Below are 223,448 nucleotides of genomic sequence, written 5' to 3' on the forward strand. Positions count from 1 at the left end.
TTGCCCATAGCCACACCATCGCAGCGGAACCACCACCCGTATCCGGCGAAGATGCTGCCCGCGATCGTCCGCCACGCCATCGACACCTTTACCGCGCCCGGCGACCTCGTGCTCGACCCCATGTGCGGCGTCGGCACCACCCTGGTCGAAGCCGTCCACAAGGGCCGCGACGCCCTCGGCATCGAGTACGAAACCCGGTGGGCCGAACTCACCGAAGCCAACCTCGCCCTCGCCGCCGACGACGGAACCGGGCGTAGTGAGGTGCACGTGGGCGACGCCCGTCAGGTGCTTCCCGACCTCGCCGGGCGCTACGCCGGGCGGGTCGGGTTGCTGGTGACCTCCCCGCCGTATGGGTCCAGCGTCCGCGCCCCGGGACAGCCGCGATCGCGCGAACCTCGCCCACCGCAGCCTGCCCACCTTATTGCGCGGGTTCACCGACATCCTGCGCCGCGCAGTACCGCTGCTGCGACCCGGCGGCGTCGTCGCCATCACCACCCGCCCCTTCCGCATCGACGGCGAACTCATCGACTTCCCGTCCCTCACGTTGGACGCGGCGATCAACGCCGGACTCGACCCCGTCCAACGCTGCGTCGGACTCCTCGCGGGACTGCGCGACGGCAAGCTCGTCTCGCGCTCGTCGTTCTTCCAACTCGACTACGTGCGCAAGCTCCGCGACCGCGGCGTGCCCGCCTGGGTCATCGCGCACGAGGATGTTCTCGTCCTGAGAGTCGGCCAGACCGGCACGAGCTCTGCCGCGGAACGGCCGACAGTCACGTAGACAGGACCATAGCTGTTCTGGCGACGCGGACGTGGCCGCCGACAAGCGTAGCGAGTATTCAGGCCGTGGTTGTGCAGCGAGACGACCGGGATGCCGCCGTGCGCGCAGTGCCGGCTGCACCTCGTTCGCGGTCACGGCGATGTCGCCGTTGATCACGGCGCGCTCCACCGGGGTTGGACGTTCAGCGCCGTGGTCACGCCTACCGCCGGGGATAGGGCGGGCGGGCCAAGCCCCACAACCCGGCCGGGGCGTCGCCGAGCTTCCCCAGCCTCGCACGGGTGCTTCGTCCAAGACCTCGGTCTGGATCTCCATCGTGATGCCGAACCGGGCCCCTCGGAGAATGGCCACGGCATGCGGGGACATGCGGGGGAATGCGGGTCGCGACGACGGATGTCGGTGCCGATCGCTAATGGATTCCTTTCCATCCATCGTCGGTGCGACGCGCCATCAGCGTAGTGCGGCCGTTTACGGTGAATGGCTCGGACGTTCCGCTCAAACCCTCGATGTGGAAGGAAAAGAAGACCCAGGCGACGTTGTCGATGACGTCGATCCGAACGTCGGAGACGGCCATGACGTGCACGTCACTGATGTCCGCGACAACACGATCGGAGTACTGGTCGATCGAAGCCTTACCCAGCACCGGCCGGTCCAGTTCGGCGGGGCAGTACACGGTTTCGTAGCTCGGGTCCCAGATCGATTGGAGGATGGCGGCGTCCCGGTTTACCCAGTCGGCCCGAAACATCTCGACAAGTGCGGCAACGTCGTCGGTGTCGTTCGCCATGAGACGCATGCTAGAACGTCAAGTATGGTCGAGGTCATCCGGATGCTGTCCATCCGCTGTGGATTCCTGGCCCGGCCGGACCAGTTCGGACATGTGACGGGGTCGGTCGCGGACGTGGCGCGGGGGCCGGGATCGGACGTTCCCGGCCCCCGCTTACCGGCAGCTACCAGTGAGCTCAGTGCCGTAGGCCGGCTTCCTTGAGTAGTGGCATCACCTTGTCACCGAAGTACTTCAGCTCCTCGTTGTAGTCGATGAGGCCGAAGATCATGCCTTCCATGCCCGCTTCGTTGAGCTTGCCGAGCTCCTCGGTGACCTGCTCGGGTGTGCCGATGATGGGGTAGCCGCCCCAGCCCGCGATGAAGCGTTCCTGCATCTGCCGCGCCGCGTGATCGAACGACTGGCTCGCGCCCGAGCCCGCGACCTTGATGATGTTGCCCGCCGCGTCCCAGTCGGCCTCGTCGAGGACCTGCTGGAAGGCTGCTTTCGCTTCGGCCTCGGTATCGCGGCAGACGATCAGGCCGTAGGTCATCACCTTGATGGCCCGGTTGTACTCCTCACGAGCCTTGCTCGTGATCATGTCGGTGTACGCCTTGATGTTCTCCAGCGTGTCCAGCGAGGCGAAGTTGATGTCGACGTTGCGCGCGGAGAACTCGATGCCGGCGGGCGAATTGCCTGCGTTGAGCAGCGCGGGCCGCGGAGCCTGGTGCGGCTTGGGGTAGGCCTCCAGGTCGAAACCCGTGAAGTAGTGCGTGCTCAGATCGAACGAGCCGGGTTCGGTCCACAGCTTGTTCACGAAGTCGATCCACTCCTGCCCGTACGCGTAGCGCTCGTCGTGCTCGCGCTGCTCCCGGCCGAACATCTCCATTTCCGGCGCGATCCAGCCCATCACCAGGTTGAGGGCGAACCGGCCGCCGGAGATGTGGTCGATCGTGGTGGCCGCCTTGGCAGCCAGGACCGGGTGAATGGTCGGCAGATGCGAGGTGGAACCGATCGCGATGCGCTCGGTCGCCTCTGCGAGCCCCGCTGCCCAGGCGTACGTCTCGTAATTGTTGCCGTTGAAGTTCGTCGAACCGCCGGTGCCCTTCCACTTCGCGATCGGCACGAGCACGTCGAAGCCGAGGTTGTCGGCGCGCTGGGCGATCTCCTTCGTGTGCTCCCAGGTGACCTTGTAGGTGCTCGGGGCATGCGACATGATCAGCCCGTAGGAGCAGTTGGTACCGAACAGGCCCAGCTTCATCTTCTGGTCGCCGAACAACGGGTTGGTCTTCGTGCGGTCGACCAGCGGCCGGGTCTCCTCCTCAGGGCGCGGGCCGGTGGGGGCCAGGCCGAGGCGGGTGTTGGCGCGTTCGGTAGGGATTGCGGTCATCGCTGTCCTCCTCGATGAGTTGCCGTGCGGTGGTCAGCCGAGCTGGAAGGGATCCCGGGTGCCACCGGTGAGCTCGACGAAGACGGATTTGTTCTCGGTGTACTCGTGCAGGGCATCGATGCCGTTCTCGCGGCCGAGCCCGCTGGCGCCGAAGCCGCCGAACGGCATGTTCGGCGCGATCACGCGATACGCGTTGACCCAGACCGTGCCCGCCCGGACCTTGGCGGCGACGCGGTGTGCGCGGTGTACGTCCTTGGTCCAGACGGCACCGGCCAGGCCGTACGGGGTGTCGTTGGCGAGCTTGAGCGCTTCCTCCTCGTCCCGGAACGTGTATGCGGCCAGTACCGGGCCGAAGACCTCCTCGCGGACGATCGTGTTGTGCTGGTTTACGTTCGTGACGACGGTGGGCTTGACGAACAGCCCGCCCCGCTCGGCGTCCGGCTCGCCGCCACACGCGAACGTCGCCCCTTCCGCCGCCGCGCCCTCCAGGTAGCCGAGCACCTTCTCGTACTGTGGCTGGTTGGCCACGGGGCCCATCTCGGTGTCGGGCTCTGTGGGGTCGCCGAGCTTGATGGTGCTCGCGCGTGCGACGACCTTCTCGACGAGTGCGTCGTGCACGTCGGCGTGCACGATCAGCCGGGACCCGGCCATGCAGGTCTGGCCGGTCGCCGCGAACACGCCCGCGACCAGGCCGTTGGCGGCCGCGTCGAGGTCGGCGTCGGGGAACACGATCTGGGGACTCTTGCCGCCGAGCTCCAGCGTCACGCGGTTGAGGTTCGCGACGGCGGCCTGCGCGACCTTGGCGCCGGTGGCCGACGAACCGGTGAAGGCGATCTTGTCGACGCCGCGATGGGAGGACAGCGCCTCGCCCGTGGCGCGATCCCAGCCGGTGACGACGTTGAGGACGCCCGCAGGCAGGCCCGCCTCGTGCAGCACCTCGGCGAACGCGACCGTCGAGGCTGGGGAGTGCTCCGACGGCTTGGCGACCATCGTGCAACCGGCGGCCAGCGCGGGCGCCAGCTTGAACGTGAGCAGGAGCAGCGGAGAGTTCCACGGTGTGATCGCGCCGACCACACCCACCGGCTCCCGGGTGGTGTACCCGAAGTAGTTGGCGTTGACTGGGGGGATCGTGCGGCCCTCGAGCTTGTCGGCCAGCCCGCCGAAGTAGTAGTACCACTGCGGCAGGCTCTTGAGCTGGCCGAGCATCTCGCGCAGGAGCTTGCCGGAGTCGTTGACCTCCAGGCGCGCGAGACGTTCGGCGTTGGCCGCGATCGCCGCACCGCAGGCGCGGAGGATCGCGGCACGCTCGAACCCGGTCATCGCGCCCCACTCGCCGTCGAGCGCGGTGCGGGCGGAGGCGACCGCGGCGTCAACGTCGTCGGGGCCTCCGTCGGCAAGGCGTGCCCAGGTCCGGCCGGTGTACGGGTTCAGCGAGTCGAAGGTCCGTCCGGAGCGGGCGTCGACCGATTCGCCGTGGATGAACAGCTTGAATTCTTCGGGTGCGACCGGTGAGGCGGGCGTCATCGACCTCTCCTTCAGGGATGCGGATACGGCGTTGCACGATCACCGCCGATGCGGGCAGACGCTAGGACGGCGGATCGGCCGGGGATATCCGCGCACCGCAGACGCCGGTCCGTTCCGTGCGAATTTCCGGCGGCGGGTGAAATTCGCACTCAGCGGATATCGTGATGCGCTGTCGCGCTAGTGCGGTCGCGCGCAGGCGGCTAGCCTCGACCACGCTGCGTCGGCGAACGATCGAGCCTGGCCCGCCGAAACACGGCACGAGGAGGTGTCGACGAGATGGCCACGGTACCGAGCGATGTGGCGATGGCACCGCCGCCCCAGCACTGCCTGTCCAGATTCCCGGTTCTCGACACGCGACAGCTGGACGAGGCGCGGGAGGCGGTCACCCGCGTGTACCTCGATCACACGCTCACCGCGCCCGGCGACCGCCTGGAAATGACCCTGAACGCGGTGTCCGACAAGCGGTTCACCCTCGGTTATCTGACCTACCGGTCGCGCGCGAAGCTCGTGATGCCGCCGACCGAGGACAACTACCACGTGAACCTCACGGTCACCGGGCAGACCGCCGCCAGCCGCACGGACGGGCAACGCGAGACGACGTCGGCGCGGGCTTCCGGAGTGATCCTGCTCCCCGACCAGGAGAACACGGTCCGCTGGTCGCAGGACGCCCAACAACTGATACTCAAGATTCCCCGGCACAGCCTGGAGGGTCATCTGGCCGGGCTGCTCGGCCACCCGGTCCACGAGGTCGTCGACTTCGACTTCGGCATCGACCTGGCCGGACCCGCGGGCAGCACACTGCTCGCCTCGGTCGAGTTCCTCGCCCGCGAGCTCGACCGGCCGGGTGGACTGGCCGAGATGCCGCTCGCGCGCGAACAGTACGAGGCGTTCATCGTGACCCAGCTGCTGCACGCAGGCAGGCACGAGTACACCGACGAGCTGACCGCCGCACCGGACCCGGTCCGGTGCAGCCGCCTGCGGCCGGTCATCGAGTACATTGAAGAGCACGCCGACGAACCCTTGACGCCGCAGGAACTCGCCAAGGTCGGCTGTATGAGCGTGCGCACCCTGCATACCTCGTTCCAGCAGAACCTCGGTGAGTCGCCGATGAGCCATCTGCGCCGAATCCGGCTCGATCGGGTGCGGGCGGAGCTGGAGCGGAGCGATCCGCAGCGCACGCGCGTCACCGATGTGACCTCGCGGTGGGGTTTCTACCACCAGAGCCGGTTCGCCCAGCAGTACCGGGAGCGCTTCGGCGAGCTGCCCAGCGAAACCCTGCGTGGCAGCGCGTCCTAGCCTCTCAACGGTCCTCGCCGCGCCGGAGGAGCGGCGTGATCCGGTAGTCCACCAGCTCCCTCATGGCCAGCGCGCTCTCGGTGCGCTCGACTCCGGGCACGGCGAGGATCCGCCCCGCGATCCGATACAGATCGTCCGCGTCGACCGCCACGACATGGACGTGCAGATCGTCCCGGCCGCTGATGCCCTGTACCTGCAGCACTTCCGGGGTCTCGGCGAGCGCCGCGGCGACCTTGTCGAGCCGGTTCTGGGTGACCGTCGTCCGCACGAAGGCCGTCAACGGATAGCCCAGCGCTTTCGGTGAGATCCGGCGTTCGAAGGACTCCAGGAGTCCGTGTTCGTCGAGGCGGGTCAGCCGGCTCTGCACGGTGTTGCGTGAAAGACCGGTCATCTCGGCGAGGACGACCGCCGTCGCTCGCGGCCGCTCGACCAGGGTCGCGAGCAGGCGGATATCGGTCGCGTCGAACTGGTCTGGGCTGGGCACGGATCGGACTCCCGACGGCCGCCGCCAACGGGGCGACGGCTACTCATATCGCCTCGTCACCGGCCAACTGATGGCCGAGCCGGCCTTGTTTGGTTCGCAGGTAGCGGACGTTGTGTGGATTCGCCGCGGTCGGCAGGCCGATCCGGCCGATGATCTCCAGACCGTGCCCGCCGAGTCCACGGTATTTGGCCGGGTTGTTCGTGATCAGACGCAGCCTGCGGACACCCAGGTCGGCAAGGATCTGCGCACCCACGCCATAGGTACGTGAATCGACGGGCAGCCCCTGCCTGAGGTTGGCGTCGACCGTGTCGAATCCCTGTTCCTGCAGCGCATAAGCCCGGATCTTGTGGGCCAGCCCGATGCCGCGTCCCTCATGGCCGCGCAGGTAGACGACGACACCGCACCCCTCCCTGGCGATCTCCGCCATCGCCTGCTCCAGCTGCGAGCCGCAGTCGCACCGCAACGAGCCGACGATATCGCCGGTGAGGCACTCGCTGTGCACGCGCACGAGCACACCGGATTCGGCCCGGTCCGCCGCGGTGACGTCGCCCCGGACGAGCGCGAGGTGCTCGGTGCCATCCAGCGTCGAGCGGTACGCGACGGCGCGGAACTCGCCGAACACGGTCGGTAGGGCGGCGGTGGCCATGTGCTCGATGAGCCGCTCGGTGGAGCGGCGGTAACGCACCAGGTCGGCGATGGTGAGGACCGGGAGTCCGTGTTCGGCGGCGAAGGCGTGCAACCGCTCGCCGCGCGCCATCGAGCCGTCCGGCGCGACGATCTCACCGATCACGCCGACCGGCGGCTGACCGGCGAGCGTCAGTAGGTCCACCGCCGCCTCGGTGTGCCCGGCCCGGACGAGCACGCCGCCGTCGCGGGCGCGCAGCGGGAAGACGTGCCCCGGGCGGCGCAGGTCCTCGGGCCTGGTCCCGGGGTCGGCCAGCGAACGCAACGTGCACGCGCGGTCCGCGGCGGACACCCCGGTACCGGCGTCGCGATGATCGACCGTGACGGTGAACGCGGTGGCCTGCGAATCGGTGTTGTCCGCGACCATCTGGGACAACCGCAGCGTGTCGGCCCGGTCTCCTGGCATCGGCGCGCACACGATCCCGGTGGTGTGCCGGACGATGAACGCGACCTGCTCGGCGGTGACCGTCCCGGCGCCGACGATCAGATCGCCCTCGTTCTCCCGGTCGGCGTCGTCCAGCACGACGACCATCCGACCCCCGGCAAGCGCGGCGATCGCTTGCTGCACGGTGCCGGTGGACGGGAGCGGGGAGATGGCACCGGGATCGGAGGAGTACGTCATCGCGGCTCCTTTTCGCTGGTCCGTGCTGCGGACGCTATTGCCACCTTGGCCCGCCGGGCTATCCGGAGAACGCGCGTCTCTATCCACCGGGCGAGGATCACGGGGGTGGCGGGATGGCGTGTGGCGGATACCGATCCGCGGTCCGCGGATAGTCGACCGGCGTTCCGGCCTCGTAGCCTGCGGCCCATGGACGACGGGACGTACGCTGACGTACTCGAATCGGCCGCGGTGTCGCCCGGCCGGATGCGGGACGTCCTCGGGCATTTCGCGTCCGGGGTTGTGGTGATCACGGCGATCGACGCGGCGGGGCCCGCCGGATTCACGTGCCAGTCCTTCGCGTCGCTGTCACTCGATCCGCCGCTGGTCAGCTTCTCACCGGCGCGAACGTCGACGACCTGGCCGAAGATCCGGAAGAGCGGACGGTTCTGCGTGAACGTCCTGGCGGAGGGACACGAAGAGGTCAGCAACCGGTTCGCCCGCTCCGGCATCGACAAGTTCGCGGGTGTGGGGTGGCAGCGCAGCAGGTCGGGACTCCCGGTGCTCGACGACGTGTGTGCTTGGATCGAATGCACCCTGCACGACGAGTTCGACGGCGGCGACCACACCATCGCGGTGGGCCGCGTGCAGGGGCTGGCCACGGGGAGCGAGCGTCCACCCCTGCTGTTCCATCGCGGCGGTTACGGCGTCGCCGGAACCGGGAGCTCATCATGATGCGCGTGGTTGGTGTGGTCGGCGGGCCGGAACCGGGAGGGCGTACCCGCACCACCGTGGCCTCGGTGCTGCGGGGCGTTCGCGACGCCGACACCGAGCTGGTGGAGCTGAGCCAGACCGGCCTGGACACCGCCACGGACGCGATCGACGCGGCCGACGCGGTCGTCTTCGGCAGCCCGGTCTACCGCGCGACCTACAGCCAGCTGCTGAAGGATCTGCTCGAGTCCACCGGCCGAGGCCAGTGGGGTGAGACAAGCGCGCCGCTGCTGGGCAAAGCGGCCGCCACGGTGCTGACCGGGGCCAGTCCGCACCACTTCCTGGCGACGAACGACCTGCGCAATGTGCTGGCCGGTTTCTTCGCCGCGCAGGTGCTGTCGCCGGGTCTGTATCTCCACCACGGGGATTTCGACGACCGCGTCACGCTTGCCGGGCCGAGCGCCGAACTCGCCCGCCAGCACGGCGAGGCACTCGGCGAGCTCGCCGCCGCCGTCCGGTTGTCCACGGCGTTGCGCACAATGGCGCCCCAGGTCTGAGAACCTGCCTGGTCATCTTCGTGGAGTGTCGCGCCGGTGAGAACCCCGTTGCGCACTCACGAGGGCAACCGGGCCGCGCGGTAGAGGTTGCTCGGCAGCGCATGCCCGACGGCGTGTTCCACGACGGCGACCGCGTCGAGGACCCGGTCCAGATCGAGGCCGGTGCCCACGCCGGACTCCTCGAGCAGGTAGACGAGCTCCTCGGTGGCGATGTTGCCGCTCGCGCCCGGCGCGAACGGGCAACCACCCAGCCCGCCGACCGACACGTCGAGCTGGGTGACGCCGGCCTGGACGGCGGCCAGCGCGCACGCCAGGCCCGCGCCCCGGGTGTTGTGCAGGTGCACACCGAGCTCCACGCCAGGGCACGCGGTGCGTACCGCGTCGACCAGTTCGACGAGTCGTCCCGGGACCGTGGTGCCGATCGTGTCGGCCAGGCACAGCCGGTCGGCGCCGAGCCGTACGGCGCGCCGGGCCACGTCGACGGTCCGCGCCACGGGGGTCCGCCCGTCGAACGGGCAATCCCAGGCGCACGCCAGGATCGCCTCGCAATCCCCGCCCGCGTCGTGCGCGAGGCGTGCGATCTCCGCGGTCGCGTCGACCGCGCGCCGGGTGGGACGTCGCGCGTTCGCCTGGCTGTGCCCTTCGGAGACCGAGATGACGTACTCCAGCCGCGGCAGTCCGGCTGCGACCGCGCGCCGTGCCCCGCCGGACCCGGCGACCAGTGCGGAGAAGCGGAGCCCCGGCCACCGGCCGAGTTCGGCGGCGAGTGCTTCGGCGTCGGCGAGGGCGGGCACCGCGGTCGGCGACACGAACGACGTGGCCTCGATACGGCGCACCCCGGTCGCGGCGATCGCGTCGAGGATCTCGAGCTTGGCCGTCAGCGGCAGCGGGGCTTCCAGTTGCAGTCCGTCCCGCAGGCCGACCTCGCGGAGGTCGACAGCGGCGGGCAGGGCGAGGGACATCGCGCTCCTCAGCTCCTCACGTGTGGCCGTCAGATGACGCCGGCGGCGGACAGGTCGGCCAGGGTTTCCTCGGACACGCCGAGCAACCCGGTCAGCACCTCGCCGTTGTGTGTGCCGGGGCGGGGCGGTCCCGCCCAGCGCACGGTGCCCGGGGTGCGGTCGAGTTTCGGCATCAGACCGGGCCCCAGCACGTCGGCGCCGATCGCCTCGTCGTAGTGCGGCAGCAGCATCTCGCGCGCCTGGAACTGCGGGTCGGCCACCACGTCGGCGACCGTGTTGACCGGACCGACCACGACCCCGGCGTCCTCCAGCAGCGCGGTCACCGTGCCTGCGTCGTGCCGGGCCGCCCATTCGCCGACGATCGCGTCGATCTCGTCCTGGTTGCGGCCGCGCGCGTGGTGCGTGGCGAACCGAGGATCGGTGCTGAGTCCGGGGCGGCCCATCGCGGTGCACAACCGGGCGAACACGGTGTCCTGGTTCGCGGCGATGATCAGCCAGCGACCGTCCGCACACCGGTACAGGTTCGACGGCGCCAGCCCGTCCAGGCGGGTGCCACCGGGGCCGCGAACGTGGCCGGTGGCGGAGTAGTCCGGAATCGTCGACTCCAGCAGCGCGAGGCACGCGTCGGCCAGAGCCACGTCCACGACCTGCCCGCAGGCGCCCGGCGTGCCGGTACGGTCGCGGGCGTACAGGGCGGTCAGCACCCCCTGGGCCGCGAACATCCCGGCGATCGAATCGCCGAGCGACAGCGCCGCCCGTGGCGGCGGCTCACCGGGAAATCCGTTCAGGTGCCGCATGCCCGCCACCGCTTCAGCCACCGAGGCGTACCCCGGCCTGCCGCTGTGCGGACCGGTTTGGCCGTAACCCGACACCCGCGCGAGCACCAAGCCGGGATTTCGTTCGCTGAGCACGTCGTAGCCGAGTCCCCACTTCTCGAGGGTGCCCGGGCGAAAGCTCTCGACCACCACGTCGGTGGTGGCGACCAGGTCGAGGAACAGCTCGCGGCCGCGGTCGACGCGCAGATCCAGCGTGACGCAGCGCTTGTTGCGGGCATGCACCGTCCAGAAGAAGCGGTGCCCGTCGCGTTCGGCCTGGCCCCAGTCGCGCAACGGATCGGGACGGTCGGGATCCTCGATCTTGATCACATCGGCGCCGTGATCGGCCAGCAGCCGACCGCAGAACGGGCCTGCGATCAGCGTGCCCAGTTCCAGCACGCGGACTCCGTGGAGTGCGGGGCGGAGGTACTCGTCGTCGGACACCCTGCCGACGCTAAGCAGCGACCGCAGCCCCCGGCTATCCGGTCACGGCCACGGGATATCCGCGCAGTGCCGGGCATTCGCGGGCCCGCGCACGTCACCGGGCATGCCGCGGTGGCACGACCGCCGCCCGCTGTGCAGAATGCGCAGCCGCCCTCGAGTCCGGCCTGGCCGGGATGAGCAGATTGCACGGCCCGGTATGCCCAGGTTGTGCGTCACGCGCTTGCGGGTTGCAATCCCGGTGCGTCGTCCGTCTGGAGGAGGTGGAGCCCGATGTTGAGTCCTGCGACGTAGGCGCGGCGATCAACGATGCAAACCCGGCGAAGCTGCAGGCGCTCTACGAATCGCTGCATCTGGGGATGACATACAACCATAAGGAACAGGCGGTTGATTTGGTGATTCGGCCTAGCCGTAGGGATTGTGCTGGTGTCCGAGGGGGGACTTGAACCCCCACGCCCGTTAAGGGCACTAGCACCTCAAGCTAGCGCGTCTGCCATTCCGCCACTCGGACTTGCGTGGTGAATAGAGTAGCCGATGCCCGAGGCCCCGCGTACCGGGGGTCCACCCACCTGGCCTCAGGAGTCTCACCTGCACCAATGATAGGAATGACGGGTGACCGAGTCGAACCTGATCGATACAGCCGCCGATGATGCCGTCACGCTGACCAGCGAGCTGATCCGCATCGACACGACCAATACGGGTGACCCCGCGACCCTGGTGGGGGAGCGCGCGGCGGCGGAGTACGTCGCGGAACGGCTCACCGACGCCGGGTACGAGATCACCTACGTCGAGTCCGGCGGCAAGAACCGGCACAATGTCATCGCCCGGTTGCCCGGCGCCGATCCGAGCCGGGGCGCGCTGCTGGTGCACGGTCACCTCGACGTGGTGCCCGCCGACGCCTCCGAGTGGTCGGTGCACCCGTTCTCCGGGGCGATCCAGGACGGCTACGTGTGGGGCCGGGGCGCGGTCGACATGAAGGACATGGTCGGCATGAGCCTCGCGCTGGCGCGGCACTACAAGCGGCATGGCATCGTCCCGCCACGCGACATCATCTTCGCGTTCGTCGCCGACGAGGAGGCAGGCGGCAAGTACGGCGCCCAGTGGCTGGTGGACAACCGTCCCGAGCTCTTCGAGGGTGCGACCGAGGCGATCAGCGAGGTCGGCGGGTTCTCGGTCACGCTCAAGAACGACGTGCGCACCTACCTCATCGAGACTGCGGAGAAGGGCATCCGCTGGATGACGCTGCGGGTGCGCGGCACCGCAGGTCACGGCTCGATGATCCACCGCGACAACGCCGTCACGAAGCTGTCCGAGGCCGTCGCCCGGCTCGGCAACCACCGCTTCCCGCTCGTGCTCACGGACTCGGTGCGCGAGTTCCTCGCCGGGGTCACGGAGATCACCGGCTGGGACTTCCCCGAGGACGACCTCGATGGTGCGGTGGCCAAGCTCGGCAACATCTCCCGAATGATCGGGGCGACGCTGCGCGACACGGCCAACCCCACCATGCTGAGCGCCGGCTACAAGGCCAACGTCATCCCCTCGAGCGCCGAGGCCTCCGTCGACTGCCGCATCCTGCCCGGCCGGATCGAGGCGTTCGACCGCGAACTCGAGGAGATCCTCGGCCCGGACATCGAGAAGGAGTGGATGGAGCTCCCGCCCGTCGAGACGACCTTCGACGGTGCCCTGGTCGATGCGATGACCGCCTCGGTGCTCGCCGAGGATCCAGGGGCCCGCACCCTGCCCTACATGCTCTCCGGCGGCACCGACGCGAAGGCGTTCCAGAGGCTCGGCATCCGCAACTTCGGTTTCGCACCCCTGCGGCTGCCGGCCGAGCTGGACTTCTCCGCCCTCTTCCACGGCGTGGACGAGCGGGTCCCGGTCGACGCACTGCGCTTCGGCACCCGGGTGCTCGACCGTTTCCTCCGCTCCTGCTAGTCGCGGCGCTAGGGTCACTTCAGGACGGTTTCTGACCTGAATGTGAGCGAGTCTGGAGCCATGGCCAACACGAGCGCGCGGATGCTGCGGCTGCTGTCCCTGCTGCAGACGCATCGGTACTGGCCGGGCAGCGACCTGGCCGACCGGTTGCAGGTCAGCGAGCGAACACTGCGGCGCGATATCGACCGGCTGCGCGACCTGGGCTATCCGGTCGAGGCGAGCCGCGGCGTGGCGGGCGGCTACCAGCTCCAGTCGGGCGCCGCCATGCCGCCGCTGCTCGTGGACGGCGAAGAGGCGGTCGCGATCGCCATCGGCCTGCGCACGGCTGTCGGCGGAGCCGTGGACGGCATCGAGGAGACATCGGTGCGCGCGCTGACCAAGGTCGTCCAGGTCATGCCGCCACGGCTGCGCCGCAGGCTTGACGCGCTCCGGACCTACACGGTGCCCGCCCCGATGGGCGAAGGGCCACGGGCCGACCCACTCGCGCTGACGGTGCTCGCCCAGGCGTGCCGGGACGACGAGCGACTGCGGTTCGAGTACACGGCACGCGAAGGTGAGCGGACGAGGCGGCTGGTCGAGCCTCACCGCCTCGTGTCGCTCGGGCGCCGCTGGTATCTCGTGGCCTGGGACGCGGAACGGCACGGCTGGCGGACCTTCCGGGTCGACCGGCTCAGCGATCCCGTGGCGACCGGAGCGCGCTTCCGCCAGCGCGAGCTGCCCGGCGGTGACGCTGTCGCGTTCGTCCGGCACCAGATCGCGGCGGCCCCGACGCGGTACCGGGTCGAGCTGCTCGTGCGGGCACCGGCCGCCGACGTCGAGCGGGTCGTCTCACACTGGGGGGACGTGGACGCCGTGGAGGAGGGTTCCTGCCGTCTGACGATGAACGTCGACACCTTCGACTGGCCGGCGTTCGTCCTGGCCGCGGTCGACGCCGACTTCGACGTCATCGGGCCGTCCGAGCTGCGCGCCTACCTGCGCGCCCGGGGCGAACGATTCCTCCGTGCCGCGGAGGCGGAGGTCAGGTGATGAGGCCAGGCAGCCCGGCACTGGCGAGCGACCGGCGCCGACGCAGCCATACCCGGCGGGTCCCGTCGGCGTACAGCCGCACGTTCGACAGCTCCCAGCCGGAGAACTCGGCCTGGATCGAGAGCTGGATCGCGGCGGAGAGGCGGGTCACGCCGGGCGGCAGCTGCAGCCGGCGGTACTCCCAGTCCTCGTCGATCACCACTTCGGTATTTGTCATGGCGCGATCACCTGGATCCCTTCTCCGGCTGCCGAACCGACGACGACCCGCGAGGACTGTTCATCGACGGTAACCGAGTTCGGCTGGCGAACGGTGGGGAAGCGGTACTTCTCCCGGGGCTCGCCGCCGCGGATATCGAAACCGACCACCTCGTTGCGCTCGGTGAGCGTGACCCAGGCCAGCCCGCGCTCGCGGTCGTAGGCGATCCCGTAGGCGCCGCCGGGCACCGGGTAGCGCTGGCGCAGCAGCAACGGCTCGGTCGAGAAGGCGAGCAGCGCGCTCGCGCGGGTGTCGACCACCAGCACCCGACCGAAGGAGTCCGCGACGGCGTTTGTCGCGCCCTGCCCGGCGCGCAGCCCTTCCTCGATCGTGCCGCCCGTGACGTCGACCTCGAACAATGCGGTCCGCAGCCGGTCGAGCACGACGGCCTTGCCGCCCGCGACGAGCACGTCGTCGGCGCTGTAGAGCTGCCCGCTGATGGTGTCCGCCGGCCGGTCGCCGTCGAGCACGGTGACGCCCTTGCCGCCGCGCACCGCGACCAGCGTGCGCCCGTCCGTGGTGGTCGCACCCGCGGGCCCGCCCTCGACGGTGACGACAGCGGCCTCTCCGTCCGGCACGGAGATCCGGGCCAGCCGTCCGGCTTCGGGCATGCTCGCCAGGAGTTGCCCGCCCGACATCCTGAGCTGCGCCACGCGGCCGGGTACCTCGACCTGCCTCGGCGCTGCGCCGAGGTCGTCCAGGTCGTACAGCAGCACGGACGGCGGTTCGGCTAGGGCGACGGCGAGCGTGCGGCTGGCGGCGTCCACCGCCAGCGCGGTGATGTCGGTGTCCTGGGCCAGCACGGTTCCGGCCGGGTCGGCCGAGGCGGCCGGGGAGGTGGGCGCGGTCGCGGCCACCGGATCGGCGACCACCTGCAACGGGTCACTGTCACCGGCACTGTCGTTGGCGGAGCACCCGTTGAGCAGCAGCGCGCACACCAGCGCGGTCACGGCCAGCGGGGCGGCGGCGAGCCGGCGCACGGTCAGGTCCTCCTGGAGCTTGAAATCGAACAGTTGTCCTTCAGGATCCCGCAGGATCGCCGCGGAGTCACGTGGGCGTCACCACAACGCCATCTCGGGTCACCGTGGCCACCGCTCCGGATAGCCGAACTCGATCGCGCTCACGTCGTCGAGCGCCGCCCGGATGGCCCGCGGCAGTGTGAGCTCCTCGGCCGCGAGCGAGCCGGCGAGCTGGCCGGTGTCGCGGGCACCGACCACCGGCGCGACGACTCCGGGCCGGTCGCGCACCCAGGCCAGCGCGACGGCCAGCGGTGACGTGCCGAGGCCGTCGGCGGCTGTGGCGACCGCCTCCACGATGCGGCCCGCCCGTTCGGTGCGATGCTGCTCGACGTAGCCGGCGTAGGTGCTGGACGCGCCCCGCGAGTCCGCGGGAGTGCCGGAGCGGTACTTGCCCGTGAGCACGCCCCGCCCGAGCGGTGCCCACGGCAGCAGGCCGATCCCGTGGTGGGCGGCGGCGGGCGCCACCTCCCGTTCCACACTACGCTCCAGCAGCGAGTACTCGACCTGGGTGGAGACGATCCGCTGCCGGCGCAGGCCCTGTGCGGCGGTGGCAAGCTGCCAGCCCGTGTAATTCGCCACCCCGGCGTAGCGCACCCTGCCGCTGTCGACGGCGAACTCCAGCGTGGCGAGCGTTTCCTCCAAGGGCACCGAGCCGTCCCACGCGTGCAGCTGCCACAGGTCGACGTGGTCGACACCGAGCCTGCGCAGTGAGGCGTCGAGCGCGGACAGCAGCGCACCGCGGGAGGCACCACCGCCGAACGGGCCGTCGGTGCGCCGCGCGACCGCCTTCGTGGCCAGCACGATGTCGTCACGAGGCACCAGGTCGCCCAGGAGGGAGCCGAGTATCCGCTCGGCCTCACCCTCGGCGTAGATGTCGGCGGTGTCCACCAGCGTCCCGCCCGCGTCGACGAACGACACGAGCTGGTTCGCCGCCTCTTCGGCGTCGGTCTCGGTGCCCCACGACATGGTTCCCAGGGCCATCCTGGACACCCTCAGGCCGGAGGCCCCGAGCTGCCGGTTCTCCATGAGCGATCACCCTAACCTCCGTCGGGGATCACTCTTGACCAAGGCGAGTGAGGTGACGATCAACCGCCCGATAGTGTCGGCGTCCGTGCGATTGGGATTGAACCTCGGATACTGGGGCGCGGGCAACGACGCGTCCAACCTGGCACTCGCCAAGCATGCGGACACTCTCGGCTACTCGGTCGTGTGGGTGGCGGAGGCCTATGGCTCGGACGCGCCGACGGTGCTCGCGTGGATCGCGGCGCAGACCTCGGCCATCGACATCGGCAGCGCGGTGCTGCAGATTCCCGCGCGGACGCCCGCGACCACCGCGATGACCGCCGCGACACTGGACACGCTCTCCGGCGGCCGGTTCCGCCTCGGACTCGGGGTGTCCGGCCCGCAGGTGTCCGAAGGCTGGCACGGTGTCCGGTTCGGCTCCCCGCTGGGACGCACCCGCGAGTACGTCGACATCGTTCGCGCCGCACTGCGCCGCGAACGGGTCCGCTACTCCGGCGAGCACTTCCAGCTGCCGCTGCCGGACGGACCGGGCAAGGCGCTGGCGCTGACCGTGCACCCCGTCCGGGACCGGATCCCGACCTACCTTGCCGCGATCGGACCGCGCAACCTCGAACTGACCGGGGAGATCGCCGACGGCTGGCTGCCCGTCTTCTTCTCGCCCGCGCACGCCGCCGGGCACCTGCAGCACCTGCGTGCCGGTGCGGAGAAGGCCGGCCGCGGCCTCGACGGCATCGACATCGCGCCGACCGTGCCGCTGGTCACCGGCGAGGACTGGCGGACCTGCGCGGACGCGGTTCGCGCCTACGCCGCGCTCTACCTCGGTGGCATGGGCAGCAGGGAACAGAACTTCTACAACCGGCTCGCCTGCCGGATGGGCTTCGAGGCCGAGGCCGCCGAGGTCCAGGAGAAGTTCCTCGCCAAGGACCGCGCGGGAGCGATGGCCGCGGTGCCACTTGAGTTCATCGACGCGACCGCCCTGCTCGGGCCCAAGGAGCGGATCGCCGAGCGGATGACCGCGTTCGCCGAGGCCGGCGTGACCACGCTGACGGTGGCGCCGTACCTGCCCGATCCGGACAGCTCCGCCGCCGCGCTGCGCGCGGCCGTGGAGGCCGCCGAGCTCGCCGGGGTCGCCTGACATGAGCTGGTTCGAAGCACTGGTGCTGGGCCTGGTCCAGGGACTGACCGAGTTCCTGCCGATCTCCTCCAGCGCGCACCTGCGCATCGTCGCCGCGTTCGCAGGCTGGGGCGATCCCGGTGCGGCCTTCACCGCGGTCACCCAGATCGGCACCGAGCTGGCCGTGCTGCTGTACTTCAGCCGCAAGATCGGCCGGATCATCTCGCACTGGTTCCTGTCGCTGTCCAAACCGCAGTACCGCGGCGACCCGGACGCCAGGATGGGCTGGCTGATCATCGTCGGCTCAGTGCCGATCGTCGTGCTCGGCCTGCTGTTCCAGGAGGACATCGAGCACGCGTTCCGTGACCTGCGGCTGATCGCCACGACACTGATCGTGTTCGGCCTCCTGCTGCTGGTGGCCGACCGCGTCGGCCGTAAGGAGCGAGACCTCGATCACCTCACCGTGCCGCACGGGCTCGGCTACGGGTTCGCGCAGGCGATGGCGCTCATTCCCGGTGTCTCCCGCTCGGGTGGCACCATCACCGGTGGGCTTCTCCTCGGCTACAAGCGTGCCGACGCCGCCGAGTACTCGTTCCTGCTGGCCGTTCCCGCGGTGCTCGGTTCCGGCTTCTACAAGCTGACCGACATCGGCGACAGCGACGCTCCGGCGTGGGGCCCGACGATCCTGGCGACGATCGTCGCCTTCGGTGTCGGCTACCTGGTGATCGCGTGGCTGATGTCCTACATCCGCAGGCGCTCGTTCCTGCCGTTCGTGATCTACCGCTTCGCGCTGGGGACCCTCCTGCTGGTGCTGGTGTTCACGGGAACCCTTGATCCCGAGGCGGGCCCGGCCGTCGCGCCGTCGAGCCCTTAGGGTTGCGGGGTGGGCAGAAGCCAGATGTCGGTGACGCGCTCGCGTCCGCGCTTGTCGAGGTAAGCACAGTGGGAACAGTCATCATGCTGCGGCACGGCCGCTCGACGGCGAACGGCTCCGGCGTGCTGGCCGGCCGGTCGCCGAAGATCGGGCTGGACGACGACGGTCGCGCCCAGGCGCGGACACTGGTCGACCGGCTGGCCGGAATCCCGCTCGCGGCACTCGTCGCTTCGCCGATGCTGCGCTGCCGGCAGACGCTGGCTCCGCTCGCCAGGGCGCGGGAGCTGTCCCGGTCCATCGAGTCGCGGTTGTCCGAAGTGGATTACGGCGACTGGACCGGACGCGAGCTGAAGACGCTGGCAAAGGAACCGCTGTGGCGAATCGTGCAGTCGCATCCGTCCGCGGCGGTCTTCCCCGGCGGGGAGGGGCTGGCGAACGTCCAGTCCCGCGCGGTCGCGGCCGTGCGCGAGCACGACGCCAGGATCAGCGCAGAGCACGGCGACCACGCGGTCTGGCTGCTGTGCAGTCACGGCGATGTGATCAAGTCGATCCTCGCCGACGCGCTGGGGCAGCATCTGGACAGCTTCCAGCGCATCGTGGTCGATCCCGGGTCGATGTCGGTGGTCCGCTACACCGACACTCGCCCGTTCGTGCTGCGCATCAACGACCTCGGTGGTGACCTCGGCGGGATCGTGCCGCCGCCACCCAAGCCGGTAAAGGGGAAGCGGCGTACGAAGAAGATGTCCTCGGAGGCCGAAGTCGGGGGCTCGACGGGACGAAAGGGCTGATGATGACGGTCGCGGACAATCCACTCCTGGCAGCGAGCGAGCTGCCGTACGGCCTTCCCCCGTTCGACCGGATCGCCGACGAGCACTACCTGCCCGCCTTCGAGGCCGGTATCGCCGAGCAGGCGGCGGAGGCTGAGAAGATCGCGAACAACACCGAGCCGGCGACCTTCGACAACACCGTGGTCGCGCTGGAGCGCTCAGGCAGGTTGCTGAACCGGGTCGCCTCCGTCTTCTTCAACCTCGCCGCGTCGCACACGAACGACACGATCCGCCAGGTCCAGGCCGAGATCGCACCGCGGCTGGCCGCGCATCACGACGCGATCCACCTCGACCCCCGGCTCTCCGCCCGGATCGAAGGGCTCTACCGGCGGCGCGAGACGCTGGAGCTGGACGCGGAGTCGGCATGGCTGCTGCGCCGGTACCACCTCGACTTCCAGCGCGCCGGTGCCGGTCTGCCCGAGGAGGACCAGGCGCGGCTGCGTGAGCTCAACGAGGAACTGTCGACGCTGAGCACCCGGTTCCAGGACAACCTGCTCGCCGACACGAACGACCTGGCCGTCGTGGTGGCGGACCGGGCGGAGCTCGCGGGACTGTCCGAGGACTCGATCGCCGCGGCAGCCGAGGCGGCCGCCACGCACGGGGAGGAGGGCAGGTACCTGCTCAAGCTCAACCTGCCGACCGCGCAGCCCGCGCTCGCCTCGCTGGAGAACCGGGAGCTGCGGGAACGGGTGTTCCGGGCCTCGGTATCGCGGGGAAACCGGGGCAACGAGCACGACAACTCCGCGGTGCTTGCCAGGATCGCGATGCTGCGGGCGGAGCGCGCCGCGCTGCTCGGCTATCCGCATCACGCCGCGTACGCCATCGAGGACCAGACCGCGGGCAGCGCCGAAGTAGCCCTCGGGCTCCTCAATCGCCTCGCGCCGGTGGCCGTGGTGAACGCGCAGGCGGAGGCGATCGACCTGCAGGAGGAGATCAAGGCCGGTGGCGAGGACTTCCCCCTGCGGCCGTGGGACTGGGCCTACTACGCCGAGCGGGTGCGGCGGCGCCGGTTCGACATCGACGACGCCGAGCTGCGGCCCTACTTCGAGCTGGAGCGCGTGCTGGTCGACGGCGTGTTCTACGCGGCGACGCGGCTGTACGGGCTGAGCTTCACCGAGCGGCACGACCTGCCGACCTACCATCCCGACGTGCGCGTTTTCGAGGTCACCGACGCCGACGGCAGCGCTCTCGGCCTGTTCCTCGGTGACTACTACACGCGCGACTCCAAACGCGGTGGCGCGTGGATGAACAACTACGTGGAACAGTCGCGGTTGTTCGGCGAGCACCCGGTGGTGGTGAACAACCTCAACATCGCCAGGCCGCCGGAGGGCGAGCCCGCGCTGCTCACGTTCGACGAGGTCATCACCGCTTTCCACGAGTTCGGGCACGCGCTGCACGGGTTGCTCTCCGACGTGCGCTACCCGATGTTCTCCGGTGCCAGCGTGCCGCGCGACTTCGTGGAGTTCCCTTCGCAGGTCAACGAGATGTGGGCGCTGTGGCCGGAGGTGCTCGCCAACTACGCCAGGCACCACCGCACCGGTGAGCCCCTGCCGCAGCGGCTGGTGGACCGGCTGGAGGAGTCGCGGCAGCACGGCGAGGGTTTCTCGACCACCGAGTACCTGGCCGCCGCGCTGCTCGACCAGACATGGCACGGCATCGGCGCGGACATGCGAGTCGACGACGTCGAGCGGTTCGAGACGGAGGCACTGGAGAAGGCGGGGGTCTCGCTGGAGACCGTGCCGCCGCGGTACCGCAGCACCTACTTCGCGCACGTGTTCAGCGGCGGTTACTCGGCCGGGTACTACTCCTATGTCTGGAGCGAGGTGCTGGACGCGGACTCGGTCGAGTGGTTCCGCGAGAACGGCGGGCTGACCAGGACGAACGGTAACCACTTCCGCCAGGAACTGCTGGCGAGGGGCGGCAGCGTGGACCCGATGGAGGCCTTCCGTGCCTTCCGCGGCCGCGACCCGAGGATCGAGCCCCTGCTCGAACGCCGCGGCCTCACCGGTGCCTGACGCTCGTGAGTGCGCACGCGAGTTAGAACTCGTCGCCACTCACGAGCAGAGCCGGTGGGCGCGAAGGAGCCGGCCTGTCCTTCGCCATCGCCGACGCCGAAACCGACACAGCCGTCGGCGCGATCGGGCTGTGGCTGCGGAACCTGCCTGCCGGCCGGGCGTCGGCGGGCTACTCGGTTTCCGCCAGACGCCGGGGCCGTGGCATCGCGAGCAGTGCACCGAGGGCGCTGACCACGTTCGCGTGGACCATCCCCGCCCTGCACCGGGTCGAGCTGTACATCGAGCGGTGGAACGACAGTTCGATCCGCGTCGCGGATGCGTCCGGATATCGGCGTGAGGGCCTGCTCCGCAGCTACCAGGAGATCGGCGGCACGCGGCGCGACATGCTGCTCTACGCGACCACGCGAGCCTGACGGCAGCACCCTTGCCCGGGCCGGGATCGTCCGATCATGGCCGGCGGTCCGCAAGGACGCAGAACTCGTTCCCCTCCGGGTCGGCAAGCACGACCCAGCTCTCATCGCCCTGGCCGACGTCGGCGTGCCGAGCACCCAGGTCGAGCAGGCGACGGACCTCTTCGTCCTGCTCCCTGTCGGTGGGGTTGACGTCGAGATGGAGCCTGTTCTTGACGGTCTTGCCCTCGGGCACGTGCGCGAACGTCAACGTCGGTGGCACCGGGCCGGGGTGGTTCCCGCCTTCCGGCACCATCGGGGAGCCGATCGTGACGATTCCGTCGTCTTCGTCCTGCACCTCGTAGTCGAGGACCGAGCACCAGAACCGGGCGAGACCGTGGGGATCCGCGCAGTCGATCGCAAGCTCGGTGAACTTACTGGTCATGTCAGGACCTCCGCTGGTGGCACGGTGGAGATGTTCGCACCTCAGCGCGCCGACGAACTACTCGACCCTGATACTGGTCAGCTCGAACACATGTTCTAGTAGCGTGCTACGCTGAATCCGTGTTCGGAACCCCACCACTCGAAGCCGTGCCTTCCCTGGGAGACGGGGGAGTTGCTGCGCGCTCTGCGGGAGACCGAGGTGGCGCGGCGGCAGGCGTATGCACGTGAGTTGCGGCTGCTCGCCGAGATCGAGTCGCGCGGGGTAGCCACGACGCGGGGTTACGGTTCGGCGAGCGCGCTGCTGTGCGACATGTTCAGCACAGGTCTTGGGCAAGCACGGCGGATGATCGGGCACGCACGGGCCCTGAACCCGTCGTTGACGCCGTCGGGCGCGGCGGTGGAACCCGCGCTACCGGCGGTGGCGGAGGCGCTCGAGGAAGGAGCGATCGGCCCGGAGCACGTGGAGGCGATCCGCACGGCCATGGGGGAGTTACCTGCCGGCACCGCGGAAGAGGATCGGGTACTGGCGGAGAAGATCCTGAGCGAGGCCGCCGCGGCGAGCGAGCCGCGGATCCTGGCCAGACTGGGACGCGAGATCCGGGACCGGCTCGATCCGGACGGCAACATGCCCAAGGACAGCGATCTTGAACGGCCGCTACGCCGGTTGGAGATGCGCGAACGCCGTGACGGCGGAGTGTCGGGCTCATTCGAGCTGGACGCCGAGGCAGGCGCCCTGCTGTCCGGTCTATTGTCACCGTTGACGGCGCCCCGCGGTACGGACGGGCCGGATCCACGTGGGCGCGAAGCGCGCTACGGCGATGCGTTCGTGGAAGTGCTGACGTTGGCTGCCCGGTGTCCGGAGACGCCGGGCGAGGCCGGCGAGCCGGTGACGCTGCTAGTGTCGGCGCGGCTGGACGAGTTGCGTGCGGGGCTCGGGCACGGCCTGGTCGACGGATACCTCAACCTGCCTGCGGCGCAGATCCGGCGGATGACCTGCGACTGCCGGGCGGTTCCGATGGTGTTCGGAGCGAGGGGCGAGACTCTGGATATCGGGCGGGCCAGCCGCACGGTGCCGCGCCCCATCCGGCGGGCACTGATCAGCTGCGATGCCGGGTGCACGTTCCCCGGCTGTGACCGCAGACCGAAATGGTGTCAGGCCCACCACGTGATCCACTGGGTGGACGGCGGGCCGACCGCCCTCGGGAATCTCGCGCTGATCTGCGAGCGCCACCACCGGATGTTGCATCACACCGAATGGTCGGTGCGGATGATCGACGGCCGGCCTTGGTACACACCACCGGCCTACGTCGATCCCCAGCGGCTACCTCGCCGCAACACCGTGCACGCGGCCCGACGCGAGTCGAGACGTCCACGGGGCCAGCATGGGCGGACATCACTCGAGGTCATGCGAACTATCCTGGACGATTAATATCTAGAATAGCTAGGATCGTCCTCATGCTGCCACCTCAGGTCGTGGAGTGGCGGCGCACGCGCTGGGGCCCTGTAGGCGTGACGTGGAAGAGAGTGGACGAGGTGAGCAGAATCGCTGTTGCGGGAGCCACCGGGACGCTCGGCTCCCGAATCCGAGACCGGCTGTCCTCGGGCGGGCACACGGTCGTGCCGATCTCCCGGTCAGCCGGCGTCGACCTGCACACCGGGGAGGGCCTGGCCGAAGCCCTCTCCGGGGTCGACGTGGTTGTCGACGCCTCGAACGCCTTCCCGACCGATCCGTCCGCCGACCTTGTCGGCACGTTGGCCGGGGCGACCCGTCGCCTGCTGGAAGTGGCCGAGGAAATGGGTGTCGAGCGCGGCGTCGTGGTGTCGATCTCCAACGTGGAGAGCCCGGCGTTCGATCACGTTCCCTATTACGTGGCCAAGCGCGAGCAGGAGAAGATCGTCGCGGCCAGCGGGTTGCGGACCAGCATGGTCAAGACCACGCAGTGGCATGAGTTCGCCACCAACCCCGCGGCCGTGACCCTGGGCAGCGAGGAGGTCCTCGTCCAGGACTGGCTGATCCAGCCGGTCGCCGCGGACGCGGTGGCCGAGGTCGTGGCCGACCACGCGCTCGACCGGTCCACACCGGCAAGGGTGGAGCTGGCCGGGCCGGAGCAGATCAGGCTTCCGACGCTCACGCGGCGCCTGCTCTCGGTTCGGCAGGACGACCGCCCGGTCAGGATCGTCCCGCCCGGCCTGCCCGCGCTGTCGGACGGGGTGCTCCTGGCGCCGGAATCGGCGGAGATCGTGGGGCCGACCGTGGCGGAGTGGCTGGAAGTTTATGCTGGTCACCGCTCGTGAGTGCGGAGACGAGTTCTAACTCGTGTCAACGCTCACGAGCGGTGACCAGGCGATGGGCGAGGAAGCTCAGACGAGGCCGAGCTTCTGCACGGCCTCCCGCTCCTCGACGAGCTCGCGCACGGAGGCGTCGACCCGCTCCCGGGAGAAGTCGTTGAGCTCGAGCCCCTGCACGATCTCGTACCTGCCCGCCCTGGTCGTGACCGGGAACGAGGAGATCAGGCCCTCGGGCACGCCGTAGGAGCCGTCCGAAGGCACGGCCATCGACGTCCAGTCACCGTCGGCCGTGCCGTTGACCCACGTGTGCACGTGGTCGATGGCCGCGCTCGCGGCGGACGCGGCCGACGACGCGCCACGGGCCTCGATGATCGCCGCACCACGCTTGGCGACGGTCGGGATGAACTCGTCGGCGATCCAGGCCTGGTCGTTCACCGCGTCGGCGGCGATCTCGCCCTTGACCTCGGCGTGGAAGAGGTCCGGGTACTGGGTGGCCGAGTGGTTGCCCCAGATGGTCATCTTCTTGATGTCTGCCACTGGCGCGCCCAGCTTCTTCGCCAGCTGCGCGATCGCCCGGTTGTGGTCGAGCCGGGTCATCGCGGTGAACCGCTCGGCGGGCACGTCCGGCGCGTGCGACTGCGCGATGAGCGCGTTGGTGTTCGCCGGGTTGCCCACCACGAGCACCTTCACGTCGTCGGCCGCGCCCGCGTTGATCGCCTCGCCCTGCGGCTTGAAGATGCCACCGTTGGCCTCGAGCAGGTCGCCACGCTCCATGCCCTTGGTGCGCGGGCGGGCACCGACCAGCAGTGCGACGTTGGCTCCCTCGAACGCCTGCTTCGGGTCGTCGAAGATGTCGGTACCGGTCAGCAGCGGGAACGCGCCGTCCTCGAGTTCCATCGCGGTGCCCTCAGCCGCCTTCACCGCCTGCGGGATCTCCAGCAGGCGCAGCCGCACCGGCGTGTCCTGGCCGAGCAGCTGACCGGAGGCGATGCGGAACAGCAGCGCGTATCCGATCTGGCCGGCCGCGCCGGTGACGGTGACGTTGACAGGGGCTCGGGTCATTGCGTTCTCCTGCTGACGGGTTCAGTGCTCGTTTCGCTTGTATCGGGGATGTTATCGGCCGTGGGCTGCTCCGAACGGGTGCGTCCGGTCACGCCCCGCTGAACCGATTGAGCGTCGAGGTCGAACGCCCGGCCCAGCGCGACGACCGTCTCGTCGATCTTGGTGAGGCTGTTGAGCACCGACCGGGCGCGGGTGTCGTCGGCTGCACGGCCGGGAGCCGGTCCGGCATCGACGGCCAGCGCCCGCCTGCCCGCCCAGGCGGGTGAGCGGGCCACCTCCAGCAGGAGATCCACGTTCGTGGTGATCCGGTCCGCGAGGACCGTGAGGCGGTCGTCCAGCGCAAGCAGGGCCGGTTCCGCCCGGGCCGCAACATGCCGGGCTCGGAAGGCAATCGTCTCCAGCGTGGTCAGCACATACCAGCCGTAGTCGCGGCGCGCGCTGCTGACGTTGATCGGGTGGGTGAGCGGTTCCACGGTGGCGCGCACGGTCCCCACCGCGCGGTCGAGTTCGCGGGAGAGCTCGATCACGTCGACGTTCTCCTCACCGGCGAGCAGCGCCCGGGTCCGGGTGACGAACTCGCGCAGCTTCTCCAGCGCGGACGCCGTGTCGTCGAGCAGCGCCGTCCTGGTGCGAACCGGCGTGATCGCCACGGCCGCGAGCACGCCGGCCACCGCGCCGACGGCCGTCTCGGCGAGCCGGATGCCCAGTACCTCGTAGCTGAACGTGCCGAGGATGCTGTAGAGCAGCCCGAGCATCGTGGTGATGAAGAACGCCATCGCGACCTGCGACACGCGTGCGAAGAACACCATCCCGAACACGCACACGAGGATCAGCGCGACGGTGGCCGGGGTGTTCCCGGCGACGAGCAACGCGGTGGCCACGCCTCCGAAGATCCCGACCACGGTGCCGACCAGCCGCCGGGCGCCCTTCACCAGCGTCGCGCCCGCGGTCGAGGTGCCGATGAACACCACGAACACGGTGAGCACGGCCCAGTACCAGCGCTGGTGGGAGACCAGCTCGCCACCGAGCACGGCGAGACCGCCGCCGACGACGGCCTGCAGCGCGCTGCGGGTCTGGTTGTCGAAGACGAAAAGCCGTGCCTTCGGCGCCGGAGCGCCCTCCGGGGCCGAAGGCACGGCCGCCTCGGCGGAGTAGCCGCGCTCGGCGACCCGCTGCGCGTTCACGTCGGCCAGCGCGAGCTCCGCGATCGCCCGCCGTAGCTCGTCCCCGGGTGCCACCGCGCCGTTCAGCCTGCTGCCCTCGACGAGCAGCCTGCTGAACTCCTCCGTGTCGCTGATCACCGGCAGCTCACGGGGATCGCGCTCGATGAGCGAGCGGAACCGTCGCAGCCGCGCGAGCAGATCGGCCGGCACGTCCTGGCCGGGCGCCGCTGCTATGACCCGCCGCGTGGCGACCGACAGCCACTGCACCGCCAGCTCGACCTCGATCACCCGCCTGCGCAGCAACGCGGCGGCACGTGCGTCGAGCACGTCGTCGGCGCTGTCCTCGATCAGGAGCACGCATTCGTGCAGCCGGGAGTTCGCCCGGCGCAACCGCCTGCCCGCACGCGCCGTGCCACCCGAGGACAGGAAGCCGGCGCAGGCCCGGACCACGGCCCCGAGCCGGGCGCGGAAGGCCCGCCGGATGCTCAGCAGCTCACGCTCGGGGCGCCGGGGCAGTACCAGGAACCGTACGACGGCGTTGGCGGCGAGCCCGATCGCGAGGGCACCGAGCAGCTCGGGAACCTGGCGCAGCTGCGTCTGCAGGAACATCGCGAAGAAGAAGAGGAAGAACGCCATCGAGCCGAGCGCGACGCCGCGCGGCCCGAAGCGCTGGGCGTACACGGCGACGAAAATCAGCAGTACGAAGACGACACCGTCCAGCGGGGGCAGGGCCTGGCCCGCACTGGCAGTGGTGAGCGCCGTGCCACCGGCCAGGAAGCCGAGCAGCAGTGTCGTCGCCTGCTGCGCCGGTGCCGGATCGTTCACCGTGAACGCCGCCAGCATCGCCGCGATCGCGCCGACCAGCACGATCGTCAGGGGCAGGCCGATCGGCGCGAGTATCCCGGCCGCGACCACGATGCCGAGCACCGCCGACAGCGCCACCCGACTGCGGACGAGACCGGGATCGGAGGCACGCAGACGGTCGGCGGCGACCTCCCAGGGCCTGCCGGTCATCCGAGCAGCTCCCACTGCGCCAGCCGTACGCGCCGCCGGGTGCTCCCGGTGATCCGCAGCCGGTGCAGGCGGCATTCCCGGGGGTGGGCCACCCGGAAGGCCCGGGTCTGCCTGCGCCAGCGGAACGGCTCCTCCCTGCGCTCGTCCAGCACGTGCCAGGTCGTGCCGTCCGGCGAGCCTTCGAGGAGCCAGGAACTCGGGTCACCCGGCTTGCTCGCCGACGTCAGCGTGTAGATCCGCACGGCGCCCTGCCCGGTGTGCTCCAGCACGGGGTGCGGCGAGCGGAACGTGACCTCTGTCGTGCTGGTGTCGTCGAGCAGCGCGGCGACACCGGTGCGCTCCGACCGGCAGCGGGCCGTCCCGGCGAGGTCGCGCAACGGCCGGCGCACGGCCGCGGTGGCGCCGCAGGTGCCCCAGGTGGACGGCTCGGGGCTCATGTCGAAGTCGAGGACCGCACCCCGCGCGATGGTGTCGTGCGATATCCACGGCGTTCCGTGCGGCCGTCCGTCGACCCGCAGGCCACGTACGTAGACGTTGTCGGCGCTGTTGCCGGGCGCGTTGACGACCAGGTCTGCGCCGTTCTCCAGGTGCACCACCGCGCTGGTGAACAACGGCGAGCCGATGGCGTACCGCCCGCTGCCCGGACTCAGCGGGTACAGGCCGAGCGCGCCGAAGAAGTACCACGCCGACATCTCCCCGTTGTCCTCGTCACCGAGGTAGCCCTGTCCGATCTCGCTGCCGAGGTAGCAGCGGCGCAGCACCTCGCGCACGATCCGCTGCGTCTTGGCAGGCGCTCCGGCGTGCAGGTACATGAACGGGATGTGGTGCGCGGGCTGGTTGGAGTGCCCGTACTGGCCGAGCCGCACGTCCCTGGCCTCGGTCATCTCGTGGATGACCCGCCGGTAGGAACCGGTGCGCCGCCCGGTTTCCCGGGTCGCGAAGAAGGTGTCCAGCGCGGCCTCCAGCCTGGCGCGGCCACCGTGCAGAGTGGCGAGCCCCGTCCCGTCGTGGGGCACGGAGAACGCCGTGTTCCAGCCGTTGGTCTCGGTGTAGTCGTGCCCCCACTCCCGTGGGTCGTAGTCACCGGGGTGGCAGCGCCAGCCTCCCGCGGCGGTACGGCCCTGGAAGAAGCCGATCCGCGGGTCGAAATGGTGGACGTAGCGCCGGGAGCGGTCGTGGAAGTAGGCGGCGTTGTCGTGCTCGGACAGTGCCTGCGACCAGCGGGCGATGCCGTGGTCGTCGAGGCAGCCGGCCAGCGCCCAGGACAGTCCCTCGGGGACGGACGTCGGCGTGTAGCCGAGGAAGATCGACTCCGCGAGACCCTTGCGGCCGACGCGCCGGGAGGGCGGCGCGACCGTGGCGTTCTTCACGGCCGCGTCGTAGCCGGCCCGGACGTCGAAGCCGCGCACCCCCTTGAGGTAGGCGTCGGCGAAGGCGACGTCCGAACTCGTGCCCGTCATCATGTCGGCGTAGCCGGGGGAGGACCAGCGGGGAATCCAGCCGCCCTCGCGATAGTGCCGCACGAAGCCGTCGATGAGGGTGCCGCAGCGCGCCGGCGCCAGCAGGGCATAGGCGGGCCAGGCGGTGCGGTAGGTGTCCCAGAACCCGTTGTTGACGTAGATCTCGCCCGCGGTCACCTTCGCGCCGGTGCGCCGCCGCGTACTCGGCCACCGGCGGCGGAGCACCGGGCTCGCGTGCCGGGGGCCGCGGGGCGTCTGTTCGTGCCCGGAGTTCGGGTACAGGAACAGCCGGTACAGCCCGGAGTACAGGGTCGTGAGCTGGTCGTCGGTCGCCCCCTCGACCTCCACCCGCCCGAGCAGGTCCAGCCAGGCCCGCCGCGCCCGGTCGCGGACCTGTTCGAACGTGACCGGGCCCGGTACCTCCAGTTCGAGGTTGTGCCGCGCCTGCGCGAGGCTGATCAGCGACGTGGCGATCCGCATGGTCACCTGGGCTCCGCCGAAGCGCAGGTACCCGGTGACGGCCCGGTAGAGCGAGCCGCGCAACCTGCGGCCGCCGGTCGGCGGCTCGTCGAACGTCGCGTACACGTACATGCGGCGGGCGCCTGCGGAGTTCCGGGAACGCACCCACGTGTGCCCGGTGACCTCACCCCGCGCGGGGTCGATCCGCAGGCCGCCGCGGTTGCGTGCGTTGTCGAACAGCAGCCACCCGCCGTCCGAGGCGGGGAAGACGAACCGGAAGATCGCCGCGTGATCGGCCGGGGCGATGTCGGCACCGATGCCGCAGGCGAACCGGACGCCGTAGTGATAGGGCCGGTCGGTCTCGTCGTCGTGCGAGAAGGCCAGTGCCCGGCGCCGGTGGTTGGTCACCACCTCACCGGTGCCCGGCTGCACCTGGAAGGTGTGCCGGTCGCCCATCCACGGGCTCGGCTGGTGACTCAGCGCGAAGGCCTGCAGTGCCGGACGGTTCCGCGCGTCGTTGTGCCGGTGGTACGAGTACGGCCAGCCGAGCGAGCGGGCATCGGTCACCGGCGTCCAGAAGTTGAACCCGTTCGGCATCGCCGTGGCCGGGAAGCAGGCGCCGCGTGAGTATCGCGGGGAGGAGTGGCTGCCACGGGTGGTGCGGACGTGCTCCACCGGTTCCCGGTGACCGGACGGCGGCCGCCGCGCGATGCGCACGTCGTCGAGCCATCCGGTCAGCTCGCGCCCACCGCGTGGCGGGTCCGTGGCCAGCGTGATCGTCCGGACGATACGTCCCGCGGCGACCGTGCCGATGTCGTCGCGGACGAGGTTCCACTGGTCGAGGTAGAGCTCCTCGGCGGCACCTCGGGCGCGGGCGGACGCGGCGGGGACGAGCTCGCCGAGGGTGCTGCCGTCGTCGAACTCGAGGTCGACGGTCGCGTAGGTGCTGCGATAGGTCGGCTCGGCGCCGTCGGCCTCTGGCAGGATCACGTACGAGAGCTCGGTGTCCTCGGTGACCGGCACGTGCACGTGGAACAGCACTGTGCGGGCAGGCCCGGCCGCGCTGGCTGCGTAGTGCAACGCCTTCGTCCCGGTGAATCCCGCCCGTGGCTTGGCCGCCGGAGGGCGGAGCGGTCCGGAACCGACGTGGACCCGCAGGCGCTCGCCCGTGCCCGGCTGCGGGTCGCCGTCTTCGAACGAGGAGAAGAACCCGGTCGACGCCACGGGCCCACCGTAGTCGCCGTCCATGGCTCGCGCCGGTTTGCCGGAACCGGGCGCGGCCTCAGTCGTCGAAGGCGATTCCCCGGCCGGCCGGGACATCCCACAGCGTGAGGGCGGCGGGCAGATGGTGCACGCCGGAGGGCAGTGCGGTCGCCGCGCGGGCGGCGGCGGCAGCGAGCACCGCGGTGGCGCGCGACTGGGACCGCCCACGGGCCGATCTTGCGTGGCCGTCGCCGCCGCGGGCCAGGACCAGCCACCGGTCGGTGCCCGGTAGCGGCAGCCCTTTCGGTGCCCTCGACGCGCCCGGCACGCGGGCGAGCAGGGCGAGTGCCCAGGTCGCCGCCCAGGAGTCGAGGCCGAAGTAGGTGCGCACGGGCACGCCGAGGTCGCGCGTGAGGCTGTGCTGGTCGGAGAAGTCGGCCCGGTAGAGCCTGCGGCGCCCGAGAGCGGGCAGGTCGAAGGACCGTGGTCGGGTGAAGTTGCGGACCGCGGCGCCACCGTGGGTGTCGGGGAAGCGGCGGCCGAACAACTGGAAGGTCCAGGTGGTGGCGGCGACGCCGTGGTGTTCGCCGGCACCGAGTACCACGGCGATGTCGACCGGTCCGGGGGCGGCCGCGTGTACCGCAGTGGCGAGCAACGTGCTCAGGCCCGGCGCCAGTCCGACGCTGAGCAGTACGGGCGCGGCCGGGCTGAGTCGTTCCACCGCGGCGACGTAGGACGTGCTCGCCGTGATGTCCACGAACGGCACGCCGTGCTCGGTGGTGGCGGCCACCAGGCGCGGGTCCTCCGCGCCCGCGGCGTTGACGACGACGTCCACACCGTCGAGGGCCGCCCGGTAAGCCGCATCCGGCCCCGCCCGCAGGTCGAGGACCCGGTCGGCCCTGGCCGGGTCCCGTCCCGCGGCCAGCGCCGTGGCGCCGTGCTCACGCAACTCGGCCACCAACAGCGCTCCGGTGGCGCCGTAGCCGCCGAGGATCAGCACCCTCATATTTTTGTACTCATGCTACTAACATATTTTTGTAGTGGCACTATAGTCAAGGAATGACCACACCCCGCCTGCGGACCGACGGCCGGGCGGCCCGGAACTTCCTCACCAGGGGCCGCATTCTCACCGCGGCGACCGACCTGTTCGTCGCCTCCGGCTATGCCGCCACCAGCATCACGAGCATCGCCCGCCGCGCCAGGGTCGGCGTGCAGACCGTCTACTACGCGTTCGGCACCAAACGTGCCATCCTCACCAGCGCGCTGGACCGGGCGATCGCCGGTGACGACGAGCCCATCCCCACCCTGGACCGGCCGTGGGCCCGCGAGGCGCTCGCCACCCCGGACCCGGGGCGGCAGGTCCACCTGCAGGTCGACGGCGCGGGCGAGATCTATCTGCGCGCTGCGCCGCTGCTGGAGGTGGTGCGCAGCGCGGCGGCCGCGGACAAGGAGCTTGCCGCAGTGTGGGCGACGAACATCAGCCAGCGGCACACGGTGCAGCGGGTCTTCGCCCAGGCGCTGGCGGACAAGTCCGCGCTGCGGCCCGGGCTCGGCGTCGACGAGGCAGCCGACGTCGCTCTCACGCTGCTCAGCCCCGAGAACTACCAGCTGCTCGTGACGAACCGGGGATGGGAACACGCACGCTGGCGCGCCTGGGCAGTTGACGCGCTGCTGCGCCAGCTCACCACCGCGCCTCAGTCGTAGTAGTACCTGGTCTGCTGGGCGTTCTGCGCCGGCCGCAGCGCCCGGCCGGCCATTCCGCTGATGAGCGACCCGATGGCGATACCCATCACCAGGTACACCGCCGCGTTGACGAGTTGCACGGTCAGGCTCTCGGCGACCGTGAACGGCCACACCACGAAGACCACGGTCACGAGCGCGACGATCCAGCCGAAGAAGACCATCGGCCGTGGCGCCAGTACGAGCAGCAGGTGCGCCAGGGCGGTGGCCAGGAGCGAGCCGACGACGCCGAACCCGGCGAGCCACGCGGCCCCGATGTAGTCGATCGCGCCACTGGTGTTCGTCGGCGCGATCACGGGGATCTCGAACACCCCGCGCACCACCAGGACGCTCACCACGCCCACGAGGGCGGCCACCAGCGCCGTCGCCAGACCACCGACCCACACCGTCCGTGCGTCGACATCGAGCTTCTCGTGATCGTTGAACGAGGAATGGCTCATGACGGCCCCCGCGGTCGGCGGTGTCCTGCGCTTTCGTCTTCCGGTCTCGACTGTAAGGCCGGATCACGCCAGGCGCGACGCGAACACCACCGTCAGTACCGGCTCAACGACTCCAGCGTGACCCCCGGCCACAGCAGAGCATCCACTTCGGACAGCCGAGCTTCTCCGTGTCCGGCAGCACCGGCCGCACCGCTAGCCATACTTGCCCTGCACCGCGCCGTCCGCGATGGCCGTCACCACCTTGAACGCCTTCATCGCCTCGGTCATGTCCGGTGCGTCGAAACCGATCCGGCGGACGGCCACCTGCTCGACGGTGGGCACGACGGCCGCGGCCTGGGCGAGGTGCGCCGCGTCGAACTCGACCTCGATCCGGTGCGCGCCGACCGCGGGCTCGCCGTGGCCGGCCAGCTTCATCCCTGCGGTCGCGGCGTGGGTGAGCCGCTCGGCCGTCACCGCGGGCGGGTCGCAGATCGCGGCGTAGCGGCTGACGCATTCCTTCACCGTGGCCAGCGCCGCGTCCGGGGCGTACTCCCGCGCGTCCTCGCACGTCGTGTCGTCGCCGCTGACGAGGAGCACGGGAACGCCGTACTCGGCGGCCAGCGCCGCGTTGAGCCTGCCCTCGCTCGCCGGTACGCCGTCCAGCCACACACCGGTGATCTGGTTCGGCAGGTAGGTGTGCGACAGCACGCCGTCGCAGCCCGCGCCCGCGTGGTAGCCGAGGAACACGACGCCGTCGAGGCCGGAGTCCACGCCGTGCATCATCGACAGCGGCTTGTGCCTGCCCGTCAGCATTCTCGCGCGCGGATCCAGGTCCTCCAGCAGCAGGTTGCGTTGCGCCGAGTGGGCCTCGTTGACGAGGATGTCGTCGGCCCCACCCGCGTGCAGCCCGGCGACCGTGGCGTTGACGTCGCCGGTGAACAACCGCCGGAAGCGCTGCCACGGCTCCGTTCCGGGCACCACGTCGTCGGTCCAGGTGACGCCGGTCGCGCCCTCCATGTCCGCCGAGATCATGATCCGCATGGGTGCCACGCTAGTGGCTCACGTCACGGCGCGGCACGGCATTTCGTGAATCATTGACGCGAACATACGGCAAACTGTCAATCTCCCGCTTCCGGTCGGGACCGGCGGCCCATGGAGAAGGTGCTGCTCGGCCCGCAGCACCACGACCCGAAGTCGTTGCCGGCCGCGATACCCACGGGTACGAGCGCCGCGCGCGAACGCGGTGTGTAGTCTCAAATGCCACCATGGCCACCACGACTGACCCCGTGCCGACGGCCGGATCCGAAGCGGACCGGCCTTCGGTGACGCAGGCTGACGCCCGTATGGGCGAGCCTGCCCGGTTTCCGTACCGCACGATCGCGATGGGAACCGTCGGCAGCACGTTGCTCATGCTCGCCGCACTGGGGGCGGGCGGAATCCTCGTCCACGATCCGGTGCTCGGTCAAGGTCCGCTGTCGTGGATCCGCTACGGGCACGGCAGGGCGATAGCGACCGGGTTGCTCTACGTCGGCTTCGCCCTCGTCGTGTGGGCGTGGGTACGGCTCGGCCGTTACGTGCTCGCGAACCGGGTCGGGAACCTGCCGATCCTCGTCGCCGCCGGCTGCTGGATGGCGCCGCTGCTGATCTCGCCTCCGCTTTTCACCCGGGACGTCTTCTCCTATCTCGGACAGGGCGCCCAGCTGCTCCACGGCCTGGATCCGTACTCCTTCGGTCCCGCCGAGCTGGACACGCTGCCTGCCGTGGTCGAGAACGTGCACCCGCTGTGGCAGACCACCCCGGCCCCGTACGGCCCGCTGTTCCTGCTGATCGCCAAGGGCATCGTGTCGATCACCGGCAACAACATGATCGCCGGTGTCATCCTGACGCGGATCCTGCTGCTGACCGGCCTCGCCGGAATGCTGTGGGCGCTGCCACGCCTGGTCAGGCACCTCGGCGGCCGACTGCCGGTGACGATGTGGCTGGCGATCGCGAGCCCGATGACGGTGATCCACCTGGTCGGTGGACCGCACAACGACCTGCTGGCACTGGGCTTCCTGACCGTCGGCGTGCTAGCCGCACTGGAACGCAGGCATGCGCTGGCGATCGCGCTGGTCACGGTCGGCATGCTGATAAAGCCGACCCTGGCGGTGGCCCTGCCCTTCCTGGTGTGGGTGTGGGCCAACCACCTGCCCGGCGAGGAGAGCCTCGGACGCCGGTTCGTCAAGGCCGTCACGCCGTCGGTGGCCATCTTCGGTGTCGTCTTCACAGCCGGGACGTGGATCTCGCTCGGGTCGTTCAACCTGGGCTGGTTCACCGGTCTCTCGGCGCCCCAGCTGATCACCAACTGGCTCAACTTCCCGACCGGGATCGGCCAGGCCGTCTACACGCTCGTCAACCTCGTGGTGGACGTGACCGAGTCACCGTTCGTCACGGTGGCCAGGCTCATCGCCTGGGTCGCCCTCGCCGTGATCGCGATCCGGCAGTGGTGGCTGGCCCGGCACGGCGGCAACGAGGCCATCTTGCGGATGGCGGTCACGCTGCTCGCGGTCGCGATCTTCGCGCCACCGACGCTGCCGTGGTACCTCACCTGGGGCTTCGTGATCGCCTCGGCGTTCCCGTGGCGCCGCACGCATCTCGCCGTGGTGGTCGCGGTATCGATCTTCCTCGTGCTCGTCTATTACCCGACCGGCGAGCAGAGCCTCTACGACTGGTGGTTCATCGCCGCCGTGATCGCAGGGAGCCTGTACGGTGCGGCGTCGCTGCTGCGGCCGGACCCGCTGGGCCTGATCGCGGCGTGGCGCCGGCCCCCGCACGAGGACGAGCAGCCGCCGGTGGAGGCGGCTAGCTCGCCGTCCAGCCCCGCCACGCGCTGACCTCGGTGCTGACGACCGGCCCCTCGGGCGGGCGCTCGGCATACTGCGGGTACTTCTCCCGCAGCAGCCGGACGGGTTCCTGCCGGGCCGTCTCCTCCTCGGTGATCGACGCGGTGCCGTCCGCGCGCACCCACCAAAGCCGAGCCCAGTCGTCGTCGTAGTGATCGACCAGGAACGACACGGCCGGGTTGGCCGCGATGTTGCGCAGCCTGCGCAGGTTCGTGCTCGTCTTCGGCTTGAAGTCGACGGCGAAGACGACGGTGTCGCCTTCAACGGCGAAGGTCACCGGCACCAGGTGTGGAGCACCGTCGGCGCCGGCCGTGGCGAGCCGGGCGACCGGCGCGGCACCGAAGCGCCGCCGGGCCTCGCGCGCGTCCAACCGCATCCCGCCAGCCTAGGCGGGCACGAGCAGGGTCGCGGCATCGGCGTCGAGCTCCGCCGGTACGCCCAGCGGGATCGTCAGCGACGCCGCCTGGTGCCCGAAGCCGAGCTGCCAGACCATCGGCACGCCGAGCGGGCCGAGCCGTTCCAGCAGCAGGTCCCGGACCGACTCCGGCCGGCCGCAGCCCGGCCACGAGCCCAGCGCGATCCCGGCGACACCGTCGAACCAGCCGGAGCGCGACAGCTGGGTCAGCATGCGGTCGAGGCGGTACAGGTCCTCGCCGATGTCCTCCAGCACGGCGATCGCGCCCCGCGCCTGCCGCTGCTCGCGTGTGCCGATCCCGGCGGCGAGCAGGCTGAGGTTGCCGCCCACGGTCCGCCCGGTCGCCCGGCCCGGCACCAGGGTGCTCGCGCCCGGACAGCGCAGCTCGCGCGGCCCCGGCCGGTCGAGCAGCGTCGTGCGCAGGTGCTCGGCCGCAGCGGCGTCGAAATAGGAGGTGGCCGGCATCGGGCAGAACAGCGTCGGCAGGCCCAGATGCACACCCACGGCGTCGTGCAGGGCGGTCGTGTCGCTCGATCCGGCGAACAGCTTCGGTCCCGCCGACCGCAGCTCGACCCAGTCGAGCAGGTCGAGCATCCGCTGGCAGCCGTAGCCGCCGCGGGCGGCGAGCACGGCGGCAACCCGGGGATCCAGCCAGGCATCCCGGAAGTCTCCTGCGCGTTCGGCGTCCGTTCCGGCCAGGTAGCCGAGCCGTGGATGCCGGGCGTGCACCGTGCCGTACCGCTCGACCCGCAGCCCCCACGATTCGAGCGCGGACACCGCGATGGCGAGCCGGTCGGCGGGCACCGGCCCGGCGGGCGCGACGAGCGCCACCGTGTCTCCGGCCCGCAGTCGCCACGGCCTGCCCGGCTCGCTCACCGCCGCAGCTCCGGCCGGGGGACGGCGGGTGGTTCGATCTGCGGCATTGCGCCACCCTAGTGAACGTGCACGGCGGCGGCCTTGCCCCGGACGCGCCCGATCATGGACGTTGCCTTAGGGTCGGAGGTGCCATGGCTCGCGTCATTCACGTCTTCCGTCAACCCGACCGCTTCGTCGCCGGAACCGTCGGGGAACCCGGCGACCGCACGTTCTACCTGCAGGCGTCCGAGGACACGCGCACGATCAGCGTGACCATCGAGAAGCAGCAGGTCGCGGTGCTCGCCGAGCGGCTGGGCTCCTTGCTCGAGGAAATAGCCAGCCGGTTCGGCGCCGAGGTCCCGGAGGAGGTTCCCGACGACCTGGTCGACTCTGAACCGCTCGACGTGCCGGTGGAGGAGGAGTTCCGCGTCGGCACGATGGGTCTCGGCTGGGACGCCGAGAGCAGTGCCGTCGTCATCGAACTGCTCGCGATCACCGAGGGCGAGGTCGACGAGACGGTCGTGCTCGACGACACCGAGGAGGGGCCGGACGCGGTGCGGGTGTTCCTCACCCCGGCCGCCGCCCGCGCTTTCGCCGCGCGCGCCGACCGTGTCGTGAACGCGGGACGCAAGCCGTGCCCGCTGTGCGGGGAGCCGCTGGATCCGGCAGGCCACATCTGCCCGCGGCAGAACGGTTACCGGCGCGACCAGGACATCTTCGAAAGCAACGAAGGCACCGAAGGCTGAGTGCGCGGTGCCTGACGTACCTGTCGACCCGGCCGGTCCGGTTGCGAGAGAGCTCGTCGAGCGGGGCAGGCTCGATGTCGAGGGGCGGCTCGTCGATGCGTCCAACGTCACCTTGTTCTGCACGATCGAGCTCGACGGGACCACGGCGAACGCGGTCTACAAGCCGGTGTCCGGTGAACGGGCGCTGTGGGACTTTCCGGACGGCACGCTCGCCGGCCGGGAGGTCGCGACCTATTTGATCGCCGAGGCCGCCGAACTGGGGAGCGTGCCGCCGACGGTGCTGCGCGAGGGACCGTTCGGCGCGGGCATGGTCCAGCTGTGGGTGGAGACCGTCGAGGACGATCTGGTGGACGTGTGCGCACCGGACGACGTGCCCGAGGGCTGGCGGGTCGTGCTGCACGCGCACGACCGGCTGGGTGAGCCCGCGGTGCTGGCCCACGCCGACCGTCCCGGCGTGCGGGACCTGGCGGTGCTCGACGTGATCGTGAACAACACCGACCGCAAGGGCGGTCACGTGCTCAACGGAGCCGACGGCCGGGTGTACGGCGTCGACCATGGCATCTGCCTGCACGCCGAGCCGAAGCTGCGGACCGTGCTTTGGGGATGGATCGACGAGCCGCTGCCCGGTGACGCGGTGGACAAGCTGCGCAAACTGCGGTGGGCGGTCGAGCACGACCTGGGGGAGACGCTCGCCGAGTACCTCACGCGGCTGGAGGTGCGTGCCGTCGCCGACCGGATCGACCGGCTGCTGTCCGCGGGCACCTTTCCCGCCCCGAGCGATGCGTGGCGAGCGATCCCCTGGCCGCTGTTCTGAGAGCCTGTTCGATGCCAGGGTGGCGCGGCGTTGTGCCTGGTCACCTTTCGTGAGTGCGTACGCGAGTTAGAACACTGTTACGCACTCACGACTGGTGGCCTGCGGAAATGGTGCCCTCCGTCAGCTTACCTCGTACAGCGCACGGAGATCTATTATCTTGTGGATGAGGGACAACGGCGGCGGCCCGCGCGACCTGACCCGCGCCATGCGGCTGCTGTGGCGGGCCGGCACGCTGCCGAGACGCGGCCCCAAGCCGACGTTCACCGTCGAGCGGATCGTGCGCGCGGCGGTCGAGATCGCCGACCGCGACGGGCTGGCCGCGCTGTCCATGCGTGTGGTCGCCGACCGGGTCGGCGCCGGAACGATGTCGCTCTACACCTACGTCCCGGGCAAGGCCGAGCTCATCGCGCTGATGCTGGATTCCGTGGACGCCGAGGGCACGCTGCCGCACACCGTCTCCGGCTTGTGGCGGGAGAAGACCGAGTCGTGGGCCAGGGAGGACTGGGCGCTCTACCACCGGCACGAGTGGATGCTCGACGTCTCCACCCGCTACCCGCTCGGCCCCAACACGATCCGCCGCTACGACTCGGCGCTGCGCTCGCTGGCCGGCACGGGGCTGCCCGAGGGCGAGATCGTGGCGGCCACCGAGGTCGTGGACAGCTACGTCCGGGGGATGGCCCGCCGGTCGGTGGAGGGCCTGCGGCTGGAGCGGCGCACCGGCACCAGTGAGCAGCAGTGGTGGGCCGGCAACGAGCCGCTGCTCGAGGAGTACGTCGACGCCGAGGAGTTCCCGGCCGTCCGGCGCGTGTGGGCGGCGGGCGCCTTCGCTTCGGAGGCCGACAGCTTCGAGTTCGGTCTGCAACGCATGCTCGACGGCATCCAGGTCCGTATCGAGGAGCACGGCGAGCACGGCGAGCACTGACCGGCGTGGCGAACGGCCCAGCGAGCCGTCCGCCGATACCGTCTGCACCCGTGCGCTCCCATTCCTACGACGACGTGCTGGCAGGGCCGCGCAGGCGGAAGGTCCCCGAGGTGCCGGCCGAGCCCGGCCTGGTGGTGGAGGACCCGGCGAGCGGCTTCTGCGGCGCCCTGGTGAAGGTCGAGTACGGCAACGCGGTACTCGAGGACCGGCACGGCAGGCGGCGGGTGTTCCCGCTGACGGCCGCGGGCTTCCTGCTCGAAGGCAAGCCCGTCACGCTCGTCCCCGCTGCGGCGGCGCAGGCACCGGCTCGCACCGCCTCCACGTCCGGCTCGGTGAAGGTCGCCGGCCACCGGGCCCGGGTCGCCCGGGACTCGCGTATCTGGGTCGAGGGCAAGCACGATGCGGAGCTCGTGGAGCGCGTGTGGGGACACGACCTCCGGGTCGAGGGCGTCGTGGTGGAACCGCTCGACGGGGTCGATGTCCTCGCCGAGCGGATCGAGGAGTTCGGCACCGGCCCGGACCGCAGGCTCGGCGTGCTCGTCGACCACTTGGTGCCCGGTAGCAAGGAGTCACGCCTCGTCGAGACGATCCGCGACGACGACGTGCTGGTCACCGGCCATCCCTACGTGGACATCTGGCAGGCGGTGAAGCCGGCGTCGGTCGGCATCGGCGCGTGGCCGTCCGTGCCGAGGGGCGTGGAATGGAAGGAAGGCATCTGCGCGGCACTGGGCTGGGGTGAACCGTACGAGGGCTGGCAACGCGTGCTCGCCGGGGTGCGCAGCTTCCGCGACCTGGAGACCCCGCTGATCGGCGCGGTCGAACGGTTGATCGACTTCGTTACCGACGGCGCGGCGGCGTGAAGGTTACGCGTCGATCACGTCCAGCAGCGTGCTGGGTGGATTCGGTCACTATCTGAGAGCATGGCGGCATGACAGCGGCACTGATCTGGCTCATCATCGGAATCGGGCTGATGGTTGCGGAGGTGCTCTCCGGCGACTTCGTGCTGCTCATGCTGGGCGCGGGTGCGCTGTTCGGCGCCGGTTCGGCCGCGCTGTCCGGCAACCCGTTCATCGACGTGGGCGTGTTCGCGGTGTCGTCGGTCGGCCTGCTCGTGCTCGCGAGACCGGCGCTCAAGCGCAAGTTCCTCTCCGGACCGGGCGTGAAGACCAACACCGAGGCGCTGGTGGGCGCACAAGCGGTAGTTCTGTCTACTGTGGATCCGCACGGCGGCCAGGTCAAGCTGGCCGGTGACGTGTGGTCGGCCCGCAGTTTCGCCGACGGTCAGGTGATCCAGCCGGGCACCTCCGTGACCGTTGTGGAGATCTCCGGGGCGACTGCCGTCGTGTCAGCGGAGCCGTAATGGCCGGCGCGTCCAACCGCCGAGCCGGTTCGAAAAACATGAAGGGGAGCCAGTCTTGTCGACAGCAGCGCTAATTGTTGTCGGTGTCATCGCGCTTTTCGTGATCGTCACGGTCGCGAAGGCAATCATGGTGGTACCGCAAGCACAATCGGCGGTGATCGAGCGCCTCGGCCGGTTCAAGTCGGTCGCTTCGCCCGGCCTGAACTTCCTGGTGCCGTTCCTGGACAAGGTGCGGGCCAGGATCGATCTCCGCGAGCAGGTCGTCTCGTTCCCGCCGCAGCCGGTGATCACCCAGGACAACCTGACGGTTTCCATCGACACCGTGGTGTACTTCCAGGTCACCGACTCGCGGGCCGCGGTCTACGAGATCTCCAACTACATCGTGGGTGTCGAGCAGCTGACCACGACGACGCTGCGCAACCTGGTCGGTGGGATGAGTCTCGAGGAGACGCTGACCTCGCGCGACCAGATCAACGGCCAGCTCCGTGGCGTGCTCGACGAGGCGACCGGCCGCTGGGGTATCCGGGTCGCCCGCGTCGAGCTGAAGGCGATCGACCCGCCACCCTCCATTCAGGACTCGATGGAGAAGCAGATGCGCGCCGACCGTGAGAAGCGCGCGATGATCCTCACCGCCGAAGGTCAGCGGGAATCCGCGATCAAGACGGCGGAAGGGCAGAAGCAGAGCCAGATTCTCGCCGCCGAGGGCTCGAAGCAGGCCGCCATCCTCGCCGCCGAGGCGGAGCGGCAGTCGCGCATCCTGCGGGCGCAGGGTGAGCGTGCCGCCCGCTACCTGCAGGCGCAGGGCCAGGCGAAGGCGATCGAGAAGGTGTTCGCCGCCATCAAGGCCAGCCGGCCCACGCCGGAGGTGCTCGCTTACCAGTACCTGCAGACGCTGCCGCAGATGGCGCAGGGCGACGCGAACAAGGTGTGGCTGGTGCCCAGCGACTACGGCAAGGCGCTCGAAGGCTTCGCGCGCTCGCTCGGCGCGCCGGGCGAGGACGGCGTGTTCCGGTACGAGCAGCCGAAGGACGATCACACCGAGATGCCCTCGCTCGACGAGGAAGAGGTCGCGAGCTGGTTCGACACCTCGACCGACCCGCACGTCGCCGAGGCGGTCCGCGAGGCCGAGAAGGTCGCGCGGCAGGAGGTTCCGGGCCCGCTGGCCGCGGGGCAGCGCCCCACGCCCACGGCGCTTTCGGGGCTCGCGGGTCTGGCCAGGGAGGCCGAGCAGCCGGAGGAGCAGCAGCAGCTTCCGCCTTCCGGCCCGCCGAACCCGCAGCAGGGACAGCAACCGGGGCCGTACGGCGGCCCGCCGCAGGGGCCGCCCTACGGCGGGCCGCCCCGGCAGGGCTGAGGCAGACTCGAAACGAGCGGGCCCGGGACGAGGAATCGTCCCGGGCCCGCTTGTTTCGCGGGACTTGGTAGGTAGGAGATTTCCTACCTATAGTGTTCGACGTGGACATCACCAAGTTGCAGTTCGTCTCCGTCCCGGTCGCCGACCACGCGCGAGCGCGGGACTTCTACGTGGAAACCCTCGGCTTCGAGCCGGTGGTCGACCGGCGCGGGCCCCACGGTCAGTTCGTCCTGGTCGCACCACAGGGCGCCGAGAGCGGCCTGGTGCTGATCGACTTCGAAGTGGACGGCCGGGGCTTCGGTGGACCGGTTCACCTGCAGTTTCACACCGCCGACGTCGAGGCAGATCTCGCCGCATTGCGCGCGGCCGGGGTCGAGGTCGCCGAGCCGCAGGACATGCCGTGGGGAAGCACGATCTCCTTCGCCGATCCGGACGGCAACCCGATCTCGCTGCTGCAACCCACGGCGCCGGGCAACAGGCCGAACTAGTGCCCCACAGCGACGAGGTGTTCACCGCGCTGGCGAGCCCGACCCGGCGTGCCGTGCTGGCGCTGCTGCTGGACGGACCCAAGCGCGTGCAGGAGCTGGCGGAGCACTTCGACATGCGCCGGCCCAGTCTGTCCGAGCATCTGAAGGTGCTGCGGGAGGCCGGACTCGTCAGCGAGCGCCGGAGCGGCCGGTTCCGGTTCTACTCGCTGGAGCCCGAGCCGCTGCGAGAGGTCGCCGACTGGCTGACGCCCTACGAGCGGTTCTGGCGCGAGAAGCTCACCGGCCTGCGGGACCTGCTCGACGAGGAGGACGGTCTGTGAGCGAGGAGCGGACCGCGGTACACCTCGACCAGTTTCTCGCTCACCCGCCACGGAAGGTGTGGCGGGTGCTGACCGAACCGGAACTGCTGGCCCGCTGGCTGATGCCGAACGACATCGAGCCCGTGGTCGGGCACCGGTTTCACCTGCATGCCGATCCGAAGCCCGCCGCGGGATTCGCGGGCGGCCCGGTGCCGTGCGAGGTGCTGGCGGTCGAGCAGGAGAGGCTGCTCAGGATCAGCTGGGGCGAGAACTGGATCGTCACCTGGCGGCTGGAGCCGGAGGGACGGGGTACCCGGCTGTTTCTCAGCCACGAGGGCTTCGATCCGGATGATCACGCCGAACAGCTTGCCCGCCGGATCATGGGCGGTGGCTGGCGGACGGGAGTCCGGCGCCGGCTGGCGGACGTCCTCAGCGCTCTACCAGGCTGACCGGCCCCAGTGCCGGCCGTTTCGGGGCGAGCGCGTCGCCGGAGGACTCGCCGCGCAGCCGGCGTCCGACCCACGGCGCCGCGTGCTCGCGAGCCCAGCGCAGCGTCTCCGCCCGGCGCTGCCGTGCGCTGAGCGCGGCCCGTGGGCCGAGGTCGGCGGGCGAGATGGTATGCGGCACACCGAGTGTGTCGAGCACCGCCGCCGCGATGAGCGTGTGCCCGTAGGCGTTGAGGTGGATCCGGTCGGCCGACCACAGCCGCCGGTCGCGCAGCTCGCGCATGGCCCACATGTCCACGAGTAGCGTCCCGTGTTTGGCGGCGATCACGCGGACGTGCTCGTTGTAGATCGCGGTCCTCCCGCGCAGCCGCCGGAAGAACGGGTCCTCGACGCCGTCGACGCCGGTGAACAGGAGCACCGTGGCCCCTGCCGAGACCAACCGGGCCACTGTCGCGTCGTAGCGCTCGGCGAGTGCGTCGACGTCGGCCCTCGGGCGCATCAGGTCGTTGCCGCCCGCGTAGAGGGTGACCAGATCGGGCCGCATGGCGAGGGCGGGTTCGAGCTGCTCGGCGAGCACGTCGCCGAGCAGCCTGCCCCGGATCGCCAGGTTGGCGTAGGCGAGGCCGGGTTCCTGGCGGGCCAGCTGCTCCGCGGTGCGATCGGCCCAGCCGCGCACCGCGTTGGGCGAGCCGGGGTCGTCGTCGCCGACCCCCTCGGTGAAGGAATCCCCCAGCGCCACGAAGCGGTTGACCATAGGACGCACTGTATCCGCGGCCGCGATGTGGCCTGTCACACGCGCTGCTGGTCGCGATGCCTGGCGACGTGCACGCGGGTGGCACATCGCGTCGAGCAGAACCGGCGCCTGCCGTTACGCGAGACGTCGACGTAGACGACGCGGCAACCCTTCCGCGCGCACGAGCCCAGCCTGCCGGGGTCCTCGCACAGTACGTGGGCGAGGCCGCCGGCGGTGTAGGCCTGGACACGGCGGACCGCGTCATCGTGCTCACCCGCGTAGTGCAGGTGGGCGGGCTTCCCGTCGTGCCGGGAGATGTAGGGCCGGCATGTGGAGTCGGCCAGCAGCGTGTTGACCAGGTCGACCCGCTCCCCGACGGGGGAGTCGGCGAAGACCGGCCGCAGACGCTCGGCCCAGCTCGCGATCTCACCGGCCTGCGCCGCGCTCAGCCGGGTCAGCGACATGCCCTCGCCGCGTAACAGCGTGAGCATCTCGGCGGCCCGGGCCGGGCCCGCGTTCACCAGCGCGACGGCGACCCGCGCGGCAGCGCCACCGTAAGGGTTGAAGTGCACTGACCTATTACACCACGCTTGCCGCATGACCGAACCAGGATGCCCCCGCTGCGGATGCCCACTGCGTGAACTCCTCCCGCGTGAGGTCTCCGTGCACAAGGTGTCGCAGGGCACGCTCACGTACCGGCGATGCGCGTGCGGTTGCTGGCTGCTCCAGGTGAACGGGCAGGTCCTGGGTGCTACCCGAGCGGTGCCACGCCGGTCATAGCTCGGTGTGGCGGTTGGCGAGAGTGTTGGCGAGGTCGGCGAGCTTGACGTTGAGTTCCTGTGACGACCGGCGGAGTATGTCGAACGCCTCATCGGCGTCGACCCCGCGGCGCTGCATTAGGATGCCTTTGGCCTGTCCGATCACGTCGCGGCTGCGCAGCGCCTCCCGCAGCTGCACGTTCTCCACCTCGGCCGCGCCGATGGCCTGTGCCGCGTTCAGCGCGATGGCGGCGTGGGAGGCGAGCAGGAGGGCGACGTCCCGGTCGGCGTCGTCGAGCCCGTGCGGGCGCAGCGAGTAGATGTTCAGCGCGCCGGCCCTGGGCAGGTCGGTCACCGGTAGCAGTGCCGTGGAGAGCACCGCGTGCACCCCACGCCGCGCCGCGGCAGGCCCGAATCTGGGCCATTCGGTTCCCTCGGCCAGGGCATCACTGCGCGCCGTGCCGTCGCTCGCCGGGCGCGCGGCGTTCACACACGGACCCTCGTCGGCCTCGTACTGCAACTCGTCGAGCTCGGCCGCGACCGGATCGGTCCGGACCGGAGTGGTGTAGCGGCCCGCGGAGTCCCGCAGGGTGACGCTCGCCAGATCCGCACCAGGCACGATCTCCTTGGCGGCAACGACCACGCGTTGCAGCACGTCCGTGACGGTGCGCGCCTCGAGCAGCTGAGCGGCCAGCTTGGTGAACTGCTGGGCCAGCGGGCCGACCGGGGAGCCGGCATCCGCGACGAACCGGCTCTTCTCCCGGTCCCATTCCTGGTCGGACACCATCGACGTACCTCGTTTCCGATCGGGTTCGGCCCTCCGCGTGCCGCATGCCCGGCAGAGTTCCCCGGCCGCGGTGACGTCATGCCTCCGGGCGGTCAGCGGGCTCGCGGTGCTCGGCCAGCAGTTGCGCGAGCGTGTGCACCGGCGAGGTGTCGAGCTTGTGCCGGTGGGCGTCGTAGCGGTCGCGAGTGGTCCGGATGTCGGCGTGGCCGAGCAGGTCCTGCACCTTCTGCACGGGCACGTTGTGCGCGAGCAGCAGCGTTCCCGTGGTCCGCCGCGCAGTATGCGGGGAGATGCTGTCGGCCGCGGCCAGCCCGGCCTGCCGCGCGAAGCGCCGTAGCGCCTGCCAGACGTCGCGCTGCCGCAGCGCCTTGCCGCCTGCCTTGGCGGTGTCGTGCGGATGCGGTGTCGTCGCGAGCAGCGGGCCGGTCAGCCGCTCCGGCGGCACGCCCACCCGCTCGCCCCGGACGGCCAGATAGCTCGCGAGTGGCCGCAGCGCCGGTGCGACCACCGGCACGAAGTCGCGCTGGCCGCCCTTGCCGGTGTAGCGGAGGATCGTGTGCCCGGAGTCGGTGCCGAGGTCGGCCACCGTCGCCGTGGTGATTCCCGACACCCGCAGCCCGGTGTAGAACAGCAACGCCACGAGGGCCGCATCACGCCAGGACGCCTCCGTGCCGTTGCGCCTGGCTCTGGCTTCGACGTGGTCGAGCAGTGCCGCCGCGGAGTGCTCGTCCAGGGCAGGCAGCGGAGAGGCCTTGGCCCGCTTCGGTCGGGTGACCGCGCCGATCGGGTTGGCATCGGCCACGTCGTTCGACTGCAGGTAGCGGTACCAGCTCGAGACGCCGGCGAGCGTGCGCGCGAGCGTCGAGGGCGCGGCCGGACGGGGCAGGCCGTCGCGTCCGGTGACGGTCAGCGTCGATTTCCAGGCATCGACGTCGGCTCGCCGCGCGCGCAGCGGGTCGAGTCCGTTGCGGGCACACCAGGACAGCCATGCCGCGAGGTCGGCGTAGTAGGCCCGGCGCGTGTGCTCGCTCTTGTCCGAGGCCAGCCACAGCATCGTCACGTGACGAATCGCGTATCGATCCGTGGGGTCGGCGGGAGGCAGCGCAGGCAGCAGCTCGACCGCTTCGGCGAGCTCGTGGTGCGTCGCATCTCGCCTGATCAGGGCACCGGATGGGGGCATGTCGATCATCGATCGCGATTGTGCCCTGTCCTCGTCGCAAAAAGTGGGAAAAGATGTCGGTGCCGTGTCGATTCGCCGGGGGCTTGTTCGACGCGTTCGCAGAAGCCGGAAGAGGGACCGGCCGACACCGAGCAGAAGGAGATCCCACGATGCGTTTCATGATGATCGTCAAGGCAAACGCGGACTCGGAGGCGGGCGTGCTGCCGTCCGAGCAGGAGCTCGCCGAGATGGGCAGGTACAACGAGGAGCTGGTCAAGGCTGGGGTGCTGCTCGACGGCAACGGCCTGCAGGCCAGCTCGAACGGTGCCAGGGTCCAGTTCACCGACAAGGGCAAGACGACCGTCGTGGACGGGCCTTTCACCGAGACCAAGGAGCTCGTCGCGGGTTACTGGATCATCGACGTGAAGTCGAAGGACGAAGCGATCGAGTGGGCCAAGCGGGTGCCGTTCGGACCGGGCGGCGAGATCGAGATCCGCAAGGTTGCCGAGGCCGAGGACTTCGGGGACAACTTCACCCCCGAGCTCCGGGAGGCGGAGGACCGCCTCCGCGAGAAGATCGCCGGGCAGCAGAGCTGAGCTGGTACCGCTTGCCGTGACCACCGCGCGACTGCTGTGATTGGCGGTTGTGACGGCAACGGACGCTCAGCGGGCCATCGAGGCGGTCTGGCGGATCGAGGCAGCGCGCCTCATCGCCGGCCTCGCGAGGATGACGCACGATGTGGGCAGCGCCGAGGAACTCGCGCAGGACGCGCTCGTGGCGGCGCTGGAACAGTGGCCGGAGTCAGGCGTCCCGGACAACCCGGGCGCCTGGCTCATGGCCGTGGCCAAGCGCCGCGCCATCGATCAGTTCCGCAGGCAGGAACGCCTCGATCGAAAGGTCGCGGAACTCGGCCACGACCTGGAGAGCCGGCAGGAGGCGGTCGAGCCCGACCTCGACGATGACATCGGCGACGACCTGCTGAGGCTGGTCTTCACCGCCTGCCACCCGGTGCTCTCCACGGAGGCACGTGTGGCGCTCACGCTACGCCTGCTCGGCGGGCTGGCCACCGACGAGATCGCACGGGCGTTCCTGGTACCCGAGGCGACCGTCGCCCAGCGCATCGTGCGCGCCAAGAAGACCCTGGCGAAGAAGCAGGTCCCCTTCGAGGTACCGCACGGAGACGAGCTGGACGCGCGGCTTTCGTCCGTACTCGAGGTCGTCTACCTGATCTTCAACGAAGGTTACGCGGCGACAGCAGGTGATGACTGGATGCGGCCGGAGCTGTGTGCGGACGCCCTGCGGCTCAGCCGGATGCTCGCCGAACTCGCCGTCAAGGAACCGGAGGTGCACGGCCTCGTCGCGTTGCTGGAGATCCAGGCCTCCCGCACCCGGGCCAGGGTCGGCCCGGACGGTGAGCCGGTGCTGCTGCTCGATCAGGACCGGTCACGCTGGGACCAGCTGCTCATCCGCCGTGGCCTGGCCGCGCTCCAGCGCGCCGAAGAGCTGGGCGGCGCGCCGGGCCCCTACGCGCTGCAGGCCGCGATCGCCGCCTGCCACGCTCGCGCCCGGACTCCGGAGGAGACGGACTGGGTCCGTATCGCGGCGCTCTACAGCATGCTCGCGCAGCGCATGCCCTCACCCGTCGTGGAGCTCAACCGCGCGGTGGCGCTGGGCATGGCCTTCGGGCCGGAAACCGGCCTGGAACTCGTCGACGAACTAACCGGCGTACCGGCGCTCAAGGACTACCACCTGCTGCCCAGCGTGCGGGGTGACCTGCTCGGCAAGCTCGGCCGGTACGAGGAGGCCCGGATGGAGTTCGAGCGGGCGGCCGCACTCACCCGCAACGAACGCGAGCGGCGACTCCTCCTCGAACGCGCGCAGGCGGCCGGAAAGAAGTGAGCGGGCGTGGCGGCTGAGCGGCATCAGCCCGGCGCGTAGCGCGCGGTGAGCTCGGCGCCGATCCGGGCAAGCTCGGCGCGCACCGGCTCGGAGTCGATCACCTCCACCTGATCGCCCCAGCCGGCGAGGTACTGCGCGATCGACAGTGGTGTCGGCGCGGCGACCCGCACCCGGGTACGACCGTCGTCCAGGGTTTCCCCGACCTCGCAGTGGCGGCCGAACTGGCCCCGCAGCACCCAGACGAACCGGTCGTGGACGAGCACGGTCGCCGATTCGAGCGAGCGCTTCCGCTCGACATCGCCGACGACACGCTGCCAGGCCCGCGACAGCTCGAAGTCGTCCGGCCGGTCGGCCACGATCTCGGTGACCGTCGCTTCGAGGGTCCGGTCGATCCGGAAGGTCCGCTGGCCCTTGTCGGTCCCGGCCACCAGGTACCAGATGTCGTCCTTGTCGATGAGCCCCCACGGGTCGATCAGCCGCCTGGACTCCTCCCGCGTACGGCCCGCGTAGGTCAGCCACACCTTCCGCCTGCGCACCACGGCGTTCTGCAGCACGTCGACCAGCTCGGGTCGCCCGCGATCCGACTCGCCCCACCCGGCCGGGTCGACCAGCACGGCGCTCGCGGCTGCCTCGGCGTCGGCACGGAAAGTCGGGGGGGAGCGCCCGTACCAGCTTGCGCAGCGCCGACTTCACCTCCGGCGCCACCGCCGCCGCGGGGCCTGCGAGCAGGAACAACGCCTGCGCCTCGGGCGCGGTGAGGCCGGTGAGGTCGGTACGGGCGCCGCCGACAAGTGACCAGCCGCCGCCCCGGCCCTGCTGCGGGTACACCGGCACACCGGCGGCGGAGAGCGCCTCCAGGTCGCGGCGCGCGGTGGCCACCGACACCTCGAGTTCCCCGGCCAGCTCGGCGGCGGTCACCCGGCCACGGGTCTGCATCAGCAACAGGGTGGCGACGAGCCGGTCAGCGCGCATGAGTTCAGTCTCGCAAACAAAGTGCTCATTCGGTGAGCACTTTGCCGCGCAGGATGGGTTCCACCGACTTCGAGAGGACGACTCAGATGCTCAGAGGGCTCGCCACCGTCTCGTTCTACGCCGATGACCCTGCCGCCGCCGGGCGGTGGTACGCCGAGGTGCTGGGCTTCGAGGCGTACTACACGTACCCGCACGAGGGGCCGCCCGCCTACATCGAGTTCCGCATCGGCGACTACGAGCACGAGCTCGGGTTCATCGACGCCCGCTACGCACCGCGCCGCGACCCGGCCCAGCCGTCCGGCTGCATCGCGTACTGGCACGTCGACGACCTCCAGGCGGCGCTCGACCGCCTGCTGGCGCTTGGCGCCGAGCAACACCAGCCGATCACCCGGCACGGGGACGGGTCGGGCTTCTCAACCGCATCTGTGGTCGATCCGTTCGGCAACATCGTCGGCATCATGACCAACCCGCACTACCTGTCGGTGCTGGATGGCCGGCCGTAGCGGAACGGGAGTGCACATGGAGACAGTCGACGGTGCTGACGTCCTCGGTTTCACCGGCCCCGCGCAGTGGGAGTCATGGCTGGCCGAGCACCACGACCGGACTGCGGGCGTCTGGGTGAAGATCGCCAAGAAGGGTTCGGGCCGGACCTCGGTCACGCTCGCCGAGGCACTCGATGTCGCCCTGTGCTACGGCTGGATCGACAGCCGGCGCAAGACCTACGACGAACATCACTACCTGCAAAGGTACTCGCCTCGCCGGCCGGGCAGTTCCTGGTCGCAGGTCAACGTCGGCAAGGTCGAGGCGCTGACCGCCGCGGGCCGGATGCGGGAACCCGGCCTCGCGGCGATCAGCGCAGCGAAGGCGGACGGCCGCTGGGAGGCCGCATACCAGTCGCAGCGCGACGCCACCGTTCCGCCCGACCTCGCGGACGCGCTGGCCCGCGACGAGCGGGCGCGGAAGCGCTTCGAGCTCCTCGGCAGGACCGATCGGTACGCCCTGTTGCTCCGGCTCATGAAGGCGAAGACGCCCGGCGGCAGAGCCACCCGGCTCGAACAGATCGTCGCGTCCCTGGCGCAGGTCAGCGCAGATGCGCGAGCACGTTGACTACCGTGCCACCGGGGTCCTCCACGAAGAAGCGGCGGACGCCCCACGCCTCGTCGGTGAGGGGGTAGACGATACGCAGTCCCCGGCGCACCGCCTCGGCGTGCACCGCATCGACCGTCGCCGGTTCGCCCACGTCGATCCCGAATCGAGGAGGAGGGTCCTCCATCCCGTGTGGAGGAACGATGACCTGCGCCGTGGGGTTGGTCGGTGACTGCATGCACAGCACCGGATTTTCCATCGCGACCTCGAGCCCGAACACCTCGGCGTAGAAGTCCCGGGACGCGGCGAGATCGTCTCCGTCAGCGTAGGGGTGAATTCTCCTGATCAGCACCACTCCACCATCGCAGCCACAGGCACCGGCCGGCTTGGACGAATCGGAACTGCGCGCTCAGCTGACGGCAGCGCCGAACCACTTGGGCAGCTGGTTGAGCAGATCGTGCTGGTCTTCACCGACCCACGCCACGTGGCCGTCCGGCCGCAGCAGCGCCGCGGGCACGTGGAGTTCCTCGCTGACATCGACGACGTGGTCGACCCGGTCTGCCCAGCCCGCCACCGAGAGCCGGCCGGTCTGGTCGAGCAGCAGCCCGCGGCCGCCGTGCATCAGCTCGTAGAGGCGCCCCCGCTTCAGTCCCACGTCCCGCAGCCGCCTGCCGAGCAGTTCATGCCCCTCGCCGAGGTCGTAGCGCACCCCGATCGCGATGATCTTCTCGATCAGGTACCGGTTCACCTCCTCGAAGTCCATCAGCTCCGACACCAGCCTGCGCACGGCCTGGGGACCCGGCTCGGTGGACAGCAGCTCGCCCTGCGCGCGGGTGTTGTCCAGCACGTCGGCGGCCACCGGGTGCCGTTCGGTGTGGTAGCTGTCCAGCAGCCCCGCAGGTGCCCAGCCGCCGACCTCGGCGGCCAGTTTCCAGCCGAGGTTGAACGCATCCTGGATGCCGAGATTCAGGCCCTGTCCGCCCAGCGGCGGGTGGACGTGCGCCGCGTCGCCGGCCAGCAGCACCCCGCCGACCCGGTAGCGCCCGGCCAGCCGGGTGGCGTCACCGAAGCGGGACAGCCAGCGTGGGGAGTGCACGCCGAAGTCGGTGCCGGCGTACACGCGCAGCTGTTGCCTGAACTCGTCGAGGGTCGGCGGGACCGAGCGGTCCTCGGTCACCCCTTCGGCCGGCACGACGACGCGGTACACCCCTTCCCCGAGGGGCCCGAGGCCGAACCGCTTCTCGGTCTTGCGGACTTCGCCGACCACGGCGGCCACCCGCTCCGGCGGCGCGTCCAGCTCCATCTCGCCCAGCAGCACCTCGACCGTGGTGGGCTCGCCGGGAAAGCCGACGCCGAGCAGCTTGCGCACCGTGCTGCGGCCGCCGTCGCAGCCGACGAGGTAGCGCGAGCGCAGCCGCGTGCCGGCCAGCTCGACGGTCACCCCGTCCTCGTCCTGGCTCAGCCCGACCAGTTCGCAGCCGCGCCGGATCTCGGTGCCGAGCTCGGCGGCGCGCTCGTTCAGCAGGCGGTCGGTGGTGGTCTGCGGGATGCCGAGCGTGTAAGGATGCGCGGTGTCCAGCCGTCCGGGCGAGGGCTTGTCGATGCCGGCGAAGCCGCCGACCGGATACTTCCGGCCCTGCGCGAGGAACCGCTCCAGCAGACCGCGCTGGTCCATCACCTCGATGCTGCGCGCGTGCAGGCCGAGCGCGCGGACATGCCTGGTCGGCTCCGTCTCCTTCTCCAGCACGACCACGTGCACGCCGTGCAGCCGCAACTCGCCGGCCAGCATCAAGCCGGTCGGTCCGCCGCCGGCAACGATCACGTCGATCATGAACCCCCCATTCAAGAAGTTGCAATTCAGCCAGCCGACAAAAAGCACACCTACCGCGCAAATCCCCTGATTTCCGCAGCTCTCTGGCTTCGGCCGGAGATTCTGCGGCATAACCCGGGTCTTGCCGCAAGCCCCCGGGTGCGCTATAAATTGAAAGTGGCAAGGAGTCGTGAACTCCTTGCCTTTGCTTTCGTGGGGGTGTCTCGACAGTTGAGCTCGTCCCGGGTGCCTCGAAGCCGATCACGTATCGCCAGGACGCCGTGTCACCCGGGCTGCCGATTCCGGGGGAGGGGCCGTGACCGACACACCGACCGTTGACTCGTCCAACACCGATCAATTCCGCTCCTGGGACGGCGGCAGCGGAGAATTCTGGACCTCGCGCGCCGAACGTTTCGACCAGGGCATGGCCGGCTACCACGGTGAGCTGTTGACAGCAGCCGGCATCCAGCAGGATTCGCTGGTCCTGGACATCGGATGCGGCAGCGGCCAGGTCACTCGCGATGCGGCCCGCATCGCCCACGAAGGTTCAGCGCTGGGCGTCGACCTGTCGTCAACGCTGCTGGACCTCGCGCGCGCACTGGCCGAGAAGGACCAGTTGACCAACGCGACGTTCGTCCAAGCAGATGCGCAAGTCCACGACTTCGGTGAGTCGCTCTTCGACGTCGCCGTCAGCCGGCACGGCACGATGTTCTTCGGCGATCGGCAGGCGGCGTTCGCCAACATCGCGCGCACGATCCGGCCAGGCGGCCGATTCGTGCAGCTGACTTGGCAAGCGCTCGACCGCAACGAGGGCATCAGCACGTTCCGTACGATCGCGTCCGGCGGTCGAGAACCGCCACCGCCATCCCCCGAGGCTCCAACACCATTCTCGCTGAGCGACCCCGACCGAGTGCGTCAACTGCTGCGCGCAGCAGGATTCGTCGACGTCGAGGTGACAGGCCTGACCGTCCCCATGTACTACGGCCGTGATATCGACGATGCATTCGACTTCATCGCCAGCCACTTTGCCCCGGCCTTCGGGAAACTCGACGACGAATCCCGGGCCAAGGCCCTCGATACCCTTAAAGTCGACATCGCCGACCACCTCACCGACCGAGGTGTGCTGTACGGCGCAGCACACTGGCTGTTCTGCGCCCGGCGAACAGGCCGAAGTTGACCAGGATGTCGGTGGCGTCGCCTGCGCAACGTCGGCGGCAGCGCGGGTCAATGTCGACGCGCGGTGACCAGCCAGGCACCGGAGTCGAGCCACACTCCCTCCCCGGTGTCATGGGCGTCGAGCATGGCCAGCAGCCGGTCGAGAGCACGGGCGGTCGCCGCCGCGTCCAGGTCGGCGAGCAGGTCCTTGACCATCCGTAGCTCGAACAGGGCGTCGCGGGCGCTGACCGCGTCCGGGCCGTAGTAGATCGGCTCGCGTACCTCGGTGATGTCGACCGCGGTGAAGCCGGCAGCGGTCAGCACGCCGGCCGCGACGGTCGTATCAGCCAGCGAGAAGGTGTCCTCACCGAGCCCAGCCGGCACCTTCCCACCGACCAGCGCCTGTCGGATCGCGCTGGACCACTCCTGGCGGTCGTCGGCCTGCCACACCAGCTGCACCAGCCGCGCCCCCGGCCGCAACGCCGACCCAATGTTGGCGAACGCCGCGACCGGGTCGGTGAAGAACATCGTGCCGAACCGGCTGATCCCCAGGGTGAAATGCTCCGGCGCGAAGCGGTGGAACTGGGCATCGGCTCGCTCGAAGCTGACGTTGTGGATTCCCTCCTCTTCGCTCAGCCGGCGGGCGCGGTCCACCATCGGTCCGGACAGATCAACGCCGAGGGCGCTCCCCGGGTGCGCGGATCTACCCGCCTCCCGCGTGGTCTGTCCGGTGCCGCAGCCGATGTCGAGCACGCGATCGCCGGTTCCGACGTCGGCGGCCGCTCGCAGCCGCGCGTTGTAGCGGCTCAGCTCGGCGTCGTAGTCGAACAAGTCAGCCGCCACCCGGACTCGCTGGGCCGTCGCGGAGTACCCCGCGCACCGTGTCGAGCGGAACGCCGGGCGGGAACTCCGGCAGCCACCAGGTCGCACCCGCTGCGGCGTACGGCAGGGGGTCGGCGTCGAAGGGCAGGCTGATGGCGATGTCGTACGCGCCGGTCTCGCCCATTCTGAGGTCGGTGATGGTGGCGACGACCTCGGCGAGTTGGTCCGGGTGCTCGAGATTGGCCGGGAAGAAGCCGTCGAGCCGGGCGGCTCGGCGGATCGGCTTGACATTGCCGGGGAATCCGGCGGCCCATACCGGCACGCCGGGCTTCTGGACCGGTCGGGGCAGGAATTCGATGTCGTCGACGGTGTAGTGCTCTTCGCGGTGGTGCACCGGCTCGCCGGACCAGGCGGCGGCCAGGATCACCAGGGACTCGTCGAGCATCTGGCCGCGCCGCCGGTCGTCGAGCTGCTCGCCGGTCTTGGAGAGCTCGCCGCCGAACCGATCACTGCCGATGCCGACGCCGAGGGTGAGTCGACCGTCGCTGAGCCGATCCAGTGTCGCGGTCTCCCGAGCGACCTTGGTCGGCCGACGGCGGGGAAGTGGCGACACCATCGGGCCGAGCCGCAGCCGTTCGGTCGTGGTAGCGATGGCTGTCAACGCGATCCACGGGTCGGCGAGTTGCCGGACCGGCGCCCGCCAGTACAACTGATCCCACACGAAGCAGCCGTCCCAACCGGCCGCCTCCGCGTCGGCGGCCAGTCGCGCGACCACTCTCGGGTCGGCGAGATCGTCGAAGAGCGGCAGCCAGAGTGCTGACCGTAGCCGGCTCACGGGCGGTCTCGTGCCGTCGTCACGGTCATACCGGTTCTCCTTCGTACTCGTCATTCACCTGTTGGCAGGCTAAGCCGGAGCATCTATCGGAAAAAGCGATAGTTTTCGATCAATGCAATCGCCACAAACAATGGCTTTCCGGGTTCCACTGCGGTCCCGACGGAGAGCGTCAGGGCTCAGCTATCGGATGAGTGCCTGCACCGCAGGGCGAAACTCGAGCTCGTACGGGACGGACCTGAGCTCCTCCGGCGTGACCGTGACACCACGGGCCGCGGCGAGCTCCGCCAGCCATCTCCACGGGTGAGGCTCTCCGGGCTCCTCCTCTCCCTCGTCCGGCAGCAAAGCTCCGAGGAACAGGGCACGGAGCTCGCCTGCCGTGAAGCCCGGCGAGGAACCGCCACGCACACCCACCGTGACGCCGCGCTCGCTGTGGAGCACCACGCGCTTGCCGAATTCAAGGTCGAGGTACTCGCTCAGCGCGAAACCGACCTGACCGGTCGACCGGTTCCACGGAACGGCGACATCGCAGACGGCTCCGAAGGCGACGACAGCTCCGTCACTCGTGGACGCGTCCGGGCCGGGAGGTAGCCGACCTGAGCCTGTCCACGACTCGGGGACGGCGGACCAACCCCCCGTCGCGGCATCCATAGCGGGACTCCCGGTGACTAGCTGGGCGTGCAGTACAGGTTCTGACGCAAGAGTAGGTCAGGCGCGGCGCCGGGTCCCTTCGCTCCGAGCCGGCTGCCAAAGATCGCCGGTCCGGCGGGCACCGTTATAAGGGGCATTATCACGGATGGTTTGGCGTGAAAGGTTCCGCAGTTCAGCGTGTCGCTATACGTGTTTCGCTAACGCGTGCGCGAAACTGGAGCTGTGACAGAACAGCTGGTGAACGAGGCGGAACCGCAGGCGGACGAGCCGGACGTGCTCTGCGCTCTCGACGGATGCGACAACCCGCTGCCGCCTCCGGCAGTGGACGAGCACGGCCGGCGCAAGGGTGGGCGGCCGTCGTCGTACTGCTGCAAGGGGCACGCGGACGCGGCGTCCCGGCAGCGTCGCGCCGCACAGGCCGCGGCCGTGGTGGACCCGCTGGTGGAGTTGCGCCAGGCCGCGGAGGCATTCGGACCGGCGGCCGCCCCGTTGCTGGAGGCGCTGCGGGAGATGACCGACCGCCTGCACGCCGCCGACGAGGGGGCCATCGCGCAGGTCCGGCAGGCGGAGGAGCGGTCGAACACGGCGCGCGCCGAGGCTGAGGACGCGCAGCGGCGCGCCGAGCAGGCCGAACGCGCGCGCGACCGGGCGCTGGCGCAAGCCAGGGCCGACCGGACCGCTCGCACCGAGGCGGAGAAGGCCGCCCAGCGCGCCGCCGCCGAGGCGGAGCAGGTGCAGCGCGACGCCTGGGCGACGGTGGCGCAACACGAGCGGGCCAGGGGAGCGGCCGAGGCGGCGGCCTCGTCCACCGCGCAGGCCCGGGACGAGCTGGCCGGGCAACTGCGGTCCACCCAGCAGCATGCCGAGCAGCTGCAGTCCGCGCGCGCCGCGCTCGCCGACCAGCTCGAAGCCACTCGTGAGGAGCTGCGCCTGCTCACGGCCGACCACACACTGGCCACCGAACGGCTCGACGCCGCGACCGCCCGGCTCGACGCGACCGAGACCTCGCTGGAGCACGCGCGCCGCGAGGCCGAGCAGGCTCGCGAGGAGGCGTCGGCGCTCCGGACCGAGCGGGACCAGGCACGGGAACAGCTGGCTGGCGAGCGAACAGGCCGCAGGCTCGCCGAGGCGCGAGCGGAGAACACCGACGCCGCGCTGGCGGAGAGCCGTTCCCGGCTGGCCGCCCTGCGCACCGAGCTCGACCAGGCACACACGCGGGTGGACCGGTTGCTCGCGATGCGTCCCGACACGGGCCAGGAGCAGGAGACCGCGGGCGGCGAGTGACCCACCGCGCGGGCATGGGTGAGCGCCCGAGTTTGCTTCCTGTACCCAGGTACAGCTGAAACCGACCGCGGACGGCACTGTCGTCCTCGATATCGAGGTACCGGCGAACGCCGGGCCCGTGCGCGGGCCCGCCCCCGAGCGGAGCGGTACCGGAAGCCCGGAGCAGGTCCTCGACATGTTCGCCGAGGTGGCCGGAGGCGAGGAAGATGGCCACGATGACCGAGCCCGGCCTGCGGACCAGTGAGGTCGCTGAGGAGGCGGGCGTGAACGCCCAGACGCTGCGCTACTACCAGCGCGCGGCCTGCGGCCCGCACTGCCCACTACCGCTGGCCCAAAGTGCGAAGTAGCTGACAAGTGGGTCGTGGCGAGTTCCGGAGACCGTCGTCGAACGGTGGCGCGGGGATCGAGGGAGCTTGCGACTCACCCGCCGGTCAGCGGGCGTGCACGTCCACCACGACGCAGGAGACGTTGTCCGGTGCGCCGGCCGCATGGACGCGCTCGGTCATCTCGTCCACGGCCTCGCGTGGCGTGTCGGCGTCGCCGAGCACCTGCCGCAGCGACCGCTCCGGCAGCACGGCGTGCAACCCGTCCGAGCACAGCAGGTAGCGGTCCCCGTCGTGGGCCTCCCGTAGATGCAGGTCGGGTTCGGTCGTGTCGTCCCGGTGGAGCGCGCGGATCAACCTGGCGCGCTGCGGGTGGGAGAGCGCCTCGCCCGCGGTCAGCTTGCCCTCGTCCACAAGGGACTGCACGAACGTGTGGTCGTAGGTGAGCCCGGTCAGCTCGCCCCCGCGCAGCACGTAGGCACGCGAGTCGCCGACGTGTGCCAGCGCGAAGGCCGAGCCCGACCACAGCATCGCCGTGAGGGTGGTCCCCGCCTCCGCGTGCGCCGGGTCCGCTCCGGTGAAGTCGCGCACCGCGGCGCGCGCATCCCGCACCGCCGCGCTCAGCACCTGCAGCAGCCGGCCGGCGGAGACGTCGGCGTCGAGTGGCCCGAGCGCCTCGATCGCGACGGAACCGGTAGCGCCATCCGTGCCCGGCCCTCCGAATCCGTCGGCGAGCGCGAACAGGCGCGTCCCGGCGTGGACGGCGTCCTCGTTGGCCTGCCGCACCAGCCCCCGATCGGTACGGGCCGCGGAACGCAGGTCGACCTTGGTCACCTCTGTCATGTGCGTGTCCTCTCTGGACAGTCGGTCGACGAGGAACGTGGCCAGCTCGGCGCGGGCCGCGGTGTCGGCTTCGACCTGCCGCCAGTACGACATGACCTCGGCGGCCGCCGCGGCCGGGGGCAGATCGCAGACGACCCGGATCCTGGCCAGCGGCATGCCGAGCGCGCGCAACCACGCGACCCGACGCGCCCGCTCCAGCTGGGCCCGCTCGTAGGAGCGGTATCCCGAGCGCGGGTCGACCCGCGCCGGGCGCAGGAGCCCCAGCTCGTCGTAGAGCCGCAGAGCCTTCGGCGTCAGGCCGGAGGCCTGCGCGAACTCGCCGATGCTCAGCCTGGCCATGTGTGTCCCTCCTCGTCACGGGCACCTTGCCCGGTGACCCGACAGTGCGCCCTGCCCAAGGGACAAGGTCAACAGCGGCCGAAACGGCTGGCCAGCCCTCGTGAGTGCGCACGCGAGTTAGAACTCGCGTGCGCACTCACGAGGGGTGAGCTGCACGGATCCTGGCGGCGATGCGGTCGACGTCGCCGCGCTCGCCCGCGGGCAGGGGTGCCCCCACCGACTCGCGCAGCCGCTCGGCCTCGGCGAGCAGGCCGGCCGCCTCCCGATGCGCCCCGGCGAGCGCCTCGGCACCGGCCAGACCCTCTAGTGCCAGCGCGACGGCCCGGGGATCGCCGCTCGTGCGGGCGATTGCCAGAGCCTCGCGGTGCAGCCGGGCGGCTGCCACCGCGTCGCCGCGCTGCTCGGCGACGAAGCCGAGCTCAGCCAGGATCAGCGCGTTGCCGGGCTCGGACTCCACCAGCCGGTTCCAGTCGCGCAGCACGGCCAGCTCGGCCTCCGCCGCCGCGAAGTCGCCCTCCCTGCGCGCGCCCAGCGCGATCCCCGTTCTCGCGTACATCTCACCCGGCGTGAAGCCGTGCTCGATGGCCAGCCGCAGTGCGCGCTCGTGCAACCGCCGCGCTCCCTGGATATCGCCGGTGAGCATCGCGACCCGGCCCAGCCAGGAAAGCTGGTAGGAGACCTCCGGCCACAGGCCGAGCTCCTCGGCCATCCGCAGGGCCTCCCGGTGCTCGCGCTCGGCGACCGCGTACTCACCACCGATCTGCGCCAGCGCGCCGAGCGCGAAAGACGCCTGGAGCTGCCCCCACCGGTCACCCAGCTCCCGGAACAGCTCGGCGCTCTCGGCCGCGGCGCGCCGTGCCTCGGCCAATCGGGCACCGGCCATCGCCTGCCCGGCGTTGTCACTCAACGCCGCGGCGACGCCCCACCGGTCGCCCAGCGAGCGGAACCCGGCCAGCGCATGTGTGGTCGCCCGCTCGGCCGCACGCAGGTCGCCGATGGTGCCCAGGACGTAGCCCAGGAACCACAGCGCTCGCGCGCGGACAGCCGGGTCGGTGATGCGCTCCGCCGCGCCGAGCGCACCGGCGTCGGCGCGGGCTCCTGCCAGTACGTCCAGCCCCGCCAGCCAGGCGGCGGCACCGGACCGCGCGGACGGGGAGCCGGTATCCGACGCCGGCACCGCCAGCGCCGACCGCAGCGAGCGCCGTGCCTCGGCGAGCCGCCCGCGCAGGAACCAGTACCACGCCATGGCCCGGGCCAGCCGCAACGCCGACCCGGCCGGACCGTGCCCGGCAAGCGTGTCGAGTGCTGCCCGCAGGTTCGCGGCCTCGACATCGAGCACCTCGAGCCAGTGCCGCTGTTCGGGACCGCGCAGCCGCGCGTCCGCGCGTTCGGCCAGGCCGGCGTAGTGGTCGCCGTGCCGCAGCCGCACCTCCTCCGCCTCACCGGCCTCACGCAGCCGGTCGAGGCAGTAGGCGGCCACCGACTCCAGCAGCCGGTACCTCGGCCCCGCACCGCCGTGGTCCTCGCACACCACCAGCGACCGGTCCACCAGCCTGGCCAGCAGGTCGAGGACGTCGTCCGCGGCCACCCGCCCGCCCGCGCAAACCGCCTCGGCCGCCGCCAGCCCGCACCCGTCCGCGTGCACCGCCAGCCGCCGCAACACCACCCGCTCGGCCTCGCCCAGCAGCTCCCAGCTCCAGTCGATCATCGCGCGCAGCGTCCGCTGGCGAGCCGGTGCGTCCCGCCGCCCGGTGGCCAGCAACCGGAAGCGGTCGTCGAGGCGGGCCAGCAGTTCGTGCGGCCCGAGCGCCCGCAGCCGGGTCGCCGCGAGCTCCAGCGCCAGCGGCAGCCCGTCCAGCCGCCGGCAGATCGCGGCGATCGCGTGCACGTTGTCCTCGGTGAGCGCGAACCCGGGAACGGCACTTGCGGCGCGCGCCACGAACAGCCGCACGGCGCTGAACTGCCGCACCGAGTCGAGTACCTCTCCGGCGGGGCGCCCGGGCTCCAGGTGTCCCCGCGCGGGGATGCCGAGTGGCGGCACCGCCCACAGCGCCTCGCCGTCGACGGCGAGCGGCTGCCTGCTCGTGGCCAGGATCCGCAGGCGCGGCGCCGCCCGCAGCAGCCGTGCCGCCAGCGTGGCGACCGGCTCGACGAGCGACTCGCAGTTGTCCAGCACGAGCACCATCTCCTTGCCCTGCAGCGCGTCCGCGAGCCGGTCGGGCAGCGCAGCCGGCGTGCCGGGGGAGGGGGCCTCGCGTACGCCGAGTGCGGAGACCACGGCCTCGGCGAGCCGGTGGGCGGGATCGCCACCGGCCGCGGACCCCGCACCGGTGTGTCGTTCCAGCCCGGCGAGCTCGACCAGGAACACGCCGTCGCGGACGGTGCCCGCGAGCCCGGACGCCGTCTCCAGCGCGAGGCGGGTCTTACCGACCCCGCCCGGCCCGGTCAGCGTCACCAACCGCGCCGTACCGAGCAGCGCTCGCACCTCGCGCACCGCGTCCGCCCTGCCCACCAGTTCGGTCAGTGACGCGGGCAGGTTCGTCCTCAGCTGGGCGGACCCGTCGTCGCCCGGTCCGCCCAGCGCAGGATCGTGCCGCAGGATCGCCTGATGAAGCGCGGCCAGCTCGGGGCCGGGTTCGAGGCCGAGCTCATCGGCCAGCCGCCGTCGGTACTCGGCGTAGCTCGCCAGCGCCTCGCTCTGTCTGCCCGCGCGGTAGAGCGCGCGCAGGTGCAGGGCACGCAACCGCTCCCGGTACGGATTGGCGGGGAGGAGGTCACCGAGCTCACCGGCCAGCACGCCGTGCTCGCCGAGCGCCAGCCGAGCCTCCGCCCGTTCCTCGATCGCGGTCAGCCGCTCCTCCTCCAGGCGCTGAACGGCGGGAGCGGCGAAAGGCTCGTTGGCGAAGTCCGCGAGCGCCGGGCCGCGCCACAGCGCCAGCGCGTCCGTCAGCAGAGCCGCCCGCGCCCGCGCGTCATCGCAGGCGCGGGCCTGTGCCACGAGCGCCCGGAATCGGCGTACGTCCAGCGCCTCGTCCTCGACCCGCAGCAGGTAACCCGGCGACCGGTACACCACGAGCGCCCTGGCGCCGGGCTGCACGGCCTCCAGCGCCCTGCGCAGCTGCGAGACCTTCGTCTGCAGCGTGTTCAGCGGGTTGCCGGGCAGCCGCTCACCCCACAGGTCGTCGGCGAGCCGGTCGGCCGGCACCGGGCGCCCCTCCCGGAGCAGCAGGTTCGCCAGCAGCGCCCGGACCTTCGCCTCCGGTACCCGGACCTCGCGGCCGTCCGCCGTCCACACCGCGAGCGGCCCCAGCACCCCGAATCGCACGCGATCGACAGTAGCCGCACACACCGACGAAACCGTGCGCGAACCCGCAGGGCATCGTGCGTGCCCACCGGCACGGTGAACACATGACCGAATCGAACCCACCGGCGGTGACCGTGCTCGGCCTCGGCGACATGGGCACCGCACTCGCCGAGGCACTACTGGCCGCCGGCCATCCCACGACCGTCTGGAACCGCACCACGGCCAGGGCCGACCGACTGGTGACCAAAGGCGCTGCCCGCGCGGGCAGCGTGGCCGAGGGGATCGCCGCGAGCCGACTGGTGGTGACCTGCCTGCTGGACCACCGGTCCGTGCACGACGTTCTCGGCCACCACGCCGACTCGCTGCGCGGCCGGGTCCTCGTCAACCTCACCAGTACCAGCCCGGACGACGCCACCGAACTGGCCACGTGGGCCGCCTGCCACGGCGTCGACTACCTGGACGGCGGGATCATGGCCGTCCCGCCGATGATCGGCACGCCCGACGCGTTCGTGCTCTACAGCGGATCCCGCGCCGCGTTCGACACCTACCACGACACGCTGGCCGCCTTCGGTGCCTGCCATTACCTGGGAGCCGATCCCGGAATGGCCGCGCTGCAGGACTTCGCCCTCCTCAGCGGCATGTACGGCATGTTCGCGGGCATGCTCCACGCCTTCGCCCTCGCCGGCACGGAGGGTATCGAGGCGGCCACCTTCGCTCCGCTGCTGAAGCGCTGGCTGAGCACGATGATCGGTTTCGCCGACACCGCCGCCGAGCAGATCGACAACGGCGACTACGGCCGCGGCGTGGTATCCAACCTCGCGATGCAGGCCACCGGCTACGACGAGTTCCTCACCCTGGCCGAGGCGCGGGGCATCAGCCCCGAGCTCCTCGCCCCGCTCGGTCCGCTCATGCGGCAGCGGGTCGCCGACGGGCACGGCGCCGAGGACCTCACCGGCGTCATTGAACTCCTGAAGACCAAGAGTAACGGCAGCGACACAGCCAGGACAGGGAGCGACGCATGAAGACTGAACCAGGACCGGTGACCGTGATCGGCCTCGGCCCGATGGGGCAGGCCATGGCCCGCACGTTCCTCGCCCACGGCCACCCGACGACCGTCTGGAACCGCACCGCGGCCAGGGCCGACGACATGGTGGCCAGGGGAGCGGTGCTTGCCGCGACCCCGGCCGACGCGCTCGCGGCGAGCGAGGTGGTCCTCCTCAGCCTCACCGACTACCAGGCCATGTACGACATCCTGGATACCGCCGAACAGGCACTGGACGGCCGGGTGATCGTCAACCTCAGCTCCGACACCCCGCAGCGGAGCAGGGAAGCGGCCGCATGGCTGGCCGAGCGTGGCGCGCGGCTCGTCGTCGGAGGGATCATGGTGCCCGCCGAGCTGGTCGGTGCCGAGTCGGCCTACGTCTTTTACAGCGGTCCGCGCGAGGTGTTCGAGGCGCACGAGCCGACGCTTCGGCTCATCGGCAGGCCCGACTACCTCGGTACGGACCCGGCCCTGGCGCAGCTGTTCTACCAGGCCCAGCTCGACATCTTCCTGACGTCGCTCTCGGCGTACCTGCACGCCACCGCGCTGGTCGGTGCGGCGGGCGTGCCGCCGAAGGCGTTCCTGCCGTACGCGATCGAGAACTTCGACTCGATCTCGTCGTTCCTCGGCGAGGCCCCACGGGAGATCGACGAAGGCAGGTACCCGGGCGAACTGTCGACGGCGATCATGATGGGCGCGACCGCGGACCACATCGTCGGTGCGAGCGAGCAGGCGGGGATCGACGTCGCTCTGCCGCACGCCGTGCGGGAGCACTACCGGCGCGCGATCGCCGCCGGGCACGGCAAGGACAACTGGACGAGCCTGTACGAGGTGATCAAGAAGCGGGCCGGGGACTGAACGCGCGCAGTGTGGCCTCCACGAGGGCGTCCGCGTACGCGGACGTGAGCGGCCCGGTGCGCAGCAGCCAGCGCCGGAACAGCGGGGCGTACAGGAAGTCGAGCACGAGGTCGAGATCCGCCTCGGCGTCCAGCTGACCGGCACGCTGGGCACTGCGCAGCCGGGCCTTCTTGGCCTCGTCCATGGGAGCGGCCATCTTCTCCCGGTACAGCTCGGCGAGGCCGGGGTCGTTGACGATCTCCATGTTCAGCGCCCGGATCGGTGCCTCGAAAGCCGGATCGGCGAACTCGGCGGCCGTCGCCCTGAGCACCTGCTTGAGGTCGGCTTCGAGATCACCGGTGTCGGGCAGGGTGATGCCCTCACCCTCGCTGGTCTCGCCGAGCGCCAGGATCGAGTCGAAGACCACCGCGCCCTTCGACGGCCACCACCGGTAGATCGTCTGCTTACCGACGCCGGCGCGGGCGGCGATCGACTCGATGCTCACCTTCGCGTAGCCGACCTCGGTGATGAGCTCCCGGGTGGCGGCCAGGATCGCCCGCCGCGACTGCTCGTTGCGCCGGGCGGTGTTCGGGCGCTTGGCGTCTGTCATGCGCCGATCATAGACGAGGCGAGACGGTCCGTCTTGACAGAGTCCGGGGGAGAGGGCATTCTCGGACGCAGGCGAGACGAACCGTCTCGCCTCGAATGGCTCGGAGGTCCTCATGACGCGAACCCACACCACTCGGTCCCGCGTATGGCTCGTCACCGGAGCGTCCCGTGGGCTCGGGCGCGCGTTCACCGAAGCCGCGCTCGGGGCGGGGGATCGCGTCATCGGCACGGCCCGCGATGTCACGCCACTGGACGAGCTGGCCGACCAGCACGTCGAGCGGCTCGTCACCTTCCCCCTCGACGTCTCCGACCGATCCGCCGTCATGGCCACGGTGGACAAGGCCGTCGCGACGTTCGGCAGGCTCGACGTCGTGGTCAACAACGCGGGTGGGTTCCTCTTCGGAATGCTGGAGGAGGCGACCGAGGAGCAGGCCAGAGCACACCTGGACACCAACTTCTTCGGGGCGCTGTGGGTGGCCCAGGCCGTCGTCCCGCACCTGCGGGCACAGGGCTCCGGGCACATCCTGCAGGTCTCCTCGATGGGCTCCGGTGGCGGTTTCGCCTCCGTCGGGCTGTACGCGGCAGGCAAGTCCGCACTCGACTCGATGAGCGAGGCGCTGGCGATGGAGGTCGAGCCGTTCGGGATCAAGGTGACGATCCTGCAGCCCGGCAGCTACGCCACCGAACTGTTCACCAGGGGCACCACCGCGACGACGGCGAACGACGCCTACGCGGACCTGCGCGCGCAACTGGCCGAGATGTGGGCAGAGTCCCGCGATCCCCGCCCGGAGGAGGCCGCGCCGGTGGTGCTGGACGTCGCCAGAATGCCGGACCCGCCGAAACGGCTCGTGCTCGGCAGCGCCTCGTACGACATGGTGCAGGACATGCTGGCGGCTCGCGCCACCGAACTGCGCCGGTGGGAGCAGCTCAGCCGCCGGGCGGGCGCGGCCTGAACGGGTGCGGGCGTGCCCGCACCCGTTCAGGCCGGCACGGCAGGATCAGCCGCTGCTCACCGCACACTGTCCCCGGTCGACGCGACGGGGCGGGCCCGCCGAGGGCCTGGGATCGAAGTCGAAGATGTCGGTGGGAATGTAGAGCGTGGCGCATGCGTTGGGCACGTCCACCACGCCGGAGAACCGGCCTTCGATCGGCGCCGCCCCGAGAATCAGATAGGCCTGCTCGGGGGTGTATCCGAACTTGGTGAGGTAGTCGATCGCGTGCAGGCACGCACGGCGGTAGGCGAGCGTGGCATCGAGGTAGCGCTGCTCACCGGACTCGGTCACCGACAACCCCGCGAACGTCAGGTACTCGGTGTAGCGCGGCTCCACGCGACCCGGGATGAAGGCGGGCGTCTGCAACCCGTACATCTCCATGCCGCCCTTGATGACGTCGACGTGCAGGTCGATGAACCCGCCCATCTCGATCGCGCCACAGAAGGTGATCTCGCCGTCGCCCTGGCTGAAGTGCAGGTCACCGAGCGACAGCTTGGCCCCTGGCACGAACACCGGGTAGAAGACCCGCGAACCTCGGGACAGGTTCTTGATGTCCTGGTTACCACCGTTCTCCCGAGGTGGGGCGGTGCGCGCGGCCTCCGCGGCGACGCGCTCGTAGTCCTCACCCGACAGGGAACCGAGCAGCGCGTTGTCCGGCTCCGGCGGCAGGGCCAGGGGCGGTACCCGGAAGGGATCCGTCGCGATCAGGTCGCCTTCCCGCTGGTTCCAGTGCGACAGCAGCTCGGACGACGGTGCCGTGCCCATGAGGCCCGGATGCGCGATGCCGGTGAACGACACGCCGGGCAGGTGCCGCGAGGTTGCCGTCTGCCCGTGGAAGTCCCACACCGCCTTGTAGGCGTCGGGGAAGTGGTCGGTGAGGAAACCGCCCCCGTTGCTCCGGGCGAAGACGCCGGTGTAGCCCCATCCCTGGCCGGCGACAGGTCCCTGTTCCTGCGGCACCGGACCGAGTTCGAGAATGTCGACCACCAGCAGATCACCGGGTTCGGCGCCCTCTACCGCGATCGGGCCGGAGAGCTGGTGCACCATGGACAGGTCCGCGTCACGGACGTCGTCGGCCGAGTCGTCGTTGTGGATGGTCCCGTCGAACCACTCCCGGCATTCGACGCGGAACTCCTCACCGGGACGCACGGTAACCGCTGCGGGCACGTCGGGATGCCAGCGGTTGTGTCCGAGTACGTCCTGCTCGGCGAACCGGCGGGACTGATCGACGCTGAACTTGACCTCGGGCACCCTCTGCTCCTTTCTCCGCGCTGTCAGGGACGGGGCAGCCGGGCATGCCTCGGGTCACGACTTACCCGTGTTCCGCTCGGTGGTGGTGCGGTCACCACGTCGGGGCGTTCCGCGGTGCGCTCGGCGTCCTCGCGTGCCCGGGTCAGTGTCGTGCTGCCACGCCGGAGGGCGGGGGCGGTGAACCGGCGCGCGGCGCAGTCGCCGCATACCGGGCACGGCTCGGTGTTCGCCGCCTCGCCCATCGGGCGCCGTATCTCGAACTGGCCGCACCACGCGCAGTGGTAGGCATAGGTCGCCATCGCCGCATCATCCCTGTGCTGAGTGTTCGACTCCGCCTGGCTTCCCGAGCCTCACAGCGACTAAACAGAGCACGCGAGACGCGCGGCGTGGCAAAAAGTGCTCATTCGGTGAGCACTTCGCCCAGCAGGATGCTCCTTGTCAGCGACGTACGAGAAGCTGCTGTCCATGGGCGCGAAGGAGGACGAGGCGCCCTCCGACCGCGAGGCGGGGTTCGTGACGGCGTCGGTGGTGGATCCGTTCGGCAACATCCTTGGCGTCATGTACAACCCGCACTACCTGGCGATCGTGGGCGGCGACGAGGCTCCAGGAGCCCTCCTGGAAAAAAAATCCGTGAGCGTGTCGATCCAGGACGCTCCCCGTTCGACCCAGGGGTGAGAGGGTCCGAGCGGGACCCGGACGAACCAGGGAGACAGAACCATGAAGTACATGCTGATCATGCGCGCCACCGACGAGACCGCCGCGGCGTTCCAGGGCGCCGACTTCAACGAGATCATCGAGTCGATGGGCCGCTTCAACGACGAGATGATCCGTGCAGGTGTGCTTGTCGCCGCGGAAGGGCTCGACGACGCCGCCGAGGGTGTCGTGGTCGACTACTCCTCCGAGTCACCCGTGGTCACCGACGGCCCGTACGGCGAGACGAAGGAGCTTTTCAACGGCTTCTGGTTGCTGAACGTCTCCTCGAAGGAGGAGGCCGTCGAGTGGGCGAAGCGGGCACCGCTGGCCGGACCCGGCAGCAAGTGCGAGATCCGCAGGGTCCCGTCGATCGACGAGTTCCCGCAGGACAACGAGTGGATCCAGAAAGAGCGGGCGTGGCGCGAAGCCACCGGGCAGCTCTAAGCGGTTGACCGGAGATGACCGATCCCACGGGCCGCGAGGCCGTCGCCGCCGTCTGGCGGATCGAGTCCGCACGGATCGTCGGTGGGCTCGCCCGGTACACCGGCGACTTCGCGCTGGCCGAGGACCTCGCCCAGGAAGCGCTGGCCGAGGCACTCGTGACCTGGCCACGTGACGGCGTACCCCGCAATCCGGCAGGGTGGCTGCTCACCACCGGCCGGCGCCGTGCGATCGACGCGTTCCGCAGGCGCTCCGCCCTTGACGAGAGGTACACCGTCCTCGCCCGCGACCTGGGTGAGGGCGGTGTCCTCTCGGGGAGCGCGCCTGCCGATCCCGCCCGGGACGCCGACGACGTGCTGTGGGATCCGGAACAGATCGATGACGACGTGCTCGCGTTGATGTTCATCTCCTGTCACCCCGTGCTGTCCAGGGAGGCGAGGGTGGCGCTGACCCTGCGGGTCGTCGGCGGCCTGACGAGCGACGAGATCGCCAGGGTGTTCCTCGTGCCGACCGCCACCGTGCAGGCCCGGATCACCCGGGCGAAGAAGACCCTCGGGGCAGCCCGGGTGCCGTTCGAGGTGCCACCGGTCGAGGAGTGGAGCGAACGGCTCGGCTCGGTGCTCAGCGTGATCTACCTGATCTTCACCGAAGGATCCTCGGCCAGCTCCGGTGGTGATCTGATCCGGCTCGACCTCGCAGCCGAGGCACAGCGCCTCGCGCGGGTGCTGACCCGGCTCGTGCCGGGGGAGTCCGAGGCTTACGGCCTGCTGGCGCTGCTCGAACTGACCGCGGCGCGTTTTCCGGCCCGCACCGGGCCGGATGGCGAGCCGGTGCTGCTGGAGGATCAGGACCGCGGCCGTTGGGACCGCGCCGCGATCCGGCGGGGGCGAGCAGCCCTTGCCCGCGCGGAGCAGGTCGGCCGCGGTCTGGGTGCCTACGGCTTGCAGGCGGCGATCGCCGAGTGCCACGCCGTCGCTCCGTCCGTCGACTCGACCGACTGGGAGCGCATCGTGCTCATCTACGAGGCGCTCGGCAGGCTCGCGCCGTCACCGGTGGTCGACCTCAACCGGGCGGTCGCGGTCTCGATGGCCAGGGGACCGGCCGCGGCGTTGCCGATCGTGGACGAGCTGGTGGCCGCCGGGACGCTGTCGAACTCGTATCTGCTGCCGAGCGTCCGCGGGGAGTTGCTCACCCGCCTGGGACGCAAGGACGAGGCACGCGCCGAACTGGAGCACGCCGTACGGCTGTGTGGTAACGAGCGCGAGCGAGCGGTGCTGGAGCGCAAGCGGGACCAGCTTACTTAACATAATGTAGCTTATCGGCGTTAGCCGGGAGGGACGACGGGGGTCACTTGGTGTAGATCATGGGAGCAACGCCGGGGTTTGCCGAAGGGACTTCTTCGAACCCGAACTTCTCGCAGAACTCCTTCGAGAGGAACCCGTTTCGATGCAGGTCCAGGACCGGGAGCTTTCCCCGGCCTCGGATGTATTTGACGGACTCCTTCAGCAAGTACCTTCCGATACCGTATTCATGGGTATCGGGCCTGACGAAGAGTTTTCCGATTGCCAGTAGCTCAGTGGCGGGCCTTTTGGTGTACTCGGCCAGATGATCTTCGGCGGGCCGGTATATCTGTACGTGCCCGACCACGTTCTTCGTCGGCGCCACCCTCACCGGCGCCATATCGAATACCCAGGACCGTTCTGCATCGTGCTCTTCAAGCCATTCGTGGAGATCTTTCTCTGAAAGAAGGCTCGAGGGATAGCTCATGGCCTTCAGAACAGCACATAGGCGATCAAGATCTGCCGCTCTTCTCTCGCGGATCATGTTGTGAGACCTGTTCCTATCGTCACCGTGACGTTTCGGGGTGGACGGACGGGATGCCGAATCAGCGGAATCAGCGGAGCTGTTCGAGGTCCCGCGCGCTGCGGGCAACCTCGGTGGCCATCCGGCGCAGTTCGTCGGCGTCCGCACCGTCCTCGGCGGCGGTGACCACATCCTCGGCGGCGCAGCGCAGCTGGAACAGCCGATCCTGCAGCGTGGCCAGTTCGGCATCCGACAGCACGACGGCGTCTTCGGGCAGGCCGCTGCGCTGGACGGCGATGCGCCGCTCGTACGCCCGCTGCCGGCACGACTGCCCGCAGTACCGCCGCCGGCGCCCCACGGACACACCCTGTTCGAGGCGCCGCCCGCACCATCCGCAGTGCCGGGGCCCGGACCTGCGCTCCCCCAGAAATTCGTCACGTGACGCATTTGTCTGCTCCGCCACTTCGCTCACGCGGCCGACTCTAACCGGCAACCGCGAGCACATGCCGTGGCCACGCCGGAAGGGCAGACTGGGCCTGTGCCGACGCCACCGCATCCCTACCTCACCGGGCCGCTCCCCCGCGCCTTCGCCCATCGTGGCTGGCACCTGGCCGACCTGGAGGGCATGGAGAACTCGCTGCCCGCGTTCCAGCGCGCCGTCGCGGAGGGGTTCCGCTACGTCGAGACCGACGTGCACGCGACGTCGGACGGCGTGGTCGTCGTGCACCATGACGGCCTGCTCGACCGCACGACCGACGGTACCGGTCCGATCGCCAGGCAGCGCTGGGACACCGTCCGCAGGGCCAAGGTTCGTGGCAAGACGCCGGTCTGCCGCCTGGAGGACGTTCTGGAGGAGTTGCCCGAGGCGTTCTTCAACATCGATGTGAAGGCCGACAGCGCGGTGGAACCGTTCGTGCGGACCATCGAACGTCTCGGTGCCGTCGACCGGGTCGCGGCCGCCGCGTTCTCCGACGCCCGGCTGGCACGCCTGCGGAAACTCGCCGGGCCGAGGCTGATGACCTCGCTCGGCCCCCGCTCGGCCGCGATCCTGTGGGCGAACGGCTGGCTGCCGTTTCTCCGCCTCGGCTTCCTCAGCCGGGGCGCGATGGCCCAGGTGCCGGTACGGCAGGGGCCGATGACCATTGTGGACAAGGGCTTTCTGCGCTCCGCCCGGAACGCGGGCGTCGAGGTGCACACCTGGACCATCAACGACCCCGACCAGATGCGCAGCCTGCTCGACCTGGGCGTGGACGGCATCGTTACCGACCGTCCCGACTTGCTGCGGGACCTGCTCATCGAACGCGGCTGCTGGCCCTCCGCGCGCTGACATACGGGCGGGAAGTAATCTCCGCTGAGCGCGACGATCACTTGACAGGGAGCCCGGCATGAGCACTGTCCCCGAAGGCCCGGCTCCGGCCGCCGACGTCCGGGACCGGCGGCGGGAACAGCGCGGCTGGTACTTCTACGACTGGGCCAACTCGACCTTCTTCACGTCGGTCATCACGGTCTTCGGCGCGCTCTACATGGGCTCCGTCGCCGCGGACGACGCCCGAACCGACATCGCGCGCAACGGGCCGACCCCCTGCGTCGACGCCCAGGGTGCCGAGAGCACGCTGCAGAACTGCGACATCTCCCTGTTCGGACTGGCCTTCCCCGCCGGCTCGCTGTGGGGCTACCTGCTCTCCGCCGCCACCGTGATCCAGGTGCTGGTGCTGCCCATCACGGGCGCCATCGCCGACCGCAGCCAGTACAAGAAGCGGATCCTCGGCTTCTTCGCGTTCCTCGGGGCCACGGCGTCGGCACTGCTGTTCTTCGTCGCCGACGGGAACTGGCAGCTCGGCATCCCGCTCTACGTGCTCGGCAACATCGGCTACGGCGCATCGATCGTCGTGTACTACTCGTTCCTGCCCGACATCGCGACCCCCGACGAGCGCGACGCGGTGTCGGCGCGCGGCTGGGCGTTCGGCTACCTCGGTGGCGGGCTCGCTCTGGCCGTGCAACTGGCGTTCTACCTCAGCCATGACGCGTTCGGCATCAGCGAGGCCACCGCCGTGCGGATCTGTTTCCTCAGTTCCGGCCTGTGGTGGGCGCTCTTCACGATCGTCCCGTTGCGCCGGCTGCGGGAGCGCCAGCAGCCGCACGGCCGTGAACAGGGCGTCTCGGTGGTCCGGGCCGGGTTCACGGAGCTGCGCGAGACCGTCCGCGCGGCCCGTGCCTTCCCGCTCACCCTGGCGTTCCTCGGCTCCTACCTGGTCTACACCGATGGCATCTCCACCGTGGTTACCGTCTCAGCCCAGTACGGCAAGGACGAGCTCAAGTTCGCCAACGAGGTGCTGATCGCCACGATCCTGGTGATCCAGTTCGTGGCCTACGTCGGCGGGGTCCTGCACGGCATAGCGGCGAAGCGGTTCGGGGCCAAGAGGACCATCCTCGGCAGCCTGCTGGTGTGGGTGCTGGTGATCAGCGCCGCCTACTTCATCCAGGCGGGCCAGCAGTTCCAGTTCTATGCCGTGGCCGCGGGCATCGGCCTCGTGCTCGGTGGCACGAACGCGCTCTCCCGCTCGCTGTACAGCCAGATGATCCCCGCGGGCAAGGAGGCCCAGTACTATTCGCTGTACGAGATCGGTGAGCGCGGCACCTCCTGGCTCGGCCCGCTGCTCTTCGCCGCCGTCGGCCACGCGACCGGCTCGTTCCGGTTCGCGATCGTCGCGCTGGCGATCTTCTTCATCGCCGGCTTCGTCCTCGTCGCCCTGGTGCCGGTGCGGCGGGCCATCGCCGAGGCCGGGAACCGCCAGCCCGCGGTGCTGTAGCCGAGACGCCGGATAGGGTGCTCCGATGTGACTGTGCTGGATGACGAGGACCCGGATCCCACCGATGCGTTGTCCTCGGTTCCCGTGGCGGGCGCGCGCCGGAGCGTCCCGGTGGTCGGCAGGCTGAAGTTCTGCTATGGCCCGATGGACTGCGGAAAGTCGACGCTCGCTCTGCAGATCGACCACAACCATGCCCGGCAGGGACGGCGGGGCTTGCTGCTCGTGCGCCACGACCGCTCGGGTTCGGCCCGGATCAGCAGCCGGATCGGGATAACGCGGGATGCGATCGAGGTCGACGGCGATACGGACCTGCGGCTGCTCGTACGGCAGCTGTGGGCGCGCGGGCGGCACGTGGACTACCTGATCGTCGACGAGGCCCAGTTCCTCTCCCCCGGCCAGGTGGAGCAGCTCGCCGAGCTCGCGGACGACGCACAGCTGGACGTGTACTGCTTCGGCATCGCCACGGACTTCCGCAGTGAGCTCTTCCCCGGTGCGCGGCGCCTGTTCGAGCTCGCCGACGAGCTCCAGCCGGTGCAGGTCGAGGTGCTCTGCTGGTGCGGGTCGCCGGGACGGTTCAACGCACGGGTGCGTGACGGCGAGGTGCTGCGCACCGGGGACACGGTCTTCGTCGCGGACACCGGTCACCAGCCGGGCGAACCAGCCTCTGGGGTGAATTTCGCACCGACACACGAGTCGACCGACGCCACTACGGTGCGTTACCAGGTACTTTGTCGGCGCCACTTCCGCCTCGGCGATGTGGGACCCTCGGTGGTCCGGCAAGGCCAGTTGAGACTGACCTGAGTGGCGACGCACCATAGCCCAAGTGGGGGATTTCCCCAAGATAAGGGGCCTTTACGCGTCACATGGGGACACCAGACGTCTCCCATTAGAGGAAGCTGTTCCGACGGGTGATACAGCTCATCGTGAGCAAGGGCCGATGGCCGGGGAATTCTCCCGGGGCTACTGTCGTTGCATAGGGTGAGCATCGCCCTGGCTCCTGAGCGGGAGCCGACTGAAAGGACCCATCATGGCCGACCGTGTCCTTCGTGGAAGCCGGTTGGGAGCGGTCAGTTACGAAACCGACCGCAATCACGACCTCGCACCTCGTCGCACCGTACGCTACTCGTGCCCGAAGAACCACGAGTTCGAGGTGCCGTTCTCGGATGACGCCGAGATTCCGTCCGTGTGGGAGTGCCGTCTGCACGGATCCGAGTCCGAGATCGTCGAGGGCGGTCAACCCGCGGCGAAGGAGGCGAAGCCTCCTCGCACGCACTGGGACATGCTGCTCGAGCGCCGGTCCATCCCCGAGCTCGAGGAGTTGCTGAACGAGCGGCTCGCCGAGCTGAAGGGCAGGCGAACGCGCAGCGCGTAACACCCGCTCCCGCCAGTGCGGAGCCCCCGTGTCCTCCCGCCACGGGGGCTCCGCACTGTTTTCTGTCCGCTCTCCGGCCTATTTCGCCGGCAGGAAACGCCGGAGCAGGCCGTGCAGCTGCTCCGCCCGGCGCCGCAGGCCCCACGCCGCGACGCGTAGCGCGGCCTCGCGCACGATCGAGCCGCTCATCTTCGACTCCCCGATCTCGCGGTCGGTGAAGGTGATCGGCACCTCCACCACGGTGAAGCCCTCGCGCACCGTGCGCCAGGTGAGGTCGATCTGGAAGCAGTACCCGTGCGAGGCGATCTCGTCGAGTGCCAGCTTCTCCAGTACCTCGTGCCGGTAGGCGCGGAAGCCTGCCGTGATGTCGTTGACCCGAACGCCGATCGCGAGCCGGGAGTAGATGTTGGCGGCCCTGGACAGCAGCTCGCGGCGCTTCGGCCAGTTCACCACGCTGCCGCCGGGTACGTAGCGGGAACCGATCACCAGGTCGGAGTCCACCAGCGCGGCCAGCACGCGGGGCAGGTCCTCCGGTGCGTGCGAGCCGTCGGCGTCCATCTCGACGAGGGTCCGGTAGCCGCGGTCGAGGCCCCAGCGGAAGCCTGCGACGTAGGCGGCGCCGAGACCGGCCTTCTCGCTGCGGTGCAGTACGCGGATCCGGTCGTCGGACTCCGCCAGCTCATCGGCCAGCGCGCCGGTGCCGTCCGGGCTGTCGTCGTCCACGACCAGCACGTGCACCTGCGGCAGCGCCGCGTGCAGCCGCCGTACAAGTGGCGTGAGGTTCTCCCGCTCGTTGTAGGTCGGGATGATCACCAGCACCGGGTCGGTCTCGTCCCTGTGCTGCGTGCCCTCCGCCATACTGCTCCCCTTCTATTCCGTGTCACCGGCGCGCCGCGTGCGCGACCGGAGCGCGATTCCGGTGGCCACCGCGGCAAGAGCGGCCCCGACCAGCACGTACTCGGTCCAGGCACCGAGCCGATCCGATAGCGTAGTCTGCTGTCGCAGTGGCACGTCGGCCACCAGCGACGCGGCCGTGAACAGCTCCGTGTCCTCGACGAGGCTGCCGTCCGGCCGCACGATCGCGCTGACGCCGCTCGTCGCCGCCACGACCACGGCACGCCCGTGCTCGACCGCCCGTAGCCGCGACATCGCGAGCTGCTGGTAGCTCATCTCCCCCGGCCCGTACCAGGCGTTGTTGGTGGGCACCACGAGTAGCTCGGCACCACCGTTCGTGGCACCGCGCGAGACGTAGTCGTAGGCGGCCTCGTAGCAGATGGCCACGCCGACGCGCGTGCCCGCGATGTCGAACACACCCGGCTCGGTGCCCCAGCGCATGTCGCCGGTGTTGTCGACGAACGGTGTGAACAAGCGCGCGATCGAGCGCATCGGCACGTACTCGGCGAAGGGCACCAGCTCCTGCTTGGCATAGCGCTTCCCCTGGCCCGCACCGGGCTGCCAGGCGGCGACGGCGTTCTCCGCGTCGCCGTCCGGGTACTCGTAGCGGACACCGAGCAGTGCGGGCACGCCGAACCGGTCGACCATGGCGTCGAGGGCCGCGTCATCGCCGGTGGCCGAGGTGGCCGTCTCCGGCCACACGACGAGGTCGGGCCTGGGTGCCTCGCCCGCCTCGACCCGTTCGGCGAGCCGCTCGCTTTCGGCCAGGTGGTTGGCGCGGATCGTGTCGCGGGCTCCGAGCAGGCCGAGGCCGAGGTCGGGAGCATTGCCCTGCACCACCGCCACCGTCCGGGTGCCGGTCTGCGGCCCGGTGCCGACCGTCGGCCACGTCACGAGCCCCGCCGTAACGGGCAGCACCGCGGCGAGCGCGGGAACGATCCAGTACCGGGCGGGCTGCCGGACCCGCATGATCAGCCAGGCAAGCCCGAACCCCGTGACCACGACGGCGAAGCCGACGAGAGGGGCACCGCCGAGCGAGGCGAGCGAGAGAAGAGGGCCCTCCGGCTGGCTGAACGCCGCGCGTCCCCACGGGAAGCCGTTCGCGGGCCAGTGGGAACGGGCGAACTCCTGCAGTCCGAACAGCAGCGCCATCCACACCGGTGCCACCGGCAGTCGGCTGACCAGCGGCATGAGGGCGCAGGCGGCCGCGATGTAGGCGGCAAGCACGGTGGAGAGGCCGAGCCAGGGGCTCGCGCCGAAGTCGGCGCCGAGGAAGTCCTGGATCCACATCAGATGCAGGAGGTTGAAGGTGAGCCCGAAGGCGAAGCCGTATCCGGCGCTGCCCCATATCCTCCTGCCGTGCAGGGCGACGCCGAGCCCGGCGAACGCCAACGGCGCGAGCCACCAGAGCTCGCGGGGCGAAAAGCTGAGGTAGAACACGGCACCGGAGGCGACGGCGAGGGTCAGCCTGCCCAGCACGGGAAGGGACCGGCGCCAGCGAGACTCGGTCGCGGAACGCTCGGTGGTACGCGCCTCTGAGGCCGTGGCGATCACCCGTCCAGCCTAGGCGGTGGACGTGAGGTGGTCGTAGATCACCTCTCCGGCGCGTACGGTCCGCAGGCAGCGCGGTAGCGGTGCGCCGGGTTCGACCGGCGGAAGCCCGGGCACCCGGGAGCGCGGATCGGTCGACCAGCGCTGCACCCGCGAGTCCGGGGTGCCGACGACGAGCCCGGCGGCGTCCCAGATCGCGTAGTGCGCGGGCGCGCCGGGAACGAGGCTGCCGGTGATGCCGTCGTTCACGCCGGCGGCGCGGTGGCTGCCACGGGTGTGCGCGGTGAACGCCGCACGCGCGGAGAGGCCGGCGCCCGGAGTGTGATGGTGGACCGCCGCCCGCACGCTCGCCCACGGTTCGAGCGGGGTGACCGGTGCGTCGGAGCCGAAGGCCAGCACCATGCCCTCCGCGGCGAGCGTCGCGAAAGGGTTGAGCGCGGCGGCGCGCTCGGGGCCGAGCCGCGTGGCGTACATCGCCTCCGGGCCGCCCCAGGCGGCATCGAACAGAGGCTGGACGGATCCGGTCACGCCCCAGCCGGCGAGCTCGCGGGCCTGCTCGGCGTCGATCATCTCGACGTGCTCCAGCCGGTGCCTCCCGGCCGCGAGCGCTCTGCGGCCCACGGCCTGTTCCGCACGGCGGAACCCCTCGACCGCCTCGGCGACCGCCGCGTCGCCGATCACGTGGAAGCCGGCCTGCAGCCCCGCCTCGGTGCAGGCGACGACGTGCTCGGCGATGGCCGCGGCGTCGAGGTAGCGGCTGCCGCTGGTGTCCGGGCGGTCCGTGTAGGGCTTGCGCAGTGCGGCGGTGTGTGAGCCGAGCGCGCCGTCCACGAAGAGATCCCCCGCAAGCCCGGCGACACCGAGCCGCCGGGCTGTGTCGACAGCGCCGTGCTCCCCCCAGTACGGCACGACGTCGGGCAGACCGGGTTCCGCGGCCAGCGTGAGCAGGTCGAGCAGGTCCCGCTCGCCGGAGATGTCCGGTCCGGCGCACTCGTGCACACAGACGATCCCGGCCGCGGCCGCGGCACGCAGGAACGCCCGCTGGGTCCGGCGGCGCTGCTCGCCGGTGACGGTGCCGAGCACGGCCGCCCGGACCCGGTGGTGCGCCTGCCGGGTGAGCGGTCCCTCCGCCGACCACCCGTCGGCATCGCGGGCGAGCGGGGCGAGTTCCACCAGCGCACTCGACACGAGCGCGGAGTGCACGTCGACCCGGCTCAGATAGGCGGGAACGCCGCCGGCCGCCTCGTCGAGCTCGGCGCGGCTGGGCAGGCGCGGCCCAGACCACGCCGACTCGTCCCAGCCGTGCGCGAGCAGGACCTCCCCCGGTGCCGTGGCCGCCGCGGCGGCGCGTACCGCGGCCAGCAGCTCCCCGGCGTCGCGTACGGCGGTGAGGTCCAGCCCGGACAGGTGCAGGCCGGTGGCCGTGGCGTGCACGTGGGCGTCGACGAAGCCCGGGGCGACGAACGCGCCGTCGAGCGGAACGACCTCCGCGTCCGGGTGCAGCGCCCGGCCGGGACCGTCCTGCCCCACCCAGACCACGGTGTCGCCGGTCACCGCCATCGCCGTCGCGTCGGGTGAGCTCGGGGTGTGGATCCGGCCGCCGACGAGCAGCGTCGTGTTGTCCTTCACGACCCCGAGTCTGCCTGTCCCCCTGTGTTCGCCGCCGACCTGGTCGACCCTCCTGTGACCTCGGCACATAACACCGCCGTAACGACAATATTTGCGATGTTTGAGTCGTGTGACAGGATATTTTCACGCGTTCCCGACTACTAGGAGCAGAAGTGACTGCGATCCAGACACCTGCCTCGAACGACGCCGACATCCACGAGCAGCCGTACACCTACCGGCGCACCGAGCTGCTCGAACCCGACTGGCGGCGGTTCCCGGGCTGGCGGGACGTCACCCCGGCGGAGTGGCGAGACGCCCAGTGGCAACGAGTTCACTGCGTGCGCAACCTGAGGCAGCTGCGCGCGCTGATGGGCGATCTGCTGGAGGACCGGTTCTACGAGGACCTCGCCGCCGATCAGCGCGACATGGCCACGATGTCGATGCTGCTGCCACCACAGATGCTCAACACGATGGCGCCGCACGCCGGCTCCGACCCGCAGAAGGTCACCGACGCCTTCTACGCCGACCCGATCCGCCGGTACATGCTGCCGGTGCACAGTGACCGCGACCCGGACTGGCCGAGCCACCCGCATTCCGAGCGCGACTCGCTGCACGAGGCGGAGATGTGGGTGGTCGAGGGGCTGACCCACCGCTACCCCACCAAGGTACTGGCGGAGCTGCTCTCCACCTGCCCGCAGTACTGCGGCCACTGCACCCGGATGGACCTCGTCGGCAACTCGACCGAGCAGGTCGACAAGCACAAGCTGTCGCTCAAGCCGGTGGACCGCCAGGACGCGATGATCGACTACCTCAAGCGCACTCCTGGTGTCCGCGATGTCGTCGTCTCCGGCGGTGACGTCGCGAACGTGCCGTGGCACCAGCTCGAGGCGTTTCTCATGCGGCTGCTGGACATCGAGACGGTCCGCGACATCCGGCTCGCGACGAAGGCGCTGGCCGGGCTGCCGCAGCACTGGCTCCAGCCGAAGATCGTCGAGGGGCTGGCCAGGGTCGCCGGAACCGCGCAGCGCCGAGGGGTGAACCTCGCGATCCACACCCACGTCAACCACGCCCAGTCGGTGACCCCGCTCGTCGCCGAGGCCGCGCGCACCGCCATCGACGTGGGCGTGCGGGACGTGCGCAACCAGGGGGTGCTGATGCGGGGCGTGAACGCCACCCAGCACCAGCTGCTCGACCTGTGCTTCGCGCTGCAGGGCGAGGCGAACATCCTGCCCTACTACTTCTACATGTGCGACATGATCCCGAACGCCGAGCACTGGCGGGTCTCCGTGCACGAGGCGCAGGAGCTGCAGCACGCCATCATGGGCTACCTGCCGGGGTACGCCACGCCGCGGATCGTGTGCGACGTGCCCTACGTCGGCAAGCGGTGGGTGCACCAGCTGGCCGAGTACGACCGGGAGCGGGGGATCTCGTACTGGACGAAGAACTACCGCACCGGCATCGAGCTGGACGACCCGGAGGCGCTGCACCGCCGCTACCCCTACTACGACCCGATCTCGACACTGCCCCCGGCCGGCCGGGCATGGTGGGCAGGCCAACCCTCGTGAGTGCGCACACGAGTTAGAACAGTGTTACGCACTCACGACCCTAGAAGTGGTGCAGCAGCTCCGGGAACCGCCGCAGGTGCAGCACGCCGTCGTCGCCCGGGTCGAGCTCGTCGTGTTCGAGGACCCACGTGTTGTCGTTCGGGATGAACACGGCGTTCAGGCCGGCCTGCCGCGCGGGCAGGATGTCGGACTTCGGCGAGTTGCCGATCATCCAGGTCCGCTCCGGTGGCAGCCCGTGCTCGCCTGCCAGCTGCCAGTAGCTGTCGACGGTCTTCTCGGGGACGATGTGGACACTGCGGAAGTGGTGCGCCAGCTGAGAAACATCCAGCTTGCGCTGCTGCTCCTCCCGGTCTCCCTTGGTGAGCAGCAAGAGTTCGTGCCGCTCGCCGAGCGTGCCGAGCGTCTCGGCGACGCCGGGCACCAGCTCCACCCGGCCCTCGACGAGGGCCACCGCCAGCTCGTCGATCCGGCGGTGCTCGGCGCCGGTCGCGGGTCGCTCGCGCAGCCGGGAGAGGCATTCCCGGAGACTGCGCAGGAAGACCTTGCTGCCGTATCCGTGCGCGGCGGAGTTGGCCCGTTCGATGTCGTCGAGGATGGTGCGGATCTCCGCGCGGTCGAGCGTGGGGTGCGCCAGCCAGTCGAGGAAGTCGTCGATCACCCGCTCGAAGAGGACGTTGTTCTCCCACAGGGTGTCGTCGGCGTCGAAGATGAGCACCTGGTTGTCGCGCCGCATCGGCTCCCTTTCACTCGACGTTCGGCGGCCGGAGTGTATCCACGGGACCGTGACCGGCGGCCACCCGTTTTCGCCTAGACTCGACCCGATGCTCAGACTTCGCTGGTGGCTCGGCGCGATCGCGCTCCTGGGCGTCGTCGTCCTCGTGGGGGTCTTCGTCTTCGTCGGGGACGACGCCCCCGGACCGATCGAGCGCCCTGGCCCACCCGGCGACGGGCCGCTGACGGTCGTCTCCCTCGGCGACAGCACGCTCTCCGGCGAGGGAGCGGGCGACTACACCGCCGAGACGAACGGCCTCGAGGGCAACTGGTGCCATCGTTCCCCGCACGCGGCGGTGCACCAGATCCAGCTGCCCGGGGTGACCGAGTCGGTCAACTTCGCGTGCTCCGGTGCCCCGTCCGGTCAGGTCGGTCTCGGTGACGTGAAGCAGTGGACGGAACCGTCGCAGGCGCGCCGGCTCGGCGAGCTGACCAGGACCAACCGGGTGGCCGCGGTCGTCGTTGCCGTCGGCGCGAACGACGACCCGCACTTCTCCCGCCTGATCTCGGAGTGCTTCACGTCGTGGTTCATGTCCGAGAACGCGCCGTGCAGCGACCGGATCAAGAATGACTGGCAGGCCCGGATCGACGCGATGGTGCCCAAGGTGACCAACGCACTGCGGGACATCCGGAAGGTGCTGGGTGAGCGGGGATACGACCGCGAGGACTACGAGCTGGTGCTGCAGTCCTACGCCGCGCCGATCGGGCCGAACATCCCGGAGAGCCTGCGCAACCTCAACGGCTGCCCGTTTCGTATGCAGGATCTGCGCTGGGTGAACGAAAAGGGTGTCACGTCGTTGGCCGCGGGCCTGCGCACGGCCGCCAGTGCGGCCGGTGCCCGCTTCCTCGATCTGTCCCGCGCCGGCACGGGGCACGAGGCCTGCAGCGGGGGCGCCGATCCGACGTCGGAGTGGTTCACGCGGTTCACCGTCGAGTGGGACTACTTGCGCCTCGTCGACCGCGCCAGCCACGCACTCCAGGAGTCCTTCCATCCGAACGCTTCCGGGCACGCACAACTCGCCCGCTGCCTCAGCGAGTTCCTGGCCGGCAACGACGGGTCGGCTGCGTGCCTGGAGGGCGACGACGGCAACCTGCACGCGGCACGGTCGATCGCCGCCGAATGAGCTCGGTGCTCGCCGGTCAGAGGTCGAGTGCGGCGCGCAGGGCGCTGTCGATCTGCTCCTGCACGTCGGCGTCGATCTCGGCGACCCGCTCGTCCAGCCACGGCCGGTACAGCCGGGTGAGGTTCAGCGTCGAGACCCAGTAGCGGCCGTCGACGGCGACCCCGAGGATGTCGCCAGGGTCGGAGTCCAGGAGTTCGGCGCCGAGCAGCCACGGCCGCTCCGACTCGTTGACGCCGTCGGAGGACAGCAGTACCGAACGGGCCCGGTCGGGATGCGTGGGCGGGTGGTAGGTCCAGACCTCACCCCTGCGCACGCAACTCCTCCAGTGCGGCGGCGACCTCCTGCTCGTCGGCACGGGCGGCCGCCTCGGCGGACGGGCCACCCGGCGCGCGGTAGCCGGTCCGCACGGCCTCCCGGCGGGCGGCCTTGGACAACCACGACGACACCGACACGCCGTGGGCCTTGGCGGCTCGCTCCGCGAACTCGAGTGCGCCCGCGTCCAGCGACAGGGTGACCTTACGAGTTGCCATACCTTTTATCGTACCTTTTGCCGGGTATCTGTCACAGCGTCGGCGACCGGCCCTCGAACGGCGTCGACAGGACCACGGTCGTGCGGGTCGAGACCTTGGCGACCTCCCTGATCCGGCGCAGCAGGTCCTCCAACCCGAGCGGCGAGCCCACCCGGACGAGCAGGATGTAGGACTCGTCCCCGGCGACGGAGTAGCAGGACTCGATCTCGCTGATGTGTTCCAGCCGCTGCGGATAGTCGTCCGGGGCGGCTGGGTCGTTCGGCGTGAGCGAGATCAGCGCCGTCAGCGGCAGGCCGATCTGCTCTCCGTCCAGGCGAGCCGTGTAGCCCCGGATGACGCCGCGCTGCTCCAGCCTGCGGACCCGCTGGTGCACGGCGGAGACCGAAAGCCCCACTCGCTCCGCGAGGTCGGTGAAGCTGCGCCTGCCGTCCGCGGCCAGTTCGCGCACGATCGCCTGATCCAGCGGTTCGAGCACGCCGTTGCTCATGATTCCAGCACGGCGAGCTCGTGCGGCCGGTTGTTGAGCGGTTCCACACCGTCCATGGTTACCACGACGATGTCCTCGATCCGCGCACCCCAGCGGCCGGGCTGGTAGATCCCCGGCTCGACGCTGAACGCCATGCCCGGTTCGAGCGGCAGGTCGTTGCCGCCCACGACGTAGGGTTCCTCGTGCACATCGAGGCCGATGCCGTGGCCGGTGCGGTGGATGAAGTAGTCGCCGAAGCCGGCGTCGGCGATGATCTCGCGGGCCGCGGCGTCGATGTGCGCGGCGCTCACCCCGGGGCGGACGGCGGCCACCGCGGCACCTTGCGCCCGCAGCAGCACGTCGTAGGTCCCGGCCACGTCGGGGTCCCGCGGCTCCCCGACGGCGTAGGTGCGCGTGCAGTCCGAGTTGTAGCCCTCGGCGATGGGGCCGCCGATGTCCACCACGACGACGTCACCCCGCTCGATGACGCGGTCGGAGAGGTCGTGGTGCGGGCTGGCGCCGTTCGCGGCGGAACCCACGATCACGAATGCTGCCTCCGTGTGCCCCTCTTCGACGATCGCGGCCGCGATGTCGGCGCCGACCTCCGCCTCGGTGCGGCCGGGCCGGAGCCAGTCGCCCATCCGCGCGTGCACCCGGTCGATGGCCTCTCCGGCCTTGCGCAGCGCGGCGATCTCGGCGGCGTCCTTGCGCATCCGCAGCTCGCGCAGCACCGGTCCGGCCAGGACCTGCTCCGCTTCGCCGAGCGCCGCGCGCAGCGCCAGCACGTGCAGCGCGACCATCGTGTCGCTGACCGCCACCCGGCCGGGCGTGCCGAGCCGGTCGGCGACCAGCCGGTAGGGGTCGTCACCATCGACCCAGGTGATCAGGTCGAGCCCGAGCTCGTCGGTGGGCACGTCCGCGTAGCCGGGCGCCTCGAGCCTGGGCACGACCAGGGCGGGCGCCGTATCCCCGGCGGGCACGACGAGCGTGCTGAGCCGCTCGAAGGAGCCGCCCGCCTGGCCGATGAGGTACCGCAGGTCCGCCCCTGGCGCCACGAGCAGTGCGTCGGTACCGGCGTTGGCCGCCGCTCTGCGGACCCGGTCGAGGCGGGCACGCAGGGTGGCGGCATCAGGGACATGCGAGGAGCGACGCGACATGCCCCGAGCCTAGAGGGTGTCGGCGAGTGAGGTGATCCGGCCGGAACTCGGCGCGTCTCGCCGCGGAACCGGGCACGGAACGCGGATATCCGGACACGGCGCGCGGACGCGTGTGCATGGCGCGCGGACACGCCGGGTCACGCCAGCGGCGGGAGCGGGCAGTGGAGTACGGCGCAGACGGTACGCAGCAGCTCGCTTTCGGCCACCGTCATCACCTGGTCGTGGCCGATCACCTGCACCATGCCCTCCACGACACGCTCCTTCGCGGGGCCGTCGAGCCCGTCGAGTGCGGGCCAGCAGGCGTCGAGTGCGGCCGGTCCCTGCGCCGGTGGCTGGAACGGGATGCCCGAGCGGGGCAGCACGTGGTCGAGACCCGCCTGGTAGGCCGCCGCCGCGCTCGCGGCGTCGTGATGCCCGGCCCTGGCGAGGACGGCGAAGAGGGTGGCGACGGCGGGCCCGCTGCGGGCGAGCGTGGTCCGCCGCTCGCCCCACGGCGCCGCGTGGTGCATCGACTCGTGCAGCTCCCGGTGCAGCAGCGTCGAAAGGCAGTACTCGAAGACGCTGAGCCGCCCGTCGGCCCGGATCAGGGCCGTGATGGTGCCCAGCAGGCCGGTCAGCTCGTCGTGCGGGCGCTGCCGCAGCGTGGAGGACGCGAGCTCCGCCAGCGGCAGCCGCAGCGCGGGGTCGAGCCCGTCGAGCTCGCCGGCCTCCCTGGCGACGGCGTCGGCGAGGGCGTTCCCGTGCCGCTCGGCGAGGAGCCGGCGCTGCCGGCTTCGTACCTCGGGATGGCCCGACAGCAGCAGGCCGAACACCAGCGGCACCACCGTGTCACCTCGCCGGGCGCGGGCGCGGATCGGCTCGGGAATGCTACGCAGGAGCCCTTCGGCGAGCTGGTAGGAGCTCGCCGAAGGGTCGCCGACCTGTGCGGCCACGGCGCCGGGCCGCGCCCGCAGCCGCTCGGGCGGGGGCTGGGCCGCCGGGGGCGCGAGCCCCAGTGCGGCGTCCTCCTGCCGGCCGGACGGCGGTTCGGCCGCCCACTGCCGGGAGAGCCGGTCCAGCTCGGCCGGATCGAACGTCGGGTCGAGCACCTGGATGCGCTTGGCCAGCGGCGGGTGGGTGGCGAACATGGACGAGAAGTTCATCCCCTCGCCGAAAAGCATGTGGCTGACGTCCTCGGCCTTGCCGCTGCGCAGCTTCGAGCCCTCCCGCAGCCCGCCGATCTTCATCAACGCGCCCGCGATGCCCTCGGTCTGCCGGGTGAACTGCACCGCGGAGGCGTCGGCGAGGTACTCGCGCTGGCGGGACACGGCGGCCTTGATGAGCCGTCCCGCGAACACGCCGATGTAGCCGGCGATCAGCGCCGCGAGCGCGACGAGCAGCAACGGGCCGGCGTTGTTCCGGCGGCTGCCACCGCGACCGCCGCCCGCCAGCATGATCCGGCCGACCACGGCCAGGCCGAGGATGCCGAACAGCACACCCATCAGCCGGATGTTCAGCCGCATGTCGCCGTTGATGACATGGCTGAACTCGTGCGCGATGACGCCCTGCAACTCGTCCCGGTTGAGCCGTTCGAGCGTGCCGCGGGTCACGGCCACCGCCGCGTCGCCGGGTGTCCAGCCCGCCGCGAAGGCATTGATACCGGGTTCGTTCGGCAGCAGGTAGAGCTCTGGCACCGGCATGCCGGAGGCGATCGCCACCTCCTCGACCACGTTGCGCAGCCTTCGCAGCTCGGGGTCGGTGGTGTCCTCGGGGACGTAGACGCCACCGACGCTGCGCGCGACCTTGCCTCCGCCGCCCCGGCGCAGCAGCAGCATCCGGATCCACGAGGCGAGCCCGATGAGCACGATCGCGATCCCGCTGACAATCGCGAGCACGGTGAGTGCGGACTCGACGGGCCGGTTGCCGAGACCGAAGCCGATCCACACCGCGGCGTCGACGACGGCGACGATGCCGATCACCGCGAGCGCGAAGAGCCACACGAGCCGGCTCGACATCCGCCGCACCTCGTGCTGGCGCTCGAAGAAGTTCATGGAGCTGGGTCCCTGGGTCCGCGCTAGCCGAAGGAGACCGGCGGGACCTCACGCTTCTCGGGCGTGTCGACCTCGAGCAGCGCGGCGGAGTCGAATCCGAACATGCCGGCGAGCAGGTTCGTCGGGAAGGTCTCGCGTTTGTTGTTGTACGCCATGACCGAGTCGTTGAAGTGCTGGCGCGCGAAGGCGACCCGGTTCTCGGTCGAGGTCAGCTCCTCGGAGAGCTGCATCATGTTCTGGTTCGCCTTGAGATCCGGGTAGGACTCGGAGAGCGCGAAGAGCCTGCCCAGCGTCTCGGAGAGCATGTTCTCGGCCCCGGAGAGCTTCTGCATGGCCTCCGGGTCGCCCGGGTTGTCCCGGGCCTGCTCCTGCGCGCTGACGGCACCGGTGCGGGCGGCGACCACGGACTCGAGCGTCTCCCGCTCGTGCTTGAGGTAGCCCTTGGCGGTCTCCACCAGGTTCGGGATCAGGTCGTGCCGCCTGGTGAGCTGGACGTCGATCTGCGCGAACGCGTTCTTGTACGCGTTGCGGCGGCGGACCAGTCCGTTGTAGCCGATGATCGCCACGATGGCGACCACGAGCACCACCACGACGACCACGATGATCGTGATGATCGTTCCCACTTTCACCTCTCCCGTTGCGGACGAGGTCAGCATAGGTGACACGGGCACGCCGCGTGCGGTTTCGTGGCACCCTGTGCGGGTGACTGCTCCCCTCGCCCTGCTCGACGCCGCGAGCCTGTACTTCCGCTCGTTCTACGCGCTGCCGGAGTCGATGACCGCACCCGACGGCACCCCGGTCAACGCGGTGCGCGGCTTCGCCGACACGGTGGCCCGGATCCTCACCGACCGCAGGCCCGCGCGACTGGTCGCCTGCCTGGATGCGGACTGGCGGCCGCAGTTCCGGGTGGATCTGTTGCCGAGCTACAAGGCGCACCGGGTGGCCGAGATCGCCGACGCGGCCCCCGACGTCGAGGAGGTGCCCGACACGCTGAGCCCGCAGGTGCCGATCATCCTGGAACTGCTGGAGGCGGTCGGCCTGGCGACGGGCGAGGCCGCGGGATTCGAGGCCGACGACGTGATCGGCACCCTGGTCGCGAGGGAGACCGCGGACCCGGTCGAGGTGATCACCGGCGACCGGGACCTGTTCCAGCTGGTCCGCACCGAACCGGCCCCGGTTTCGGTGATCTACGTCGGCAAGGGGTGGGCCAAGGCGGAAGTGCTGGGGCCGGCCGAGATCGCGGCGAGGTACGGGGTGCCGGTCGACGGCGCCGGCCCGGCCTATGCCGACATGGCCGCACTGCGCGGCGATCCGTCCGACGGGCTGCCCGGCGTCGCGGGCATCGGCGACAAGACCGCCGCCAAGCTGATCACCCAGTTCGGCTCGCTGGACGCGCTGTTGAAGGCGGCGCGGGCGGAGAGCCCGGACGTGCCGGTGAAGACCAGGGCGCGGCTGGCGGAAGCCGCCGAGTACCTCGCGGTGGCGCCCACGGTCGTGCGGGTGGCCCCCGACGCCCCGGTCGTGCTCTCCCGCGACGACCGGGTGCCCGGCGCACCCGCCGATCCGGACCGGGTCGCCGAGCTGGAGCGGCGCTGGAACCTCGGCGGGTCGGTCAAGCGGCTGCTCGCCGCCCTGGAACCGGCACCGCGGTGAAAACCACCCTCACCGCCCCGGAGGACGGTTGCGCCGGTTCGCGGCGGTCCAGCCGTGGTCCTCGTTGAGCCAGCTGCCGAAACGTGCGGCCCGGTGGTCACGGCGCGTTTCCCGCACGTCCGCGGCGATGGCGCCGGAGCGGCGGAACCGGTGTCCCCGCCTGCGGGCGCGGAGATCGAAGGCCAGTGCGGGCAGCAGAACGAACACCACAATCCCGGCCAGAACCCAGAGCACGGGGTTCATCGCCGACCACCCCCGGAGCCCGGACAGCTACTTCGGCTCGGGTGCGCCCACCTCGTAGTGTCCGTCGTCGCTGTTGACCGTGATGGTGACAGTGTGCCAGTCGCCGGAGATCGTGACATCGCAGTCGAACGTGTTTCCCGCCCTGACCTCCTGGTGGGCGGGGCAGCTCACGCTCTGGACGTCCTCGACCTCATAGCTGCCGGTGAGCAGGTCGCGGACGTCGTCCTGCATCTTGTCGGCGTCGAAGACCTTGGTCACCGGGACGGTGGTCGTCGTGCTCGCCGACTCTCCCGCCAGGTCGGTCGTGGTCACCGTGGCCGGGGAGCTCGCCGTGGTGCTGGTGGACGTCTCCGTGCCCTCCGTGCCCGGATCGCCGCCGTTGCAGGCCCCGATCAGCAGCAGACCAGCACACGACACCACCCACAGCACTGCGCGTACCCGCAAGACCGGACACCCCGAGAAGTTGATCGTTTCACAAGTCAGAAGAAGGTACCGCACCACGGCGCGGTGCGTGCACCGAACAGCCTATCGGCGGCGGCCACGGCCGCCGGAGCGGTGGTGCTGACCCGGCCGACCTCGGCCAGCGCCGAGGGCCGCCACGCTCCGAGGTAGATCATGGCCAGCGCGTCCACCCCGAGTCGCAGCTGCGCCGGCTCATCGGTGCGGGTGACCTCGTCCGGGCTCACCAGGTATCGGCCGGAGTTCCGTTCCAGGACCGGGTCGAGCACCTCGACCACGAGCGCGTCACCGGCCCGTTCGCGGGTGGCCAGCGCGGCAGGCACGTCGACCAGCCGCAGCCAGGTCTCGTCTCCGGCACCGGTCACCCGGCAGGCGCGCGGATCGGTGAACAGCAGCTCCACCGGCTCGTCCACGGGGCGTGCCATGCCCTCGATCTCCTGGACGAGGTCGACACCGAGCAGGAAGCGCCACAGGCCCGCGAACGCGTCCGCGTTGCCTGCGTGGAAATCGATCACGCGCAGCATGCCCGGCGTCGCGCTCGTCCTCGCGACGCGGTAGAGCACGAATCCGTCGGCACCTCGCGGACCGTGGTGCACGGCGGTGACGAGCGGTTCGTCGCCCTGGCGCAGGCTGGGCTCGGCGTCGTACCACCAGAACCGGGGCCGCGTCATCATGCCCGCGCGCCGGTTCAGGCTCGCGTAGATCGCGGGCAGCCGCTCGAGCGCGGTATCGAGATCGAGCAGCTCCACCTCCCCGCCCGCCGGGACCTCCGGCCGCAGCCGCGCGAGGCGCCGGTCGACGGCGTAGCGGCGGGCGATGGTGGCCACGCCGTAGCCGAACCGTCCGTAGATGGCGCCCTCGCTGGCGTGCAGGTTCGCCGCGACCACCCCACGCTCGGCGAAGTCCGCGAACTGGGCGCGCATCAGATCGGTGAGCACGCCGCGGCGCGTGCGGTCGGCACGTACGCCGACCCTGGTCACCGCCGCGAGCGGCACCGCCGCGCCGCCGGGCACGGTCAGTTCGGCGTCGATCGACTGTGCGGTACCGATGAGCCGGTCGTCGAACACGCCGAACGTGCGCCCAGGCTGGTATCCACGGCTCGCGCGGGCCCAGTCCTCGTCGCCTCCCGGCGGCACGTGCAGGGCCGCGCGAAACAGCGTGTGGGCTTCGCGAAGTTCGGCATCGTCACGCAGCACCCGGATCGTGTGGTCACTCATGGTGCCGATACTCGCGTGGCCATCGCCCGCACGCCACCGGGTTACTGCTTCGGCTGCGGCTGGCTGACCTCGTAGTGCCCGTCCGAGTTCTTGACCGTGATGGTGACCGCCTGCTGCTCCCCGCCGACGGTGACGTCGCACTGGAACGTGTTGCCCTCGGTGACCTCCTGGTCGGTGGGGCAGGTGACGCTCTCCACGTTCTCCACGCCGTAGCTGTTGGTCAGCAGTCCCTGGACGTCACTCTGCATCTGCTCGTTGTCGAAGACCTTGGTCACCAGCAGCCCTGGCCACAGGAACAGCACCACCGCGGCGATCACGATGACCACAACGGCCGAGCCGAGGCCGATCCAGAGGCCCTTGCCGGACTTCTGCTGGGGTTGCTGTCCCGGCGGCGGGCCGGGCAGGCCGCCCTGCTGCCCGTAGTCGTACTGCCCTTGCGGGGGCTGCCCCGGCGGCGGGTAGCCGGGGTGCTGACCGTAGCCAGGCTGCGGTTGCCCGTACGGTCCCTGCTGCCCGTACTGCGGCTGGTCGTAGCCGGGAGGCTGGCCGTAGGGCTGCTGCTGACCGTAGCCGGGCTGCTGCCCGTATCCCGGTTGCTGACCATAGCCCGGCTGCTGCCCGTATCCCGGTTGCTGGCCGTACTGAGGCTGTTGCCCGTACCCACCCTGGTTCGGGAAGCCACCGGACGGGGGACCCGAAGGCGGCTGCTGCCCCCACTGTTGGGGATCGTTGCCTCCGTACGGCGTGCTCATCGTCTCGCCTCCGCCACTCCACGTTCGCGTTCACTGCACAGCGTCGTGCGCGATCCAACCACAGCGACCCGTGCAATACACATAAAGGTCGGGTGCCGATCAGGTCTCGCCGACCGCGACCACACCCCTGCGCAGCGCCCGCACGGCCTTCGCCGCGGTGCCGCCCACCGGATTGTCCTTGCCGAGTACGTCCCTGATCTGGTCGAGCAGGTCGATCACCTGCCTGGACCAGCGCACGAAGTCGCCCGCCGAAAGCTCCTGGCCGTTCGCCTCAGCGGTGGTGAGCACCTTCTCCAGCGACTCGCCGCGCGCCCAGCGATACACCGGCCAGGCGAACCCGGCGTCGGGCTCCCTCGTGCGCTCCAGCCGGTGCCGCCGCTCGTCGTCGGCGAGGTCGGTCCAGAGCCGTACGGTCTCCTGCCACGCTCCGGGTACGCCACCCGAGGGCAGCCGTGGCTCCGCCGCCGAGTCCCTGCGTGTCTCGTACACCAGCGTCGACACCACGGCGGCGAGCTCGGGCGGGGTGAGCCCGTGCCAGACGTTGTGCCGGATGCACTCCGCGGCCAACAGGTCCGACTCGCTGTAGAGCCTGGCCAGCCTCTGTCCGTGCTCGGTGATCCGGTCAGCGGCCTCGGCGCCGGTGCCGAGGTAACCGCGCTCGGCGAGCAGGGCGTGGATGCGGTCGAACGAGCGCGCGAGCGAGTGCGTCGTGGCGGCGACCTTGCGTTCGAGCTGCGCGGTCTCGGCGGAAAGCCGCTGGTGGCGTTCGACCCACCGCAGGTTGGCCTCCCGTTCGGCGAGCCCGTGAGCCGGATGCGCGCGCTGTGCCCGGCGCAGCGCGGCGAGCTCACCGTCCTCGTTCGCTCCGGAACGTCGCCGCTCCCGCTTGGGCCTGGCGATTCCGGTGTTCCGCAACGACGAGGCGATGTCCCTGCGGGTCTTCGGGGAACGCAGCTCCACGTGCTTGGGCAGCTTGACGCGGCCGAGGCGCTCGACCGGGGACGGGAAGTCGGACACCGACAGCGGTCCGGACCAGCGGTCCTCGGTGACCACGACCGGCCGGGGTTCGCGCACCGGGTCGAGGCCGGGATCGACCACCACTGCCAGGCCCGCGCGGCGCCCGGCAGGCACGGAGATCACGTCGCCCTTGCGCAGCTCCTCCAGCGACTCGGCGGTCTCCGCCCGCCGCGCGGCCGAGTTCTGCTTGGCGAGCACCTTCTCCCGCTCCGAGATCTTCTTGCGCAGCTCGACGTAGGAGAGCATCTCGTCGAAGTCGCCGGTCACCGCCTCGGCGTAGCCCTCAAGCGCCTCCTTGTTGCGCTCGATGCGGCGAGCCAGGCCGACCACGGAGCGGTCGGCCTGGAACTGCGCGAACGACTGCTCGAGCAGCTCCCGGGCCTCCTGGGCGCCGACTTGCGCGACGAGGTTGACGGCCATGTTGTAGCCGGGCCGGAACGACGAGCGCAGCGGGTAGGTACGGGTCGAGGCCAGCCCGGCGACCTGCTTGGGATCCACCCCCGGCTGCCAGACCACGACGGCGTGCCCCTCGACGTCGATGCCTCGTCGCCCGGCACGGCCGGTGAGCTGCGTGTACTCCCCCGGCGTGAGGTCGACGTGGGCCTCGCCGTTGTACTTCACCAGCCGTTCCAGCACGACGGTGCGGGCGGGCATGTTGATGCCGAGCGCGAGGGTCTCGGTGGCGAAGACGACCTTGACCAGGCCGCGGACGAACAGCTCCTCGACGGTCTCCTTGAACGCGGGCAGGAGGCCGGCGTGGTGGGCCGCGATGCCCTGCTCCAGTCCTTCCCGCCACTCCCAGTAGCCGAGCACGCCGAGGTCGCTCTCGGGCAGGTCCGCGGTGTGCTCGTGGACGATCCGGCGGACCTCGGCGATCTCCTCGGGACCGTTGAGCCGCAGCCCGGAGCGCACGCACTGGCCGACGGCGGCGTCGCAGCCCGCGCGGGAGAAGATGAACACGATCGCGGGCAGCAGCCCGGCGGAGTCCAGCCGCTCGACGACGTCGACGCGCGAGGGCGGACGGAACCGCGGCTTACGGGGCGGCTCGCCGCGCCGTCCGCGCGGGCCGCGCAGCCCCGCCGGGGCGTGCATGCGGCCCACCTCCTCGACCCGGCGCAGCAACGTCGGGTTGATCTTGGCCTCGTGCTCGTGCTCCCCGGCGAACAGGTCGAGCAACCGGTTGTTGACGAACATGTGCTGCCAGAGCGGGACGGGCCGGTGCTCGTCGACGACCACGGTCGTGTCACCGCGCACGGCGATCAGCCACTCGCCGAACTCCTCGGCGTTGCTGACCGTCGCGGACAGTCCGACCACGCGGACGTACTCGGGCAGGTGCAGGATCACCTCTTCCCACACCGCGCCGCGGAAGCGGTCGGCGAGGTAGTGGATCTCGTCCATCACCACGTAGGCGAGGTCGTTGATCGTCGAGGAGCCCGCGTAGAGCATGTTGCGCAGGACCTCGGTGGTCATGACGACGATCTGCGCGTTGCCGTTGATCGACGTGTCACCGGTGAGCAGCCCGACCGCGTCCGCGCCGTAGCGGGCGGTCAGGTCGTGGAACTTCTGGTTCGACAGGGCCTTGATCGGGGTGGTGTAGAAACACTTGCGGCCCTCGGCGAGCGCCAGGTGCACCGCGAACTCGCCGACGACGGTCTTGCCCGCGCCGGTCGGGGCGCACACCAGCACACCGTGCCCGTCCTCCAGTGCCTCGCAGCCGCGCAGCTGGAAGTCGTCGAACTCGAAGGACACCTCCCCCTCGAAACGGGACAGCTGCGGGTACCTACCGCGCCGCTGTGCGGCCGCGTAGGCCTCTGCCGGTGGTCGAGAGAGCGATGAGGCCACGACATCAGGGTTCCATACGCCGCCCACGGTCCGCATGCGGCGGGTACGCACTCACGAGCTCTATCCTGGGGCGATGACACCGCAGGAGGTCAGGTCCGCATGCCTGGCGCTCGCGGGCGCCCGCGAGGAGTTCCCGTTCGACGAGGCGAACAGCGTCTTCAAGGTGGCAGGGAAGATGTTCGCGCTGAGCCCGCTCGGCGCCGAGCCGCTGCGGGTGAGCCTGAAATGCGACCCGGAGCTGGCGGTGCAGCTGCGCGGAGCCTATCCGGCGATCACCGCAGGCTATCACCTGAACAAGCGGCACTGGAACACGGTCGTGCTCGACGGCTCGGTACCGGACGAGCTGGTGCGCGACATGATCGAGGACTCCTACGATCTCGTGGTCGCCGGGCTGCCCAAGGCGCAGCGGGAGCGGTTCTCGCTGTTCAGGCCTCGTGAGTGAGGAGCCGAGTTCTAACTCGGGTGAACACTCACGAGCGGTGACGGTCAGCCGAGGATTGTGAGGGCCTCGGGCACGCAGCGCACCGACAGCGGCAGCCGCCCGATCGGCTCGCCGTCGGCGTAGGAGGGCCAGTCACTGCCGGACAGGGTCAGCTCCCGCGCCCGCAGCGTGCGCACGGCCGGGTGGTCGCGGTGCAGGCCGGCACGCAGGCTGGGCAGCATGCGGACGAGTTCGCGCCGCGTGGCACGGCCCACCACCGTCACGTCGAGCAGGCCGTCGTCGGGCCGCGCGTCCGGGCAGATCGGCACCCCTCCCCCGTAGTAGGCGGTGTTGCCGACGGCCACCAGGGTCGCGTCGAGCTCGACGTGCTCGGACTCGGTGCGCAGCACCAGCGGGCGGGCCCGGAACGCGGCGAGCTCGGCGAGGATCGCGAGGTCGTAGCGCCGAGGCCCGGTGGGATGGCGCATCCGGTTGGCGCGCTCGCTGACGGCGGCGTCGAAACCGGCGCACAGCACGGTGCCGAACCACGTGCCGCCCACCTTGCCGAGGTCGATCCGGCGCCGCAGACCCGAGCGCAGGGCGGCCACCACGGTGTCGGCCGCCGCCAGCGGATCGGGCGGCATCCCGAGCGCCCTGGCGAGGTCGTTGCCCGTCCCGGACGGGACCACTCCGAGCGCGACGCCGGTGCCCGCGCAGAACTGGACGGCCTGATGCGCGGCGCCGTCACCGCCGAGAACCACGAGGGCGTCCAGCCCGGCCGAGCGCGAGCGGGACATCAACGCGTGTGACTGCTCCACCGAGTCGGCGGCGAGCAGGTCAAGCCGGTCGACCTGCTCGCGCAGCCGGGCCGCGACGGTGCCCGCGATCCTGGCCGCGGCACCGCCGCCCGAGCCGGGATGGACGGCGAGTGCCGCGTGCAGTCCCATCCTGGCCGTGCTACGTGACGTCGTCGGTACTCGTCGAACTGCTCGACGCGCTGGGCCTGGCGGGTGGCGGCTCGTCGTCGACCGAGGTCGGCGTGTACTCGAAGGGAGCGGCCTCGTCGTCGGAGAGCTGGTCCCAGCCCTCGTCGGCCCGTTGCCGGTCCAGCTTGCGGTCGTGCAGGCGCGTCAGCTGGATCGCGAACTCGAAGAGCAGCGTCAGCGCACCGGCCAGGGCGATCATCGAGAACGGGTCCGCGGGCGTGACGAACGCGGCGAAGACGAACAGCGCGAAGATGATGCCGCGCCGCCACTTCTTCAGCTGCTGGTACCGGACGACACCCACCCGGTTCAGCATCACGATGAGCAGCGGCAGCTCGAAGCTCACCCCGAAGATCAGCAGCAGGGACAGCACGAACGAGACGTACTTGTCTCCCGTCAGGGCGGTGACAAACGAGTCGCCGCCGAAGTTCATCAGGATCTCGAGCGCGTGCGGGACCATGAGGTAGGCCAGCACGGCGCCGAGGGCGAACAGCACACTCGCGAAGCTGACGAAGGTCATCGCGTACTTGCGTTCCTTCGAGTACAGCCCCGGCGCGATGAACGCCCAGATCTGGTAGAGCCACAGCGGGGCGAAGAGCACCGCTCCGGCGGCCAGGCCGACCTTCAGCTGGATCATGAAGGCCTCGAACGGCACGGTCTGCAGAAGCTGGCAGCCATCACCGGACGTGAGCCGCCGCTCCTCCGGAACGGCGCAGTACGGACCTGTGATGAGCTCGCCGAGGGACGGGATCGGGCCGACCCGGTTGCCGAACCAGATGAACCCGATGATCCCGCCGGCGATGAGCGCCAGCAGGGCGTAGCCCAGGCGACGGCGGAACTCGTAGATGTGCTCGATGAGCGTCATCGTGCCGTCGGGGTTGTACCGGCGGCGCCGCTGACGACGCTTACTCCCGCGCCGTTCGCGCTGGTCAGAGGAGTCCGCCACGGAGAGTGTCCGTTCTAGTCAAGGCCACTCACCACGGGCGCCGGTCGGCCGCCCGTGGTGACTTCGAGGTGGGTCAGCCCGCGTTCTTCTGCGCCTGGTCGGCCGGGGCGGTCGCCTGCTGCTGCTTCTTCAGCTCATCGAGCTGCCGCTGCAATTCCGCGACCTGCTGGTCCTTGTCCGGCTCGGACGACTGCGGCAGCTGCCGCGTCTCGGCTTCCTCGCTCTGCTGGTCCGACTCCCCGGAACCGCGCATGTCCTTCGTTTCGGCCTTGAAGATCTTCATGGACTTGCCGATCGACCTGGCGGCATCGGGAAGCCGCTTGGCACCGAAAAGCAGGACCACGACAAGAACCAGGATGATCAAGTGCCACGGCTGCAGTGCGCCCATCGGTGGCCTCCTTACTCGTTCACGTCGATCGTACTGTGTAGCTCGCCGTCCGCGCGGGCGTGGTCGCGTCGCCGCGCCACCGCGACCCGGACCGCCGCCGACCGTGCGCGCAGCAGGCCGACCCGGTCGCGGCTCTCCGCCGTAACCATGCTCACCGTGCGGTTGTACCGGCGCAAGAGGCGCACCGTATGCAACAACACGGCACCGAGCACGAATATCCCAAGCGCGGCGAGCGCGACGCTCAGCACGTAGTACACGCGGACAGCCTACTGGCCCGAGGTAACCGGCAGGTGACGCGCTCGCGCCAGCGCGGCGGCGGCCCGCTGTCGGACGGCCTCCGCGAGCTCGGCGGGCCGCTCGACGCGCGCCCTGCCACCGAGGCCGAGCACCAGCCGCACCATCCACGACTGGTCGCCGTAGCGCATCAGCACACGCAGCCGCCCGCCGTCCAGCTCGGCGAGCTCCTCGCACGGGTAGTACTCGGCGACCCAGCGCGCGTCGGGATCGAGCACGATCTCGGCCTCCGGATGGTCGGGCTCCGGGGAGAACACGCCGCCGCTGAGGTCGGTGGGCTCGGCGTGGGCAGGCGGCGCGGACGGCTCGTCGAGCACGACGATGTCGTCGAAGCGGTCGAGCCGGAACAGCCGCACGTCCCCCGCCAGCCGGCACCACGCCTCCAGGTAGCCGATCGCCTGGACAATGAGCAGCCGCATGGGATCCACGGTGCGGTCGGTGATCCGGTCCCGCGAGGCGCTGTAGTAGCGGATCCGCAGTGCGCGCCCCACCTGTAGTGCCGCGCGCACCGTCTCGCGGGTGCGCGCGGTGGTCGCGGCCTCCCGCACGCCCATCCCCACGACGACGCCTGAGGGCTGCGCAGCGCCTGCCGCGGCCTCGATCTTCGCGATGGCGCGATGCACCGCATCGGTGTCGAGCACGCCGGGAGTCTCGGCGAGCGCCCGCAGCGCGATGAGCAGCGCGGTCGCCTCCCCACCGGTGAGCCGCAGCGGACGCCGCATTCCCGCGTCGTAGGTCACCGACACGGTGTCGCCGTCGAACGAGAGGTCGATCAGGTCGCCGGGCCCGTACCCGGGCAGCCCGCACATCCAGAGCAGTTCCAGGTCCTTGCGGAGCTGCCGGGCGCTGACGTCGAAGTCCCGGGCTGCCTCCTCGATCCGGATGCCCGGCCGGGCGAGCAAGTAGGGAACCAGGGCCAGCAGGCGGGGCATGCGTTCGGTCGACCCGCTCACCCGTCCTCCCCGTGCACCACGCGCTCCAGCCGGTCCCGCACCGACTTCGCGAGCACGTCCGGCTCCAGCACCAGCACGTCCTCGCCGTGGCCGGCGATCCAGTCGGCCGCGCTCTCCGGGAAGTACAGGTCCAGCTCCATCACGTCGCCAGGGTCGTCACCTACGGTCATCCTGCCGACCGGCTGCGCACGGCGGCGGACGCCGGCCGCCCTGCCGTCGGCGATCCACAGGCGTGCCCTGGCGACCGGCGACGAGTCGCGCTCCGACGTGCCGGCGACGAAGTCGAGCAGGTTGACATCCCGCGGCCGCCGCACGGCACCCGGTTTGCCGACCCGGCGCACCTCGCCCGTGATCCTGGACAGCCGGAAGCACCGGGGCGCGTCCCGATCGCGGTCGTGACCGACGACGTACCAGCGGGCCCGCCAGGACACGACTCCCCACGGTTCGAGCGTGCGCGCGCGCCGCTCGGGCGAGTCGGAGCGCCGGTAGTCGAACCGGACCACCTGGCCGTCCTGCACGGCCGCGAGCAACGGCGCGAAGGCGGGTTCGGTGTGCACGCGCGGTTCCACGATGGTCGGCGCGTTCTCGTCGACCTCGACTCCGGCCGCGCGCAGCTTCACCAGCGCGCCCTGCGCCTGGCCGGTCAGGTCCGGGGAGTCCCAGAGCCGCACCGCCAGCGCGACGGCGGCGGCCTCGTCGGGGGCGAGGTCGATCTCGCCGAGCTCGTAGTCCCGCCGGGCGATGCGGTAGCCCTCGACCGGGTCGAACACCGAGTTGCGCCCGGTCTCCAGCGGAATTCCCAGCTCGCGCAGCTCGGTCTTGTCCCGTTCGAACATCCGGGAGAACGCCTCGTCACTGGTCGCGTCGGCGTATCCGGGCACGATTCCGCGAATCCGCTCGGCAGTGAGGTACTGCCGCGTGGAGAGCAGGGCGAGCACCAGGTTGACCAGGCGCTCAGCGCGGGCGGTGGACACCTTGACAAGCCTAGCTCGCGTCGCCTCCGCCCAACGGGACATCCGCCGATCGCGCGTCGTGGGCGGGTCCGCGGGCGGCCCGGGCCACGACGGCTCGCCGCTGCTCGGACAGCGCACCTCCACCCAGCCCCTCCGCGAACAGCAGCATCGACCGGAGCAGGGCCTCGTCCCGGATGTCCTCCCCCGCCTCTCGCATCGGGCCGTCGACGAACAGCATCGCCATGCCGTGTGTCATGGACCACGCGGTGAACTCGGCCAGCGGCCTGCGCTCGTCGGGCAGGTACCCGCACGCGACGAGCTCGTCGAGCGCGTCGACCAGCTTGCCGAACGGACCATCGGCGCGCTGGGCATCCCGTGGCGGGAGCACCGTGCCCGCGCGGGAGAAGGCCGTGTGGAACAGGCCCGGCTGCGCGAGCGCGAAGTTGAGGTAGCCGCGCCCGAGCGCGGCGAGGTTGCCGAGTGCGCGCTCGACCCGGTCCTCGATGCCCGTCCGCAGCCGCAGCTCCTCGTCCATCGCCGCGGTCAACCGGGCCATCGCCTCATCCTTCGCGGCAGCCAGCAGCTCCTCGTGCCCGGCGAAGTGCCGGTAGGCCGCGGTGGGCGTCACGCCGACCACCCTGGCGGCGGCCCTGATCGTCACGGCGCGCGGGCCTCCGGACTGCGCCAGCTCCGCCGCGGCCTCGATCAGCGCGTTGCGGAGGTCGCCGTGGTGGTAGCCGCTTCGAACAGCCGCTGAGGGACTCACAGCTCAATGTTGACAGGCGTGCACATTTGGTGCAAGTTAACAGTCGCCAAGTTTCCACCTGTCAACATCTCCTCCTCTCTCCCCGGAGCACCCCATGTTCGCTCGTATCGGTCGCTTCGCCGCCGACCACGCACGCGCGGTTCTCGCCGTCACGCTGCTCCTCCTGGTGGGCGCAGCCGCACTGGGCTTCACCGCCTTCGGCAAGCTGCAGTCGGAGGGCTTCACCGACCCCGGCGCCGAGTCCAGCGAGGCCGCCGCACTCATCGACTCGGAGTTCGGCGGCCAGGCCGACCTGCTCTTCCTCGTCACCGCCAACGGCGGCGGCAGTGCCACCGACGAGGCCACCGACGACATCGACGACCCGGCCGTGCAGGCCGCCGGGACACGACTCACCGAACGGCTCAGCGCCGACCCCGCACTGACCGACATCACCTCCTACTGGCCGGCCGGAGCACCGCCACTGCGCTCCGCCGACGGTCGGCACGGCCTCATCACCGCGCAACTCGCCGGCGGGCAGGACGCGCAGGATTCGGGCGACACCGTCGACGCACTCGCCGAGCGCTACCGCGGCACCGACGGTCCGATCACCGTCGAGCTCGGTGGCGGGGAGGCCGTCGGGCAGGACATCGGCGGGCAGGTCGCCTCCGACCTCGTCGTGGCCGAGGCGATCGCCGTACCGCTGATCCTGCTGCTGCTCGTCGTCGTGTTCGGCAGCCTCGTCGCCGCGGTCCTGCCGCTCGTCGTCGGCGGCATCGCGATCCTCGGGACCTTCGCCCAGCTCTCGGTGCTCGGCTCGCTCACCGACGTCTCGGTGTTCGCCATCAACCTGACCACCGGCCTCGGGCTCGGCCTGGCGATCGACTACGCGCTGTTGATGGTCAGCCGGTTCCGCGAGGAACTCGCAGCAGGCTTGCCGACCAGGGACGCCGTCGTGCGCACCGTGAGCACCGCGGGCCGCACGATCACGTTCAGCGCCGCCACGGTCGCCGTCGCTCTCTCCGTGCTGCTGCTGTTCCCGCAGTACTTCCTGCGCTCGTTCGCCTACGCCGGCATCGGCGTCATCGTCATCGCGATGCTCGGCGCGATCCTCGTGCTGCCCGCGCTGCTCGCGGTCCTCGGGCCACGCGTCAACGCCGCCCGGCTGCCCTGGCTGCGCCGCGAGCCGAGCGTCGTCTCCGGGTTCTGGCGGCGCGTCGCGGCGACGGCGGGCCGCCGGCCGATGCTCGTCGCCGCACCGGCGCTCGTCCTGCTCGTCCTCGCCGCGTCACCACTGCTGCGGGTCGAGTTCGGCACCCCGGACGACCGCGTGCTGCCGGCTTCGGCGTCGAGCCGGATCGTCGGCGACACACTGCGCGAGCAGTTCCCCGGCGACGACAGCAGGGCCATCCAGGTCGTGCTGACCACACCCGCCGACGGCGGCGCCGCCACGGCCTACGCCGACCGGCTCGCCGCCGTGCCAGGTGTCACACGGGTCGCCGAGCCCGTACCGGGACGGCTGTTCTCCGTCGTCACCGCCGGGGAGTCACGTTCCGAGTCCGCCCAGCAGGTGGTGGAGCAGGTGCGCGCGGTCGCCGCCCCGCCCGGCTCAGCGGCGCTCGTCGGCGGCGCCGCCGCCGTGCTGCTCGACAGCAAGGGCGCCATCGCCGACCGGCTCCCCCTCGCCCTCGGACTCATCGCGCTCACGACGTTCGTGCTGCTGTTCCTGTTCACCGGCAGCGTGCTGCAACCCCTGCGCGCGCTCGTGTTCAACGTGCTCGGCCTTTCCGCCGCGATGGGCGTGATGGTGCTGATCTTCCAGGAAGGCGCGCTGTCCTCGGTCCTCGGCTTCACGCCCCTGCCACTCGACACGAGCATGCTGGTGCTGCTGTTCTGCATCGCGTTCGGACTGGCGATGGACTACGAGGTCTTCGTGCTGAGCCGGATCAAGGAGGCACACGACCTCGGCCTCGACCCACGGCAGGCGGTCGTCGACGGCCTGTCCCGGACGGGCCGCATCGTGTCCATGGCTGCGGTACTGCTGGCCGTCAGCTTCTTCGCCTTCGGCACCAGCGGAGTCAGCTTCATCCAGATGTTCGGACTGGGCACCGGCCTCGCGATCCTGATCGACGCCACGATCATCCGCGGCCTGCTCGTGCCCGCAGGCATGCGGGTGCTGGGCTCCCGCGCCTGGTGGTCGCCCGGACCGCTGCGCAGGCTGCACGACCGGGTGGGTGTCCACGAAGCACCGGCACCGGAGCCACGCGAGACCGTGGGAGTCTGACCTTGCCTCACCGCCTGTCCTTGATTTCAGGCGGGCGCGGCGTTGTGCCTGGTCACCTCTCGTGAGTGCGCACGCGAGTTAGAACGCGGCTCCTCACTCACGACCGTTGACCTGCGGAAACAGTGCGCCTGGTCCGTTCCAGCAGGTTCGAAGGCAGCCTCTCACCGTCGCACCTCGGCCAGCGGCACCGGAGTGCCGCGCCGGCGGGACAGCTCACACGCCTCGGCGACGTAGAGCGCCTCAAGGGCCTCGCGGGGAGTGCACGGGCTCTCCGCGAGGCCCGCCGCCACCTCGGCGAACCGGGCGAGCTCCGCCACATACGCCTCCCGGAAACGTTCGAGATAGGTGCCGTAGGGCTCGGCCCGGCGCCAGGAGAGCCGCCGCTCCGCCGACGGCAACGGCGCCCGGTCGTCCAGCCCGACGATCCGGGCGCCGGCCGAGCCGCACACCTCCAGCCGCACGTCGTGACCCGCGCCGTTGTAGCGGGTGGCGGTCACGGTGGCGAGCATGTCATCGTCGAACCGCAGCACGGCCGCGCACGTGTCGACGTCGCCGGAGTCAGCGAAGAACGCGGCCCCGCGGTTGGCGCCAAGGGCGTGCACCTCGCTCACCTCCCTGCCGGTGAGCCAGCGCAGGATGTCGAAGTCGTGGATGCCGCAGTCCCGGAACAGGCCACCGGAGGTCGGGATGTACGCCGCGGGCGGCGGAAACGCGTCGGCGGTCACCGCGCGCAGGGTGTGGACCCAGCCCAGCGAGCCGTCCCGCAACGCCGCCCTCGCGGCCTGGTACCCGGCATCGAAGCGGCGCTGGAAGCCCACCTGCACCGGCACGGCACTCGCGTCGGCGTGCGCGATGACCTCCAGGGTCCCGGCGACGTCCGGGGCGACCGGCTTCTCGCAGAACACCGCGACCCGCGCGTCCAGCGCCCGGTGAACGAGCTCCGCGTGCGCGCTGGTCGCCGCCGCGATCACCACACCGGCCACCCCTGAGGCGAACAGCCCGTCCACGCTGTCGGTGGCCTCGATCCCGGCCTGCCCAGCGAGCCGCCGCGCCCTGGCCGGTTCCGCGTCGGCGACCACCACCGAGTCCACCCCGGCGAGACCGCCGAGGGTCGCGGCGTGAAAAGTGCCGATTCGCCCGGCGCCGATCAGTCCCATCCGCATGGCGGCTCCCGTCTTTGGACCGGTCCAATCCGTATTCACACCCTGAACGTGCTGTGAGATGGTGTCAATAGCAGCTGTGTGCTGAGATGGACCGGTCCAGCGAGAGGAGCACGGTGCCCGCAGCACGCGGCGGCAGGCCGCCGACCATCCGCAGCGTGGCCGAGCACGCCGGTGTGTCCAAGTCCCTCGTCTCTCTCGTGCTGCGCGGCTCACCGCGGGTCAGCGAGGCCAGGCGCCGCGCCGTGCTCGACGCCGTCCGCGAACTCGGCTACCGCCCGAACGCCACCGCGCGCCACCTCACCGAACGGCGCAGCCACACCGTCGGCGTGCTGCTCAACGACCTGCGCAACCCCTGGTTCGTCGAGTGCCTGGAAGGGCTCAACTCGGTCTTCCACGCTCACGACCTGCGGATGTTCCTCGGCGACGGCAGGCTCGACCGCCGCACCGACGAGGCGCTGACCCAGGGCTTCCTCGAACTGCCCGTCGACGGCATGGTCCTCGTGGGCACCATGCCCGAGTCCGCCGTCATCGCCGAGGCCGCGGCCACGCTGCCCACCGTGGTCGCCAGCAGCAGGGACTTCGACCTGCCGGGCGTGCCGGTCTTCGCCAACGACGACCGGCACGGCGCCGCCCTCGCCGTCCGCCACCTCGCCGACCTCGGCCACCGGCACATCGCCCACCTCGCGGGCTCCTTCGGCGCCGTCGCCCGCCTGCGCCGCGAAAGCTACGAGCAGACGATGCGCGCACACGGCCTCGGCGAGCACATCCGCGTGGAGCGGTGCGACCTCACCGAGGAAGGCGGCTACCGCGCCGCCGTGCGCCTGCTCACCGGCCCCCGCAGGCCGACCGCGCTCTTCGCGGTCAACGACATGGCCTGCGTCGGCGCGCTCTCCGCCGCCGAAGAACTCGGCATCGCCGTGCCCGGCGAACTCTCGCTCGTCGGCTACGACAACACCTACCTCGCCCGCATCCGGCACCTGTCACTGACGACCGTGGACAACGCGAGCCACGAGGTCGGCCGGAACGCCGCCAAAGCACTGCTCGACCGGATCGCCGGACGCGCGGACGGCGCCGGTGAGCACCTGCTGCCACCGGAGCTGCGAATCCGCTCCTCCACGGCCCCGCCGACCCGGCTCACAACGAGCTGATCAGCCGTTCCACCCGCTCGTCGACCGACCGGAACGGGTCCTTGCACAGCACGGTCCGCTGCGCCTGGTCGTTCAGCTTCAGATGCACCCAGTCCACCGTGAAGTCGCGCCCGGCCTGCTGTGCCGCCGCGATGAAGTCGCCGCGCAGCTTCGCCCGCGTCGTCTGCGGCGGGGTGTCCTTCGCGAGCTCGATCTCGCCGTCGTCGGTGACCCGCCGCACGAGCCCCTTGCGCTGCAGCAGGTCGAACACGCCCCGGCCCCGCCGGATGTCGTGGTAGGCCAGGTCCAGCTGCGCCACCCTGGGGTCGGAAAGGTCGAGATCGTTCTTGCTGCGGTACCGCTCGACCAGCCGGTGCTTGATCGCCCAGTCGATCTCCGTGTCGATCTTCGAGAAGTCCTGCTTCTCGACGGCCTCGAGCGCGCGGCCCCACAGCTCGACCACGCGCTGCGCGGTCGGCCCCGAGTCGTTCGCCGCCACGTGCTCGACCGCCTTCGCGTGGTACTCCCGCTGGATCTCCAGCGCGGAAGCCTCGCGGCCGCCGGCCAGCCTGACCTGCCGCCGCCCGGTGAGGTCGTGACTGATCTCCCGGATGGCCCGGATCGGGTTGTCCAGCGTGAAGTCGCGGAACTGCACGCCCTGCTCGATCATCTCCAGCACCAGGTTCGCGGCGCCGACCTTGAGCAGCGTCGTCGGCTCCGCCATGTTCGAGTCGCCCACGATCACGTGCAGCCGCCGGTACCGCTCGGCATCGGCGTGCGGCTCGTCCCGCGTGTTGATGATCGGCCGCGACCGCGTCGTGGCGCTCGACACACCCTCCCAGATGTGCTCAGCGCGCTGCGACAGGCAGTACACGGCGCCCCGCGGGGTCTGCAGCACCTTGCCCGCCCCGCAGACCAGCTGGCGCGTGACCAGGAAAGGCAGCAGCACATCGGCGATCCTCGAGAACTCACCGGCACGCGTCACCAGGTAGTTCTCGTGACAGCCGTACGAGTTGCCCGCCGAGTCGGTGTTGTTCTTGAACAGGAAGATGTCGCCCCCGATACCCTCGTCCGCGAGCCGCCGTTCCGCGTCGACGAGCAGGTCCTCCAGGATCCGCTCCCCCGCCTTGTCATGCGTGACCAGCTGAGTCAGGTCGTCGCACTCGGCGGTCGCGTACTCCGGATGCGAGCCAACGTCGAGGTAGAGCCGGGAGCCGTTGGACAGGAACACGTTCGAGGACCGTCCCCACGACACCACTCGCCGAAAGAGGTACCGCGCCACTTCGTCGGGAGACAACCTGCGCTGCCCGTGAAAGGTGCAGGTGACTCCGAACTCGGTTTCGATCCCAAAGATCCGCCGCTGCATCCTTCAAGGGTAGGCGCTTTTGGCCGCAGTACGGCGGACCGACCGCCCGTCGAGACGGTCTCGGTACGTTGGACACCAGCACTGCCGGGTCACCGGCGGCTCCGCAAGAGGCTAACAGCATGAAGTCAGGACACCCGTGATTCGCCACGTCAAGGTACGTCTGCGCCAGGTCGGCTCCACCGACCGCGCGCTCGTGGCCCGCAGCGCCGCGCTCCCCAGGACCCCGGCCGACCGGTTGCTCATGGCGCTGACCAGATCCGCGAACAAGGGCCGCCTCTGGTGGGCCGTCGCCGCGGTGCTGGCCGGCCGGAAAGGTCCTGCCCGGCGCGGCGCGCTACGCGGCGTCGCCGCCATCGCCGGCGCCAGTGCGGGCGCGAACCTGCTCGGCAAACCCCTGTTTCCCCGCCGGCGGCCGGCCGCGGAGGAGGTCCCCGAGCATCGCAGGCTCGTCCGCCCTCCCACGTCGTCGTCGTTCCCGTCCGGGCACGCGGCGTCCGCCGCCGCGTTCGTCACCGCCGTCACCATGGAGTCGCCGCGCGCGGGCCGGGCACTGCTGCCGCTCGCCGCCGCCGTGGCCTACTCGCGCGTGCACACCGGCGTGCACTGGCCCAGCGACGTCGGCGCGGGAGCGCTCATCGGCGTCGCCGCGGCGCTGGGCACCCGGCACTGGTGGCCACTGCGCTCCGGCATGCCCGGAAACACCATGCATCGCGCCGAGGCGCCGGTGATGCACGACGGCGAGGACATGCTCGCCGTGGTCAATCCCGGATCCGGCCACGCGGACTTCGACCCCACGGAGGAAGTGCGCTTCGCCTGGCCGAAGGCGGCGCTCATCTACCCCGAGCTCAGCACCGACATCCGTGCGCAGCTCACCGCCGAGATCCGCCGCCGCGAGCGGGTACGCGCACTCGCCGTCGCGGGCGGCGACGGCACGGTGGCCGCGGTCGCGTCCGTCGCCGCGGACCACCGGCTCCCGCTCGCGCTCATCCCGGCCGGAACGCTCAACCACTTCGCCCGCGACGTCGGGGGCCGGTCGATGCCCGACGCCGACGCCGCGACCGAGGCGGGCGCGGCCGTCGGCATCGACCTCGGCGAGGTCGAGATCGACGGCACGGGCGAGACGACGCGGCTGTGGTTCGTCAACACGGCCAGTCTCGGCGGCTACCCGGAGATGGTCCGGCTGCGCGAGAGGATCCAGCAGCGGCATCCCAAATGGCCCTCGGCGGCGATCGCGATGATCCGCACGCTCCGCCGGGCTCAGCCGCTCCCCGTCCGGCTCAACGGCAAACAAGCCCTCGTCTGGATGCTGTTCGTGGGCAACGGCACGTACGCACCGAAGGGCTTCGCGCCCTCCCATCGCCCCGCGCTCGACACCGGTCTGCTCGACGTGCGCTACCTCCGGGCCGACGTCGCCTACTCACGCGCCCGTTTCGTGCTGGCCGCGGTCACGAACACCCTCGCCGCGAGCCACGTCTACCGCCAGTACGACCTGCCCGCCCTCGACGTCGAACTGCTCGACGGCAACCGCCGCGTGGCCACCGACGGGGAGGTCGGCCCACTCGGCCGCACGTTCCGCTTCCGCGCCAGGACCAGGGCGCTCACGATCTACCGGCTCTGAACCTCCGCCGTACCCGTGATGAACCGCGCGCCGGACTCACTCGGCGGGCTTGTCCTCCGGCGGCTGCTCGCCGTCACCCTCGGGCTCCGCGGCGGGCGCGCTCGGCAGCAACGCGTCCAGTGCCGCGCCGGTGATGCGGCGGAACTTGCGGCCCGGCCGCTGCCGGTCGAGCACCGCCACCTCCAGCTTGCCCAGCTGTTCACCCTCGCCGTTGCCACCGCCCGACGAGCCGGCCGCCGGTGAGCGCAGCGCCGCCGCGGCCACGCCCAGCGCCGCACCGAGCTCCATCCCGTCCTCGAACTCGTCCTTGAGCTTGTCGCTGATCGTTTCGGTCTGGCCGCCCATAACGACGAACCGCGACTCGTCGACGATCGAGCCGTCGTAGGTGAGCCGGTACAGCTGGTCCTCCGCCGCCTCGGCACCGACCTCCGCCACGCAGATCTCCACCTCGAACGGTTTGAGCTGCTCGGTGAAGATCGTGCTCAGCGTCTGCGCGTAAACGTTGGCCAGCGCCAGCGCCCGCACATCCCGCCGGTCGTACTGGTAACCCTGCAGGTCCACATGCCGGATGCCGCCGCGGCGCAGGCTTTCGAACTCGCTGTAGCGGCCCACCGCGGCGAACCCGATCCGGTCGTAGATCTCGGACACCTTGTGCAGCGTCGGGTTGGCGTTCTCCGCCACGAAGAGCAGTCCGCCCCGGTACTTCAGCACGACGACGCTCCGTCCTCGCGCGATGCCCTTGCGGGCGAGCTCGGAACGCTCGCGCATCAACTGCTCAGGTGAGGCGTACAGCGGCATCGTCACTGCGTTGGCTCCGCTCTGCTGGTCGGGATGGTGTGCTCTGTCGGATGGTCGGGGCGGCGCCGCTAGCCGAGCCTGCCGGGCCGCTCCGCGCGGCGCTCGACGACGGTCCGTGCCAGCTCGGAGGTCTCCTCCTCCGGCACCTTGAGCGCGCCGTGCTCCGCGGTGATCGTCACGACCGTCGGATAGATGTGGCGGACCAGGTCCGGCCCGCCGGTTGCCGTGTCGTCGTCCGCGGCGTCGTAGAGCGCCTCGATCGCCGCCCGCACCGCGGTCTCCGAGTCGGCCTCGGGGTCGTAGAGCTTCTTCAGCGCCGACTTCGCGAACACCGAACCGGAGCCGATCGCGTGGTAACCGGCGTTCTCCTCGTACCGGCCGCCGGTGACGTCGAAGGACACGATCCGCCCGGCCCGCTTCGGGTCGCTGGCCTGGATGTCGTAACCGACGAACAGCGGCAGCACCGCCAGGCCCGCCATCGCCACGTCCAGGTTCGCCTTGACCATGGTCGCCAGCTTGTTCGTCTTGCCGTCCAGCGACAGCGAGACGCCCTCGATCTTCTCGTAGTGCGCGAGCTCGACCGCGTAGAGCCGCACCAGCTCGATGGCGATGCCGGCCGTACCGGCGATGCCCACCGAGGAGTACTCGTCGGTGACGAAGATCTTCTCCAGGTCACGCGACGCGATCAGGTTGCCGGTGGTCGCCCGCCGATCACCCGCGATCAGCACGCCGCCGCTGAACGTCGACGCGACGATCGTCGTCCCGTGCGGCGCCTCGAAGCCGCTACCCGCGGTCACCGCTCCCTGCGGACGGTCACTGGGCAGCAGCTCCGGGGCCTGGGCCCGCAGGAACTCGGTGAAGGACGAGGACGTCGACGACAGGTATGCCGAGGGCAGCGCAAAGCCCGAGTTGCGCGGAGAGTTTTCCATGCGTGCTCGTGGTTCCCATCAACGAAGTGAGCCGGACTGAAATGCGGTCAGCTAGCCTATTGGATCGGGTCGAGCGCCAGTGCCCGCGACACGATCACGTCGCCGCGATCATAGGATCTTGCCGGCCCCGTCACTGGCCGCCCTTCTGCACGTACGCACGCACGAAGTCCTCGGCGTTCTCCTCGAGCACGTCATCGATCTCGTCGAGGATCGTGTCGACGTCCTCGCCCATCTTCTCGCGACGTTCCTGACCGGCGGCATCGCCGGCTTCGATCTCCTCGTCGGAGTCGCCGCCGCCGTGCTTCTCGATCTTCTCCTGAGCCATCTCGCCTCCCGGTGTGGCCGTTGCTTCCAGGGTACCTAGAGCCGCCGACATTCGGTGTGTCCATCGCCACGCGGTGCAGGTCCCGCTAGTCCGATCCGGTCAGCGCCTCCACCAGTTCCTCGGCCGTCGCGCAGTCGTCCAGCAGCTTCCCCACGTGCGCCTTCGTGCCGCGCAGGGGCTCCAGGGTGGGAATGCGCACCAGCGACTCCTTGCCGACATCGAAGATCACCGAGTCCCACGACGCGGCCGCGATGGAGCTGGCGTACTTCTCGAGCGTCCTGCCCCGGAAGTACGCGCGGGTGTCCGACGGCGGGGTGGTGACCGCCTCCCGCACCTCATCCTCACTGACCAGGCGTTTCATCGAGCCACGCGTCACCAGCCGGTTGTAGAGTCCCTTGTCCAGCCGCACGTCGGAGTACTGCAGATCGACCAGGTGCAGGCGCGGCGCCGCCCAGCCGAGCTGGTCCCGCTGGCGGTAGGCCTCCAGCAACCGCAGCTTGGCAGGCCAGTCGAGCCGGTCGGCGCACTCGGCCGGATCACGGACCAGCGCGTCGAGCACCTCGCCCCAGACCCGCAGCACCTCCTTCGACTGCTGGTCCGCGCCCGTGCGCTCGACGTGCGCCGAAGCCATCTCGTGATACGCGAACTGCAGGTCGAGACCGGTGTACTTGCGGCCGTTGGCGAGCTCCACCTTGGTCCTGAGCGTGGGATCGTGGCTGATCTCGTGCACCGCGCGCACCGGCTCGTGGAGCTTGAGGTCGTCGAACCGGATGCCGGCCTCGATCATGTCCAGCACCAGCGCGGTCGTGCCGACCTTCAGGAAGGTCGAGTACTCGGCGAGGTTCGCGTCGCCGACGATCACGTGCAGCCTGCGGTACTTGTCCGCATCGGCGTGCGGCTCGTCCCGGGTGTTGATGATGCCGCGCTTGAGCGTCGTCTCCAGGCCGACCTCGACCTCGATGTAGTCGGAACGCTGGGACAGCTGGAAGCCCGGCTCCTCGCCCTGGGCGCCGATGCCGACCCGGCCGGAGCCGGTGACCACCTGCCGCGACACGAAGAACGGCGTCAGGCCGGAGATCACGGCGGTGAACGGCGTGGACCGCGCCATCAGGTAGTTCTCGTGGGTGCCGTAGCTGGCCCCCTTGCCGTCCACGTTGTTCTTGTAGAGCTGCAGCGGGGGCTGGCCTGGCACGGTGGCCGCCTTGATGGCGGCCTCCTCCATGACTCGCTCGCCCGCCTTGTCCCAGATCACCGCGTCCCGCGGGTTGGTGACCTCCGGCGCGGAGTACTCCGGATGCGCGTGGTCGACGTAGAGGCGCGCCCCGTTGGTCAGGATGACGTTCGCCGCGCCGAGGTCCTCGACATCGGGGTCCTGGCCCTGGTGCCCGGGCCCGGCCAGGTCGAAACCACGAGCGTCCCGCAACGGCGACTCGACCTCGTAATCCCAGCGCGCGCGCCGGGCCCGCGGGATGTCCGCGGCCGCCGCGTACGCCAGCACGACCTGGGTGGAGGTCAGCACCGGGTTCGCCGTCGCGTCGCCAGGCACCGCGATGCCGTACTCCACCTCGGTTCCCATGATCCGCCGCATGGCACCAGCCTACGGGTCATGGTGGGAGTATCGCCTTGTGGGCGGTGACGAGCTTGTTGCGAAGTACGACCCGCGCGGAGCCGTCGTGGGCAGCGTGAGCAGGGCAGAAGTCCGGGCCGAAGGGCACTGGCATGCCGCGGCCGTGGTCCTGGTGCGCTCGCCCGACGGCGAGCAGGTCTACGTACACCTGCGCTCGCCGGACAAGGACGTGTTCCCGTCCGCGTACGACTGCTGGGCGGGCGGCGTGGTGGCCGCGGGCGAGACCCCGGCGGAATGCGCCGGCCGGGAGCTCGCGGAGGAGCTGGGCATCCACGGCGTGTCACCGGTCCCGCTGTTCACGCTCGTGTACGACCGGCCGCCGATCCGCTGCCACAACTTCGCGTTCGAGGTGCGCTGGGGCGGCCCCATCATCCACCAGCCCGAGGAGATCGTCGGCGGTGACTGGATGCCGCTGCCTGAGCTGCGCGCGTGGGCCGACGACCCCACCAGCCCGCTGGTCCCGGACGGCCGCCTCGGCATCCAGGAGTGGTTCCGCCGCTACGGCTGAACGGAGAGCCTGGCCGCCGCGACCGGGGCGAGCCGCCGCACCGCCTCGGCGGCACGCTCCCGCTCCCCGGCATTCACCTGTACACCGGAGAGCACGCGGCCCTGCGCGAGCAGCACGGTGCAGGTCGTGTCCGCGCACCACGCCGCATGGGCATCCACCGGGGGCTCGACGGCCACCGGGATCGGCTCGCCTGCGCAGCGCACGCGCCCGTCGAGCACATCGGCCGCGGAATGGTCCGGGTAGCCGGTCACGCGCTGCTCGAGCGTCGACCCGGTCGCGTACTCCCAGCGACTGTCACGGCGCTGCTGGGAGACCAGGCCGAGCGGGATCGCGGCCAGGCAGCCGTCCGCGGACGCCACGGCAGGTGCGGGCCGCACGCCCTCGGCGGCGACGTCCTCGTCGGTGAGTACCGCGGCGCTCACCGACGCACCGAGCCGGGTGGGGTCCGCCGGCGCGTCCGGCGTCTCCGGCGGATCCGCAGTGGTTTCGGTGCTCTCGGTGCTCCCAGCGGCGGCCGTGTTCGAGGCGCTCGGCGGGCCGGCCGGAGCGCCGTCGTCGTAGTAGGTGTTGAGGTCGTTCGGCCGATCGGCGCAGCCGGCCAGCGCGGCCGCCGCCAGCGCCGTCACGGCGATCGCTACCCGCCCTTGACGCACGGTGTCTCTCCGTCTTCCCGTCGTCCCACAGTTGCCCCGAACGGGGCCCGACAGTAGTGCAGGCCGTCACCGCCAAGTCAGCGAGGATCGATGTGCCCAGTAATCGGCCGGACTCTCGGCGAGACCGCTCAGCGTCCCGAGCTCCTCGGCGGTCAGGCTGAGCTCGGCCCCGTTCAGGTTGGCGGCCAGCTGGGCCCTGCTCGCCGGACCGGTGAGCACGACGTCCGCCCACGGCTGCGCGAACGCCGCGGCCAGTGCCACGGCGTCGGCCGGTACGGCCCACAGGCCGGCCAGTTCGGCGATCGGCCGGGGCGGGTCCACGGCGAGCCTGCCGTTGGCCAGCGTCTCCTTGAGCTGCACCAGCGTGCCCGCCGCATGGGCTTCGGCCAGGGCTGGCGCCGCGGAGGGTTCCAGCAGGTTCCACGTCGCCTGCACCGCCGTGAACACCGGCTGCCCGGCACTGCTCAGTTCGAGTGCCCGGCGGATGGTGTCCGCCTGGGCGGGCCCGGAGGTGGAGAAGCCGACCCGGACACCGTTCCCGGCCAGTTCGGCGAGCCCGGCGAGCAGCGGCTCGTCGGAGAACAGCGGGCTGTCGGCCGTCAGCGAGTGGACCTGGTATAGCGAGATCACCTCGCCCAGCAGCTCCTGACTCTCCCGCCATTGCTGCCGGAACCGGGACAGCGAGTGTTCCTTGACCTCGTGCACCGCCGCGTCGAGCCGCCAGTCACCGACGTAGGCGTAACCCCACTTGCTGGACACCGTGACGTCCGTGGTGCCACGGGCGTCGAGCCACTGCGCGAGGAACTCCTCCGCGCGGCCGTAGGACCGGGCCACGTCCACCCGGCGCACCCCTGCCGCGTACGCCTCGTCCAGCACGTCGTGCGTGGCCGCGCGCATGGCCGCGACGTCCCGCTCGGCAGGCAGCTCCCCGACCCGGCCGAGGTTGAGGTACGCGGGGCGGCCCAGCGCCGCGAGACCGACAGCCGTCCGTGCGGTGTTGTTCATGGCGCCACGGTAATCGGATAGGGGGCGGATGGATGCCTCATATGCCGTGCCGTATAGGTCGTTATACATCTGGTTGCCGGTGGCGCAACAGCTCCAGGAACTGATCGGCCGACAGCACCTCACGATGGAGCTTCTCCAGCCGCGCAGCGGGCGCCCGCACGTATCCCTTGCCGAACACCGGGGCTATCTGGCGGAGGCTCGCGCCCGCCTCCCGGGCGGCCAGCAGGGTCCAGTCGGACGCGTTCGCGCACGCCGTCGACGCCGCCCGGAGCTCGCCGAGCAGGCGGATCAGCTCGGCCGCGTCGATCTCCTCGGCACGCACGGCGGCGGCCGTGTTCTCCAGCCAGGCCAGCACGTCGGCCGCCGTGACGGGAGCGGAAATCGGGGAGGACGAGGAGGACGGGGAGGACACGGAGGGCGCGGAGGACTCTGTCATGGCGACAGAGTATAGGACGTTATACACCTCGTGTCACAATGCGGACCACCGGCACTGCGTTCTCGCAACGCCGGTGGCCCGCACCGGATGGCAGCGGCCGCTACAGGTACTGCCCCGTGTTGGTCGCGGTGTCGATCACCCGGCCGGAATCCTGGTTCTTGCCGGTCACGAGCGTGCGGATGTATACGATCCGCTCGCCCTTCTTGCCGGAGATCCGGGCCCAGTCGTCCGGGTTGGTGGTGTTGGGCAGGTCCTCGTTCTCCGCGAACTCGTCGACGATCGCGTCCAGCAGGTGCTGCACGCGCAGGCCGGGCTGGTTAGTCTCCAGCACCGACTTGATCGCCGACTTCTTCGCCCGGTCCACGATGTTCTGGATCATCGCGCCCGAGTTGAAGTCACGGAAGTACAGGACCTCCTTGTCCCCGTTGGCGTAGGTGACCTCCAGGAACCGGTTCTCGTCGGTCTCCTCGTACATCCGCTCGACGGTGTGCTGGATCATCGCCTCCAGCGTCGCCTGCGTGTCCCCGCCGAACTCGGCGAGGTCGTCCGAGTGGATCGGCAGGCCGGGCGTGAGGTACTTGGAGAAGATGTCCTTCGCGCCCTCGGCGTCCGGCCGTTCGATCTTGATCTTCACGTCGAGCCGGCCCGGCCGCAGGATGGCCGGGTCGATCATGTCCTCGCGGTTGGAAGCGCCGATCACGATGACGTTCTCGAGCCCTTCGACACCGTCGATCTCCGAGAGCAGCTGCGGGACGATGGTGGTCTCCACGTCGGAGGACACCCCGCTGCCACGGGTCCGGAAGATCGACTCCATCTCGTCGAAGAAGACGATCACGGGCGTGCCGTCCGAGGCCTTCTCCCTGGCCCGCTGGAAGATCAGGCGGATGTGCCGCTCGGTCTCCCCGACGAACTTGTTGAGCAGCTCGGGACCCTTGATGTTGAGGAAGAAGGACTTCACGTCCGAGGCCGAGTCGTGCCCGTTGCGGCCCTGGGCGACCTTCTTCGCCAGCGAGTTGGCGACCGCCTTGGCGATGAGCGTCTTCCCGCAGCCCGGAGGCCCGTAGAGCAGGACGCCCTTCGGCGGCCTGAGCTCGTACTCCAGGTACAGGTCGGAGTGCAGGAACGGCAGCTCCACGGCATCGCGGATCTGCTCGATCTGCCGGTAGAGACCTCCGATGTCCTCGTAGCGGACGTCCGGGACCTCCTCCAGCACCAGATCCTCGACCTCGGCCTTCGGGACCCGCTCGTAGGCGTAACCGGCCTTCGAGTCGACCAGCAGCGAATCACCGGGCTTGAGGGTCTGCTCGCCGAGCGGATCGGCCAGCCACACGACGCGCTCCTCGTCCGCGTGTCCCACGACGAGGGCACGCGGGCTGCCGCCCTCGTTCTCCGGCAGCAGTACCTCGCGCAGCGCGCACACCTCGCCGGTGCGCTCGAAGTCGCCTCCCTCCACCACCGTGAGCGCCTCGTTGAGCCGCAACGACTGACCGCGTCGCAACGAGTCGATCTCGACCGCCGGGGACACCGACACCCGCATCTTCCGGCCCGCGGTGTAGACGTCCACCGTGCTGTCCTCGTACGCGGCCACGAAAACGCCGTAGCCACTCGGAGGTTGCGCGAGACGATCGACCTCTTCCCGCAGTGCCAGCAGCTGTCCCCGCGCCTCCCGCAGCGTCTCGACCAGCTTGTTATTACGCTCGGTAAGCTGACTTACACGCTCGGTCGCCTCGGCAAGTCGTTGCTCGAGCACTCGGTTCTGGCGGGGCGAGTCGGTCAGTTTCCGGCGCAGCAGAGCGACTTCTTCCTCGAGAAACCGGATCTGCCGTGCCTGCTCGCTCGTCGGGGTCCCCGCCGTTCCTGCTCCACTCGTATCTGAAGAGTCGGCCTCCTCGTGCCGACCTCCGGGAAGGTCGTGTTGCATTTCGGCACCTCCTCGGAATGCTTTCTTTCCACGGTACCGGCGATCACCGACATGAAAAGCCCTTCCGCATCACAGGATCGGCGCGTCGCACGCCGGAAGGCGGCCGAACTCCGGCACAAGAGCCGACTCGGTGGCATGTCTCCGGCCCTGATCGTCACTGTCCGTCTGTACCCGCGACAGTCAGGCCGAAACGCCGAACCGGACAAAGCAGGCCGACGCGCCACACCGCGGCCAGGTGAAAGGCGGCGCCGCTAGCATCGGCTTCCGATCCACCGCGTGGAGCACGATTTCCGCAGGATGCGACCACAAAGGGGCACTCATGACGTATCCGCCGCAACCGCAGGGCCCATCGGGTCCGGCGTGGCAACCGGGCCCGCACGGTCCGCAGGACGCGGGAAACCAGCCGGGCCCGCACGGCGGCACATCCGCCCCGGGCGGAGTACAGCCCCGATACGGTGGGCAAACCGGGCCGGACCCAACACAACAATTTGGCCAACCAGGCCCTTACGGGCCGCAGAACCCGCCACCGTACGGGCCACCGCAGCCAGGCTTCCCCGGCGGACCGGGTGGCGAGCCCCCGCGCAGGAGGAAGACCGGGCTCATCGTCACGCTGGCGATCGCCGCGGTGCTCGTCGTCGCGGGCGCGGTGGCGCTCGTCCTGCTGCTCACCCGCGAGGACGACCAGGCGCGGCCGGAGTCCGCCGGCGCCGCCCCCGTTTCGAGCGAGGCACCGTCCGCGACGGCCGCGCCGCAGGCACCCACCGGGCCCGAGCACTCCGAGCCGGCCGAGCCCCCTGTGTCCCAGCCCCCTGTGTCGTCCCAGCCCGGAGTACCGGACGACCAGGGACAGCCGGCTCCCGGCGGGCGGGCCACCAACCAGGAACTCGCCGACGCCGTGATCGTGGCCTTCAACGGTCAGGACGGCCGGGCACTGCGCGACATGGTCTGCCCCAGCGTCAAGGACGCCAAGGAGCCGTCCATCCCCGGCGACCTCACCGCCGAGCTCCTCGACGTGACCGAGGGGGCGGGCACCGGGAAGATCTCGTTCCGGCTCACCTCCGGCGGTCAGGCGCAGGACGGCAGCTTCGCGACGAAGCAGGAGGGCGGGACGTGGTGCCTGTCCGGCCCGGCCTGAGCGCTAGCCGCGGCTGGGCCTGCGGCGCGGCCGCGGCGGCGTGACGCCCTCGGCCAGCCTGCGGGTGGTGAGCAGGAACGCCGTGTGCGCGACCATGCGGTGCTCAGGGCGAACCGCCAGTCCCACGACGTGCCAGGGCCGCAGCACGGTCTCCCACGACTCCGGCTCGGTCCAGCACTGCTGTTCCCGCAGGGCCTCGGTGATCCGGGACAGCTGCGTCACGGTGGCGACGTAGACCACGAGGACGCCGCCAGGAACGAGGCTGGCCGAGACCGTGGGCAGCACCTCCCACGGCGAGAGCATGTCGAGCACGGCGCGGTCCACCTCACCGTGGTGCTCGGCCACGTCGCCGACCTGGAGCGTCCAGTTCGGCGGCGACCCGCCGAAGAACTTCTCGACGTTGCGGACGGCGTGCTCGGCATGGTCCTCACGCACCTCGTACGAGGTGACACTGCCCTCGGGGCCGACGGCCTGCAGCAGGGAGCAGGTCAGCGCGCCCGAACCCGCGCCCGCCTCCAGTACCCGCGCACCGGGCCGCATGTCACCCCACATCAGAATCTGCGCGGCGTCCTTGGGGTAGATCACCTGCGCGCCGCGCGGCATCGAGAGCACGTAGTCGGCGAGCAGCGGGCGCAGGGCCAGGTACGAGGTCCCGCCCGTCGACGTGAGGACCGAGCCCTCCGGCCTGCCGATCACGTCGTCGTGGTCCAGTGCCCCCCGGTGGGTGTGGTACTGCCCGCCCTCGGTGAGGACGATCGTGTAGTGCCGGCCCTTCGGGTCGGTCAACTGCACCCGGTCACCGGCGCGGAACGGCCCCCCTGCTGCCACTGAACCTCCATTTCGCGGACACACGGATCGGCGGCTGATCGTCGCAGACCGCCGCGGCCCGCGTTCAGCCGGTACGGCGTGCCCGCCCGGACGTCGCCGCGCGCAGGTCCTCCCGGTGCAGCACACCGGCCGGCCTGCCCTCGTCGTCGACGACCAGGAACTGCCATGCCGCCGTCTCCCCCACCCGCTCCGCGATGTCCGCACCCGGCTCGGAGGCCAGCAGCACGGTCTCGGCGCGGATCGGTTCGGCGGCGCCCTCCGCGGGCGCCTGCGGCGACGACATCGCCAGCCGTTCCGCGGCGGCTTCGTCGAGCAGCCCCGCCGCCACCCCGTCCGCGCGAACGAGCACCACTCCCCTGCCCGCCGAGGCCGCCAGGGCGTCGGACACCGGGCTCTCCGCGGGCAGTTGCAGCACCGGGCGCATGAGGTCGGTGATCGCCAGCCCCTCGGGCCAGCTGCGCCTGCTCTCCGCCGCGAGCTCGCTGGTCGCACCCATCGCCACGAACCAGGCGGTCACCACGCAGACGCCGAGCCGCAACCAGCGGTCGTCGCTGCCCACGGCCAGTCCCCACAGCGCCCACACCAGAAGCCCGACGGCGACGGCGCCGCCGCCGAACACCGCGGCCCTGGTCCCCCGCGCACGAGTGCCGGTGAGAGCCCACACGCCCGCCCGCAGCAGCCTGCCGCCGTCAAGCGGAAGCCCGGGCAGCAGGTTGAACAGCCCGACCGCGAGGTTGGCCACGGCGCACTGGGCGACGAGCAGCCACACCGCTCCGCCGGGCGGGACGGCGAGCAGCAGCAGGCCGCAGAACAGCGCGAGCAGCACTGACACCGCCGGGCCGGCCACCGCCACCAGGCCCTCCTGCCCCGGCTTGCGCGGCGTGCGCGCGACCTCGGACAGCCCGCCGAGCAGGAACAGCCGCAACCTGCGAACCGGGATGCCGAGCCGGAGCGCCACGACACAGTGGCCCAGTTCGTGCGCGAGGACGGACAGCCCGAGGAGCACGGCGAAGGCGGCGGCGAGCAGCCAGGACGTCGCGGTGCTCGCGCCGGGCAGCAGCCGTCCGACCAGCGGCGCGTACAGCACCACGACGATCAGGGAGCCGACCCACCACGACGGCGCGAGCAGCACCGGCACCCCGTCGACGCGGAAGAGCAGCAGGCCACCGTCCAGTACGGAGGCCCGCCCGGACTCACCCCGCCCGCGCTCACTCGTCGCGTCCATCAGCAGAGCGTAAATCGTGCGGTGTTGGACGGGGGTGACCTGTGGGCGTGTCCGCGCATCGCCCGGCCCCACGACGTTACCGGGAGTTGTCGTACCGGAGCGTTACGCTGCCGGGCATGGCAGAGGGCACGACCAGTACAGCCACGGCGACCGTCCCGAACCCGGCGCCGGAGGGCGCCGAACGCGTCCGCAGGCCGGCCCTGTCGCCGTCCCGGGCGAGCGACTTCAAGCAGTGCCCGCTGCTCTACCGCTTCCGTGCGGTGGACCGGCTACCGGAGGTGCCCACCAAGGCCCAGGTGCGCGGGACGCTCGTGCACTCCGTGCTGGAGCGGCTGTTCTCGCTGCCCCGGGACGAGCGGGTACCCGCCCGCGCCAGGGAACTGCTGCGACCGATGTGGACGGAGCTGTCCCAGGAACGTCCTGAGTGGACGGAACTCTTCGCCGACGACGATTCCCGTGGGGAGAGCGAATGGCTCGACTCCGCGACACAGCTCGTCGATGCCTACTTCGGACTCGAGGATCCCAGCAGGCTCGACCCGGAGGCGTGCGAACTGCACGTGGAGACCGAACTCGGCTCCGGCGTGCTCCTGCGTGGCTACATCGACCGGCTCGACGTGGCGCCGACCGGCGAGATCCGGGTGGTGGACTACAAGACCGGTACCGCGCCACGGCAGATCGGCGAGGCCAAGGCGATGTTCCAGATGAAGTTCTACGCCGTGGTGCTGTGGCGGCTGCGCGGTGAGGTACCGCGGCAGCTCAAGCTGATGTACCTCACCGACGGCCAGGAACTCGCCTACACGCCCGACGAGCCCGAGCTCGTTCGCTTCGAGCGAACCCTCGAGGCCATCTGGCAGGCGATCCTGCGGGCCGGCAGGACCGGTGACTTCCGGCCCAGTCCCAGCAAACTCTGCGGCTGGTGCAGCCACCAGTCGCGGTGTCCCGAGTTCGGCGGCACGCCACCGGAGTACCCGGGTTGGCCCGAGCCAGACCCCGGCGAAGAATCAGTCCTCGACCGCGCGGACTGACACGTCCGGTGAAGGCCCACGATCGCGTCGCGCGCTTTCGAGGGCACCGACCGAGAAGGAGACCCCGTGGCCGACGCGTTCTATCTCCCCCGAGGGGAAGGGCGGTTCCTGCCCACCGAGCACACGTCCGGTCCGTGGGCGCCCGACGCCCAGCACTTCGGGCCGCCCTCGGCACTGCTGGTGCGCGCGCTGGAGGAGATCCCGGCCGAACGCGAGTCATTGCTCGGCCGGGTCACCATCGAGATCCTCGGTCCCGCGCCGCTCACCGAGCTCTCGGTGCGGGCCACCGTGGACCGGCCCGGCCGGTCCGTCGAGCTGCTCTCGGCGGAGCTCGCCGCGGGCGCGCGCACCGTGGCGCGTGCCTCGGCGTGGCGGCTCGCCGGCTCCGACACCACCGAGATCGCCGCCGGCGCCGCCGAGCCGCTCCCCTCGCCCGGCGGGTGCCCTGAGGCGGAGTGGCCCGACGACTGGCTGGGCGGCTACCTGCATGCGATGGAGTGGCGGGTGGCAGGCGGCTCCATCGTGCGGCCCGGTTCCGCCGCGGTCTGGGCCCGGCAGCGGGTGTCTCTCGTCGACGGCGAGAAGCCGAGCCCGCTGCAACGGCTGTTCACGGTGGCCGACTCGGGCAACGGCGTCTCCAACCGGCTCGATCCGCTCACCTGGTGGTTCATCAACTCGGAGCTGACCGTGCACGTGCATCGCGAGCCGGAGGGCGAGTGGATCGGGCTCGACGCCACCACGATCGTCGGCCCGCAGGGCGTCGGCACGGCCACCAGCAGACTGCATGACACGGCCGGGCAGACAGCCACCGGAACGCAGGCGCTACTGGTCCGGCGGCGCTGATGGGACACCCGGCCGTGGTCAACACACTCGCTGTGCTCCCGGCGCGCTCGCCCGAGATCTACTAGCCTGCTTGCCAAACCACGAGACCTGGGAGCTGGCGCAGAGTGCAGATCACCTCGGTGGTCAACCAGAAAGGCGGGGTCGGCAAGACCTCGCTCAGTGTCGGCGCCGCCGCCGCGCTCGCCGAGTGCGGCCGCAGGGTGCTGCTCATCGACCTCGACCCGCAGGGCCACGCGACCACCGAGCTGCTCGGGCTACCCGAGGCGGCCCCGGACGCGCCCAGCCTCGCCAGAGCCCTCACCAAGACGTGGAAGGGGCCGGTCGAGGACCTGATCGTGTCGCATCGCCGCAGCAACGTCGGGGCGGGCGGGGCGTTCGACGTCATCCCCACCTCACCGGGGATGTTCGACCTGGTGCGCAGGCTCGACCAGTTCCGGGTGCCCGGCTGGCAACTGGCGAGGGTGATCCAGTTCGCCAACTACGACCACATCATCATCGACTGCCCGCCCGCGCTCGACGTGCTCACCAACAACGCGCTCATGGCCACCCACGGCATCCTCGTGCCGGTGCAGCCGGACCGCACGAGTATCCGGGCACTGCGGTTGATGCGCGAGCAGATCAGCTACCTCGAGAAGGCCGTGAACCGGTCGCCGATCGCCTACTACGGGCTCGTGCCCGGCCTCTACCGCAGGCCCATTTCCGGCTACGCCGCCGCGGCGCTGCAGGAGCTGCACGGCTTCGGCATCCCCGTGCTGCCGCACCTGCCGCTCGGCGTCGTGATGAACGAGGCAGCCGCTCGCGGGATGCCGGTGACCACGTTCGCGCCGGAGACCGTGCAGGCCGTCGCGTTCCGGCAGATCGCGCAGACCCTCGACTCGGTGGTCGGGCAGCACCACGCGCCACCGCCGCCCGACGAGGAGTTCGTCTTCGAGGACTTCATCGCCGATGTCTCCGAGGCCCGCGACGCCAACGACAACGGTGCCCGGCGCAAGCTCTACGACCTGCTGCCGAAACGTCCCCGCCCCCGCTAGCCCGGCGCGTCCGCGCGTCACCCCACATGTGTCCCGCAGGTCACCGGTCGTGAGTGCGTAACAGTGTTCTAACTCGCGTACGCACTCACGAGAGGTGACCAGGCACAACGCCGCGCCTGCTCGCTAGCCGAGCAGTACGGCGATCAGGGACAGCGTGCCCATCGACACCAGGGTGGACAGCAGCACGCAGTCACGGATGAACCGGACGTCGATGTGGTAGCGGCTGGCCGCGATGAACACGTTCTGCGCGGTGGGCAGCGCCGAGCACAGCACCGCGGCCAGCAGCGCGGGCCGGGGCAGGTCCAGCAGCAGGCCGACACCAAGGGCCGTCGCGGGCTGCAGGATCGTCTTCAACACCACCACGATCAGCCGTTCGGAAAGCCGCCGCTCACCGGTGTCACCAGGCAGCGTGACCCCGGTCGTTCCCGCGCGCAGCGACATGCCCAGCACCAGCAGCGCCACCGCCACCCCGGCATCGCCGAGGGTGTGGATCGGCTGGAGGACAACCTCCGGCAGCCGCAGGCCCGTCGTGCCCACGAGGACGCCGAGCAGCGAAGCCGCGATGATCGGATTGCGCACCGGGAGCAGCAGCAGCGTGCGCCACCGGCCCCCGTCCGCGTGGGGTCGCCCGGCCTCCAGCAGCGCCAGCATCGAGGGCATCATGAACAGCGTCTGGAGCAGCAGCACCGCGACGATGAACGACACGTCGCCGAGCACGGTGAGCACGACGGGGACGCCGAGGTTGGCCGCGTTGATGTAGCACGAGGCCATGCCGGACACGGTCCGCTCGGCGATGCCCCGGCGGAACACCGTCCAGGACAGCGCCGCGCCGATCAGGCCGGTCGTCGCCGTCGCGGCCGCGAACGCCAGCAGGCCCGGGTTCAGCAACGCCGTGAACGGCGTGTCGACGAGCGTGCTGAACAGCACCGCCGGCATCGCGACGTTGAACGCGAACCTCGTCAGCACCGTGTCGGCCCGCTCGCCCAGCACGGTGAAGCGGCTGAGCAGGTAACCGAGCCCGGTCAGCGACCAGATCGGGGCGAAGGCGACGAGCGCCCCCGTCACAGCCGGCAGGCGCGAATGTCCGAGGCCAGGACCGCCCTGGCCCCGGCGGCGGCGAGCTCGTCCATGATGGAGTTGACCAGCTTGCGCGGCACCATCGCCCGCACGGCCACCCAGTCCTTGTGCGCCAGCGGCGCGACGGTCGGCGACTCGAGCCCCGGTGTGATCGGAATGACCGTTTCCAGCAGCTCCCGCGGGCAGTCGTAGTCCAGCATCATGTACTGCTGGGCGAACACGACCCCCTGGAGCCGCGCCGCCAGCTGCGCTCTCGGCTTCGACTCCTCGGAGCCGGCGCGGTGCACCAGCACCGCCTCGGACACGCAGATCGGGTCCCCGAAGGCCACCAGGTTGTGCTGGCGCAGTGTGCGCCCCGAGCCGACCACGTCGGCGATCGCGTCGGCGACGCCGAGCTGCACCGAGATCTCCACGGCGCCGTCGAGCCGGATGACCTCGGCCTCGACACCCTGCCTGGTGAGATCGTCGTGGACCAGCCGCGGGTACGACGTCGCGAGTCGCTTGCCGTGCAGGTCGGCGACCTTCCAGTCGCGGCCGTCCGGTGCGGCGTAGCGGAACGTCGAGCCGCCGAAGCCGAGCGACAGCGTCTCCGCGACCGGCGCACCCGAGTCGAGCGCCAGGTCGCGGCCGGTGATGCCGAGATCCAGATCGCCGGAGCCGACGTAGATCGGGATGTCCTTCGGGCGCAGGAAGAAGAACTCGACCTCGTTGACCGGGTCGAGCACGGTCAGGTCCCGCTGCTCATGCCGCTGCCGGTACCCCGCCTCGCCGAGCATCTCCGACGCAGGCCCGGCCAGCGCTCCCTTGTTCGGCACCGCGACACGCAGCATCCCCGACTCCTCCCTCGAACCATTTCCCGCGACGTTCACAGGTACCGGTAGACGTCCTCCACGGACACACCCCGGCCCAGCATCAGCACCTGCACCCGGTAGAGCAGCTGCGAGATCTCCTCGGCGAGCCGCTCGTCGGACTCGTGCTCGGCGGCGATCCACACCTCGCCCGCCTCTTCCAGCACCTTCTTGCCCTGCGCGTGCACACCAGCGTCCAGTGCGGCCACGGTCCCCGAGCCCGGTGGCCGGCTGCGGGCGCGCTCGGCAAGCTCGGCGTACAGCTCCTCGAAGGTCTTCACGGCGCTGAATCCTTCCATCCGCCGGCGACGAGCCCGCTGGCGGGCCGCCACGCTGCGCCGCACGTCACGCTCGTGAGTGGCCACGCGCGTTCTAACTCGTGTGGCCACTCACGAGGGTGACCAGCTAGAGCAGCCGCGCGAGGGACAGGGCGTCGACGCCCACCAGCGACGAGCGGAACGTACGCCGCGTTCCGGGCTCGACCCGCACGTCGTTGGGCACGACGAGCACGGAGCAGCCCGCCGCCACCGCCGACTCGGTGCCGGGCGGCGAGTCCTCCACCGCCACGCAACGCTCCGGATCGGCGCCCAGCAGCCGCGCCGCCCGCAGGTAGGGCTCCGGATGCGGCTTGTTCAGCCCGTCCACCTCGTCGCCGCACACGGTGACGTCGAAGAACTCCCGGCCGATCGTGTCCAGGGCCAGCTCCGTCAGCGACCTTTCGGTGGAGGTGACCAGTGCCGATGCGATCCCCGCCGACCTGACCGCGGCGAGCGCCTCCCTGGCTCCGGGCCGCCACGGCAGCTCGTCCGCGAACAGGGTGGCGGTGTGCGCACGGATCCACTCCCCCACCTCGGTGACCGACTCCGCGCTGACCGGCCGTCCCGTCGCGCCGAGCAGGTACCGTGCGGTGCTGGCCATATTGGAGCCGACGAGCGTGGCGCGCTGCTGTTCCGACAGCTCGCCGCCGAGCCAGTTCGCCGCCTCGTACAGGGCCACGTCCCACAGCTTCTCGGTATCGACGAGCGTGCCGTCCATATCCCAGAGCACCGCGGCCGGGCCGTCCACATCGGACGGTCGAGTCACATCCCTCTCCTACGTGTTGAAGTACTTGGCTTCCGGGTGGTGGGCCACAATGGCGTCGGTGGACTGCTCGGGGTGCAGCTGGAACTCCTCCGAGAGCTTGACCCCGATCCGCTCGGGCCGGAGCAGGTCGACGATCTTGGCACGGTCGTCGAGGTCCGGGCACGCGCCGTAGCCGAGCGAGAAGCGCGCGCCGCGGTAGCCGAGCTTGAAGAACTCCTCGACGTCGGCCGGGTCCTCGTCGGCGACGGGCCTGCCGCCGGCGAAGCGCAGCTCCTCGCGGATCCGCCGGTGCCAGTACTCGGCCAGCGCCTCGGTGAGCTGCACGCCGAGACCGTGCACCTCGAGGTAGTCGCGGTAGGCGTCGGCCGCGAACAGGTCGTTGGCGTAGTCGGCGATCGGCTGTCCCATGGTGACGAGCGTGAGCGGGAGCACGTCCACCTCGCCGGCCCGCGCCGCGAGGTCCCGGGGCCGGTAGAAGTCGGCGAGGCAAAGCCGCCGGTCACGCTTCTGCCGGGGGAACGTGAACCGGGTGACCTCGCCCGCGTCCGGCCGGGGTTCGGCGAGCACCACGACGTCGTCGCCCTCGGCCACGCACGGGAAGTAGCCGTAGACCACGGCGGCGTGGGCGAGCACGCCGCCGGTGGCCAGCCGGTCGAGCCAGTACCGCAACCGCGGCCTGCCCTCGGTCTCCACCAGCTCCTCGTAGGAGGGGCCGCCGCCACCGCGCGCGCCGCGCAGGCCCCACTGCCCCATGAACGTCGCGCGCTCGTCGAGCAGCGCGGAGTACTCGGCCAGCGGCACGCCCTTGATCACCCGGGTGCCCCAGAACGGCGGCGCCGGCAGCGGTACGCCGGTGGCCACGTCCGAACGCGCGGGCGGCTCCGGTTCCTCCTGCTCCGCCTTCCGTGCCCTGCGGGCCTCCGCGATCCGCAGCGACCGCTCGCGGCGCGCCTTCCGCTCGGCCCTGCGGGCCTGCTCCTCCGGGTCCACGGCCGGCGCCGCGCCACGCTTGACGGCCATGATGGTGTCCATCAACCGCAGCCCCTCGAAGGCGTCCCGGGCGTAGCGCACCTCGCCGTGGTAGACCTCGCTCAGATCGTTCTCCACATAGGAGCGGGTCAGTGCCGCACCGCCCAGCAGCACCGGCCACTCCTCGGCGACGCCCCGGGAGTTCATCTCCTCGAGGTTCTCCTTCATGATCACCGTGGACTTCACCAGCAGGCCGGACATCCCGATCGCGTCCGCACGATTCTCCCGCGCCGCGTCCAGGATGGTGGTGACCGGCTGCTTGATGCCGAGGTTGACCACGTCGTAGCCGTTGTTGGACAGGATGATGTCCACCAGGTTCTTGCCGATGTCGTGCACGTCGCCCTTCACCGTGGCCAGCACGATCCGGCCCTTGCCCCCGGAGTCGTCCTTCTCCATGTACGGCTCCAGGTACGCGACGGCCGCCTTCATCACCTCGGCCGACTGCAGCACGAACGGCAGCTGCATCTGCCCCGCACCGAACAGCTCCCCCACCGTCTTCATGCCCGCGAGCAACGTGTCGTTGATGATCGCCAGCGGCGGCTTCTCCCGCCGGGCGGCGTCCAGGTCGGCCTCCAGGCCGTTGCGCTCGCCGTCGACGATCCGCCGCTCCAGCCGCTCGAACAGCGGCATCTTCGCCAGCTCCTGGACCCGCGATGCCCGGCCGGAGGCCGCCGACTTGCCCTCGAACAGCTCCATCAGCCGCTGCAGCGGGTCGTACCCCTCGCGCCGCCGGTCGTAGACGAGGTCGAGCGCCACGTCCCGCTGCTCGCCGGGGATGCGCGCCATCGGGAGGATCTTCGAGGCGTGCACGATCGCCGTGTCCAGGCCCGCCTGGACGCACTCGTGCAGGAAGACCGAGTTCAGCACCTGCCGCGCCGCCGCGTTCAGGCCGAACGAGACGTTGGAGACCCCGAGTGTGGTCTGCACCCCGGGGTGGCGGCGCTTGAGCTCCCGGATGGCCTCGATCGTCTCGATGGCGTCGCGGCGGACCTCCTCCTGCCCGGTCGAGACGGGAAAGGTCAGGCAGTCGACGACGATGTCCTCGACCCGCATGCCCCAGTTCGTGGTGAGGTCCTCGATCAACCGGGTCGCGACCCGCACCTTCCACTCCGCGGTGCGGGCCTGGCCCTCCTCGTCGATGCACAGCGCCACGACCGCGGCACCGTGCTCGCGGACCAGCTCCATCACCTTGTGGTAGCGCGAGTCCGGTCCGTCACCGTCCTCGTAGTTGACGGAGTTGACCACACAGCGGCCGCCGAGGCGCTCCAGCCCGGCACGCAGCACCGCCGGCTCGGTGGAGTCGAGCATGATCGGCAACGTCGACGCCGTCGCCAGCCTGCCGGCCAGCTCGGCCATGTCGGCGGCACCGTCGCGGCCGACGTAGTCCACGCAGAGATCGAGCAGGTGCGCACCGTCACGGGTCTGTGCCCTGGCGATCTGCACGCAGTCCTCGAAGCGGCCCTCGACCATCGCCTCACGGAACGCCTTCGAGCCGTTGGCGTTGGTGCGCTCACCGATCATCAGCACGGAAGCGTCCTGCCGGAACGGCACCGCCTGGTACAGCGAGGACACGCCCGGCTCCGGCCGCGGGGCGCGGGCGGCGGCCGGGACCTCGCGTACCGCCTCCGCGAGCTGCCGGATGTGCTCGTTCGTCGTTCCGCAACAGCCGCCGACGAGGCCCACCCCGAACTCGGCGACGAACGCCGACAGCGCCTCGGCCAGTGCCTCCGGGCCGAGCGGGTACACCGCGCCGTCCGGCCCGAGCTCGGGCAGCCCGGCGTTCGGCATGACCGAGAGCGGCACCCTGGCGTGCTTGGAAAGCGTGCGCAGGTGCTCGCTCATCTCCGCGGGACCGGTCGCGCAGTTGAGCCCGATCAGGTCGATGCCCAGCGGCTCCAGGGCCGTCAGCGCCGCCCCGACCTCGGTGCCGAGCAGCATCGTCCCGGTCGTCTCGACCGTGATCGAGGCGATGATCGGGACCCGGCGGCCCTCGGCGGTCATCGCCCGGTGCGCGGCGATGATCGACGCCTTGGTCTGCAGGATGTCCTGCGTGGTCTCCACGATCACCGCGTCGACCCCGCCGGCCAGCAGCCCTCGCACCTCCTCGGCGTAGGCGTCGCGCAGCGTGGCGAACGAGGCGTGGCCCAGGGTCGGCAGCTTCGTCCCCGGCCCCACCGAACCGAGCACGAACCGCGGCCGCCCCGGCGCCGAGAACTCGTCGGCGGTCTCCCGCGCCAGCCGGGCACCCGCCTCGGACAGTTCGAAGATGCGCTCGGCGATGCCGTACTCGCCGAGGTTGGCGTAGTTCGCGCCGAACGTGTTCGTCTCCACCGCGTCGGCCCCCGCCAGGAGATAGCCGCGGTGGATCTCGCGCACCACGTCGGGGCGGGTGACGTTCAGGATCTCGTTGCACCCCTCGAGGCCCGCGAAGTCGTCCAGTGACAGATCGTGGCCCTGCAGGGCGGTACCCATCGCTCCGTCGGCGACCACGACACGGCTCGTGAGCGCGTCGAGCAGCGGCGAGGAGGGATGCTCCGGCATGCCATACAGCCTACGGGTCTCCACGCGCTGTGGTCGGCCCGTACGCTGGCGGGGTGAGCAAGTCCCTCGACGAAGCACCAGACGACCAGCCGCGGCAGCCGGACCCGGAGGAAGCACCGCGATCCGGTGAGGATGACCACGGGGACGAGCTGAAGCCCGTGATGATCGTGGCCTTCGAGGGCTGGAACGACGCGGGTGACGCGGCGAGTACGGCGCTCGAGCACCTCCAGCTCAACTGGGACGCCCAACCGCTCGCCGAGCTCGACCCCGACGACTACTACGACTTCCAGGTCAGCAGGCCCACGGTCCGCATGGTGGACGGGGTCACCCGGCGGGTGGAGTGGCCGACGACCAGGCTGGCGATCTGCCATCCCGAGAAGTCGGACCGCGACATCGTGCTGGTCCAGGGGCCGGAGCCGAACATGCGCTGGCGGGCCTTCTGCTCGGAACTGCTGGAGCACATCGAGCAGCTGGAGGTCTCCACGGTCGTGACGCTGGGTGCCCTGCTGGCCGACACCGCGCACACCCGGCCGGTGCCGGTCACCGGTACCGCCTACGACGCCGAGGCCGCCTCCCGGTTCGGCCTCGAACGCAGCCGGTACCAGGGGCCCACCGGCATCGTCGGGGTGCTGCAGGACGCGTGCGTGCAGGCCGGGATCCCCGCCGTGTCGGTGTGGGCGGCCGTCCCGCACTACGTCTCGCACCCGCCCTCCCCCAAGGCCACGCTCGCGCTGCTGCACAAGCTGGAGGACGTGCTCGACGTCGAGATCCCCCTGGGTGCGCTGCCGGAGCAGTCCGAGGAGTGGCAGCGGACGGTCAGCGAGATGGCCGACGACGACGAGGAGATCAGCGAGTACGTGCGTTCCCTCGAGGAGCGAGGCGACGCCGAGATCACCCTGGACGAGGCGAGCGGCGACAAGATCGCCGCGGAGTTCGAGCGCTACCTGCGCAGGCGCAGGCCGGACGGGCCGGGCTCGGCCGGTCGCTGACCGGGTTGGCCGGCTCCCGTCTGACCCGGGGCACGCTGTACGTCGGCGCCCTGCTCGGGCCGTTCGGCGGCGGTGTGGTGGCCGCGATCCTGCCGGAGCTCGGGACGAGCTTCGCCGTCTCACCTTCGGCCGCGGCGGCGTCACTGACGACGTACCTGGTGCCCTTCGCCGTGCTGATGCTGGTGTCCGGCACGCTCGGCGAACGCTGGGGACTCGGCCGGACCATCCGCCTTGCCTACGTGGTGTACGCCGCGGCCGCGGTGGTGGCGGCCGTCGCGCCGTGGTTCTGGCTGTTCCAGGTGAGCCGCGGGGTGCAGGGTCGGCGAACGCGTTCACCCTGCCGCTGCTCATGGCCAAGCTCGCCGCGGGCACGCCGCCGGACCGGCTGGGCCGCGCGCTCGGGTTGCTCGGCGCGATGCAGGCCGTCGGCCAGACGTCGGCGCCGCTGGCCGGCGGGCTCGCCGCCGAGGTGTCGTGGCGGTGGGCGTTCGCCGCCATCGCCGTCGTCGCGTTGCTGCTGGCGGTGTGCCGGCTGCCGCCGGACGGCCCGCACCACCATGCCGGACCGGCGCGGCTGCGCGACGCGTGGCGCCGCTCGGTGCTGCTGCCCGGGCTCCTGGCGCTGGTGGGCTGGGCCTGTCTTTCGGGGCTGTCTTTCCTGGTGGCGTTCCGGCTGGAGGACACCTTCGGGCTGAGCTCGGGCCTGCGCGGGCTGGTGCTGACCGGGTACGGCCTGGTCGGCTTCCTGACCGCCCGTCATGTCGGCGGGCTGTCGGATCGCTTCGGAACGCGGTCCGCCGCGGTGCTCGGCCTGGCCGCCGGTGGCGTGCTCGTGGCGGCGATCGGGATCTTCGACTCCCTGCCTGTGGTGGCGGCGGCCTGGGCACTCGGCGGCGTTTGCGGGCAGTTGATCATCGTGGCGGTCAACACCACCGTGCTCTCGGCGGGCGAGCGCGGGCGCAGCGGCGCGATCTCGGTGGTGCAGGCGCTGCGATTCCTGGGCATGGCCGCCGCGCCCGCCGCGTTCACCGCGCCGTACCACGCCGACACCGCGCTCGGCTTCCTGCTGCCCGCCACCCTGCTGGTGCTCGTCGTGCCGCTCGCGCTCACGCTGCGCCCGGGGCGGCGCTGAGCCGGTCGCGGGCGGGTTCAGAGGATCCGGCGGAGCGGGACCGCGCCCCGGGCGCGCTTACGCCACTCGCGCGGGTAGCCGAGGGAGACCTCCTCGAACCGGACGCCCTCGTGGTAGGTCGTGCGCGGGATGTGCAGGTGGCCGTACACGGCGACCTCGGCGCGGAAGCGGAGATGCCAGTCCGCGGTCTCCTCGGTGCCGCACCACATCGCGAACTCCGGGTAGTGCAGTGGCCGGGTCGGGTGCCGGTGCAGCGGCCAGTGCGACATGAGCACCGTGCCGTGCCCCGGCGGGATCGCCGCGAGCCGTTCCTGGCTGAGCTTCAGCCGCTGCGCGCACCAGTCGGCCCGGCTCGGATGTGGCTCGGGATGCAGGTAGAACTCGTCGGTGCACACCACACCCGCGTCGCGGGCCTGCCCGAGCGCCTCGTCCAGCGACCGGCCCTCGGCCGCCGGGGTGCGCCAGCTGTAGTCGTAGAGCACGAACAGCGGCGCGATCGTCAGCGGCCGCGCGGCGTGCTCCCACACCGGGAACTCGTCCTCCGGTGTGTCGACGCCGATGGCCCGGCAGCGCCGCACCAGCTCGTCGTAGCGCTCCTGTCCGCGTGCCTGCACCGGGTCGTTCGGGGTCGTCCACAGCTCGTGGTTCCCGGGCACCCAGACCACCTTCGCGAACCGCGCGCGCAGTACGGCCAGCGTCTCGATCACCGCGTCCACCCGCTCGCCGACGTCGCCCGCGACGAGCAGCCAGTCCTCGGGTGAGTCCGGTCGGACCGAGTCCACGAGTGGCGCGTTGCCCCGGTGGGTCACGTGAAGGTCGCTCGTCGCGAACAGGTTCGGCACGCCGTCCACGGTATCGGCCCGCCACGCGGGGCCGCTGTCATCGGCCGGGGGCCGCCGGGACGGGCCGGGCCTGGAGCACGAGCACACCGGCCGCCACGTGCAGCCCGGCCTGCACGTTGAGCAGGACGGGCAGGCCCAGCGCGCCGACCAGCGTGCCCGCCAGCAGCATTCCCACCGCCGTGAACACCGCCATCCCCGCGAACGCCGTGCTCAGTACCCGGCCGCTGAGCTGTGGTTCGCTCACCGTCTGCAGCATCGACTGCAACCCGGCACCGGCCACGACCGACGGCACACCGACTGCCGCGAACAGAGCGGCGTAGACGCCGAGCGCCGTCGTCACCTGTGCGCTGTTCCAGATCAGCGCCGAACCGATGCCCAGCGCGAGGATGCCCCAGCCGAGCAGCGCGGGCGGTCCGGCGCACCGGGCGATGGTGGCCAGCGCGGCACCGGCCACCAGGCCGCCGATCGCCTGGATGCCACGGAGCAGGCCCACCTCCGGCTCGCCGCCGCCCAGCGAGTCGGTCACGAAGAGCACGAACAGCACCAGGAACATGCCCTGCGCGATCGACGTGAGGGCCAGCACCGGGCCAGCCGCCCGCAGCCGCCGGTTCCGACCGAACTCCGCGATCCCGTCGGCCCACGCGCGGAACAGGGCCTGCCGCCCGGCACGCACGTCCGCCCGAACGGCGAAAGGCCGCGCCAGCAGGGCGGCCGCCAGGGCCAGTGCCAGCAGGTATGCGGCCAGCACGCCGGGCAGGCCGGCGAATCCGAGCAGCACACCGCCGAGCGCCGCGCCCGCGAGCCGCGCGAGGTTGCCGTTGAGACCGAGCAGCCCGTTGGCAGCGGTTACGTTGCCGACACCGACGAGCTGGGGAACCAGGGCGTTGCGGGCGGGTTCGAATACCGAGGCCAGCGCCGCCTGCGCCGCCATCACCGCGTACACCACGACGAGCAGATCCGTCGCGTGCACGAGCAGCAGCGGCAGGGCGGCGAGAGCCTGGCCGCCGCACACGAGAAACAGGACCAGCCTGCGGTCGCAGCGGTCGGCGAGCAGCCCGGCCACCGGGCTCAGCGCGACGGCGGGCAGCAGGCCGAGCACCATCGTGGCAGCGGTGGACGCCGCCGAGCCGGTGCGCAGGTAGACGTAGAGCGGCAGCGCGACCTGCAGGATCCACTCGGCGGTCTCCGAGAAGAGTGCCGCGAGCCACAGCCGGCGAAAGCCCGCCTCCCCCAGCACGGATCTCACGCGCTCGGCCTGCCGTCGGCGTCGAGGCGCGGCACCGCGCGCCAGCTCGCGTGCACAGCCCGCGCGTCGTCGGGTGCCTCGGTGCGGATGGTGCTCACGTAGGGCCGGACGAGCGCCTCGATGGCGGCGTTGAGCTCGGCGAGTTCCCGCGCGGTGATCCGCAGCGAGGACGTGTGCAGGGCCGCGGCGTCGCGCCAGGCCGGTTCGATGTCCTCGACGCTGTCCAGGAAGCGCTGGGTCAGCAAATGGTCCTCGCCGAGCTGCGCCGCTGTCGCGGCCAGCTGGGCGCCCCGGGTGGCGGGGTCGGTGTCGAAATCGCCGTAGTCCAGGCCGACCGCCGTCGCCCGCCACGGGCGTTCCCTGCCGTCGGTCGCCTCGACCCGTTCCACCAGTCCCCACTGCGCGAGCTGGCGGAGGTGCCAGCTGCAGTTCGACGCTGTCGAGTCCACCGCCGTGGCGCACTCGCTCGCCGTCCGCGAACCGGCCGACATCAGGTAGCCCAGCAGCGCCGTCCGCAGCGGATGCGCCAGCGCGCGCATCAGCTCGGTGTCGCGGATGCGCCTGCGGGGTGGCAGCTGGGACACGGTGCCTCCAAACTCTGAAAGGATTCTTTCGAAAGCAAAGTTTCAGAGTTGCCGCTACAATGTCAAACTCGAGCCGAAAATGGTTGGCAGCCACGAGCGCGGCCGCATTAGACTGGTTGGGCCATGAAGAGCTGGCACCGTGCCCGCACCCGCGCCCGAGGCGACCGCCCGGCGGGTGCTCCCAGCGACACCCGGGCCGGTGATGCTCCATGTCCTCCTCCCTCTCCCTGCGCGCCCGCGACCTCGCGTTCGCCTACGGCGACCGCGTCGTCTTCTCCGGCATCGACCTCACGGCCGGGGCCGGGCAGCGCCTCGGACTCGTCGGTGAGAACGGCACGGGCAAGTCGACGCTGCTGCGCCTGCTCGCCCGACTGGAGACGCCGCAGGCCGGCACCGTCGAGGGCGGTGGCGACATCGGCTTCCTCCGGCAGGAGCTGCCCTTCCCCGGCACGGCGCTCTTGCGGGAAGTGCTCGACGACGCGCTCGCCGCGTTCCGGGCCGCCGGTGCGCGCCTCGACGCGCTCGCCGAAACCCTCGCCGAGCGTCCGGACGACCCCGCCGCACTCGACGAGTACGGCCGCGTTCTGGACTGGGCGCAGGCGCACGACCTGTGGGACGCCGACCGCCGCGCGAAGCTCGTCTGCGCGGGACTCGGGCTCGGCGGTATCGAGCCGGAGCGGCCGCTGGGCACCCTGTCGGGAGGTCAGCGTTCCCGGCTGGCGCTGGCGGCACTGCTCATCCGCAGGCCGGAGACGCTGCTGCTCGACGAGCCGACCAACCACCTCGACGACGCGGCGATGGACTTCCTGCAGCAGCACCTCGCCGCGCTGCCCGGGGTGGTCGTGCTGGCCTCGCACGACCGGGTGTTCCTGGACGCGGTGTGCACCGACATCGTCGATCTCGACCCGGCGCTGGGCGGTCCCCACCGCTACGGCGGCCGCTACACCGACTACCTCGCCGAGAAGCGCGCCGAGCGGGCGCGCTGGGAGCAGCGGTTCGCCGGGGAGCAGGACGAGCTGCGGCAGCTGCGGCACGCCGTCGCCGTCACCTCGCGCGACGTCAGCCACGACCGTGCGCCGCGGGACAACGCCAAGATGCAGTACGACTTCAAGACCGGCCGCGTACAGCGGCAGATCTCCCGCCGCGTACGCAATGCCCGGCAGCGGCTGGCCGAGCTGGAACGCACCCAGGTGCGCAGGCCGCCCGTCCCGCTGCGCTTCGCCGGCACGCTGACCGGGCGGGCCGCGGAGGAGCGGCTCGCGCTCTCGGCCCGCGATCTCGACGTGCCCGGTCGGCTACGGCTCGACCGGCTCGACGTCGGCACGTCGGCCCGGCTGTTGGTCACCGGCGGCAACGGCGCTGGGAAGTCGACGCTGCTCGCGGTGCTGGCGGGCCGGCTCGACCCGGTGGCCGGGGTGGTGCACCGCGCGCCCGGCATCCGGGTCGGTCTGCTGGAGCAGGACGTCACGTTCGCCGATCCGGAGCGGACCCCGCGCGAGCTCTACGCAGCGGCGACCGGCGCGGGCGCCACGCCGCTGGCCTCGCTCGGCCTTCTCCCGCCCCGCGAGCTGGACCGGCCGGTCGGCAGGCTTTCCGCCGGTCAGCGCCGCAGGCTCGCGCTCGCGGTGCTGGTGGCCGAGCCACCGCAGGTGCTGCTGCTCGACGAGCCGACCAACCACATCTCGCTCACGCTGGCCGAGGAGCTGTTCGACGCGCTCGACGAGGCGCCTGGCGCCGTGGTCGTCGCCTCGCACGACCGCTGGCTGCGCCGGAGCTGGTCCGGCGCCCGGGTCGACCTGCCACAAGCCTCGTGAGTGCTGACCCGAGTTCTAACTCGCGTGCGCACTCACGAGGCTTGCAGGGTGATGCCCAGCAGGGAGTCGACGGCCTCGCGGACGAGCGTGGGCGCGGCGGTGTCCGTGCCGCGCCCGCGCAGCGCCTCCCCGGCCCAGGCGTCCACGGCCGCGAGCGCCTTCGGGGTGTTCAGATCGTCGGCGAGGTGGTCCCGCAGCCGGGAGACCGTGCCCTCCGCGTCCGGCCCGGCGGACAGGAAAGCCGCCTCGCGCCAGCGCGCCAGCCGGGCCTGCGCGGCGCCGAGGAGCTCGCCGGTCCAGGCGCGGTCGCTGCGGTAGTGACCGGCGAACAGGGCCAGCCGGATCGCGTCCGCCTCCACCCCGTCGGCCCGCAGCCGCGAGACGAACACCAGGTTGCCCTTCGACTTCGACATCTTGGCGCCGTCGAGGCCGATCATCCCGGCGTGCACGTAGTGCCGGGCGAACGGGTGCTCCCCGGCCAGTGCCTCGGCGTGCGCGGCGCTGAACTCGTGGTGCGGGAACGCCAGGTCGGAGCCGCCGCCCTGGACGTCGAAGCCGAGCCCGAGGCGGTTGACGGCGATCGCGCTGCACTCGATGTGCCAGCCGGGGCGGCCGGGACCGAGCTCCGACTCCCAGGACGGTTCGCCCGGCCGCGCCGCCCGCCACAGCAGGGCGTCGAGCGGGTCGCGCTTGCCCGGCCGGTCGGGGTCGCCGCCACGCTCGGGGAACAGCGCGGCCATCGTCTCGGCGTCGTAGTTGGACTCGTAGCCGAACCTGCCGGTCGCGGCGCGATCGAAGTAGATGTCCGGGTGGTCCGGGTCGTCCACCCGGTAGGCCGCGCCGTTGGCCAGCAGCTTGGCGATCACCTCGACGATCTCCGGGATGCTCTCCACCGCCCCGATGAACTCGCGCGGCGGCAGCACCCGCAGCGCCTCCATGTCCTCGCGGAAGAGCGCGGTCTCCCGCATGCCGAGCACCACCCAGTCGTCCTGGTCGCGCTCGGCGCGCTCCAGCAGCGGCTCGTCGATGTCGGTGACGTTCTGCACGTAGTGGACCTCGTGCCCGGCATCGAGCCACTGCCGGTAGACCAGGTCGAAGGCCAGGTACGTCGCCGCGTGCCCGAGGTGGGTCGCGTCGTAAGGGGTGATGCCGCAGACGTACATCCTGGCCAGCCGGCCCGGGGCCGTCGGCCGCAGCCGGCCGGTCGCCGTGTCGTGCAGCCGCAGCGGGCGCGAGGTTCCGGGGATTCGGGGCACGGCGACCGAGGACCAAGTCTGCATACCCCCAGCCTAAGCGCGAACCTAGCCCGACTTCCCGCGTGGTGGGAACGAGGCCGACCACAGTGCGGCCAGCCCCTCGGTCAGTTCCTCCGCGGTGGGCGCGCCGTCGGCGTCGAGCAGCCACTGCACCGAGAGCCCGTCGCAGATCGCGATCACGAAGCTGGCCACGGCCAGGCAGCGCGCGTCGTCCGGCGGGGTGCCGTCACCCAGCGACTCGGCGACCAGCCCGGCCACGCGCGCCCGGCACCGCCGGTACTGCTCCGCGAACTGCTCGCGCAGCGCCGGCGTGCGCTCCGCCTGGGCGAGCGCCTCGATGTAGGAGAGCAGCAGTGCCCGCTTGCCCGCGAGGCTGTTCAGCATCGCGGCCCAGGTCACGACACCGCGCTCCACCGGTGATGCCGTCGGGTCGGCCATCGCCAGGTCCGCGAGCTGGTCGGTCCACTCCTCGAAGACCTCGCCGATGGCCTCGTTGAGCAGACCGGCCTTCGACCCGAAGTGGTAACCGATCGAGGCCAGGTTCGTACCCGAGGCGGCTACCAGGTCGCGCGTCGTGATGTGCGCGTAGCCCTTGTCCTCCAGCAGTCGCCGCGCCGCGGCGAGGAGGTCTTCCCGATGGCCCACCAGCACAGCGTAACCCTGGACAGCGGATCTATACGCGCGTATAAAACGGACGTGTAGCCGCCGCGCCAAGGAGCCGTGATGACGACCAGGGCCCGCACCGCCACCACACCCGGCCTGCGTACCGAGCACCTCACCTCGACGACACCTCCGCCGGGGCCACGGCTGCCGCTGGCGGTGCAGACCCTGCTCTTCGGCTCGTTCCGGCACCGGTGGCTCCCGGTGTTGCGCCGCAGGCACGGCGATGTCATCCGCCTGCGGATCTACCCGGAGCGCTCCGTGGTGGAGATCGCCGACGTCGAGCACATCCGCGCGATCTTCAGCGGCTCGCCCTCGATCTTCCACGCCGGTGAGGGCAACATGATCCTCAAGCCCGCGATGGGCGAGCACTCGGTACTGCTCACCGACGAGGACGTGCACCTGCGGGCACGCAAGCTGCTGATGCCCGCGTTCAACGGCGCCGCGCTGCGCGGCTACCGCGACATGATCACCCGGCTCGCCGACGAGGAGGCGGGGCGCTGGCCCACCGGCACGCCGTTCCCCTCGCACGCGCGTATGCAGGCACTCACCCTGGAGGTGATCCTGCGGGTGGTGTTCGGCGTGTCCGCGGGCGCCCGGCTCGACGAGCTGCGCCGCCTGCTGTCCCGGATCGTCGATGTCGGCCCCATCGACCTGATCGGCTGGTACAACCCGAAACTGCAGCGCTTCGGCCCCTGGCGGCGCTACGCCGTGGCGCAGCGCCGCGTCGACGAGCTGCTCTACGCCGAGATCGCCGAACGGCGCCGCGCCGACGACCTCGCCGACCGAAACGACGTGCTGTCCCGGCTGCTCACGGTCTCCGGTGAAGAGGACCGGCTCTCCGACGCCGAACTCCGCGACCAGCTCATCACCCTGCTCCTCGCCGGGCACGAGACCACGGCGACCGCACTCGCCTGGGCGCTGCACGAGCTCGCCCGTGATCCGGCCCAGCTCGCCGCCGCAACGCGGGCCGCCGACGCCGGTGACGACAGGCATCTGGAAGCGGTCGCGAAGGAGTCGATGCGTCTTCATCCGGTGATCTCCGAGGTCGCCCGCAAGCTGACCAGGGACATCGAGATCGGCGGCTACCGCATTCCGGCCGGGCACACCGTCATGCCGTCGATCGCGCTGGTGCACGGCGACGCGGGCCACCATCCCGATCCGCGGGAGTTCCGGCCGGAACGTTTCCTCGGCGACGGCCCGCCCACCGGCACGTGGCTGCCGTTCGGGGGCGGGGTGCGTCGCTGCCTCGGCGCTGGGTTCTCCCTGCTGGAGGCCACCATCGTGCTGCGTGCCGTGCTGTCGCGGTACCACCTCGCGCCCGACCGGGAACGTCCCGAAGGCGCGAGGCCACGCAACATCACGATGGTGCCCGCGCGCGGGGCCCGCATCGCCGTCACACAGCGCGGTCAAACTGTGACCGGATAGTGACGTGACCTGAATTACATCCAGCCGCCACTGGGTCATCGTGGAGAGATGCCCCGGCAGTTCTACGGAAGAGGGTGGCGGTCATGACCACGGCGACGAATGGCGCAACCGGCCGGTACCTCGTGCTGCTGCAGGAGGACTCCGCGGCGGCGGGGGCACGCACGATGGAGCGCGTCGCGGGCGTGCGCGCCACCAGCACCGCCGAACTGGCGGGTGCGGGCGCGTTCGGGCTCCTCGGCCGCTCCAACGGAATCCTGCTGCACGAGCTGGGCGTCGCGGTGGTCACCGCGGAGCCGGACCAGGCCGACGCGCTCACCAGGGCCTGCGCCGACCCCGGCCCGCTGGCCTACGTCGAACGGGAGCGCACCGTGTACGCCTACGCGGCGCCGGCCGTCGAGCCGTCGGAGACGGCGGGCCCGACGACGTTCACCTGGGGACTCCGGGCCGTGGGCGCGCCGGAGAGCACGGCGACCGGCGCCGGCATCCGCGTGGCCGTCCTGGACACCGGTTTCCAGCTCGACCATCCCGACTTCGCCGATCGCGACGTGGCCACCAGCTCGTTCGTCGACGGTGAGGAAGCAGCCGACGGGCACGGGCACGGCACGCACTGCATCGGCACCGCATGCGGTCCCCGCACCCCGGAGGCCGGTCCCGGCTACGGCGTCGCCCACGAGTCGGAGATCTTCGCAGGCAAGGTGCTCAGCGACGCCGGCTCCGGGACCGACGGCGGGATCCTCTCCGGTATCGCGTGGGCAATCGGCAACGGCTGCGCGGTGGTCTCGATGTCTTTGGGTGCCGCGACCCGCGTCGGCGACCCGCACTCGCGGATCTTCGAGGAGGTGGCGCGCCGCGCCATGCGGCACAACACACTCATCATCGCGGCGGCGGGCAACGAGAGCATGCGGTCGCGGGACCACATCGCACCGATTGGCCACCCCGCCAACTGCCCGTCGATCATGGCGGTCGGCGCGCTGGACGAGCGGCAGGCCATCGCCGACTTCTCCTGCGGGTCCGCCGATCCCGACGGCTCCGTCGACATCGCCGCCCCCGGTGTCGACGTCTACTCGAGCTGGACGCTGCCCGACCGCTACAACACCATCAGCGGAACGAGCATGGCCACGCCGCACGTCGCCGGGGTCGCCGCGCTGCTCGCCGGGCGGCACCAGGCCCGCGCGTGGGAGCTGTGGGCCCGGCTCGGCCAGTCCGCGCGGCGATTGCCTTTGCCGTCGACCGATGTGGGTACAGGATTGGTGCAAGCGCCGTAGAGCACCGGGAGGCCGCCGTGGAGCGCAAGGTGATGGTGCTGGTCACCGAGCCGAGCCTGCCCGCACTCGAGGACATCGTGTCCGATCTGAAACACGCGGGCATGACCATCGACCGGGTGCAGGCCGTCCTCGGCACCGTCACCGGATCGATCGACGCCGACGCGATCCCGGCGCTACGGGAGGTGCACGGCGTGCTCGACGTCGAGCCCGATCGCGAGGTCGGCGCATCGTGACCTCGGCCGGCCCGGACCGCGCCCGCCGCAGCCAGACGTGCCCGGCTCACGCCCGCCGCGTGCGCAGGTAGTCGCCCACCACCGCGGCCCCGAGCCCGTCGGCGTCGGGCGTGAGCACCCGGCCGCCCGCACGGCGGGCGAAGAGGTCGACGAACGCGGCCAGCCGCGGGTCGTCGCCGAGCCGGAACACGGTCGTCGCCGCGCCGAGCTTGGCGAGCCGGTCCACCTCAGACAACGTCTTGAGCAGCGTGCGCGGGCTGGGTGGATAGTCGAACTCTGCCATGCCGTCCGGTTCCAGATGCGCGGTCGGTTCCCCGTCGGTCACGACGAGCACCACCGGCTGCGCGCCCGGATGCCTGCGCAGATGCCGGCCGGCCAGCAGCAGCGCGTGATGGGCGTTGGTGCCCTGTTCCCAAGCACCCTCGAGACCGACCAGCTCCGCCGGCTCCACCGGCGCCGCGTACCGGCCGAAGGTGATGAGCTGCAGCGCGTCGTTGCGGAAGCGGGTGGCGATGAGCTGGTGCAGGGCCAGTGCGGTGCGTTTCATCGGCAGCCACCTGCCCTCCTGCACCATCGACCACGACGTGTCCACACACAGCGCCACCGCCGCCCGCGACCGGTGCTCGGTCTCGGTGACCTCCACGTCGGAGACGTCCAGCCGGACGGCACCGGCGGCACCCGCGGCACCGCCGCCACGAGAGGCGGTCCGCAGCACGGCGTTGCGGACGGTGCGCGACACCGCCCACGGCTCGGTGTCGCCGAACCGCCACGGCCGCGTCGCCCCGCTCGGTTCCCCGGCCGCTCCCGCGGCGGCCGTGTCCCGCTCGCCGGTGCGCCCGCGCAGCGAGCGCACCACGTCGGCCAGCGCCGTCTCGCCGAGTCGGCGCAGCGCCTTCGGCGACAGCCGCAGGGTGCCGTCGGGCGCGCGCTCGAAAACGCCCTGCGCGCGCAGTTCCCGTTCCAGCTCGGCCAGCCTGCGTGCGTCCACCCCGGCGTCCTCGCCGAGCTGCCGCTGCAGCACCTCCAGGTCGATGTCCTCGAGGCGGGCGCCCGGGTAGCTCTGCGAGAGCTGCTCGGCCAGCGCGTCCAGCTCGGCGAGATCGGTCATCGCCGTGGCGCCCTCGCCGAGCCCGAGCGGATCGTCACCGCGGAGCCGGGCCGAGGACGTCCAGTCCTCCCCCGGCCGCAGTGCGCGCAACTGGGAGTCCAGTGTGGACAGTTCCTGCGCGAGCCGGGGGTCGCCGAACGCCTGCTGCGACAGCTCGGCGAGTTCGGCGCGCTGCTCGGCGCTCATCGAGTTGAGCATGCGCTGCGCGGCGGCCGAGCGCGCCGCGAGCACGTCGATCAGCTCGTCGACGTTGCGCGGGTTCTCCGGGAAGAACTCGCCATGCCTGCGCATGAACTCCGCGAACCGCTCACCGACGTCCGAGAACCCCTCCGCGTGTGCGGCGAGCAGCGCGTTGAGATCGGCCAGCATCTGGTTGACGCGCTCGACGTCCTCCGGGCCGGTGGAGCGCAGCGCGTCCTTCATGCCCTCGAACCGGGAGTCGAGCAGCTCCCGGCCGAGCAGCTCCCGGATGCGCTCGTAGTTCTGCCTGCCCTGCTCGGAGGTCCACTCGTAGTCCGCCAGCTCGCGCACGGCCGCGGCGGTTCCCGGTGGCAGCGCGTCCAGCTGAGCCTCGCGGAACCGGGCGTCGTCGGAGGGATCGGGGAAGAGCGCGGTCCGCTCCGCGTCCAGCGCCTCGTCGAGCAGGCGCCGCACGTCGTTCAGGGTGCCGTCGAAGTTGTGCCGCCGCTGGATCTGGGAGCGGCGCTGCCAGACCCGCCGGGTCAGCTCGTCGAGGCCCGTGGTGCGGGGCGTGCCGCGGCGCAGCAGCTCCTCCAGCGCGGAACGGGGGGACGACCCGGACATCACGTCCCGGCCAATCTCGTCCATCGCGTCGCGCAGGTCGACCGGCGGGGCGAGCGGATCGGGCCCGTCGTGCCACGGACCGTACGAGTACCCGTCCGGGATGGAGGTCATGGCCCGTACACGGTGGTGTTGTCGTCGGCGTCCTTGGCGAGCTGGCGCGAGAGGTAGAGCGACTCCAGCGCGAGCTCGACGGCGGCGGCGATCCGGCCGGGCGGGTCGTCCGCGGACACCCCGGCGCGCTGGGCGACCTCGTGCAGTACGGGCAGCTCCGGCAGTGCGGACAGCACGGCCTTGCCGGGCACCCGCTCGCCGGTCGCGACCAGGTTGCCGTCGGCGACGGCGTTTGACAGCGGTTTCAGGTCCAGGCCCGCGAAGCGCTCCCGCGCGGTCTCGGCGACCGCCCGGCGCAGCAGGTGCACGAGGTGCTCGGTCTCGCGGCCCTCTTCGCCCGGTTCGAACTCGACCTTGCCGCGCAGCACGGCGGGCACGGCGTCGAGGTCAACGGGACGGGCGACCGGCGGGTGCTCGCCGGTCAGCGCGGAGCGCCGAAGTGCCGCGGCTGCGACGGTCTCCGCCGCGGCCACGGCGAACCGGGCCGAGATGCCGGAACGCTGGTCGACGACGTTGGACTCACGGAGGTTGCGCACGAACCGGGCCAACACCTCCAGCAGGGGCTCGCCCACCTCGGCCACCAGATCGGCCTCCTGCCGCACGACGTCGACCTCGGCCGCCACGTCGAGCGGGTAGTGGGTGCGGATCTCGGCACCGAAGCGGTCCTTGAGCGGGGTGATGATCCGACCGCGATTGGTGTAGTCCTCCGGGTTCGCCGTCGCGACCAGCAGGACGTCCAGCGGCAGCCGCAGGGTGTAGCCGCGGACCTGGATGTCGCGCTCCTCCATGACGTTGAGCAGCGCCACCTGGATGCGCTCGGCGAGGTCGGGCAGCTCGTTGATGGCCACGACACCGCGGTGCGCGCGCGGCACGAGCCCGAAGTGGATCGTCTCGGGATCGCCGAGGCTGCGGCCCTCGGCGACCTTGACCGGGTCCACGTCACCGATGAGGTCGCCGACCGACGTGTCGGGGGTGGCGAGCTTCTCGGCATAGCGCGCGCTCCGGTGCAGCCAGGCGACCGGCAGCTCGTCGCCCAGCTCGGCGGCCCGGCGCAGCGACACCGGCGTGATCGGTGCGAGCGGATGCTCGGCCAGCTCGGCCCCCTCGATCACCGGGGTCCACTCGTCGAGCAGGCCGGCCAGCGTGCGCAGCAGCCGGGTCTTGCCCTGGCCCCGCTCGCCGAGCAGCACGACGTCGTGCCCGGCCAGCAGAGCCCGCTCGAACTGGGGCAGCACGGTGCGGGAGAACCCGACGATGCCGGGCCAGGCGTCCTCCCCGGCTCGCAGCGCGGCGAGCAGGTTGTCGTGGATCTCCGTCTTGATTCCCCGGGGCGCGTACCCGGCGGCCCGCAGCTGCCCCGCGGTGCCGGGCAGGTTCGGTGGCGGCGACGGTGCGGTCGGTGGCGCGGACGATGTCACGCCTTCGACGCTACTTGCATCTCGCGCACTCCGTCGACGTGGACCTGCTCCAGGTACGCTGGATCGCCGTGTGCTGTCCCAGTGCGACCCTTGCCATCTGGTCCTCGGCGTGGCTGCATGGTGCCGCCGCGTCCGACGACACGCTCGACGCCCTGATGCCGTGGGGTGAGGAGCACGCCGTGGTGGCCGCCGATCCGGGTACGGCGGAGACGTTCGACGTGCCGGTCAGCGGCGCCGTGCCCGCGGCACCGGCGCGCCTGCTGCCGTCCCTGCGCCGGCTTGGCGCGGCCGACATGCGCCTCGTGCTGCCCGTCCCGGGCGACGTCCGCGGGCTCGGTGGCGGGGGGCCGTTCACCGAGGCCGCCCTGCGCGCCGGTGAGGCGATGGTGCTGCCTGCGCTCGGCTACGGCGTGGTGCCGCAGCCGATCGCCGAGGGGCTGCTCCGCTGGACGGTGTTCCCGCTGGCGAGCACCGTGGCATCGGAGTACACCGGGCTGGGCGAGGCCGAACACGGGCTGACCGACGCGATCCGCGACAGCGCGGGCGCGCTGCAGTCGCTCGACGTCGCCAGGGAGCGGCCCGGGGTCCGCGCCGAGCTGTCCGCGAAGCTGCGCTCGACCCCGAAGCTGGACTGGCCGCCCGGCACGCCGGGCCGCGCGCTGCGGGTGCTGCAGCGGGCCGAGGAGGTCGGCGCGATCCTCGCGCTCGCGCACGCCGACGAGCCCGGCGGGGCGCTCTCGGCCTCGGCGGTGACGCGCAGGGCCGACGCGCTGCGCCCACTGTCCGACGCCGTGCGCACCGCGCGCTGCGCCGCCGTCAACGAGGCCGTGCGGGTGTTCGCCGACCAGGCCACGCCCTCGTGAGTGCGTAACAGTGTTCTAACTCGCGTAGGCACTCACGAGGGGCGGCGGACGGGCTCGCAGCAGCCCGGCGCGCACGGTGCCCCGTCGGCCGTCTCCCCTGCGGCCGGGAAGTGCGACAGCTTGCGCACCGGCGCACCGCAGATGTGCTCCCGGATCAGTTCCACGACGAGTTCGGCGAAACGCGGGTCGGCGTTCGGCGTGGCGGCGCGGGCGAAACCCATGCCGAGCTCCCCGGCCCGCTCCGCGGCCTCGTTGTCGAGGTCCCAAATCACCTCGAGGTGATCGGAGACGAACCCGACCGGGCACACCACCACGGCGCGCACGCCGTCGGCGTGCAGGGCGTCGATGTGGTCGACGATGTCCGGCTCCAGCCAGGGCACCTGAGGTGGGCCGGAGCGCGACTGCCACACCACGTCGTAGGCTCCGATCCCCGCCTCGGCGGCCACCAGCCGGGCCGCCTCGGCGATCTGCCGCGAGTAGCGGTGCCCGCCCTCGCCCGGCGGCCCGGCCGCGGCGTCGGCGCTGACCGGCACCGAGTGCGCCACGAACACCGTCCGGCTACCTGCTCCCTCGCCCAGTTCGGCGTGCGCCGCACGCACCGCGTCCGCGAACGCGCCCACGAACAGCGGATGGTCGAAGAACTGGCGAAGCTTGACCAGCACCGGCGCGTCGGCGCCGACGGCGGCCCGCGCCCTCGCGATGTCCTCGTCGTACTGCCGGCACGCCGAGTAGCCACCGTAGGCGCTCGTCGGGAAGACCAGCGCCCGCCGCACCCCGTCGGCGGCCATCCGCGCGACCGTGTCCTCCACCATCGGCCGCCAGTTCCGGTTCCCGAAGTACACCGGCAGCTCGATGCCCTGCGCCGAAAGCTCCTTCTCCACCGCGGCGATCGCCTCGCGGTTGAGCCGGTTGATGGGCGACACCCCGCCGAAGTGCTGGTAGTGCTCGGCGACCTCGTCGAGCCGTTCCCGTGGCACTCCCCTGCCCCGCGTCACGTTCTCCAGAAACGGCATGACCTCGTCCGGCCCCTCCGGGCCGCCGAAGGACAACCACAGCAGCGCGTCGTAGTTCACGCCACCATCTTTCCGCTATGACGCGCCCCACGCAGGGCCGGGTGCCGCCTTCCGGTGCCGTACCGCTCGCCGCGCCGGCGGGCGTCAGCCCATCGCGTGCACGCCGCCGTCGACCCAGATCATCGACCCGGTGGTGGCCGGCAGCCAGTCGGAAAGCACCGCGCAGATCGTCTTCGCGACCGGTGTCGGATCCTCGGTGTCCCAGCCGAGCGGAGCGCGGTCGCCCCACGAGTTCTCCAGCTCCTCGAAACCCGGGATCGACTTCGCGGCCATCGTCTTCACCGGCCCGGCCGTGACCAGGTTCACCCGGATCCCGCGCGGGCCGAGATCCCGCGCGAGGTAGCGGTTGACCGACTCCAGCGCCGCCTTCGCGACGCCCATCCAGTTGTAGGCGGGCCAGGCGAAACGCGCGTCGAAGTCCATGCCGACGATCGACGAGCCGCGGTCCAGCAGCGGCAGCGTCGCCACCGCCAGCGACTTCAGCGAGTACGCCGACACCTCCACCGCCTTCGCGACGTCCTCGGCGGGCGCGTCGAGGAACGGCGCGCCGAGGCAGCTCTGGGGGGCGAAGCCGATCGAGTGCAGCACGCCGTCCAGCCCGTCGGCGTGCTCCCGAACCCGGTCGGCGAGCGTGTCGAGGTGCTCGGCGTTCTGCACGTCGAGCTCGATCACGGGCGCGGGCTCGGGCAGCCGCTTGGCGATGCGTTCGACCAGCGAGAGACGGCCGAAGCCGGTCAGGATCACCTGCGCGCCCTGCTCCTGCGCGGCCCTGGCCGCATGGAACGCGATCGACGCGTCGGTGATCACGCCGGTGATGAGCAGGCGCTTGCCTTCGAGCAGTCCGGACACCAGTCCTCCAGTGGGAGAGAGATACGGCAACGTCGGGGTCGTGAGTGGAGGGTCAGTGGCCCATGCCGAGGCCGCCGTCGACGGGCAGTACCGCACCGTTGATGTAGGCGGCGTCGTCGGAGGCGAGGAACCGCACCGCCGCGGCGATCTCGTCGGCCTGGCCGTAGCGGGCCGCCGGGATCTGCGCAAGGGCGGCCGCCCGCTGGTCCTCGGTGAGCGCGTCGGTCATGTCGGTGACGACGAACCCTGGTGCCACCACGTTCGCGGTGATGTTGCGGGAGCCGAGCTCCCGCGTGAGCGAGCGCGCCATGCCGACCAGGCCCGCCTTGCTCGCGGCGTAGTTGACCTGCCCGGCGCCACCCGAGAGGCCGACGACCGAGGAGATGAACACGAACCGGCCCCACTTGGCGCGCAGCATCCCGCGCGAGGCGCGCTTGGCGACGCGGTAGGCGCCGGTCAGGTTGGCGTCGACGACGCGGGCGAACTGGTCCTCGTTCATCCGCATCAATAGCGTGTCGTCGGTGATCCCGGCGTTCGACACCAGCACCTCGACCGGCCCCTGGTGCTCCTCGACCTGCTTGAACGCGGCGTCGATCTGCTCGGTGTCGGTGACATCGGCCTGCACGCCGAACAGCCCCTCGGGGGCTCCGGAGCCACGGTGCGTCACCGCGACCTCGTGCCCGGCCGCGGCGAGTCCGCGGGCGATCGCCAGCCCGATGCCGCGATTGCCGCCGGTGACCAGTACGGACCGTCCCACGTGATACTCCTCAACCGATGAACCAGTGCGTCGCTGCTGACGCGGGTGAGGCTATCGGCTCGCGTGACGCCAGTCGCGGGCACGGCGCCGCTACGCTCGGGTAACCCGGCATGGCGTTCGACACAGCGGCCCGGAGAGCCGGAGGAAAGGGTGTGGCGTGCGAGTACTGCTCGTCGAGGACGACGACGGGGTCGCGGGCGCGCTCGCGGAGAGCCTGCACGACCGCGGTCATGCCGTCGACCGGGCCGCCCGCGGCGCCGACGCGCTCACCCGTCACCGGGAGGCCGACCTGGTGCTGCTGGATCTCGGGCTGCCCGACACCGACGGCCTCGAGGTGCTGCGCAAGATCCGCCAGGTCTCCGGTGTGCCGGTCGTCGTGCTGACCGCGCGGGGCGACGAGCGTTCCGTCGTCCGCGGCCTGCGCCTCGGCGCCGACGACTACCTCACCAAGCCCGTCGGTCTCGCCGAGCTGCTGGCCCGGATGGACGCCGTGCTGCGCCGCACCGCGGGCCCGGCCGTCGCGGCCGGGGAGGTGGTCCGGGTCGCCGACGTCGAGATCGACCTCGCCGCCCGGCGCGTCGTCGCGGGCGGCGAGGAGGTGCCGCTGACGACCAAGGAGTTCGACGTGCTCGCCGTGCTCGCCGCCCGGGCCGGCACCGCGGTGAGCAGGCAGCAGGTGCTCGACGAGGTGTGGGGGGACGCCTACCTGGCCGTCTCGCGGTCGCTGGACGTGCACGTGACCCAGCTGCGCGCGAAGCTCGGCAGGCCGGGCCTGCTGGCGACGATCCGGGGCTTCGGCTACCGGCTGGGCGAGTGAGCAATGCGCGCCCGGCTGCTGCTCGTGCTGGTCGTGTTCGCGCTCGCGGCCGTCGCCGGGTTCGCCACGCCGCTGCTGCGCAGCACGGCCGAGCAGCGCACGCAGCAGCTGGCCATCGGCCGCGACGCCGACATCGACCGGTTCGTGGTCCTCGCCCAGCAGGCCGTCGACTCGGGCGACACCACTGCCCTCGCCGCGGACGCGCGGCGCTACGCCGAGCTCTACGGCGAGGGCGTCGTGGTGGTCGACGCCCGCCGCGAACCGCTGACCCAGGCGGGCCTGTCGCTGACCGACCCCGGAGTGCGCGCGGTCGTGGAGGGTGCGCTGCGCAACCAGCCCGGTCCCCAGCCGCCCACGCTCAGCCCCTGGTCGGCGGAGCCCGTGCTGCTCGCCCGGCCGGTCGGGACCGGCACGCGGGTCGCCGGAGCCGTCGTGCTGCGGGCATCGGTGACACCGGCGGCCGCCGACGTGGCCCGCCGCTGGACGGCCGTCGGGCTGGGCGCGCTGCTGGCCGCCACGGCGTTCGTGCTGCTGGCGATGCTGCTCGCCCGGTGGGTGGTGCGGCCACTGCACGCGCTCGAGGACGGGGTCCGTGCCGTCACCGCGGGGCGGCGCGCGCAGGTCCCGGCCGGGGCCGGGCCCCGAGAGCTGCGGTCGCTGGCGGCGTCGTTCAACCGGATGTCCGACGCGGTCGTCGAGTCCGCCGATCAGCAGCGCAGGCTCGTCGCCGACGCCTCGCACCAGCTGCGCAACCCGCTCGCCGCACTGCGACTGCGGGTGGACTCGCTCGGGACGTCGGTCAGCGGCGAGGGCCGCCGGGCCTACGAGGCGACCGTCGCCGAGGTGGAACGGCTGGAGTCGCTGGCCGACGGGCTGCTGGCGCTCGCCCTCGCCGAGAGCACCGCGACGCGGCTGGCCGCGGGTGCCCCGGCGGGGGAACCTTGCGACGTCGCGGCGGTCGCCGCCGACCGGGCCGACGCCTGGCGGGCCGCGGCCGACCGGGCCGGCGTCCGGCTCACGCTGCGCGGCGACGGCCGCGTGCTCGCGGACTGCCCCGAGCCGGAGCTCGCCCAGGTGCTCGACGTCGTACTGGACAACGCCATCCACTACGCCGGCCGCGGTGCCCGCGTAGAGCTGGCCTGGACGTTCGAGCCCGCGGACGGCCTCGCCCGGCTCGTCGTCAGCGACGACGGGCCGGGGCTGAGCGCCGAAGGACTGGCCAAGGCGACCGACCGGTTCTGGCGGGCGGGCGGCGACGGTGCCCCGCGCGGCACCGGGCTTGGCCTCGCGATCGCGCACCGGCAGGTCACCGGCCGGGGTGGCCGGCTGGAACTGCGGCCGGTGCGGCCACACGGGCTGGCCGTGCGGATCACCCTCCCGGTGGGTGCGGGATGACCGTCGCCCGCCGGACCGCGCTGCTCGGCGGTCTCGCCGCCGCGCTGGCCGGCTGTTCCGGCCCCGGCTACCGGGGGCCGCAGCGCTCACTGACCATCGCCGCCGGCGAGCGCGGCGGCTTCTACCTGGCCTTCGCCGAGTTGCTGGCCGCCGAGCTCGACCGCGCGGAGCCGCGGCTGCACTGCGCCGCCGTCTCCACGGAGGCGAGCGTGGACAACATCGGGCTGGTCCGTGACGGCGAGGCCGATCTGGCGCTCACGCTGGCCGACGCCGTCGAGGCCGCGGTCACCGGCGCGGCACCGTTCCCGGGCCGGGTGCCGCTGCGGGCGATCGGCCGCGTGTACGAGAACTACCTCCAGTTCGTCGCGCGGGCCGACGGTCCGGTGCGGACGGTCGGCGACCTCGCCGGACGGCGGGTCTCCCTCGGTGCGGCCGGCTCAGGGGCCGCGCTGACCGGGGACCGGCTGCTCGCCGCGGCCGGGCTGTCCGCCCGGACCGGCCACCTGCCGCTGGCCGAGGCCGTCGCGGCACTGCGGGAGCGGCGGATCGACGCGCTGCTGTGGTCCGGCGGGGTGCCGACGCCGGCGCTGGCGGAGCTGAACCGCCGGGCCGGGCTCGTGCTGCTGCCGCTGGACGGCGTCCTGCCCGCGCTGCGCGCCGCGCACGGACCCGTCTACCAGGAGGTCCGGGTACCCGCCGACGCCTACGCGGGCGTCCCGGCCGTGCCGACCATCGGCGTGGCGAACCTGCTGGTGTCCGCCCCCAGCCTGCCGGACGACGTGGCGGCGGCCGTCACCCGCGTGCTCGGCACGAGAGCGGCGAACCTGGTGCCCGAGCAGGCCGTCGGCGCGCAGTACCTCGACGTGCGCACGCTGATCGGAACGCGGTCGGTGCCGCTGCATCCCGGCGCCGCCGCGGCGTACCGTGCACTGCACGGTTGATCACCGAGCCGGAGAGGAGCGGGCCGTGGGGCAGCGGGAACCCGTCGTGCGGATGCCGTTGAAGGTGCGCTACCACGAGTGCGACCCGCAGGGGATCGTCTTCAACGCGAACTACCTCGCCTACGTGGACATGGCCTCCTTCGAGTTCTGCGCGGCGCTGTTCGGCTCGCACGCCCGGCTGCTGGAGCGCGGGATCGACATGGTCGTGGCCGAGACGAACCTGCGCTACCGCGCGCCGAGCCGCTTCGAGGACGAGCTCGTGGTCGGTCTTAGCGTCGAGCACGTCGGCACCACCTCGCTGGTGCTCGGCATCCGCATCGACCGTGGGGACGAGCTCGTCCTCGAAGGCAGCAACCGCTACGTGTGGATCGACACCACCGGGCACCGGCCGACGCCGCCGCCGGACGACGTGCGCTGGATCCTCCACGACGCCCGGCGCGGCGGCTGGTGACCGCCGCCCGGGCAGGCGCTCACGAGCCCTCCCGCACACCGGGACGGCCGTCCTCGACGACGTAGGTCGCGCGGGTGCGGACGGGCGCGCCGGGCCTGGTGACGTACGGAACGACCCGGAAGTCGCTGCGCCACCGCCGGCGGTTGACGTTCACCCGCACGTAGCCGCGCTGGGCGTTGAAGAACCGCATATGCGGGTTGGCCGCGAGGAACTCCTGCCCGGTCGGTGTCATGTCGGCACCGTCGCCGCCACTGGTGATGGAGGTGCCGACGAACTCGCTGCCCACGGTGGGCGAGGCCGGATCGGTGAAGTCCCGCTTGAGGTCCCAGGCATAGTTCTGGTGCCGGTCACCGGTGATCACCACGAGGTTGCGCACCCCGCGGGCCTGCGCCTCGGCCAGCACCCGGTCGCGCTCGGCCGCGTAGCCGTCCCACGGGTCGAGCCACACCTCCGTCGCCGGACCCGCGTCACGGTCGGTCTGGCCCATCGGCGCCTGGTTGCCGAGCACCTGCCACCTGGCCCGGGACGTGCTGAACCCGTCGAGCACCCAGTCGCGCTGCCGCCCACCGAGGATCGTGCGGTCGGGGTCGAGCCGTTCGGTGCAGGTCGCCGAAGCACCGTCGCCGCACGGCTGGTCGTCGCGGTACTGCCGGGTGTCCAGCATGGTGAAGTCGGCGAGCCTGCCGTAGGACAGCCTCCGATGCAGGTGCACGTCCGGCCCGGAGGGCAGCTGCGCGTGCCGGAAGGGCATGTTCTCGTACATCGCCTGGAACGCGATCGCCCTGCGCCGCCGGAACTCGCCGGGGTCGTCACCGTCCTGCGAGATGTCGCCTGCCCAGTTGTTGTCCACCTCGTGGTCGTCGATGGTCATGATCCACGGGAAGCGCGCGTGTGCCCGTCGCAGCGGGGCCTCGGACTTGTAGAGCGCGTACTGCAGCCGGTAGCGGGCGAGGTCGAGCGTCTCGCCGTGGAAGCGCTCGTCCACCTCCACCCCGCGCCGGTTGTCGGCCACGCCGTACTCGTAGAGGTAGTCGCCGAGGTGCACCACCAGGTCGAGGTCCTCTTCCGCGAGATGCTCGTAGGCGGTGTAGTAGCCGTCCTGCCATGCCTGGCACGAGGCGAAGGCGAAGTTCAGCTCGCGGGGGTTCGCCCAGCGGGCCGGAGTCGTCCTGGTCCGGCCCGTCGTCGAGACCTCACCGCCCGCGCGGAAGCGGTAGAAGTACTCGCGGCCGGGTGCGAGGCCGCGAACCTCCGGGTGCACCGAATGCCCGAGCTCCGGCGTCGCGACGGCGCTGCCCCGGCGCACGACGCCGCGGAATCGCTCGTCGACCGCGACCTCGTACTCCACCCGGACGGGCCGTGCCGGCATGCCGCCCGTGCCGTCCTCGGCGAACGGCTCGGGAGCCAGCCGGGTCCACAGCACCACGCTGTCGGGTGCCGGATCGCCGGAAGCCACCCCGAGCGTGAACGGGTCCCTTCCCCGGACCGGCGCGGCGAGCGAACCCGCCGCGTTCCACGCGCCGGTGCCGAGCAGCACGGCCGCGGCACCGGCCGATCCGTAACCGAGAAACCGACGGCGGGACAATCTCGACGAACGCGCGGCCACAGGTCCTCCAATGGTGTGACGGTGGGAACAGGAGAATCGTCGGTTTCCGACGTGACCGGCGAGCCGCACGTGAACGAACGACGGATTAACGGAGAAGATCAGCACTGTGTTCCGGATCGTGTTCTACCGCCCCGAGATCCCGCCCAACACCGGCAACGCGATCCGGCTGGCCGCCAACACCGGGTGCGAGCTGCACCTGATCGAGCCGCTGGGCTTCTCGCTGGAGTCGAAGTACGTGCGCCGCGCGGGGCTGGACTACCACGACCTGGCCCACCTGCGCGTGCATCCGGACCTCGGCACGGCCTGGCGCGAGCTCGCGCCGGAGCACGTGTACGCGTTCAGCACCACGGCGACCCGCTGCTACACCGACGTGTCCTACGCCGAGGGGGACGTGTTGCTGTTCGGCCCCGAGTCGGTGGGGCTGCCCGAGGAGGTGCTGCGGGACCCGATCGTCACCGACCGGCTGCGGCTGCCGATGCTGCCCACCTCACGCTCGATCAACCTCACCAACACCGCGTCGATCGCGGTCTACGAGGCGTGGCGGCAGCACGGCTTCCGCGGCACGCGCTGAACGGGGTCAGGGCAGGCGCTGCCCGATGAACAGCGAAGCCCCCGCGGCCGAGATGAGCATGATCGTCCCCAGTGCCACCCACGGCTTGCTGGCGTCCACGTCCTTGGTCTCGTAGCCGATCTGCTCGCCGAGGCTCGCGTACACCTGCTTCAGCTGCTCGGCGGTCGCCGCCTTGTAGAAGTCGCCGCCGGAAAGGCGCGCGATCTCCTGCATCGACGCGTCGTCGACCTCGACCGGCACCTCCTTGCCCTCGATGTCGACGGTGCCGTGGGAGGTGCCGAAGGAGATCGTCGTGACCGGAATGTCCCTCTGCTTGGCCATGCCGGCCGCGGTGAACGCGCCGCGCGGCGCGTACTCGTCCTGCGGGACGGTCTGCTTGCCGTCGGTCATCAGCACGATCCGCGCGGGCGGCGGCCCCTCCGCGCCGCCGACCACGGCGGAGAAGCTCTCGATCGACTGCAGCGCGGCGAAGATGCCCTCACCGGTCGCCGTGGACTGGGCCAGCTTCAGGTTGTCGATCGCCGTCACGACCCCCTCGCGCTCGGTGGTCGGTGCCACGAGCACGGTGGCGGTGCCGGCGAAGGAGATCAGGCCGAGGTTGACGCCGGGGGTCAGCCCCTTCGCGAACTGACGCGCGGCGTCCTGCGCCGCCCTGAGCCGGCTGGGCTCCACATCGGTGGCCTCCATCGACAGCGACACGTCGATCACCAGCATGACCGTCGCGCGGTTGCGCGGCACCTTCTGCTCGGCGGTCGGGCCGGCGAGGGCGAAGGTGAGCAGCAGCAGCGACACGATCAGCAGCGCGGCGGGCAGGTGCCGTGTCCAGCCCTGGCTGCGCGGCGCGACCCGTTCCAGCAGCTCCAGGTTGGAGAACCGCATGGTGCGTCTGCGGCGGGCCCGCATGGCGACCACGTAGCCGACCGCCACCGCGGCGACCACGAGCAGCAGCAGGAACCACCAGGGCGAGCTGAACCCGGTCAGGCTCATGACGCGGCTCCCGACCAGCCGCGCTTGCGGGCGACGACGAACCGCACGGTGTCGGCGATCCAGTCAGAGTCGGTACGCAGCACCAGGTGCCCCGCACCGGCCTGGCGCAGCGCGCGGGCGACGTCCGCGCGATGTGCCTGCGCCGCCGCGGCGAACTCCTTGCGCAGCAGTGCGGAGGCCTTCACCTCGCGCTGGCGGCCCGTCTCCGGGTCCGCCAGCACCACGGTGCCGACCTCGGGCAGGTCCACGTCGCGCGGGTCGACCACCTCGATGCCGACGAGCTCGTGCCGCGCCGACAGCGCGCGCAGCGGCCGCTCCCAGGCGGTCCCGCCGAGGAAGTCGGAGACGACGACCGCGAGGCCGCGGCGCCGCGGCGGCCTGCGGAGCTGCTCGATCGCGGCGGCAAGGTCGCCGCGGGTGCCCTCCTCCGCGCGGGGCATCTCGGCCACCTTGCGCACCAGGTTGCGGGAATGGGCGAGCCCGCCCCTGGCCGGCAGCCGCTCGGTCCGCGCGCCGTTGGAGATCAGTGCGCCGAGCCGGTTGCCGCCACCGCTGGTGAGGTACGCGATCGCCGCGACGGCGCACACCACGAGGTCCCGCTTCTCGCAGAACGCCGTGCCGAAGTCCAGGCTCGCCGACAGGTCGGCGACCACCCACGTCTCCAGCTCGCGGTCGGCCACGGACTCCCGGATGTGCGGCACCGTCGTGCGAGCGGTGACCGCCCAGTCCATCCGGCGCACGTCGTCGCCCGGCTGGTACGGCCGCGCCTCACCGGGTTCCGACCCCGGCCCCGGCACCAGGCCGAGATGGTTGCCCTGCAGCAGGCCGTCGAGCCGGCGGCGCACGTCGAGCTCCAGCGTGCGCAGCCCGGCCTCGAGCCGCTCCCCGCGGAGCACCGGCGGTGCCCAGTCCGGCCGGCCGCCGTTCTCGTCCCTCATGACACCCTCATGACGCCCTCATGACACCTTTGCCTGTTCGTTACCGGCCCGGCGCACCCGCGGTGACGGGCTGACCCGAGCCACCCTGCGGACGCGCGGAGACCTGGGGCAGCGGCACCGTCTGCAGCACCCGGGTGATGATGTGGTCGAGCGGCACCCCGTCGGCGAGCGCGTCGTAGGACAGCACGAGCCGGTGCCGCAGCACGTCCGGCACCACGTCGACCACGTCCTGAGGCAGCACGTAGTCGCGTCCGCGCACGAGGGCGAGCGCGCGCGCCGCGGCGATGACACCCAGGCTCGCGCGCGGCGAGGCACCGTAGGAGACCCAGCCCGCCACGTCGGTGAGGCCGTGCTCGTTGGGTGTGCGGGTGGCGAGCACCAGCCGCACCACGTAGTCGACCAGCGCGTGGTGCACGAAGACCTGGGCGGCCACGTTCTGCAGGCGGACCAGCTCCGCCGGGCTGAGCACCTCGTGCGGTTCGGGCGGGGTCACGCCCATGCGGTAGACGATCTCCCGCTCCTCCTCCGCCGTCGGGTACTCCACGATGATCTTGAAGAGGAAGCGGTCGCGCTGCGCCTCGGGCAACGGGTAGACGCCCTCGTTCTCGATCGGGTTCTGGGTCGCCAGCACGAGGAACGGGTCGGGCATCGGGAAGGTCTGCCCGCCGATCGAGACGTGTCGCTCGGCCATGATCTCCAGCATCGCCGACTGCACCTTGGCGGGCGCGCGGTTGATCTCGTCGGCGAGCACGAAGTTCGCCACGACCGGCCCGAGCTCGACGTCGAACCTCTCGCTGCCCTGCCGGTAGATCCGCGTGCCCACAATGTCGGCGGGCACGAGGTCGGGCGTGAACTGCACGCGGGAGAAGGAACCACCGACCACCCGGGCGAAGGTCTCCACCGCGAGGGTCTTCGCCACACCGGGCACGCCCTCCAGCAGCAGATGCCCCTTGGCCAGCAGCCCGACCAGCATGCGCTCCACGAGCCGGTCCTGCCCGACGATGATGCGCTTGACCTCGAATACGGTGCGCTCCAGCAGCTGTGCGTCCCGGGCCGGGGTGCCGGGTTGCGCGCTGCCCGGGTGCGCCGAGTTCGCGCCGTCGGAGTAGCCGGGCTCGGTCACGCCTAACCTCCTCGCTGGGTTTGTGTCCACCTACGCCGGGTGACCGTACCCGCTGGGCCGGACCCGGTTGATCGCGACCGTAGGGATCTCCAGCAAACCCGCTACCCGGTATGACCCCTGTGAAGACCCTCCGGCGCGGCCCGCCCGCGGGCCGCGACGCAGCGTCATCGCCCTTCGAGGTCGCCGGGCGTGTCCACGTCGTCGGCCTCGCCCGGCTCGGCCGGGACGTCCACGATGGACAGACCGCCGAGGGTCGCGTGCAGCGGGGCGCCCACCGGGTCGGCCGGCAGCGCCGCGCGCAGGGGCCCGTCCCGCCAGACACCGATCAACCACTGCCTGTGGCCACCGGGGTCCACGAGGACCGCCCCTTCGGCCGTGCCGATCGCGGCGCGCAGCCTCTCCACTGTGGACGGTGTGACCCCGGCGAGGTCGGCGGCGAGCACCGCGACCAGATCCGCCCTGACCGTGCCGAGCCCGGCGGCAAGCGCCGCGACCGGGCCGGAGCCGGGTGGGTCCTCCCGTGTCCAGCGCACGCCGGGCAGTCCCGGCCGCGGCGGGCCGACGACCACGACCGGGTCCGCGTCCCGCAGCGCCGCCACCGCCCGGTGCAGCAAAGACATGCCGCCGACCTCGAGCATCGGCTTGTCCAGCCCGGAGAGCCTGCGGGCGGCGCCGCCCGCCAGCACCACACCGGCCAGGCCGCCCGCTATGTCCATCGGGCGTGCCGGCGGCAGCGGGTCATCAGCTCATCCGATCAGGCGAGTCGCGTACGGCATGATGCCGCCGTAGCGTACCGGCGCGACCCGCACGCTCCCACCCGAGTACGGCGCCTCGATCATCTGCCCGTCGCCCAGGTAGAGCGCGACGTGGTGGATGCGGCCGGGGCCCCAGAACAGCATGTCCCCCCTACGCATCTGCGACAGCGGCACTTTGCGGCCCGAGTTGTACTGGTAGCCGCTGTAGTGCGGCAGCGACTTCACCCCGGCGAAGGCGTAGATCATCAGACCGGAGCAGTCGAAACCGATCTTGTTGTAGTCGCCGTAGGAGTCCGCCACTCCCCCGTCACGGATGCCACGCGTCGGCCCGCTGGCGTTGCCGCCACCCCAGGCGTAGGTGACGCCGAGCTGCGACATGGCCCGCGAGATCACCGATTCGACACTCGCCCCCGCGGGTGCGGAGACCGGTCGGCTCTCCTGGGCGGCGCCGCCGTTGCCGGACGACGACATCGCGGCCTGCTGTGCGCGCTGGCGCTCCTCCCGCTCTTTCTGCGCGAGCCAGTCCTCGTAGCGCTGCCGCTGCCCCTCCAGGCCGTCGACCCTCGACTGCGCCGCGTACAGCTGCCGCTCGACACTGCGCTTGTCCGCCTCGAGCTCGTTGGCCCGCTGCGCCTGCCCCTCCCTGGCCTGCACGGCGGCGGCCTGCGCCGCGTCCGCCGCGGCCTTGGCGTTCTCCGCCTCGGTCCGCCGCTGCTCGGCCACCTCGAGAGCCTTGCGGGCGGCCGCGTCCTTGTTCGACTTCTCGACCCGCGCCTGCTGCATGCCCTCGAGCGCGTCGAGCTGGCTGCCGCTCACCGCGTCCAGCAGCTGGGCCCTGGCCAGCAGGTCCTTCGGGCTTTCCGAGCCGAGGTACGCGCCGACGGAGCCGATCGTGCTGCCCTGCTGGTAGCTGCTGGACACGAACTGGTCGAGCTGCGCCCTGGCGGACTCGATCGCCGCGGCCGCCCCGTCGGCCTCCGCCCTGGCGGCGTTGGCCTCCCGCTCGGCCTGGTCGGCGGCGTCCTGGGCGGCGTGCATGTCGACGAGCGCCCTGTTGGCCTCTTCCATCTTCAGCGCGACGTCGTTCTGCAGGTCCGCGAGCCGGGCCTCGGCCTCGGCCAGCCGGTTGGTCAGCTCACCGACCTCGTCGGCCGTCGAGTCGGCCGCCCCGCGGCTCGCCTCCAGTTCGGAGTCGCTCGGGTTGGGTGGTGGCGGCGGCACCGCGGCACCCGTTCCGGTCGCGCCGAGCAGCGCCACGAGTGCGAGCGCGCCGACCGCCGCACCTTTCCGGAGCCCAGCCCCCACCGTTGGTCCTTTCGGCACAGCCGCCACCTCCCCAAATGGTCTCGGCATGACTGTGCCATTCGAGTCACATACTCACCAGCTGTCACACTGGAAACTCCGGCAACGTGGACAACATTTCCCCAATATGGGGGATATCCCGTGTCACCGAATCGAGATGTGCGGAAGATCGGAGTGCGGTGAACCGGTGGCCTCCCCGCCGCGTCCGAGGGCCGGAGCACCGTGACCAGCAGGGACCAGGGAGAGACAGCCATGCCGACGGCTACCCGCGTCTGCGCGTCGCTCGCCGTGCTCGGCCTCGTGGTGGCCGTCGCGGGCACTTTTCTGCCGTGGTTCCACTCGGGCGAAATGGAACGCGGTAGTTACGAGGCGGCCGCGCTGCTGGCCCATTTCGACCTGGTCCGCAACGCGTTCGCCGGTGCGGCGCTGCGAGGATGGGTCGCCATGCCGCTGCTCGCCGCCGGATGCGTCGCGCTGTACGCGCTCCGCCTGCCACGTACCGCCGCGGCCGCGACCACCGTCCTGTCGATATTGGTGGGAACCGTCGCGGTACTGACTCTCGTCCAAGGCGGCGGCGAAGGAGCCACCGGCGCCGTCGGGGTGTCCGCCACCGGCCCCCTCACCACCACCACAGGCATGATCCTCGCGCTGCTCGGCGCACTCGGCGTGCTGGGCACACTGAGCCGCGCAGGCGCGACGACCGGAAGAGCAGGTGTGCGACCGTGACCAATCCAGGCCCGGGCGGCCAGTGGCCGCCCCAGCAGGGCGCTCCGCAGCAGGGCGGCTACTACCCGCCTCCCGGCCCGCAGTACGGGGCGCCGCAGCAGTACCCCGCCGGGCCGCCGCAGCAGCCGTACCCGCAGCCGGGCTACTACCAGCAGCAGCCGCCTCCGGGCCTCGGGGTCGCGCCGCCGCAACCCCCGCAGCCGCCGAAGAAGAGCCGGCGCGGCCTGGTCGTCGCGCTGGTCGCCGCACTCGTACTGGCCCTGGGCGGGGGCGCCACGTGGTTCGCACTCTCGCAGGGCGACTCGGTCGCCGCCGGTGCCGAGACACCCGGCGAGGCGGCGATGAACCTCGCCACCTCGCTCGGCAACGGTGACATCGTCGGGCTGCTGACCACGCTCGCCCCGGCCGAGGCGGCCGTGCTCACCGATCCGGTGGCCGAGACCACCGACGAGCTGAAGCGGCTCGGCATCCTCGACCAGGACGCCGACCCGCAGGCACTGACCGGAATCGAGATCAGCACCGAGAACCTCACGTTCGACGACGCGCAGGCCGAGCAGGTCAACGACCATCTGACGATCACGAAGCTGACCGGCGGCAAGCTCACCGTCAACACCGACTTCAGCAAGGTGCCGGTCGCCGAGGACTTCCTCGATGCCGCCCTCTCCGAGGGCGAGCAGCGCGAGCTGGAGCAGGCACCGCAGACCGAGACGATCGACATCGGCGAGAAGGTTCGCGAGACCGGCGAGCCGGTCCGGATCGCCACGGTCAAGGTCGGCGACGAGTGGTATCCGAGCCTGCTCTACACGATCGCCGACTACGCCCTGCAGGACGCGGGAGAGCCGTGGCCGCAGCAGGCGATCCCGGCCAACGGCGCGGGCTCGCCCGGCGAGGCCGTGCAGCAGACCGTGCAGGCCGCCCTCGACGGCGACATCAACCGGGTTATCGAGCTGCTGCCGCCGGACGAGATGGGCGTGCTGCACGACGCCGGCCCGGTCATCGTGGCGGCGGCAGGGGGCGCTGCCGGGCCCACCGGCGTGGAGATCACCAAGCTGGAGACCGAGACCAGCGACGTCACCGGCGGGACCAGGGCCACGCTCACGGCGCTGGAGCTGCAGAAGGACGGTGGCGCCAGCACCTTCGCGCTGACCAGGGACGGCGACTGCTACCGGATGACGGTCGACGGCCGCTCCGACGAGCTCTGCGCGGACCAGCTCGGGGCGATGATCCAGAGCGAGTCGGACACCACCCTGCCTCCGGAGGCCCAGCAGGCGCTGCAGAGCCTCGGTACCGGCGTGATGGAGCAGGGGCTCGGCGTGGTCACCACCGAGGTCGACGGCAAGCACTACGTCAGCCCGCTGCGCACGTTCAACGAGCTGGGCATGACAGTGCTGCGCAGCCTGGAGCGCGAGGACATCGAGGGGCTGCTCCGCGCGGCCAGGTAGTTGCCAGGAAAGCCGCGGCGGCGCGCGGGCCCGGTACCACACGCTGGTGCCGGGCCCGTCTCGTGCCTCCCCTTGAACTCAAAAAAGGACACGCGTACTGTTAAGGTAGCAGGGCGGCGTCGACCGGCCCACCTCTGCGGGCACGACAGGGGTGCGCAAGACTCGGCCTTGCCACGCCCGGACTACCGCCGCACGACAACCGAACCGACCCGGAGTGAGACGTGACTGCACCCGCCAGCAAGGACAGCTTCGGCGCTCGCGACACGCTGAACGTCGGGGACGCCTCCTACGAGGTGTTCCGGCTGAACAAGGTCGAAGGCGCCGAGCGCCTCCCCTACAGCCTGAAGATCCTGCTCGAGAACCTGCTGCGCACCGAGGACGGCGTGAACATCACGGCCGACCACATCCGTGCGCTCGGCGAGTGGGATCCGGAGGCGGACCCCTTCACGGAGATCCAGTTCACGCCCGCCCGGGTGATCATGCAGGACTTCACCGGCGTGCCGTGCGTCGTCGACCTCGCCACCATGCGCGAGGCGGTCACCGAACTCGGCGGCGACCCGGACAAGGTCAACCCGCTCGCGCCCGCGGAGCTGGTGATCGACCACTCGGTGATCATCGACGTCTTCGGCCGCGCCGACGCCTTCGACCGCAACGTCGAGTTCGAGTACGAGCGCAACCGCGAGCGCTACCAGTTCCTGCGCTGGGGGCAGAACGCCTTCGAGGAGTTCAAGGTCGTCCCGCCGGGCACCGGCATCGTGCACCAGGTCAACATCGAGCACCTCGCGCGCACGGTGATGGCCCGCAACGGGCAGGCCTACCCCGACTCCTGCGTCGGCACGGACTCGCACACCACGATGGTCAACGGGCTCGGCGTCCTCGGCTGGGGTGTCGGCGGCATCGAGGCCGAGGCCGCGATGCTCGGCCAGCCGGTGTCGATGCTCATCCCGCGGGTCGTCGGCTTCAAGCTGACCGGTGAGATCCCGACCGGGGTGACCGCCACCGACGTCGTGCTCACCATCACCGAGATGCTGCGCAGGCACGGTGTGGTCTCGAAGTTCGTCGAGTTCTACGGCGACGGCGTGGCGCAGGTCCCGCTGGCCAACCGCGCCACCATCGGCAACATGAGCCCCGAGTTCGGCTCCACGGCGGCGATCTTTCCCATCGACGAGGAGACGATCCGCTACCTCAAGCTGACCGGCCGGTCCCCCGAGCAGGTCGCGCTGGTGGAGACCTACGCCAAGGAGCAGGGCCTCTGGCACGACCCGGCTCACGAGCCGGTGTACTCGGAGTACATCGAGCTGGACCTGTCCACCGTGGTCCCCTCGATCGCCGGGCCGAAGCGCCCGCAGGACCGGATCGAGCTGACCGACGCGAAGTCGTCCTTCCGCAAGGCCGTGCACGACTACGTGGAGGAGCAGTACCCGACCCCGCACACCAAGATCGACGAGCAGGTCGAGGAGTCCTTCCCGGCCAGCGACCCGGCGTCGCTCTCCTTCGCCGACGAGGACGCGGTGGAGGTGCACTCGGCGGCCAACGGCGCGTCCGGCCGGCCGAGCAAGCCGGTGAAGGTGAGCACCACCGACCGCGGCGACTTCGTGCTCGACCACGGTGCCGTGGTGATCGCCTCGATCACGTCCTGCACCAACACGTCCAACCCCTCGGTGATGCTCGGCGCCGCGCTGCTCGCCCGCAACGCGGTGGAGAGGGGCCTCTCCGTCAAGCCGTGGGTGAAGACGTCGATGGCGCCGGGGTCGCAGGTCGTCACCGACTACTACGACAAGGCCGGGCTCTGGCCGTACCTGGAGAAGCTGGGCTACCACCTGGTCGGCTACGGCTGCACCACGTGCATCGGCAACTCCGGCCCGCTGTCGGAGGAGATCTCGGCGGTGGTGCAGGAGAACGACCTCACCGTGGTGTCGGTGCTGTCGGGCAACCGGAACTTCGAGGGCCGGATCAACCCGGACGTGAAGATGAACTACCTGGCCTCGCCGCCGCTGGTCATCGCCTACGCGCTCGCCGGGACGATGGACTTCGACTTCGCCGAGCAGCCGCTGGGCACCGACGCCGACGGCAACGACGTCTACCTCGCCGACATCTGGCCCTCGGCGCAGGAGATCCAGCAGACCATCGACTCCTCGATCACGCAGGAGATGTTCACCAAGGACTACGCGGACGTCTTCGACGGCGGCGAGCGGTGGAAGTCACTGCCGACCCCGGAGGGCAAGACCTTCGAGTGGGACCCGGAGTCCACCTACGTGCGCAAGCCCCCGTACTTCGAGGGCATGCGGGCGCAGCCGGAGCCGGTCACCGACATCGCCGGTGCCCGGGTGCTGGCCAAGCTCGGCGACTCGGTCACCACCGACCACATCTCCCCCGCCGGTGCCATCAAGGCCGACTCGCCGGCAGGCCGGTACCTGCAGGAGCACGGCATCGAGCGCAAGGACTTCAACTCCTACGGCTCGCGCCGCGGCAACCACGAGGTGATGATCCGGGGCACGTTCGCCAACATCCGGCTGCGCAACCAGCTTCTCGACGATGTGCAGGGCGGCTACACGCGTGACTTCACGCAGGAGGGCGGCCCGCAGGCGTTCATCTACGACGCCGCGCAGAACTACGCGGCCGCCGGCATCCCGCTGGTGGTGCTCGGCGGCAAGGAGTACGGCTCCGGCTCCTCGCGGGACTGGGCCGCGAAGGGCACGAGCCTGCTCGGGGTGCGCGCGGTGATCGCCGAGTCGTTCGAGCGCATCCACCGCTCCAACCTCATCGGCATGGGCGTGATCCCGCTGCAGTTCCCCGAGGGCGAGTCGGCCGCTTCGCTTGGCCTGGACGGCACGGAGACCTTCGACATCGCCGGGATCACCGAGCTCGACAGGGGGACGACGCCGCGGACCGTCCGGGTGACGGCCACCAGGCACGACGGCACCGAGATCGGCTTCGACGCCACCGTCCGCATCGACACCCCCGGTGAGGCCGACTACTACCGCAACGGCGGCATCCTGCAGTACGTGCTGCGCAAGATGACCGCCTGACCCCTGCGAACGGCAACTGCCATGAAAGACTCGTTACTGGCGAAAAGTGCCAGTAACGGGTCGTTCATGGCCATCGGGGGATGCGGGTGACGGTCGTGGTGCTGGTCGCCGGCTGCGTGGTCCTGGTCGGGGCGCTCGTGCAGGGTTCGGTGGGCTTCGGCATGAACCTCATCGCGGCCCCGCTGCTGGCGCTGATCGAACCCGCGTTCGTGCCCGTGCCGCTGATCATCGTCGCCAGCGGCCACGCGCTGCTCGCCATCGCCCGCGAGCGGCACGACACCGACTGGCGTGGCGTGGGCTGGATCATGCTTGGCCGCGTACCGGGCACGATGCTCGGCATCCTCGCCGTCGCCACGCTCGCCCAGCGGCCGTTCGCCGCCGTCGTCGGCGCGTCGGTCCTCATCTGCGTGCTGCTGTCGGTCACGTCGTGGCGCCCGGTGCCCGCCGCTGGACCGCTCGTGGTCGCCGGGGTGGCCAGCGGCACGTTCGGTACCGCCGCGTCGATCGGCGGACCGCCGCTCGCACTGCTCTACCAGCACTCTGCCGGGCCGCGAATCCGCGCCACGATGGCCGCCTGCTTCGTGCTCGGCTCCGCGGTCTCCCTCGCCGGGCTGGGCCTGGCCGGCCAGATTCACCCGCTCCAGCTCACGCTCGCCGCATGGCTCCTGCCGTTCCTGGTCGCCGGGTTCCTGCTGTCCGGGCCCGCCCGCGGCCTGCTCGACGGTGGCCGTACCCGGGGCGCGGTGCTCCTCGTGGCCGCCGGGAGCGCCGCCGCGCTGGTCGTGCGCAGCGCCATCGGTTGAGGCCCGGCGCTTTGCCTGTCCCGGACTGTCACGGGTTGTCGCCGGGCTCCGGTGTTCCGTGCCGCCACACGCAGTCGGAGTAGCCCGCGAGACGTAGCTCGCCGGCCGCAGGGTCGTAGTTCACGGCCAGCCGGTACTTGCCGTCCTCGGCCCGGGCGTTCAGCAGGTCGCCGTCGCCGCTCGTGCGATATCCCTCGCCGCTCCAGTACGCGCCGACCGCCTCGAGGAACCGCCGGGCAGGCTCCGCCGCCACGTCGGCCGCGGTGTACTCCACGCCGATCGTCACCTGGCCGGTGAAGTCGGAGCCACTGAGACCCTTCACGCAGCTGCTCTGGTTCTCCGTCACCGTCCGGTAGCCGAGCCTTGGCGCGGTCGGCACCGCCCTCCGCGTCTCGTCGAGGAGGCCGTCGATCCGCGCCGCCGCCTCGTCCGCGGTAGGAGTCCGCTGCTCCGCCTGATCGCAGCCGCTCAGTGCCGCGGCCGCGATCAGGCAGGCGGCGAGGATCACCCGGCCTGATGCTCGCACGGCTCCTCCGTCACTTTCCCGTCTGCCCGTCCAGAGTCGGCGCCAGGTAGCCGGGCAGCGCCCGTTTCAGCTCGGTGATCCAGCGGTCACGCTCGCCGTGGACACTACCGCGGTCGTGTGCAGGCGGGCGCCCTTGCTCACGAGGGCCCGGCGGCGAACGGCCGCTCGTTCGGCTCGTACACCTGACCGGGCGGCGGCACCGTGAGGTTGACGAGGTAGTCGCCCACCGCCTTGTCCACGCCGTCGGAGTCGCCGAGGATGCAATGCCCGAACGCGTCCACCGAGAGCAGGCGCGCATGACCGAGTTGGTCGGCCATGCGCTCGGCGAACCGGTACTGCGTCGCCGGGTCGTAGTAGTTGCCGATCACCAGCACCGGCTGTTCCGTCTCGCCGTTCCACGGACCGCGGTACGCGTCGGTCCCGCCCGGCCAGACGGGGCAGCCCGCGGGGTCCGCGAACGCCTGGTACCGGCCGAACACCGGTGACTTCCGCTCCCACTCACCGGCGAGAACGGGCAGCCGGTCCTGCGTGTGCCGGAACGACTTGTCCGAGCAGTTCACGGCGAAGTAGGAGTCGTGCCCGGTGTAGGCGCTGTCCGGGCGCACGTCGTGCCGGACGTTGCTCGGCGGGTTCAGCAGCGTGCCGATGTCGCGGCCGGTGAGCGCCGTCAGCTTCGTGTTCGCCGACGGAACCGCGACGCCGTAGACCTTCTGCAGATCTTCGGCGAGACCGGTGAACGCGCCGGGCGAGTACAGCGCGCCGCCCACGCCGTTGACCAGCGTGCTCAGGTCCACCTTCGTGCCGTCGGGCAGCTTCACGGGCTTCTCGCGGACTCGCCGGAGGAGTTCGTCGAACTTCTGGCGCGGGCTCCCCTCACCGAACGCGCACCTCGGCGCCGCCCGCTTGCACGCGTCCAGGAAGGCGTCCAGCGCGTACTCGAAACCCCGGGCGCGCTCCCGGTCGTACCGCAGGCCGTCGCCGGTCCGCAGCTCCGGGTCGACGTTGCCGTCCAGTACGAGTGCCCGCGTGTTCTCCGGGTACATGTTCGCATAGGTGGCGCCGAGGAGCGTGCCGTAGGAGAAGCCGACGTAGTTGAGCTTCGCGTCACCGACGGCAGCGCGCAGCAGGTCGAGATCACGGGCGACGTCCTTCGTGGACATGTGCCGCAGCAACGAGCCCGCGTTGCGCTCGCAGAAGCCCCCGTAGTCCCGGAAGGTCGCGAGCGTGTCGGAGATCTCCCGCAGCGTCTGTGGCACGTGGACGGCGCGGGAGAAGACTTCCGACGAATCCTCCCCGGTGGTGAAGCAGCGCAGCGGCGCGCTCTCGCCAACCCCGCGCGGGTCGAAACCGACCACGTCGAAGCGGTCGAGCACACGTGGTTCGAGGAAGCTCTCGGCCGCGATCGGCATCGTCCGGCCGGGCCCACCGGGACCGCCGGGGTTCAGGAACAGCGAGCCGATCCTCCGGCCGGGTTCGTCGGCGGCGCGGCGGAGCAGCGCGAGGTCGATCGTGCCGAGTGCGGCGTTGTCGTGGTCGATCGGGACCCGGTACGTGCCACAGCTGTACTGCCCGGCGGTCTCGGCGGGAAGCATGGCCTGCGTGTCCTCTGTGCACGGTCCCCACTCCACGGCGGCGACCGCGGCGACGTCCGCGGCGCCGGTGTCGGCGGTGGCGGCGGGTACACCGGCCGGTACGGCACCCGCGACCAGAATCCCGACCAGTGCGAGCCTCCGCTTCACCGTGAGCACCCGGTTCCCTCCCATAAGCCGCCGAGCCGTTGCCGTACGCACTGCGAAGAATGGCACATCACCAGGGCACCGGGGCGTCATCCGATCGGCTGGTTCAGACCTCACCGGCCCCGCGGGCGCAGGACGAAAATCGGCAGTTCCCGCCCGGCGGCCGCCCGCTCCATCTCGTAACCGGGCCAGAACCGGAGCAGCTCCCGCCAGAGCCGAGCGTGCTCGGCGCCCTCCACCTCGCGCGCCCGCACCGGGATCTCGCGTCCGCGCACGAAGACCGTCACGTCGGGCCGCGCGCGGAGGTTGTACGTCCAGGCCGGGTCGTTGCGCCGTCCCCAGTTCGACCCGGTCAGCACGTACCCGTCGCCGAACGGGTAGTAGAGCAGGTTCGTCTCCCGGACCAGGCCGGTCCTGCGTCCGACGGTACGCAGCCGCAGGGACGGCAGCCCGGCGATCGCGACGAGGCTCGTGCGGCCCCGCGTCAGCTCGTGCAGCCTGCGGTCCACCCTGACGACGGCGGGCGCGAGCCGCATCAGCCACGGCCGGGTGCCGAGCGCCCGCGCGAGCGCAGGCAGCGGGTTCCGTGTCCCGCCAGGTCGCGCCGCGCTCACCGCCGGGCGCGAGCCAGCGAGACACCGAAGCGCCCGCCGGAGTCGGTCCACCAGCGTTCGAGCCCGAAGCCGGCCTCGGCGAGTTCCGCCCGCACGCCCTCCGGCCGGAACTTCGCGGAGATCTCCGTGCGCACGTGCTCGCCCGCCGCGAACGTGACCTCCAGATCGGCGCCGGGGATCCGCACCCGCATGTCCGTGCGGGCCCGCAGGCGCATCTCGATCCACTCGGCCCCGGCGTCCCAGTGCGACACGTGCTCGAAGGCCGCAGGGTCGAAGTCCGCGCCGAGCCGTGCGTTGAGCACCCGCAGCACGTTGCGGTTGAACTCCGCGGTTACGCCCGCGGCGTCGTCGTAGGCACGAACGAGCGTATTGGGGTCCTTCACCAGATCGGTGCCGAGCAGCAGCCATTCGCCGTCGGTGAGTACGTCACGGACCGAGCGCAGGAACCTGGCCCGCTCGGCGGGCAGGAAGTTTCCGATCGTGCCGCCGAGGAAGGCGACCAGCCGCGGTTGCTGGCCCGGCAGCAGTCCGAGGTGCTCGGTGAAGTCGCCGACGACTCCGTGCACCGCGAGCGCCGGGTAGTCGGCGGCGATCGCGTTGCTCGCCTCCGACAGCGCCGACTCGGACACGTCCAGCGGCACGAACGTCTTCAGCGTGCCGTGCTCACCAAGGGCGTCGAGCAGCACCCTGGTCTTCTCGCTCGACCCCGAACCGAGTTCGACCAGCGTGTGCGCACCGGTGACGGTGGCGATCTCGGCCGCCTCGCGGCGCAGGATCTGCCGTTCCGAGCGGGTCGGGTAGTACTCCGGCAACTCGGTGATCTCGTCGAACAGCTCGCTGCCCCTGGCGTCGTAGAACCACTTGGACGGCAACCACTTCTGGTCCGCCGAAAGACCTTCGCGCACATCGGCGCGCAGCGCCGCGGTGATGTCCTCGGCACTGCGGTGCACGTCCAGATCCACTTCGGTCACGCCTGTCTCCGATCTGCGTCAGGGGGAACATCGATGGAAATCAAGTCCACTGTGTCCGATCGTCCGACCACCAGGTGACGGTCCGGCACCGGGTGCCACCCCGGGTCGTCGTCGCACGGCTCGGAGGCGACCAGCACCGAGTCCGCGTCGGAGCGCACCGAGAGCGCGTGGGTCCAGGCGGTGCCGATGACGAACCCGTGCCCGGCGAGCAGGAGATTCAGCCGCGAACCCGGAGCCGCGCGCTCGACCGTCGTGACGAGTTCCGTGACCGCCGCGACGGGATCCGCCCCGCCGCGCAGGCGATCGCGCAGCAGCGCCCACAGCAGGGCCGAGTCCGTCGGCGCGTCGAGCCGCAACAGGTCGGCGGCGGGCAGCTTCTCCGCCAACCCGGCCACCGAATCCGGCCAGCCCGCCACGACGCCGTTGTGGCTGAACAGCCAGCCGGACCCGGCGAAGGGCGCGCAAGCCGCCTCGGTCACCGGCATCCCGGGCGTACCGGAGCGCACGGCGCCGAGGAAGGTCTCCGCGCGCACGGTCGCCGCCAGCCGTGGCAGTGCCTCGTCCGTCCAGAGTGGAGCAGGGCGGCGGTAACGTACCGGCTCGCCGTCCTCGGCGATCCAGCCGAGACCGAATCCGTCCGCGTTGACCGTGCCGCCCGCCCGCATGTCCACCGGCGCGTACGACTGCACGAGCAGCGAGTGCGGCGCGTCGAACATCGGCCCCGCGGGCGAGCGCGCGGGGCCCAGGTAGGCCAGATGCCGGCACAAGGTCAACGCCTCCCCGGTCCGGCCGCAGGCAGGTCGCGCGCACAGCGGAACCCGGAGAAGATCTGCCTGCGGATCGGGTAGTCCCAGTTCCGGAACGTCCCGCGGATCGCCACCGCGTCGGTGCCGAACGACCCGCCGCGCAGCACCTTGTGGTCGGACCCGAAGAACACCTCCGAGTACTCGCGGTACGGGAACGCGGAGAACCCGGGGTAGGCGGTGAAGTCGCTGCTCGTCCACTCCCACACGTCACCGATGAGCTGGTGGACGCCGAGCGGCGACGCGCCGTCGGGATAGGCGCCGACAACGGCCGGCCGCAGGTGCCGCTGGCCGAGGTTGGCGTGTTCCGGCCGCGGCTCGTCGTCGCCCCACGGGAACCGCGTCGAACGGCCGGTCGCGGGGTCGTACCGCGCCGCCTTCTCCCATTCCGCCTCGGTGGGCAGGCGCCTGCCCACCCACGCCGCGTAAGCCTCGGCCTCGTAGAACGACACGTGCACCACGGGTTCGTCGGCCGGTACCGGCTCGTCCACGCCGAACCGGGTCCGCCGCCAGCCGCCGGGCTTGCGCCGCCAGAATCGTGGCGCCGTGATGTCGTGCCGGCTCCGGTAGTCCCAGCCGGCCACGGTCCACCAGCGCGGCTCGGCGTAGCCCCCGGCCTCGACGAAGTCCGCGAACTCGCCGTTGGTCACCGGGACGGTGTCGATGGCGAAGGCGTCGACGTGCACCTCATGCGCGGGGCGCTCGTTGTCCAGTGCCCACGGCTCCACCGACGTGCCCATCAGGAACGCCCCGGCGGGCACGACCACCTCGGCGGGCAGCCGCCCCGCACGCCGGGGCGGCGGGTCGGGAGCGTGCAACACCGGCTCGCCCCTGCGCAGCTGGTGGGTGGCCAGCATCGTCTCGTCGTGCTGCTGCTCGTGCTGGGCGATCATGCCGAACGCGAACGCCGCGTCGGTCAGCCTGCGCCCTTCGAGCGGCGCGCGCTCCAGCACATCGAACGCCTTCGCCCGCACCTGCCCGACGTAGGCCCGTGCCTCGGCCGGGCCGAGCAGCGGCAGCGCGGGCCGGTCCGCCCTGGGATGCTGGAACGCGTCGTAGAGGTCGTCGATGTCCGGGCGCAGCGGCTCCCGGCCGCCCACGTCGCGGACCAGCCACAGCTCCTCCTGGCTCCCGATGTGGGCCAGGTCCCACACCAGTGGCGACATCAGCTTCGAATGCTGGCGGACGAGGTCGTCGTCGTCCACCGCGTCGGTCAGCGCCGCACTCCGGCCGCGGGCCCTGGCGAGGGTTTCGGCCGCGTGTGCGCGCAGGCTCTCGGCACTCAGCTCGCGCAGCGGGTTCGGCGACTCGGTGTTCCCGGTGTTCACCGTCGTCATAGCTCACTCCTCCCTCGGCGTCGCAGGCGACGCTGGACGGTGTCGATGATCTCGGCGCCGGTCCCGGCGGGCAGGCCGGCGGCCGCGAGCTCGGCGCACCCGAGATCGGCGACGGCGCGGGCCACGGTCGCGAGCTCCGGATCGGCGAGCCCGTGCCGCGCGGCGGCCTCCCAGCGGCCGGCGACCGGCGCGCAGAGATCCAGCACGCGATCCACTGTGGATGGCCGGTGCAGCAGCGAGGTCAGCAGGGCCACCGGATGCAGCCACGTGCCGGGCGGTTGCGCGTCCAGGTACCTGACCTCCAGGTAGCCGTGTGGCCGCACCGGGGTGAACAGTGTGGTCAGGTGGTAATCGAGGTCGGCGGTCGTCGGCGGGTCGAGCAGGCGGCCCGCGCCGCGCCCGGCGATCCAGTCGGCGAAGGTCAGTCCGCGTGGCGCGTCCCACGGGCCCTCCGCGCGCGGCAGCACCATGAGCGGGGTGTCCATCACCCTGGTGGCCCACGCGGCCGCCGGATCGGGTGCGGGGCCGGTGGCGTAGGTGCGGGCCGCCTCGGTCTCCATCACGGCCAGCCAGCGCGCGGAGGCCAGGCCGGTATCGCGGCCGGCGTGCCGCCGCGAGTTGGCGAACAGCGACAGCAGGACCGGACCGAGCGCGTGGATCGCGGCCCAGCGCGCCGCGAACCCGGCCTTCTCCCCCACGTCGAGGCAGACCTGCAGGGCCGCCGTGCTGCACATCATCGTGACGCCGCCGGTGCCGAGCGGCGCGAAGCGGCGTTCCATCGCCGCATACCGTTCGGTGGGCAGCAGCCGCGCCGGTGGCCGGAAGGTGTCGATGCCGTGCTCGCCGAGCCGCAAGCCGGCACGGGCCAGCCGATCGGTGACGTAAGCGAGGTCGGCGTCGGCCACGTCGGCCAGCTCACCGAGCGAGCTCTGGGGAGGGGTCGACACCTCCACCTGACAGCCGGGTTCCAGTGTCAGCGCGGAGCCACCCGGAAGGGGCTGAACCGGACTATCGGGGCGAAGAGTACGCGGGACATGGGGACCGAGTGCGTCGGCGAGGCGATCCGGATCGAGAGGCAGGCGGGGATCGTCGGTGTCGTGGACGATGTACTCGAGTTCGACGCCGAGCAGCCGCGGCGGCCCGTGCTTGAAACATACCGAGGCGACATAGGCCTCGCCCTCCGCCCGGCTCGACACCACGCGCGCCGCCACGTTCGACGCCGTCGTCTTCGTGCCGCCTTCCTTCGATCTGTTCGTGTACGGAGGGAAGTCCTGAACCGCGGTCATGACACCACCCACCATCTCTCGATTCCTCGATTTCGGACGCTACACGCGGGGTACGACAATCGCAGGCTCTGCCGCCAAGCGACCGTCCCGGCGATGCCCGGAAAGGCGCATCCCACCCGATGCGCACGAGCCCGCGTGCGCCTCTACCTGCCCGTCTAACCGGAGGCGGTCTCCGACGCGCCGAGGCCGAGCTCGGCCGCGGCCGCCCGCACCGCCTGGATGACGAGCTGCAGCGACGGCCTTCGCACGGACGCCTTGCGGTAGGCGATGGACACCGTGCGCATCACCGGAGTGGTGAGCGCCACCGTCTCCACCCCGGGTGGCCGCAGCGTGAGGCCGAGATCGGACACCAGGGTGATGCCGAGCCCCGCGGCGACCATCGCCATCGCGGTCGCCTGCTCCTCGACCTCGTGGTTGATCTTCGGCTCGAACCCGCTGCGCTGGCACGCCACCCGCACGGCGCGGCCGAAGTGGCTGCGCGGGCTCGCCAGGATCCACGGATGCTCCGCCAGTTCCAGCAGGGAGACACTGGCCAGTGGCACCGCGCCTGCCGGAACGGCCGCGTGCAGCCGTTCCACCGCGATCACCGCGCGCTCCAGGCTCGGGTCCCACGGGGTGGGCGCGTCGGTGTAGTCGATCACGAAGGAGAAGTCGAGCGATCCGTCCCGGACGGCGTCGGCGGTCTCCTCCGGGGCCAGCTCGCGCGTCCGGACCTGAATGCCGGGGTGCTCGGCCGCCAGCGCGGTCAGCGCCGTGGGCAGCAGGCCGGAGGCGACGGAGGCCCAGACCCCGGCCGTCAGCTTCGCCGACACCGCGTCCTGCGCCGCCTCCAGCGCCAGCGTCGCCCGTTCGACGGCGCCGAGGATCTCCTCGGCGTGCTCGGTCAGCAGCACGCCGAGCTCGGTCAGCTGCACCCTGCGGCCGAGCCGTTCGAACAGCTTCGCCCCCACGTCCCGTTCGAGAAGCGCGAGCTGTTGCGACACAGCCGACGCCGTGTAGTGCAGGGAGGCGGCCGCCGCCGTGATGGTGCCGCGCCGGTGCAGCTCCCGGAGCATCCTCAACCGGTGCACCGAAAGCTCCATGCATCAACCCTAAACGGAAACGTGCATGATCCTTAACTGGACGCGCGCGCGACTCACGGCGCACGCTGTTGTTAACGGCAGGGGGAAGGTTCCTGGCGAGACTCTGCAGATCATTCCAGCGAATCCGGGCCCGATGGGGCCCGGATTCGCCGCGCACAGGAGGTGGGCCGACGTGAGCACCCAGATCACCACGGAACCGTTGCTGCGGCTGACGTGGACCGACCCGGTGACCGGCGCCCACGGCTACCTGGTGGTGCACACGCTGGTGTCCGGTTTGGCCACCGGCGGCACGCGGATGCGGGCCGGTTGCACCATGTCGGAGGTCGAGGACCTCGCGAGGGGGATGGCTGCCAAGACCGCCACGTTCGGCCTCCCTGTCGGCGGCGCCAAGGGCGGGATCGACTTCGACCCGAAGGACCCGAGGGCCACCGGCGTGCTGGAGCGCTTCTGCGAGGCCATGCGCCCGTGGCTGGACGCCCACTGGGTGACCGCCGAGGACCTCGGCGTCCCGCAGCACCTCATCGACGAGGTGTTCGTCCGGCTCGGGTTGCAGCAGTCCTACCACGCGGCGATCCGCCGCTCGCCGGATCCGGAGCGCACCCTGCGCCGGGTCCACGCGGGACTGCACGCCCCGGTGCCGGGCGGGCTGCTGCTCGGTGACGTCATCGGCGGCTACGGCGTGGCGCAGGCTTGCCTCGGTGCCGCGGCCACCTGGGGCTGGCAGGTCGGCGAGACGACCGCGGCCATCCAGGGCATCGGCACGATGGGCGGAGCCGCCGCCTGGTACCTGCACGAGGCCGGCCTGCGGGTCACCGCCGTCGCGGACGCGGCAGGCACGCTGCACGACCCGAGGGGGCTCGACATCCCGGCGCTGCTGGAGCTGCGGGACTCCTACGGCGAGGTCGACCGCTCCCGGCTGCCCGAGGGGGTTCGCGAGCTGCCGCGCAACGCGGTGCTGGCCGTCGACGCGGACATCCTGGTGCCCGCGGCCATCTCCTACGCGCTGACGCCGGACAACTCGCTCGACGTCCCGGCGAAGGTGATCGTGGAGGCCGCCAACTCCGCCACCACGCCGGAGGCCGAGGCGATGCTCGCCGCCCGCGGGATCCCGGTCATCCCGGACTTCGTGGCCAACGCCGGGGCCGCGGCGTGGGCGTGGTGGCTGCTGCTCGGCCAGGTCGGCGCCGACCCGGCCGACTCGTTCCTGCGGCTGCGCACCGAGATGCAGGCCAAGGTGGCGCTGCTGCTGGCCGAATGGAACAACGGCCAGGTGCCCCCGAGGCACACGGCCATGGAGTTCGCGCAGGCGCAGCACCGCGAGCCCGTGCACGCCGCCGAGTCGGAGCCGCTGCTGATCCCCTGAACTTGGTACAGCTCCCCCCGTGGCGCCGGGCCGCGTACTGCGCGGTCACCCTCACGGGGGACGCCACAGTTGCAGTACGTACGTACGGATTGCACCGCTGGTGGCTCAGGTGTCAAGATCAGGGGATGCCACGGGTCAGCCAGGACCACCTCGACGCGCGCCGGCGCCAGATCCTCGACGGCGCGCGCGTGTGCTTCGCGCGCCACGGCTACGAGGGTGCCACGGTCCGGCGGCTGGAGGAAGCGACCGGCCTGTCCCGCGGCGCGATATTTCATCACTTCCGGGACAAGGAGTCGCTGTTTCTCGCCCTCGCCGAGGACGATGCCGCCCGGATGGCCGAGGTCGTGGCCGAGCAGGGGCTCGTCCAGGTGATGCGTGACCTGCTCGCCGGGGGCAGCGCCCACCCGGCCGACTGGCTCGGCACCCGGCTGGAGGTGTCCCGGCGCCTGCGCACCGACCCCGAGTTCCGCGCCAGGTGGGCCGAGCGCTCGGAACAGCTCACCACGGCGACCAGGAAGCGGCTGCTGCGTCAGCGCGACGCAGGCAACCTGCGCGACGACGTCAGCATCGACGTGCTCACGGCGTATCTCGAGCTCTTTCTCGAAGGGCTCGTCTCGCACCTCGCGATGGGGCTGCCCGCGGACGACCTCGAACCCGTGCTGACCCTGGTCGAGGAGAGCGTGCGCAGGCACAGCGCGCGTCATCACGGCGGGTAGCGGGTATCCGGCCACTGGGAACAGGACGAGGACCCGCGGCGTTCGACCTGGTTAAGATGACGCCACTTCCCTGTCTGGCGGACTTCTTGGAGGAGTGACACCTTTCGTGCGCGACGCGCAGTCACCTGACGGCAGTAGCGGGCCGGGTGGCGAACCCGGCTTCCCCGTTCCCCGCGCCCATCGCGGCGGTGCCCGCTGATGGACATCCTGCTCGCCGTCCTCGGCGCCTTCTTCGTCCTGCTCCTCACCGTCGGGACCGGCCTGGCGGTGGCCGCCGAGTTCTCCCTCACCGCACTGGAACGCAGCACCGTCGAGGCCAACGTCCGGCAGGTGGGCGATCGCAGGGCCAACACCGTCCTGCGGGCTCATCGCACGCTGTCGTTCCAGCTCTCCGGCGCGCAGGTGGCCATCACGATCACCACGCTGGTCACCGGCTACGTCGCCGAGCCACTGCTCGGCCGGATCATCCGGCCCGCGCTCACCGGCCTGGGGATGTCCGCGTCGATGGCCGCGGGCGGGTCACTGCTTATCGCCCTGTTCCTCGCCACGTCCCTTTCGATGGTCGTCGGCGAGATGGTGCCGAAGAACCTGGCCGTCGCCCGGCCGCTGCAGACGGCACGCGCCGTGGCCGGCTACCACTCGCGGTTTTCGGCGCTGTTCCGCTGGCTGATCACCCTGATGAACAACGGCGCCAACTGGCTGGTGCGCAAGCTCGGCATCGAGCCGCAGGAGGAGCTGCGGTCCGCCCGCTCCCCGCAGGAGCTCGGCTCGATCGTGCGCAGCAGCGCGGCGAGCGGCACCCTGGACGTGTCGACCGCCGAGCTGCTCGACCGGTCACTGCGCTTCGGCGAGCGCACGGCCGGCGAGCTCATGACACCCCGGGTCCGCCTGGAGTCGCTCACCGTCGACAGCACCGTCAACGACCTCGTCGAGCTCGCGCGCCGCACCGGGTTCTCCCGGTTCCCCGTCTACAGCGAGGACCTCGACGACGTCCAGGGCGCCGTGCACATCAAGCAGGCGTTCACGGTCGCACCCGGCGAACGCGACACGGTGCCGATCGGCTCGGTGATGCGGCCGGTGCCCACGGTGCCGGAGTCGCTGCCCGGTGACGCACTGCTGATCCGCCTGCGCGACTCGCGGTTCCAGCTCGCGCTGGTCGTCGACGAGTACGGCGGCACCGCGGGCCTGGTCACGCTCGAGGACGTCGTCGAGGAGATCATCGGCGACGTCCGCGACGAGCACGACGAGCAGGAGGAGCCCACCTCGCAGCAGCTCACGGCCGACAGCTGGATGGTGTCCGGCCAGCTCCGCGACGACGAGGTGCTGGAGGTCACCGGTTTCCGCATGCCTGAGGGGGACTACGAGACGATCGCCGGCCTCCTGCTGGAACGGCTCGGCAGGATCCCGGACGTCGGTGACTCGATCGACATCGACGGGTGGCGGCTGATCGTGACGAGCATGGACCGGCACCGCATCGCGGAGATCAACGTCCAGCACACGGAGGTGCGCCAGTGAGCGACTGGGTGGCGATCCTGCTGATCGGCGTGCTGCTGCTGGGCAACGCCTTCTTCGTGGGTGCCGAGTTCGCGCTGATCTCCTCCCGCCGCGACCGCCTCGAGGCGCTGCTCGAACAGGGCAAGGGCCGGGCGAGAATCGTGATCAACGCGAGCCGGAACGTGTCCCAGATGCTGGCGGGCGCCCAGCTCGGCATCACGATCTGCTCGCTGTTGCTGCTGCAGTTCGGCGAGCCCGCGATCGCCCACCAGCTGGAGGCGGCGGTCACGGCGGTGGGCCTGTCCCTGCCCGGCTACGTGGTGCACACCGTCTCGTTCACCGTCGCGCTGGTGGCGATGACCCTGCTGCACGTGCTGATCGGCGAGATGGTGCCGAAGAACATCGCCATCGCCGAGCCCGAGCGGCTCGCGCTGTGGCTGGTTCCCGTGCACGTGCTGTGGGTGCGGATCGCCAATCCCTTCATCTGGCTGCTCAACGCCGTCGCGAACTCGCTGCTGCGGCTGGTGCGGGTGCAGCCGAAGGACGAGCTGGACACCGCCTACACCTCCGACGAACTGGCCGAACTGCTCAGCGAGTCCCGCCGCGAGGGGTTGCTGGAGCAGTCGGAGCACCGCAGGCTGAGCCAGACACTCTCGTCGGCCGGGAAGACGGTGGCCGACGTGCTGGTGCCCACCGGCCAGCTCACCACGCTGCCGCCCTCCCCCACGGTGGGCGACGTCGAGCGCGCGGTGTCCTCGACCGGTTTCTCCCGCTTCCCGGTGGAGACGGAACCGGGCATGCTCAACGGCTACATCCACGTGAAGGACGTGCTCGACCAGCTCGGGGACGACCCGTCGGCGACCGTGCCGGTGAGCAAGACCAGGAACCTGACCGACCTCCCGCTGCACGCCCGCCTCGACGAGGCGCTGTCAGCCATGCGGCGGGAGGGCAGTCACCTGGCACGCGCACTGGACGCCGACGGCGCCGTGGCCGGGATGGTCGCGCTGGAGGACCTCGTCGAGGAGTACGTGGGTACGGTCCGCGACGGCACGCACGTCACCATGTAGGGATGACGGCCACCATCCCGGAGCCACGCTGGCTGGCACGCGAGCGGGCGCATGCCGCCCGGATGCGCCGGTGGACGGAACCGCACCAGCGGCGCCGCTCCCGCGGCGAGAAGCACCCGGTGCTGGACTTCCTGTTCACCTACTACTGGCACCCGCCCGCACAGCTCGAACGGTGGCAGCCGGGCCCGGGTGTCGTGCTCGCCGGGCCTTCGGCGCGCAGGTTTCTCGACCGGCGCTGGTACCGCGAGGTGGACGGCGGCGTGGCGCTCGACCCGGCGGCGTTCACCGCGAAACGCGAGCGCACCGCCCGGTACGTCCGCGCGCTGCTCGAAGCCACGGCGGGCCGTTCGCCCCGGCTGAGCTGCTTCGGCCTGCACGAGTGGGCGATGGTCTACCGGCAGCCGCAGGAGGAGGTGCGGCACGCGCAGCTCCCGCTGCGGCTGGGTGCGGCCGGTACCGACGTCGTCGTCGAGGACCTGGGCGTGCGGTGCGGGCACTTCGACGCGTTCAGGTTCTTCACTCCGCCGGCGCGTCCGCTCAACCGCCTGCAGCCGACCAGGCAGACCCAGCGCGACTTCGAGCAGCCAGGGTGCCTGCACGCCAACATGGATCTGTACAAGTGGGCCTACAAGCTGGGCCCGCTGGTACCCGCCGAACTGCTCGGAGACTGCTTCGAACTGGCGGCCGAGGTGCGGCTGCTCGACATGCGCGCCAGTCCGTACGACCTCTCGTCGTTCGGCCACTCACCCGTTCGCATCGAAACAGCCGAGGGGCGCGCCGAGTACGCACGGGCGCAGGCCGAGTTCGCACATCGCGCCGCTCCACTGCGTAATCAACTGGTCCAGCATTGTCGCTCCCTTCTGGGCGTTACCGAATCCGCCACCTGATTTTCGTCACACTCAGTTCCAACGCCTCGCCTGTTAGAGTGAGATAACGTTTTGATTTCGAGCACCTAGCGCATTCGCGCGCTCCGAACAGGCGAAGGAAACGATGGGGCGGCACTCCGCGGCCGAAGACCGGGAAGACCTGACCGATCCGGCCCTTCCGGCGGTTCCGCGCGGTCACGGCCCGGACCGGCCGGACAGTCTCACCTCCACCGGCACCCACCGTGCGGTGGGCCGGTCCGCGAGCCGTCGCGGCATCGCCGCCTGGCCGATCGCGTGCCTGGTGCTGGTCGGGCTGCTCGTGGCCGGCTGGTTCGGCTGGAACTGGGCGGACGGGGTGGTCGAGAGCCGCGCGGAGGCGCAGGCGACCAGCTGCCAGGAGGGCGACGCGACGCTGCGGGTCGTCGTCGATCCCGGCGCGCAGCACCCGGTGTCGGTGGCCGCGGCCAGGTGGAACCAGGCCAGGACGGTCGTGCGCGGCCACTGCGTCACCGTCGACGTCCATGCCGCCCCCGAGGACCGGATGCTCGCCGTTCTATTCGGCGACGCCGGGCCCGACACCGTCGGCGGCTGGCCCGCGGCATGGCTGCCGAAGTCCGCTTCGTCGATCGAGCAGCTCGAGTCCGAACGGCCCGAGCGCATCGGCTCGCAGGCCGAGTCCGTCGCCTCGGACGGCACAGACGGCACAGACGGCGACTACCCGTATGTCGGACTCACCGGAGAGGGCGTCGACGACGTGCAGGAGCGCGCGGCGCAGTCGTTCCGCGCTTATCTGCTGCAACCCGCACAGCAGGCGGACTTCGCCGCGGCCGGCCTCGCTGCGGCCGACGCTCCCGGCAGCGGCTGAGGCCGCTTCGGCACACGCTGAGACAAGCCTCTCACCCACCGGCACCGCAACCCTTGCCACGATGGTCTGGTGGTCTTCCGCCGCCTGCCGCAGCCTCTCGTCCTGGTGTCGCTGGCGACGCTCGCCGTCCACCTGACGACGTTCCTCGCGCGGCCGGTCGCCTCGTACCGGGTGCTCGCCCTCGGCGGCGACGCGCGTGCCGTCGGCTTCGTCGCGGCCGCGGGCGCCTTCCTGCCGATCTTCCTCGCCCTGCCGATGGGCCGGGCTGCCGACCGGGACCGCACGCCCTGGCTGCTGCTCAGCGGTGGCCTGCTGATGACCGCCGGAACGCTGATCCTGGCGTACGCCGGTTCCCTCGGCGTGATGGCGGCAGGCACCGTCGTGCTGGGCACGGGCCAGCTCGCGCTGATGCTCGCCTTCCAGACGCTCATCGCGATGCTCTCCGCGCCGGACAAGCAGGACCGCAACTTCGGCTGGTTCACCGCGGCGGCGTCGATGGGTCAGCTGCTTGGCCCGCTGATCGGCGGCTGGGTGGTCAGCGGCGGCAGGCCGGGAGCGCTACTGGCAGAGACCGGCACCGCCTTCCTCATCGCGTCGGCGATCGGGGCGGTGATCGTGCTGCTGTGCGTGGCACTGGTGGCCGCACTCCCCCGGCGCAGCGGTGCGCGGCCGCCCGCCGCCGCGCGCGGATCGGCCACGGCACTGCTGCGCAACCGCAGGCTGCTGGTGGCGATCTTCACCAGCTTCGCCGTGATGTCCAGCGTCGACGTGCTGACGGCCTACCTGCCCGTGCTGGGCCACGAACGGGGGCTGACCCCCGCCCTCGTCGGTGTGCTGCTCGCGGTGCGCGCGGGCTTCTCGTTCCTCTCGCGCCTGCTCATCCCGGTACTGCTCGGCCGGGTCGGCAGGCGCACGGTCCTGGTGGTGAGCGGGGGCACGGCCGCCGCCGGCGTCGTCGGTCTGGTCTTCGCGACGCAGCCGTGGCTGATCGCGGTCCTGATGGCGGTTCTCGGGATGGTGCTCGGCCTCGGCCAGCCGCTGACCATGACCTGGACGGTGCGCGAGGCCCCGGACGAGCTCAGGTCCACCGCGCTCGGGCTACGGCTCACCGGCAACCGCGTCGCGCAGGCGGCCGCGCCCGCCGCGGCCGGGGCGGTGTCGGCCCTCGTCGGCGTCGCAGGCCCCTTCCTGCTCATCGCCGCGCTGCTCGCGGCCTCCACGATCACGATGCTGCCCGGCTGGCGGGCCGAGCGTTCCGCAGCGCGTCGGCGGTCGCCGGGTCCGCCGGGTAGAACGACTCGATCGACAGCTCGGCCAGCGTCACGTCCAGCGGCGTCCCGAAGGTCGCCACGGTACTGAAGAAGGACAGCTCCGCGCCCCCGTGCCGGATCCGCAGTGGTACGAGGAAGTCGCCGGGCCCTGGGATCTCGATCTCCGGCACCGCCTGCGCGCACGGGTAGCCGCGGAGCTCCTCCAGCAGCGCGGCCAGTTCCGGGTCCGCCGTCGCCGCGACCTCCCGCCGCAGTCTGCCCAGCAGATGCGCCCGCCACTCACCCAGGTTGACGATCGAGGATGCCATGCCGTCCGGGTGCAGTGTGACACGCAGCACGTTCACCGGCGGTTCCAGCAGCCCGGGCGCGACCCCTTCGAGCAGTGCCGCCACCCCGGCGTTGCCGTCGATCAGGTTCCACCGCCGGTCGATCACCGCCGCGGGAAAGGGCTCGTGGCCAGTGAGCAGCAGCCGTACAGCCTGGCGCACCACCGCCAGATCGGGGTCGTCCAGGGAGCTCTCGGCGTAGACGGGCGCGAAACCCGCGGCCAGCAGCAGCTGGTTCCGCTCGCGCAGCGGCACGTCGAGGTGGTCGCCGAGCCGCAGCACCATCTCCCGGCTGGGCGCGGCGCGCCCGGTCTCGACGAAGCTCAGGTGCCGGGTGGAGATGCCCGCAGAAATGGCGAGATCGAGCTGGCTGATCCGGCGGCGGTCCCGCCACTCGCGCAGGAGCTCTCCCACCGGGCGGCCGCGAGCGGGTGCGACAGTGTTCACCCGCAGCACGTTACGAGCCCCGCATCGTCCGTGCCATTACCTCGTGCGTAATCGACGCGCGGCCGGCCGGGCGGCACGGTGAGAAAGACACGCTCCACAGCGGAGCCGTATAGGTCATTATACACTCAACTCACCGGTCGAGGGAGACGAACGATCATGTCCCAGTTCACCGACATCACCGAGCGCTACATCGAGGTCTGGAACGCGACGGACGACGGCAAGCGCCGGGAGCTCGTCGAGCGGCTCTTCACCCCGGACGCCACCTACACTGATCCGCTCGGCGAGGTCAGCGGCTGGGACGGCATCGACGGCTTCATCGCAGGCGCCCAGCAGCAGTTCGCGGGCCTCTCGTTCAGCCTCGGCGGCGGCGTGGACGGCCACCACGACATCGCCCGTTTCACCTGGCACCTCGGCACCGCCGACGCGGCCGAACCCGTCGCCATCGGTTTCGACGTGATCGTCACCGAGGACGGCGATCGCATCGGCAAGGTCTACGGCTTCCTGGACAAGGTCCCCGGCTGAGCCACCTCACCCGGCCTCAGGCGAAATCCTCGACCGGCGGGCAGGAACAGACGAGGTCGCGATCGCCGGCGGCCTGGTCGATCCGCCGCACCGGGGGCCAGATCTTGTCCGCGCGGCCGCCTGCCGGGAACACGGCCTCCTCCCGCGTGTACGGACGGCTCCAGTCGCCGGCCAGGCAGCGTGCCGTGTGCGGGGCGAGCCGCAGCGGGCTCTCCTCGAGCGGCCACTCGCCTGCGGCCACCCGGTCGATCTCACCGCGGATCGCGATCATCGCGGCGCAGAACCGATCGAGCTCACCGAGATCCTCGCTCTCGGTGGGCTCGACCATCAGCGTGCCTGCCACCGGGAACGACATCGTCGGCGCGTGCAGGCCGTAGTCCGCCAGCCGCTTGGCGACGTCGTCGACCGTCACGCCGGTCCGCTTCGTGAGCCCCCGCAGGTCGAGCACGCACTCGTGGGCGATGAGACCGTGCCGTCCCGTGTAGAGCACCGGGAAGTACTCGTCGAGCCTGCGGGCGACGTAGTTCGCCGCCGCGACCGCGGTGAGCGTCGCGCGGCGCAGACCGTCGGCACCCATCATCCGCACGAACGCCCAGGAGATCGGCAGGATGGAGGCGCTCCCCCACGGCGCAGCGCTGATCGGCCCGACCCCGGTCGCCGGTCCGGCCGCGGACTGCATCGGGTGGTTCGGCAGGAAGGGCGCGAGGTGCGTGCGCACGCCGATCGGGCCGACGCCCGGCCCGCCGCCACCGTGCGGGATGCAGAAAGTCTTGTGCAGGTTGAGGTGCGAGACGTCCGCCCCGAACTCACCGTAGCGGGCCAGGCCGATCAGTGCGTTCAGATTCGCACCGTCCACATAGACCTGACCGCCGCCCCCGTGCACCATCGCGCATACCTCGCGCACCGTGTCCTCGTACACCCCGTGGGTCGACGGATAGGTGATCATGATTGCGGCGAGGTCGTCCCTGTGCTGCTCCACAGTGGACCTCAGGTGTTCGATGTCCACATTGCCGTCTTCGTCACAGCGCAAGACGACCACCCGCATTCCGGCCATCACCGCGCTCGCCGCGTTGGTGCCGTGCGCGCTCGACGGGATGAGGCAGACGTCCCGCTCGGTCGCGCCCCGGTCGTGGTGGTAGGCGCGGATCGCCAGCAGTCCGGCGAGCTCGCCCTGGCTGCCCGCGTTGGGCTGCAGTGACACCGCGTCGTAGCCGGTGATCTCCGCGAGCCACCGCTCGAGATCCGCGATCACCCGGAGCAGGCCGGCCGCGTCCTCGGCCGGCGCGAACGGGTGCAGACCGGCGAACTCCGGCCACGTGACGGGCTCCATCTCCGCGGCCGCGTTGAGCTTCATCGTGCAGGAACCGAGCGGGATCATGCTCCGGTCCAGCGCCACGTCCTTGTCGGCCAGCGACCGCAGGTAGCGCAATAGCGCCGTCTCCGAGCGGTGCCGGTGGAAGATCGGATGGGTAAGGTAGGAGCTGGTGCGGCGCAGCTCCGCCGGTATGGCATCCGCCGTGTCCGCGTCGATCGAGTCCACATCGGACGCACCCACGCCGAACGCCTTCCACACCAGCGCGAGGTGCTCTCTGGTGGTGGTCTCGTCGCACGTGATGCCGACGTGGTCGTCGTCGGCCGACCGCAGGTTCACGCCGAGGTCCCGCGCCGCCTCGGTGACGGCGGCCGCACGTCCCGGCACGACGGCGGTGATCGTGTCGAAGAACTCGCCGCGCAAGAGCTCCACGCCTCCCTCGACCAGGCCGGCCGCCAGCACCGTGGCCATCCGGTGCGTACGGGTCGCGATCGAGCGCAGGCCGTCGGGGCCGTGGTACACCGCATACATCCCGGCGATCACGGCGAGCAGCACCTGCGCCGTGCAGATGTTGCTGGTCGCCTTCTCGCGGCGGATGTGCTGCTCCCGGGTCTGCAACGCCAGCCGGTAGGCCGGCGTGCCGTCCGCGTCGACCGAGACGCCCACCAGGCGACCGGGCAGCTGCCGGTGCAGCCCCTCCCGGACCGCAAGGTAGGCCGCGTGCGGGCCGCCGAAGCCCAGCGGGACGCCGAACCGCTGGGTCGAGCCGACGGCCACATCGGCCCCCAGCTCACCGGGCGGGCGCAGCAGGGTCAGCGCGAGCGGGTCGGCCGCGACGATCACCGCGGCGCCCGCCGCCTTCGCCTCCCCGATCACCGGTTCGAGGTCGCCGATCGCGCCGGACGCACCGGGACTGGACAGCAGCACGCCGAAGAAGTCGCCGCCGAGCCCGAGCCCCTGGATGCCCTGCGTCAGGTCCGCGACCACGACCTCGATCCCGAGTGGCTCGGCGCGGGTGCGCAGCACCTCGATCGTCTGCGGGAGCGTGTCGGCGTCCACGACGAACCGGTTCGACACGGGCCGTCCGGCGCGCCGGACGAGGGTCATCGCCTCGGCGGCCGCGGTGGCCTCGTCGAGCAGCGAGGCGTTGGCGATGGGCAGGCCGGTGAGGTCGGCGACCATCGTCTGGAAGTTGAGCAGCGCCTCCAGCCTGCCCTGCGAGATCTCCGGCTGGTACGGCGTGTAGGCGGTGTACCAGGCCGGGTTCTCCAGCACGTTGCGCCGGATCACCGCCGGAGTGACCGTGTCGTGGTAGCCCAGACCGATCATCTGCGTCATCGGCCGGTTGCGCCCCGCCAGCGCCCGCAGCTCGGCGAGCGCCTGTGCCTCGCTCGCCGGGGCGGGCAGTTCGATGACGGGGCCCGGTTCGGCGATCGAGGGCGGGATCGCGCGCCGCGCCAGCTCCTCCAGCGAGTCGGCCCCGATCACCTCGAGCATCCGGGCGAGTTCGCCCGGGCCGGGACCGATGTGGCGGTCGGCGAACGACTCACCGAGCTCGAGAGCGGCGAGTGGCGACGGTCCGGTACCCATGGCGCACCTCCGGGTTCGCGGGTCCCCCACCGCGGCCCGCGAGTCAGGATTCACGCCAGTCTAGCCCGTGCGGCGGGTCTTGCGCCGTTCGGAGAGCTCGTCGGGGACGGCCGGCTCGTAGACGCCGCCGTCGGCCCGCTCGGCCGGGAACTCCTGGATCGTGCCGCTGATCTCCTGCATGGCGCCGCTCACCGCGATGCCGAACACACCCTGGCCGCCCTGCAGCAGATCGACGATCTCCTCGGGCGAGGTGCACTCGTAGACGGTCGTGCCGTCCGAGAACAGGGTGACCCTGGCCAGGTCGCGCACCCCCCGTGCGCGCAGGTGCTCCACCGCCACCCGGATGTTCTGCAACGAGACACCGGTGTCGAGCAGGCGCTTCACGATCTTGAGAACGAGCAGGTCCTTGAACGAGTACAGGCGCTGCGAGCCGGAGCCGTGTGCGGTACGAATACTGGGAGCGATGAGCTTGGTCCTCGCCCAGTAGTCCAGTTGCCGGTACGTGATCCCGGCGATCTGACACGCGGCGGGGCCACGGTAGCCAACGAGCTCGTCCGGCAGCGAGGCGTCGGGAAACAACTCCCCCTGCTCGCCGTCGGCAGCCCTCATCGGGCCTTCCTCGACCACGCACGCCTCCCCTCGCCCGGCCTTCCGGCCGACGAAACAAGACCGCCGGTCCCGGTGCGGGAACGGCCGGTATGGCAACCGCGCGGAGCGAAGACGACCCGACCGGCCTAATCACACCGGCGCGATTTATCTCCTCCGACGGTAAGCCCGCCCGCCGGGCGGGTCAACGCGACGCGCGGGCGGCCCTCAAGCCCATATTGAGGCTTGAGTCGTCTTCGAGCCACCTGTTACTCGGCTATGTTAATATTTACTCATGCAGGTAAACGACATGGACGAGTTCGTCCGCGGAGCGGGCCTCACGGCGACCGAGGCGGCCCGCCGCGCGCAGATCATCGAAGCGACCATCGACACGGTCGCCGAACTGGGATACGGCAGGGCCTCCTTCGCGCGCATCGTCGAGCGCGCCGGGCTGAGCAGCACCCGCATGATCTCCTACCACTTCGGCACCAGGGACGACCTGATGATGGCGACGCTGGGAGCCGTCATCGACGCCTACGACCGCTTCGTGACCGAGCGGACACCGGTGGATGCCGGCCGGGCGGCGATGCTGCGCGCCCAGATCGAGGCGGAGGCGGCGTTCCTGACGGCCCATCCCCGGTCGGCGCGGGCGCTGGTGGAGATCGGGGCCGGCGCGCGTACCGAGGACGGCGGTCCACCGTTCGAGCTGGTGACCCGGGATCTCCGGGTGGGACGGCTGGAACGGCAGCTGCTGCAGGGGCAGCGCGAGGGAGTGTTCGGTGAGTTCGATGCCGCTGTGATGGCGATGGCGATCAGGCAGGCTCTCGACGGCGTGGTAGTTCGGTCGGCGCGGGACCCGGACCTCGATGTCGGGGCCTACGGCCGTGAGCTGGCCGGGCTGTTCGACCGTGCCACGCGGGCCTGACACCCTCGTGAGCGCGGAGCCGGGTTCTCACTCGCGTCCGCACTCACGAGCGGCTCGGGCCCGGACGGCACCGTCTAGGTGTCCGCGCCGCGGAAGTCCTCCGGCGAGACGGAGTCGAGGAACTCGCGGAACTTCTCGACCTCGTCCTCCTGCTCGTCCGGGATGATCAGACCGGCCTCCTCCAGCACCGACGCCTCGGCGTGGATCGGCACCCCTACCCGCAGGGCAAGGGCGACGGAGTCACTCGGCCGGGCGGAGACACGGATGTCGCCGTCGAACACCAGCTCGGCGAAGAAGGTGCCCTCGCGGAGATCGGTGATCACCACCTGCTCGAGCTCCCGGCCCAGTGCCCCGATGACTTCCTTCAGCAAGTCGTGGGTCAGCGGCCGGGCCGGCCGGACTCCCTGCTGCTCCAACGCGATCGCCGTGGCCTCGACCGAGCCGATCCAGATCGGCAGGTATCGCTCGCCGTCGGTTTCCCGCAGCAACAAGATCGGCTGGTTCGCGGGCAGCTCGACCCGCACGCCGACGACGCGCATTTCGCTCATCGGGCTTCGCCTCCCTCTCCTGCGCGCGGGCTGCAGCGCTATCACGAGGATCTCGCATCGACCTGGTCGACGCTACCCGTCATCTGGGCGCTGTGCTCGCTGCGAATCACTTTTGCTGGCTCTCTGCGAACCCTGCACTAACCGTACGGCATCCGCGGAACAACGTTGGCACATCGGAATGTGGCGTAACAGACGCGACATCCGAAACGGACATGGTCGACACAAGTCTACCCGCCGGTCACGTTCCGAATGCCCGCCTTGACCAGCAACGTGTGCAGGGTGACCGACAACGCGGCGAGCTCCCGGACGAGCTCGTCCGCCCGCGCTGCGGCTTCGGTGTCCCGGTGCCGGTATACGGGCGCGACGATCTGCTCCAGCAGGCCGACCTCGCGGTCGGCCGAGGCGCGGAACGCGCGCAGATGTCTCGGCTCGATACCGAATTCGGTCATGGACTTGACCGTCCTGGCCACCTGTACCGCGTCGGCGTCGTAGAAACCGGCGGCACCGGGCCGGACCAGCCCGTACTGGTGGAGCTCGGTCAGGGTCGCGGCGTCGATCCCGGCCTCGGCGAGCAGTTCCTCCTGCGTCAGCCGGATCTCACGCTGCGCGGCGAAGTCGGCGGGGCCGGGCATGCCGGACCGCTCGCCGTCCGGGCCGGCGGAGCCGAGCGAGACCAGTTTGCGCGGCGGCCTCGGCGCCGGGGCATCGGGTTCCAAGCCCCGGTCGGCCGCGTCGAGCTGTTCCTTGATGACCTTGAGCGGCAGGTAGTGGTCCCGCTGGGCGGCCAGCACGAACCGGAGCCGCTCCACGTCGGCGGCGGTGAACTGCCGGTAGCCGGACGGCGTGCGGCCAGGCTGAACCAGGCCCTCCGACTCGAGGAACCTGATCTTGGAGATCGTCACGTCGGGGAACTCGCCGCGCAGCTGCGCCAGCACGGCCCCGATGCTCAACCCATCGCGCTGTGGCCGCCCGGCCGCCGTCACTGTGCCCCCTGACCCCCGTGGCCGGGGCCGGTCAGGAAGACCAGGCGGAACTTGCCGATCTGCACCTCGTCGCCGCCGGCGAGAACGGCCTGGTCGACCGGCTCGCGATTGACGTAGGTCCCGTTCAGGCTGCCGACATCGATCACCACGAACTCACCGCCCTCCCGGCGGAACTCGGCGTGCCGGCGCGAGACCGTCACGTCGTCGAGGAAGATGTCGCTGTCCGGGTGCCTGCCCGCGCTCGTGGTGTCACGATCGAGCAGGAACCGGGAACCCGCGTTCGGGCCGCGCTTGACCACCAGCAGCGCGGAGCCGGCCGGCAGCGCGTCGACGCCGGCTACCGGCGGCTCGGCCTGCGGCTCCTGGCCTTCCACCTCGGAAAGGAAGTCGGCCCGGAAGACGGAAGTCCGCTCCGGAGACTGCTCCGGGGGAACACCGGGCCCGTCGTTCGTGCTCACCTGAGCTCTCCTAACGCACTGAAGTGTTGCCATCGAAACGTGGTGTGGCCAACGTACCGTGCCTGATCGGCCGGGGGACCCGGGGCTCCCGGATCAACCCTCGATAATGCGTTGGTAGGCCTCCGAATCGAGCAGCCCCTCGACGGCGGCCGGATCGTCCGGCCGGACCTCGATGAGCCAGCCCTCGCCGTAGGGGTCGCTGTTGATCAGCTCCGGCGAGTCGCCGACGGCGGTGTTGACCGCGACGACCTCGCCGTCCAGCGGCGCGAACAGCTCGGACACGCTCTTGGTCGACTCTACCTCGCCGAAGACGTCACCGGCGTCGAGCCGGCGGCCCTCGTCGGGCAGGTCGACGAACACCACGTCGCCAAGCTGGTCCTGCGCGTACTCGGTGATGCCCACGCGCACCGTGCCGGCCTCGCGGACGGCGACCCACTCGTGCTCCTCGGTGTAGCGCAGCTCCTCCGGAGTCGACAACCCCGTTCCCCTTTCCTGCTCGTCACGCGGCTCTCGTGCTTGCGCGCATCCTCGCACAACTAGCCCGGGGTCGTGGCGCGCGAGCGGGGCACGACCGCCCGGACGGTCTGCAGCACGTAGAGCGCACCGGACCAGAGGTACAGCGCGCCGCCCCACAGCGTGAACGCGTACGCGAACGGGCGGGCGATCTCGGCCGCGGTGGAGTCCCCCTGGGTGAGCAGCAGCAGCGGGAAGGCGTACATGAGGTTGAACGTGGCGCCCTTGCCGATGTAGCTGACCTCCGGGGGCGCGAAGCGGTACCGGCGCAGCACCAGCAGGCTCAGGCCCACGATCAGCTCACGGCCGAGCAGCGCCGCGACCACCCACCACGGCACGATCTCGCGGAAGAGGAACGCGACGAGCGTGGCGACGATGTAGAGCCGGTCGGCGGCCGGGTCGAGCAACTGCCCGAGGCGGCTGGTCTGGTCGAGCCAGCGGGCGAGCTTGCCGTCCAGCCAGTCGGTGAGGGCGCTGACCACCAGCACCACGATCGCCCAGCCGTCCTCCTGCGGGCCGAGCAGCAGCCACAGGAACAGCGGCACCCCGGCCAGCCGGAGGATCGACAGGAGGTTGGGCACGGTCAGCGCCTGGCGAGCCAGCGACGGTTGACCCTCGCCTGCGGCGGGCTCCGCCGCGGCCGGCTCGCCGCCGGCCGGCGCTTCGTCGCTCACCCACTCACCGTATCCGTTCCGGCGGCAGGGCGGCTCACCTGGCGCGCCGGTAGCTCCAGCCCCTGCGCCGGAGATCCGCGCCGGTCAGCGCCTGCGGGCGGCCGTGGTTGTCCGTGCCCATCCAGCGGGGCCTGCCCGAACCGCTCTCGAGTACGTACGGCCGGCCCTGGCTCCAGACGACGGTGCACGGCGTCGTCGGCGGACTGGCCGGGCCTGTGGACGCGGGGGAATCGGTGCCGTCTTCGTCTTCTTCGGTACTCATCGCTCTCAGTGCTCGAATCCGGTGGTTTGTCGTCGGGTTACCAGTAGGCGTGGCGCTACACATCGGGGCGTGGTCGCACTCACCGGGAACATCGGTTCGTACACCTGAACCGTTAACCCACAACGCACGGCTTTCACCCGGGTGGCGTCAGCCGGCGAGCGACGCCTGCTCAGGTATCGTCCACAGTGGACTCGAACACTTCGGCCTTTGGCTACCCTCCGTAGCCGACGGCCGTGGCGGGCTGTCAGCCCTTGAGCCCGGGAAAGTCCTCCTCGCGGAACTCGGCGGGCTGGCGGGTCTCGGCGGTCGCCTCCTCCTTGCCGCGCAGCTCGACCCTCCGGATCTTGCCGGAGATCGTCTTCGGCAGCTCGGCGAACTCGAGCCTGCGGATCCGCTTGTACGGCGCCAGGTGCTCCCGGCTGAAGGCGAGGACGCTCTCCGCGGTCGCGGCGTCCGGTTCGTACCCGTTCGCGAGGACGACGTACGCCTTGGGCACCGCGAGCCGGATCGGGTCGGGTGCGGGCACCACGGCCGCCTCGGCGACCGCCTCGTGCTCCAGCAGCACGCTCTCCAGCTCGAACGGCGAGATCCGGTAGTCGGAAGCCTTGAAGACGTCGTCGGTGCGGCCGACGTAGGTGACGTAACCGTTCTCGTCGATCGAGCCGACGTCGCCGGTGTGGTAGTACCCGCCGGCGAACGCCGTCGCGGTCCGCTCGTCGTCGTCGGCGTAACCGACCATCAGCCCCACCGGGCGGTGCGCGAGGTCGAGGCAGATCTCGCCCTCGTCCGCGGGCTCGCCGCTGAGCGGGTCGAGCAGCGTCACCGTGAAGCCCGGCACCGCGCGCCCCATGGAACCGGGCTTGACGTGCTGCCCCGGCGTGTTGGCGATCTGCACGCTGGTCTCGGTCTGGCCGAAGCCGTCGCGGATGGTCACCCCCCACGCCTTCGCGACCTGCTCGATCACCTCCGGGTTGAGCGGCTCTCCCGCGCCGACGACCTTCGCCGGTGGCCGACGGAGCGCGCCGAGGTCGGACTGGATGAGCATCCGCCAGACGGTGGGCGGCGCGCAGAAGCTGGTGATCCCGCAGCGGTCCATCTGCGCCAGCAGTGCCCCCGCGTCGAACCGGGAGAAGTTGTACAGGAACACCGTCGCCTCGGCGTTCCACGGCGCGAAGACGTTGCTCCACGCGTGCTTCGCCCAGCCGGGCGAGGAGATGTTGAGGTGCACGTCGCCCGGTTCGAGACCGATCCAGTACATCGTCGAGAGGTGCCCGACCGGGTAGGACGTGTGCGTGTGCTGCACCAGCTTCGGCTGCGCCGTGGTGCCGGAGGTGAAGTACAGCAGGAGCGGGTCGGTGGCCGGGGTCGGACCGTCCGGCGTGAACTCCGCGGGCGCGGAGTAGGCGTCGGCGAAGGGCAGCCAGCCCTCGACCGGCTCGCCCACCGCGATCCGGGTGTAGTCGCCGGGGACGTCGGCGAACTTCGCGGCGTCCGCCGAGCGGATCACCACGTGCCGCGCGGCTCCCCGGTCGACCCGGTCGCGCAGGTCGGCCGGGCCGAGCAGCGTCGAGGCCGGGATGATCACCGCGCCCAGCTTGATCGCGGCGAGGATGGTCTCCCACAGCTCGCCCTGGTTGCCCAGCATGAGGATCAGCCGATCGCCCCGGCCCACGCCTCGCGCCCGGAGCCAGTTCGCAACCTGGTTCGACCTGCCGGCCATCTCCGGGAACGTCCAGCGGCTCTCCGAGCCGTCCTCCTCGACGATCCAGAGCGCGTAGCGTTCGGCGTTGGCGGGGTCGCGTGCGATCCGGTCGAACCAGTCCAGCGCCCAGTTGAACTCCGTGAACTCCGGCCACGTGAAGTCCCGGTACGCGGTGTCGTAGTCCTCGCGGTGCGCGAGCAGGTAGTCCCGCGCCTCGCGGAACCTGTCGTACACGGATGCGGCGCCGTCGCTCACGTTCTTCTCCTCAGTGCTCGTCTCACTCGCCCTGGAACCGAGGGTCCCGCCGTTCCATGAATGCTTGTACCGCCTCCTGGAGATCCTTGCTCGGCAGAAACGCCGAGTTCCACGCAGCGACGTAGCGCAGCCCGGCGGCGACCTGCTGCTCGGTGTTGACGGACAGTACGTCCTTGACCCCCTGCACGACGAGGGGCGGGTTGGCGGCGATCTCGGCGGCCAGCTCCCTGGCGGCCGCGAGCAGCGCGTCCTGGTCGGGGTAGACGTCGTTGACCAGGCCGATCCGTTCCGCCCGTGCGGCGTCGATGTCACGCCCGGTGAACGCGAGCTCGCGCAGGTGCCCGTCGCCGATGATCGCGGAGAGCCGCTGCAGGCTGCCGAGGTCCGCGACGATCGCGACCTTGACCTCACGGACGCTGAACTTCGCGTCGGCGCTGGCCAGGCGGACGTCGGCGGCGCTGACGACGTCCACGCCACCGCCGATGCACCAGCCGGACACCGCCGCGATCACCGGTTTGCGGGTCGCCGCGACGGAGGTCACCGCGTCCTGCAGCTCCCGGACCTCCCTCAGGAACCTGGTCCGCGGGCCCGCGAGCGCGTCGCCGGCGAGGTACTCGGCCCAGCCGGGCATCATCGCGGGCAGGTCGAGGCCGTAGGAGAAGTGGGCGCCGCTGCCCGTCAGTACGATCGCCCTCACCTCCGGGTCGGCGTCCAGCGCGCCGAAGACGAGGGGCAGCTCGCGCCAGAAGTCCGGCCCCATGGCGTTGCCCTTGCTCGGCCCGAGCAACGTCACCTCGGCGACGTGCCCGGCACGTTCCACCTTGAGCGACACGAGATCCTGCAGGTTGTCCGGGGTTGCAGTCATGCCTGCCATCCTGACGTACGCCGTTGACGGCCTGCCAGCGGCTAACCTGAGTCGAGCAGCTTCCGGCGAGCGGGAAGGGACGGTACCGCGATGAGCAGCCTGCCCGCACCGAACGAGCCGTCGCAGGCTCCCGTGCCGCCGCCACCGCTGCGCGCGGCCCGCCCGATCGAGCTCGCCGGGGCCTTCGAGTACAACGGTCACCGCCTGGCCTACACCGAGCACGGCAGCGGGGACGCCGTCGTGGTCCTCGCCCACGGCATCATGTTCACCCGGCGGATGCACACTCCGCTGGCCCGTGAGCTGGCCGCCGAGGGCTACCGCGCGGTGACGCTCGACCTGCTCGGGCACGGCGAGTCGGACCGGCCGACGGAGTCCTGGGAGTACTCCATGCCCGCGTTCGCCGAGCAGACGGTGGCGCTGCTGGATCACCTCGGGGTCGAGCGCGCCGTGGTCGGCGGCACATCACTGGGCGCGAACGTCTCGCTGGAGGTGGGCGTCTCAGCACCCGAGCGGCTGCGCGGCATCATCGTCGAGATGCCGGTGCTGGACAACGCCATCGTCGCCGGGCTGCTGACCTTCGGGCCGCTGCTGTTCGCCGCCCGGTTCGTGCCGCTCACCGTGGAGGCCGTCGCCGCGCTCGCCCGGCTCGTTCCGCACGGCAACCAGTGGGTCGACGTCGTGACCGACACCCTCGAACAGCAGCCGGCGTCGATGGCGGCACTGCTGCACGGCGTGCTGTTCGGCAGGGTGGCCCCGCCGAAGTCGGTGCGGGGCCAGATCACGGTGCCCGCGCTGGTGATCGGGCACGAGCGCGACCCGATTCATCCCTTCGGCGACGCCGACACGCTCGCCGCCGACCTGCCGGACGCCGAGTTCATCCAGGCCCGCAGCCCGGTGGAGCTGCGGGCCGATCCGGCGCGGCTGACCGAGGCGATCATCGATTTCGTCCGGCGCTGCTACCCCGCCGCGCGGGGCAGGGCAGCGGGCTGAAGGGCTGAAGGGCACTGAACGGCGCTGCGCCCTGTCAGCCCGGCGCGCTCCGCTCCTGATCGGGCGCGAGGCCGGCCACCGGCCCGATCACGGTCACCGCGGGCGGCCGGATTCCCGCCTCGGCGGCGTCGGCGCCGATCGCCTTCAGGGTCGACCGCACCACGCGCTGACCGCGCATCGTGCCGTCCTGGATCATCGCGACGGGTGTGTCCGCGGGCCGGCCGGCCTCGATGAGGGTGTCGGCGAATCGTTCGATCCGCTCGACCCCCATCATCAGCACCAGCGTGCCGCGCAGCCGCCCCAGTGCGTCCCAGTCGACCAGCGACTGCTCGTGTCCGGGCGGGACGTGCCCGGACACCACGACCACCTCGTGCGCCACCCCGCGGTGCGTCACCGGTACGTCGGCGACCGCCGGGACGGCGAAGGCGCTGGTGATGCCCGGCACGATGGTCACCGGCACGCCCGCCTCCGCGCACGCCAGCACCTCTTCGAAGCCGCGGCCGAACACGTACGGGTCGCCGCCCTTGAGCCGGACGACGAACCTGCCCGCCCTCGCGTTGTCGATCAGCGCGGCGTTGATCACTTCCTGGCTGGCGGCGCGGCCGTACGGGATCTTCGCGGCGTCGATCACCTCGACGTGCGGCGGCAGCTCGTCCAGCAGTTCCCGCGGGGCCAGCCGGTCGACCACCACGACATCGGCCCTGGCCAGCATGCGGCGGCCGCGCACGGTGATGAGCTCGGGGTCACCGGGGCCGCCGCCGACCAGCGCGACACCGGCCGGTTCCCCGGACTCGCCAGGGTCCTCACCGGGGTCGGCGATCACGCCCGAGTGCAGACCGTCCAGCAGGTTGTCCCGGACGGTGGCGGAGCGTCGGTGCGTACCGCCGGAGAGCACACCCACCAGCAGGTTGTCGTACTCCCCCGAGGCCGGGGTGACGGCACTGCCCGCGAAACCGGCGTCGGCGCGCACGCAGAACACCCGCTCCCGTTCGGCCTCGGCGCAGACCGCGGCGTTGACGTCCGGGGCGTCCGTGCAGGCGAGGGCGTACCACGCACCGGTCAGATCACCGTCGGTGTAGCGGCGCTCGTGCCAGGTGATCTCGCCCGCGTCCGCCATCGCGCTCACCGACGGTGTGGTGTGCGGCGAGACGAGCTCGACCGCGGCGCCCGCGCCGACCAGCCGGGGCAGCCGCCGCTGGGCGACCGTGCCGCCGCCCACCACGACGACGCGCCTGCCCGTGAGGTCCAGTCCGACCAGGTAGTGATGCTCCTCCGCCATGCCGCCAAGCATGCCGCCCGGTGCGGGCGGGCCCGCGCTCAGGGTTGCAGGAAAGTGAGCAACTCCTCGTTGCCGAACATCCGGGCCGTCTCGATCGCGGACGGGTGACCGGCCTCCGGGTCGGCGCATCCCGCGAGCAGCGCTCGCACCACGGCGGGCTCGGCCTTGAAGACGGCGCCGGCCAGCGGACTCTGTCCGCGGTCGCTGAGCCGGTTCGGATCGGCCCCGCGGGCGAGCAGAGCCTCGACCGCGTCGGCATGGCCGTGGTAGGCGGCGAGCATCACCCACCATCTCACGCGGTCCCCGCCTCAGCCGCGCTTGCCTGCCGGGTAGGGCAACAGGGCCATCTCCCTCGCGTTCTTGATCGCCACGGCGACCTGTTTCTGCTGCTGCGGGGTCAGCCCGGTCACCCGGCGGGCTCGGATCTTGCCCCGGTCGGAGATGAACTTGCGCAGCAGGTCCACGTCCTTCCAGTCGACCTCGCCGGCCCGCTCGGCGACCAGCGGATTGCGCTTGCGCCGGACCGGCCGGTCTCGGCTGCCGTTCCTCGCCACGATGCTCCTCACCAGCTCGACTTGGTCACGCCTGGCAGCTCCCCCCGATGCGCCAGCTCGCGCAGCCGGATGCGGGAGAGCCCGAACGCGCGGAAGTAGCCGCGCGGCCTGCCGTCAACGGCGTCCCGGTTGCGCACGCGGGTCGGGCTGGCATCACGCGGCATCGCCTGCAGTGCCGACACCGCCGTGGCCCGCTCGTCCCGGCTCGACCGGGGCGAGCGGACGACGGCCTTCAGCTCGGCCCGCCGCTGCGCATGGCGCTCGACGACCGCCAGCCGCCGGCTGTTCCGCGCGATCTTCGACTTCTTCGCCATCAGCGTTCCTCCCGGAACTCGACGTGCCTGCGCACCACCGGCTCGAACTTGCGGAGCACGATCCGGTCGGGATCGTTGCGGCGGTTCTTCCTGGTCACATAGGTGTAGCCGGTGCCGGCCGTGGACCGGAGCTTGATGATCGGCCGGATCTCGTTGCGCGCCATCAGAGCTTGACCCCGTTCGCCCGCAGCTCCGCGACGACGGCGTCGATCCCGCGCTTGTCGATCGTCTTCATGCCCTTCTTCACCGAGACCCGCAGCCGCACCCAGCGGCCCTGGCTCGGCACCCAGTACCTGCGGGTCTGCAGGTTGGGTTCCCAGCGCCGCGAGGTGCGCCGGTGCGAATGCGAGACCTGCTTGCCGTACCCCGGCCGGCGGCCGGTGACCTGGCACACGGCTGTCACCTGCCCCCTCAATTGATATTGATTGTCATTTTCATTTAGAATACACGGCCGTGACCGACAACCACCGTGTGCCCCTCACCCTGATCAGCGGCCTCTCCCCCGGCCCCGGCCGGCAGGTGGCCGACCTCCTGCGCCGGGCCGACCCCGGTACCGCGGTCGTGCACTACGACCTGCGGGAGGTGGCGAGCGGCGTCGTCCGCAGGCGCCTGCGGCTCGGCCCCAGCGACCAGCTCAGCGCCCTCGAACTGGCGCATGGCTGCGTGTCCTGCACGCTACGCGAGGACCTGCTCCCGCTGCTGCGCAAGCTCACCCGGCTGCCCCAGGTGCGGAGCATCGCCGTCCACCTCGACGAGGCCATGGAGCCCGAGCCGGTGTGCTGGGCCCTCGAGCACGTCCTCGTCGGGTGACCGCCCGGTGAGTACCGACGTCGAGGTCGAGGCTGTTGTGACCGTGCTGGACGTCGGGTCGTGGCTCGGCGACGCGACCGGCGACGAGCTGCTCGGCGAGCGCGGGCTCCGCGCGAGCCCGGACGACGAGCGCACCGTCGCGCAGGTCGCGCTCTCCCAGGTGGAGTTCGCGGACGTCCTGGTGCTCGCCGGCGCCACGCCCGGCACGCGGCGCGGACCGGAGCCGTGCTGGAGCGTGTCGCCCCGGCGGCGACGACGGTGGAGCTGGGCGCGGCGATGCGGGGATTCGTGGAAGGACTTCCGCCGGAGGCCCTCGACCGGGTCCGGAAGCGGTTCCAGGACGGCCTGCTGGAGGCGGGCATCGACACCCTCGACGCCAGCTCGCTCATCGCCGTCGGCCAGGTGCCGTAAGGCGGGCTCGCGCCGCCCTGGAAGCGCACCATTCCGCTGGTCACGGGTCGTGAGTGCGTACACGAGTTAGAACTCGTGTACGCACTCACGAGGGGTGAGCAGGCGCAAGGCCGCACGTCCATGAACGACTCGTTACCAGCGAAAAGTGCCAGCAACGGTCGCTCATGGCAGCGCGGAGGGCCGGTAGAGCAGGCCGAGGAACTCCAGCAGCACGCGCTCGCGCAGCCGGGCCGGGGCGGCGGCGAGCAGCACGTTGACCTGCGCCATGCGCTCGGGCAGGCCGCCGTCACCGGCCAGCCCCGCGCCGGTGAGCAGGCCCTCGAACTCCGCGGGCGTCAACTTGTCCGGATCGAGCGCGGTGATCAGCTCCACCAGCTCGGGCGCGACCACGACCGGGCCGGCCGCGCGGGCCACGTCGACCGACCCCGCCAGGCCGGCAAGGAACGCCGCCTCGCCGCCGCGGTTGGCGGCGGTCACCGTCAGGTGCAGGTTCACCGGCGACGAACCGTGCGCGAACTGCGGCTGCACGTACCAGTCGCGCTCGCGCATCTCGTCGGCGACAGTGAACAGGTCGAAGCCGACGTCGTCGCCCGCCGTCGTGAACGCCAGTAGCGTGGAGTCCGGCGAACCGAGGACGCGCAGCCCCTCGATCTTCTCGATGCCGTCGCGGATCTCCGCGACCGCCGCCAGGGTCTCCCGCGCGAGCCGCAGGTAGCCGTCGTCGCCGATGTGCCGCAGCACCGCCCACGCCGCGGCGAGGGGCCCGCCGGACTTCGTCGACTGCAGTGTCGAGTTGAGCATCGTGTACCCGGGCCAGTCGGCGCTGGCGAAGTAGTGCCCGCGGCGCAGGTCCGCGCCGGCGTGCAGCAGCACCGAGACGCCCTTCGGGCAGTAGGCGTACTTGTGCAGGTCCACCGAGATGCTGGTGACGCCCTCGACCCCGAAGCCGAACGGAGGGACCTCCGCGCCGAGGCGCCGCAGGTAGGGCAGCACCCAGCCGCCGATGCAGGCGTCGACGTGCATGCGCACCCCGCGCGCCGCTGCGGCGGCGGCGATCTCGGCGACCGGATCGACCACGCCGTGCGCGTAGGACGGCGCGCTCGCCACGACGAGGACCGTGTCGCCGTCGATCGCCGCGGCCATCGCGGCGGGTTCGGCACGGAAGGTGCCGGGGTCGACGGGCACCTCGACGGCGCGCACGCCGAAGCAGTGCGCCGCCTTGCGGAACGCCGCGTGGGCGGTCGCGGGCAGCACCACGTTCGGCGCGCGCACCTCCCGGCGGCCCTCGCGTGCGGCGAGCACGGCGAGCATGCAGGACTCCGTGCCCCCGGACGTCACCGTGCCCACGGTCTCCGCCGTGCCACCGAGCAGGGACGCGGTCGCCGCCACGACGTCGTTCTCCATCCGCAGCAGGCTCGGGAACGCGGTGGGATCGAGCCCGTTCGCCGACGAGGCGAGCGCGTAGGCGGCCATGCCGAGCTCGTCGATGCCGCCGAGCCCGCTGTCGTAGACGTAGGCGAGCGTGCGCCCGCCGTGGGTCGGCAGGTCCGCCGAGCGCAGCGCACGGACCTCGGCCAGCACGTCCCCGGCGGCGGCTCCCCCGGCGGGCAGCGCGGTCATGAGGCCACCGCTTCCGGCCGCCGTTCCGCCTCCAGCACGCTTCGCCGCAGCAGCGGGATGCCGAGCAGCACCAGCACGGCGGGCAGCGCCGAGAAGCCCAGCGCGATCGCCGTGACGGCGCTGTCCGGCTGCGTCACCGTCGCATCCGCGCTGGACAGGTACCCGCCCGCCGCGAGCACCAGCCCGAACAAGCCCGGTCCGAGCGCGAGCCCGAGGGTCTCCGCGGCCGTCCACACCCCGGCCGTGACCCCGGCCCTGGTCGCTCCGGTGCGCTCCTCCTCGGCCGAGATCAGATCCGGCAGGATCGCCAGCGGGAACACCTGGATGCCCGCGTAGCCGACACCAGCTCCCGCGACGAAGACGAACACCACCGCCAGCGGCAGCACCTGGGCGAACATCAGCCCGATCAGCGCGACGCCGAACACCGCCGAAGCGACCCGGAAGCCCGCCAGCTTGCCTCCGGCCCGGCCGACCCGGTCCCACAGCGGCATGACCAGCAGCGCGGGGCCGACGAAGCCGGCGAACAGCAGCGCCTGCAGGTCGGCGTCACCGAGCACGTACCGCGCCGTGTAGCTCACGCCCGCCAGCAGCGTGGCGACCCCGAGCGCCTGCACGAAGTACACCGCCAGCAGCCAGCGGAACGACTTCCAGACCCGCATGGTGGCCAGCAGCGCCCGCCACGTCGGCGTCGGCTGGCGCAGTATCCCGGCCGGGGCCCGCCGGATGCCGAGGTAGACGCTGATCGTCCCCGCCACGATCAGCAGCGCGACGAAGACGCCCATCATGCGGTAGCCCTGCACGCCGCCGAGCGCGCTCGCGATCGCGGGGGCACCCGCACCGGAGACCAGGATCGCGAGCGCCAGCACCGCGATCCGCCAGGTGGTCAGCCGCGTCCGCTCGTGGTAGCCGTCGGTGAGCTCTGCGGGCAGTGCGTTGAACGGCACCTGGAAGAACGCGAACGCCGTGGCGCAGGCGAAGAAGATCACCACCACATACGCCGCGTCGAGGCCGACCGTGCCGAGGCCGGGATGGGCGAACAGCGCCGCGAAGCACACCGCGAGCACCAGCCCGCCGAGCAGCAACGACCGCCCCCTGCTGCCCCGCCGGGCAAGGCCCGCGTCGGAGATCCGGCCCGCGATCGGATTGAACAGCACGTCCCATGCCTTCGGCAGCAGCACGATCGCGCCCGCCGCGGCGGCGGGCACCGCCATCGTGTCCGTGAGGTAGGGCAGCAGCAACAGCCCGGGAACCGTGCCGAACGCGCCGGTGACGAACGAACCGAGCGAGTAACCGAGACGCGTTCTCCTGCCCAGCGCGGACATGGTCCTCCTCGACAGGATGCTGCGGATCGCGGGTGCGAGCCGATACTTTCACCCGGACCGGCCTTCGCGGAAGCGGGAGGGCTGTTCGAACCCGTAGACGCTCATCGACAGCGCGTTCTGAACAAAGACACCGGGCCGGATATCAGCTCAGCACGTCGGCGACCTTCCGCAGCGCCGCCGCGTCGCCGCGCACGAGCAGGGTCGTCACCACCGACTCCTCCCACGCGGCGAGCTCGTCGCGGATCTTCGCCGCGGGCCCGATCAGCGAGGTGTCCTCGATGAGCCGCGTGGGAATCGCCGCGGTCGCCTCCGCCTTGTGTCCCGCGAGGTAGAGATCCTGAACCTTGTCGGCGACGTCCTCGTAGCCCATCCGCGCGAAGACGTCGTGGTGGAAGTTCACCGACTTGGCGCCCATCCCGCCGATGTAGAGCGCGAGCGCCGGCCGGATGAGGTCGGCCGCCTGCTCGACGTCGTCGTGCACGACCACCGGCACCGAGGCGGCCACCTCGAAGCCCGTGGGGCGCTCCGGCCTGCGCGCGAAACCCTCCTCCAGCGCCGCCCGGTAGAAGCCGTCGCTCTTCGGTGAGAAGAACAGCGGTAGCCAACCGTCGCAGATCTCCGCGGCCAGCGCGACGTTCTTCGGCCCCTCCGCCGCGAGGTAGATCGGGATGTGCGGCCGCAACGGGTGCACGGTGGACTTGAGCGGCTTGCCGAGCCCGGTGCCGCCGTGCAGCGGCAGCTGGTAGGAGGCACCGTCGAAGGACACCGGCTGTTCGCGGGCAACGACCCGCCGGACGATCTCGACGTACTCCCGCGTCCTGGCGAGCGGCTTCGGATAGGGCTGGCCGTACCAGCCCTCGACCACCTGGGGACCGGACGCGCCGAGCCCGAGCACGAACCGGCCGCCACTGAGGTGGTCGAGCGTCATCGCGGCCATCGCGGTCGCCGTAGGCGTGCGCGCCGACAGCTGCACGATGTCGGTACCGAGGGTGATCCGCGACGTCGACGCACCCCACCACGCGAGCGGGGTGAGCGCGTCGGAACCGTATCCCTCGGCCGTCCACACGGAGTCGAAACCGAGCTCCTCGGCGGTGGTGACCGCCTCCAGCGCGCCGGCCGGCGGCCCGGCGGACCAGTAACCGAGGTGGTAGCCCAGTTTCACGGTGTCTCCTTCAGTGCTCGACTTCAGTGCTCGACTTCAGTGCTCGATCTCAGTGCTCGATCTCAGTGCTCGACGTTCGGTGCATAGTGCGTGGGACTGTCCCGTTCGTCCAGGGGCGGCAGGTTGCGCGCCGGGGTCTCGACGAGCGGCGCGTCCACCGGGTCCTTGCCCGCGGCCCGGCGCCAGCCCGCCCTGGCCCGCGGGTGGTACCTGCGCTCGAACGGCACCAGCTTGAACGCGGCGTTGACGGCGCGGCCGGCCAGCCGGTGCAGCCGCTCGTCGCGCCGCGACCAGCGGTAGCCGAGCAGGTCGCGGACGGGCTGGTCGTACATGCCCACGGTGAGCCAGACGAAGCTCCGCGCGATCGGGACGCGCAGGACCCGCCAGGCGGCGTCCGGCAGCAGGCGCAGCCCGCCCGGCTTCGCGATGGCGCGGATGTCGAGCACCTCCCGCGTCGCCTTGTTGTCCTCGAGCACCTCGGTGCACATGTGCCGCCAGTACCGCTGGAACTCCTCCCACGAGCCGGGCACCGGCCGCATGCTCATGTCGTACATCCGGTACCACTGCACGTGCTCGTCGAAAAGCCGGCGCCGCTGCGCCTCGGTGAGCCCACCCATGAAGTGCTCCGCGATGAGCAGCGTGCTGACGAAGAACGTGGCGTGCGCCCAGTAGTAGGTGTCCGGGTTGAGCGCGTGGTAGCGGCGGCCGTGCTTGTCGATGCCCTTGATGGTGTCGTGGTAGCCGCGCACCTGCAGCGCCGTCCGGTGCGCTCGCGGCCCGTCGTAGATGACCCCGCCGATGGGGTAGAGCGAGCGGAACAACCGCTCCCAGCGTTCCCGGAAGAACTGCGAGTGCTCCTCGACGCCCGCACCCAGCTCGGGGTGCATGTTCTGCATCGACCCGGCCCACAGCGCGATCAGCAGGCCACGCCAGTCCCCGAAGATCCGCCAGGTCAGCGAGTCCGGGCCGAGCGGCTCCGGCTCGGCCCGGCTCCCGGCTTCGCGTTCCTCGACCTGAGTCATGCCCGCTCCCTTGCCGACGACCAAAGTGACTACACCTGTTGTCAGGTTAGAGTTGACAACGTTCGTAGTCAATTGAGGGAGGGCACCGTATGGCCGGCGCGGCTCGCACGTGGGCGGGCACCACGCTCACCGACCGGAAGGCGGCCCGCCGCCGCCTGCTGCTCGACACCGCGCTCGACCTCCTCGGCACGGGCAGTGGCGCCGCCGTGAGCGTGCGCGCCGTGTGCCGGCAGGCGAAGCTCACCGAGCGCTACTTCTACGAGAGCTTCGCCGACCGTGACGAGCTGATCCTCGCCGTGTACGAGGAGGTCGTCGACGAGGCGCACCGGGCCCTCGTCGACGCGGTCCGGTCGAGCGGTCCCGATGCCCGGTCGCGGGCGGAGTCCTCGGTGAGCGCGTTCGTCAAGCTGATCCTCGACGATCCCCGCAAGGGCCGGGTGCTGCTGCTCGCCCCGCCGACGGAGCCTGCGCTGAGCAGGCTCGGTGTGCAGCGGCTGCCGATGTTCGCCGCACTCGTCCGCGAGCAACTCGCCGACAAGGTCGACGAGGGCGACCGCGAGATGACCGCGACCGCCCTGGTCGGCGCGCTGGCGAACCTGTTCTCCGCCTACCTCGGCGGCACACTGCGGGTGAGCCGGGACCGCCTCACGGCGCACTGTGTGCGGCTGGTGCTCGGCGCCAACGCGCTGCACTCCTGATCAGCCGTCCCGCTCGACGGCGAGGCCGAGGGCGATGTCGATGATCATGTCCTCCTGGCCGCCCACGTACCGGCGCTCGCCGACCCGGTACAGGATCTCGTGGGCGGGCACCCCGTAGCGCTGCGCAGCGCGCTCGGCGTGCAGCAGGAAGCTGGAGTACACGCCGGCGAAGCCCTGCACGATCGACGAACGGTCCATGACCGGCAGGCGGGTGATATAGGGCTTGACGACGTTCTCGGCGGCATCCATCAGCGCGTCCTTGTCGACGCCGGTGGCCACGCCGAGCCGTTCGAACGTCGCCGCCAGCACCTCGGTCGGCGAGTTGCCCGCGCCCGCGCCGAGCGCCACCAGCGAGCCGTCGATCTGCCGCGCCCCGGCCCGGTAGCCGAGCACGGAGTTGGCCACGCCGAAGCTCAGGTTCTGGTGGCCGTGGTAGCCGACCTCCGCCGCCGTGCCGAACTCGGCGACCAGCGCGGCGATCCGGTCGGCGGCCTCCTCCAGGATCAGCGCACCCGCGGAGTCCACGACGTAAACGCACTCGCACCCGGCGTCGACCATGATCCGGCCCTGCTTCGCCAGCTCCTCCGGCGTCGCCATGTGCGACAGCATCAGGAAGCCCACCGTCTCCAGGCCCAGGTCCCGCGCCGCGGCGAAGTGCTGCATGGACACGTCCGCCTCGGTGCAGTGGGTCGCGATGCGCACGGCGCCCGCGCCGAGGTCCGCGGCCGCCTTCAGGTCCGTGACCGTGCCGAGACCCGGCAGCAGCAGCACGGCGATCCTCGCCTGCCGCGCCTCGTCCACCGCGGCGGCGATGAGCTTCCGCTCGTCGACGAGGGAGAAGCCGTAGTTGAACGTCGAGCCGCCGAGCCCGTCGCCGTGGGTCACCTCGATCAGCGAGATACCCGCGTCGTCCAGTGCACGGACCGTGTCCCGCACGTTCTGCTCGGTGAACTGGTGCGCCATCGCGTGGCTGCCGTCGCGCAGGGTGGTGTCGACCAGCCGGACCTCGCGGTTCATGCCCGCACTCCCCTCTGCTCCACGATCCGCTCGGCGAGCAGTTCCCCGACCTGAGCCGCGGCGGCGGTCATGATGTCGAGGTTGCCCGCGTAGGTGGGCAGGTAGTCGCCGTTGCCTGCGACCTCGAGGAACACCGCCACCCTCCCGCGCCCGTTCCAGTCCGGTCGCGGGTCGTCGAACTGCGGCTCGGCCTTCAGCGTGTAGCCGGGGACGTAGACCTGGACGTCGCGGACCATCCGGTGGATCGAGGCGCTGATCGCGTCGCGGTCGGCGTCCGGGTCGATCGCGCAGAACACGGTGTCGCGCATGATCATCGGCGGTTCCATGGGGTTGATGATGATGATCGCCTTGCCCCTGGCCGCGCCGCCGACGCGCTCGATTCCGAGGGCGGTGGTCTCGGTGAACTCGTCGATGTTCGCGCGCGTGCCGGGGCCCGCCGAGCGCGAGGACACCGAGGCGACGATCTCCGCGTACGGCACCGGCGTGACCCGGGAGACCGCGTGCACGATCGGGATGGTCGCCTGACCACCACAGGTGATCATGTTCAGGTTGGGCGCGTCCAGGTGCTCCGGCAGGTTCACGACCGGGCAGGTGAACGGGCCGACCGCCGCAGGGGTCAGGTCGATCGCCTGGATTCCCGCCTCGGCGTAGCGGGGAGCGCTCCCGGCGTGCGCCCGCGCCGAGGTGGCCTCGAAGACCAGGTCCGGCGGTTCGTCGCGGCCGAGCAGCCAGTCGACGCCGTCCGCGGAGGTCTGCACGCCGAGGCCGGCCGCGCGGGCCAGGCCGTCGGAGGCCGGATCGACGCCCACCATGTACCGCACGTCGATCCGTTCACTGCGGCCCAGCTTCGCCAGCAGGTCCGTACCGATGTTGCCGGGACCGACGATCGCGGCCACCGCTCGAGCTTCGCCCATGACGGTGACGGTCCTGCACCGCATGCGGCATTATCAACGCATGTGTCCCGGTCAGCGGAACGACTCCAACGGCACCGACGACACCGCGTCGACGGCGGCCCGGGTGACCGCGCTGCTCACGGCGTTCGAGCCCGGCGACGACGCGCTCGGGGTGTCCGAGCTCGCCCGCCGCACCGCGCTGCCGAAGTCGAGCGTGCACCGCCTCACCGCCCACCTGGTGCGGCACGGCCTGCTCGAACGGGACGGCACGGCGCTGCGGCTGGGGCTGCGGCTCTTCGAGATCGGCCAGCTGGCGGTCCGGCAACGCGGGCTCGTCGACGCCGCGCGCCCCTACCTCGCCGATCTGCGCGAGGCCACCCGCAACACCGTGCACCTCGCCGTGCTGGAGGGCACCGAGGTCGTGTATCTCGACGTGCTGCGCGGGCCCGACGCGCCGACGCTGCCCTCCCGCATCGGCGGGCGCTTCCCCGCGCACGCCACGGCCGTGGGCAAGGCGATCCTCGCCTGGTCACCGGAGCCCGTCGTGGACACCGTGCTCGCGGCCGGGCTGCCACGGATCAGCAGGCGCACGATCACCGGCCCCGGCCTGCTGCGCCGCCAGCTCGCGAAGGTCCGCGCCGACGGGCTCGCCTACGACCGGGAGGAGTCCGGCGTCGGCGTGGTGTGCGCGGCGAGCCCGCTGCGCGGCACGGACGGCACCGCACGCGCCGCGATCTCGATCTCCGGCTGGACGAACCGGATGCGGGTGGAACGGGTGGCGCCGGCAGTGCGCACCGCCGCACTCGCCCTCTCCCGCACACTCCCCTGACCCGCACCGCCCCAATGTGGCATTCGGTGCGTTCAGCGCAACGGATGCCACATTGGGGAGCGCGCGGAGTCAGCCGGTGAAACCGACGAGATGCTCGAAGGCGAGCTGGGAGAGCTGCGCGAAGCCGTACCCGCGCTCGGCCACCGCATCGGCGTCGAAGTCCTCGTAGGCACTGCGGTCGGCCTTGAGGTCGGCGGGCGACTCGCCCTCGGCCAGCGTCGGCACCGCCAGCTCCGGTACCCGCGAGGCCGCCAGCGCCTCCTGCACCCGCGGATCGGCGCGGAAGGCCCGCGCCCGCTCACGCAGCAGCAGGTAGCTGCGCATGTTGGCGGCGGCGCTGGCCCACACACCGTCGAAGTCCTCGGTGCGCAGCGGCTTGTAGTCGAAGTGCCGCGGTCCCTGGTATCGCCCGCGCCCGCCGGCGCCAGAGGCATCGGCACCGTTCTCCAGCAGGTCGACGAGGAAGAACGCGGAGAGCACGTCGCCGTGGCCGAAGATCAGGTCCTGGTCGTAGCGCGGGCCGCGCTGGCCGTTGAGGTCGATGTGGAACAGCTTGTCCTGCCACAGCGCCTGCCCGATCCCGTGCACGACGTTCAGCCCGGCCATCTGCTCGTGACCGACCTCCGGGTTCACGCCGACCATCTCGTGGTGTTCGAGGCCGGCGATGAACGCGAGCGCGTGCCCGACGGTGGGCAGGAAGATGTCGCCGCGTGGCTCGTTCGGCTTGGGCTCGAGCGCCAGCCGAAGCCCGTAGCCCTGGTCGAGCACGTACTGCGCGATCGTGTCGATGCCCTCCCGGTAGCGGTCGAGGGCCGCGCGCACGTCCTTCGCGGCGTCGGTCTCCGATCCTTCCCGGCCGCCCCACAGCACGTAGGTCGACGCGCCGAGCTCGGCGGCGAGGTCGACGTTGCGCAGCACCTTGCGCAGCGCGAAGCGCCGGATGTCCCGGTCGTTGTTGGTGAGCGCGCCCTCCTTGAACACCGGATGGCCGAACAGGTTGGTCGTCGCCATCGGGACCACGAGCCCGGTCTCCTCGAGCGCGCCGCGGAACCGCTTGATGTGCTGCTCGCGGGTCGCGTCGTCGCTGCCGAACGGGATGAGGTCGTCGTCGTGGAACGTGACGCCCCACGCGCCGAGCTCCGCGAGCCGGTGCACCGACTCGACCGGGTCCAGCGGCGGGCGGGTCGCCGAACCGAACGGGTCGACGGCCTGCCAGCCGACCGTCCAGAGACCGAAGCTGAACTTGTCCTCAGGGGTGGGTTGCACGACCACGATGTCCTCCGGCGAGATAGTTTGACGCCTGAACTTATCGACTCGCCGGTAGCCCGGTCAAGAGTTTCGTTCAGCGCCTGAACCTTTAAGATCGTCCGGTGACCCAGCCCCGGCCCGCCGGCCAGCACACCGTGCGCCGGCACAACAGCGCCCTCGTGCTGGGTGCCATCGCCACCGCTCCCGGAATCTCGCGCGCCGGTGTCGCTGCGCGCACCGGGCTCACCAAGGCGACGGTGTCCAGCCTCGTCGACCGGCTCATCGGGGCCGGCCTCGTCCACGATGCCGGGCCGGAGCAGCGGCCGGGCCCGGGCCGGCGTGGCACGTCGCTGTCACTGTCCCCCGCCGGGCCGCACGGGCTCGGCGTGGAGATCGGCGTCGACTACCTCGCCACCTGCCTGGTCGATCTGACCGGCGCGGTGCGGCACGAGCGGATCCGGCCCGTCGACAACCGGTTCCGCCCCGTGGCCGACGTCTGCACCGATGTCGCCGCGGCACTGGACGAGGAGCTGCGCGAGGCCGCCGGTGCGCAGGTCACGGTCGGCGGCATCGGCGTCGCGGTACCCGGTCTCGTCGAGGCCTCGACCGGGCTGCTGCGCCGCGCACCCAACCTGGACTGGCACGACGTCGACATCCCGGCGGAGCTCCGCGGCCGGGTGAGCCTGCCGGACGCCGCGATCCTCGTCGGCAACGAGGCCAACTTCGCCGCGCTCGCCGAGCTCTGGACGGGCGGGCACGACGACCTGCACGACTTCGTGCACGTGTCCGGGGAGATCGGCATCGGCGCCGGGATCGTCATCGGCGCGGAGCTCTTCAGCGGCGTGCGCGGCTTCGGTGGCGAGCTCGGGCACTTCCCGGTCGACTCGGACGGGCCCCACTGCCCGTGCGGGGCGCGGGGCTGCCTCGAACGGCTCGCGGGCCAGGACGCGATCCTCGAGCGGGCAGGCGCTGCCGATCTGGACGCGCTGCTCGACCGGCTAGCCACCGGGGACGGCGCCGCGACGGGCGCCGCGCGGCACGCCGCCGCCCGCCTCGGCATCGCTCTGTCCAGCGTGGTCAACCTGCTCGACGTGCCGGCCGTGGTGCTCGGGGGCACGTACGCGCGCCTCTACCCGTGGCTGGCGGAGCCGTTGCGGGCAGAGCTCGGCGCGCGGGTGCTGAGCGCGTCGTGGTCGCCGGTCGGCGTCGTGTGCTCCACGCTCGGCACCGAGGCCGCCGTCCGCGGCGCCGCCGCCTCGGCCGTGCGCGCGATCGTCGCCGATCCCGACGCCTTCATGGACGGCCGTTAGGCGGAGTCGCGGACGATGAGTTCGGTGGGCAGCAGGATCGACGGCGGCAGGTGTTCCTCCCCCGCCAGCTGCGCGAGCAGCCGCCAGGTCAGCGTTCGGCCGAACTCCTCGACCGGCTGGCGGACCGTGGTGAGCCGCGGCGTCACCGAGGTCGCGAACACCGAGTCGTCGAAGCCGACCACGGCGACGTCAGCCGGGATCCGCCTGCCCCGCTGGGCGAGCTCCCGCATGGCCCCGACCGCGATGATGTCGGCGGCGGCGAAGACCCCGTCCACGTCCGGGTAGCGTTCCAGCAGCTCGGCCATCGCGGCTGCGCCGCCGTCCACGGAGAAGTCGCTGTGCACGATGGCGTCGGTGGGCAGCCCGGCCTCCGACAGGCCGCGCCGCCAGCCCACCAGGCGGTCGATGCCGACGGCCATGTCCTCGGGACCGGCGATCGTCGCGATCCGGCCGCGTCCCGCCGAGACCAGGTGCCGCGCCGCCAGCAGCCCGCCCGTGAAGTTGTCGGAGTCGACGTAGGGCACGTTCGCGTCACCGAGCGGACGCCCGCCCGCGACGACGGGCAGGCCCGCCGCCGCCAGCCGCTGCGGCAGCGGGTCGCTGCCGTGCATGCTCACCACCAGCGCCCCGTCGACGTGCCCGCTGCACAGGTAGCTCTCCAGCTGGGCACCGTCGTCGTCCTCCGCCAGCATCATCAGCACGAGCTGCCGGTTGCCGCTGAGCCCCGCGTGGATACCGCGCAGCACGCCGGCGAAGAAGGGGTCGCCGAACACGCGGTCGCCGGGCTCGGAGACCACCAGCGCGATCGAGTTGGTGCGCCGCGTGACCAGGCTGCGTGCCGCCTCGTTGGGTACGTAGCGCAGGGTCTCGATGGCCCGGTTCACCGCCTCGCGGGCACGCCCGCTGACGCCGGGCAGCTCGTTGATCACCCTGGAGACGGTGGACCGGGACACGCCTGCCGCCCGCGCCACCGCTTCCAGCGTCGGCGTGCCCCGATCCTCGATCGTCGCGTCAACGGGCTCGGTCATCGCTCTCCTGCCGCAGGCCGTTGTCCTTCATCACCCGCGAATACCATGACGCACTCGCTTTCGGGGTCCTGCGCTGGGTGTTGAAGTCCACGTGCACGAGGCCGAACCGTTTCGCGTAGCCCTCCGCCCACTCGAAGTTGTCCAGCAGCGACCAGTGGAAGTACCCGCGCAGGTCCACCCCCCGCTCGATCGCCGCATGGGCGGCCCGCAGGTGCGCGTCGATGAACGCGACCCGGTCGGTGTCCTCGATCGTGCCCTCGGCCGTCAGCCGGTCCGGGAACGCCGCGCCGTTCTCGGTGATGTAGAGCGGCAGCCGCGGGTACTCCTCGTGCAGGCGCAGCAGCAGGCCGGTCAACTCCCCGGCGTTGATGTCCCAGCCCGAGTCCGTCTGGGGCAGCCCGCGCTTCGGGAAGCTCACGGTCTCCGCGCCGACCCATTCCGACGGCCGCCCGGACCTCTCGTCCGGCTTCGCCGACACGTTCAGGTCGCGGTAGTAGTTGATGCCGAGCATGTCCAGCGGCGCCCCGATGATCTCGAGGTCTCCCGGTGCGATCAGTTCGGGCAGGCCGAACGGCGCCAGGTCGCCGAGCACGTCCTCCGGGTAACCGCCGTGCAGCAGCGGGTCGAGGAAGATCCGGTTCTGCAGGCCGTCGATCCGGCGGCCCATCTCGACATCGGCCGGGTCATCCGGGTCCGCGACGTTCACCGGGAACAGGTTGAGCGTGACGCCCGCCGCGGCGCGGGGTGCTTGCTCGCGGATCACCGCCGTGGCCAGGCCGTGCGCGAGCAGCAGGTGATGGGTCGCGGCGACCGCCGCACGCGGCTCTGTGCGGCCCGGCGCGTGCCGTCCCGACCCGTAGCCGAGGAACGCCGAGCACCACGGCTCGTTCAGCGTCGTCCAGCTCTCGACGCGGTCACCGAGCCGCTCCAGTACCGCCGAGGCGTACTCGGCGAACCGGTACGCCGTGTCCCGGTTCCGCCAGCCGCCGTGTTCCTCCAGAGCCTGCGGCAGATCCCAGTGGTACAGGGTCGGCCACGGCGTGATGCCCGCGTTCAGCAGCGTGTCCACCAGCCGCTCGTAGAAGTCGAGCCCGGCCGGGTTCACGTCGGCGCCGTCCGGCCGCACTCGCGGCCAGGCGATCGAGAACCGGTAGGCACCCACGCCGAGCTCACCCATCAGCTCGACGTCGGCAGGCATCCGGCGGTAGTGATCCGCGCCCGGTTCCCCGGTGTCGCCGCCGGCCACCTTCCCTGGCCGCTCGCAGAACGCGTCCCAGATGGACGGGGCTCGTCCATCCATTGTGGTCGCTCCCTCGATCTGGAACGCCGCGGTCGAGACACCCCAGAGGAAGTTGTCTGGAAAGGCAGGTTCGGCAACGGCCGGAGCGGCCTCTGCACGCACAATGGACACGTTCTATCCCTTCACAGCACCTTGCATGATCCCGGCCACGATGTGGCGGCCGAGAACGACGAACACGACGAGGATCGGAATGGTCGCCAGCGTGGTGCCGGCGAGGACGAGCGAGTAGTCCACGTAGTAGCCGCTCTGGAGCTTCTCCAGCGCCACCTGGACGGTCGGGTTGTCGGCGTTGAGCGCGACCAGCGGCCACAGGAAGTCGTTCCACGACGTCATGAACGTGAACATGCCGAGGAACGCCGCGGCCGGGCGCACGGCGGGCAGGCACACGTGCCACACCACCCGGAGCATCGAGCAGCCGTCGGCCCTGGCCGCCTCGATCAGCTCGTACGGCACCGCCTGCACGGTGTACTGCCGCATCCAGAACACGCCGATCGCGGTGACCAGGTTCGGCACGATGACCGCCTGCAGTTGGTTCGCCCAGCCGAACTCCGCCATCGCCATGTAGAGCGGGATGATGCCGAGCTGCGTCGGTACCGCCAGCGTGGCGACGACGAGGACGAAGAGCACGTTGCGGCCACGGAAGCGCAGCTTGGCGAACGCGAAACCGGCCAGGGTGGAGAACAGCACCGTCGAGACGGTCACGGAGCCGGACACGATGATGCTGTTGCCGAGCGCCTTCCAGAACTCCACGGTGTCGAAGACACGCTGGGCGTTGGCGAAGAAGTTGCCGCCGGGAACCAGCGGGGGGATCGCCTCGGTGAGCATCGAACTGTCCCGGCTGGCCACGAGGAACGACCAGTAGAAGGGAAAGATCGAGCCGAGCACCCAGGCCACGAGCAGGCCGTAGACCGAGAAGTTCGCCCGGCCGAGCCGGCCGCCGGTGTCCCGCGTGACCCGCCGGAACGGCAGCGGGAACGTGGTGGTCATCGCTTGGCCTCCCCGGTGGTGGCGATCCGCCTGGTGAGCAGGAAGTTGATCAGTGCGACCACGATGATCACGAGGAACAGCACCCAGGCGATCGCGGAGGCGTAGCCGAGGTCCTCGCGTTCGAACGCCGACTGGTACATGTAGAGCGTGATCGTCTGGAACTGGTTGGTCGCTCCGCCGTTGTTCGATCCCGGCATGGCGTCGAACAGCTTCGGCTCGGTGAAGATCTGCAGGCCACCGATCGTCGAGGTGATGACGACGAAGATCAGCGTCGGCCGCAGCATCGGCAGCGTGACGTGGAAGAACCGCCGCAGCGCGCCGGCGCCGTCCACCACGGCGGCCTCGTTGACCTCCTGGGGGATGGCCTGCATCGCCGCGAGGACGATCAGCGCGTTGTAGCCGGTCCAGCGCCAGTTCACCATGATCGCGATCGCCACGTGGCTGGAGAAACGGTCGGCCTGCCAGTCGACCCGGTCCAGGCCGACCACCTCCAGCAAGCCGTTGACCAGCCCGAAGTTCGGGCCGAACAGGTTGGCGAAGATGATCCCGATCGCGACCAGGCTCGCCACGTACGGCATCAGCACGCCCACCCGCCAGCCGGTCGGCAGGCGAAGCCTGGTGTTGAGCAGCGCGGCCAGCAGCACAGCCATCACGATCTGCGGCCCGCTGGAGAGCACGAAGATGCTGACGGTGTTGACCAGCGTCTTCCAGAACTGCGCGTCGCCCATGAGCTCGACGTAGTTCTCCAGGCCGATGAACGACGGGTTGTCGTCGATCAGATCCCAGTCGAACAGCGACACCCAGACGGTGTAGAGCAGTGGGAAGAGGCCGGCGATTCCGAAGATGACGAAGAACGGTGCCACGTAGAGGTACGGCGAGAACCGCACATCCCACCGGCTCAGCCGGCGGCGCCACCTGCTGGGCGCCCCGGCCTCGCCGGTGGGAGCCGGCGACTCGCTCGTCGTCCGCTCTGCGCGGCCGGCGTCGAGGTCCGTGCTCACGCGTGCTTACCGCGCGATCTGCTTGGCGGCGTCGACGAACTGCCGCCAGCCTTCTTCTGGAGACTTGCCCTGCTCGACCGCCTGCAGCGCCGGGCTGGACGCGTTCTCCTGGATCTTGCCGTCGCCCGGACCCTTGTACTGGGCGTGGCTCACCTTGCGTGCCTGCTCGGCGAACAGCGCACCGTCGTTGATCCCGTCGAAGTACTCGTTGGTGGCGGACAGCAGGTCCGGTGACTCCAGCGCCTCGACCTGGCTCGGGAAGACGCCCTTCGCCTTGAACGCCTTGATCTGCTGCTCCGGTTCGGTGAGCCAGGCGGCGAACTCGGCCGCCTCCTCGGGGTGCTCGCTCTGGGTGGGCACGGTGAGGTACGAGCCGCCCCAGTTGCCACCGCCGCCGGGGAACGCGTCGGTCACCGCCCACTTGCCGGCATGCTCAGTGCCGGCCTGCTCCTCGATCACGCCGAGCATCCACGCCGGGCAGGTCTTGGTCGCGAACGCCGAGCTCTTGAAGCCGCTGTTCCACTCGTTGCTGAAGGCCACCAGCCCCGCGGACTGCCCTCGCTCACCCGCCGCGGTGACCTTGTCCCAGTTCTCCTTGATCTTCGTGTTGGTCTCCACGACCAGGTTGTCCTCGCGGTCGAAGAACCCGGTCTCGAGCTGGTTGTGCATCGCGTTGAAGATCTGCGCGCCGGAGTCGTACCAGGCGACACCGTCGGAGGCCTGGACGAACCGGTCACCGGCCTCGAAGTAGCTGTCCCAGGTCTCGAACAGCGGTTTGACGCCCTCCGGGTCGGATGGCAGTCCGGCCGCCTCGAAGAGATCCTTCCGGTAGCACATGGCGAGCGGCCCGATGTCGGTGCCGTAGCCGACGAGCTTGCCGTCCTTGTCCCTGCCCGCCTCGTACTTCCAGTCGAGCCAGCGGTCGGGCGAGACGCTCTCGGGACCGATCTCCGAAAGGTCGTTGAACCGGCTCGACTTGGCGAGGACGTCGGAAAGGTGACCTTCCTCCACCGCCATCACGTCGTCGAGCCCGGAACCGGCGCCCAGCTTGGTGAACAGCGCCTGGTGGTAGGGCCCGCCCTGGCCGGTCTGGTGGGGAACGATCTTGATGTTGGGATGTGCCGCCTCGTACTCGGCGTAGAGCTCCTCGTACCCGAACTCGCCGAAGGTGCCGATCGAGAGCTCGATCTGCTCGCCCTGGCCGCCTGCGCCGTCGCCTTCACCGCCGTCACCGGCGTCGCCGGAACCGCCGCAGGCGGTCAGCAGCAACGCTGCGGTGGTGACGACCGAGGTCAAGGCGAATACGTGTCTCCGCTGGTGTCGCACGGTAACCCCTCGTTGGGCTTGTGGGTGGGAGTGGCCACGAAACTGGGAGCGCTCCCAGTCACAAGGTGAGCCTGCACCTCACCCGTTCGGGTGTCAACCGTCCGTTTCCTAGGCGTTACCTGGCGGTCGGGCAGCTGTCCACCGTTAATCGATCACCAGAACTGGGAGCGCTCTCAACAAGAGGTGGTCACGTTAGGCTCGCCCACATGCCGATGCCTCCCACACCCGCGAGCGACGAGGTCCGAGAGTTCTGGCGCGAGTGGCACCTGAGCACGCTCACCACCCTGCGCCCTGACGGCCGCCCGCATGTGGTGCCGGTCGGCGTGACCGTCGACGAGGAGTTCGGAATCGCCAGGGTGATCTGCTCACGGGACAGCGTGAAGGCGCGAAACGTGCGCGCCGCCGGCGCCGGGGGCGCCCCGGTGGCGCTCAGCCAGGTCGACCGCCGCCGCTGGTCCACGCTGGAGGGCCGGGCGCTGGTCCGGGACGATCCGGACTCCGTGCGCCAGGCCGAGGACCGGTACGCGGTGCGCTACCAGCGGCGGCCCCGGGTCAACCCGCAGCGCGTGGTCATCGAGATCGCGATCGAGCGCAGACTCGGCATGGCCTGAGGTCGTGAGTGGCTACGCGAGTTAGAACACTGTTACGCACTCACGACTGTGCGTCCGGAACCCGGCCGCCGAAGAAGACCTGGGTCTCGACGATCCGGCCGTCGCGCACGGTGAGGACCTCGGTGTTGCGGTGCCGCTCGCCGGTGCGCAGCTGGTACTCGTAGAGCACGAAGACGTCGTCGCCGTCGGTCGGTGTCACGTGCAGCAGCTCCTGCGTCACCAGCCGCCCGGCGGTGGGAAAGCAGCGCTCGAAGAACGCCGCCCGATCGATGTGGTCGTCCTGCGGGCTGGTGAAGACGAAGTCCTCGGCGATGAGCGACTCGGCGGCAGCCCGGTCCTGGGCGAGGTAGCTGGCGAAGCACGCCCTGACGACATCGGCGTTAGTCATCTCGGTCTCTCCATTCGGTCGAATCGCGCCACTGCATGGACAGACCTCACCGGGCCGGCGAAATAACCGGCGCTCAGCCGCCGAACATCATCCGCCACTCGTCGAGCGAGCGCGGGCGGAACACGAAGTTGCTGCCGCGCACCTCCGACAGCGCCGCCGACGGCTCGGCCGAGTACATGTGGCCCGGATACACCACCGGGTCACCGGAGAGCCCCGCCAGCCACTGCAGGCTCCGGTACATCGCGTCCGCGTCGCCGCCGGGGAAGTCGGTGCGGCCACACCCTTCGAGGAACAGCGTGTCACCGGCCACCAGCCGCCCGTCCACCAGGAAGCACTGGCTGCCGGGCGTGTGTCCAGGCGTGTGCAGCAGTCGCACGCCGACGTCACCCACCTCGAAGAGGTCGTCGTGCTCGTGCGCCACGAGGTCGCTCGCCGAGACGCCGGTGGTGCGGCGGACCCAGTCCGCCTCCTCCCGGTTGACGTGCACCGGCACCTGTTCGCGGGCGAGCAGCTCGGCGAGCCCGGGCAGCGGGTGGCCCATCAGGTCGCCGCCGACGTGGTCGGGATGGTGGTGGGTCACCAGCACGCCGGCCAGCCGCATGTCGTCGGCCGCAAGCGCGTCGAGCAGGTCGCCGACCGCGTAGGCAGGGTCCACCACGATCGCCTCGCGGGTCTCCGGGTCACCGAGCAGGTAGGCGAAGTTGCGCATCTGCGTGGCAACCGGGTCGCCCACCGCGAAGTCGCGCCCGGACAGCAGCTGCCGGAAGTACAGACGGTCGGCCATGACCGCGATGGTAACGGCACCGTGTGTGCTCGCGTCGCCGGACGGTGACACGCGTTCGGTAGTCCGGGTGCGACAATCCGTGGCCCCTGGCCCCCACGCGGAAGGGAGCGTCCGTTGCGCCGCGCGGCTCTCCTCGCACTGGTGACGCTCGTGCTGCTCGCCGCGGGCACGGCGAGCCAGGCGTTCGGCCCGGTACCGCTCCCGGCCGCCGATCCGGCCGGGCCGCACCGGATCCACATCACGGTCTCCGGACCGGCCGACGCGCTGATGCAGGTGGTCCGGGGCCAGACACGGACGCAGGTGGCCCTGCGGGGCGAGCCGTTCGACTTCGAGTTCACCGAGCCGCATCGCCCGGACGGGTACCCGGACATCGCCGTGCACGCCATGAGCACCCTGCCGTCCCCCGAACCGCTGACCTGCCGGATCGAGGTCGACGGCGTGACCGTCGCCGAGCAGTCGGTGACCGAGCCGGGCGCGTCCGGCCGGGCCGAGGTGAGCTGCGAGATCCCCGCGTCGATCTGACTCACGGGCTGCGGCAGACTCGACGCCCGTGAACGGATCGGTGGTGGTGCTCGGCGGGCGCAGCGAGATCGGGCTGGCGGTGGCGACCCGGCTGGCCCGGCAGGGCGCCGGTAGCTTCGTGCTGGCGGCCCGGCGCAGCGGAGACCTCGACGCCGAGGAGGCCGCGCTGCGGGAGGCGGGCGCCGGCACGGTCGCGCGGGTCGAGTTCGACGCGGACGACGTCGAGCGGCAGCACGAGGTGCTGGCCGGCATCCTCCGCGAGCACGGTCCGGTGGACGTGGTGATCACTGCGTTCGGCGTGCTCGGCGACCAGGCGCGGGCGGAGCGGGACGCGGCCCACGCGCTGGCGATCGTGCACACCGACTACACCGCCCACGTCGGCGTCCTGACGCACCTGGCCAAGCTGCTCCGCGAGCAGGGACACGGCAGGCTGGTCGTGTTCTCGTCGGTGGCCGGGGTGCGGGTGCGCCGCGCGAACTACGTGTACGGCTCGGCCAAGGCCGGGCTCGACGGGTTCGCGAGCGGGCTTTCCGACGCGCTCGCCGGCAGCGGGGTACGGCTGCTGCTGGTACGGCCCGGTTTCGTCGTCGGCCGGATGACCGAGGGCATGAAGCCCGCGCCGTTCTCCAGCACGCCCGCCCAGGTCGCCGACGCGGCCGTGACGGCGCTGCGCCGGGGTCGCCACGTCGTGTGGGTGCCGCCGGTACTGCGCCCGCTCTTCGCGGTGCTGCGGCTGCTCCCCCGGCCGCTCTGGCGCCGCCTCCCCCGCTGAGCGGCGCAGACGGCTCAGGGGGCCGGCAGGATGCGGCCGGTGACCTCGCCGAAGCCGATGCGCTCGCCGCCGCGGCCGGGCGCGGTCGCGGTGATGGTCACCTCGTCGCCGTCCTCCAGGAAGCCGCGCGTGCTGCCGTCCGCCAGCGTCAGCGGCTGCCTGCCGCCCCACGACAGTTCCAGCAGCGAGCCGTACTGATCCGGCCCCGGGCCGGACACCGTGCCGGACGCGTACAGGTCGCCCGTGCGCGTGGACGCGCCGTTGACGGTCAGGTGCGCCAGCATCTGCGCGGGCGTCCAGTACATCGACGAGAACGGCGGCCTGGACACCACCTCGCCGTTCAGCCGGATCTCCAGCGCGAGGTCCAGCGCCCAGTCCCCGGCGTCGGCGAGGTAGGGCAGCGGCTCGGGGTCGCGCGGCGGCGGTGCCACCCTGGCATGCTCCAGCGCGTCGAGCGGCACGAGCCACGGCGAGACGGAGGTGGCGAAGGACTTGCCCAGGAACGGGCCGAGGGGCACGTACTCCCACGCCTGCAGGTCCCGCGACGACCAGTCGTTGACCAGGCAGACGCCGAACACGTGCTCGGCGAAGTCCTTGACCTCGACCGGCCGGCCCGGCGCGGAGCCGGCGCCGACGACGAAGCCCACCTCGGCCTCGATGTCCAGCCTGCGTGAGGGGCCGAAGACCGGCGCGGCCTCGTCCGGCGGCTTGCGCTGACCCCGGGGCCGGGTGACCGGTGTGCCGGAGACGACCACGGTCCCGGAGCGGCCGTGGTAGCCGATCGGCAGGTGCTTCCAGTTCGGCGTGAGCGGCTCCGAGTCCGGCCGGAAGATCCGCCCCACGTTCGTCGCGTGCTGTTCGCTGGCGTAGAAGTCGACGTAGTCCGCGACCTCGAACGGCAGGTGCAGCGTGACACCGGCCAGCGGATGCAGTGCCGGTTCGACGACGGCCCGGTGCCGTTCGTCGGTGAGCAGTTCGGTGAGCCGGGCCCGGGTGCTCGCCCAGCGCTGCCTGCCGGTCGCCAGGAACTCGTTCAGCGAGGGTCGGGCGAAGACCGGATCGTCCAGCGCGGCGGCCAGGTCGAGCACCTGGTCACCGACCCGGACACCGGCCCGGGGCTGCCCGGCCGGAGGCGAGAACACCCCGTAGGGCAGGTTGGCCACGCCGAACGGCGTGCCGGCCGGAAGTGCGAGCCAGGATTCGAGTGCCAAGGTTCCTCCGTGTTCGTGCTCAGGGCTGGTCGAGCAGTCCGAGTGCCGACAGGTCGCGCACCGGGTCCAGCACGCTGCACGTGCCGAACGACACGAACGACGACCGGGCGCCGTCCGTCAGCTCGCGGAGACCGTCCGCGACGGCCGGTCCCGAACGCTCGGCGAGCAGTGTGGCGACCTCCGCGGTCCCGGCACCGCGCCGGGCGGCGTCGGTGGCGAGCAGCACGTTGCCGAACCCGTGCTGCTCGAATCCGGTGGCATTGTCGGTATGCCGCACCGCGTGATGCAGTCCCGCCGTGCACTTGAACGGGATCTCCCGCGTCACGGCGGCGACGATCGCCCCGGCCAGCTCGCGCTCGTCGGGGTGCGCCTGCGCGCTGACGCCACCGGTACGGAACTTCGCCCGCTGGCCGGTACCGGCCAGCTCGTCCAGTGTGGACTCACGCCGTTCGTCGCGGGGAACCTCGACGTAGCCGGTGACACCGGCGGGCAGCTGCTCGGCGAGGGCGGCGACGAGCCGCGCCGCCGACTGCCCGGGTGGCAGGGCGACCTCCACCGCGACCAGCCGGACCCCGTCGATTCCGGACACAGTCCGGAGCGTGCCGGCCAGTTCGGCGGGTCCGGCGGGGATCGTCACGCTCAGCTCGATCGGCCGGTCGTCCAGCACGGCAGGCAGCTCGTCCAGCCGTGGCGCCGGGAACACGAACGGTCCCACCAGTGCGGCGTAGGAGGCCGTGTGGTGGCCGTGGTGTGCGGGCACCGCCTCGGCCAGAGGGGCCTCGCCGGGCGGAAAGAGCGCCGCGTCGTCGAGCAGCCCGTCGAACGGAGTCATCACTGCGGTCCCCGGCCCGCCCATGTCCACGCGTAGCCGGGGTCCTCGGCCGCCCTGGCACCCTCGCCGAGCTGCAACGGCTGGAACGTGTCGACCATGACGGCGAGCTCGTCGAAGAACTCCACCCCGATGCTGCGCTCGTACGCGCCGGGCTGCGGGCCGTGCGAATGGCCGCCGGGATGCAGCGAGATGGAGCCCTGGCCGATGCCCGAGCCCTTGCGCGCGCCGTAGTCTCCGCCGCAGTAGAACATCACCTCATCTGAGTCCACATTGGAGTGGTAGTAGGGCACGGGGATCGACAGTGGATGGTAGTCCACCTTGCGGGGGACGAAGTTGCAGATCACGAAGTTGTGCCCCTCGAACACCTGGTGCGCGGGCGGCGGCTGGTGCACGCGGCCGGTGATCGGCTCGAAGTCCGCGACGTTGAACGTGTACGGGTAGAGGCAGCCGTCCCAGCCGATGACGTCGAACGGGTGCTGCGGGTAGGTGTAGCGGGTGCCGACGATCCCGCCGGTGCCGCGGTGCTTGACCAGTACGTCCACGTCCTCGCCGTCGGCGAGCAGCGGCTCGCCCGGCCCGTGCAGGTCCCGCTCGCAGTACGGGGAGTGCTCCAGGAACTGCCCGAACTTCGACAGGTACCGCCGGGGCGGCGTGATGTGCGAGTTGGCCTCGACGCAGTAGGCCCGCAGCGGTTCGGCGCCCTGCGCGACCCACCGGTGCGTGGTAGCCCTCGGCAGCAGCACGTAGTCGCCCGCCCGCGCGGGCAGCGCGCCGAACACCGTCTCCACCAGTGCCTGCCCCGACTCGACGTACACGCACTCGTCGCCGACGGCGTTGCGGTACAGCGGCGAGGTCTCCCCCGCGACGACGTAGGAGATGCGCACGTCGGCGTTGCCGAGCACCAGCCGCCGCCCGGTCACGACGTCGTGCCGTTTCCACTCCTCGCCGCCGAACAGCTCGTGCAGCTTCAGGTGCCGCGGGCGCAGCGGGTGGTTCGCCTCGGTACTCAGGTCCGGCAGCTCCCACGTCGCCGCGTCGACGATCGCCGAAGGGATGTTGCGGTGGTAGAGCAGCGAGGAGTCGGAGGAGAAGCCCTCCTCCCCCATCAGCTCCTCGTAGTACAGGCCACCTTCAGGGGTACGGTGCTGGGTGTGCCGCTTCGGCGGCACGTCACCGACCTGTCGGTAGTACGCCATCGTGGTCCTCCTTTCCTGCGCGGGTTGCCTGGGTGCCCAGCGCGGTACGCAGGGCGGGTGCGACGGCGGCGGGCTCGCGCGGTACCGCGGCGACGTGCGCGTCGGGGCGGACCACCCACACCTCGCCGGCCCGGGCACCGAGTGCCTCGGTGAGCGTTCCGGAGTGGTCGAGCCCGGCGAGGTCGAGCACGCGCACGGGAGCGCGGACGCTGCTCGCCACCTCGACCGCCGCATCCCGGTCCGCACCCGGTGTGGTGAGCAGCAGGAAGCCGTCGCGCGCCAGTTCCCGGAACCGCTCCTCACGGCCGGCCACGCGGACGGGCGCGTCCGGCACCAGGGTGCCGGGCGCCGCGGGCGGCACCGTGCCACGCGGCGGCCTGCCCGCGAATGGGCGCCGCGGATCCGGTGTGGTCAGCGGGGAGTCCACGTACCAGAACGGCTCGGACAACCTGCCGGAGTCCACATCGGAGCGTGCCGCGTCGTCGCTGACCGCGCGGTCGAGCACCGCCAGCCGCCGCGCGCGGTCTTCCTCGGTGCGCGGCACGAGGAAGCGCATCGTGGCGCTCGTGACGTCGAGGTTCTCGACGGCGGCGGCATGCCGCTCGTCGTGGTAGCTGTCCAGCAGTGTCTCCGGCGCCCAGCCGTGCAGCACGAACGCCAGCTTCCACGCCGCGTTCTCGGCGTCGGCGACCCCGGAGTTGAGGCCGCGGGCGCCGAACGGCGCGGCCAGGTGCGCGCAGTCCCCGGCCAGCAGCACCCGGCCCGCGCGCAGGCGGTCGGCGACCCGGGAATGGAAGCGGTACACCGACTTCCACACGACCTCGTAGTCCCGCTCGCCGATGATCGCGCGGATGCGCCGGTCCAGGGTCCCGTCGGCTTCCTCGGTCGCGAGGTCGTAGTCGCCGGGAACCTGCCAGTCGATGCGGAAGGTCGAGCCGGGGCACGGATGGATGAGGACCTGCCTGCCCGGGTTCCACGCCGGATCGAAGTAGAACCGCCGCTCGGTGCTCCAGCCGGGCAGATCGGTGCGGATGTCGCAGATGAGGAAGCGGTCGTCGAAGGAGTGCCCTTCGAAGCTCACCCCGAGCAGGCCGCGGATGTCGTCGGCCCGCGCGCCCGCGCACGCCACCGCGTAGGCCGCACGCACGGTCTCGTCGCCGCAGCGCAGCTCCACCCCGCCGGAGACCTCGGTGATGGCGGTGACGCACCGGTTCCACCGGACGTCGATCAGCGGCTCGGCCGCGATGCGCTCGTCGAGGATCTCCTCGGTGCGGGCCTGGGAGACGTTGACGAACGGCGGGAAGCAGGATCGCCCGTGGTCGGGCAGCGTGTAGGCGAACAGCTCGTGGTCACGGTAGAAGGTGCGGGCGGTGGTCCAGGTGACGCCCTCTGCCGCGACCCGCCTGCCCGCGCCGACCGCCTCCCATACGTCGAGCACGTCCCGCTGCTGGCAGATCGCCTTCGACCCGATCGGATCGCGTTCCGGGCGCTTGTCGAGCAGCACCACCGGAACGCCCCAGCGTGCCAGCAGCAGCGCCGCCGTCTGTCCGACCGGTCCGTTGCCGACCACGGCGACGGGGCCTGCGTTGTGCGTCGTCGTCATCGTCGGTCCCGGTCAGTCCTGCAACCGGGCCCAGACCTCGCGGTCGCGCTCGGCGGTCCAGATGACCGGCCGCTCGATGCCGGAGAGCTCGTCCCACAGGCGGGAGACGTCGAAAGGCAGGCAGTGCTCGAAGATCGGCCAGGCGCCGTACCGGTCGTACAGCGCGGCGTGGGTCCGGTCGAACGCCTCCTTCAGCGTGCCGCCGCGCGCATGCACGGCGCCGACCTCGTCGATCATGACGCGCAGGAAGTGCCGGGTCTGCTCGATCGCCTCGTTCACCTCGGCCTGCCCCCTGCTCACCGCGCCGCGGCCGCCGACAAGCGCCTCGGCGCCGAAGGACCGTACGCGGTCCAGGGTGCCCGACGCCCAGTCGTGGTGGAAGGCGTCACCGGTGTAGAGGGCCGCCTTCGCCTCGACGAGGTCGCCGGCGAAGAGGGTCTTCTGCTTCGGCAGCCAGCCGACGATGTCGCCCTCGGTGTGGCCCCGCCCGCAGTACTGGAGCACGAGATCGCCGCGGTCGCCGCCGAGGTCGATCGTCATCCGGTCGGAGAAGGTCGCCGTCGGCCAGGTGAGGCCGGGCACGGAGTCGGCCTGCTTGGCCAGTCGTGGCATGCGGCCGAACTCGCTCTCCCAGTCCTGCTTGCCGCGCTCGGCCACCAGGGCCCTGGTGTTCTCGTGGGCGACGATCACGTCGGCGCCGAACGCCGACGCGCCGAGCACGCGCACCGCGTGGTAGTGGGAGAGAACGAGATAGCGCACCGGCTTGTCGGTGTGCTCGCGCAGCTTCGCCAGCCAGTCCCTGGCCGCCACCGGCGTCGCCATCGCCTCGAAGCAGACCAGGAAGTCCTCCCCCTCGACGGCCCCGACGTTGGGATCGCCATCCGCCGTGAGCGCGTACACGCCGTCGGCCAGCACCTCCAGCGTCTGCTCCTTCTCCCCCAGATCCGCCGATGAAGCGAAAGTCTTCTGGGCCACGGAGCACCTCCATAACGATCAAAGCTTTGATTACTCAGGTCATTTCAGGGTAGCGCCGATCACGTCCCAAGGGAAGACGAGCAGCCGGCCGTCCTCGGTGCAGGCCAGGCTCGTGAGTGCGCACACGAGTTCTAACTCGCGTGCGCACTCACGAGCGTTGACCTGCACGGCTTGTTGCGCGGGCCTCGGATTCGGGGCACTAGCCTGGGGGCATGACCGCGGAACCGGCCGGGCCGGACGAGCTCGACTACCTCTCGTTCGTCGAGTACGCGGTCAAGAAGACGAGCACCCGACTCCCGGCCATCGATGCCGAGGCGATGCGGCTCGTGCTGACCCTGCACCGGGTCACCAGCGCCCTTGTCTACGACCTCGAGTCCGCGGTGCACCGCCCGCGAGGGCTGAGCTGGCCGGGCTTCCGTGTGCTGTTCGTGCTGTGGCTGACCGGGCCGATGGAGTCCAAGCGGGTGGCCGAGCTGTCCGGGATGAGCCGGGCCGCCGTGTCCGCGCTGGTGAACACGCTCGAACGGGACGGACTGGTGTCGCGGCGGCAGGCCGACCACGACCGCCGGGCAGTGCTGCTGAGCCTCACCGACGCCGGGCGCGAGACCATCACGAACGACTACCGCGCGCACAACGAGCGCGAGCAGGCGTGGGCCGGCACGCTCAGCGAGGCCGAACGGCGAACGCTCATCGGCCTGCTGGAGAAGCTGATGGCGGGCTCCGCCGCGGCCGAGGCGAAACGCCGGTTCTGAGCGGCCGCCCGCGAACCTGGAACGGACCAGGGCGCACTGTTTCCGCAGGTCACCGCTCGTGAGTGCGTAACAGTGTTCTAACTCGCGTGCGCACTCACGAGGGGTGACCACCGCGGCGAGGGTCATTCCGGGCGGAGGAGCTCGTTGACCGAACGGCGCGGGCTCTGCGGCACCGGACCCGCCGGGTGGCCCACCCGCATCAGCAGCTGGGGGTAGCCGGAAAGGCCCAGCCGCTCGATGAGCCCGGAACGGACCTCCGACAGGTGCAGCGGCTGCGTCTGCATCGCCGCGGCGAGGCCCGTGTGCACGGCCGTCAGCCAGGTGTGCTCCGTCGCGATCCCCGCGCGCACATGATCCAACCGGGTGTCGCCCGAGGTCAGGAACAGCAGCACCGTCTCCCCGGCGAGGCGGTCGGCCAGCGCCACCGGGTCCGGCAGCGGTGTGCTCGGCCGGACGAGCCCGGCCCAGGGCAGCGGCGTCTGCGTCAGCGTGCCGCCCGCCACCCCGACACCGTGCCGGTGGGAGCGCTCGTCGCGGATCGTCCACAGTGCCAGCTCCCGCTGGTATCCGCGGTCCTGCCGCAGCACCGTCGCGGCGTAGTCGAGCAGGCCGGCCAGCGCCGCCAGCTCCGCCTCGGTGCGCAGCGCCACGACCTGCACCCCGTCCGTCCCCGGCGCGGCGAGGAGATCCTTCACGTCGTAGTCGGAGACAGACTGCTTCGCGAACGGCTGCCGGTAGCTTCGCCTGCGGGCGATCGCGGAGTAGCGGTGCAGGTCGGTGTCGGTCGGCACCAGGCCGCCGACGGCGGACACCCGCGCGATCAGGTCCCGCCGCTCCGGGTCGGGCAGCAGGGACAGCGAGGTGCGCCTGCCGAGTACGCGCATGCCGAGCTCGAGGTTCGCGATCGCGGTTCCGCACGAGATGGCGCGGTCCCGGCCGAGCGGGTCGTGGTACGGCAGTGCGAGGTCGGTCCGCTCGAAGAGCAGGGCCTCCCCGTCGGGAAGCTCCAGCGACCAGGGCTGGGTGTTGTGCACCGACGGCGCGCGGACCACGGCGCGTGCGAGCACGTCGATCTCGCCCGCCGTCCACTCCTGCGTTGCCTTCATACCTCCCACAATCCCCGCGCCGCACGCCGATTTCGCGATCCGGAAGTCATCTCGGCCAGGGACTTCCGGCCCTGGGCAGCTACTCATGGCGCGCCGCGGCGCGGCTAGGGCACAAAGTCCCTCCGGACGGCGTCGTCCGGATCATGCCCCGGTCCCCACGACCGACTACCGTGGCGAACGTGACCACACGTGTGTTCCTGGTGGACGACCACGAGATCGTGCGCCGCGGCATCGCCGACCTGCTCGACGACGAGGCCGACTTCGAGATCGTCGGCGAGGCCTCCTCGGTCCGCGAGGCGCTGGCTCGCGTCCCGGCCGCGGGCGCCGACGTCGCCGTGCTCGATGTGCGGCTGCCCGACGGCAACGGTGTCGAGTTGTGCCGCGACCTGCTGTCCCAGGTGCCCGGACTGAGCTGCCTGATGCTCACGTCCTACGCGGACGACGAGGCCCTGTTCAACGCGATCATGGCGGGCGCCTCGGGGTTCGTGCTCAAGCAGGTGCTCGGCTCCGACCTCGTCTCCGCCGTCCGCACCGTCGGCCAGGGCGGCTCGCTGCTCGACCCGCGCACCACCGCAGCGCTGATGAACCGGCTCCGCCGAGAGCGCGCCACGGCCGACCCGGTCGCGGAGCTGTCCGAGCAGGAGCGGGCGGTGTTCGACCTGATCGGTGAGGGCCTCACGAACCGGGAGATCGCGGCCCGCCTTTTCCTCGCGGAAAAGACCGTGAAGAACTACGTCTCCCGGCTGCTCGGCAAGCTGGGCATGCAACGCCGGACGCAGGCCGCGGTGCTGGCGACCGAGCTCCGTCGCGGCGGCGACACACGGCCCCGCGAGTAGCGTTCGCCTCCCCGCGGGCGTCAGCCCAGCGGGACCCGCCACGTGACGCGCGTGCCGCGCCCTGGCTCGCTCGCGATGGTGGCTTCGCCACCCACCTGCTCGGCGCGGCGCCTGATGTTGTCCAGCCCGCTGCGCTTGACGTCAGGTCCGATGCCGGTCCCGTTGTCCGCGACCTCGATCACGAGGAACTCCTCCGCCGCGTCGACCGACACCGAGATCTCGTCACCCCCAGAATGCCGCAGCGCGTTGCTCAGCGCCTCCCGCAGCACCGCGTCCGCGTGCTCCGCCAGGTGCGGCGGTACCAGCGTGTCCACGGCGCCGGAGATCCGCATCGACGGCGCCACCTCAGCGTCCACGGTGAGCTCTGCGATCACGTCGAGCAACCTGCGCCGCAGGCTCGCCGACTGCTCCGCGCCGCTGGTGTGCAGGTCGAAGATGGACGTACGGATCTCGCGGACCGTCCGGTCGAGCTGCTCGACCGCCTGCTGCACCCGCCCGCGCGCGTGCTCGTCGGTGATTCGCCGCATCGTGCCCTGCAGGCTCATGCCGGTGGCGAA

The 223,448-nt window shown here is 71.1% G+C and carries 221 protein-coding genes, 1 tRNA gene and 6 pseudogenes (1 of these 228 running past the window's edge); 89 read left to right on the plus strand and 139 right to left on the minus strand.

Translation table 11 applies throughout. The annotated features are described in order from the left end of the window. Positions 1–51: 51 nt before the first annotated feature. Both JAP66_RS32120 and JAP66_RS32125 read left to right on the plus strand, forming a co-directional pair. Positions 52–303: pseudogene (locus JAP66_RS32120) on the plus strand (TRM11 family SAM-dependent methyltransferase); the annotation flags it as partial. Positions 304–349: 46 nt separating this feature from the next. After that, entirely contained in the window at positions 350–778 is a 429-nt protein-coding gene (locus tag JAP66_RS32125; protein WP_235999044.1) for a hypothetical protein, read from the plus strand. A gap of 406 nt (positions 779–1,184) precedes the next feature. Here JAP66_RS32125 and JAP66_RS13440 read toward each other — a convergent pair whose 3' ends face one another. From JAP66_RS13440 to JAP66_RS13450, 3 genes are all read right to left on the minus strand, one after another. Further along, positions 1,185–1,559 carry a YybH family protein gene (locus JAP66_RS13440; protein WP_199432051.1) on the minus strand — a complete coding sequence of 125 codons (375 nt, stop codon included), beginning with the start codon at positions 1,557–1,559 and terminating at the stop codon, positions 1,185–1,187. Positions 1,560–1,734: 175 nt separating this feature from the next. Beyond that, the gene (locus tag JAP66_RS13445) at positions 1,735–2,925 is read right to left on the minus strand and encodes an LLM class flavin-dependent oxidoreductase (protein ID WP_199432052.1); all 1,191 of its coding nucleotides are present in this window, start codon (positions 2,923–2,925) and stop codon (positions 1,735–1,737) included. A gap of 33 nt (positions 2,926–2,958) precedes the next feature. Continuing rightward, complete coding sequence (locus tag JAP66_RS13450; protein WP_199432053.1) at positions 2,959–4,449, minus strand: aldehyde dehydrogenase; 1,491 nt, start codon at positions 4,447–4,449, stop codon at positions 2,959–2,961. 276 nt (positions 4,450–4,725) lie between these two features. On the opposite strand from JAP66_RS13450, the gene JAP66_RS13455 reads away from it, so the two are divergent. Continuing rightward, positions 4,726–5,745 carry an AraC family transcriptional regulator gene (locus JAP66_RS13455; protein ID WP_235998994.1) on the plus strand — a complete coding sequence of 340 codons (1,020 nt, stop codon included), beginning with the start codon at positions 4,726–4,728 and terminating at the stop codon, positions 5,743–5,745. Between the two features lie 4 nt (positions 5,746–5,749). On the opposite strand, the gene JAP66_RS13460 is transcribed toward JAP66_RS13455, so the two are convergent. Together JAP66_RS13460 and JAP66_RS13465 are read right to left on the minus strand one after the other, a co-directional pair. Next, positions 5,750–6,229 (minus strand): Lrp/AsnC family transcriptional regulator, encoded by a 480-nt coding sequence (locus tag JAP66_RS13460; protein ID WP_199432054.1) that lies wholly within the window; start codon positions 6,227–6,229, stop codon positions 5,750–5,752. A gap of 43 nt (positions 6,230–6,272) precedes the next feature. Further along, positions 6,273–7,535: a bifunctional 3,4-dihydroxy-2-butanone-4-phosphate synthase/GTP cyclohydrolase II gene (locus JAP66_RS13465; RefSeq protein ID WP_199432055.1), complete on the minus strand. Its 1,263-nt coding sequence runs from the start codon at positions 7,533–7,535 to the stop codon at positions 6,273–6,275. A gap of 186 nt (positions 7,536–7,721) precedes the next feature. On the opposite strand from JAP66_RS13465, the gene JAP66_RS13470 reads away from it, so the two are divergent. Next, on the plus strand, positions 7,722–8,246 hold the full coding sequence (locus tag JAP66_RS13470; protein WP_199432056.1) for a flavin reductase family protein: 525 nt from the start codon (positions 7,722–7,724) through the stop codon (positions 8,244–8,246). After that, positions 8,243–8,779, plus strand: a complete 537-nt coding sequence (locus JAP66_RS13475) for an NAD(P)H-dependent oxidoreductase (protein WP_199432057.1) — start codon at positions 8,243–8,245, stop codon at positions 8,777–8,779. The genes JAP66_RS13470 and JAP66_RS13475 overlap by 4 nt, the downstream gene beginning before the upstream one ends. A 56-nt stretch (positions 8,780–8,835) precedes the next feature. On the opposite strand, the gene JAP66_RS13480 is transcribed toward JAP66_RS13475, so the two are convergent. The 3 genes from JAP66_RS13480 to JAP66_RS13490 all read right to left on the minus strand — a co-directional run bounded on the left by JAP66_RS13480 (position 8,836) and on the right by JAP66_RS13490 (position 11,508). Beyond that, positions 8,836–9,741 carry a hydroxymethylglutaryl-CoA lyase gene (locus JAP66_RS13480; RefSeq protein WP_199432058.1) on the minus strand — a complete coding sequence of 302 codons (906 nt, stop codon included), beginning with the start codon at positions 9,739–9,741 and terminating at the stop codon, positions 8,836–8,838. Between the two features lie 29 nt (positions 9,742–9,770). Beyond that, the gene (locus JAP66_RS13485; RefSeq protein WP_199432059.1) at positions 9,771–11,000 is read right to left on the minus strand and encodes a CaiB/BaiF CoA transferase family protein; all 1,230 of its coding nucleotides are present in this window, start codon (positions 10,998–11,000) and stop codon (positions 9,771–9,773) included. Positions 11,001–11,421: 421 nt separating this feature from the next. Next, positions 11,422–11,508, minus strand: a tRNA-Leu gene (locus JAP66_RS13490). Positions 11,509–11,609: 101 nt separating this feature from the next. On the opposite strand from JAP66_RS13490, the gene JAP66_RS13495 reads away from it, so the two are divergent. Next, positions 11,610–12,932: a M20/M25/M40 family metallo-hydrolase gene (locus JAP66_RS13495; RefSeq protein ID WP_199432060.1), complete on the plus strand. Its 1,323-nt coding sequence runs from the start codon at positions 11,610–11,612 to the stop codon at positions 12,930–12,932. 60 nt (positions 12,933–12,992) lie between these two features. Beyond that, positions 12,993–13,958 (plus strand): helix-turn-helix transcriptional regulator, encoded by a 966-nt coding sequence (locus JAP66_RS13500; protein ID WP_199432061.1) that lies wholly within the window; start codon positions 12,993–12,995, stop codon positions 13,956–13,958. Here the strand turns inward: JAP66_RS13500 and JAP66_RS13505 are convergent. The 3 genes from JAP66_RS13505 to JAP66_RS13515 form a co-directional block, all read right to left on the minus strand. Next, a complete protein-coding gene (locus JAP66_RS13505) occupies positions 13,951–14,175 on the minus strand; it encodes a DUF5703 family protein (protein WP_199432062.1) in 225 nt (74 codons plus the stop codon). The two genes, JAP66_RS13500 and JAP66_RS13505, sit on opposite strands and share 8 nt — an antisense overlap. Further along, on the minus strand, positions 14,172–15,194 hold the full coding sequence (locus JAP66_RS13510; protein ID WP_199432063.1) for a YncE family protein: 1,023 nt from the start codon (positions 15,192–15,194) through the stop codon (positions 14,172–14,174). The genes JAP66_RS13505 and JAP66_RS13510 overlap by 4 nt, the downstream gene beginning before the upstream one ends. Before the next feature lie 99 nt (positions 15,195–15,293). After that, on the minus strand, positions 15,294–16,259 hold the full coding sequence (locus JAP66_RS13515) for an aldo/keto reductase (RefSeq protein ID WP_199432064.1): 966 nt from the start codon (positions 16,257–16,259) through the stop codon (positions 15,294–15,296). Positions 16,260–16,344: 85 nt separating this feature from the next. Here JAP66_RS13515 and JAP66_RS13520 point away from each other — a divergent pair, with 85 nt between their 5' ends. The 5 genes and pseudogenes from JAP66_RS13520 to JAP66_RS13540 all read left to right on the plus strand — a co-directional run. Next, positions 16,345–17,391, plus strand: coding sequence for an LLM class F420-dependent oxidoreductase (locus JAP66_RS13520; protein WP_199432065.1), 1,047 nt, complete (start codon positions 16,345–16,347; stop codon positions 17,389–17,391). A gap of 1 nt (position 17,392) precedes the next feature. Next, positions 17,393–18,244 (plus strand): undecaprenyl-diphosphate phosphatase, encoded by an 852-nt coding sequence (locus tag JAP66_RS13525; RefSeq protein ID WP_199432066.1) that lies wholly within the window; start codon positions 17,393–17,395, stop codon positions 18,242–18,244. 68 nt (positions 18,245–18,312) lie between these two features. Beyond that, complete coding sequence (locus tag JAP66_RS13530) at positions 18,313–19,032, plus strand: histidine phosphatase family protein (RefSeq protein ID WP_199432067.1); 720 nt, start codon at positions 18,313–18,315, stop codon at positions 19,030–19,032. Between the two features lie 2 nt (positions 19,033–19,034). Further along, positions 19,035–21,086: a M3 family metallopeptidase gene (locus JAP66_RS13535; RefSeq protein WP_199432362.1), complete on the plus strand. Its 2,052-nt coding sequence runs from the start codon at positions 19,035–19,037 to the stop codon at positions 21,084–21,086. Positions 21,087–21,157: 71 nt separating this feature from the next. Continuing rightward, positions 21,158–21,499: pseudogene (locus tag JAP66_RS13540) on the plus strand (GNAT family N-acetyltransferase); the annotation flags it as partial. 34 nt (positions 21,500–21,533) lie between these two features. Here JAP66_RS13540 and JAP66_RS13545 read toward each other — a convergent pair. After that, on the minus strand, positions 21,534–21,920 hold the full coding sequence (locus JAP66_RS13545; RefSeq protein WP_199432068.1) for a VOC family protein: 387 nt from the start codon (positions 21,918–21,920) through the stop codon (positions 21,534–21,536). A 171-nt stretch (positions 21,921–22,091) separates the two neighbouring features. Between JAP66_RS13545 and JAP66_RS13550 the strand changes: the two genes are divergently transcribed. Together JAP66_RS13550 and JAP66_RS13555 are read left to right on the plus strand one after the other, a co-directional pair. Then, positions 22,092–23,348 (plus strand): HNH endonuclease signature motif containing protein, encoded by a 1,257-nt coding sequence (locus JAP66_RS13550; RefSeq protein WP_199432069.1) that lies wholly within the window; start codon positions 22,092–22,094, stop codon positions 23,346–23,348. Between the two features lie 104 nt (positions 23,349–23,452). Continuing rightward, entirely contained in the window at positions 23,453–24,214 is a 762-nt protein-coding gene (locus JAP66_RS13555) for an SDR family oxidoreductase (protein WP_307849553.1), read from the plus strand. 66 nt (positions 24,215–24,280) lie between these two features. Here JAP66_RS13555 and JAP66_RS13560 read toward each other — a convergent pair whose 3' ends face one another. The 4 genes from JAP66_RS13560 to JAP66_RS13575 are packed head-to-tail and all read right to left on the minus strand — an operon-like array spanning position 24,281 to position 31,575. Then, positions 24,281–25,270 (minus strand): malate dehydrogenase, encoded by a 990-nt coding sequence (locus JAP66_RS13560; protein ID WP_199432071.1) that lies wholly within the window; start codon positions 25,268–25,270, stop codon positions 24,281–24,283. Beyond that, the gene (locus JAP66_RS13565; RefSeq protein ID WP_199432072.1) at positions 25,267–27,447 is read right to left on the minus strand and encodes an FUSC family protein; all 2,181 of its coding nucleotides are present in this window, start codon (positions 27,445–27,447) and stop codon (positions 25,267–25,269) included. The genes JAP66_RS13560 and JAP66_RS13565 overlap by 4 nt, the downstream gene beginning before the upstream one ends. After that, positions 27,444–30,590, minus strand: coding sequence for a GH92 family glycosyl hydrolase (locus tag JAP66_RS13570; RefSeq protein WP_199432073.1), 3,147 nt, complete (start codon positions 30,588–30,590; stop codon positions 27,444–27,446). Before JAP66_RS13570 ends, JAP66_RS13565 begins: the two co-directional genes overlap by 4 nt. 58 nt (positions 30,591–30,648) lie before the next feature. Further along, positions 30,649–31,575, minus strand: coding sequence for a saccharopine dehydrogenase family protein (locus JAP66_RS13575; RefSeq protein WP_199432074.1), 927 nt, complete (start codon positions 31,573–31,575; stop codon positions 30,649–30,651). Between the two features lie 53 nt (positions 31,576–31,628). On the opposite strand from JAP66_RS13575, the gene JAP66_RS13580 reads away from it, so the two are divergent. Continuing rightward, the gene (locus tag JAP66_RS13580; protein ID WP_199432075.1) at positions 31,629–32,273 is read left to right on the plus strand and encodes a TetR/AcrR family transcriptional regulator; all 645 of its coding nucleotides are present in this window, start codon (positions 31,629–31,631) and stop codon (positions 32,271–32,273) included. Here the strand turns inward: JAP66_RS13580 and JAP66_RS13585 are convergent. After that, positions 32,264–32,749 carry a DUF6069 family protein gene (locus JAP66_RS13585; RefSeq protein ID WP_199432076.1) on the minus strand — a complete coding sequence of 162 codons (486 nt, stop codon included), beginning with the start codon at positions 32,747–32,749 and terminating at the stop codon, positions 32,264–32,266. The genes JAP66_RS13580 and JAP66_RS13585 overlap by 10 nt on opposite strands. A 192-nt stretch (positions 32,750–32,941) precedes the next feature. After that, on the minus strand, positions 32,942–33,769 hold the full coding sequence (locus tag JAP66_RS13590) for a M55 family metallopeptidase (protein ID WP_199432077.1): 828 nt from the start codon (positions 33,767–33,769) through the stop codon (positions 32,942–32,944). 224 nt (positions 33,770–33,993) lie between these two features. Here JAP66_RS13590 and mptB point away from each other — a divergent pair, with 224 nt between their 5' ends. After that, positions 33,994–35,601 (plus strand): polyprenol phosphomannose-dependent alpha 1,6 mannosyltransferase MptB, encoded by a 1,608-nt coding sequence (mptB, locus tag JAP66_RS13595; protein WP_199432078.1) that lies wholly within the window; start codon positions 33,994–33,996, stop codon positions 35,599–35,601. On the opposite strand, the gene JAP66_RS13600 is transcribed toward mptB, so the two are convergent. Both JAP66_RS13600 and JAP66_RS13605 read right to left on the minus strand, forming a co-directional pair. After that, the gene (locus JAP66_RS13600; RefSeq protein ID WP_199432079.1) at positions 35,570–35,986 is read right to left on the minus strand and encodes a TIGR03668 family PPOX class F420-dependent oxidoreductase; all 417 of its coding nucleotides are present in this window, start codon (positions 35,984–35,986) and stop codon (positions 35,570–35,572) included. The two genes, mptB and JAP66_RS13600, sit on opposite strands and share 32 nt — an antisense overlap. Before the next feature lie 9 nt (positions 35,987–35,995). Continuing rightward, complete coding sequence (locus tag JAP66_RS13605; RefSeq protein WP_199432080.1) at positions 35,996–36,901, minus strand: S66 peptidase family protein; 906 nt, start codon at positions 36,899–36,901, stop codon at positions 35,996–35,998. 131 nt (positions 36,902–37,032) lie between these two features. Between JAP66_RS13605 and JAP66_RS13610 the strand changes: the two genes are divergently transcribed. The 9 genes from JAP66_RS13610 (at position 37,033) to JAP66_RS13650 (ending at position 43,312) form a co-directional block, all read left to right on the plus strand. Then, positions 37,033–37,626, plus strand: coding sequence for a DUF3090 domain-containing protein (locus JAP66_RS13610; protein WP_199432081.1), 594 nt, complete (start codon positions 37,033–37,035; stop codon positions 37,624–37,626). Between the two features lie 7 nt (positions 37,627–37,633). Next, a complete protein-coding gene (locus tag JAP66_RS13615) occupies positions 37,634–38,440 on the plus strand; it encodes an SCO1664 family protein (protein ID WP_199432082.1) in 807 nt (268 codons plus the stop codon). A gap of 163 nt (positions 38,441–38,603) precedes the next feature. Continuing rightward, entirely contained in the window at positions 38,604–39,362 is a 759-nt protein-coding gene (locus JAP66_RS13620; RefSeq protein ID WP_199432083.1) for a TetR/AcrR family transcriptional regulator, read from the plus strand. Between the two features lie 50 nt (positions 39,363–39,412). After that, complete coding sequence (locus tag JAP66_RS13625) at positions 39,413–40,222, plus strand: DUF3097 domain-containing protein (protein ID WP_199432084.1); 810 nt, start codon at positions 39,413–39,415, stop codon at positions 40,220–40,222. 68 nt (positions 40,223–40,290) lie between these two features. Further along, on the plus strand, positions 40,291–40,722 hold the full coding sequence (locus JAP66_RS13630) for an NfeD family protein (protein WP_199432085.1): 432 nt from the start codon (positions 40,291–40,293) through the stop codon (positions 40,720–40,722). Positions 40,723–40,849: 127 nt separating this feature from the next. Beyond that, positions 40,850–42,076: an SPFH domain-containing protein gene (locus tag JAP66_RS13635; protein ID WP_235999011.1), complete on the plus strand. Its 1,227-nt coding sequence runs from the start codon at positions 40,850–40,852 to the stop codon at positions 42,074–42,076. 101 nt (positions 42,077–42,177) lie between these two features. Next, a complete protein-coding gene (locus tag JAP66_RS13640) occupies positions 42,178–42,564 on the plus strand; it encodes a VOC family protein (protein WP_199432087.1) in 387 nt (128 codons plus the stop codon). After that, positions 42,564–42,884, plus strand: coding sequence for an ArsR/SmtB family transcription factor (locus JAP66_RS13645; protein WP_199432088.1), 321 nt, complete (start codon positions 42,564–42,566; stop codon positions 42,882–42,884). Before JAP66_RS13640 ends, JAP66_RS13645 begins: the two co-directional genes overlap by 1 nt. Continuing rightward, positions 42,881–43,312, plus strand: coding sequence for an SRPBCC family protein (locus JAP66_RS13650; protein ID WP_199432089.1), 432 nt, complete (start codon positions 42,881–42,883; stop codon positions 43,310–43,312). The genes JAP66_RS13645 and JAP66_RS13650 overlap by 4 nt, the downstream gene beginning before the upstream one ends. Here the strand turns inward: JAP66_RS13650 and JAP66_RS13655 are convergent. The 4 genes from JAP66_RS13655 to JAP66_RS13670 form a co-directional block, all read right to left on the minus strand. Next, complete coding sequence (locus JAP66_RS13655; protein WP_199432090.1) at positions 43,293–44,063, minus strand: SGNH/GDSL hydrolase family protein; 771 nt, start codon at positions 44,061–44,063, stop codon at positions 43,293–43,295. The genes JAP66_RS13650 and JAP66_RS13655 overlap by 20 nt on opposite strands. Positions 44,064–44,098: 35 nt before the next feature. Further along, entirely contained in the window at positions 44,099–44,614 is a 516-nt protein-coding gene (locus JAP66_RS13660) for a CGNR zinc finger domain-containing protein (RefSeq protein WP_199432091.1), read from the minus strand. A 202-nt stretch (positions 44,615–44,816) separates the two neighbouring features. After that, entirely contained in the window at positions 44,817–45,587 is a 771-nt protein-coding gene (locus JAP66_RS13665) for a GAF and ANTAR domain-containing protein (protein WP_199432092.1), read from the minus strand. Positions 45,588–45,663: 76 nt separating this feature from the next. Beyond that, positions 45,664–46,776, minus strand: coding sequence for a tyrosine-type recombinase/integrase (locus JAP66_RS13670; RefSeq protein WP_199432093.1), 1,113 nt, complete (start codon positions 46,774–46,776; stop codon positions 45,664–45,666). Between the two features lie 140 nt (positions 46,777–46,916). Here JAP66_RS13670 and JAP66_RS13675 point away from each other — a divergent pair, with 140 nt between their 5' ends. After that, complete coding sequence (locus tag JAP66_RS13675; RefSeq protein WP_199432094.1) at positions 46,917–47,342, plus strand: YciI family protein; 426 nt, start codon at positions 46,917–46,919, stop codon at positions 47,340–47,342. A gap of 40 nt (positions 47,343–47,382) precedes the next feature. After that, positions 47,383–48,645, plus strand: coding sequence for an RNA polymerase sigma factor (locus JAP66_RS13680; RefSeq protein ID WP_199432095.1), 1,263 nt, complete (start codon positions 47,383–47,385; stop codon positions 48,643–48,645). A 23-nt stretch (positions 48,646–48,668) separates the two neighbouring features. Here JAP66_RS13680 and JAP66_RS13685 read toward each other — a convergent pair. Further along, positions 48,669–49,617: pseudogene (locus JAP66_RS13685) on the minus strand (helix-turn-helix transcriptional regulator). Between the two features lie 86 nt (positions 49,618–49,703). Between JAP66_RS13685 and JAP66_RS13690 the strand changes: the two are divergent. Continuing rightward, a complete protein-coding gene (locus JAP66_RS13690; protein WP_199432096.1) occupies positions 49,704–50,120 on the plus strand; it encodes a VOC family protein in 417 nt (138 codons plus the stop codon). A 16-nt stretch (positions 50,121–50,136) separates the two neighbouring features. Next, a complete protein-coding gene (locus tag JAP66_RS13695; protein ID WP_199432097.1) occupies positions 50,137–50,724 on the plus strand; it encodes a YdeI/OmpD-associated family protein in 588 nt (195 codons plus the stop codon). On the opposite strand, the gene JAP66_RS13700 is transcribed toward JAP66_RS13695, so the two are convergent. Both JAP66_RS13700 and rox read right to left on the minus strand, forming a co-directional pair. After that, a complete protein-coding gene (locus JAP66_RS13700) occupies positions 50,699–51,055 on the minus strand; it encodes a VOC family protein (RefSeq protein WP_443706209.1) in 357 nt (118 codons plus the stop codon). The genes JAP66_RS13695 and JAP66_RS13700 overlap by 26 nt on opposite strands. A gap of 57 nt (positions 51,056–51,112) precedes the next feature. Next, positions 51,113–52,534, minus strand: coding sequence for a rifampin monooxygenase (rox, locus tag JAP66_RS13705; protein ID WP_199432099.1), 1,422 nt, complete (start codon positions 52,532–52,534; stop codon positions 51,113–51,115). 295 nt (positions 52,535–52,829) lie between these two features. Here rox and JAP66_RS13710 point away from each other — a divergent pair, with 295 nt between their 5' ends. Beyond that, on the plus strand, positions 52,830–53,690 hold the full coding sequence (locus JAP66_RS13710) for a class I SAM-dependent methyltransferase (protein WP_199432100.1): 861 nt from the start codon (positions 52,830–52,832) through the stop codon (positions 53,688–53,690). Between the two features lie 47 nt (positions 53,691–53,737). Here the strand turns inward: JAP66_RS13710 and JAP66_RS13715 are convergent, their stop codons facing one another. The 3 genes from JAP66_RS13715 to JAP66_RS13725 form a co-directional block, all read right to left on the minus strand. Next, positions 53,738–54,511 (minus strand): class I SAM-dependent methyltransferase, encoded by a 774-nt coding sequence (locus JAP66_RS13715; RefSeq protein ID WP_199432101.1) that lies wholly within the window; start codon positions 54,509–54,511, stop codon positions 53,738–53,740. Next, positions 54,501–55,379 (minus strand): LLM class flavin-dependent oxidoreductase, encoded by an 879-nt coding sequence (locus JAP66_RS13720; protein ID WP_199432102.1) that lies wholly within the window; start codon positions 55,377–55,379, stop codon positions 54,501–54,503. Before JAP66_RS13720 ends, JAP66_RS13715 begins: the two co-directional genes overlap by 11 nt. A gap of 126 nt (positions 55,380–55,505) precedes the next feature. Beyond that, positions 55,506–55,973 carry a hypothetical protein gene (locus JAP66_RS13725; protein WP_199432103.1) on the minus strand — a complete coding sequence of 156 codons (468 nt, stop codon included), beginning with the start codon at positions 55,971–55,973 and terminating at the stop codon, positions 55,506–55,508. A 222-nt stretch (positions 55,974–56,195) separates the two neighbouring features. Here JAP66_RS13725 and JAP66_RS13730 point away from each other — a divergent pair, with 222 nt between their 5' ends. Next, on the plus strand, positions 56,196–57,257 hold the full coding sequence (locus JAP66_RS13730; protein ID WP_307849554.1) for a coiled-coil domain-containing protein: 1,062 nt from the start codon (positions 56,196–56,198) through the stop codon (positions 57,255–57,257). 206 nt (positions 57,258–57,463) lie between these two features. Then, positions 57,464–57,604, plus strand: coding sequence for a MerR family transcriptional regulator (locus JAP66_RS13735; RefSeq protein WP_199432105.1), 141 nt, complete (start codon positions 57,464–57,466; stop codon positions 57,602–57,604). A gap of 84 nt (positions 57,605–57,688) precedes the next feature. Here the strand turns inward: JAP66_RS13735 and JAP66_RS13740 are convergent, their stop codons facing one another. Both JAP66_RS13740 and JAP66_RS13745 read right to left on the minus strand, forming a co-directional pair. Next, positions 57,689–58,762, minus strand: coding sequence for a MerR family transcriptional regulator (locus JAP66_RS13740; protein ID WP_199432106.1), 1,074 nt, complete (start codon positions 58,760–58,762; stop codon positions 57,689–57,691). A 136-nt stretch (positions 58,763–58,898) separates the two neighbouring features. After that, positions 58,899–62,087, minus strand: a complete 3,189-nt coding sequence (locus JAP66_RS13745; protein WP_199432107.1) for an AfsR/SARP family transcriptional regulator — start codon at positions 62,085–62,087, stop codon at positions 58,899–58,901. A gap of 83 nt (positions 62,088–62,170) precedes the next feature. Between JAP66_RS13745 and JAP66_RS13750 the strand changes: the two genes are divergently transcribed. Beyond that, entirely contained in the window at positions 62,171–63,088 is a 918-nt protein-coding gene (locus JAP66_RS13750) for an NAD(P)-dependent oxidoreductase (protein ID WP_199432108.1), read from the plus strand. Then, positions 63,085–63,966 carry an NAD(P)-dependent oxidoreductase gene (locus tag JAP66_RS13755; protein ID WP_199432109.1) on the plus strand — a complete coding sequence of 294 codons (882 nt, stop codon included), beginning with the start codon at positions 63,085–63,087 and terminating at the stop codon, positions 63,964–63,966. Before JAP66_RS13750 ends, JAP66_RS13755 begins: the two co-directional genes overlap by 4 nt. Here JAP66_RS13755 and JAP66_RS13760 read toward each other — a convergent pair. Then, on the minus strand, positions 63,944–64,555 hold the full coding sequence (locus JAP66_RS13760) for a TetR/AcrR family transcriptional regulator (RefSeq protein WP_199432110.1): 612 nt from the start codon (positions 64,553–64,555) through the stop codon (positions 63,944–63,946). The two genes, JAP66_RS13755 and JAP66_RS13760, sit on opposite strands and share 23 nt — an antisense overlap. 112 nt (positions 64,556–64,667) lie before the next feature. Between JAP66_RS13760 and JAP66_RS13765 the strand changes: the two genes are divergently transcribed. Further along, positions 64,668–65,507, plus strand: coding sequence for an SDR family NAD(P)-dependent oxidoreductase (locus JAP66_RS13765; RefSeq protein ID WP_199432111.1), 840 nt, complete (start codon positions 64,668–64,670; stop codon positions 65,505–65,507). A gap of 45 nt (positions 65,508–65,552) precedes the next feature. Here the strand turns inward: JAP66_RS13765 and fmdA are convergent, their stop codons facing one another. After that, the gene (fmdA, locus tag JAP66_RS13770) at positions 65,553–66,797 is read right to left on the minus strand and encodes a formamidase (protein WP_199432112.1); all 1,245 of its coding nucleotides are present in this window, start codon (positions 66,795–66,797) and stop codon (positions 65,553–65,555) included. A 23-nt stretch (positions 66,798–66,820) separates the two neighbouring features. Then, positions 66,821–67,096: an FmdB family zinc ribbon protein gene (locus tag JAP66_RS13775; RefSeq protein ID WP_199432113.1), complete on the minus strand. Its 276-nt coding sequence runs from the start codon at positions 67,094–67,096 to the stop codon at positions 66,821–66,823. A 136-nt stretch (positions 67,097–67,232) separates the two neighbouring features. Here JAP66_RS13775 and JAP66_RS33485 point away from each other — a divergent pair, with 136 nt between their 5' ends. The 3 genes from JAP66_RS33485 to JAP66_RS13790 are packed head-to-tail and all read left to right on the plus strand — an operon-like array spanning position 67,233 to position 69,235. Beyond that, complete coding sequence (locus tag JAP66_RS33485) at positions 67,233–67,472, plus strand: VOC family protein (RefSeq protein WP_199432114.1); 240 nt, start codon at positions 67,233–67,235, stop codon at positions 67,470–67,472. 42 nt (positions 67,473–67,514) lie between these two features. After that, positions 67,515–67,934 (plus strand): YciI family protein, encoded by a 420-nt coding sequence (locus JAP66_RS13785; RefSeq protein ID WP_199432115.1) that lies wholly within the window; start codon positions 67,515–67,517, stop codon positions 67,932–67,934. Positions 67,935–67,948: 14 nt separating this feature from the next. Then, positions 67,949–69,235: an RNA polymerase sigma factor gene (locus tag JAP66_RS13790; RefSeq protein WP_199432116.1), complete on the plus strand. Its 1,287-nt coding sequence runs from the start codon at positions 67,949–67,951 to the stop codon at positions 69,233–69,235. 43 nt (positions 69,236–69,278) lie between these two features. Here the strand turns inward: JAP66_RS13790 and JAP66_RS13795 are convergent, their stop codons facing one another. Both JAP66_RS13795 and JAP66_RS13800 read right to left on the minus strand, forming a co-directional pair. Continuing rightward, the gene (locus JAP66_RS13795) at positions 69,279–69,755 is read right to left on the minus strand and encodes a GNAT family N-acetyltransferase (RefSeq protein WP_199432117.1); all 477 of its coding nucleotides are present in this window, start codon (positions 69,753–69,755) and stop codon (positions 69,279–69,281) included. Between the two features lie 70 nt (positions 69,756–69,825). Continuing rightward, a complete protein-coding gene (locus JAP66_RS13800) occupies positions 69,826–70,206 on the minus strand; it encodes a hypothetical protein (protein ID WP_199432118.1) in 381 nt (126 codons plus the stop codon). A gap of 66 nt (positions 70,207–70,272) precedes the next feature. On the opposite strand from JAP66_RS13800, the gene JAP66_RS13805 reads away from it, so the two are divergent. The 4 genes from JAP66_RS13805 to JAP66_RS13820 all read left to right on the plus strand — a co-directional run bounded on the left by JAP66_RS13805 (position 70,273) and on the right by JAP66_RS13820 (position 73,916). After that, entirely contained in the window at positions 70,273–71,061 is a 789-nt protein-coding gene (locus tag JAP66_RS13805) for a glycerophosphodiester phosphodiesterase family protein (protein ID WP_199432119.1), read from the plus strand. Between the two features lie 58 nt (positions 71,062–71,119). Next, on the plus strand, positions 71,120–72,544 hold the full coding sequence (locus tag JAP66_RS13810; protein WP_199432120.1) for an MFS transporter: 1,425 nt from the start codon (positions 71,120–71,122) through the stop codon (positions 72,542–72,544). Between the two features lie 27 nt (positions 72,545–72,571). After that, positions 72,572–73,345 (plus strand): thymidine kinase, encoded by a 774-nt coding sequence (locus JAP66_RS13815; protein ID WP_199432121.1) that lies wholly within the window; start codon positions 72,572–72,574, stop codon positions 73,343–73,345. A gap of 226 nt (positions 73,346–73,571) precedes the next feature. Continuing rightward, complete coding sequence (locus tag JAP66_RS13820; protein WP_199432122.1) at positions 73,572–73,916, plus strand: RNA polymerase-binding protein RbpA; 345 nt, start codon at positions 73,572–73,574, stop codon at positions 73,914–73,916. 78 nt (positions 73,917–73,994) lie between these two features. Here the strand turns inward: JAP66_RS13820 and JAP66_RS13825 are convergent, their stop codons facing one another. The 3 genes from JAP66_RS13825 to JAP66_RS13835 are packed head-to-tail and all read right to left on the minus strand — an operon-like array spanning position 73,995 to position 77,990. Next, positions 73,995–74,774, minus strand: coding sequence for a polyprenol monophosphomannose synthase (locus tag JAP66_RS13825; RefSeq protein ID WP_199432123.1), 780 nt, complete (start codon positions 74,772–74,774; stop codon positions 73,995–73,997). A gap of 12 nt (positions 74,775–74,786) precedes the next feature. Then, entirely contained in the window at positions 74,787–76,364 is a 1,578-nt protein-coding gene (gene lnt / locus JAP66_RS13830) for an apolipoprotein N-acyltransferase (protein ID WP_199432124.1), read from the minus strand. Between the two features lie 9 nt (positions 76,365–76,373). Continuing rightward, entirely contained in the window at positions 76,374–77,990 is a 1,617-nt protein-coding gene (locus JAP66_RS13835; protein ID WP_307849555.1) for an amidohydrolase, read from the minus strand. Between the two features lie 152 nt (positions 77,991–78,142). Between JAP66_RS13835 and JAP66_RS13840 the strand changes: the two genes are divergently transcribed. Then, positions 78,143–79,534 (plus strand): KamA family radical SAM protein, encoded by a 1,392-nt coding sequence (locus JAP66_RS13840; RefSeq protein ID WP_199432126.1) that lies wholly within the window; start codon positions 78,143–78,145, stop codon positions 79,532–79,534. A 40-nt stretch (positions 79,535–79,574) separates the two neighbouring features. On the opposite strand, the gene JAP66_RS13845 is transcribed toward JAP66_RS13840, so the two are convergent. After that, positions 79,575–80,267 carry an HAD family hydrolase gene (locus JAP66_RS13845; RefSeq protein ID WP_199432127.1) on the minus strand — a complete coding sequence of 231 codons (693 nt, stop codon included), beginning with the start codon at positions 80,265–80,267 and terminating at the stop codon, positions 79,575–79,577. Between the two features lie 88 nt (positions 80,268–80,355). Between JAP66_RS13845 and JAP66_RS13850 the strand changes: the two genes are divergently transcribed. After that, a complete protein-coding gene (locus JAP66_RS13850) occupies positions 80,356–81,429 on the plus strand; it encodes a GDSL-type esterase/lipase family protein (protein ID WP_199432128.1) in 1,074 nt (357 codons plus the stop codon). A gap of 16 nt (positions 81,430–81,445) precedes the next feature. Here the strand turns inward: JAP66_RS13850 and JAP66_RS13855 are convergent, their stop codons facing one another. The 6 genes from JAP66_RS13855 to JAP66_RS13880 form a co-directional block, all read right to left on the minus strand. Further along, entirely contained in the window at positions 81,446–81,742 is a 297-nt protein-coding gene (locus JAP66_RS13855) for a hypothetical protein (RefSeq protein ID WP_199432129.1), read from the minus strand. Beyond that, on the minus strand, positions 81,729–81,959 hold the full coding sequence (locus JAP66_RS13860) for a hypothetical protein (protein ID WP_199432130.1): 231 nt from the start codon (positions 81,957–81,959) through the stop codon (positions 81,729–81,731). The genes JAP66_RS13855 and JAP66_RS13860 overlap by 14 nt, the downstream gene beginning before the upstream one ends. Before the next feature lie 31 nt (positions 81,960–81,990). Beyond that, positions 81,991–82,446 (minus strand): Lrp/AsnC family transcriptional regulator, encoded by a 456-nt coding sequence (locus JAP66_RS13865; RefSeq protein WP_199432131.1) that lies wholly within the window; start codon positions 82,444–82,446, stop codon positions 81,991–81,993. Next, a complete protein-coding gene (locus JAP66_RS13870) occupies positions 82,443–83,582 on the minus strand; it encodes a M24 family metallopeptidase (RefSeq protein WP_199432132.1) in 1,140 nt (379 codons plus the stop codon). The genes JAP66_RS13865 and JAP66_RS13870 overlap by 4 nt, the downstream gene beginning before the upstream one ends. Positions 83,583–83,719: 137 nt before the next feature. Next, entirely contained in the window at positions 83,720–85,612 is a 1,893-nt protein-coding gene (locus tag JAP66_RS13875) for a M48 family metallopeptidase (protein ID WP_199432133.1), read from the minus strand. Between the two features lie 23 nt (positions 85,613–85,635). Next, positions 85,636–86,235, minus strand: coding sequence for a LemA family protein (locus JAP66_RS13880; protein WP_307849556.1), 600 nt, complete (start codon positions 86,233–86,235; stop codon positions 85,636–85,638). 79 nt (positions 86,236–86,314) lie between these two features. On the opposite strand from JAP66_RS13880, the gene JAP66_RS13885 reads away from it, so the two are divergent. Continuing rightward, the gene (locus tag JAP66_RS13885) at positions 86,315–87,265 is read left to right on the plus strand and encodes a 5'-3' exonuclease (RefSeq protein ID WP_199432135.1); all 951 of its coding nucleotides are present in this window, start codon (positions 86,315–86,317) and stop codon (positions 87,263–87,265) included. A gap of 9 nt (positions 87,266–87,274) precedes the next feature. On the opposite strand, the gene JAP66_RS13890 is transcribed toward JAP66_RS13885, so the two are convergent. From JAP66_RS13890 to JAP66_RS13910, 5 genes are all read right to left on the minus strand, one after another. After that, positions 87,275–87,508, minus strand: a complete 234-nt coding sequence (locus JAP66_RS13890; RefSeq protein ID WP_199432136.1) for a hypothetical protein — start codon at positions 87,506–87,508, stop codon at positions 87,275–87,277. Between the two features lie 27 nt (positions 87,509–87,535). Further along, positions 87,536–87,952, minus strand: a complete 417-nt coding sequence (locus JAP66_RS13895) for a DUF4333 domain-containing protein (protein ID WP_199432137.1) — start codon at positions 87,950–87,952, stop codon at positions 87,536–87,538. A gap of 35 nt (positions 87,953–87,987) precedes the next feature. Then, positions 87,988–89,184 (minus strand): GNAT family N-acetyltransferase, encoded by a 1,197-nt coding sequence (locus JAP66_RS13900; RefSeq protein ID WP_199432138.1) that lies wholly within the window; start codon positions 89,182–89,184, stop codon positions 87,988–87,990. Between the two features lie 41 nt (positions 89,185–89,225). Then, positions 89,226–89,936 carry a DUF4333 domain-containing protein gene (locus tag JAP66_RS13905; protein WP_199432139.1) on the minus strand — a complete coding sequence of 237 codons (711 nt, stop codon included), beginning with the start codon at positions 89,934–89,936 and terminating at the stop codon, positions 89,226–89,228. Positions 89,937–90,035: 99 nt separating this feature from the next. Further along, on the minus strand, positions 90,036–92,795 hold the full coding sequence (locus tag JAP66_RS13910; RefSeq protein ID WP_199432140.1) for a DEAD/DEAH box helicase: 2,760 nt from the start codon (positions 92,793–92,795) through the stop codon (positions 90,036–90,038). A gap of 73 nt (positions 92,796–92,868) precedes the next feature. On the opposite strand from JAP66_RS13910, the gene JAP66_RS13915 reads away from it, so the two are divergent. After that, a complete protein-coding gene (locus tag JAP66_RS13915; RefSeq protein ID WP_199432141.1) occupies positions 92,869–93,237 on the plus strand; it encodes an MmcQ/YjbR family DNA-binding protein in 369 nt (122 codons plus the stop codon). 44 nt (positions 93,238–93,281) lie between these two features. Here the strand turns inward: JAP66_RS13915 and JAP66_RS13920 are convergent, their stop codons facing one another. The 7 genes from JAP66_RS13920 to JAP66_RS13950 form a co-directional block, all read right to left on the minus strand. Beyond that, entirely contained in the window at positions 93,282–94,163 is an 882-nt protein-coding gene (locus JAP66_RS13920; RefSeq protein ID WP_199432142.1) for a diacylglycerol/lipid kinase family protein, read from the minus strand. A gap of 10 nt (positions 94,164–94,173) precedes the next feature. Then, positions 94,174–95,145 (minus strand): twin-arginine translocase subunit TatC, encoded by a 972-nt coding sequence (tatC, locus tag JAP66_RS13925; RefSeq protein WP_199432143.1) that lies wholly within the window; start codon positions 95,143–95,145, stop codon positions 94,174–94,176. A gap of 73 nt (positions 95,146–95,218) precedes the next feature. After that, positions 95,219–95,533, minus strand: coding sequence for a Sec-independent protein translocase subunit TatA (gene tatA / locus JAP66_RS13930; protein ID WP_199432144.1), 315 nt, complete (start codon positions 95,531–95,533; stop codon positions 95,219–95,221). Between the two features lie 11 nt (positions 95,534–95,544). After that, the gene (locus JAP66_RS13935) at positions 95,545–95,790 is read right to left on the minus strand and encodes a bacteriophage holin (protein ID WP_199432145.1); all 246 of its coding nucleotides are present in this window, start codon (positions 95,788–95,790) and stop codon (positions 95,545–95,547) included. Between the two features lie 9 nt (positions 95,791–95,799). Next, entirely contained in the window at positions 95,800–96,780 is a 981-nt protein-coding gene (locus JAP66_RS13940; RefSeq protein ID WP_199432146.1) for a helix-turn-helix transcriptional regulator, read from the minus strand. After that, a complete protein-coding gene (locus JAP66_RS13945; RefSeq protein ID WP_199432147.1) occupies positions 96,777–97,754 on the minus strand; it encodes a helix-turn-helix transcriptional regulator in 978 nt (325 codons plus the stop codon). The genes JAP66_RS13940 and JAP66_RS13945 overlap by 4 nt, the downstream gene beginning before the upstream one ends. A gap of 10 nt (positions 97,755–97,764) precedes the next feature. Further along, on the minus strand, positions 97,765–98,499 hold the full coding sequence (locus JAP66_RS13950; protein WP_199432148.1) for a TetR/AcrR family transcriptional regulator: 735 nt from the start codon (positions 98,497–98,499) through the stop codon (positions 97,765–97,767). Between the two features lie 94 nt (positions 98,500–98,593). On the opposite strand from JAP66_RS13950, the gene JAP66_RS13955 reads away from it, so the two are divergent. Next, positions 98,594–100,759, plus strand: a complete 2,166-nt coding sequence (locus tag JAP66_RS13955) for an MMPL family transporter (RefSeq protein ID WP_199432149.1) — start codon at positions 98,594–98,596, stop codon at positions 100,757–100,759. 161 nt (positions 100,760–100,920) lie between these two features. Here JAP66_RS13955 and JAP66_RS13960 read toward each other — a convergent pair whose 3' ends face one another. After that, positions 100,921–101,922, minus strand: a complete 1,002-nt coding sequence (locus tag JAP66_RS13960) for a Gfo/Idh/MocA family protein (RefSeq protein ID WP_199432150.1) — start codon at positions 101,920–101,922, stop codon at positions 100,921–100,923. Between the two features lie 113 nt (positions 101,923–102,035). Here JAP66_RS13960 and JAP66_RS13965 point away from each other — a divergent pair, with 113 nt between their 5' ends. Then, on the plus strand, positions 102,036–103,070 hold the full coding sequence (locus JAP66_RS13965) for a LacI family DNA-binding transcriptional regulator (protein ID WP_199432151.1): 1,035 nt from the start codon (positions 102,036–102,038) through the stop codon (positions 103,068–103,070). Here JAP66_RS13965 and pafA read toward each other — a convergent pair. Beyond that, the gene (gene pafA, locus JAP66_RS13970) at positions 103,057–104,415 is read right to left on the minus strand and encodes a Pup--protein ligase (protein ID WP_199432152.1); all 1,359 of its coding nucleotides are present in this window, start codon (positions 104,413–104,415) and stop codon (positions 103,057–103,059) included. The two genes, JAP66_RS13965 and pafA, sit on opposite strands and share 14 nt — an antisense overlap. A gap of 241 nt (positions 104,416–104,656) precedes the next feature. Here pafA and JAP66_RS13975 point away from each other — a divergent pair, with 241 nt between their 5' ends. Then, entirely contained in the window at positions 104,657–106,033 is a 1,377-nt protein-coding gene (locus JAP66_RS13975) for a bifunctional phosphatase PAP2/diacylglycerol kinase family protein (protein ID WP_199432364.1), read from the plus strand. A gap of 36 nt (positions 106,034–106,069) precedes the next feature. Here JAP66_RS13975 and prcA read toward each other — a convergent pair whose 3' ends face one another. The 4 genes from prcA to dop all read right to left on the minus strand — a co-directional run bounded on the left by prcA (position 106,070) and on the right by dop (position 109,673). Then, entirely contained in the window at positions 106,070–106,837 is a 768-nt protein-coding gene (prcA, locus tag JAP66_RS13980; RefSeq protein ID WP_199432153.1) for a proteasome subunit alpha, read from the minus strand. 62 nt (positions 106,838–106,899) lie between these two features. Continuing rightward, complete coding sequence (gene prcB, locus JAP66_RS13985) at positions 106,900–107,760, minus strand: proteasome subunit beta (protein ID WP_199432154.1); 861 nt, start codon at positions 107,758–107,760, stop codon at positions 106,900–106,902. Between the two features lie 130 nt (positions 107,761–107,890). Next, entirely contained in the window at positions 107,891–108,085 is a 195-nt protein-coding gene (locus JAP66_RS13990; protein ID WP_199432155.1) for a ubiquitin-like protein Pup, read from the minus strand. A gap of 85 nt (positions 108,086–108,170) precedes the next feature. Next, positions 108,171–109,673, minus strand: coding sequence for a depupylase/deamidase Dop (gene dop, locus JAP66_RS13995; RefSeq protein WP_199432156.1), 1,503 nt, complete (start codon positions 109,671–109,673; stop codon positions 108,171–108,173). On the opposite strand from dop, the gene JAP66_RS14000 reads away from it, so the two are divergent. Continuing rightward, positions 109,672–110,220: an NUDIX domain-containing protein gene (locus JAP66_RS14000; RefSeq protein ID WP_199432157.1), complete on the plus strand. Its 549-nt coding sequence runs from the start codon at positions 109,672–109,674 to the stop codon at positions 110,218–110,220. The genes dop and JAP66_RS14000 overlap by 2 nt on opposite strands. Here the strand turns inward: JAP66_RS14000 and JAP66_RS14005 are convergent. The 4 genes from JAP66_RS14005 to arc all read right to left on the minus strand — a co-directional run bounded on the left by JAP66_RS14005 (position 110,211) and on the right by arc (position 114,235). Next, complete coding sequence (locus JAP66_RS14005) at positions 110,211–110,873, minus strand: hypothetical protein (protein ID WP_307849558.1); 663 nt, start codon at positions 110,871–110,873, stop codon at positions 110,211–110,213. The two genes, JAP66_RS14000 and JAP66_RS14005, sit on opposite strands and share 10 nt — an antisense overlap. Before the next feature lie 66 nt (positions 110,874–110,939). Then, positions 110,940–111,878 carry an aldo/keto reductase gene (locus JAP66_RS14010; RefSeq protein WP_199432158.1) on the minus strand — a complete coding sequence of 313 codons (939 nt, stop codon included), beginning with the start codon at positions 111,876–111,878 and terminating at the stop codon, positions 110,940–110,942. Positions 111,879–111,939: 61 nt separating this feature from the next. Further along, a complete protein-coding gene (locus JAP66_RS14015; protein WP_199432159.1) occupies positions 111,940–112,314 on the minus strand; it encodes a hypothetical protein in 375 nt (124 codons plus the stop codon). A 100-nt stretch (positions 112,315–112,414) separates the two neighbouring features. Beyond that, positions 112,415–114,235, minus strand: coding sequence for a proteasome ATPase (arc, locus tag JAP66_RS14020; RefSeq protein ID WP_199432160.1), 1,821 nt, complete (start codon positions 114,233–114,235; stop codon positions 112,415–112,417). Positions 114,236–114,860: 625 nt separating this feature from the next. On the opposite strand from arc, the gene JAP66_RS14025 reads away from it, so the two are divergent. After that, positions 114,861–115,370: a hypothetical protein gene (locus tag JAP66_RS14025; RefSeq protein WP_199432161.1), complete on the plus strand. Its 510-nt coding sequence runs from the start codon at positions 114,861–114,863 to the stop codon at positions 115,368–115,370. A gap of 3 nt (positions 115,371–115,373) precedes the next feature. On the opposite strand, the gene JAP66_RS14030 is transcribed toward JAP66_RS14025, so the two are convergent. Beyond that, positions 115,374–116,198: a tRNA (adenine-N1)-methyltransferase gene (locus JAP66_RS14030; RefSeq protein WP_199432162.1), complete on the minus strand. Its 825-nt coding sequence runs from the start codon at positions 116,196–116,198 to the stop codon at positions 115,374–115,376. Between the two features lie 64 nt (positions 116,199–116,262). After that, complete coding sequence (locus tag JAP66_RS14035) at positions 116,263–117,423, minus strand: site-2 protease family protein (protein WP_199432163.1); 1,161 nt, start codon at positions 117,421–117,423, stop codon at positions 116,263–116,265. Positions 117,424–117,539: 116 nt separating this feature from the next. Here JAP66_RS14035 and JAP66_RS14040 point away from each other — a divergent pair, with 116 nt between their 5' ends. The 3 genes from JAP66_RS14040 to JAP66_RS14050 all read left to right on the plus strand — a co-directional run bounded on the left by JAP66_RS14040 (position 117,540) and on the right by JAP66_RS14050 (position 120,322). Continuing rightward, positions 117,540–118,448 carry a RecB family exonuclease gene (locus JAP66_RS14040; protein ID WP_199432164.1) on the plus strand — a complete coding sequence of 303 codons (909 nt, stop codon included), beginning with the start codon at positions 117,540–117,542 and terminating at the stop codon, positions 118,446–118,448. 66 nt (positions 118,449–118,514) lie between these two features. Continuing rightward, positions 118,515–119,291: a thioesterase family protein gene (locus JAP66_RS14045; RefSeq protein ID WP_199432165.1), complete on the plus strand. Its 777-nt coding sequence runs from the start codon at positions 118,515–118,517 to the stop codon at positions 119,289–119,291. 104 nt (positions 119,292–119,395) lie between these two features. Then, positions 119,396–120,322: a ParA family protein gene (locus JAP66_RS14050; protein ID WP_199432166.1), complete on the plus strand. Its 927-nt coding sequence runs from the start codon at positions 119,396–119,398 to the stop codon at positions 120,320–120,322. A 123-nt stretch (positions 120,323–120,445) separates the two neighbouring features. Here the strand turns inward: JAP66_RS14050 and JAP66_RS14055 are convergent, their stop codons facing one another. From JAP66_RS14055 to metH, 5 genes are all read right to left on the minus strand, one after another. Next, positions 120,446–121,387, minus strand: coding sequence for an AEC family transporter (locus tag JAP66_RS14055; protein ID WP_199432167.1), 942 nt, complete (start codon positions 121,385–121,387; stop codon positions 120,446–120,448). Further along, positions 121,384–122,229 (minus strand): ATP phosphoribosyltransferase, encoded by an 846-nt coding sequence (hisG, locus tag JAP66_RS14060; protein WP_199432168.1) that lies wholly within the window; start codon positions 122,227–122,229, stop codon positions 121,384–121,386. Before hisG ends, JAP66_RS14055 begins: the two co-directional genes overlap by 4 nt. A gap of 35 nt (positions 122,230–122,264) precedes the next feature. Beyond that, positions 122,265–122,528: a phosphoribosyl-ATP diphosphatase gene (locus tag JAP66_RS14065; RefSeq protein WP_199432169.1), complete on the minus strand. Its 264-nt coding sequence runs from the start codon at positions 122,526–122,528 to the stop codon at positions 122,265–122,267. Positions 122,529–122,652: 124 nt separating this feature from the next. Further along, entirely contained in the window at positions 122,653–123,330 is a 678-nt protein-coding gene (locus JAP66_RS14070) for an HAD family hydrolase (RefSeq protein WP_372448967.1), read from the minus strand. 9 nt (positions 123,331–123,339) lie between these two features. Further along, positions 123,340–126,900: a methionine synthase gene (gene metH / locus JAP66_RS14075; protein ID WP_199432170.1), complete on the minus strand. Its 3,561-nt coding sequence runs from the start codon at positions 126,898–126,900 to the stop codon at positions 123,340–123,342. 161 nt (positions 126,901–127,061) lie between these two features. Here metH and JAP66_RS14080 point away from each other — a divergent pair, with 161 nt between their 5' ends. Both JAP66_RS14080 and JAP66_RS14085 read left to right on the plus strand, forming a co-directional pair. Continuing rightward, positions 127,062–127,889, plus strand: coding sequence for a PAC2 family protein (locus tag JAP66_RS14080; protein ID WP_235999019.1), 828 nt, complete (start codon positions 127,062–127,064; stop codon positions 127,887–127,889). A gap of 280 nt (positions 127,890–128,169) precedes the next feature. Continuing rightward, complete coding sequence (locus tag JAP66_RS14085) at positions 128,170–129,021, plus strand: MFS transporter (protein WP_307849559.1); 852 nt, start codon at positions 128,170–128,172, stop codon at positions 129,019–129,021. 17 nt (positions 129,022–129,038) lie between these two features. On the opposite strand, the gene JAP66_RS14090 is transcribed toward JAP66_RS14085, so the two are convergent. The 3 genes from JAP66_RS14090 to JAP66_RS14100 are packed head-to-tail and all read right to left on the minus strand — an operon-like array spanning position 129,039 to position 131,693. Continuing rightward, complete coding sequence (locus JAP66_RS14090; RefSeq protein ID WP_199432171.1) at positions 129,039–129,863, minus strand: metallophosphoesterase family protein; 825 nt, start codon at positions 129,861–129,863, stop codon at positions 129,039–129,041. A 37-nt stretch (positions 129,864–129,900) separates the two neighbouring features. Then, positions 129,901–131,109, minus strand: a complete 1,209-nt coding sequence (locus JAP66_RS14095) for an MFS transporter (RefSeq protein WP_199432172.1) — start codon at positions 131,107–131,109, stop codon at positions 129,901–129,903. Then, entirely contained in the window at positions 131,106–131,693 is a 588-nt protein-coding gene (locus tag JAP66_RS14100; RefSeq protein ID WP_199432173.1) for an ArsR/SmtB family transcription factor, read from the minus strand. The genes JAP66_RS14095 and JAP66_RS14100 overlap by 4 nt, the downstream gene beginning before the upstream one ends. Before the next feature lie 209 nt (positions 131,694–131,902). On the opposite strand from JAP66_RS14100, the gene JAP66_RS14105 reads away from it, so the two are divergent. Beyond that, the gene (locus JAP66_RS14105; protein WP_199432174.1) at positions 131,903–133,507 is read left to right on the plus strand and encodes an ABC-F family ATP-binding cassette domain-containing protein; all 1,605 of its coding nucleotides are present in this window, start codon (positions 131,903–131,905) and stop codon (positions 133,505–133,507) included. 32 nt (positions 133,508–133,539) lie between these two features. On the opposite strand, the gene mshC is transcribed toward JAP66_RS14105, so the two are convergent. Both mshC and JAP66_RS14115 read right to left on the minus strand, forming a co-directional pair. Next, a complete protein-coding gene (mshC, locus tag JAP66_RS14110) occupies positions 133,540–134,787 on the minus strand; it encodes a cysteine--1-D-myo-inosityl 2-amino-2-deoxy-alpha-D-glucopyranoside ligase (RefSeq protein ID WP_199432175.1) in 1,248 nt (415 codons plus the stop codon). A gap of 21 nt (positions 134,788–134,808) precedes the next feature. Then, on the minus strand, positions 134,809–135,408 hold the full coding sequence (locus JAP66_RS14115) for a TetR/AcrR family transcriptional regulator (protein WP_199432176.1): 600 nt from the start codon (positions 135,406–135,408) through the stop codon (positions 134,809–134,811). A gap of 78 nt (positions 135,409–135,486) precedes the next feature. Here JAP66_RS14115 and JAP66_RS14120 point away from each other — a divergent pair, with 78 nt between their 5' ends. The 3 genes from JAP66_RS14120 to JAP66_RS14130 all read left to right on the plus strand — a co-directional run bounded on the left by JAP66_RS14120 (position 135,487) and on the right by JAP66_RS14130 (position 138,349). Next, on the plus strand, positions 135,487–136,851 hold the full coding sequence (locus tag JAP66_RS14120) for a cytochrome P450 (protein ID WP_199432177.1): 1,365 nt from the start codon (positions 135,487–135,489) through the stop codon (positions 136,849–136,851). Positions 136,852–136,934: 83 nt separating this feature from the next. Next, on the plus strand, positions 136,935–138,116 hold the full coding sequence (locus JAP66_RS14125) for a S8 family serine peptidase (RefSeq protein ID WP_199432178.1): 1,182 nt from the start codon (positions 136,935–136,937) through the stop codon (positions 138,114–138,116). Positions 138,117–138,133: 17 nt separating this feature from the next. Next, positions 138,134–138,349, plus strand: a complete 216-nt coding sequence (locus tag JAP66_RS14130; protein ID WP_199432179.1) for a hypothetical protein — start codon at positions 138,134–138,136, stop codon at positions 138,347–138,349. Positions 138,350–138,395: 46 nt separating this feature from the next. Here the strand turns inward: JAP66_RS14130 and JAP66_RS14135 are convergent, their stop codons facing one another. Next, on the minus strand, positions 138,396–140,372 hold the full coding sequence (locus JAP66_RS14135; RefSeq protein ID WP_199432180.1) for a vWA domain-containing protein: 1,977 nt from the start codon (positions 140,370–140,372) through the stop codon (positions 138,396–138,398). Then, on the minus strand, positions 140,369–141,790 hold the full coding sequence (locus JAP66_RS14140; protein ID WP_199432181.1) for an ATP-binding protein: 1,422 nt from the start codon (positions 141,788–141,790) through the stop codon (positions 140,369–140,371). The genes JAP66_RS14135 and JAP66_RS14140 overlap by 4 nt, the downstream gene beginning before the upstream one ends. Before the next feature lie 68 nt (positions 141,791–141,858). On the opposite strand from JAP66_RS14140, the gene JAP66_RS14145 reads away from it, so the two are divergent. Continuing rightward, positions 141,859–142,653 (plus strand): Rv1486c family protein, encoded by a 795-nt coding sequence (locus JAP66_RS14145; protein WP_199432368.1) that lies wholly within the window; start codon positions 141,859–141,861, stop codon positions 142,651–142,653. 32 nt (positions 142,654–142,685) lie between these two features. Here JAP66_RS14145 and JAP66_RS14150 read toward each other — a convergent pair whose 3' ends face one another. From JAP66_RS14150 to fabG, 3 genes are all read right to left on the minus strand, one after another. Next, on the minus strand, positions 142,686–143,726 hold the full coding sequence (locus JAP66_RS14150; protein WP_199432182.1) for a ferrochelatase: 1,041 nt from the start codon (positions 143,724–143,726) through the stop codon (positions 142,686–142,688). 84 nt (positions 143,727–143,810) lie between these two features. Then, entirely contained in the window at positions 143,811–144,575 is a 765-nt protein-coding gene (gene fabI, locus JAP66_RS14155) for an enoyl-ACP reductase FabI (protein WP_199432183.1), read from the minus strand. A 52-nt stretch (positions 144,576–144,627) separates the two neighbouring features. Further along, on the minus strand, positions 144,628–145,332 hold the full coding sequence (fabG, locus tag JAP66_RS14160) for a 3-oxoacyl-ACP reductase FabG (RefSeq protein WP_199432184.1): 705 nt from the start codon (positions 145,330–145,332) through the stop codon (positions 144,628–144,630). A 157-nt stretch (positions 145,333–145,489) separates the two neighbouring features. Between fabG and JAP66_RS14165 the strand changes: the two genes are divergently transcribed. Genes JAP66_RS14165 through JAP66_RS14180 form a run of 4 tightly spaced genes read left to right on the plus strand, consistent with a single transcriptional unit; the run spans position 145,490 to position 148,936 of the window. Continuing rightward, entirely contained in the window at positions 145,490–146,149 is a 660-nt protein-coding gene (locus JAP66_RS14165) for a response regulator transcription factor (RefSeq protein ID WP_199432185.1), read from the plus strand. 3 nt (positions 146,150–146,152) lie between these two features. Next, positions 146,153–147,544 (plus strand): sensor histidine kinase, encoded by a 1,392-nt coding sequence (locus tag JAP66_RS14170; RefSeq protein ID WP_199432186.1) that lies wholly within the window; start codon positions 146,153–146,155, stop codon positions 147,542–147,544. Further along, the gene (locus JAP66_RS14175) at positions 147,541–148,485 is read left to right on the plus strand and encodes a TAXI family TRAP transporter solute-binding subunit (protein ID WP_199432187.1); all 945 of its coding nucleotides are present in this window, start codon (positions 147,541–147,543) and stop codon (positions 148,483–148,485) included. Before JAP66_RS14170 ends, JAP66_RS14175 begins: the two co-directional genes overlap by 4 nt. A 52-nt stretch (positions 148,486–148,537) precedes the next feature. Further along, a complete protein-coding gene (locus JAP66_RS14180; RefSeq protein ID WP_199432369.1) occupies positions 148,538–148,936 on the plus strand; it encodes an acyl-CoA thioesterase in 399 nt (132 codons plus the stop codon). A gap of 19 nt (positions 148,937–148,955) precedes the next feature. On the opposite strand, the gene JAP66_RS14185 is transcribed toward JAP66_RS14180, so the two are convergent. After that, a complete protein-coding gene (locus tag JAP66_RS14185) occupies positions 148,956–150,542 on the minus strand; it encodes an alkaline phosphatase D family protein (protein ID WP_199432188.1) in 1,587 nt (528 codons plus the stop codon). Between the two features lie 106 nt (positions 150,543–150,648). Here JAP66_RS14185 and JAP66_RS14190 point away from each other — a divergent pair, with 106 nt between their 5' ends. Next, positions 150,649–151,113: a tRNA (cytidine(34)-2'-O)-methyltransferase gene (locus tag JAP66_RS14190; protein ID WP_199432189.1), complete on the plus strand. Its 465-nt coding sequence runs from the start codon at positions 150,649–150,651 to the stop codon at positions 151,111–151,113. Between the two features lie 6 nt (positions 151,114–151,119). Here the strand turns inward: JAP66_RS14190 and JAP66_RS14195 are convergent, their stop codons facing one another. From JAP66_RS14195 to JAP66_RS14215, 5 genes are all read right to left on the minus strand, one after another. Beyond that, entirely contained in the window at positions 151,120–152,100 is a 981-nt protein-coding gene (locus tag JAP66_RS14195; protein ID WP_199432190.1) for a VWA domain-containing protein, read from the minus strand. Continuing rightward, positions 152,097–153,038, minus strand: coding sequence for a DUF58 domain-containing protein (locus tag JAP66_RS14200; protein ID WP_199432191.1), 942 nt, complete (start codon positions 153,036–153,038; stop codon positions 152,097–152,099). Before JAP66_RS14200 ends, JAP66_RS14195 begins: the two co-directional genes overlap by 4 nt. Before the next feature lie 40 nt (positions 153,039–153,078). Further along, the gene (locus tag JAP66_RS14205; protein ID WP_199432192.1) at positions 153,079–154,161 is read right to left on the minus strand and encodes an AAA family ATPase; all 1,083 of its coding nucleotides are present in this window, start codon (positions 154,159–154,161) and stop codon (positions 153,079–153,081) included. A gap of 164 nt (positions 154,162–154,325) precedes the next feature. Next, positions 154,326–154,877: a molybdenum cofactor guanylyltransferase gene (gene mobA, locus JAP66_RS14210; RefSeq protein WP_199432193.1), complete on the minus strand. Its 552-nt coding sequence runs from the start codon at positions 154,875–154,877 to the stop codon at positions 154,326–154,328. Between the two features lie 30 nt (positions 154,878–154,907). Beyond that, positions 154,908–156,269, minus strand: coding sequence for an NlpC/P60 family protein (locus JAP66_RS14215; RefSeq protein WP_199432194.1), 1,362 nt, complete (start codon positions 156,267–156,269; stop codon positions 154,908–154,910). 201 nt (positions 156,270–156,470) lie between these two features. On the opposite strand from JAP66_RS14215, the gene JAP66_RS14220 reads away from it, so the two are divergent. Both JAP66_RS14220 and JAP66_RS14225 read left to right on the plus strand, forming a co-directional pair. Further along, entirely contained in the window at positions 156,471–156,944 is a 474-nt protein-coding gene (locus JAP66_RS14220; RefSeq protein WP_199432195.1) for a hypothetical protein, read from the plus strand. Next, positions 156,941–158,386 (plus strand): flagellar basal body protein FliL, encoded by a 1,446-nt coding sequence (locus tag JAP66_RS14225; protein ID WP_199432196.1) that lies wholly within the window; start codon positions 156,941–156,943, stop codon positions 158,384–158,386. Before JAP66_RS14220 ends, JAP66_RS14225 begins: the two co-directional genes overlap by 4 nt. Here the strand turns inward: JAP66_RS14225 and JAP66_RS33195 are convergent. After that, positions 158,287–158,535, minus strand: a complete 249-nt coding sequence (locus tag JAP66_RS33195; RefSeq protein WP_199432370.1) for a hypothetical protein — start codon at positions 158,533–158,535, stop codon at positions 158,287–158,289. The two genes, JAP66_RS14225 and JAP66_RS33195, sit on opposite strands and share 100 nt — an antisense overlap. Before the next feature lie 72 nt (positions 158,536–158,607). Here JAP66_RS33195 and JAP66_RS14235 point away from each other — a divergent pair, with 72 nt between their 5' ends. Together JAP66_RS14235 and JAP66_RS14240 are read left to right on the plus strand one after the other, a co-directional pair. Beyond that, positions 158,608–161,415 carry an aconitate hydratase gene (locus tag JAP66_RS14235; protein ID WP_199432197.1) on the plus strand — a complete coding sequence of 936 codons (2,808 nt, stop codon included), beginning with the start codon at positions 158,608–158,610 and terminating at the stop codon, positions 161,413–161,415. 80 nt (positions 161,416–161,495) lie between these two features. Next, on the plus strand, positions 161,496–162,218 hold the full coding sequence (locus JAP66_RS14240; protein ID WP_199432198.1) for a sulfite exporter TauE/SafE family protein: 723 nt from the start codon (positions 161,496–161,498) through the stop codon (positions 162,216–162,218). Positions 162,219–162,246: 28 nt separating this feature from the next. On the opposite strand, the gene JAP66_RS14245 is transcribed toward JAP66_RS14240, so the two are convergent. From JAP66_RS14245 to JAP66_RS14280, 8 genes are all read right to left on the minus strand, one after another. Then, on the minus strand, positions 162,247–162,744 hold the full coding sequence (locus JAP66_RS14245) for a hypothetical protein (RefSeq protein ID WP_199432199.1): 498 nt from the start codon (positions 162,742–162,744) through the stop codon (positions 162,247–162,249). 137 nt (positions 162,745–162,881) lie between these two features. After that, complete coding sequence (locus JAP66_RS14250; protein WP_199432200.1) at positions 162,882–164,507, minus strand: alpha/beta hydrolase; 1,626 nt, start codon at positions 164,505–164,507, stop codon at positions 162,882–162,884. Positions 164,508–164,593: 86 nt separating this feature from the next. Next, a complete protein-coding gene (locus tag JAP66_RS14255; RefSeq protein ID WP_199432371.1) occupies positions 164,594–165,016 on the minus strand; it encodes a nitroreductase family deazaflavin-dependent oxidoreductase in 423 nt (140 codons plus the stop codon). Positions 165,017–165,090: 74 nt separating this feature from the next. After that, positions 165,091–166,065, minus strand: a complete 975-nt coding sequence (gene egtD / locus JAP66_RS14260) for an L-histidine N(alpha)-methyltransferase (protein ID WP_199432201.1) — start codon at positions 166,063–166,065, stop codon at positions 165,091–165,093. Beyond that, positions 166,062–166,832 carry an ergothioneine biosynthesis protein EgtC gene (egtC, locus tag JAP66_RS14265; RefSeq protein WP_199432202.1) on the minus strand — a complete coding sequence of 257 codons (771 nt, stop codon included), beginning with the start codon at positions 166,830–166,832 and terminating at the stop codon, positions 166,062–166,064. Before egtC ends, egtD begins: the two co-directional genes overlap by 4 nt. A 2-nt stretch (positions 166,833–166,834) precedes the next feature. After that, positions 166,835–168,205, minus strand: coding sequence for an ergothioneine biosynthesis protein EgtB (gene egtB / locus JAP66_RS14270; RefSeq protein ID WP_199432203.1), 1,371 nt, complete (start codon positions 168,203–168,205; stop codon positions 166,835–166,837). Continuing rightward, a complete protein-coding gene (locus JAP66_RS14275) occupies positions 168,202–169,491 on the minus strand; it encodes a glutamate-cysteine ligase family protein (RefSeq protein ID WP_199432204.1) in 1,290 nt (429 codons plus the stop codon). The genes egtB and JAP66_RS14275 overlap by 4 nt, the downstream gene beginning before the upstream one ends. A 155-nt stretch (positions 169,492–169,646) precedes the next feature. Beyond that, on the minus strand, positions 169,647–170,573 hold the full coding sequence (locus tag JAP66_RS14280; protein WP_199432205.1) for a LysR family transcriptional regulator: 927 nt from the start codon (positions 170,571–170,573) through the stop codon (positions 169,647–169,649). 172 nt (positions 170,574–170,745) lie between these two features. On the opposite strand from JAP66_RS14280, the gene JAP66_RS14285 reads away from it, so the two are divergent. From JAP66_RS14285 to JAP66_RS32135, 7 genes and pseudogenes are all read left to right on the plus strand, one after another. After that, positions 170,746–171,936: a Glu/Leu/Phe/Val family dehydrogenase gene (locus JAP66_RS14285; protein WP_307849560.1), complete on the plus strand. Its 1,191-nt coding sequence runs from the start codon at positions 170,746–170,748 to the stop codon at positions 171,934–171,936. Positions 171,937–172,061: 125 nt separating this feature from the next. Then, positions 172,062–172,652, plus strand: a complete 591-nt coding sequence (locus JAP66_RS14290; protein ID WP_199432207.1) for a TetR/AcrR family transcriptional regulator — start codon at positions 172,062–172,064, stop codon at positions 172,650–172,652. Positions 172,653–172,850: 198 nt separating this feature from the next. Then, on the plus strand, positions 172,851–174,167 hold the full coding sequence (locus JAP66_RS14295) for a hemolysin family protein (protein WP_199432208.1): 1,317 nt from the start codon (positions 172,851–172,853) through the stop codon (positions 174,165–174,167). Continuing rightward, positions 174,164–175,213: a hemolysin family protein gene (locus JAP66_RS14300; RefSeq protein WP_199432209.1), complete on the plus strand. Its 1,050-nt coding sequence runs from the start codon at positions 174,164–174,166 to the stop codon at positions 175,211–175,213. The genes JAP66_RS14295 and JAP66_RS14300 overlap by 4 nt, the downstream gene beginning before the upstream one ends. Positions 175,214–175,215: 2 nt before the next feature. Next, complete coding sequence (locus tag JAP66_RS14305; RefSeq protein ID WP_199432210.1) at positions 175,216–176,100, plus strand: 3-methyladenine DNA glycosylase; 885 nt, start codon at positions 175,216–175,218, stop codon at positions 176,098–176,100. Between the two features lie 103 nt (positions 176,101–176,203). Next, positions 176,204–176,944: a hypothetical protein gene (locus JAP66_RS14310; RefSeq protein ID WP_235998998.1), complete on the plus strand. Its 741-nt coding sequence runs from the start codon at positions 176,204–176,206 to the stop codon at positions 176,942–176,944. A gap of 105 nt (positions 176,945–177,049) precedes the next feature. Continuing rightward, positions 177,050–178,168 (plus strand): annotated as a pseudogene (locus JAP66_RS32135) (MFS transporter); the annotation flags it as partial. Here the strand turns inward: JAP66_RS32135 and JAP66_RS14315 are convergent. Further along, entirely contained in the window at positions 178,167–178,997 is an 831-nt protein-coding gene (locus JAP66_RS14315) for a helix-turn-helix domain-containing protein (RefSeq protein WP_372448968.1), read from the minus strand. The pseudogene JAP66_RS32135 and the gene JAP66_RS14315 overlap by 2 nt on opposite strands. 147 nt (positions 178,998–179,144) lie before the next feature. On the opposite strand from JAP66_RS14315, the gene JAP66_RS14320 reads away from it, so the two are divergent. Continuing rightward, positions 179,145–179,510 (plus strand): nuclear transport factor 2 family protein, encoded by a 366-nt coding sequence (locus JAP66_RS14320; protein WP_199432212.1) that lies wholly within the window; start codon positions 179,145–179,147, stop codon positions 179,508–179,510. A 16-nt stretch (positions 179,511–179,526) separates the two neighbouring features. On the opposite strand, the gene gcvP is transcribed toward JAP66_RS14320, so the two are convergent. Together gcvP and JAP66_RS14330 are read right to left on the minus strand one after the other, a co-directional pair. Further along, positions 179,527–182,412: an aminomethyl-transferring glycine dehydrogenase gene (gene gcvP / locus JAP66_RS14325; protein ID WP_199432213.1), complete on the minus strand. Its 2,886-nt coding sequence runs from the start codon at positions 182,410–182,412 to the stop codon at positions 179,527–179,529. A gap of 60 nt (positions 182,413–182,472) precedes the next feature. Next, positions 182,473–183,039, minus strand: a complete 567-nt coding sequence (locus tag JAP66_RS14330) for a MerR family transcriptional regulator (RefSeq protein WP_199432214.1) — start codon at positions 183,037–183,039, stop codon at positions 182,473–182,475. Between the two features lie 253 nt (positions 183,040–183,292). Between JAP66_RS14330 and JAP66_RS14335 the strand changes: the two genes are divergently transcribed. Further along, positions 183,293–183,922, plus strand: coding sequence for a TetR/AcrR family transcriptional regulator (locus JAP66_RS14335; protein WP_199432215.1), 630 nt, complete (start codon positions 183,293–183,295; stop codon positions 183,920–183,922). Positions 183,923–183,996: 74 nt separating this feature from the next. Here JAP66_RS14335 and JAP66_RS14340 read toward each other — a convergent pair whose 3' ends face one another. The 8 genes from JAP66_RS14340 to JAP66_RS14375 form a co-directional block, all read right to left on the minus strand. Then, on the minus strand, positions 183,997–184,470 hold the full coding sequence (locus tag JAP66_RS14340; protein WP_199432216.1) for a bifunctional nuclease family protein: 474 nt from the start codon (positions 184,468–184,470) through the stop codon (positions 183,997–183,999). A 227-nt stretch (positions 184,471–184,697) separates the two neighbouring features. Continuing rightward, entirely contained in the window at positions 184,698–185,453 is a 756-nt protein-coding gene (gene ftsR / locus JAP66_RS14345; protein WP_199432217.1) for a transcriptional regulator FtsR, read from the minus strand. Then, complete coding sequence (gene garA / locus JAP66_RS14350; RefSeq protein WP_199432218.1) at positions 185,450–185,911, minus strand: glycogen accumulation regulator GarA; 462 nt, start codon at positions 185,909–185,911, stop codon at positions 185,450–185,452. The genes ftsR and garA overlap by 4 nt, the downstream gene beginning before the upstream one ends. Positions 185,912–186,004: 93 nt before the next feature. After that, entirely contained in the window at positions 186,005–186,388 is a 384-nt protein-coding gene (gene gcvH, locus JAP66_RS14355; RefSeq protein WP_199432219.1) for a glycine cleavage system protein GcvH, read from the minus strand. A gap of 59 nt (positions 186,389–186,447) precedes the next feature. Then, complete coding sequence (clsA, locus tag JAP66_RS14360) at positions 186,448–187,098, minus strand: cardiolipin synthase ClsA (RefSeq protein WP_199432220.1); 651 nt, start codon at positions 187,096–187,098, stop codon at positions 186,448–186,450. A gap of 34 nt (positions 187,099–187,132) precedes the next feature. Then, complete coding sequence (locus JAP66_RS14365; protein WP_199432221.1) at positions 187,133–187,360, minus strand: hypothetical protein; 228 nt, start codon at positions 187,358–187,360, stop codon at positions 187,133–187,135. Positions 187,361–187,604: 244 nt separating this feature from the next. Further along, positions 187,605–189,317 (minus strand): AMP-binding protein, encoded by a 1,713-nt coding sequence (locus JAP66_RS14370; protein ID WP_199432222.1) that lies wholly within the window; start codon positions 189,315–189,317, stop codon positions 187,605–187,607. Between the two features lie 22 nt (positions 189,318–189,339). Further along, entirely contained in the window at positions 189,340–190,182 is an 843-nt protein-coding gene (locus JAP66_RS14375) for a crotonase/enoyl-CoA hydratase family protein (RefSeq protein WP_199432223.1), read from the minus strand. A gap of 90 nt (positions 190,183–190,272) precedes the next feature. Between JAP66_RS14375 and JAP66_RS14380 the strand changes: the two genes are divergently transcribed. Then, a complete protein-coding gene (locus JAP66_RS14380) occupies positions 190,273–191,172 on the plus strand; it encodes an alpha/beta fold hydrolase (protein ID WP_199432224.1) in 900 nt (299 codons plus the stop codon). 34 nt (positions 191,173–191,206) lie between these two features. Here the strand turns inward: JAP66_RS14380 and cobA are convergent, their stop codons facing one another. The 6 genes and pseudogenes from cobA to rpmB all read right to left on the minus strand — a co-directional run bounded on the left by cobA (position 191,207) and on the right by rpmB (position 193,722). Continuing rightward, positions 191,207–192,451, minus strand: a complete 1,245-nt coding sequence (gene cobA, locus JAP66_RS14385; protein ID WP_199432225.1) for a uroporphyrinogen-III C-methyltransferase — start codon at positions 192,449–192,451, stop codon at positions 191,207–191,209. Positions 192,452–192,489: 38 nt separating this feature from the next. Further along, positions 192,490–192,753 (minus strand): annotated as a pseudogene (locus JAP66_RS14390) (ankyrin repeat domain-containing protein); the annotation flags it as partial. 6 nt (positions 192,754–192,759) lie between these two features. After that, the gene (gene rpsR / locus JAP66_RS14395; protein WP_199432226.1) at positions 192,760–193,005 is read right to left on the minus strand and encodes a 30S ribosomal protein S18; all 246 of its coding nucleotides are present in this window, start codon (positions 193,003–193,005) and stop codon (positions 192,760–192,762) included. Positions 193,006–193,013: 8 nt separating this feature from the next. Beyond that, complete coding sequence (gene rpsN / locus JAP66_RS14400) at positions 193,014–193,319, minus strand: 30S ribosomal protein S14 (protein ID WP_199432227.1); 306 nt, start codon at positions 193,317–193,319, stop codon at positions 193,014–193,016. Next, positions 193,319–193,483 carry a 50S ribosomal protein L33 gene (gene rpmG, locus JAP66_RS14405; RefSeq protein ID WP_199432228.1) on the minus strand — a complete coding sequence of 55 codons (165 nt, stop codon included), beginning with the start codon at positions 193,481–193,483 and terminating at the stop codon, positions 193,319–193,321. The genes rpsN and rpmG overlap by 1 nt, the downstream gene beginning before the upstream one ends. Continuing rightward, entirely contained in the window at positions 193,483–193,722 is a 240-nt protein-coding gene (gene rpmB / locus JAP66_RS14410) for a 50S ribosomal protein L28 (RefSeq protein WP_199432229.1), read from the minus strand. Before rpmB ends, rpmG begins: the two co-directional genes overlap by 1 nt. 50 nt (positions 193,723–193,772) lie before the next feature. Between rpmB and JAP66_RS14415 the strand changes: the two are divergent. Further along, positions 193,773–194,396 (plus strand): annotated as a pseudogene (locus JAP66_RS14415) (GTP-binding protein); the annotation flags it as partial. 306 nt (positions 194,397–194,702) lie between these two features. Here JAP66_RS14415 and JAP66_RS14420 read toward each other — a convergent pair. The 4 genes from JAP66_RS14420 to JAP66_RS14435 all read right to left on the minus strand — a co-directional run bounded on the left by JAP66_RS14420 (position 194,703) and on the right by JAP66_RS14435 (position 199,666). After that, positions 194,703–196,160, minus strand: a complete 1,458-nt coding sequence (locus tag JAP66_RS14420) for a pyridoxal phosphate-dependent decarboxylase family protein (protein WP_199432230.1) — start codon at positions 196,158–196,160, stop codon at positions 194,703–194,705. Next, positions 196,157–197,482 carry an MFS transporter gene (locus JAP66_RS14425; protein WP_199432231.1) on the minus strand — a complete coding sequence of 442 codons (1,326 nt, stop codon included), beginning with the start codon at positions 197,480–197,482 and terminating at the stop codon, positions 196,157–196,159. The genes JAP66_RS14420 and JAP66_RS14425 overlap by 4 nt, the downstream gene beginning before the upstream one ends. Positions 197,483–197,624: 142 nt before the next feature. Further along, entirely contained in the window at positions 197,625–198,644 is a 1,020-nt protein-coding gene (locus tag JAP66_RS14430) for an LLM class F420-dependent oxidoreductase (protein ID WP_199432232.1), read from the minus strand. Between the two features lie 62 nt (positions 198,645–198,706). Next, positions 198,707–199,666, minus strand: coding sequence for an oxygenase MpaB family protein (locus tag JAP66_RS14435; RefSeq protein ID WP_199432233.1), 960 nt, complete (start codon positions 199,664–199,666; stop codon positions 198,707–198,709). Between the two features lie 89 nt (positions 199,667–199,755). Here JAP66_RS14435 and JAP66_RS14440 point away from each other — a divergent pair, with 89 nt between their 5' ends. Continuing rightward, positions 199,756–200,364, plus strand: a complete 609-nt coding sequence (locus JAP66_RS14440; protein ID WP_199432234.1) for a TetR/AcrR family transcriptional regulator — start codon at positions 199,756–199,758, stop codon at positions 200,362–200,364. Here the strand turns inward: JAP66_RS14440 and dmpG are convergent, their stop codons facing one another. Continuing rightward, the gene (gene dmpG, locus JAP66_RS14445) at positions 200,365–201,381 is read right to left on the minus strand and encodes a 4-hydroxy-2-oxovalerate aldolase (protein ID WP_199432235.1); all 1,017 of its coding nucleotides are present in this window, start codon (positions 201,379–201,381) and stop codon (positions 200,365–200,367) included. It lies immediately after the preceding gene. After that, on the minus strand, positions 201,378–202,295 hold the full coding sequence (locus JAP66_RS14450; RefSeq protein WP_199432236.1) for an acetaldehyde dehydrogenase (acetylating): 918 nt from the start codon (positions 202,293–202,295) through the stop codon (positions 201,378–201,380). The genes dmpG and JAP66_RS14450 overlap by 4 nt, the downstream gene beginning before the upstream one ends. Before the next feature lie 40 nt (positions 202,296–202,335). Here JAP66_RS14450 and JAP66_RS14455 point away from each other — a divergent pair, with 40 nt between their 5' ends. Continuing rightward, positions 202,336–203,103, plus strand: coding sequence for an IclR family transcriptional regulator (locus JAP66_RS14455; RefSeq protein ID WP_199432374.1), 768 nt, complete (start codon positions 202,336–202,338; stop codon positions 203,101–203,103). Between the two features lie 69 nt (positions 203,104–203,172). On the opposite strand, the gene xylA is transcribed toward JAP66_RS14455, so the two are convergent. After that, positions 203,173–204,375: a xylose isomerase gene (gene xylA, locus JAP66_RS14460; protein WP_199432237.1), complete on the minus strand. Its 1,203-nt coding sequence runs from the start codon at positions 204,373–204,375 to the stop codon at positions 203,173–203,175. Positions 204,376–204,473: 98 nt separating this feature from the next. Here xylA and JAP66_RS14465 point away from each other — a divergent pair, with 98 nt between their 5' ends. After that, positions 204,474–205,661 carry an ROK family transcriptional regulator gene (locus tag JAP66_RS14465; protein WP_199432238.1) on the plus strand — a complete coding sequence of 396 codons (1,188 nt, stop codon included), beginning with the start codon at positions 204,474–204,476 and terminating at the stop codon, positions 205,659–205,661. On the opposite strand, the gene JAP66_RS14470 is transcribed toward JAP66_RS14465, so the two are convergent. The 5 genes from JAP66_RS14470 to JAP66_RS14490 are packed head-to-tail and all read right to left on the minus strand — an operon-like array spanning position 205,658 to position 211,273. Next, a complete protein-coding gene (locus tag JAP66_RS14470; protein WP_199432239.1) occupies positions 205,658–206,689 on the minus strand; it encodes a LacI family DNA-binding transcriptional regulator in 1,032 nt (343 codons plus the stop codon). The genes JAP66_RS14465 and JAP66_RS14470 overlap by 4 nt on opposite strands. Then, on the minus strand, positions 206,673–208,091 hold the full coding sequence (locus JAP66_RS14475) for a GH1 family beta-glucosidase (protein ID WP_199432375.1): 1,419 nt from the start codon (positions 208,089–208,091) through the stop codon (positions 206,673–206,675). Before JAP66_RS14475 ends, JAP66_RS14470 begins: the two co-directional genes overlap by 17 nt. A 12-nt stretch (positions 208,092–208,103) precedes the next feature. After that, positions 208,104–208,976, minus strand: coding sequence for a carbohydrate ABC transporter permease (locus tag JAP66_RS14480; protein WP_199432240.1), 873 nt, complete (start codon positions 208,974–208,976; stop codon positions 208,104–208,106). Next, complete coding sequence (locus JAP66_RS14485; RefSeq protein ID WP_199432241.1) at positions 208,973–209,977, minus strand: carbohydrate ABC transporter permease; 1,005 nt, start codon at positions 209,975–209,977, stop codon at positions 208,973–208,975. Before JAP66_RS14485 ends, JAP66_RS14480 begins: the two co-directional genes overlap by 4 nt. 6 nt (positions 209,978–209,983) lie before the next feature. Then, positions 209,984–211,273 (minus strand): ABC transporter substrate-binding protein, encoded by a 1,290-nt coding sequence (locus JAP66_RS14490; protein WP_199432242.1) that lies wholly within the window; start codon positions 211,271–211,273, stop codon positions 209,984–209,986. A 242-nt stretch (positions 211,274–211,515) separates the two neighbouring features. Here JAP66_RS14490 and JAP66_RS14495 point away from each other — a divergent pair, with 242 nt between their 5' ends. Continuing rightward, positions 211,516–211,914 carry a TIGR03618 family F420-dependent PPOX class oxidoreductase gene (locus tag JAP66_RS14495; RefSeq protein ID WP_199432376.1) on the plus strand — a complete coding sequence of 133 codons (399 nt, stop codon included), beginning with the start codon at positions 211,516–211,518 and terminating at the stop codon, positions 211,912–211,914. A 40-nt stretch (positions 211,915–211,954) separates the two neighbouring features. On the opposite strand, the gene JAP66_RS14500 is transcribed toward JAP66_RS14495, so the two are convergent. Beyond that, complete coding sequence (locus JAP66_RS14500) at positions 211,955–212,302, minus strand: nuclear transport factor 2 family protein (protein ID WP_199432243.1); 348 nt, start codon at positions 212,300–212,302, stop codon at positions 211,955–211,957. A 73-nt stretch (positions 212,303–212,375) separates the two neighbouring features. Continuing rightward, positions 212,376–213,086 (minus strand): MBL fold metallo-hydrolase, encoded by a 711-nt coding sequence (locus tag JAP66_RS14505; protein ID WP_199432244.1) that lies wholly within the window; start codon positions 213,084–213,086, stop codon positions 212,376–212,378. 114 nt (positions 213,087–213,200) lie between these two features. Between JAP66_RS14505 and JAP66_RS14510 the strand changes: the two genes are divergently transcribed. Next, entirely contained in the window at positions 213,201–213,608 is a 408-nt protein-coding gene (locus tag JAP66_RS14510; protein ID WP_199432245.1) for a hypothetical protein, read from the plus strand. A gap of 28 nt (positions 213,609–213,636) precedes the next feature. After that, a complete protein-coding gene (gene dprE2 / locus JAP66_RS14515) occupies positions 213,637–214,380 on the plus strand; it encodes a decaprenylphospho-beta-D-erythro-pentofuranosid-2-ulose 2-reductase (protein WP_199432246.1) in 744 nt (247 codons plus the stop codon). Positions 214,381–214,394: 14 nt separating this feature from the next. Here dprE2 and fahA read toward each other — a convergent pair whose 3' ends face one another. From fahA to JAP66_RS14540, 5 genes are read right to left on the minus strand one after another with little or no spacing between them, the layout of a single operon-like run. Continuing rightward, the gene (fahA, locus tag JAP66_RS14520) at positions 214,395–215,591 is read right to left on the minus strand and encodes a fumarylacetoacetase (RefSeq protein WP_199432247.1); all 1,197 of its coding nucleotides are present in this window, start codon (positions 215,589–215,591) and stop codon (positions 214,395–214,397) included. Between the two features lie 19 nt (positions 215,592–215,610). After that, positions 215,611–216,423, minus strand: a complete 813-nt coding sequence (locus JAP66_RS14525) for a hypothetical protein (protein ID WP_235998999.1) — start codon at positions 216,421–216,423, stop codon at positions 215,611–215,613. Next, the gene (locus JAP66_RS14530; RefSeq protein WP_199432248.1) at positions 216,423–217,619 is read right to left on the minus strand and encodes a homogentisate 1,2-dioxygenase; all 1,197 of its coding nucleotides are present in this window, start codon (positions 217,617–217,619) and stop codon (positions 216,423–216,425) included. The genes JAP66_RS14525 and JAP66_RS14530 overlap by 1 nt, the downstream gene beginning before the upstream one ends. Continuing rightward, positions 217,594–219,222, minus strand: a complete 1,629-nt coding sequence (locus JAP66_RS14535) for an FAD-dependent monooxygenase (RefSeq protein ID WP_199432249.1) — start codon at positions 219,220–219,222, stop codon at positions 217,594–217,596. The genes JAP66_RS14530 and JAP66_RS14535 overlap by 26 nt, the downstream gene beginning before the upstream one ends. A 12-nt stretch (positions 219,223–219,234) precedes the next feature. Further along, positions 219,235–220,197: an MBL fold metallo-hydrolase gene (locus JAP66_RS14540; protein WP_199432250.1), complete on the minus strand. Its 963-nt coding sequence runs from the start codon at positions 220,195–220,197 to the stop codon at positions 219,235–219,237. A 212-nt stretch (positions 220,198–220,409) separates the two neighbouring features. On the opposite strand from JAP66_RS14540, the gene JAP66_RS14545 reads away from it, so the two are divergent. After that, complete coding sequence (locus tag JAP66_RS14545) at positions 220,410–220,949, plus strand: MarR family winged helix-turn-helix transcriptional regulator (protein ID WP_199432251.1); 540 nt, start codon at positions 220,410–220,412, stop codon at positions 220,947–220,949. Positions 220,950–221,071: 122 nt separating this feature from the next. On the opposite strand, the gene JAP66_RS14550 is transcribed toward JAP66_RS14545, so the two are convergent. Further along, positions 221,072–222,055: an Acg family FMN-binding oxidoreductase gene (locus JAP66_RS14550; RefSeq protein ID WP_199432252.1), complete on the minus strand. Its 984-nt coding sequence runs from the start codon at positions 222,053–222,055 to the stop codon at positions 221,072–221,074. A gap of 179 nt (positions 222,056–222,234) precedes the next feature. Here JAP66_RS14550 and JAP66_RS14555 point away from each other — a divergent pair, with 179 nt between their 5' ends. Then, positions 222,235–222,891: a response regulator transcription factor gene (locus tag JAP66_RS14555; RefSeq protein ID WP_307849561.1), complete on the plus strand. Its 657-nt coding sequence runs from the start codon at positions 222,235–222,237 to the stop codon at positions 222,889–222,891. A gap of 20 nt (positions 222,892–222,911) precedes the next feature. Here JAP66_RS14555 and JAP66_RS14560 read toward each other — a convergent pair whose 3' ends face one another. Beyond that, positions 222,912–223,448, minus strand: the final stretch of a protein-coding gene (locus JAP66_RS14560) for a sensor histidine kinase (protein WP_199432254.1). Its footprint extends 1,197 nt past the window's final position; the window shows 537 of its 1,734 coding nt (coding positions 1,198–1,734); the start codon falls outside the window, past its right edge; the stop codon is at positions 222,912–222,914.

Source organism: Qaidamihabitans albus (assembly GCF_016464705.1).
Taxonomy (GTDB): domain Bacteria; phylum Actinomycetota; class Actinomycetes; order Mycobacteriales; family Pseudonocardiaceae; genus Qaidamihabitans; species Qaidamihabitans albus.

What these genes read in the sequence shown, in the direction of transcription:
- JAP66_RS32125 (WP_235999044.1), top strand. Translation starts at nt 350, where the DNA reads ATGGGTCCAGCGTCCGCGCCCCGGGACAGCCGCGATCGCGCGAACCTC.
- JAP66_RS13440 (WP_199432051.1), bottom strand. Translation starts at nt 1,559, where the DNA reads ATGGCGAACGACACCGACGACGTTGCCGCACTTGTCGAGATGTTTCGG.
- JAP66_RS13445 (WP_199432052.1), bottom strand. Translation starts at nt 2,925, where the DNA reads ATGACCGCAATCCCTACCGAACGCGCCAACACCCGCCTCGGCCTGGCC.
- JAP66_RS13450 (WP_199432053.1), bottom strand. Translation starts at nt 4,449, where the DNA reads ATGACGCCCGCCTCACCGGTCGCACCCGAAGAATTCAAGCTGTTCATC.
- JAP66_RS13455 (WP_235998994.1), top strand. Translation starts at nt 4,726, where the DNA reads ATGGCCACGGTACCGAGCGATGTGGCGATGGCACCGCCGCCCCAGCAC.
- JAP66_RS13465 (WP_199432055.1), bottom strand. Translation starts at nt 7,535, where the DNA reads ATGACGTACTCCTCCGATCCCGGTGCCATCTCCCCGCTCCCGTCCACC.
- JAP66_RS13470 (WP_199432056.1), top strand. Translation starts at nt 7,722, where the DNA reads ATGGACGACGGGACGTACGCTGACGTACTCGAATCGGCCGCGGTGTCG.
- JAP66_RS13475 (WP_199432057.1), top strand. Translation starts at nt 8,243, where the DNA reads ATGATGCGCGTGGTTGGTGTGGTCGGCGGGCCGGAACCGGGAGGGCGT.
- JAP66_RS13480 (WP_199432058.1), bottom strand. Translation starts at nt 9,741, where the DNA reads ATGTCCCTCGCCCTGCCCGCCGCTGTCGACCTCCGCGAGGTCGGCCTG.
- JAP66_RS13500 (WP_199432061.1), top strand. Translation starts at nt 12,993, where the DNA reads ATGGCCAACACGAGCGCGCGGATGCTGCGGCTGCTGTCCCTGCTGCAG.
- JAP66_RS13505 (WP_199432062.1), bottom strand. Translation starts at nt 14,175, where the DNA reads ATGACAAATACCGAAGTGGTGATCGACGAGGACTGGGAGTACCGCCGG.
- JAP66_RS13515 (WP_199432064.1), bottom strand. Translation starts at nt 16,259, where the DNA reads ATGGAGAACCGGCAGCTCGGGGCCTCCGGCCTGAGGGTGTCCAGGATG.
- JAP66_RS13525 (WP_199432066.1), top strand. Translation starts at nt 17,393, where the DNA reads ATGAGCTGGTTCGAAGCACTGGTGCTGGGCCTGGTCCAGGGACTGACC.
- JAP66_RS13535 (WP_199432362.1), top strand. Translation starts at nt 19,035, where the DNA reads ATGACGGTCGCGGACAATCCACTCCTGGCAGCGAGCGAGCTGCCGTAC.
- JAP66_RS13545 (WP_199432068.1), bottom strand. Translation starts at nt 21,920, where the DNA reads ATGACCAGTAAGTTCACCGAGCTTGCGATCGACTGCGCGGATCCCCAC.
- JAP66_RS13560 (WP_199432071.1), bottom strand. Translation starts at nt 25,270, where the DNA reads ATGACCCGAGCCCCTGTCAACGTCACCGTCACCGGCGCGGCCGGCCAG.
- JAP66_RS13565 (WP_199432072.1), bottom strand. Translation starts at nt 27,447, where the DNA reads ATGACCGGCAGGCCCTGGGAGGTCGCCGCCGACCGTCTGCGTGCCTCC.
- JAP66_RS13575 (WP_199432074.1), bottom strand. Translation starts at nt 31,575, where the DNA reads ATGAGGGTGCTGATCCTCGGCGGCTACGGCGCCACCGGAGCGCTGTTG.
- JAP66_RS13580 (WP_199432075.1), top strand. Translation starts at nt 31,629, where the DNA reads ATGACCACACCCCGCCTGCGGACCGACGGCCGGGCGGCCCGGAACTTC.
- JAP66_RS13585 (WP_199432076.1), bottom strand. Translation starts at nt 32,749, where the DNA reads ATGAGCCATTCCTCGTTCAACGATCACGAGAAGCTCGATGTCGACGCA.
- JAP66_RS13590 (WP_199432077.1), bottom strand. Translation starts at nt 33,769, where the DNA reads ATGCGGATCATGATCTCGGCGGACATGGAGGGCGCGACCGGCGTCACC.
- mptB (WP_199432078.1), top strand. Translation starts at nt 33,994, where the DNA reads ATGGCCACCACGACTGACCCCGTGCCGACGGCCGGATCCGAAGCGGAC.
- JAP66_RS13600 (WP_199432079.1), bottom strand. Translation starts at nt 35,986, where the DNA reads ATGCGGTTGGACGCGCGCGAGGCCCGGCGGCGCTTCGGTGCCGCGCCG.
- JAP66_RS13610 (WP_199432081.1), top strand. Translation starts at nt 37,033, where the DNA reads ATGGCTCGCGTCATTCACGTCTTCCGTCAACCCGACCGCTTCGTCGCC.
- JAP66_RS13620 (WP_199432083.1), top strand. Translation starts at nt 38,604, where the DNA reads ATGAGGGACAACGGCGGCGGCCCGCGCGACCTGACCCGCGCCATGCGG.
- JAP66_RS13630 (WP_199432085.1), top strand. Translation starts at nt 40,291, where the DNA reads ATGACAGCGGCACTGATCTGGCTCATCATCGGAATCGGGCTGATGGTT.
- JAP66_RS13635 (WP_235999011.1), top strand. Translation starts at nt 40,850, where the DNA reads ATGGTGGTACCGCAAGCACAATCGGCGGTGATCGAGCGCCTCGGCCGG.
- JAP66_RS13655 (WP_199432090.1), bottom strand. Translation starts at nt 44,063, where the DNA reads ATGGTCAACCGCTTCGTGGCGCTGGGGGATTCCTTCACCGAGGGGGTC.
- JAP66_RS13665 (WP_199432092.1), bottom strand. Translation starts at nt 45,587, where the DNA reads ATGGTGTCCGACCAGGAATGGGACCGGGAGAAGAGCCGGTTCGTCGCG.
- JAP66_RS13670 (WP_199432093.1), bottom strand. Translation starts at nt 46,776, where the DNA reads ATGATCGACATGCCCCCATCCGGTGCCCTGATCAGGCGAGATGCGACG.
- JAP66_RS13675 (WP_199432094.1), top strand. Translation starts at nt 46,917, where the DNA reads ATGCGTTTCATGATGATCGTCAAGGCAAACGCGGACTCGGAGGCGGGC.
- JAP66_RS13690 (WP_199432096.1), top strand. Translation starts at nt 49,704, where the DNA reads ATGCTCAGAGGGCTCGCCACCGTCTCGTTCTACGCCGATGACCCTGCC.
- JAP66_RS13695 (WP_199432097.1), top strand. Translation starts at nt 50,137, where the DNA reads ATGGAGACAGTCGACGGTGCTGACGTCCTCGGTTTCACCGGCCCCGCG.
- rox (WP_199432099.1), bottom strand. Translation starts at nt 52,534, where the DNA reads ATGATCGACGTGATCGTTGCCGGCGGCGGACCGACCGGCTTGATGCTG.
- JAP66_RS13720 (WP_199432102.1), bottom strand. Translation starts at nt 55,379, where the DNA reads ATGACGAGTACGAAGGAGAACCGGTATGACCGTGACGACGGCACGAGA.
- JAP66_RS13725 (WP_199432103.1), bottom strand. Translation starts at nt 55,973, where the DNA reads ATGGATGCCGCGACGGGGGGTTGGTCCGCCGTCCCCGAGTCGTGGACA.
- JAP66_RS13735 (WP_199432105.1), top strand. Translation starts at nt 57,464, where the DNA reads ATGGCCACGATGACCGAGCCCGGCCTGCGGACCAGTGAGGTCGCTGAG.
- JAP66_RS13740 (WP_199432106.1), bottom strand. Translation starts at nt 58,762, where the DNA reads ATGGCCAGGCTGAGCATCGGCGAGTTCGCGCAGGCCTCCGGCCTGACG.
- JAP66_RS13750 (WP_199432108.1), top strand. Translation starts at nt 62,171, where the DNA reads ATGACCGAATCGAACCCACCGGCGGTGACCGTGCTCGGCCTCGGCGAC.
- JAP66_RS13755 (WP_199432109.1), top strand. Translation starts at nt 63,085, where the DNA reads ATGAAGACTGAACCAGGACCGGTGACCGTGATCGGCCTCGGCCCGATG.
- JAP66_RS13760 (WP_199432110.1), bottom strand. Translation starts at nt 64,555, where the DNA reads ATGACAGACGCCAAGCGCCCGAACACCGCCCGGCGCAACGAGCAGTCG.
- JAP66_RS13765 (WP_199432111.1), top strand. Translation starts at nt 64,668, where the DNA reads ATGACGCGAACCCACACCACTCGGTCCCGCGTATGGCTCGTCACCGGA.
- JAP66_RS13775 (WP_199432113.1), bottom strand. Translation starts at nt 67,096, where the DNA reads ATGGCGACCTATGCCTACCACTGCGCGTGGTGCGGCCAGTTCGAGATA.
- JAP66_RS13785 (WP_199432115.1), top strand. Translation starts at nt 67,515, where the DNA reads ATGAAGTACATGCTGATCATGCGCGCCACCGACGAGACCGCCGCGGCG.
- JAP66_RS13790 (WP_199432116.1), top strand. Translation starts at nt 67,949, where the DNA reads ATGACCGATCCCACGGGCCGCGAGGCCGTCGCCGCCGTCTGGCGGATC.
- JAP66_RS13795 (WP_199432117.1), bottom strand. Translation starts at nt 69,755, where the DNA reads ATGATCCGCGAGAGAAGAGCGGCAGATCTTGATCGCCTATGTGCTGTT.
- JAP66_RS13810 (WP_199432120.1), top strand. Translation starts at nt 71,120, where the DNA reads ATGAGCACTGTCCCCGAAGGCCCGGCTCCGGCCGCCGACGTCCGGGAC.
- JAP66_RS13820 (WP_199432122.1), top strand. Translation starts at nt 73,572, where the DNA reads ATGGCCGACCGTGTCCTTCGTGGAAGCCGGTTGGGAGCGGTCAGTTAC.
- JAP66_RS13825 (WP_199432123.1), bottom strand. Translation starts at nt 74,774, where the DNA reads ATGGCGGAGGGCACGCAGCACAGGGACGAGACCGACCCGGTGCTGGTG.
- JAP66_RS13845 (WP_199432127.1), bottom strand. Translation starts at nt 80,267, where the DNA reads ATGCGGCGCGACAACCAGGTGCTCATCTTCGACGCCGACGACACCCTG.
- JAP66_RS13850 (WP_199432128.1), top strand. Translation starts at nt 80,356, where the DNA reads ATGCTCAGACTTCGCTGGTGGCTCGGCGCGATCGCGCTCCTGGGCGTC.
- JAP66_RS13860 (WP_199432130.1), bottom strand. Translation starts at nt 81,959, where the DNA reads ATGGCAACTCGTAAGGTCACCCTGTCGCTGGACGCGGGCGCACTCGAG.
- JAP66_RS13865 (WP_199432131.1), bottom strand. Translation starts at nt 82,446, where the DNA reads ATGAGCAACGGCGTGCTCGAACCGCTGGATCAGGCGATCGTGCGCGAA.
- JAP66_RS13870 (WP_199432132.1), bottom strand. Translation starts at nt 83,582, where the DNA reads ATGTCGCGTCGCTCCTCGCATGTCCCTGATGCCGCCACCCTGCGTGCC.
- JAP66_RS13875 (WP_199432133.1), bottom strand. Translation starts at nt 85,612, where the DNA reads ATGAACTTCTTCGAGCGCCAGCACGAGGTGCGGCGGATGTCGAGCCGG.
- JAP66_RS13890 (WP_199432136.1), bottom strand. Translation starts at nt 87,508, where the DNA reads ATGAACCCCGTGCTCTGGGTTCTGGCCGGGATTGTGGTGTTCGTTCTG.
- JAP66_RS13900 (WP_199432138.1), bottom strand. Translation starts at nt 89,184, where the DNA reads ATGAGTGACCACACGATCCGGGTGCTGCGTGACGATGCCGAACTTCGC.
- JAP66_RS13905 (WP_199432139.1), bottom strand. Translation starts at nt 89,936, where the DNA reads ATGAGCACGCCGTACGGAGGCAACGATCCCCAACAGTGGGGGCAGCAG.
- JAP66_RS13915 (WP_199432141.1), top strand. Translation starts at nt 92,869, where the DNA reads ATGACACCGCAGGAGGTCAGGTCCGCATGCCTGGCGCTCGCGGGCGCC.
- JAP66_RS13920 (WP_199432142.1), bottom strand. Translation starts at nt 94,163, where the DNA reads ATGGGACTGCACGCGGCACTCGCCGTCCATCCCGGCTCGGGCGGCGGT.
- tatA (WP_199432144.1), bottom strand. Translation starts at nt 95,533, where the DNA reads ATGGGCGCACTGCAGCCGTGGCACTTGATCATCCTGGTTCTTGTCGTG.
- JAP66_RS13955 (WP_199432149.1), top strand. Translation starts at nt 98,594, where the DNA reads ATGTTCGCTCGTATCGGTCGCTTCGCCGCCGACCACGCACGCGCGGTT.
- JAP66_RS13960 (WP_199432150.1), bottom strand. Translation starts at nt 101,922, where the DNA reads ATGCGGATGGGACTGATCGGCGCCGGGCGAATCGGCACTTTTCACGCC.
- pafA (WP_199432152.1), bottom strand. Translation starts at nt 104,415, where the DNA reads ATGCAGCGGCGGATCTTTGGGATCGAAACCGAGTTCGGAGTCACCTGC.
- JAP66_RS13975 (WP_199432364.1), top strand. Translation starts at nt 104,657, where the DNA reads ATGGCGCTGACCAGATCCGCGAACAAGGGCCGCCTCTGGTGGGCCGTC.
- prcB (WP_199432154.1), bottom strand. Translation starts at nt 107,760, where the DNA reads ATGGAAAACTCTCCGCGCAACTCGGGCTTTGCGCTGCCCTCGGCATAC.
- JAP66_RS13990 (WP_199432155.1), bottom strand. Translation starts at nt 108,085, where the DNA reads ATGGCTCAGGAGAAGATCGAGAAGCACGGCGGCGGCGACTCCGACGAG.
- JAP66_RS14000 (WP_199432157.1), top strand. Translation starts at nt 109,672, where the DNA reads ATGGCACCAGCCTACGGGTCATGGTGGGAGTATCGCCTTGTGGGCGGT.
- dop (WP_199432156.1), bottom strand. Translation starts at nt 109,673, where the DNA reads ATGCGGCGGATCATGGGAACCGAGGTGGAGTACGGCATCGCGGTGCCT.
- JAP66_RS14010 (WP_199432158.1), bottom strand. Translation starts at nt 111,878, where the DNA reads ATGAACAACACCGCACGGACGGCTGTCGGTCTCGCGGCGCTGGGCCGC.
- JAP66_RS14015 (WP_199432159.1), bottom strand. Translation starts at nt 112,314, where the DNA reads ATGACAGAGTCCTCCGCGCCCTCCGTGTCCTCCCCGTCCTCCTCGTCC.
- arc (WP_199432160.1), bottom strand. Translation starts at nt 114,235, where the DNA reads ATGCAACACGACCTTCCCGGAGGTCGGCACGAGGAGGCCGACTCTTCA.
- JAP66_RS14035 (WP_199432163.1), bottom strand. Translation starts at nt 117,423, where the DNA reads ATGGACGCGACGAGTGAGCGCGGGCGGGGTGAGTCCGGGCGGGCCTCC.
- JAP66_RS14040 (WP_199432164.1), top strand. Translation starts at nt 117,540, where the DNA reads ATGGCAGAGGGCACGACCAGTACAGCCACGGCGACCGTCCCGAACCCG.
- hisG (WP_199432168.1), bottom strand. Translation starts at nt 122,229, where the DNA reads ATGCTGCGTGTCGCGGTGCCGAACAAGGGAGCGCTGGCCGGGCCTGCG.
- metH (WP_199432170.1), bottom strand. Translation starts at nt 126,900, where the DNA reads ATGCCGGAGCATCCCTCCTCGCCGCTGCTCGACGCGCTCACGAGCCGT.
- JAP66_RS14080 (WP_235999019.1), top strand. Translation starts at nt 127,062, where the DNA reads ATGATCGTGGCCTTCGAGGGCTGGAACGACGCGGGTGACGCGGCGAGT.
- JAP66_RS14105 (WP_199432174.1), top strand. Translation starts at nt 131,903, where the DNA reads ATGTCCTCCTCCCTCTCCCTGCGCGCCCGCGACCTCGCGTTCGCCTAC.
- mshC (WP_199432175.1), bottom strand. Translation starts at nt 134,787, where the DNA reads ATGCAGACTTGGTCCTCGGTCGCCGTGCCCCGAATCCCCGGAACCTCG.
- JAP66_RS14120 (WP_199432177.1), top strand. Translation starts at nt 135,487, where the DNA reads ATGACGACCAGGGCCCGCACCGCCACCACACCCGGCCTGCGTACCGAG.
- JAP66_RS14125 (WP_199432178.1), top strand. Translation starts at nt 136,935, where the DNA reads ATGACCACGGCGACGAATGGCGCAACCGGCCGGTACCTCGTGCTGCTG.
- JAP66_RS14135 (WP_199432180.1), bottom strand. Translation starts at nt 140,372, where the DNA reads ATGACCTCCATCCCGGACGGGTACTCGTACGGTCCGTGGCACGACGGG.
- JAP66_RS14170 (WP_199432186.1), top strand. Translation starts at nt 146,153, where the DNA reads ATGCGCGCCCGGCTGCTGCTCGTGCTGGTCGTGTTCGCGCTCGCGGCC.
- JAP66_RS14175 (WP_199432187.1), top strand. Translation starts at nt 147,541, where the DNA reads ATGACCGTCGCCCGCCGGACCGCGCTGCTCGGCGGTCTCGCCGCCGCG.
- JAP66_RS14180 (WP_199432369.1), top strand. Translation starts at nt 148,538, where the DNA reads ATGCCGTTGAAGGTGCGCTACCACGAGTGCGACCCGCAGGGGATCGTC.
- JAP66_RS14195 (WP_199432190.1), bottom strand. Translation starts at nt 152,100, where the DNA reads ATGAGCCTGACCGGGTTCAGCTCGCCCTGGTGGTTCCTGCTGCTGCTC.
- JAP66_RS14200 (WP_199432191.1), bottom strand. Translation starts at nt 153,038, where the DNA reads ATGAGGGACGAGAACGGCGGCCGGCCGGACTGGGCACCGCCGGTGCTC.
- mobA (WP_199432193.1), bottom strand. Translation starts at nt 154,877, where the DNA reads ATGGACATAGCGGGCGGCCTGGCCGGTGTGGTGCTGGCGGGCGGCGCC.
- JAP66_RS14215 (WP_199432194.1), bottom strand. Translation starts at nt 156,269, where the DNA reads ATGCCGAGACCATTTGGGGAGGTGGCGGCTGTGCCGAAAGGACCAACG.
- JAP66_RS14220 (WP_199432195.1), top strand. Translation starts at nt 156,471, where the DNA reads ATGCCGACGGCTACCCGCGTCTGCGCGTCGCTCGCCGTGCTCGGCCTC.
- JAP66_RS14240 (WP_199432198.1), top strand. Translation starts at nt 161,496, where the DNA reads ATGCGGGTGACGGTCGTGGTGCTGGTCGCCGGCTGCGTGGTCCTGGTC.
- JAP66_RS14250 (WP_199432200.1), bottom strand. Translation starts at nt 164,507, where the DNA reads ATGGGAGGGAACCGGGTGCTCACGGTGAAGCGGAGGCTCGCACTGGTC.
- JAP66_RS14255 (WP_199432371.1), bottom strand. Translation starts at nt 165,016, where the DNA reads ATGCGGCTCGCGCCCGCCGTCGTCAGGGTGGACCGCAGGCTGCACGAG.
- egtB (WP_199432203.1), bottom strand. Translation starts at nt 168,205, where the DNA reads ATGACGACGGTGAACACCGGGAACACCGAGTCGCCGAACCCGCTGCGC.
- JAP66_RS14275 (WP_199432204.1), bottom strand. Translation starts at nt 169,491, where the DNA reads ATGACCGCGGTTCAGGACTTCCCTCCGTACACGAACAGATCGAAGGAA.
- JAP66_RS14280 (WP_199432205.1), bottom strand. Translation starts at nt 170,573, where the DNA reads ATGGAGCTTTCGGTGCACCGGTTGAGGATGCTCCGGGAGCTGCACCGG.
- JAP66_RS14290 (WP_199432207.1), top strand. Translation starts at nt 172,062, where the DNA reads ATGCCACGGGTCAGCCAGGACCACCTCGACGCGCGCCGGCGCCAGATC.
- JAP66_RS14295 (WP_199432208.1), top strand. Translation starts at nt 172,851, where the DNA reads ATGGACATCCTGCTCGCCGTCCTCGGCGCCTTCTTCGTCCTGCTCCTC.
- JAP66_RS14305 (WP_199432210.1), top strand. Translation starts at nt 175,216, where the DNA reads ATGACGGCCACCATCCCGGAGCCACGCTGGCTGGCACGCGAGCGGGCG.
- JAP66_RS14310 (WP_235998998.1), top strand. Translation starts at nt 176,204, where the DNA reads ATGGGGCGGCACTCCGCGGCCGAAGACCGGGAAGACCTGACCGATCCG.
- JAP66_RS14320 (WP_199432212.1), top strand. Translation starts at nt 179,145, where the DNA reads ATGTCCCAGTTCACCGACATCACCGAGCGCTACATCGAGGTCTGGAAC.
- gcvP (WP_199432213.1), bottom strand. Translation starts at nt 182,412, where the DNA reads ATGGGTACCGGACCGTCGCCACTCGCCGCTCTCGAGCTCGGTGAGTCG.
- JAP66_RS14335 (WP_199432215.1), top strand. Translation starts at nt 183,293, where the DNA reads ATGCAGGTAAACGACATGGACGAGTTCGTCCGCGGAGCGGGCCTCACG.
- JAP66_RS14340 (WP_199432216.1), bottom strand. Translation starts at nt 184,470, where the DNA reads ATGAGCGAAATGCGCGTCGTCGGCGTGCGGGTCGAGCTGCCCGCGAAC.
- JAP66_RS14365 (WP_199432221.1), bottom strand. Translation starts at nt 187,360, where the DNA reads ATGAGTACCGAAGAAGACGAAGACGGCACCGATTCCCCCGCGTCCACA.
- JAP66_RS14375 (WP_199432223.1), bottom strand. Translation starts at nt 190,182, where the DNA reads ATGACTGCAACCCCGGACAACCTGCAGGATCTCGTGTCGCTCAAGGTG.
- JAP66_RS14380 (WP_199432224.1), top strand. Translation starts at nt 190,273, where the DNA reads ATGAGCAGCCTGCCCGCACCGAACGAGCCGTCGCAGGCTCCCGTGCCG.
- cobA (WP_199432225.1), bottom strand. Translation starts at nt 192,451, where the DNA reads ATGGCGGAGGAGCATCACTACCTGGTCGGACTGGACCTCACGGGCAGG.
- rpsN (WP_199432227.1), bottom strand. Translation starts at nt 193,319, where the DNA reads ATGGCGAAGAAGTCGAAGATCGCGCGGAACAGCCGGCGGCTGGCGGTC.
- rpmG (WP_199432228.1), bottom strand. Translation starts at nt 193,483, where the DNA reads ATGGCGCGCAACGAGATCCGGCCGATCATCAAGCTCCGGTCCACGGCC.
- JAP66_RS14420 (WP_199432230.1), bottom strand. Translation starts at nt 196,160, where the DNA reads ATGACCGCGCTGCCCGCCGGGGGAGCCGCCGCCGGGGACGTGCTGGCC.
- JAP66_RS14425 (WP_199432231.1), bottom strand. Translation starts at nt 197,482, where the DNA reads ATGTCCGCGCTGGGCAGGAGAACGCGTCTCGGTTACTCGCTCGGTTCG.
- JAP66_RS14435 (WP_199432233.1), bottom strand. Translation starts at nt 199,666, where the DNA reads ATGACTCAGGTCGAGGAACGCGAAGCCGGGAGCCGGGCCGAGCCGGAG.
- JAP66_RS14440 (WP_199432234.1), top strand. Translation starts at nt 199,756, where the DNA reads ATGGCCGGCGCGGCTCGCACGTGGGCGGGCACCACGCTCACCGACCGG.
- dmpG (WP_199432235.1), bottom strand. Translation starts at nt 201,381, where the DNA reads ATGAACCGCGAGGTCCGGCTGGTCGACACCACCCTGCGCGACGGCAGC.
- JAP66_RS14450 (WP_199432236.1), bottom strand. Translation starts at nt 202,295, where the DNA reads ATGGGCGAAGCTCGAGCGGTGGCCGCGATCGTCGGTCCCGGCAACATC.
- JAP66_RS14455 (WP_199432374.1), top strand. Translation starts at nt 202,336, where the DNA reads ATGTGTCCCGGTCAGCGGAACGACTCCAACGGCACCGACGACACCGCG.
- JAP66_RS14470 (WP_199432239.1), bottom strand. Translation starts at nt 206,689, where the DNA reads ATGACCGAGCCCGTTGACGCGACGATCGAGGATCGGGGCACGCCGACG.
- JAP66_RS14480 (WP_199432240.1), bottom strand. Translation starts at nt 208,976, where the DNA reads ATGACCACCACGTTCCCGCTGCCGTTCCGGCGGGTCACGCGGGACACC.
- JAP66_RS14495 (WP_199432376.1), top strand. Translation starts at nt 211,516, where the DNA reads ATGCCTCCCACACCCGCGAGCGACGAGGTCCGAGAGTTCTGGCGCGAG.
- JAP66_RS14500 (WP_199432243.1), bottom strand. Translation starts at nt 212,302, where the DNA reads ATGACTAACGCCGATGTCGTCAGGGCGTGCTTCGCCAGCTACCTCGCC.
- JAP66_RS14505 (WP_199432244.1), bottom strand. Translation starts at nt 213,086, where the DNA reads ATGGCCGACCGTCTGTACTTCCGGCAGCTGCTGTCCGGGCGCGACTTC.
- JAP66_RS14525 (WP_235998999.1), bottom strand. Translation starts at nt 216,423, where the DNA reads ATGACTCCGTTCGACGGGCTGCTCGACGACGCGGCGCTCTTTCCGCCC.
- JAP66_RS14530 (WP_199432248.1), bottom strand. Translation starts at nt 217,619, where the DNA reads ATGGCGTACTACCGACAGGTCGGTGACGTGCCGCCGAAGCGGCACACC.
- JAP66_RS14535 (WP_199432249.1), bottom strand. Translation starts at nt 219,222, where the DNA reads ATGACGACGACGCACAACGCAGGCCCCGTCGCCGTGGTCGGCAACGGA.
- JAP66_RS14545 (WP_199432251.1), top strand. Translation starts at nt 220,410, where the DNA reads ATGACCGCGGAACCGGCCGGGCCGGACGAGCTCGACTACCTCTCGTTC.
- JAP66_RS14550 (WP_199432252.1), bottom strand. Translation starts at nt 222,055, where the DNA reads ATGAAGGCAACGCAGGAGTGGACGGCGGGCGAGATCGACGTGCTCGCA.